Below are 227,560 nucleotides of genomic sequence, written 5' to 3' on the forward strand. Positions count from 1 at the left end.
TGGCGACGGTCCGCGCCGACGATCTGGCAGCATTGCCGATCAAAGCCTTGATGGAACGCAACCCCTCTGTGGACTGGAACGCGCTCGACGAGGTCTTCCTCGGTTGTGCCAACCAGGCCGGTGAAGACAATCGCAATGTGGCCCGCATGGCGGCGTTATTGGCGGGCCTGCCGGTTTCGGTGCCTGGCGTCACGTTGAATCGTCTGTGTGCGTCGGGGCTGGATGCCGTGGGTTCGGCGTTTCGGGCGATTGCGTCCGGCGAAATGGAGCTGGCCATTGCAGGCGGCGTTGAATCCATGTCCCGCGCCCCGTTCGTGATGGGCAAGGCTGAAACAGCATTCGGTCGCGGGCAGAAGCTTGAAGACACGACCCTCGGCTGGCGCTTCGTCAACCCGCAAATGAAAGATCAGTACGGCGTTGAGACGATGCCGCAGACCGGTGACAACGTCGCGGAGGACTTCAACGTCTTTCGCGAAGATCAGGACGCCTTTGCGCTGCGCAGTCAGCAACGTGCCGCAGCCGCGCAGGCCAGCGGTTTTTTTGCCGAAGAAATCGTGCCGGTACGCATTGCTCACAAAAAGGGCGAAACCGTCGTCGACAAAGACGAACATCCTCGCGCCGACACCAATCTCGACGCGTTGAGCAAACTCAAGCCCGTCAATGGCGCTGGCAAAACCGTCACGGCGGGTAATGCGGCAGGGCTGAACGACGGCGCGGTGGCACTGATTCTCGCCTCGGCCGATGCGGTCAAGAAGCACGGCCTGACGCCACGGGCGCGTGTCCTGGGCATGGCCAGCGCGGGCGTGGAACCTCGCGTGATGGGCATCGGACCTGTGCCCGCAGTGCGCAAGCTGGTCGAGCGTCTGGGGCTGGCGGTGTCGGATTTCGATGTGATCGAACTCAACGAGGCGTTCGCCAGCCAAGGCCTGGCGGTCATGCGTGAGTTGGGGATTGCGGATGACTCACCCAAGGTCAACCCGAACGGCGGCGCCATCTCCCTTGGCCATCCGTTGGGCATGAGCGGGGCGCGTCTGGTGCTGACAGCGTTGCATCAATTGGAAAAAACCGGCGGCAGCAAAGGACTGGCAACAATGTGCGTCGGCGTAGGACAGGGCCTGGCCCTGGCAATAGAACGATAAGCGACACACGCCTGAAACCCATCGCCCGAGCCGTTGTTTGCCTTCACTAAAGGCAATCGACGGCTTGGGCGGTTGTCCTTGTGATGTCTAAGTGTTACTGCTTAAGTCTAAGTGTTTCAGGTTATGTCGTAGAATCCTGCTTTGTGGCTGGTCTTTATAAAAATTGGGGAAACAATAATGACAACGACTCACTACACCGGAGAAGAAAGGAGCAAGCGGATTTTCGCGATCGTGGGTGCCTCTTCGGGCAACCTCGTTGAATGGTTCGACTTCTATGTCTACGCCTTCTGCGCGATCTACTTCGCACCGGCTTTCTTCCCGTCCGACGATCCCACCGTGCAACTGTTGAACACTGCTGGCGTATTTGCCGCAGGCTTCCTGATGCGTCCGATCGGGGGCTGGCTGTTTGGCCGAGTCGCCGATAAACACGGCCGCAAAAACTCGATGATGATTTCCGTACTGATGATGTGCGGTGGCTCGCTGGTCATCGCCTGCCTGCCGACGTATGCCGCCATTGGTGCCTGGGCGCCGTTCCTGCTGCTGGTCGCACGCCTGTTTCAGGGCCTGTCCGTGGGTGGAGAATACGGCACCACGGCGACCTACATGAGTGAAGTCGCGTTGCGGGGGCAGCGGGGTTTCTTCGGCTCGTTCCAGTACGTGACGCTGATTGGCGGCCAACTGCTGGCCGTGCTGACCGTGGTGATCCTGCAGCAATTCCTCAGTGCCGATGAGCTGAAAGCCTACGGCTGGCGGATTCCGTTCGTGGTCGGCGCGATCGCCGCCGTGATCTCGCTGCTGCTGCGCCGTTCGTTGAAAGAAACCACGACCGCTGAAGTGCGTCAGGACAAAGACGCTGGCAGCATGAGCGCGCTGTTCCGCAACCACACTCGCGCCTTCATCACCGTGCTGGGCTACACCGCTGGCGGCTCGCTGATTTTCTACACCTTCACCACGTACATGCAGAAATACCTGGTGAACACGATGCACATGGACGCCAAGACCGCCAGTTACATCATGACGTGCGCGCTGTTCTTCTACATGTGCATGCAGCCGCTGTTCGGCATGCTGGCCGATAAGATCGGTCGTCGTGCATCGATGATGTGGTTCGGTGCGCTGGGCACGATCTGCACCGTACCCATTCTGATGACCCTGAAGACGACCACCAGCCCGGTCGTGGCCTTCGTGCTGATCACCCTCGCGCTGGCCATCGTCAGCTTCTACACCTCGATCAGCGGCCTGGTGAAAGCCGAGATGTTCCCAGTCCACGTTCGCGCCTTGGGCGTGGGTCTGGCCTACGCCGTTGCCAACGCCATCTTCGGTGGTTCGGCTGAGTTCGTTGCTCTGAGCTTCAAGAACATGGGCTCGGAGAACATCTTCTACTGGTACGTGACGGGGATGATGGCGATTGCCTTCCTGTTCAGCCTGCGTCTGCCTAAAAAGCCAGATTACCTCCACGAAGACCATTGATCGGATTTCGCGCGCCTGTCACCGGGCGCGCGTTGTCCATACCTTTCAACGACTCTCTCGCGCGCTCGATTAAGGAGCTGTCATGGCAGTGGTACAACTTCAAAGCGGTCAGGTGCATTACGAGATCGAGGGACCTGCGGATGCGCCGGTCCTAGTCCTGTCCAATTCGCTCGGAACTGACCTGCATATGTGGGATGCGCAGGTCGCTTCCTTCAGCAAATCGTTTCAGGTTTTGCGTTACGACACGCGGGGCCATGGTCAGTCCGTGGTGAGTCACGGGCCTTATTCGATCGAGCAATTGGGTCGTGATGTGCTCGACCTGCTCGATGCCTTGAAGATTAAGCGCGCGCATTTCTGTGGCCTGTCGATGGGCGGGCTGATCGGTCAGTGGCTGGGCATTCACGCCAGTGAGCGGTTGCTTAAGCTGGTGCTGTGCAACACGGCGGCAAAGATTGGTGGACCCGAGACGTGGGGTCCCCGTATCGAAACGGTCGAGAAGGGCGGTGAAGCGGCGATGAAAGAACTGGGCGCTGGCGCGGTAGAGCGTTGGTTCACCCCGGATTTCGCCCGCGATCACGCGGATAAGGTGACGGCAGTGACGAGCGTGCTGGCGGCGACTTCGCCGGTCGGGTATGCAGCCTGCTGTGCAGCAGTGCGTGACGCGGATTTCCGCAAGCAGTTGGGATCGATCACAGTCGATACGCTGATCATCTGCGGCAGCCATGACCCGGTGACAACGGTCGCTGACGGGCATTTTCTGCAGAACCATATTCCCGGTTCGCAACTGTCGGATTACTACGCGGCGCATCTTTCCAGCGTTGAGCTGGGCCAGACGTTTACGTTGCGTGTCAAAGAGTTTCTGTTGAGCTGAACGGGATGGGCGTTCGACCCCGGTGCCTGACACGATTCCTGTAGGAGCCGGCTTGCTGGCGAATGCGGCGGGTCGGTTACAGCCGCGTTGCCTGACACGCCCTCTTCGCCAGCAAACCGGCTCCTACAATGGTCTCGGCGTTCAACCACCAGGGATCCGATGCTCCCAGACCCGCCGACAGGCATAAAAAAACCCACCGGACGATGACCGTACGGTGGGTTTTTTATTGGGCGTTGAATCAGAACATCCGCATTTCCGGCACGTCGCCCGAGGTCGGCTGTTTCTGACCGGTCGGGGTCTGTTCGTACCAGCCGCCACCCAGCGCGCGGTACAGGTTGACCTCGCTGCTCAGTTGCGACAGACGATCGGTGATCAACGATTGCTGCGCGCTGAACAACTGACGCTGGGCGTCGAGGAAGGTCAGGTTGCTGTCGATCCCGATGCGATAACGACGCTCTGCCAGACGGTAGTAGTCCTGGTTGGCGTTGACGAAATCGTTCTGCGCCTTGAGCTGATCGGTGAAGGTCTTGCGTGCCGCCAAACCATCGGAGACTTCCTGGAAGCCTGTCTGAATCGCCTTCTCGTAGTTGGCGACGCCGATGTCCTTCTGAATCTTCGAGTAGTCCAGGCTTGCCCGCAGGCTGCCGGCGTTGAAGATCGGCAGGTTGATCTGCGGCTGGAACAGCCAAGTGCCTGAGCCGCCCTTGAACAGACCGCTCAGATCGCCGCTCGCAGTCCCGGCACTGGCCGTCAGGCTGATGCTCGGGAAGAACGCCGCGCGTGCGGCACCGATGTTGGCGTTGGCCGCTTTCAGTTGGTGTTCTGCCTGGAGAATGTCCGGGCGGCGTTGGAGCAGCTCAGAAGGCAGACCGGCTGGCATCTCGTTGAGCATGTCGGCGCTCAACGGTTGCGATGCAGGCAGGTTGGCTGGCAGACCGGTGCCCAGCAGCAGAACGAGGTTGTTCTCGTCCTGCGCGACCAGACGCTGATACTGCGCCAATTTCACGCGAGCGCTTTCTACCGAGGTCCGCGACTGCGCCAGGTCCAGCGCCGATGCCACACCGACTTCGTTGCTGCGCGAGGTCAGGCGGAAGCTTTCTTCGAAGGCACCGAGGGTGTCCTGGGTCAGCTTCAGCAGCTCCTTGTCGGCCTGCCAGGTCAGATACGCGTTGGCGACGTTGGCCACCAGACTGATCTGTGTGCTGCGACGGGCCTCTTCGCTGGCGAAGTAGGTTTCCAGCGCTTGCTCGCTCAGGCTGCGAACACGGCCGAACAGGTCGAGTTCATAGGCACTGACGCCCAAGCCCACAGAATACTGGCTGGTGATCCCTGCCTGGCCGGTCTGGGACAGGTCGCCGGGCACGCGCTGACGTGTACCAGAGGCATCGGCGGCGACGGCCGGGAACAGATCCGCACGCTGGATGCGGTACTGCGCCCGGTAGGCGTCGATGTTCAACGCCGCGACACGCAGGTCGCGGTTGTTGCTCAGCGACGTCTGGATCAGCTGTTGCAGCGCCGGATCGTGGAAGAACTGGCGCCAGCCCTGTTCGGCGGCCGCCTGGTTGGCCGCGTCGGCCGGCGAATACGCCGGGCCTTGCGGATACTGGGCGGCCACCGGTGCCGCAGGCTGCTTGTAATCGGGGATCAACGAGCAGCCGCTCAGCACGAACGCGGTGACTGCCAGAGAGATCAGGGACTTGCTCATTGGCCAGCCTCATCGTGTGGGATGTGTTTCTGTTTGCTCTTGAACAAACCGGATACCGATACGAAGAACAGCGGTACCCAGAAGATCGCCAGAATGGTGGCGGTAATCATACCGCCAATCACGCCTGTACCGATCGAGTGCTGGCTGCCCGAGCCCGCGCCGGTAGAGATCGTCAGCGGCACGACGCCGAGGATGAACGCCATGGACGTCATCACGATCGGACGCAGACGCATCCGGCAGGCTTCAATCGCTGCATCCGCAAGGGATTTGCCTTGCTCATGCAGTTCTTTGGCGAATTCCACGATGAGGATCGCGTTCTTCGCCGCCAGACCCACCGTGACCAAGAGACCGACCTGGAAGAACACGTCGTTCGACAGGCCGCGCAGGCTGGTGGCCATCAGCGCACCGATGACACCCAGCGGAACGACGAGCAGAACGGCGATCGGAATCGACCAGCTCTCGTACAGCGCTGCCAGACACAGGAAGACCACGAGGACCGAGATCGCATACAGCGCCGGGGCCTGCGAGCCGGAGAGCCGTTCTTCGAACGACAGACCGGTCCAGGAATACCCGATGCCTTGTGGCAGTTGCTGCGCGAGTTTCTCGATTTCCGCCATCGCCTGACCGGTACTGTAGCCGGGCGCCGGTGTCCCCAGAATCTCTTCGGCGGGAACACCGTTGTAACGCGACAGTTTTGGCGAACCGAAGACCCACTCGCCACCGGCAAAGGCGTCGAACGGAACCATGGTGCCGCTGGCGTTACGCACGTACCACTTCTTCAAGTCTTCAGGGCTCATCCGGGATTTCGGATTACCCATGATGTACACCTTTTTCACCCGACCACGGTCGATGAAGTCGTTGACGTAGTTGCCGCCCATCGCCACCGACAGGGTGGTGTTGATGTCGGTTTGCGTCACGCCCAGGGCGCGAGCTTTCTCGTCATCGATGACCAGTTGGTACTGCGGTTCGTCAGTCAGGCCGTTGGGGCGTACGCCTGCGAGAATCTTGCTTTGCGAAGCCAGACCCAGCAGCTGGTTACGTGCCTGCATGAGCTTGTCATGGCCCAAACCTGCCTGATCCTGCAAATAGAGGTCGAAACCGGTGGCGTTACCCAACTCCAGTACCGCGGGTGGAACGACGGCAAAGGACATTGCATCGCGGAAGCCGAAGAAGTGCCCTTGAGCGCGCTTGGCCACCTCGAACACGCTGTTGGATGAGTCACGCTCTTCCCACGGCTTGAGCAACACGAACGCCAGACCCGAACTCTGACCACGGCCCGCGAAGTTGAAGCCGTTGACGGAGAACACGGACTTCACGCCCGGGTCGGTCAGCAGGAATTCGCGCATCTTGTCCAGCGTGTTCTGTGTCCGCTCGGCGGTCGAGCCCGGAGGCGTCTGCACCTGAGCGAAGATCACACCCTGGTCTTCTTCCGGCAGGAACGCGGTCGGGATGCGGGTGAACATCCAGATCATGCCCGCGAAGATTGCCAGGTAGACCAGGAACGCCGGGAATTTGTGGCGAATGATGTTACCGACACCGCGCTCGTAGCTGAGAACGCCACGGTCGAACGTACGGTTGAACCAGCCGAAGAAACCTTTGCGCGGCTGACCGTGTTTGTCGGCGTCGATCGGCTTGAGCAGGGTGGCGCAGAGGGCAGGGGTGAAGACCAGCGCGACCAGTACCGAGAGCGCCATCGCAGACACGACGGTAATCGAGAACTGCCGATAGATCACACCTGTGGAACCGCCAAAAAAGGCCATTGGCAGCAGAACCGCCGACAGCACCATGGCGATACCGACCAGGGCGCCCTGGATCTGCTCCATCGATTTGCGCGTGGCGTCCCGAGGCGATAAGTGCTCCTCGGCCATCACCCGCTCGACGTTCTCCACCACAACGATGGCGTCGTCCACGAGCAAGCCGATGGCCAACACCATGCCGAACATGGTCAGGGTGTTGATGGTGAAACCGGCCGCCGCAAGAATGCCGAAGGTCCCGAGCAATACGACCGGCACCGTCAACGTGGTGATAATGGTGGCGCGGAAGTTTTGCAGGAACAGGTACATCACCAGGAACACAAGGATGATCGCTTCACCCAGCGTGTGGACCACACCGGTAATGGATTCCTTGACCACTGGCGTCGTGTCGTACGGGTAAACCGCTTTCATGCCAGGCGGGAAGAACGGCTCCAGACGGCCGATGGTGTCGCGGATCGCCTTGGACGTGTCCAGCGCGTTGGCGCCGGTGGCGAGCTTGATCGCCAGACCCGATGCAGGTTTACCGTTGAACTGTGCGTCGACGCTGTAGTTCTCGCCGCCCAGACCGATGCTGGCGACGTCTTTCAGGCGAACTTGCGAACCGTCCTGATTGACCTTGAGCAAAATGTTGCCGAATTGCTCAGCGGTCTGCAGGCGCGTTTTGCCGATGATGGTGGCGTTGAGTTGTTGGCCTTTGACGGCTGGCAAACCACCGATCTGACCGGAAGACACCTGAACGTTTTGCGCCGTGATGGCGGTTTTCACGTCAACCGGGGTCAGCTGGTAATTGTTCAGCTTGTCCGGGTCGAGCCAGATGCGCATCGCGTACTGGGCACCGAAGACCTGGAAGTCACCCACGCCCGGTGTACGGGCGATCTGGTCCTGGATGTTGGAAACGATGTAGTTGGACAAGTCTTCCTTGCCCATGCTGCCGTCTTCCGACACCAGACCGATCACCAACAGGAAGTTCTTCACAGCCTTGGTCACGCGCAGACCCTGTTGTTGCACTTCTTGGGGCAACAGCGGAGTGGCGAGGTTGAGCTTGTTCTGAACCTGAACCTGCGCGATGTCGGGGTTGGTGCCCTGGTTGAAGGTCACCGTGATGGTCATGCTGCCATCTGAGTTACTTTCCGACGAGATATAGCGCAGGTTGTCGATGCCGTTCATCTGCTGTTCGATAACCTGAACCACGGTGTCCTGCACGGTTTGTGCGGACGCGCCTGGGTAGGTCACCTGAATCGCGATGGCCGGTGGCGCAATGGCCGGGTACTGGTTGATCGGCAAGTTGAGGATCGATAAAGCCCCGACCAGCATGATCACGAGGGCAATTACCCACGCGAAAATCGGTCGGTCGATGAAAAACTTCGACATGAATCATTTACTCCCTTGAGCGGGAGCCGGGGCGGCAGCTGGCTTGACGTTGGTCGCGTCCGCTACGGTAACTTGGGCGCCCGGCTTGACGTACTGCAGGCCTTCGGTGATGACGCGATCGCCAGGGCTCAGGCCCTTGTCCACGACCCAGTCGGCGCCGCTGGTGCGGCTGGCCACAAGGGTGCGCAGTTCGACCTTGTTGTCCTGATTCACGACCAGCGCAGTCGGCGTGCCTTTCAGGTCGCGGGTGATGCCTTGTTGCGGCACCAGAATCGCCTGTTCATTCACACCGGATTGCAGACGTGCATGCACGAACATACCGGGCAGCAGGGTGTGGTTCGGGTTCGGGAACACAGCGCGCAGGGTCACGGAACCCGTGGTCTGGTCGACCGACACTTCGGAGAATTCCAGCTTGCCGTCAGCCGGGTACTGGCTGTTGTCTTCCAGGGTCAGCTTGACCTTGGCGGCGTTGTCACCGGCTTTCTGCAGCTTGCCGCTTTCCAGTTCGCGACGCAGGCGCAGCATCTCGGACGAAGACTGAATGACGTCCACGTAGATCGGATCGAGCTGTTGAATGGTCGCCATCGCGTCGGCCTGGCCATTGCTGACCAATGCGCCTTCCGTCACCAGCGAACGGCCGATACGGCCAGAAATCGGCGCGTACACTTTCGTGTAGCGCAGGTTGATTTCGGCGGTCTGCACAGCGGCTTGCGCTTCGCGCGCATTGCCCACGGCAGTGTCGTATTCCTGACGGCTGACGGCTTGCTCGTTGATCAGCTGCTTATAGCGGCCTGCCAGGGAACTGGTGGCGTCGTAGGTCGCCTTGGCGCTGTTCAGGTTGGCTTCGTACACCGCAGGGTCGATTTGATACAGCTGCTGACCGGCTTTGACGTCTGTGCCTTCAGTGAACTGCCGCTTGAGAATGATGCCGTTGACCTGAGGACGGACTTCAGCCACGCGATAGGCGGTGGTGCGTCCGGGCAAGTCGGAAACCAGCGTGTAAGGCTGGGCTTGAATGGTCACTACGCCGACCTGAGGAGGCGGTGGTGCAGCCGCAGCCGCTTCTTCCTTTTTACTACATCCGCTGAGCAGCGATGCCAGGGCGGCGGCAGTGACCAGTACGGTAACAGCTGGCTTGAATTGCATGAAGATCCTCGGGTCAGGAGCCTGGGCTCATGAGAAGTGGAAAGGGCGTATAGAAAGTTTCCGGCTGGATAAGTAGCAAGCTAATGAATATACTTACGTTCACGGTTGTTTGTAAACACCCGTGGCTGCGACTGATAAACGCACCAAGGGGATCGATTGTAGGTCCGGGACGACCGGAAGTGCTGGCGATGCTGCCAAGGCTTTTTTGCCCGAAGATTGCCGGTTTCTTGCGAATCGGTCGCTTTGTTGCCGGATTGAAAAACAATACAAAGGCCGCTCGGCGTGCTGGTCAAGGCGCTCCACCGAAGAGGCTGAAGCATTTTCATTGAGGTTTTACTGCCATGGTTCGTCGCACGAAAGAAGAAGCTCAGGAAACGCGCAGGCAGATTCTGGAAGCGGCCGAGCAGGCGTTTTTCGAGCGAGGCGTTGCGCGCACGACCCTGGCGGACATTGCAGCACTGGCTGGCGTGACGCGCGGGGCGATTTACTGGCATTTCAGCAACAAGGCGGATCTGGTGCAGGCGATGCTCGACAGCCTGCATGAACCGCTGGAGGAAATGGCCCGTGCCAGCGAAAGCGCGGACGAAATGGACCCTTTGGGTTGGACGCGAAAGCTTCTGGTTCATTTGTTTCAGCAAGTTGCCAAAGACCCGAAAACCCGCCGCATCAATGAAATTCTGTTTCATAAATTCGAATTCACCGATGAAATGTGTGACATGCGGCGTCAGCGCCAATTCGTCTGGCTCGATGCCAACGAACGTATCGCGCTCGCGCTGAGCAACGCCTCCCGCAAGGGGCAATTGCCCGCCGATCTCAACCCCCGCCGAGGGGCCATCTGTCTGCATGCTTATATCCACGGCATTCTGGGCCAGTGGTTGCTGGTGCCGGACAGCTTTCCGCTGTTTCAGGACGCCGAGCGTCTGGTCGATACCGTTCTGGACATGCTCCGCTACAGCCCTGCCTTGCGGGACGCCGTTCCCGCGCTGGCCTCAGGGCAGGACTGAAAGACGCAAACGCCGGAATTCGTGCAGGGCACGCTGGCCGTGGGCTCCGGCCAGTGACTATAACCGTGTGGCGCTTAGCCTGCATCTATACATTTCTTCATGAAGGTTGAACAGGTGGTTTACCCAGCCTTTACGTAAATCCCTGTGCGCATTCAGCTTAACGACAGCCTGATCCGATCCAGCGGACGAATGCTTTCCTATTGCCATCTCCCGACTAAGCTTGCTCGCAAACCAACAAGAACGGGATGCGCACGATGCCAGTCGTTTCTAAACGTAGAACGTGGAAAACACTCCTTTTCGCGGCGTTTGCCTGCATCGGGATGAGCCAGGTCATGGCGGCTGACGATGCGCAGGAAGCGGCGTCTGCCAAAGCTTTGCTGGAGAAGGCTGTGACGCACTATCGGCAAGTCGGCGACAAGGCCTTGGCCGAATTCAGCCGACAGGGCGAATTCGTCGACGGTGAGCGGTACGTCTTCGTGACGGACACCAACGGGGTGATGCTCGCCAGCGGCGGTCCTTCCGTGGTGTTGATCGGTCGTGACATTTCTTCAGTGCTGGACCCCGACCTGCAAAAAGGCTTCAAGGAGGTGCTGCAGACGCCCGAGAGCGCGGGCATCCAGCAAGCCGAATACCGCTGGCAGAACTGGCGCGACGGCAAGGTCGAGCGCAAGCGCGTGTACTTCCAGCGGGTCGGCAATCGCATTCTGGCGGTGGGTTATTACCTGCCACGCGCCGCGCCAGAACAGGCCAGAGCGTTACTGGACAAGGCCTCCAAAGCGTTGGAGCAGGATCAGGACGGGACTGTTCAGGCCATCAACAGCCTCAAGGGTGGGTTCTTGCAGGATGATCTTTACGTCTTCGTGGTGAATGTAGACACCAAGCGCTACGTCGCCCATGGCACCAACCTGCGGCTGGTCAATACCGATTTCAGCAAGATCAAAGATCCAGAAGGTAAACCCGTCGGGCGGCCGATGCTGGAGATGCTCAAGAAGCAGCCCGAGGGCGAGTACGAATACCGCTGGCGCAACCCGGTGACCGGGAAGATCGAGCGCAAGCACGCGTACATGCGCAAAGTGGGAGATTTTCTGGTGGCGGTGGGGTATTACAGCGGTTGAGTGAGTCGAAAACCCACCAGGTTTGTGGCGTGTTGGCGATCGCGCCTCACCGATCCTTGTCGTCGCGCCCGCGCAACAGGTTGTTCGGCATTGCCAGTGCGGCAGCGAGTCCCAGGACCGACACCCCGGCGCTGGCCATCAACAGGTGCTGGAAGGTCATCGACAGTTGCCCACGCAACAGCTCCAGTGCCGGGCCGCTGACCGCGTGCAGGCTGTCCATCAACAGGTTGCCCGAGCCACCTTCTGAGGTTAGTGAACCGCCGTCGATCCCGCCCAGCCCCGAGCCCGTCAACATAGCCAGCAGCAGCGCCGACATGCTGGCCACGCCCACGGCACCGCCGAGAGAGCGGAACAGGTTTGTGGTGCTGGTCGCGACGCCCATGTCTTTCATCTCCACTGAGTTCTGCGTGCCGACCAATGACGTCGGGAATTGCAGACCGCTGGCGATCCCGGTCAGCACCATGAACAGGCCGGTCAGTATCGCCGATTGCGGTGGCGTGAACGCGATGCCGAGAATGGCCAGCGGCATCAGCAAGGCTCCCGCCAGAATCATTGGCTTGTAGCGCCCGGTCAGCGAGGTGCGACGCCCGCCGAAATAAGCGCCCATGGGCATGCCGATGGCCAGCGGCATCAGGTGAAGGGCCGCGCTGTCCGCACCGCCTCCCGTGACGGTCTGAAAGCGCAGTGGCAGCAGCACGATCAGCGAAATCGCCTGAAAGCTGGTGAAGAAAATCGTGCACCAGCAGAGCACCGCGCTGCGGTTGGCGAACAGGTGCATCGGCAGCAGCGGCTCACGGGTGCGGCGTTCATACGTCACGAAAATCACCAGCGCCAGCAACGCCACGCCCAATTGCGCCAGCACATGCTGATCGCGCCAACTGTGACCTTGGCCGATTTCCGTGATGCCGAGCAACAGCGCGGTCAGGCCGACGATCATCAGGATCGTGCCCAGATAATCAATGACAGGTTTGCGTTGCGGAACCGGCAGCCCCACCAGTGTCTGGCGGGCGACCCACCAGGCGAGAAAACCCAGCGGCAGGTTGATGATGAACACCCAGCGCCATGACAGGTACTCGGTCATGAACCCGCCCAGCACAGGACCGGCGACGCTGGCGGCGGCGTACATGCCGCTGAAGTAACCTTGATAGCGACCCCGCTCGCGTGGGGGCACGATGTCGCCGATGATCGCCTGACTTACCGACACCATCCCGCCCGCACCAATACCCTGAAGCACCCGCGCCAACACCAGTTGCTCCATGCTTTGCGCCATCGCGCAGAACAGCGAGGCCAGCGTGAACAACCCCAACCCGAATAGCATCAGGCGACGACGGCCGTAGAGGTCACCGAGCTTGCCGTAGATGGGCACCGCAACGGTCAACGCGACCATGTAGGCCGAAATGACCCAGGCGAGCAGGTCAAAATCCTTGAATTGGGCAGAGATGGCGGGCATCGAGACCGCCACGATGGTCTGGTCGAGGGCGCTGAGAAACACAGCCATCATCAGCGCGAAGAGAATGCTGCGAATGTCCGGGCGGGTCTGATTGAGGCTGGTCACGGAAAGAGACTCGAACTGGCAGGTTGACCCGCCGAAGGCTCGGCGGGAAAAGTGCGTCCAGTCTAATCCGTTAGCTTGCTAATCGATAGTTGGCTTAATCGATTCACTCAAGCCTGAGATTTGGGAATTCAGCGAAGGGCGCTGAAGCTCGCATCCGTCGGTACGCAATGACCGAAGGTGCAAACCACCGCCATGCGCGGCGATTGCCTCAGTTGTTCGATTCGGTACGCGCCTGCGGCATAAATGCTCAGGACGGTGGCGACAGCGACGACATAAACGCATTGTCTTTTCAGCGTGGTTTTCATGACGCGTACCTCGATCCGGATAAAAATTATTTTTGTCGGACAAGGTGAGTGTAGGCCGCTCTGGGCCGTGCAGTGCACTCATCGGGGATTGTATGTTTTTATCGGGCGCACTCCCGTAGTGGCCATATGATTATGGAACTATCTATCGCGCCAAGGCTTGGGCCTGAAGCCAATCCAGCAGTTCGCGCATCGGCGGCGTGGGCTCAGTGCGTTTCGGGTAGACGAAAAAGTACGACGCGCCGGTTTTAACCTTCAGATCGAACGGCGTCACGAGCCGCCCGGCACTCAGGTCCTCGCCGATGAGCGACCAGTCGCCCATCGCCACGCCCGAGCCTTGAGACGCGACTGTCATCGCCAGGTCCATCGTGTCGAAATGCTGCCCCTTGCCGACGTTGCTCAGCCGCGTGCCCGCCGCTTTGAGCCATTGTCCCCAGTCCTGCTCATTCAGCGTTGGGTGCAGCAGCATGTGTTGTTCCAGATCGCTGAACTGCTTCAAGGGATAGGACCCTTTCAAAAGAGACGGGGCGCAGACCGGGGTGAGTTGTTCGTCGAACAGCGGATGAATGTGCATCGAATCGTCGGGATGCCCACCGTAAACGACCGCCGCATCGAAGCGTTCCCGGCGAAAATCCACGCCATGGGCAATCGTCGTGGTCAGTTCGACAGGGGCATCGGGCCGTTCTTTTTGCCATTGCATGAGTCGGGGCAGTAGCCAGCGCGTGATGCAGGTCGGGGCTTTCAATTGCAGAGGGCGTTGTTCGGTACCGAGTTCGTCCACTGCGGTTTCGATCAACCCGAACACCTGCTCGATACGGGGCAAGAAAGCTCGGCCCTCCGTCGTCAGACTCAACCCTCGCGCCTCGCGATGAAACAGACGATGCCCCAAATGACTCTCCAGCCCGGAAATCTGCCGACTGACGGCACCTTGAGTGATGTGCAGCGTCTCAGCCGCCCGCGTGAAATTGCAGCAACGCGCCGTGATGAGAAAGGTGTGAAGCGCGGGCAGGGGCGGCAAACGTTTCATGAGTCAGTGCAGCCATGATCTGAGGACATGGCTAAGCATGACATTTTTTGCGTTGTCACCGATATGGCCTCACGGTCCAATGACGCCTCTGAGTGGCTCCCGGCGCAAGCCTGGAGAGCTGCATTCACGACGATGTTCAACAACGAAGAAAAGGTCCTGACACATGGCGACGTGCGGCGAGGTATTGGTCAAGTTACTGGAGGGCTACGGGGTCGAGCAGGTGTTCGGCATTCCCGGTGTTCACACCGTGGAGTTGTATCGCGGTCTGGCCAGCTCTTCGATCAACCACGTCACGCCGCGCCACGAGCAGGGCGCCGGGTTCATGGCTGACGGTTATGCACGCACGAGCGGCAAACCGGGCGTGTGCTTCATTATTACGGGCCCCGGCATGACCAACATCACCACGGCGATGGGGCAGGCCTACGCCGATTCGATCCCGATGCTGGTCATTTCCAGCGTTCAGTCCCGCAGCCAGTTGGGCGGCGGCCGTGGCAAGCTGCATGAACTGCCAGCCCAGGGCGCGTTGGTCGCAGGCGTTGCCGCGTTCTCGCACACCCTGATGTCAGCGTCCGAGCTGCCGTCGGTGCTGGCGCGCGCCTTTGCGCTGTTTCAAGCGGGACGACCGCGTCCGGTGCACATCGAAATCCCACTGGACGTGCTGGTGGAGAACGCCGATCACCTCCTCGACAGCCAGCCAGTGTCGATCACCCGCGCGGGTCCGGCGCCTGCTGCGATCAAGCAGATGGCGACTCTGCTGGCCAATGCCAGGCGCCCATTGATTCTGGCCGGTGGCGGTGCCATCGACGCAGCCGCTGCGCTGACTCAACTGGCGGAAACCCTCGACGCGCCGGTGGCCTTGACCATCAACGCCAAAGGCATGCTGCCGTCGAACCACCCGCTGCTGATCGGCTCCACGCAATCCCTCGACCCGACCCGCGAAATCATCGAAGGCGCCGACGTCGTGCTGGCCATCGGCACTGAGCTGGCTGAAACCGACTACGACATCACCTTTCAAGGGCACTTCAAGATCCCTGGCACATTGCTGCGCATCGACATCGACCCTGACCAGACCGTGCGCAATTTTCCGCCGAAGGTCGCGCTCGTGTCTGACGCGCAGACGGCTGCTGAGGCCTTGGTGGCCGCGCTCGCCCAGGAGTCGTTGCCCGAACGCGCCAGCGATTGGGGCCATAAACGCGCCGCAGCCTTGAAGGCCACGCTCGATGCGTCGTGGGACGAACCGACTCGGGGGCAGACGCTGTTCCTGAATACGGTGCTTGAGGTGCTGCCTGAGGTCGTCATCGTCGGCGACTCCACTCAACCGGTCTACACCGGCAACCTGACCCTGGACCTGGACAAACCGCGCCGCTGGTTCAACTCGTCCACGGGCTACGGCACCCTCGGCTACGCCCTGCCCGCAGCGGTGGGTGCCTGGCTGGGGAGTCAGGACGCTGGCGAGCGCAACCCGGTGGCCTGTCTGATTGGCGACGGCGGTTTGCAGTTCACCCTGTCGGAACTGGCCAGTGCGGTCGAAGCGCGCACGCCGATCATCGTCCTGCTGTGGAATAACCAGGGCTACGAAGAGATCAAGAAATACATGGTCAACCGGGCCATCGAGCCGGTCGGCGTGGACATCTACACCCCCGATTTCATTGGGGTCGCCAAGGCCTTGGGCTGCGCGGCCGAAGCGGTGAACGACGTGGAATCCTTGAAGGCGGCCTTGCTCGCGGCGAACGACCGTCAGGGGCCGACCGTCCTCGAAATCGACCAGCGCGGCTGGATGAATGGGTTGAAAGCATCATGAGTGAGGCGACTGTGTTGAATCCGGTTTTGGCAGGTCTGTACATCGATGGCACATGGCGTTCGGGTGGCGAACAACTGACGGTGATCAATCCGTCGAATGAAGAGCGGCTGGCCATCGTCACGGGCGGCGACGCCGATGCCGTGAACCAAGCGGTGCAGGCCGCTCAGGCAGCGTTCGGAGCCTGGTCGAAAACCACCGGCGCGGCGCGGGCGATGATTCTGCGCAAGATCGCCAACGGGGTCACGGCCCGCCGCGAACGCTTGATGGAATTGCAATCGAGCAACAACGGCAAACCGGGCTTCGAGGCCGCCATTGATGTGGACGACGTGATCGCCACCTTCAGCTATTACGCCGATCTGGCAGAGGCCTCTGACGGTCAGCAAAACCGTTCGGTCGAGCTGCCCACCGACGATTTCACAGCACGTTTGCGCCGTGAGCCGTGCGGCGTGGTGGGCTTGATCGTGCCGTGGAATTTCCCGATGGTCACCACCGCGTGGAAACTCGCCCCGGCGCTCGCCGCTGGCTGTTGCGTCGTGCTTAAACCCTCGGAAGTGACCCCGCTGGCCGAACTTGAGTTGGCGCAGATCATTGCTGACAGCGGCCTGCCAACGGGCGTGTTCAACGTGGTCTGCGGCACCGGGCTGTCCGTCGGCGCGCCGATGTCCGCGCATCCCGGCATCGCCAAAGTCTCGTTCACGGGCAGCAATGCAGTGGGCGTTCAGGTGATGCAGCGGGCGGCGGAGACCATCAAGGGTGTCAGCCTGGAGTTGGGCGGCAAATCTTCGTTGCTGGTCATGGCGGACGCGGATCTGGACCTGGCGGTCGAACTGGCCAGCGGCGGCGGTTATTTCAATGCCGGTCAGATGTGTTCGGCCACCAGTCGGGTGTTGGTGGCGCAAGAACTGCTGACGCCGTTTCTGGAACGCATCGTCGCCAAGGCCCGGTCGATCAAAGTCGGCGGTCCGCAGGACGACGGCACGGAGATGGGGCCACTGGTGAATCAGGCGCAATACCGGCGGGTGCTCAATCACATCGAGGCGGGCAAAGTGTCAGGGGCTCGTCTGCTGTGTGGCGGCCAGCGTCCCGCCGATCTGACGCGCGGTTATTTCCTGGAGCCTGCGGTGTTCACGGACGTGCCGCTGGACAGCACGCTGTGGCGGGAGGAGATTTTCGGTCCCGTCCTGTGCGTGCGCGGGTTCAGTTCAGAAGCCGAGGCGATCGCGCTGGCCAACGACAGTCAATTCGGGCTGGTGGCCAGCGTGGTCAGTGGCAACAGCGAAACCGCCGACCGCGTGGCCAACGCGCTGCACGCCGGTATGGTCTGGATCAACGCGCCACAGGTGATCTTCCCGCAGACGTCGTGGGGCGGCTACAAGCAGAGCAGTCTGGGGCGCGAATTGGGGCCGTGGGGCATGCAGGCGTTTCAGGAAATCAAGCACGTCGTCCGGGCGGTTTGATCACACCGTTTTGCGCAGGCGCGCCAAATCCCGCAACGGGGGCGCGCCAAACAGACGGCTGTACTCGCGGCTGAATTGGGACGGGCTTTCATAGCCCACCCGATAACCCGCCGCCGACGCTTCCAGCCCGTCCGCCAGCATCAGGCGGCGGGCTTCCTGCAACCTCAATTGCTTTTGATACTGCAACGGGCTCATGGCGGTCACGGCCTTGAAACGGTGGTGCAAGGTTGAAACGCTGAGGTTGACCTCTCGCGCCAGTTCTTCAATGCGCAACGGCTGATGAAAATGAGCGTTCAACCAGGTGATGGCCTGAGAGACGCGATGGGTCTGACAGTTGGAAATCGCGATTTCGTACAGCCGATAGCCTTCGCTCCCACGCAGCAAGCGGTAAAGAATCTCCCGCGTGATCAGCGGCGCCAGCATCGGGATGTCCTTTGGGGTGTCAAGCAGGCGAATCAGGCGAATCACGGCGTCCAGCAACGATGAATCGATGCGCTCCACGTACATCCCACGACCGCTGGGGCGCGTCGGCACGCTCATAGGGCCTGCCTCGGCGATCAAGGCGTTGATGTCAGCCGGGTCGATGTCCAGACGCATCGCCAGGTGCGGCTCTTCTGGCGTGGCATAAATGACCTTGCCACTGATCGGCAGCGCGACCGACAACACCAGATAGTTCAGGGGGTCGTACGTGAACAGTTCGCCGCCGAGGGTCACGTCTTTCCGGCCTTGAGCCATGATGCACAACGCGGGCTGCACCAGCCCCGGTACCGACTGCGTGGGCTGGTCGTGACGCACCATGAACAGCGATTTGATCACCGTCTGAAAGCTGCCATCACGGGGCGCGTGACGACGGATCAGTTCCGCCAACTCGGCACGCTGTTGCTCCATCTGCGTGCTCAATTCAGGCGCAGGTCGGGCTTCAGGCAGGCGGTCCGGCAATCCAGGAATGGCGGCAGTGGGCAGCATGGGAAAGTCCTCTGGCGAAGCGTCGATGCAGCACAGCTTATTTTTGTGCAAGCGCGAGCGTTAGGCGGATTCTGTCGGATGATTGCCTGATTCTGCCGTGGCTTCATCCGTTGTGCGACGAAGGGCCCTGTTCATCGGGGCGAATTGCTTGAAAGTCCGTTCGTAGGCCCGTGTGATTGTCGCCTCCCGGCGCCTCCTTATACGTACATCCGCGCAGAATCAGGCAATAACCGGGCAGTAATTGGCTAACGGCTACTGCGCTGTGCCCACTAATCTTCACTTCCAGCCGCTACGTCTATTCCGATCGCGGCTGTTCCAAAGGAGCACAGACCATGCACAGCACTTCCGTCGTGAGCCATCTTGTATCCCTGCGCGCCAGTGCCGGAAACAGTGCGCAACTGGGCGCACGTCTGAGCGCATTGATTGGCCCCACCTCCCGCACCGCAGGCTGCCTGAGTTTCACCTTGCAACATTCCATGACCGAACCTGACATCTGGGTGCTCAGCGGCACTTGGGCGGACAGGTCGGCGATGAATGACTGGTTTTCGGCGCCGGAGCTGAAAATCTTCTCTGATCTCATGGTTGAACGGTTGGTCCGTAGTCTGGATTTTCAGACCTTCGCCAGCGTGACTGCGGCCCAGGCCCAGGCGGCCTATGTGTCGCCGAGCGTGAGGATGGCGGGGTGATCACCGCTCCCCATTTGCCCTGCGCAGATTCCAATCCAAACGTTTAAAATCCTCGCCTTTCCCTTTTCAAGGCAGGACTTTCCTCCCATGGCACGCAAAGAATTTCAGCATCACGAAGCCGTTTCAGCCGCCGTTCCGGGCGAGGGTGGCTATAGCGCCGCGATTGCGGTGAAGGGATTGGGCGCGGGCGGTGCACCGACGTTTCATCGCGTGTTGGACGAGCAGAAATTCAAGACCGCACTGGCTGCCGATCAAGCCGCTGTCGAAGAACTGGAGCGGCTGATCGACGTGACGTCCGAAGGCGAACTGATGTTCGCGCAGGATTGATCAGGCTTTTGGCCGGTACATCTTGAACAGCGACTCCGGGCCCAGCTGGAAATAATCCGCAGGGCCACCCCCACGCAAGATCGGCTCCCCGGCCAGCGTGTCGTACACACCGTCTTTCAGCAGTCGCTTGGCGATGTGAATCGCCACCACCTCTCCCAGAATCAACCAGCTCGGCACCACTTCCTTGTCGGCCCGCTGCAGCTGGATGATCTGCGTCACTTTGCATTCGAACGCCACCGGCGTCTCTTTCACGCGAGGCACCGAAACAATGCGCGAAGGCTCGGCGGTCAGGTTTGCCAATTCGAATTCGTTGACGTCTGACGCCACCGGCGCGCAGCTCTGGTTCATCTGCTCGGCGAGCGGGCGAGTCGCCAGGTTCCAGACGAATTCGCCGGTCTGTTCGATGTTGTTCAGGCTGTCCTTGCGACCGATGCTGCAGAAACCAACGATCGGCGGCACGTAATTGAACGCGTTGAAAAAACTGTAGGGGGCGAGGTTGAGTTTGCCTGCTGCGTCTTGCGACGAGATCCAGCCGATAGGGCGCGGACCGACAATGGCATTGAACGGGTCGTGGCGCAGGCCGTGGCCGTTCGCGGGTTCGTAGAAGTGAATCTCGTCTGACATGGCGAAGTCCTGAGGAGTAATGAGGCCGGGACAGGGTGGCAGCCAGCCCTTTGAGTCGAGGCGTCATAGTGCAAGGCATTGAATCGGGACGCCATCCCCGGGCGGGTCGCAGGCAAAAAAAAGCCCGACATCAGTCGGGCTACAAAGGGAGTTCGGGAGGTGGAACGTAAACGTGAATCCGGTATCAGCTGACGCGGTTGGCGCCTACGCGGTCGGCACCATCAGAGGCCAGGCGGTTGGCACCCACGTGGTCCGAACCATCGGCAGCCTGACGGTTATTGCCGACGCGATCAGCGCCGTCAGAGGCGAGGCGGTTGGCACCTACGTGGTCGGAACCGTCGGCAGCCTGGCGGTTATTGCCGACGCGATCTGCACCGTCAGAAGCGAGGCGGTTGGCACCCACGTGGTCGGAACCGTCGGCAGCCTGGCGATTGTTGCCTACGCGGTCAGCACCGTCGGAGGCCAGACGATTTGCGCCGATATGATCAGCACCATCGGACGCTTGGCGATAAGTACCGGTGTGCGACGCATTAGTGTGAGAAGAGCCGCCTTCAGCCACAACAGTACCGCTGACAACTGCGTGTTGATCAGAAGAAACAGGCAGAGCAAATGCGCTCGATGCCAGAATGGAAAGACTAAGGCCAAAAATAAGGTTCGAAGTTTTCATGATGTTGACTCCAGGTGTAAGTTCAAATTTTCTTTAACTTGGGTATGGAGTCAATTCTACGCGCGCCTGCATTAAGTAGAAGTTAACAAGCTTGCTAACGACCATCGCCGAAAATGATAGTAGGGCGCAGCGCCCGGTTTTAAAGCGCTCCAGCGGTTTCTGATCCGTGATGGGGCAATTTCTGTCGAAACAGACAGATTTGACTCTTGACTGATTTTGGTTTTTGTGGGTCGTTCTTTTTCGTGGGTGGGCTCGCGTTATTCGTCGACATTCACGAGGTTTATGTCGGCAGCACGCGGGCCGCAACAAGAAATGACCTAAGCCAAAGAAGAAGGCCCTGACTACGCGGGTTTGAGGGAAATTGAGCGAGCTGAAAAAATCAAGCCCGGCGAGAGCCGGGCTGGTAGGGAACTGCCTTTTGATCAGCTCAGGCGATTTGCACCTACGTGATCAGCGCCATCAGCGGCCAGACGATTTGCACCAACATGGTCAGCGCCGTCAGCAGCAACGCGGTTGGCACCAACATGGTCCGCGCCATCGGTCGCAACGCGGTTGGCACCTACACGGTCAGCACCGTCGGAGGCAACGCGGTTGGCACCTACACGGTCAGCACCGTCGGAGGCAACGCGGCCGATGTTAGTGTGAGAAGAACCGTTTTCAGCGACAACAGGTGCGTTCACTTGTTGGTGTGCATCCACAGTTGGAAGTGCAAAAGCGCTTGAAGCCAGAAGAGAGAAAGCGAGGCCGAAGATCAGTTTATTAGTTTTCATGGTAGTTGCTCCAGATCGATTCAATGTAGTGGTAACTCGGTATGGAGCTAACTTTACTCGGCTCAGGATTAATAAAAAGTTAACAGCGTTAGTACCGATCATCGCTGAAATTGATATTGGAAAAAGCCGTTGATGTTTCAGCCACTTAGCTGCCCTGGCAGTGAAAAAAAGGGGCGACCACTCGCGTGGTCGCCCCTGATTTTTCTGCTTGACTGGGCAGATTGAGGACCTCAGCCCGTCAGTCCGTCTCGATCCGCGAGTGTTTGCGGGTGTCTTTCATGAACACGTACACCAGCAGCGAGCAGGCGATACAGGCTGTGACGTACCAGTAGTAACCGGTTTCCATGCCGATGCTCTTGAACCATAGCGCGATGTATTCGGCAGTGCCGCCGAAGATCGACACGGTCAGCGCGTAAGGCAGGCCCACACCCAGCGCCCGGATCTCGGTGGGGAACAGTTCGGCTTTCACCACAGCGTTGATCGAGGTGTAGCCGCTGACAATGATCAGTGCGGCCATGATCAGGAAGAACGCGCCCCACCAGGTCTGAATGGTGTGCAGGGTGCTGAGGATCGGCACGGTGCACAGTGTGCCGAGCACACCGAAGGCGATGAGGATCGGGCGACGGCCTATCTTGTCAGACAGCGCGCCGATCACCGGTTGCAGCACCATGAACAGGAACAGCGTGGCCGCCGAGATGGTAGTGGAGTCGGTGATGCTCATGCCGACCGTGTTCACCAGGTATTTCTGCATGTAGGTGGTGTAGGTGTAGAAGGCGAGCGTGCCGCCCATGGTCAGGCCGACCACGGTCATCAGCTCTTTCGGATGACGCATCAGCGTGCGCATCAGGCTCTCTTTTGGCGCTTCCTTCTTCTGAGTGAAGGACTCGGTTTCTTCCATGCCGCGACGCAGGAACAGCGCGACCACGGCACACAGCGCGCCGATGGCGAACGGAATACGCCAGCCCCATGCGTTCAACTGCTCGGTGGTGAGGGTCTGTTGCAGCACGATCAGCACGCCCAGCGCGATGAGCTGACCGGAGATCAGCGTCACGTACTGGAAGCTGGAGTAGAAGCCGCGGCTTTTCTTGGTTGCCATCTCGCTGAGGTACGTTGCCGAGGTGCCGTATTCGCCGCCGACCGAGAGGCCTTGCAGCAATCGGGCGAGCACCAGAAGGATGGGGGCGCCGACGCCGATGGTTTCATAGCCGGGCGTCAAGGCAATGATCAGCGAGCCGAAGCACATCAGCAGTACCGAGGCCATCAGCGCTGCCTTGCGGCCTTTGCGGTCTGCGTAGAGGCCCATCAGCCAGCCGCCGATCGGTCGCATCAAGAAGCCGACGGCGAAGATCGCAGCTGTGTTGAGCAATTGCGCGGTGGTGTCGCCCTTGGGGAAGAAGACTTTGGCGAAATAGAGGGAAAAAGCGGCGTAGACGTACCAGTCATACCACTCGACCATGTTGCCGACCGAACCGCTGAAAATGGATTTCAGGCGACTTCCGGTGGTCTTTTCGGCAGCAGGTGCGGCGGTGGCGCCGTTTGAGGCAGTGTTGGGGATAGCCATGGGTTTTCCTGCAAGTCATTGTTTTTAGAGGGAGCGCAGTGATGCGGTCTGGCGACAGTGATAGCAGGAGGTGTGCCAAGGCTCTGAAGGCCCGGTTTAGAGGGGGAGGCAGGGTTGCGGTGAGCGGAAATCCGCTTATTGAGTAGACGCAGGTGAGCGGAAAGTCGCGCATTGCTGCAAGAGCGAGGCATGTCCCGCGATCGGCGGGGAACCCGTCGTAATACGGTTGGACGAGCTCTATCTGAAACACCGCAAATGCCGGGTTACGACTGCTGCGCAGCCGATCGCGGGACAAGCCACGCTCCTACAGTGTTCAGCTGTTGTCCGGGAGATAGTCTTCGCGCACCAACCCATGGCGCTGCATCTTTTCGTTCAGGGTGCGGCGGGGCAGTTGCAGTTCATTCAGCACGGCCTTGATATCGCCTTTGTGCCGACTCAAGGCCGAGCGCAAACAATGGGCTTCAAACGCTTCTTGTTGGTCCACCAGCGACTGACCCACTGGCAAATCAACGGACGCCGGATTCTCCAGCCCCAGCACCTGCCGCTCCGCCGCGTTGGCAAGCTCACGCACGTTGCCCGGCCAGTCGTGGCTCAGCAGATGGCTCAACTGGCCACCACTCAAGGTCGGCACGGGGCGGCTCAGTCTTTCTGCCGATTGCCGAGAGAAATGGCCGAATAGCAGCGGAATGTACTCGCGCCGTTCGCGCAGCGGCGGCAGACGAAGTTCGGCAATGTTCAGGCGATACGCCAGGTCTTCGCGAAAACGCCCGGCACGCGCCTCGTCCAACAGGTCCGGTTTGGTCGCCGCAATGATCCGCAAATCAACCTCGATGCTCTGGTTCGAACCGAGCCGCTCAAGACGCCGGTCCTGAATCACCCGCAGCAATTTCACCTGTTGAGCGAGGGGCATGCTTTCGATTTCGTCGAGGAACAGCGTGCCGCCGTCGGCGTATTCCAGCTTGCCGATGCGCTTGCCCTGAGCGCCGGTAAAGGCCCCGCTCTCGTGACCGAACAGCTCGGCTTCGAACAACTGCTCGGGAATAGCCGCGCAATTGACCGCCACGAACGGTTTCTTCGCCCGGGGCCCGAAATCATGCAGGCAGCGAGCGACCATTTCCTTACCGCTGCCGGTTTCGCCGCGGATCAACACGTTGACCGGGAGTTGGGCCAGATCCTGCACCTGCCGTCGTAAGGTCTGCATCGTGGGTGACAGGCCCAGCAGCGTAGCGTCGAGTCGCGTTCGGGTGTCAGCCTGTTCATGCAGGCGGCGGTTTTCCAGGACCAGGGCGCGTTTCTCCAACGCACGACGCAGGCTGCTCAGCAGCGTTTCGGGGGTGAAGGGCTTTTCCAGAAAGTCGTACGCCCCATCGCGCATGGCCTCGACCGCCATCGGCACGTCTCCATGACCGGTCAGCAGAATCAAGGGCAGGTCGGCATCACGGGTCTGCAATTCAGCGAGCAATTGCAGACCCCCCATGCCGGGCATCCGCACGTCGCTCAGAATCACGCCTGGAAAATGCGCGGGCAACCTGGCGAGGCAATCTTCGGCGCGGCTGAACAGCTGCACGTCGAATCCGGACAACGACAACCATTGTTCGACGGCCTCTCGGATGGGCGCCTCGTCATCGACCACAATCACCGAGTTCAACATGCGGGTTCGGCCTCCGGGGCCTGCGTGAGGGAAAAGGAGAACTGTGCGCCATTGTCGCGGTTTTCGGCGCACAGGCGACCGCCGAGCTCGTGCACGATGGCGTATGACACAGCCAGGCCCAGACCAAGCCCGTCGCCGACCGGTTTGGTGGTGAAGAACGGGTCGAAAATATTCGCCAGATGCTCATCGGCAATCCCGCCGCCGCTATCGGCCACGGATAAACGCCACTGTCCATCTTTGTCCTCGATACGGATTTCCAGACGTTTGAGCGGTTTATCGCTCATGGCGTCCAGCGCGTTGCGCAACAGGTTGATCAGCACCTGTTCCAGGCGGATCGCGTCGCCGCGCACCCAGGCCGGGCGAGTCATGTCCAGCACGCAACTGACGCGTTCCTCACGAATGCGCGCATCCAGCAACAGCATCGCCTGATCAACCACGCACGCCAGGTCCACCCGTTCGCGCAGTCCGCTGGGGCTTTTGCGGGCGAAGGTCTTGAGATGGCCCGTGAGGGCGGCCATGCGCGTCAATTGCTGGTCGAGCGGGGCGAGCGCCTTGTAAGCGTCATCGACCCGGCCGTGGTCCAGCAACAGACGCAGCGTCGCCAGTTGCATGCGCTGCGCGGTGAGGGGCTGATTGATTTCGTGAGCCAGCGCGGCCGACATCTGGCCCAGCGCTGCCAGTTTGGTCGATTGCACCAGCCCGTCCTGCGCGGTTTGCAAGTCGCGGGTGCGTTCATCTACCAGTCGCTCCAGCTCTTCGCGGCTGCGTTGCCGAAGGCGGGCAAGGCGCCAGCGTTGATAAAGGAACAGCCCCAGAAACACCAACGTCAGCCAGATGCCCGCAGCGGCTAGCGCAGCGTTGCGGACGTCTTCAGTCGCGGGTTGGGGTTTGCGCAGCAGGTGCAGCGTCCAGCCTTCGGGCTGCAGCGGCAGCGATTGCCAGAGGAACTCCTCCGCGCCATGGGGGCCGACGATCCGGCTCAAGTGGCTGTTGTCGGTGAACTCACGCAGGGGCTCATGGATAAGGGGCGACAGCGGCTGTTTGTCGTACTGGCGCGTGCGGGTCAATTCGGCGCGGTCCCGCTCGGACAGCGGTCGAAGCGCGCGATAGCGCCAGCCTGGCTGATTGGCGATGAACACGATGCCTTTGGCGTCGCTGACCAACAGCAGATCGTCGCCTTGCGCCCAAGTGTGTTCAAGGTCCGGGAACTCAAGTTTGACGACCATTGCACCGATGAAATGCCCTTCATCGTCGTAGACGGCACTCGACAAGAAATAACCTGGAATGCCACTGGTCACACCCACGGCGTAGAAACGCCCGACGCCATTGGCTTTGGTCTGGGTGAAGTAGGGACGAAAGCCATAATTGTGGCCGACGTAGCTGCTGGGCAGCCGCCAGTTACTGGCGCCGATGGCCAAGCCGTTGCGGTCGAGCAGCTCCAGCGTGGAGGATTGTGCCGCGCCGTTGATCTGTTCCAGCTTCAGGTTGAGGGTCTGAGTGGTTTCAGGGCTGACCGGGCCTTTGAGCGCATCACGCAGTTGCGGGTCCAGCGCCAGAACGGCGGGCAGGGCGCGATAGCGTTCGATCAGGGTTTGCAGGGTGTTGGCGTAAAGCGACAGCTGGCCTTGCGCCCGTGCGGCGTCGTCTTCCAGTGAGTGGCGTTGCGCCTGATGCATGGCCAGCGTCGCGGCAATGACTGCGCCTGCGAGAATCAGGATGGTCGATAAGAGAAGACGGGCGGAGCGAGGCATAGCGAAGGGCCTGTCTACCTGAATGGGTTGACGCGTCGGGGCTGTTAACGCCGGACCCTGTGGGAGCGAATTCATTCGCGAAGCTCAGTTTCAAGCAATGCTGCTGCATCGTCTGAAACACACAATCGCGAATAAATTCGCTCCTACAGAACGGGTCTATTGCAGGGTGAAAGTGGTCTCTTTCACGTCTTCAGAGTCAAGACCGATCATTAGCTTGAAGTCACCTGCCTCAGCAGCGTATTTCAGCGACGGGTTGAAGAACTTCAAGTCTTCCTCGGTCAGCGTGAAGCTCACGGCTTTTTCTTCGCCCGGCTTCAGCATGATCTTCTGGAAGTTCTTCAGCTCTTTCACCGGACGGCTCAACGACGCTGCCACGTCACGCAGGTACAGCTGGACCACGGTTTCGCCCGCGACCTTGCCGGTATTCTTCACCTGAACCGTGGCGGTCAGCTTGTCTTTGCGGGTCATCTTGTTGATCGACAGCACGATGTCCGAAACGCTGAACTGGGTGTAGCTCAGACCGTAACCGAACGGGAACAGCGGGCTGGTCGGCTCTTCGAAGTAGTTCGACGTGTAGTTCGAATCATTCGGGCGATACGGACGGCCGGTGTTCAGATGGTTGTAGTACGCAGGGACCTGACCCACGGAACGCGGGAACGTCATCGGCAGTTTGCCCGACGGGTTGTAATCGCCGAACAGCACGTCTGCCAGCGCGTTACCGCCTTCGGTACCGAGGAACCAGCTCTCGACCATCGCATCAGCCTGTTTGTTTTCTTCACCCAGCGCCAGTGGACGGCCATTCATCAGCACGATAACCAGCGGTTTGCCGGTGGCCTTGAGCGCTTTGATCAGGTCGCGTTGACGGCCCGGGAGCACCAGATCGACACGGCTGGCGGCCTCGTGGGACATGTTGCGGGACTCACCGACCATGGCAACCACCACATCCGACTGCTGAGCGACCTTGACCGCTTCATCGATCATGTCCTGCTCGGGACGGCCGTCGATGTGAATCTGGTCGTCCATTTTGTCCAGGTAAGCGATGGCTTCCTGATTGTCCGTGACATTGGTACCCGGTGCGTAAAGCAGCTTGGCCTTGTCGCCGACGGCATTGGCCAGACCGTCGTAAGCGCTGACGGTCTGACGGGCCAGGCCCGCAGCCGACCAGCTGCCGAGCATGTCCAGCGAGCTTTTCGCCAGTGGGCCGACCACGGCGATGGTGCCTTGTTTCTTGAGGGGGAGGGTGCCGTTGTCGTTCTTCAGCAGGACCACGCTGCGGCGCGCAACGTCACGAGCCTCGGCGCGATGCAGGCGGTTTTCGGCATCGCGGTCGGCCGGGTCGTCGACTGCGGCGCCAATGCGCAGGTACGGGTTGGCGAACAGGCCCATTTCCCATTTCGCGCCGAGGACTTCACGCACGGCATTGTCGACTTCCTGAACCGACACTTCGCCGCTCTTCACCAGCGCGGGCAATTCTTCGCCGTACGCCTTGTCGTTCATGCTCAGGTCGACGCCAGCCTTGATCGCCAACTTCGCGGCTTCGCGGAAATCCTTGGCGACGCCGTGATCGATCAGTTCCTTGATGGCGCCGTGGTCGCTGACGGTCACACCTTTGAAACCCCAGTCCTTGCGCAGCACGTCTTGCAGAAGCCATGCGTTGGCGGTGGAGGGCACGCCGTTGATCGAGTTCAGCGCGACCATCACGCCACCGGCGCCCGCATCAATCGCGGCGCGGTACGGCGGCAGGTAGTCCTGTTGCATGCGCACCGGGCTCATGTCCACGGTGTTGTAGTCGCGGCCGCCTTCGACCGCGCCGTACAACGCGAAGTGTTTGACCGCCGCCATGATGCTGTTCGGCGCCTGGGTGCTGGTGCCCTGGAAGGCGCGGGTCATGGTGGCCGAGAGGCGCGAGACCAGATAGGTGTCTTCGCCGAAGCCTTCTGAACTGCGGCCCCAACGGGCGTCACGGGTGATGTCGACCATGGGCGCGAAGGTCATGTCCACGCCATCGGCGGCGGCTTCGATAGCCGATACGCGTCCGGCTCGGGTCACCGCGTCCATGTCCCAGGTCGATGCCAATCCCAGGCTGATCGGGAAAATGGTGCGCTGGCCGTGGACCACGTCGAAGGCGAAGAACATCGGGATTTTCGTGCGGCTGTGAAGCACTGCGGCATCTTGCATCGCGCGGTTGTCTGGCAGTACCACGGAGTTGAACGTCCCGCCGATCCGGCCCGCCGCGATTTCCTTGACGATTTCCGACTTCGGCATTTCCGGTCCGATGCTGATGAGGCGCAATTGGCCGATCTTCTCGTCCAGCGTCATCTGCTTCATCAGGTTGGCGATGAACGCATTCTTGGCTTGCAGCGTGGAGGCATTACTGGCGGGTTTGACGGCGGTTTCAGCCCAGGCGGACTGACTGGCCAGACCGATGACAAGACTCAGTAAACACAGCTTATTCATGAATGATTTTCTCAAGGCGTGGACCGGCAACTCGCGCGAAATACCGGGTGGCCTTTGTTTTGGAGTGAAACCTTTGGTTTTTATTGTCATCAGGACGGGGCGGTCGCTGAACTCCTGGCGCATCAGGGCATCAGTAGCGCAGCGAGTTTTATCCGATTGCAGCCCGGCAATCCAGAGCCTGACGACGTAATGGGCCAAGATTATGCCGGGGATCGTCTGATTTGGCTAAAGTCATGTCTGACGGGACGACCAATGAAGGCATACCAAGGAGCGCGCAGGCCATGCAAATCGAGCGTTATGGGCACATTAGGGGCAGTCGTTACAATTTGTCACTGGCATTGCTGATGCTACTGAGCACCCTGCTGGCGGGGTGTGGCATCAACAACATTCCGACCTACGACGAACAGGTCAAATCGGCCTGGGCGCAAGTGCAGAACCAGTACCAGCGTCGAGCTGATCTGATTCCCAACCTGGTGGAGACCGTGAAGGGCTACGCCAAACAGGAGCAGGACACCCTGACCGCAGTGATCGAAGCGCGGGCCAAGGCGACGTCGATTCAGGTGGATGCCAGCACGTTGAATGATCCGGCCAAACTCAAGCAGTTCCAGGACGCCCAAGGTCAGCTCACCGGCGCGTTAAGCCGGTTGATGGTGGTCTCCGAGCGCTACCCGGACCTGAAATCCAACCAGAACTTCCTCTCATTGCAGTCGCAGCTCGAAGGCACGGAAAACCGCATTGCTGTGGCCCGTCGTGATTTCATCGCTGCCGTCGAGAAATACAACACGGAAATCCGTACCTTCCCCGGTCGCATCTGGCATTCGGTGATGTACAGCGATTTGCCGATTCGTCCCAACTTCGAAGCCACTGCCGCGGACGCCGACAAGGCCCCGCAAGTGAAATTCTGATGCAGTGGGCGCGGCGGGGCGTCGCGGTCGCATTGCTGGCAATGCTGGTGGGTGTGTTCGCCCAGCAGAGCGTCGCCGAGATCAAGTTTCCACCGTTGAGCGGCCGCGTGGTCGACACAGCGGACATGATCGACAACCCCGGCAGAGAGCATCTGTCCCAGATGCTGCGGGCGCACGAAGAGTTGACCACCGAGCAGGTCGTGGTGGTCACGGTGCCCAATCTCCAAGGCAGCACGATCGAGGACTATGGCTATCAGCTCGGGCGCTACTGGGGCATCGGCCAGCAGGGCAAAGACAACGGCGCGCTGCTGATCGTCGCCAAGGAAGAGCGCAAGGTGCGGATTGAGGTCGGGTACGGCCTGGAAGATCGTCTGACCGATGCGCAGTCATCGGTGATCATCAATCAGATCATCACGCCGGCATTCAAACAGGGTGATTTTGTCGGCGGCATCAACAAAGGCACGGAGGCCATCATTCAGGTCTTGGGCGGTGATCCGCTCGCCGAGCCGGTGGTGGGCGCGACGGGCGGGGATGACGTGACCGACTGGCGCATGAGCCTGCTGTTCTTCGTGCTGTTCGTGGCGGCAGCGTATATCAGCATCCGTTGGGGCGGAGGAATCGGCTTCATTGGCTCGGGCGGTTCAGGCGGCTTCGGATCGGGGGGCTCAAGTTCTCGCGGCTCGGGCTCCGGCGGCATGAGCGGAGGTGGTGGCAGTTTTGGTGGGGGCGGCGCCTCCGGTGGCTGGTAGTCGATGGCTCTTTATAAGGCATGACCCATGGCATTACTGACGGAAGACGAGCAACGGCAAGTCGCAAAGGCGATTGAGGCGGTCGAGCACGACACGGATGCTGAACTGGTGACGGTGCTGGCCGCCAGTGCTGACGATTACGCGTATGCCCCGTTGATTTGGGCGGGGCTGGTCGCGCTATTGCTGCCGGGGTTGATCAATTTTTATCCAGGCTGGCTTAACGCCAATGAGCTGCTGTTGACCCAGATTGCGACCTTCATCGTGGTCGCATTGCTGTGCCGATTGCCGGCAATCAGCACGCGACTGGTTCCGGCTTCGGTTCGGCATTGGCGTGCGGGCAGCCTGGCTCGGCGGCAGTTTCTGGAGCAGAATCTCCATGCGACGCTCAACGGCACCGGGGTCTTGATCTTCGTCAGCGAGGCCGAGCGTTATGTCGAGATCATCGTGGACGACGGGATCGCCCGGCACGTGGACGACATGGTCTGGCGGTCGATGGTTGACGTGTTTACGCGGCAAGTCAGCGAGGGCCGGATTCTCGACGGGTTTTTGGGGTGCATACGGTCCTGCGGTGAGGTGTTGAGCGATCAGGTGCCGGTGACGCAAGCACGCAATGAATTGCCGAATCGGTTAGTGGTGCTGGAGTAGTCTGATCCGATCTGCGGGCATGAGGTGGTAAATATTTATATCCACCTCAACCCCGTACCCGCCTAAAATACCGGCCTTGCATTTTTCGCTTCCCGAGGCTTCACCCGATGTCCGCTACTGCCCCCGCCGTCTTGTCTGCGCAGGATCACCGCGCCCAGTTCCTGAGCCTGCTCGACACCTGCCTGACCCAGAACTCGCTGATCAAGCTGGTGCTGGCCAAGTATGTCGGCAGCGAGGCCGACCTGCAGCGGATCATCATCAAGCCGACCACGATCAAGGATCAGCCATGCCTGTCCTTCGTCTATCGATACAGGACCCGCGACATCACCAAGAATCACCCCCTGACTGAAGCCCAGGCACTGATCGCCAATCTGCTGCCCGAGGCCTTCAAGAACGCCCATTTGCTGTCGCTGACTGACGAAGTGCAGCTGGAATTCAGCAAGAAAGGCAAAAGTACGCTGTTTCGCAACACGTCCCAGCAGCAGCGTGAAGCGCCCTCCGCCGAGCACGATCGCGAGAAGAAGCGCTATTTGGAGTTGAGCCGTCCGTTCCTCACCGACTTGGGTGTCACCAATAAACAGCACGAGCTGATTCCGGCGATGTCGCGCAAATGGAAGCAGATCAACAAGTTCATCGAGGTGTTTTCCCATGCCCTGGCCAACTCGCCCATCGCGCTCGACAAGCCAGTAACGGTTGCCGACTTCGGTTCGGGGAAGGGCTACCTGACCTTCGCGATCCACGATTACCTGCGCAACACGTTGCAGGTAGAGGGCGAAGTGACCGGCGTCGAATTGCGTGAGGACATGGTCACCCTGTGCAACAACGCCGCCGAGCGGCTGGAGCATCCGGGGCTGGTGTTCAAATGCGGTGATGTGCGCTCCGTCGTGCCGGGAGAGCTGGACGTGATGATCGCGTTGCACGCCTGCGATATCGCCACCGATTATGCGATCCATACCGGCATTCGCTCCGGTGCGTCGATCATCATGTGTTCGCCGTGCTGCCACAAACAGATCCGGCTGCAGATCCAGAGCCCAAGCCTGCTCAAGCCGATGCTGCAATACGGTTTGCACATGGGGCAGCAGGCGGAAATGGTGACCGACGCCTTACGGGCGTTGTTGCTGGAAGCCTGTGGTTATGAGACCAAGGTGTTCGAGTTCATTTCGCTGGAACACACCAACAAGAACAAGATGATTCTGGCGGTTAAACGCGCCACGCCAGCGGACCCTGTCGAGTTGCTGGCGAAGATTCGGGAATTGAAGGCGTTCTACAACATTCAGGAGCAGTGCCTGGAGACGTTGCTCCAGGCAGATGGCCTGCTCGGCTAGACTCGGGTGGCGACCACGGGTTTCGGCGCGATGACGGCGGTCTTGCGTCCGATGGCCAATGTCACGACGACGCCAGCGGCAAAGAACCATGTTATCGGGTCGATGTGCTCACCGAAAAACAGCGCCGAAAAGGCCATGGTGAAGAACAGCTGCACCAGCTGGATCTGACTCACCCGTGCAATCCCGCCCATTGCCAACCCGGCATACCAGGCGAAGAAACCGATGAACTGCGAGAACAGCGATACATAACCGAATGCCCACCATGTGCCCATGGAAATGGCCCCTTGGTGCTGAGACGCCAGGTAGCCGACAGGGATGATCAGTACCGGGATTGAAATCACCAGCGCCCAGCAGATCACTTGCCAGCCTCCCATCTGCTTCGCCAGCCGGCCGCCTTCGGCATAACCCAGTCCCCCCACCGCCACAGCGCCGACCATCAACAAATCCCCGGCTTGCAGATTCCCGGCACCGCTGATCAGCGCGTAGCCCAACACCAACACGCTGCCCATCGCCGCACAGATCCAGAATGCACGGGAAGGGCGTTCATGGGACAGCCACGCGGCGTAGATGGCGACCAGCAACGGTTGCAGCCCGTTGACCAAGGCGCCGTGGGAAGCTGGCAACGTCTTCATCGCCCAAGCCGACAGGACCGGGAAGCCGATGATCACACCCAGCGCGACGACCAGCAGTGCCTTGAATTGTGCGAAGGTCGGCAGCTTTTCCCGTCGCCACAGCAAAAGGGCGGCTGCCGGGATCGCCGCGACGAGCGCTCGGCCCAGGCCGTTGAGTAGCGGGTGGATTTCCTGAACGACGATGCGGGTCATGGGCAGGGTAAGGCTGAAGATCACCACCCCGACCAATCCGAGGATCATGCCGGTGTTTTCGCGAGAAGACATGCTGAATCGTGCCTTGTTGTTATAAGTGAAAAGAAGGCATTCATTCAGCCACAGATCGCACGTTTTTCCCCTTAACAGCTGGCGACAGAATCAGCCGTACACTTTGGTTTCAGGGGGGAAGCGCCGTTTGTGGGGATTTTTTCAACGGCCCGCTTCTGAGCATGAATCTTGGTGCAGAAATTGAATGCCATCTTCCTGCAACAGTTTGAGGGTCAAATTGCTGCCATAGAAAACCAGCCAGGAGAACCATCGTGTCGGTCATCGGAAAGTGGGCGTTGCAAGGTGTCGTAGTATTCGTGTTCGCATGGATGGCGACCGTAGCGGCTCAATGGTCAGGTAGCATCGTCAAATCGACGAGCAGCGACCGCCTTGCCGCGCTCAGCAGTGTTCGGCTATCAACCGAATCAGTGGCCGCCAGCGTTGGGAAAAAGGCGCAGGGCAATGCCGTCGCCGTGGGGGCGTTGTCGGAAAGTAACGAGTAAGCGTGCGCGGTTGGGAAGATTGGGAGCGGTGTGATTTTGCATGGTAAATGACCGGGCCTTAATGGTCCGGTTTGCTTTTAACGCCCCAAACGAGTTTGTCATAAGACATATTGCGTAGTGAGGTGGGATCTTTCTGATTTGTCAGGAGAGCGTTGAAACGCAACGCTTGCTTGCTCATACTCGCCACGTCATCAGCGAAAGCTGAAAGGAGTCTGGATCTCTCTTAGGAGATTGACCCAGCGGCGCAGATGGAGCGATGCAAGTTCTGCTGCGTGTCGATAGAAGCCGCCTTCGGGCGGCTTTGCTTTGACTGGAAGTGGATCATCCCCTCTTCAACTCCACCGTTTCCTTCAACCGAGCCACCGGCATCGACAATTCCGGTTTCCCTAGTGGATGGCTCGTTGCATCAAAAAACTTCAGCTCAATGTTCTGCCCTTCGAACAGCGCGCTGTAATGCCGCTTGCGGTGCTGAATGAACGCTTCACTGCGGGGCAGCACGGAGATGGCGAGGGTTTTCGGTCTCGCTTGCAGGATGGCATTGAGGATGTGCCTATCCTGTTTGCCCAGCGTATGGCCAAAGAGGCATAAGTCACCCTGATGCCGGGCCAGTTGCGCGTGGCAGTAGGACAGGTAATCCGAGCCGCGGATGATCTTCATCTTGTCTTCGCTACGGCCTTCGCAGACGAACAGGGGCACGTCGTCCAGCGCGTTGACGGCGAAACTGCCCAGCAGCGTGCTTTCCGAGGACTGCAATTTCCGCGCGGTGCCATCGAAGTTTTTCACCAGATGCATCCCGCCGTGCAGGTAGAGGATGCGGGTGGCGTGGCTGTCGGTTCGGTGAAGGTTGAATTCGGCGTCTTCGTCGAACAGGTCGTCGAACGGCTGGGCGCCGTGCATCACCGCCCAGTAGGCCAATAGATCGTAGTTGGTCGAGTAGACGGTGGTGTACTGGCTCAGGGCCTGGCTGATGTGAGCGATAGTAGAGGGCTCCATCAAACGCCACGGGATGTGCGCCGAGCGGATGCCGTGAATCAGCGCTTCCTTGATCGCGAAATAGCGATTGCGAGGTGATGACGAGCCAATGGTCAGGGCCGCGTTCACCCGCATTGCGACCTTGAGGCCACTGAGCACCGGTTCGAAGTTTTCGGTCTCCATCGATTTGAACAGCGCCAGTTCGGTGGGACTCAGGGGCTTGTTCCGGGTCGTCTGGGCCAGTTCGAACAACGAGTCATAGGCGAAGTTTTTCCACACGGCCAGACTGGCGCCGTTACCCAGCAGCAATCCTGTGCAGGGATGGTCTGTCTGCAACTGGCTCCAGTCGGCCAGTTCGGCATCAAAATCGGTGAATTCCATCGTCTCGCTTCGCTGTCAGGTGAGCAGGTGCTGACCGGGGTCAGAACGGAGTGGACTTATAGGAACACAGGCCGGGCTTGTCAACGGCGCATCCTCTAACCTTGGCTCAACCCACCGCTCGGCAGAAAATTCGAACCCGCCCAACCTCGGCTTCTCTAACCTCATGAACCCCACATCCGGTTCGCTGAGAGGTGTACATGACAACCGATCCAGTGAATACCCCCGCCGCGCAAAGCCCCGGCCCCAACCCCAATCCTATGGAAAAGGCCCGTGGCAGCGAGGCCGAACGACGGGCGCAAGAGTTCGAACGGGTTGAAAACACAGACGATAAAAAGCGCGATACCCCTCCACCCCAAACCTGGAAACATCCGGACGACGGGAAAAGCCTGTCGGAAAAAGACGAAGAAATCCCTTTGAAACCCTGAATCGCTGGTTGATCACTCAACAACACTCTCTGAATGAGAGGGAGGTTCCCATGCAAAGCACGGTACTCAAAACGCATCTCAACGGTTACGACGTCATCAACGTCAACAACGGGCCGTGGCGGGTTTGCACCCATCACGACCGGCTTGGCTCATTCGACACGCGCGAGGAGGCCATGGCTTACGCGGCCTCGTTGCCTGTGTACAAAGAAAGGTCTGCGCCGAGTGCCGACGCTGATGACATGACCGAGAAGAAAGGGGCGGGAGCGGAGGGAGAGACGAAGCACTAAGTCGGCCTCCACATCGGGAGCCCCTCGAAAGTCGGGCTCCACTTGTGAGGCTTTCACGCAAAGCCTGCAAACAGGCTTTCATAAGGGATGTGCAGTCCGTCGTGAAGCCGTTTGATCATCCCCAAACTGAGGCTCCGCTTGCGATTCAACACTTCAGACACCCGCCCGCTAGGCCCTATGTAGGGTTCAAGGTCTCGCGGTGTGAGCCCCTGTTGTTCCATTCGAAATTTAATGGCTTCAACCGGGTCACTGACATGGATCGGGTAATGCTTGTTTTCATATACCTCGATCAGCGTGACGAGGATCTCCATTTCATCCGCCTCAGGCGTTCCCTCCTCAGCCTGAAATACCACCTCGAGCCGGGTAAGCGCTTGGCGCAGATCGTCGTCATTACGAATAGGCTTAATATTCATTGATTGTCTCCACATCAATCTCGTCATACCGCTTATGCGTTCCGATGAATTTCACCCAGACGATGCCAGCCCGGTACTGCATTTCTGTCACCAGGCGGTATTTATTGCTGCTGATGTTGAAGACCACTCGATTGTTACCGCAGATGCTAGCAGTGCCAAAATGATCTTTGACGTCTTGCGGGGTTCGCCATTCAGCTCTCGCCGTTTCGTCGTGCCAGCTTTCGAGGGACGATCTCGAATCCTCTTTTCCAGGCTCCTGCCAGAATCTGACCAATGAGCTTTTAGCAATAATCCGCATTGTCCAGCTTTCTCCCGTTTTGGGAGATTCTAGGCGATTCGCCAAGCATCAGCAATTCAACGGAGACGATAGTCCGATAGGCGAAATTTAATGCTTTGTATCAACCCCCCAATCCCACGCATCTCCATTACAAATCCCTGGAAATTCGCCAAGCCTCGGTTGATAGACTTTCGCTGTACTTGATGCGATTTATTATCTTCCACGTCAGCTACGCCAACGCCAAACAACCCTCCCAAAACGCGCTCAACCTCTGGACGACGTACAAACTGCCGCTGGACCTGTCGGTCAGCTACGGCGTGCGCTATGTCGATGAGGTAAAAATCTGTCGTGGCCAAGGCGCTGCGCTGACCCGCAACGGCGAGACGACTGTGCCGGACTACGTGGTACACGACGCGATGGTCAGTTGGCAGGCCACCCGCGATCTCGATGTGCGGATGAACGTCAACAACCTGTTCGACAAATACTACTGGTCCCCTACAACGGCGGCGGCCGCGGCTACGGGGTGCCGGGCGCGGTACGCGGGCTGATGTTGAGCGCCGATTATTCGTTCTGATCACGGCAAGGTAACGGCGCGGGCGTCTAACCGGTACTCTCCGATGGGTCAGACGTCGGCGCTTTCTTGTCAGCGAGGTTTATCCTACATAATCTCGAAAGCAAATGGCCGAGCGGCCAGGTTCCTACTAATCGAGATAGCAGGTGAGCTTGTGGACGTGATTGATCTGAAGGTCGTCGACGCCGTCGCCCGGCATGGCAGCATGAACAAGGCGGCGGTGGAGTTGAACACGGTGCAATCGAATGTCTCGTCGAGAATTCGCTCGCTGGAAGACGAACTGGGCGTTTCGCTGTTTCAGCGCAGCGCCAAGGGCGTTCAGATCACCCCGGCAGGGCGCCGTGTTTTGCCCTATGCCGCCAGGCTTGCCAAGTTGCTGTCTGACGCGTCGGCCGCCGCCCGGGACGACGGAAAGCCCACCGGCGTGTTGGAAATCGGCACGCTGGAAACCACCCTTGCACTTCGTCTGCCATTGCTCATCGCGCGCTTCGCCAAGGCTTGGCCTGAGGTTCGCCCTGTGGTGCGCACCGGAACGACCAGCAGCCTGATTCAGGACGTTGTCGACTGCAAGCTCGAAGGCGCGTTTGTGGCCGGGCCGGTCAGCCACCCGGAATTGCAGGCCGACACCGTGTTCAATGAGGAACTGGTACTGGTGACCTCCCGCGCGGTTCGCACGCTTGAGGGCGTCGCCGCTATCTCGCATTTGAAAACGGTGGTGTTCCGCGTGGGGTGCTCTTATCGCCAACGGTTGGATGGGCTGTTGGCGAGCCTGGGCATGGTCGCGCCGGAGCCGCTTGAGTTCGGATCGATCGATGCGATCATCGCCTGCGTGTCAGCGGGGGTAGGGATCACGCTGCTTCCAAGAGGGGTGGTCGCCCACGCATGGCAGGAAGGTCTGGTCGCGGTTCACGAAATCCCGCCTGCCTTCGCGCAGGTCGAGACTGTGTTTGTGCGACGTCTCGATGGCCACTTTTCCAGCGCGCTGGCGACCTTTCTCGACAGCGTGCACACAGAAGGGCAGGCGCGAGGGTCGAACATTCGGCAGCTCGCGTGATGCTTAGCGAGCGGTTTCAACCGGGCTGCGCGCTGCCACGATGTCGATCAAGAACGCGAGTGCAATGGCCCCCGTGCCGATCACGAACAGCAGCGCGTAGTTGCTGCCGCTGTAGGCGAACAGGTACGAAAAGCCGTACGCCGCCACAGCCTGAAACAGGGCGAACCCCACCGTTGCGGTGCGCCACGCTGCAGCTTGCTGAGCCGGGTGGTGTACGAGCAATTCGTGCACGCGGCCCAATACCAATGGCACCGTCCCGGTGACGAAAGCGCCGACCACGACACTCGACGCCATCAGCCAGGGTGTGCCGAGCCCCAGCGCGGGAATGCACACGCACACGCCTTCCAGAATGAACGACAGGCGCAGCGCCAGACCGAAGCCTACCCGGTCCGCCAACACCCCGGCGAGCAAAGGCCCGAGGGTCGCGCCAATGCCAAACAGCACCCAATATTGCGCGCCGACTTCGAGCCCCTTATTCAGGCCATGGGCAACGAATGCCACCAGAAAAATCATGTGCGGCACCCAGCCCGCCGCGTTCAGCGCGTATTCGGCGTACAAGGCTTTGAGTGTGGTGTTCTTCGATTGGCGAGGGTGATGAGTGGCGTTAACGGGCGTCGCTTCGTGCGTCGGCCAACCTTTCCAGGCGAGCGCCGTGAACACCAGACAAATCAGGCCCAGCCCCAGCCATGTCTGCTTCAACCCTTGCTGCAGCAAGAGCGGCACGAGTGTGCCCGACGCCGCGATACCGACACCGACGCCCATGAAGATGATCCCGCCCGCCAGCCCTCTCTTGGCGGGTGAAACATGGGCCAAGACGGCGGGCGCGGCCAACACCATCAACGCCCCGCCGGAAATCCCCGACAGCAGACGCCAAACAAAGAACCACACGTAGGAAACCGGAAAACCGCAAGCCAGAAACGCAACACTGGCGAGTAGCATCATGGCCCTGAGCGTGAAGGCTGTGGACGATTTGTCTGCCATTACCCGACCCGTCAGCGCGCCGATCAAATAACCCGCAAGATTGGCAGCGCCCAGATAGGCGGCCTTGGACGCATCGAACCAGCCCGCATCAATGATGGCGGGCAACAGAGGTGTATAGGCAAAGCGCGCCAGACCGATCCCGACCAGCGTCGCGAGAAACCCCGCCGCGATCCCCCATCTGGTGTTATGGGAACGATCTTGAGCCGTTGCAGCGAGGGAGGGTGCGTGAGCCTTTTCCATCTTCGTCGCCTGTTGAGTTCAGATGAGCCCACCCTACGCGCGACGTCGATATCTGGAGAAGCGAAAATAATGGATCGCGGCTATCTCTCTAAGAGATATCAGCAAGTGCCTGGTACGGCCGTGTGCTCACACGCAACGTGGCTCCGCTCGTGTGGTCACAAGTGGCCGAACCAGACTGATAAGTCCCAAACTGGCCATGGCTGCGCCGACCCAGAGGGGAGCCCGCAATCCAAACCCGGCATCAATGGCTGCGCCGCCCGCCCAACTGCCAAACGCCAGTCCGGCGGTGATCACCGAGGTGTGAAGGATGTTCACCAGCGCAGCGGGCTCTGCGGCATTCATCACGCGCGCCACCATGGCGGGGTTCAGTGCGACACCGGTTAGCCCGAGCGCAACGAAGCAGATCAGGTTCAGCCACTGGTGATCACCTGCGAGCGCGAATCCCGTGAGGGTCAAGACCATCAGCCCAAGCCCCCAACCCGTGACCGGTAAAGTGTGCCGGTCCGCAAGGCGGCCCACGATCATGTTGCCGATCAGGTTCGCAACGCCATATAACGCCAGCAGAGGCGCCACGAAGCGCGGTGCGACCCCGACTTCCTGGATCAGGATGGGCGTGCAATAGCTGAACGCAGCGAACGTTGCACCGATGATCAGGCCGCTGGTGAGATAGGCCGCCCACAGATGGCTGTTCTTCAATTCAGCCCACTGCTGGCCCAGTGTGGGTTCACTGCCTTTGACACTGGAAGGCAAGCGACTGGCGGCGAGGGCCGTGCAGAGCAGCGCAAGGGCGACCACCAGCCATGAGCTCGCCCGCCAGCCGACATGCTGCTCGACCCACGTGGTTATTGGCACGCCGACGACGGGGGATAACATCAGCCCCGCCAGTACGACCGAGACCGCTTTGCCCCTTCGCTCGGGTGCCACCAGGCCCGCGCAGACCGTCATGCACAGCCCGATGCAGACGGCGCTCGACACCCCCATTACCACTCGCGCGACGGCCAGCACGAAGTAGCTCGGTGCGGCCGCCGCGAGCGCGCCCGCTGCCACATAACAGGCCAGCAACGTGACCAACGCCCGTTTGTTGCCGACGTTTCGCGACAACAAAAAAACCGTCACCGGCGGGCCACCCAACGCCATCCCCAAGGCGTAGAACGCGATGAGGTTGCCGACTTGCGCAAGGCTCACCGAGAAGGCTTCGGCGAGCGAGGGCATCATGCCTGCCACCATGAATTCGGCAGTGACCAGGGAAAAGATCGTGAGCCCTAACAGGTAGACGGTTGGAGGCAGTTTGGAGGGGCGGGACATTAGACTTCCATCGGGAGAATATGGCCGTTCACCCTAGGGAATAGAGCCTTCGCGGTCAAATACCCCTTGGGCATACGGTCATGCCAAACAAGGTCATTAGCGAGTAGTGGAGGCGTGGTTTCAGCCACCCGGCATATTGAGCCAGGCACGGCGAAGAGGGCTGGGAACGTGTGAACGTGGGAAGATGTGGCGTAGAAAACTGGAGCGGGTAGAGGGAATCGAACCCTCAACTAAAGCTTGGGAAGCTTTCGTTTTGCCACTAAACTATACCCGCTTTTTTAGTACGTCTTTTTGCTCACGAGAGGAGGCCACTGTGTCGAACCTTCATGTGAGCTTTCACGGGAGTCATGCCGTTTGACGACACCCGCTACCGACGCTTTCAGCGGCTGACTTTGTACCAGAAGCGGGCATTGAATTGAAGCGTTAAATGCCTTGTAGCGGAAATAGACGGGCATTGCGCAAAGGCTCGGGATTCATTCGCCAGTCGTGTAGAACGGTTGATGGCGAATGAATCCGATCCCGGAGACCTTCACGGTCAGATGGCAAATGCATGGTTCGACTGCACCTGTCGGTATTGTAGGCGGGTGGGTTCTGGGGCCGGAGTGAGAAAGCTCATCAGCGCGTTCTGGGATTCCAGGCATGCCGCTTTGTTTTCCATGTCCAGAAAATGCCCCGCGTTGTTGATCGTGGTGAAGTGGCAGTCGCGGATGTGGTTCGCGAACAGTCGGGCGTCAGGCGCTGCGGTGTATTCGTCCCACTCGCCGTTCATGAACAGCACCGGCACATTGATGCGCTTGGCGGCTTTGATCTGGCCATGGGTGGTGGTGTCCAACACATGGTTGATGTGGTGGTGCATCTGCGCATACTCATGCAGGTCCAGTGAGCTGACGTGCCGATAGTTGAAGCGCTTGAACAGCGACGGCAGGTGCTTGCCGATGGTGCTGTTGATCAGCGTCCCGACTTCGTACCGGTCGAATGCGCCCAAATGCTGCTGACCCCGCGTGAGGTAGTCGTGCATGTGCTCGTTGATGACCGGCGAGAACGAGCTGATGACGGCCTTCTCGATACGCTTGGGCCGGTGTGCCAATGCCACCAGTGCCGCTGCGCCACCCCAAGAAAACGACATGACGTGTTCGGCATTGAAGTGGTCGATCAGCTCCAGCAGGATCTGGCCTTCGACTTCCTTGGTCAGCGGTTTTTCGTGCACGTTGTGAGGCTTGGATTTTCCCGCATAAGGTTGGTCGTAGAGCACGACGTTGAATTGCGGATGCAGATTGCGGACGGTTTGAGCGAAAGATGCTGTCGTGGCCAGTGAGCCGTTGACCATGACGATGGTCTTTTCGGCGGCATCTGCGCGATAGAACTCCGTGTAAACCCGAAACTGGCCCTGTATATCAAGCACAGCGATTTCTGGCCTCATATCCATGTCTCCTGACGTTAAAACAGGTGTGCGCGCAACCACGTTGCACGAGTTTCGTGACAGGTAGGCAATGCCTTCAAAGGGGGCCCATGTCAGTCCGGAACGGTCTGGCCGACAGGTGTTGTTATTGGCGGGCGGTTTGCCGACCCGGTGCCTGAGGCGCCTGGAGCCGACAAAAGGTTTCTTGGAATACGTGCGTGACTCTCCGGTCACATGGGGACCGACGGTTGGATTCAAGCAGCCGATCCGGGAACCCGCAAGTGCCGTTCGGGAATTGTCTTACACGATCTGCCGGGCGGTCGAAAGACGTCAGATGAGCTGAATCTCTTCAGCTGTCAGTGGGCGGTATTCACCGGGTAGTAACAGGGGATCGAGCACGAGCGGCCCCATGCTCTCGCGATGCAAGCCCACGACCTTGTTGTCGAAAAAGCCGAACATGCGTTTCACCTGATGGTAGCGGCCTTCCATGATGCTCAGTCGCGCGTGATGAGCGTCGAGGATGATCAGATCCGCTGGAAGGGTCGTCAGGTCTTCGAACGCGAAATAAAAGCCCTCGGTGAATTTCTCGACGTAATGCGCGCCGATTGCCTGTTCGGTTTCCACGTAATAGACCTTGGGCAGTTTGGTGGTGGGCTCGGTCAGACGGCGCGACCATTGGCCGTCATTGGTGATCAGCATCAGGCCCGACGTATTGAAATCCAGACGCCCGGCAATGTGCAGGTCATGCTTGTCGGGTTCATGCAGCAAGTCCAGAACGGTGGGGTGCTGCGGATCGATCGTGGCGCTGACGCAACCGGGCGGCTTGTGCAGCATGAAATAGCGGGCGGGCTTGCCGATTTGCAGGGTGTCGTCGTCGACCATCACGTGATTGAATTCACGCACCTCGTGCAACGGATCCTTGGTGATCAGCCCATCGACCCTGACCCGACCCGCGAGCAGGGCCAGGCGCACGTCCTTGCGGCTGAAGCGGGGGAGGTTGCTGAGGAAGCGGTCGAGGCGCATGGCGAGTCGGCGTGCAGGAAAGGAGGGCATGTTATGTCAGGCGGGCCTGACGCTGAACCAGAGGCAACAAATTCATTTGCGAATGGGCGGTACAGCCGACGCATCTGTGTCGCCTGATCCATCTTTCGCGAATGAATTCGCTCCCACATTGAGGTCTGTGTCAGACCGCAACTATCGCGGCGCCGTTGGACTCCTGTGGGAGCGAATTCATTCGCGAAGGGGTTATCAGGCGATCAACGTTGCGTGGTCATGACCTCTTCCACCAGCCCGGCGCAGCGCGGGCACAGGCAGGCCTTGTTCCTAATGTCGTCAGGCAACGCCGCCAGCACCGTAGGATCAATCGTTTCGGTGAAGCACCAGCAGGCCCGATCCGCCGTCCGGGGATCGGCCAGCGTGCAGCGATTGCTCTGGCCGCACACTGGGCAGATGTCAGCACTGTTAAACACAGGGTTCATGCCGGTTCGGCCTCTTCGGTACAGACCCGATTGCGTCCGCTCTGCTTGGCGCTGTAAAGCGCCTGGTCGGCACGGGCAATCAGGCTTTGCAGGGTGTCGTCGGGGTGCAGCTCGGTCAGGCCCAAACTCACCGTGACTTGCAGGGCGGAACCTGTGAACACGTAGGTGTGCTGCTCTGCCAGCAGACGAATTTTCTCGGCGACGCGTTGGGCACCGCTGCTGCTGGTGTCCTTGAGCAGGATGATGAACTCCTCGCCACCCCATCGGCAAATGATGTCACTGTCTCGCAAGCAGCGCCTGACATCGTCGGCAAAGCCAGACAACACTTCGTCGCCTGCGAGATGGCCGTGGGTGTCGTTCAGCCGCTTGAAATGATCCAGGTCCAGCAGCATCGCCGACAGCGCCTTTTGATCGCGGCGGCATTCGGCAATGGCACTCATCGCGATCCGGTCGAAGCCCCGACGATTGGGCAGGCCTGTCAGGCTGTCGACCATGGCTTGTGTCTCGATGCGTACCTGAAAGCGGCGAACCACCCGGTTAAGCAGTACCAAGACCAGCAGCATCACGGCCAGACAGATCATCAGATTGAGATAAAGGGACTGGCGGATGTCGGTCAAAGCGCCGTCTTCACGCTTGTCGACGAACAGGTACCAGTTCAGCTCCGGGATGTAACGCACGTTGAGAAAATGGGCGTCGCCCAGCGAGTCATATTGATAGCTGCCGCTCACCGGTTTGGGCATCTGATTCAGCAGGTCCTTGAGGTCTGGAAGGTCGCGCAGCACCTGACCAATCTTCGCACCCTGCGGCCCGCCCCCGGCCCCTGTCAGCACCAGTCGCCCGAACGCATCGACGAAATACACGCTGCGCTGGTAACGCTCCTGATAGCGATCCATCAGCTTGATCACGGCGTCCACTGTCAAACCGACGCCTGTGGCCCCGATGAAGTTATCGCTGTAATCGAACACCTTGTAATTGATGAAAAAGGTCAGGTTGTCCTTGTTCGCAAGGTCTGGATCGACGTTGATTTCGTACGGCTCAGCCATGTCGCGCACCCGGTAATACCACGCATCGCGGGGCTCATCCGGGCGGATTTTTTTCAACACGCCTTTGGCCTGGTAATAAGTCAGGCTGTGGTTGGAGACGAAAAACGAGGTGTAGGCGCCGTAATGGTCCATCACCTCTTTCAGATAGCGGGTCATTTGCTGTGTGTCTTTTTCCCCAGCCACCACCCAATCGCGCACAAACGTGTCGCGCGCCATCATCGACGAGATCAGCACCGGGCGGACGAGGTCTTTCTGAATCTCGGAATAAACCGTGTCGGACGTCAACGGCAGCTCGGTATTGACGATGCTGTCGCGGATGGCATTGCGCGAGGCGATGTAGCTGAGCAGCGACGTCGCCAGAAAACCGCTCCCCAAGAGAATCACCAACGTCAACAGCAGGGAGCGTTGTGGATGGAGCGTGGAACGAAGGGGCATGACCAGTCCGATTGAATAAGGGGTCCACTAGGCGAGACATGCTAGCCTGATGCCACACTGTTGCGCCATGGGCGCGTCACAGTTAGCGATTGGCCGTTTACAGAATGCAGTTGAATGCCATTTTTCAGAGGCTTCGTCATGCACTGTTGCAGGGCGCCGTCTGGCAGTTGGCAAGGGGATCGGGGCACTCGATGGGGATTTTGCAGTCTGATATTTCGTTCTCGGCAGTTTCGGGAACGCCGACCAGCGCCGCTGGTTTGAGCTCTATCGCGGTCCAGGAGGCCGCTATGTATCGACGAAGCTTGCTTACCGTGTTGATGACGTTGTCTCTCGCAGGTTGTTACGGAGGAGGCTATTACGAACAGGAAACCTACACGCAGCCCGTTTACAGCAGCGGATACGTGTATGACGGCTATCGGGCGGTAGGCCCGAGTGGCTATTCGGGAGGCTACGGCCCCTCTATCTATTACTCGCCGCGTTATTACTCGGCGCCTCGCTATTACGCGCCGCCACCGCGTTACTACGGCCCAGGTCCTGGTTATGGCGGGCGTCCAGGCTACGGCGGACGCCCCGGTTACGGCGGCGGGCACTGGAATGGCGGCGGAGGCGGTTACCATGGCGGTGGTTCAGGTTATCGCCCACCACCCCCACCTCCCGGCCCAAGACCTGGCGGGGGAGGCTGGCATGGCAACCCCGGCGGCGGCCCCGGCCCTGGCAGACCGGGCGGCGGCGGCAACTTCCATCGCGACGGCGGGTTTGGTCGGGGTGGACACGACAGCCAAAGCGGTGGCAGCCGGTAGAAGCAGCCACGAGCCTTAAGCTTCAAGCACGGTCGAGGTGGCCGTGCTTTTTTCTTGTCGCTCGAAACTCCCGGCTCGTTGCTGTTTCTTCAGTATTCGGAGAGATCCGCCAGCGGATGCCGTCCTTCCCACGCCTTTTCGAAATGTGCCTCCACCACCGCCAGTGGAATGCTGGCGATGTCCTGCCAGTGCCAGTGCGGCGTGTGATCCTTGTCGATCAACCGCGCGCGCACGCCTTCGGCAAACTCGGGATGACGACAGCAGTTGAGGCTCATGCTGTATTCCATCTGAAAGACTTCAGCCAGCGACATGTGCCGCGCACGCTGGATCTGTTCCCACACCAACAACGCCGTCATCGGACAGCCTTCGGTCAGCGTCTTCGCAGCCTTCGCCAGCAGCGCGTCCTGCGAATGCAATTGATGCTTGAGCGCATTCCACGCACAGATCGCGTCGCCTACATCCAGCCATTCGTCGATCTGCTGCCGACGGGGTAGCCATTGCGCGGGAGGCAATTGCTCTGTCGCCTCCTGCTGGAGCGCCTTGAACAAGCTGTTGAGCTGAACGGCGGTCTGTTCCTGCCAGTTCAGTTGCAACAGGCGATCAATCATTTCTTCCTGCTGATCGTCCAGCAGAAAACGGTCCGCAAGGTCCAGGTCCAGTGCGTCGCGGCCATTGATGTGCGACCCCGTCAGCCCCAGAAACAGCCCCAGTTTTCCGGGCAGCCGCGACAGAAACCAACTGGCGCCGACATCCGGGTACAGGCCAATGTTGATCTCCGGCATGGCGAGTCGGCTGCTCGGCGTGACCACGCGAATGCTGGCGCCCTGCAGCAAGCCCATGCCGCCGCCCAACACGTAGCCGTGGCCCCAACAGATGACCGGTTTCGGGTAGGTGTGCAGCGCGTAATCCAGTCGGTATTCAGCGGCAAAGAACTGCGCTGCCAAGGGTGGGACTTTTCCCGGTTTGCCGTGAGCCGCTTCGACCAACGCCCGGACGTCACCGCCCGCACAAAAGGCTTTCGCGCCATTGCCTCGCAGCAATACACAGACGACTTGCGGGTCGCTGGCCCAGACGTCGAGCCTATCTTGCAGTGCCAGAATCATCGGCAGCGACAGTGCATTCAGTGATTTTTCAGCGTCCAGCGTGGCAATGCCCAAGCGGGCGCCGTCGGTTCCGGTCAGCTCTTCGAATTGCAGATTCATCGTGACCTCATGTTTGTGGGACAGGTGTCTATCCAGGCTGTGAGTCTCCCGGTTGACGGGAAGTTGCACAGGGTCGATGCAGTGGAGTGTAGGAAACCCCCGATGCGCTGCGCTGGAAATAATTGGCCACAGCCCCTAAAGTCCGCGCATTGATTTTCCGGATATGAACATGACTGACGACGATCGCATCAAGCTGGAGCCCAGTTGGAAACAGGCTCTGCGCGAAGAATTCGAAAAGCCCTACATGGGCGAACTGCGCGAGTTTCTGCGCCAGGAGCACGCGGCAGGTAAAGAGATTTATCCGCCAGGCCCGCTGATCTTCAATGCCCTGAATTCGACGCCGCTGGACACCGTGAAAGTGGTCATCCTCGGTCAAGACCCTTACCACGGGCCGAATCAGGCCCACGGTTTGTGCTTCTCGGTGCAACCGGGAGTGCCTGCGCCGCCGTCGCTGGTCAACATCTATAAAGAGCTGAAACGTGACCTGAACATCGACATTCCCAACCATGGCTACTTGCAGTCGTGGGCCGATCAAGGCGTGCTGATGCTCAATACCACCTTGACCGTCGAACGGGCCAACGCAGCATCACACGCGGGTAAAGGCTGGCAGCACTTCACTGACAAGATCATCGAAACCGTCAGCGCCCATCAGCCGCATCTGGTGTTCCTGCTGTGGGGGTCTCACGCACAGAGCAAGAAGAAGCTGATCGACGCGTCGAAGCACCTGATCCTGACCTCCGTCCACCCGTCGCCGCTGTCGGCCTACAAAGGCTTCCTCGGTTGCGGGCATTTCGGCATGGCCAACAAGTACCTGCAGCAGAATGGCCTCACACCCATTGAATGGCGATTACCCGCGGTTGTGTAAGGCCTTTGTCAGTCGTCGAGGTCTTCGAATAAGAGTTCTGCGATCCTTTGGGCCCTTGCAGAATCCGCCGACCACAGTGTACGGAAGGCTCTGGAACAGGCACTGAATGCGCTTTTCGGGCTGCACAGGGCCTCCGCGATTTTCATTTTTTTGCGTTGATAGGCGTCAGAACCTCTGGGGTCAAGTGCAAGACAGAGCCCGCGCAGGCAATCGGCGCGTCTGGACGTCAAATCCTGGCTGTTGAGCTGAAAGAACTCAATGTTGGTTATCGCGCGCTCATAGGCGGGACCTTGTGGGTGCGCCGGTATGGCGAGTACCCCGTCGAAGGTGATGATGTCCTCGGGATCATCGGGGTCTACCGACGATATCGGGTAAAGCAGCAGCGCAGCCTCACCCTGCATGGTTTGGGGTGACTGGCTGTTGAAGTCACGGGGGCCACGAACCGGAAAGTAGTTGGCCTTCAGCGTCGAATTGCAGCGGGTACAGGCGATCGCGTAATTCAGGTGATGGTAGGCGAGGCGGAAATACCCTATGGCACTGGCCGTTCCGGTTGGCCAGTCATGGGTGAAGTCTTTCCAGTGGGCGATCGCTCGGTTTGGCCATGCCTTGACGCTCGACTTGGGGCGATAATGCTCGACTTCATGCACCTTGCTCGCCAGTGCAGAGCCTTGGAGCCTGGTTTCGCAGTACGCACATTTTTCATGTTGCAACTCGATGTAGACCTGCTTGATCGTGCCCCAGAAGTCATTGCCACCCAGGTACTGACCCGCGTCGACAAATGCTTGAGTCCGTTCCGCCGCCGCGCCCATCCATTTGGGGGAGAGCAGGTTGATGCGTGCTATCAGTTCCTGTTCGGTGATGGGGTAGCGGATCACTCTTTGGATTCCGTCGTTTTTTTGAGCGCCCGGTTGATGGCCGCAGCAGGCAACCCACTGGTTTTTGAGGCTGAACGGGTATCACCTCGTTTCGCGGCCATCCCACGAGACATCACTTTCAGATAATTGAGCGCCGCGTCCGGGTCTCCTGCCTCCGCGCGTCTGGCCAACTCACTGAGGGTTTCGGCGGCCAGGGCTGAGCGCGTGGTGTCCAGCCCGAAATAAGGGGAAAGCAGGATCTGATCAGAGTTTTTGCCCTGAACGATTTCCGGCAGGCGTTTGATCACACTCGCCGCTTCCTCTTGATCGTATTCCAGTACATAAAGATTGTTCGACGACAGCGACCCCACGACCAGCGGGCTGTGGGTCGTCAGAATGAACTGGATGTTGGGCAGCGCTGCGGCAAGCGTAGGCACCACCGTGCGTTGCCACTCGGGGTGCAAATGCAGGTCGATTTCATCGACCATTACCACCCCTCGTGTCTGATTCAACCGCTCACCGGACCTGACACCCTGGCAGATGTGAAACAGCATGTCGCCGATCCAGCCGATGTACCCACGGAATCCGTCCGACAGCGCACGGAACGGCAGGGCGATGCCGTTCATTTCAAACAAATGCTCAAACCCGTCTCGGGTCCGCGATGCCGCAGGCTGAATCTGGCAATGGTCGGGCAGCAGCTTGTTGATCAGGGTGATCACTTGCTTGTAACGCCCTTTGTTCTGCTCGGCAAAAGCAGGCAGCCAATAGGAAAGCGGCATCAGCGACATGTGCTCCTCGAACAAGCCCGCGACCCGTTCATAACGCCGCAGCCTGGACTTCATCCGCGCACTGCCATCGACTTGAGACGAGGCTTCAACCCGGCGCGTGGCGCCATAGCCCACGACGAAAAATGCTGGGCTAGCCTCATCAAATTGAAGGTTTTCGGCTGATTCCGCCGTGGAATTGGGAGAGACCGACCAGTCGAGCTTTTCAGTAGAGCTCAGCGTGCGAATGTGTGTCGTCATCGAAAAGTGGCTGGGCATTGGCCAGTCGCCCGCGTTCGACAGTTCGCTCTCGGTCGAACGGACGGTTGCCGTTAGCTCTGCCGGGTCCGGACGGTCCAGATCGACCTTGCCAGCCTTTCTGGCAGGTGGACGCCGTACGAGGCCTTCAGAAACGAAACCAGAGGAGCCGCTGAGCAAAGGCCCCAGCGTTGCCAGTGCTACCGCTCGCAAGACGCTGGTCTTGCCCAGTCCGTTGTCGCCCAGCAACACGTTCACATTTGGAAACTGCACGCCCTTCGTCTCAGGCAGATTGAATTCGATCTCGGCTTCTTTGAACGAGCGAAGGTTCTCTATCTGGAGTTTTTGAATGTGCATGGGTCACCTCTGGCGAAGGTCCGGATGTTAACAAACTCTGTCCCAGTGGGCATGTGAGGCTACGGGGCAGCCTGCCGATTCCAATATCGATACAACGGCTCCGCCAGAAACAACACAAACAACAACCGCATCACCTGCATGGCCGTCACCAGCGGCACCGACAGTTGCAGCACTTCAGCCGTCAGGCTCATTTCCGCAATCCCGCCGGGCATCATGCCCAAGGTCAGCGAACGCAGATCAAGGTGCGTCGCGGCACTCAGTATCCATGCGCATAACGCGGCGATGCTCATGGTCAGCGCCGTTCCAATCAGGGTGCGTCCCATGAAGGAGGGCGCACGACGGAAGAAGGCCCGGTTGAAGTGGCAACCCAGCCCGCTGCCGATCAGCCATTGGCCGATCTGACTGCCACCATTGGGCAACCCAATGTGCAGGTCGAAGCTGACGCTGACGATCGCACTCACCAGCAACGGGCCGAATAGCCACGGGTTGGGCTGCTTCAAGCGTTGCCAACCCCACGCGACCAACGCGCCGAGCGGGAACAGCAGCGCCAGCCAGGTCCAGTCCACCACCGTTGCGTGCGCGGGCGGTCCGCCGTTACCCATCAGGTATTTGAAGATCGCCGGTACGCACAGCACCACCGCCAGGACCCGCAGGCTCTGCCCCGCCGCGACGTTGCTGAGGGTTGCGCCATTGCGCGCGCCGAGGTTGACCATCTCGCCCGAACCCCCCGGCATGCTGGAAAAGAACGCTGTGGCGCGGTCTTCCCCGGTACGCAGCATCAGCCATACCCCGACCACGCTGGAGACGCTGGTCACCAGTGCGCCGATGAAAATCAGGCCGAAATGCGAGAGGACTTGTTCGATGACGACAGGAGTGAAGTGCAGGCCGATACCGATGCCGACCACCCATTGGCCGCATTTGCGGCCGCCTGGGATTTCAGCCAGCTGCCACGGGGTGAGGCAGCGGACCAGGATGATCGCCAACAATGAGCCGACCATCCAGGGCAACGGCCAGCCGACCTGACTGGCGAGGTAGCCCCCGAGCAGGCCGACCAGCGGCGTACCCCACCACGTTTTGAACGGCCGGTCAGACATCGGCCAGTGCGCGACGCTGAACGCTGCGCTTGCGCCAGATGCGGATCAGCGGCAGCACCAGCATGAAGGCGGTCACGACCCACACGCCGAGGGTGATCGGGCTGGACCACAGAATCTCCAGCGAGCCGTTGGAGATCGACAGCGCGCGACGCAGGTTCTGCTCCATCAAACCGCCGAGAATGAAGCCCAGCAGAATCGGCGACAGCGGGAAGTCCAGCTTGCGCAGGATGTAACCGAAGATGCCGATGCCGACCATCAGGAACAGGTCGAACGTGGTGGCATGAACGGCGTAGACACCGATCCCCGTGATGATCGCGATGACCGGCACCAGCGCCCAGTTCGGCACGGCCAGGATGCGGGTGAAGATGCGGATCATCGGAATGTTGAGGATCACCAGCATGATGTTGGCGATGAACAACGATGCGATCAGGCCCCAGACGATGTCCGGTTGCTGTTGGAACAGCAGCGGGCCCGGCGTGATGTTGTACAGCGACAGCGCGCCGATCATCACGGCGGTGGTGCCCGAACCTGGAACGCCCAGGGTCAGCATCGGCACCAACGCGCCACAGGCAGTTGCGCCGATGGCAGTTTCAGGGGCTGCCAGACCGCGCATGTCGCCCTGTCCGAATTTTCCGCTCGAGCCCGCGATGCGTTTCTCGGTCATGTAGGTCACGGCGCTGGCGAGCGTCGCACCGGCACCTGGCAACACGCCCATGATGAAGCCCATCAGGCCGCAACGGATGTTGACGGTGAACACCGACGCCGCTTCCTTGAAGTTGAACATCATGCGCCCGGTGGCTTTTACCGCTTCCTGGCCGCGATGGGTTTTCTCCAGCAACAGCAGGATTTCGCTGATCGAGAACAGGCCCAGCACCAGCACGACAAACTGAATGCCGTCAGCCAGGTGGATGTTGTCGCCGGTAAAACGGTACACACCGCTGTTGGCGTCGATGCCGATGCTCGACAGGAACAGGCCGATCAGCGCGGCGACGAAGGTCTTCAGCGGTCGATCACCGGCCATGCCGCCGAGGCAGACGATGGCGAAAACCATCAGCACGAAATACTCCGCAGGCCCAAAGGCAATCGCCCATTTGGCCAGCAGCGGGGCGAACATCACCATGCCGCAGGTGGCAATGAAGGCGCCAATGAACGAGCTCCACGCCGACAGCGACAACGCCACACCGGCCAGGCCCTGACGCGCCATCGGGTAGCCATCCAGCGCGGTCATCACGGTGGAGGCTTCACCAGGGATGTTCAGCAAAATCGAGCTGATGCGCCCGCCGTATTCGCAGCCCAGATAAACCGCTGCCAGCAGGATCAATGCCGACTCAGGCGGCAGGCCGAGGGCGAACGCGATGGGAATCAACAGCGCCACGCCGTTGATCGGGCCAAGGCCCGGCAGTAGGCCGACGATGGTGCCGATCAGGGTGCCGGAAAGGGCGGTGACCAGGTTGTACGGGGTCAATGCGACGCCGAAGCCCTGGCCGAGGTAACCGAGAGTGTCCATATCAGTTCTCCAGAACGTCGAGCAGGCCGAGGGGCAGAGGCACATCCATCACTTTGTCGAAGAGCACGTACAGCAGAATGCTCATCAACGTGGTGATGACGATGCTCGGCAGCCAGCGACCGCCGTACAACCGGGCCATGGGGATGCCGATCAGGATGCTGCTGAGCACGAAGCCCAGCGGCTCGAACAGACCGGCGAACACCAGCAACAGCACCGTGCAAATCGAAATCTTGATCAGGGTCGGGCGATCCAGCGGCGGCTCGTCGTCGGAATGCTTGATCGGGGTTGGGCGAATCAACATGTACAGCAGCGAGAGGCCCATCAGCCCTAACATGAGCAGCGGAAACGCTCGCGGGCCAACGGGTTCGTAGGAAAACGGGGCCTGATAAGGCCAGGCCATCAGCGCCAGGCCGATACAGGCCAACAGCAGCACGAAGGCAAACAGTCGTTGCAAGACCATAGGAAGCTCCTGGTCGCGCCACCGCGCAGGCGGCGCGACACGTAGTCAGTCAATGGAGAACCAGTCGTAGGGGTTCAATCACTGAATCAGGCCGAATTCCTTGGCCAGCATTTTGTAGTCGGCGACCTGCTTCTTCACGTAGGTGTCCAGCTCGGGGCCGGTCATGGCGAAGGGGAACAGTTCACGCTGGTCGCGCAACTTGGCGAAATCTTCGGAAGCCAGCAGCTTGTCGAAGGAAGCTTTCCACCAGTTGTACTCTTCGTCGGTCACTTTTGGCCCGAGGTAGAAGCCGCGCACCACGGGCCAGACGATGTCGTAGCCTTGCTCTTTGGCGGTGGGGATGTTCTTCATCTCCGGCTCGTCCAGACGCTGCTCGGAGAACACGGCCAGCAGACGCATGTCGCCGCTGAGGATGTGCGGCATGGAGTCGGAAATGTCGGTGGAGCCGACCTGGATGTGGCCGCCAAGCAGGGCCGTGGCGATTTCACCGCCGCCTTCCAGCGCGACGTAGCGCAGGTCACGCGGGTTGATACCTGCGGCCTTGGCGATCAGCGCAGTCTGCATCCAGTCCTGGCTGCCGACGGTGCCGCCTGAACCGATCACCACTTTGCTCGGGTCGGCTTTCAGTGCTTTGACCAGATCGTCGAGGTTCTTGTAAGGCGAATCGGCTTTCACGGCGATGGCGCCGTAGCTGGTGCCGACGGCCGCGAGCCAGCGCACGGCGTTTTCATCGAAACGACCAAACTTGCCTTGCGCCAGGTTCAGCAATGAGCCGCTGGACCACGCCACCAGCGTGCCCGCGTCGGCGGGGCGCTGAGCGACTACCGCGTTATACGCCACTGCGCCCACGCCGCCCGGCATGTAGGTCACGCGCATCGGTTTGCTCAGCAACTTCTCGTTGACCAGCGCGCTTTGCGCCAGTTTGCAGGTCAGGTCAAAGCCGCCGCCGGGCGAAGCCGGGGCGATGCATTCAGGGCGGTTAGGCTCGGCAGCCCACAATTGAGTGGCCACCAGCATGCAGCTGGCGGCGACGCTGATACGGCGCAGTGAAAGGTTCATGGTCAGTCTCCGGCGGAGTTGTTGTTTTTGGGTATGAGTCGATCAGGCAATCGTTTCGCAGCGTGACGAGCCTGCGAACAGCAAAAACGGGGACGTGACGATGCACAGCGCCAAGCGGCGAAGTGTACTCAAAACAGGACGGGGTTCAGGCGGCGCAATGGCCGGGATGTGCAGTGATGGCATCACCGATGACTCCGATATTGTTTTTATTGTTGAAAACGCATCGAGGCGTTTTTCGTCACGACCCAGCGTTACGAAGGCAGCGCGAGGTGCAATCGTAACGAGGCGTGACCGAATCCTAATCAGCGAAGCTTTCAGCAACCTTTCAACTACCTTTCATGAAACTTTCAGTGATTGTGTTTCCACTTTCATCGGTGGATTTTCAGACATTTCGCATCTCCACACCGGGTGCTGCGCCTGTAAACTCCGCCACCATTCAACGCCCCAAGGGAAGACATCCATGCGTGTCCTGCTTGTCGAAGACCATTTGCAACTGGCTGAAAGCGTCGCGCTGGCGCTCAAGGGCAGCGGGCTCACCGTGGACGTATTGCATGACGGCGTGGCCGCTGACCTGGCGCTGAGCAGCGAGGAATACGCCGTGGCGATTCTCGACGTCGGCCTGCCGCGCATGGACGGTTTCGAGGTGTTGGCCAAACTTCGCGCGCGGGGCAAAAACACCCCGGTTCTGATGCTCACCGCCCGCAGCGACGTCAAGGATCGCGTGCACGGCCTGAACCTGGGGGCCGACGATTACCTCGCTAAACCTTTCGAATTGTCCGAGCTCGAAGCGCGAGTAAAAGCCCTGCTGCGGCGCAGCGTCCTGGGCGGCGAACGTCAGCAGCGTTGCGGGGTGTTGGTCTACGATCTCGACACGCGGCGTTTCACTCTGGGTGACGACGCCATGACCCTGACTTCCCGCGAGCAATCAGTGCTCGAAGCGCTGATCGCCCGACCCGGCCGGGTCATGAGCAAAGAGCAACTCGCCGCGCAGGTCTTTGGCCTGGATGAAGAGGCGAGTGCCGACGCCATCGAGATTTACGTGCACCGCCTGCGCAAGAAGCTCGACGGGCATCCGATTGCCATCGTGACCTTCCGTGGGCTGGGCTACCTGCTGGAAAGCCGCGATGCTTAACCCGTTTCCTTCAGCGGAAAACAGCCTGCGCTGGCGCCTGCTGTGGAACCTGGGTTTGCTGCTGGTGGTGCTAATGATCGCCAGTGGCATGAGCGCTTACTGGAACGGGCGCGAAGCGGCAGACACGGCCTACGACCGGACGTTGCTGGCGTCGGCGCGGACCATCGCGGCGGGGTTGTCCGAACGCGACGGCTCCCTCAGTGCCGACGTGCCGTACGTTGCCCTGGACACCTTCGCCTACGACAGCGCGGGGCGAATCTATTACCAGGTCAACGACATCAACCAAAAGCTGATTTCCGGTTACGAAAACCTGCCTGCACCGCCCCCCGGCACGCCGCGTACCGACGATTATCCCGCCTTGGCCAAGTTCTACAGCGCGCGTTATCAGGGGCAAGATGTGCGCGTGGTGAGTCTCCTCAAGGCGGTCAGTGAGCCGAACATGAACGGCATTGCCGAAATCCGCGTGGCCGAAACCGAAGAGCAGCGGGTCAACATGGCCCGAGGCTTGATGGCCGACACCTTGCTGCGTCTCGGCATGCTTGGCAGCGGCGCGCTGCTGCTGGTGTGGTTCACGGTCAGTGCTGCGTTACGCCCTCTGGACCGGCTGCGCACGGCCGTGGAAGAGCGTCAGCCCGACGACCTGCGTTCATTGCCAATGGTGCAGGTGCAGCATGAACTGCGTCCGCTGGTGAGTTCGCTCAATCACTTCACCGAGCGGCTGCGCATGCAATTCGAGCGTCAGGCGCAGTTCATCGCCGATGCCGCCCATGAGTTGCGAACCCCGCTGGCCGCGCTCAAGGCCCAGGTTGAGTTGGGGCTACGAGATCAGGAACCCGCTGCCTGGCGCAGCACGCTGGAAAGCGCCGCGTCCGGCACTGACAAGCTGACCCATCTGGCGAATCAATTGTTATCGCTGGCGCGGATCGAAAACGGTGCCCGGGCCATTGCAGAAGGTGGAGCGCAGTTGCTCGACCTCAGCCAATTGGCTCGTGAACTGGGCATGGCGATGGCTCCGCTGGCACACAAGCGAGGTGTTGCGTTGGCGCTGGAAGCCGACGAGCCGGTGTGGATGAAAGGTGAGCCCACGTTGCTCAACGAGCTGTTGAGCAACCTTGTCGACAACGCGCTCGCGCACACGCCGCCGGGAGGCAATGTGGTGCTTCGCGTGCATTCGCCGTGCGTGCTGGAGGTCGAAGACGATGGCCCCGGCATACCGCTGCACGAGCGTGACCGGGTATTCGAGCGCTTTTATCGGCGCAATCAGCAAAGCGCGGGATCAGGCTTGGGGTTGGCGATTGTCGGCGAGATTTGTCGAGCGCACTTGGCGCAGATCACGTTGCATGACGGGGCAGAGCGGGGCTTGAAAGTGCGAGTGACGTTCGCGACGTCAGAGCTTGAAACACGCTGAACGTCTGAATCGATACGGCTCTGTGGGGGCGAATAAATTCGCTCCCACAAGTCTTTGTCCCGCAGGTCGATCAGCGGCTAGTAAAGCAGCGTCATGGCGTCGTTCATCTGCCCGATCAACCCGCCATCGGCCATGTTCAGCCCCAGCTGTTTGACGGCTGGCATGTTCTGCACATCCAGATTGGGGTAGGGACGGCTGGTGGCTTCATGCACGTGCACGGTCGCGACCTGGACCAAATCCACGTAATCGGCCTGTTCTGATATCCGGCCGAAATTCTGGAACTGTCGCGGCACGATGGCCAACGCCTCTGGAAAATCCCATGACCGCAGTAGTCGCTCGCCAATGATCGGGTGAATGCGTTCAATCACATGATTGAGGCTCACGGCGTCGGCCAGCAGTTCGAAGTTGTCTTCGGCATAAGTCAGGATCGGCAATACACCAATGAGGTGAATCAAGCCGGCGAGGGTGGCCTTGTCAGCCTTCAAATGACCTCGCTGATGGCTCAAGAGGTTGCTGACCCCGGCAACTTGCAGGCTCAGTTTCCAGATGTCACGCATTTTGGTTTCAACCACTTCGGACTTGGCGTGAAACATCTGCTCCACCACAAGGCCGATCGCCAGGTTGCAACTGTAGTTGACCCCCAGCCGGCGAACCGCAGTCAGCACGTCGCTGACCTCGAAGCTCGGGCGCAGCAATGGACTGTTGACGACTTTGATCAGGCGAGCGGAAAGGGCGGTATCGCTACCGATGACCTTGCTCAAGGCAATGATGCTGATTTCCGAATCTTCGGCAGCCAGACGAATCTTCAGCGCAACTTCAGGAAGCGTCGGCAGAAACAGGGCGTCCTTGTCGATCGCCCGGATCAGGTCCCTCTGCACCTCGTCAGCCATACTACTCATATTGGATCTCTGGATAAGGCATTCCGGTCAGCACCCCGTAAACGCGACGGCAAGGGGCAGACAACGACGGCTCAACGCTGTGTCTCCAGTTTGGCATCCAAAGTGTACGGGAGTTCGCCGAGTTGCAACGCAATACCGTCCGCTGTGCCGAGACGGATATTGCCGTCTTCCACGGCGTCCGCCTGCAAGACGGCCAGCAGCTCGATGCCCGAGGCTGATCGGGCCGCCATGACCACGTTACCGACTGCGCTGGCGTGAACCGGAGAAAACAGCGCAGCGCCTGGCTCAGGCACTTCGCTGCCGTCGAACGACAGGCGATATTGACGACGTTTGAGTTTGCCCAGGTACTGCATCCGCGCCACGATTTCCTGTCCGGTGTAGCAACCCTTCTTGAAGCTGACGCCACCCACGGCCTGCAGGTTGATCATCTGCGGGATGAATTCTTCCCGAGTCTGCGCGAACACTTGCCCGATACCGGCACGAATCTGACCCAGCAGCCAGTCATTGAGCGAACCTTCGGACAGTTGTTCCGCCAGACGACCGCGTACATCCGACGCCTGATCAGCCCGAACCCAGAGTTCGGCGCGGCCAAGGGAGACGCGAATAGCGATCAGGTCATTGGCCCGCGCTACCGAATCGGTCGCCTCAGGCAAATCCAGGCCCAGGCTGCCCAGCGCGTTGTCGGCATGGCTCAGGCCGAAACGAACCCAGGCGGCGCTTTCGTCATTTAACTTGGATTTGGAGAAAACGGCGTATTTTCTCAGGTCGAGCAGCTGCGGCTCGATCAGCTCGCTGGCCATGGCCAGCAGCACGCCATCACCCTCCAACAGAATGCGGAAGCTGGACTGCATACGCCCTTTTTGCGTGCAGCGGGCGCCCAGCGTGGCAGTCGCCTCGCTCTGATAGTCCATGTTGCAGGTCAATTGGCCCTGCAGGAATTTACTGGCGTCCACGCCGCGAACGGCCAGTACACCTTCGTGGGAGAGTGGGCAGAAAAAAGCTGAATCGGCCATGGTTCATCGCAGGGGTAAAAGTCTGGGGCACCATCATAGTGCCCTGTCTCGTTTATGGGTATATGCAATGCATTGCGACTAAACGCGGGTTCGCCGCTCGCGGGCTCCCCTGTATACTCGCCGCCAAATTCGAGGAGCGCCCCATGGTCGAAGAAATTGAACTCAACCGCCTCTTCTGGCATAGCCGCCGCGGCATGCTCGAACTGGATGTGCTGCTGGTGCCGTTTGTCAGAGAAGTCTATCCATCGCTCAACGACGTTGACCGTGCGCTCTATGTCCGTCTGCTGACGTGCGAGGACCAGGACATGTTCGTCTGGTTCATGCAGCGCGGGGAATCGGAAGATCCGGAGTTGCAGCGCATGGTTCGCATGATTCTGGACCGTGTCCAGCCGAAGTGATTGCTTCGAATGCCGTTGGCAGCGCTCCCGGGCCTTGCTGACGGCATACCTCGGCGCTCAGGCGCTCGCGTTGATCTGCCTCTTTTTCCTGAGTCTCCCCGTTTGGGCCATTTTGCTCGGCGCTTTGCTGTGCGTGCTTCATGGCTTTCATTGCGTGCCGACGTCGATTCTGTTGAGCGGTGCCCGAGCGTTCACCGGGCTGCGTCGGGACGATACCGGGTGGCATTTATGGAACGAACGGGCAGGGTGGCAGCCAGTTCAGTTGCGTCCGGACAGTCTCGCGTTACCTCACTTAATCGTGCTGAGGTTTCGCCTGCCGGGCGGTGGTTGGCTGAGTCGTTTGTGGGTCAGGAGCCTGTGCATTCCCAGCGACAGTCTGGCGCCGGACACCCACCGACGCCTTCGTTTGCGCTTGAAATTCAGTCGGCGAAGGTGGGTGGCACCAGAATAGTGTCCACGGCCTCGGGCAGCATGTCCGGGTAATCCAGCGTGTAATGCAGCCCCCGGCTTTCCTTGCGCGCCATGGCCGAGGCAATCATCAGTTCGGCGACTTGAGCCAGGTTGCGAAGCTCGATCAGGTCGCGACTGACTTTGTAATTGCTGTAGAACTCGTCGATTTCGTCCAACAGCAATCGCACCCGGTGCTGGGCGCGCTGTAAGCGCTTGTTGGTGCGCACGATACCGACGTAGTCCCACATGAAGCGGCGCAGCTCATCCCAGTTATGGGCGATGATCACGTCCTCGTCCGAGTCCGTCACCTGACTCGCGTCCCAGAACGGCAAGTCCGCTGGCTGCTTGATAGCCCCGAGCTGCGTGATGATGTCGTTAGCCGCCGAGCGGGCATAGACGAAGCATTCCAGCAGCGAATTGCTGGCCATTCGGTTGGCGCCGTGCAGACCGGTGAAGCTGGTTTCGCCTATGGCATATAAACCCGGCACGTCGGTGCGGCCGTGCTGGTCAACCACGACGCCGCCGCAGGTGTAATGGGCGGCCGGCACCACCGGAATGGGTTCGCGGGTGATGTCGATACCGAATTCCAGACACCGTTCATAAACAGTCGGGAAGTGGGATTTAATGAAATCTTCGGGTTTGTGGCTGATGTCGAGATAAACGCAGTCGACCCCCAGACGTTTCATTTCATGGTCAATCGCCCGTGCGACGATGTCTCGTGGGGCCAGCTCGGCGCGCTCGTCGAACCTCTGCATGAAGCGTTCGCCATTCGGCAACTTTAAATACGCCCCTTCGCCACGCAGGGCCTCGGTTACCAGAAAACTCTTGGCCTGCGGGTGATAAAGGCAGGTCGGGTGAAACTGATTGAATTCCAGATTGCCAACCCGGCAACCCGAACGCCACGCCATGGCTATGCCGTCACCGCAGGCCCCGTCAGGGTTGCTGGTGTAGAGATAAACCTTCGCCGCGCCGCCTGATGCCAGAATCGTGAAGCGCGCGCTGTGCGTATCGACTTCGCCAGTGGCGCGATCCAGCACGTAGGCGCCCAGGCAGCGATCACCGTCCTGCCCCAATCGACGCTCGGTGATCAAGTCGACGGCGACCCGCTGGTCCAGCAATTCAATGTTCGGGCGCGCCTGTGCTTGTGCCAGGAGGGTACGAAAAATAGCAGCGCCGGTCGCGTCAGCGGCGTGGATGATGCGGCGATGGCTGTGGCCGCCTTCCCGGGTCAGGTGAAATTCGAAACCGCCATCCACGACGGCCGACTGATCGTCGCGGGTGAAGGGCACGCCCATGTCGATCAGCCATTGAATGGCCTCACGGCTGTGTTCAACGGTGAATCGCACCGCTTCCTCTTTACACAGGCCGCCACCGGCATTGAGGGTGTCTTCAACGTGGGATTGAACGGTGTCAGTGTTGTCCAGCACCGCCGCCACGCCGCCCTGCGCCCAGAAGGTCGAGCCATTGGCCAGATTGCCTTTGCTCAAGACCGCGATGCGCAAATGATCGGGCAGGGTCAGCGCCAGGCTCAATCCGGCGGCACCGCTGCCGATCACCAAAACGTCGTGCTGAAAGTGTCGGCTCATTTCTTCTTATCTCGGCTTCTATATGGCCACTAGTATGTAAGGAGTGGTAACGGCACAATGGCTGGGATTTTATGGCAATTGTGAATCACAGCGGGGGCGGATTGTGCGCTACTCCGCAGCATCGTGCATACCGTTTGGAGGGCGAATTCAATGTCAGCATTGCGTTCGAATTGGATCCTACAAACTCGCGGTGCGTGTCTTACAGCCCTCAACGAAATATGGGAACTTTTCATGAAGCCCCACGTTCAATAGAGGGTTGCCGATAAAGGGACAGCGTCGGCGCAGCGCAAAGAGGGTTCATCCCTCCGCGCAAGCGCTTTCGACGAAAAGATTATTCACGCAGCCGACCTGGTTCGAGCTGCGTTTTTCGTGCGGGCTACCGACGCTCGCCGGAAACTTGCTTGAAGGGGGGAGAACTTTTGCGAAAAGCCCGAGTCTATGTTTGCAAGCCTGTGAAGCAGCCTCTGCGACACTCCTTTGAGCTTTATGAGGAGTGTTCATGCTAACCCAGGAAGAGGATCAGCAACTGGTCGAACGCGTACAGCGCGGCGACAAGCGAGCCTTTGATCTGCTAGTGGTGAAATATCAGCACAAGATTCTTGGGTTGATCGTGAGGTTCGTTCACGACACCCACGAAGCCCAGGATGTCGCGCAAGAGGCTTTCATCAAGGCTTACCGTGCGCTTGGGAATTTCCGCGGCGACAGTGCGTTTTATACGTGGCTGTACCGCATCGCCATTAACACGGCGAAGAATTATCTGGTGTCGCGAGGTCGGCGACCGCCGGACAGCGATGTCAGATCTGAAGACGCGGAGTTCTACGACGGCGATCATGGCCTCAAGGACATCGAGTCGCCGGAACGTGCATTGTTGAGGGATGAGATCGAGGGCACTGTCCATCGGACCATCCAGCTACTGCCAGAAGATTTGCGTACAGCTCTAACTTTGCGTGAGTTTGACGGTCTGAGTTACGAAGACATTGCGAGCGTGATGCAATGTCCGGTTGGTACCGTGCGCTCTCGCATTTTCCGCGCTCGGGAAGCCATTGATAAAGCCCTGCAGCCTTTGTTGCAGGAAACCTGAGACAGCGGCGATAGCCATATGAGAGGAACCGCCATGAGTCGTGAAGCCCTGCAGGAATCGCTGTCCGCGGTGATGGATAACGAAGCGGACGAATTGGAATTACGTCGGGTGCTCAACGCAATCGACGATGCGGATACACGTGCCACATGGTCGCGTTATCAAATTGCTCGTGCAGCAATGCATAAAGAACTGCTGATGCCTCATCTGGACATCTCGGCTGCTGTCTCCGCCGCGATTGCCGACGAAGTCAGCCCGCTGAAGGCCGGACGTGGTCCTTGGCGTACGCTTGGACGCCTGGCGGTAGCCGCTTCGGTCACTGTCGCCGTGCTGGCTGGCGTGCGTCTTTACAACCAGGACGAAATCGCTGGTGCACAACTGGCGCAGCAATCGGCACAGCCGACCAACATCGCAATGCCTCAAGTGAAGGGTCCTGCGGTACTGGCGGGTTACACCGAAAGCGAGCAAGCCCCGGGGCCGATGGCCAGCGGAGTGTTGCAGAATCAGGCTGGCTGGCACGATCAGCGTCTGCCTGGGTATCTGCGTCAACATGCTCAGCAAGCTGCGTTGAAAGGCACTGAAAGCGCACTGCCATACGCACGCGCCGCCAGCCTGGAAAACCGTTAAGGAGGATCATGCGCGCCATCCCTCTAGTGCCGCTTCTGCTTGGTGGATGGCTGGTCCTTCCCGTTCATGCCGATGATGCGCAAGACCAGCTCAAGCGTCTTGCGCAGGCAGAACAGCAGCAAAGCTTTCAAGGCACCTTCGTTTACGAACGCAATGGAAGTTTCTCCACTCACCGGATTTGGCATCGCGTTGCAGATGGCAAGGTCAGTGAGCATTTGCTTCAGCTCGATGGTTCCGCTCAAGAGGTGCTGCGCGTTGATGGGGTAACCCAATGCGTCAGCGGTACCCTTGAAGCGGGTGTGTCGAACCTCCCGGATTCTCCTGCTCACGCCTTCGATGCTGCAAAGCTGTCGGCGTGGTATGACATGAAAGTGGCTGGAAGCTCCCGTGTCGCGGGACGTCCAGCTACAGTCGTCACGTTGACGCCCCGCGATCAGCATCGCTATGGCATCGAGCTTCATCTGGATAACCAGACCGGATTGCCTCTCAAATCGCTGTTGTTGAGCGACAAAGGGCAGCTGCTGGAGCGTTTCCAGTTTACCGAGCTCAATTCGGCGGACCCATTGACCGACCAGATGCTTCAGCCCAGTGCTGATTGCAAAACTGTTACGGTGGCGAAAACCAAACCGGAGCCGCAAAAGCAGCAAGTTGCCTGGCATTCCGACTGGTTGCCGCCCGGCTTTGAGCTCAGCAACGCCGCTGCGCGTAAAGATCCGGACTCCAAGACGCTGGTCACCAGTCTCATGTATGACGACGGCTTGGCCCGCTTCTCTGTATTCATCGAGCCCGTGAGTGGCGCGGCGGTGACTGACATTCGCACCCAATTAGGCCCGACTGTCGCTGTCTCCCGTCGCTTGACCACCCCCAAGGGTGACGCAATGGTGACTGTAGTGGGCGAAATCCCGATCGGTACGGCCGAGCGTATTGCCCTGTCGATGCGCAATGATGCTGCCACCTCCTCTGCTGGCAGCAAGGCGTCCGGGGCGACCAGCAAGAACTGACCCCAACCGGTGTATGCCCTGCATGAAAAAGGTTTCATGCAGGGCGTTATCATCCGCCAGCCACGCAAACGCGGGCTTTGATCGAGACGCTGAAATGTTTGGTCAGCTTTGCAGGTTGCAATCCCACTCTTTTTTTTCTATAGGTCACAGCCTCTTGGCTCTGGCCTTTTGTTGTTTCAGCTTTCAGAAAGCTGAAACAGCGTAAAACTGGCTGAGAGTGATGCTCTGAGCAACACTGCCAGATGCAGATGCTCCTCGAACCTGTTGGGTTCGTACCGCTTAACCATGCTCGTTGTGAACGGGAGCCGTATGTCGATACCACGCTTGAAAACTTATCTGTCCTGGATGGCCGCCGTGCTGATGCTCGGTCAGGTCCTCACTGCGCAGGCCGAAGCCCTGCCGGACTTTACATCTTTGGTGGAGCAGGCTTCGCCTGCCGTCGTCAACATCAGTACCCGCCAGAAACTGCCAGACCGCTCCGTGGCGAAGGGGCAGATGCCTGACCTGGAAGGCCTGCCGCCGATGCTCCGTGAATTCCTGGAGCGCAGCATGCCGCCGGGGTCGCGTCCACCAGGATCAGGCTCGGGCAAAGGCGATCGTCAACGTGAAGCGCAGTCCCTGGGCTCGGGCTTCATCATCTCCGCCGACGGCTTCATCCTGACCAACAACCACGTGATCGACGGTGCCGACGAAATTCTGGTGCGCCTGTCTGATCGCAGCGAAATGAAGGCCAAGCTGATCGGCACTGACCCACGTACCGACGTGGCCGTCCTGAAAATCGACGGCAAAGACTTGCCGACCGTCAAGCTCGGTAACTCTGACAAGCTGAAAGTGGGCGAGTGGGTGCTGGCCATTGGCTCGCCGTTCGGTTTCGACCACTCGGTCACCAAAGGCATTGTCAGCGCCAAGGGCCGCAGCCTGCCGAACGACACCTATGTGCCGTTCATTCAGACGGACGTAGCGATCAACCCCGGCAACTCGGGTGGCCCGCTGTTCAACATGGCCGGTGAGGTCGTGGGGATCAACTCGCAGATTTTCACCCGTTCCGGCGGCTTCATGGGCCTGTCATTCGCGATCCCGATCGACGTGGCCATGGACGTTGCCAACCAGCTCAAGGCTAACGGCAAGGTCAATCGCGGCTGGCTGGGCGTTGTGATTCAGGAAGTGAACAAGGACCTGGCCGAGTCGTTCGGTCTGGACAAGCCGGCCGGTGCCCTGGTCGCGCAGGTGCTGGATGACGGTCCTGCCGCCAAAGCCGGTCTGCAGGTCGGTGACGTGATTCTCAGCGCCAACGGTACGCCTATCGTCATGTCCGCAGACTTGCCACACCTGATCGGCAACTTGAAAGACGGCAGCAAAGCCGAACTGGAAGTGATCCGCGACGGCAAGCGTCAGAAACTGACCGTGACTGTCGGCGCGCTGCCAGCAGAAGGCGAGGAGATGGGCGCTTCCGAGTCAGGTGTCGAGCGCAACAGCAACCGTCTGGGCGTTTCGGTCATTGACCTGACCGCCGAGCAGCTGAAATCGATGGACCTGAAAGGTGGCGTTGCTATCAAGGATGTTCAGGACGGTCCTGCTTCGCTCATCGGCCTGCAGACGGGCGACGTGATTACTCACCTGAACAACCAGGCCATCACCTCGGCCAAGCAGTTCACCGACGTGGCCAAGGACCTGCCGAAGAATCGTTCGGTGTCGATGCGGGTGCTGCGTCAGGGCCGTGCAACGTTCATCACATTCAAACTGGCGGAATAATCAGCCAGACAGGGAAAAGGAGCGGCCTGGCCGCTCCTTTTTTGTATCCCGCTGTCGGAAGGCTCTCTGTCCTCGTGTGCAACGTGACGCCCCAGCCTTCCTTCAGGTACAATTCCCGGCTATTTTTCGGCGGGCAGTCTGCCTGCAACCTTTTTCGAGTGTTGATCCGTGAGTGATTTGAGTCATATCCGCAATTTCTCCATCATCGCCCACATTGACCATGGCAAGTCGACGCTGGCTGATCGTTTCATTCAAATGTGCGGTGGCCTCACCGAACGTGAGATGGAAGCCCAGGTACTTGACTCCATGGATCTGGAGCGTGAGCGCGGCATCACGATCAAGGCCCACAGCGTCACCCTTTATTACAAGGCGCAGGACGGGATCACCTACCAACTGAACTTCATCGACACCCCCGGCCACGTCGACTTCACCTATGAAGTCAGCCGTTCGCTGGCCGCCTGTGAGGGCGCGCTACTGGTAGTCGATGCCGGTCAGGGCGTGGAAGCGCAGTCCGTCGCCAACTGCTACACCGCCATCGAACAGGGCCTGGAAGTCATGCCGGTCCTGAACAAAATGGACTTGCCGCAAGCCGATCCGGACCGCGTCAAGGACGAAATCGAGAAGATCATCGGCATCGATGCCACCGACGCCGTGGCCTGTAGCGCCAAGAGCGGCATGGGCGTCGACGAAGTGCTGGAGCGTCTGGTCAAGACCATCCCTGCGCCGACGGGTAACATCGAAGACCCGCTGCAAGCGCTGATCATCGACTCCTGGTTCGACAACTATCTGGGCGTTGTTTCCCTGGTGCGCGTACGTCATGGCCGCGTCAAGAAGGGCGACAAGATCCTCGTCAAGTCCACCGGCAAGATGCACCTGGTCGACAGCGTGGGCGTGTTCAACCCGAAACATACCGCGACCGCTGACCTGAAGGCCGGTGAAGTGGGCTTCATCATTGCCGGTATCAAGGACATTCACGGTGCGCCGGTGGGTGACACGCTGACCCTGAGCTCGACGCCGGACGTGGAAGTGCTGCCCGGCTTCAAGCGCATTCAGCCACAGGTTTACGCCGGTCTGTTCCCGGTCAGCTCCGACGACTTCGAGGATTTCCGCGAAGCGTTGCAGAAACTGACGCTGAACGACTCGTCGCTGCAATACACCCCGGAAAGCTCTGACGCACTGGGCTTCGGCTTCCGCTGCGGCTTCCTCGGCATGCTGCACATGGAGATCATTCAGGAGCGCCTGGAGCGCGAATACGACCTGGACCTGATCACCACTGCGCCGACCGTAATCTTCGAGCTGCTGCTTAAGACCGGTGAAACCATTTACGTCGATAACCCGTCGAAGTTGCCGGATCTTTCCGCGATCGAAGACATGCGTGAGCCTATCGTGCGGGCGAACATCCTTGTGCCTCAAGAGCACCTGGGGAACGTCATCACACTGTGCATCGAGAAGCGTGGCGTTCAGCACGACATGCTGTTCCTCGGCACACAGGTGCAAGTGACCTACGATCTGCCAATGAACGAAGTGGTACTGGACTTCTTCGACCGTTTGAAGTCCACCAGTCGCGGTTATGCCTCGCTGGACTATCATTTCGACCGTTATCAGTCGGCGAGCCTCGTGAAGCTGGATGTTCTGATCAACGGTGACAAGGTCGACGCGCTGGCGCTGATCGTGCACCGGGACAACGCGGCTTATAAAGGCCGGGCGTTGACTGAAAAGATGAAAGAACTGATTCCTCGTCAGATGTTCGACGTGGCAATCCAGGCCGCCATCGGTGGCCAGATTATCGCGCGTACAACCGTCAAGGCGCTCAGAAAGAACGTACTGGCCAAGTGTTACGGTGGTGACGTAAGCCGTAAGAAAAAACTGCTCGAAAAGCAGAAGGCCGGTAAGAAACGCATGAAGCAGGTCGGTAACGTGGAGATTCCACAGGAAGCCTTCCTTGCAGTGCTCAGGTTGGAATAGTCAGGCCCTATGTCACTAAATTTCCCGCTGTTGTTGGTCATTGCCGTATTCGTTTGCGGTCTGTTGGCCTTGTTCGATCTGATCATACTGGCGCCGCGTCGGCGGACCGCGATAGCGAATTATCAGGGCAGCGTGAGCCAGCCGGATGTCGCTGTCGTCGAGCAGTTGAACAAGGAGCCGTTGCTCGTCGAGTACGGTAAATCGTTCTTTCCAGTGCTGTTCATCGTTCTGCTGCTGCGCTCGTTTCTGGTCGAGCCGTTCCAGATTCCGTCGGGTTCGATGAAGCCGACGCTCGATGTGGGCGATTTCATCCTGGTCAACAAGTTCTCCTACGGCATTCGCCTGCCGGTGATCGACCTCAAGGTGATCCCGGTGAGTGACCCGCAGCGGGGCGATGTGATGGTGTTCCGCTACCCAAGCGACCCGAACGTCAACTACATCAAGCGTGTCATCGGCCTCCCGGGCGACGTGATTCGCTACACTAACGACAAGCAGTTGTTCATCAATGGACAGTTGGTCGCCAAGCAACTCATAGGCTCAGAGCCAGGAACGCTGGGCAGCGCCGATTTGTATGACGAAAAACTGGGCGCGGTGGAGCATCAGATCCGTCAGGAGATGAGCCGTTACCGCGCGCCACCTGACCACGAGTGGACGGTGCCGGCGGGTCACTACTTCATGATGGGTGACAACCGCGACAACTCCAACGACAGCCGTTACTGGGATGACCCCAATATTCCCAAGGACGAGCTGGGCATGGTGCCCGACAAGAACATCGTCGGTAAGGCCTTTGCCGTCTGGATGAGCTGGCCGGAGCCGAAACTGAGCCACTTCCCGAATTTCTCACGGGTTGGCTTGATCAAGTGACACTTATGCGGCGCTGTCTGACACAGCGCCGTATGTCATTTCAGCGAGCTATGCTGCAGGGCTCACCTTGCTGACAGCAGGGACGGACTATTCTTGAGGGCAAACATGACTTCTGCCGGTTCGCAAAAAGGCTTGTCGTTCATTGGGTGGCTGGTGTTGCTGGCCCTCGTTGCATTTGCCGCGAGTACTGCAGCCAAGCTGGTGCCGCATTACCTCGATTACATGTCGCTGAAAAAGATCATCGAGGCCGCGGGGACGGACAAGACCGCGGATATCAACAACAGCAGTGAGTTTTATGACTATGTGGCCAAAGGCATGCAGGTCAACAACATTCGGGATTTGGATTTGAACAAGGCGTTAAGCGTGACGACGGAGAACAACAGGTTCCTCGCCCATTTGAAATACGAACAGCGTGAGCCACTGATCCAGAACATCGATCTGGTGGTCAAGTTCGACCGCGAATTCAGCGTGGGTAAACCGTGAGCGTGTCATTGAGTCGCCTGGAGCGTCAGCTCGGCTATACCTTCAAGGACCAGGAATTGATGGTCCTGGCATTGACCCACCGCAGTTTTGCCGGGCGCAACAACGAGCGTCTGGAATTCCTCGGTGATGCCATCCTCAACTTCGTGGCAGGCGAGGCGCTGTTCGAGCGTTTTCCGCAGGCCCGCGAAGGTCAGTTGTCCCGTTTGCGCGCACGTCTGGTGAAGGGCGAGACCCTCGCCTTGCTGGCCCGCGGTTTCGATCTGGGTGAATACCTGCGACTGGGCTCCGGGGAGTTGAAAAGTGGCGGTTTTCGTCGCGAATCGATTCTGGCCGACGCCCTCGAAGCGTTGATCGGCGCGATCTATCTGGATTCCGGCATGGACATGGCGCGCGAACGCGTGCTGTCCTGGCTGGCCAGCGAGTTCGACAGCCTGACGCTGGTGGACACCAACAAAGACCCGAAAACCCGACTGCAGGAATTCCTCCAGTCCCGCGCCTGTGAATTGCCGCGCTACGAAGTGGTGGATATTCAGGGCGAGCCGCATTGCCGGACGTTTTTCGTCGAATGCGAGATCACCTTACTGAACGAAAAAAGCCGGGGACAAGGTGTCAGCCGTCGCATTGCCGAACAGGTAGCGGCAGCCGCAGCCCTTATTGCCCTGGGTGTGGAGAATGGCAATGACTGATTCAATTGCAACACGCTGTGGCTATGTCGCCATCGTTGGCCGGCCAAACGTGGGCAAGTCGACGCTGTTGAACCACATCCTTGGCCAGAAACTGGCGATCACCTCGCGCAAGCCCCAGACCACTCGTCACAACATGCTGGGCATCAAGACCGAAGGCGCCGTGCAGGCGATCTACGTCGATACCCCCGGCATGCACAAGAACAGTGACAAGGCGCTCAACCGCTACATGAACAAGACCGCTTCGGCGGCGTTGAAAGACGTCGACGTGGTGATCTTCGTGGTGGACCGCACCAAGTGGACCGACGAGGACCAGATGGTGCTGGAGCGTGTGCAATACGTGACGGGCCCGCTGATCGTCGCGTTGAACAAGACCGACCGCATCGAGGACAAGGCTGATCTGATGCCGCACCTGTCCTGGTTGCAGGAGCAACTGCCTAACGCGCAGATCATCCCGATTTCCGCGCAGCAGGGGCATAACCTCGACGCGCTGGAAAAAGTCATCGCCGAGCAGTTGCCGGAAAACGATCATTTTTTCCCGGAAGACCAGATCACCGACCGCAGCAGCCGATTCCTGGCCGCCGAACTGGTGCGTGAGAAAATCATGCGTCAGCTGGGTGCCGAGCTGCCGTATCAGATCACGGTCGAGATCGAAGAATTCAAGCAGCAGGGCAAGACCTTGCACATCCACGCGTTGATTCTCGTCGAGCGTGATGGCCAGAAGAAAATCATCATTGGCGACAAGGGCGAGCGCATCAAGCGCATCGGTTCCGATGCCCGTCGCGATATGGAAGTGCTGTTCGATTCCAAAGTGATGCTCAACCTGTGGGTCAAGGTCAAAGGCGGCTGGTCCGATGACGAGCGCGCGTTGCGTTCGTTGGGTTACGGCGACCTGTAATAGGGTGACGCTTCTGCGCGGCATCAGGGCTCGCACCGATGCCCGTTCTGTGGGAGCGAATTCATTCGCGAAAAATGGTACAGGCGATGCAGATATGTCGTCCGTACCGGCCTCTCGCGAATGAATTCGCTCCCACAGTGTTATTCGGCGATCTGACATCCGCGCTCGTTGATTGAGAAACCCATGTCCCAAACCCCACCCGTCGGCCAACGCGCCTATGTGCTGCACAGCCGGGCCTATCGCGAAAACAGCGCACTGGTGGACTTCATCACGCCGCAAGGGCGTTTGCGTGCCGTGTTGCGCAGCGCCAAGGGCAAGGCGGGCTCGCTGGCCCGGCCGTTCGTGCCGCTGGAAATCGAGTTTCGCGGGCGTGGCGAGCTGAAGAATGTCGGGCGCATGGAAGGTGCGGGTATCGCGGCCTGGCTGGAAGGCGACGCGCTGTTTAGCGGCCTTTATCTCAATGAACTGCTGATTCGCCTGTTGCCTGCGGAAGACCCCCATCCCGGCGTGTTCGAGCATTACGCCGCGACACTGGTGGCACTGGCGGAAGGTCGGGCGCTCGAACCCTTATTACGATCTTTCGAGTGGCGCCTGTTGGACGACTTGGGTTACGGTTTTGCCCTCGACGCGGACCTCAATGGCGACCCGCTGGCCGCCGACGGCATGTACCGCTTGCAAGTGGATGCCGGGCTTGAGCGGGTGTATCTGTTCCAGCCCGGTCTGTTTCAGGGCGCCGAGCTGTTGGCGATGTCCGAAGCAGACTGGACCGCGCCGGGTGCGTTGTCCGCTGCCAAACGGCTGATGCGTCAGGCGCTTGCCGTGCACCTGGGCGGTCGCCCGCTGGTGAGTCGAGAGCTGTTCCGCAAACCCTAGCGACACGACTTTTTTATTCAGCGACAGGCCTGTTGCCTGTCCGGATCACGTTTCAGGAGACCAAAGTGACCCACAGCACCCGCATTCTGCTCGGCGTGAACATTGACCACGTGGCAACCCTGCGTCAGGCCCGTGGTACCCGCTATCCCGACCCGGTGAAGGCCGCGCTGGATGCCGAAGAGGCGGGGGCGGATGGCATCACCGTTCACCTGCGTGAAGACCGTCGTCACATTCAGGAGCGCGACGTGCTGCTGCTCAAGGATGTGTTGCAGACCCGCATGAATTTCGAGATGGGCGTCACCGAAGAGATGATGGCGTTCGCCGAGCGCATTCGTCCGGCGCACATTTGCCTGGTCCCGGAAACCCGTCAGGAGCTGACCACCGAAGGCGGTCTCGATGTCGCCGGTCAGGAAGCGCGGATCAAGGCAGCAGTGGAACGTTTGTCGGCCATTGGCAGTGAGGTGTCGTTGTTCATCGACGCCGACGAGCGCCAGATTGAAGCGTCCGCCCGCGTGGGCGCGCCCGCCATCGAGCTGCACACCGGTCGTTATGCCGATGCGGAAACGCCGACTGAGGTGGCGGAAGAGTTGCAGCGTATTGCGGACGGCGTGGCGTTTGGCATCCAGCAGGGCCTGATCGTCAATGCGGGCCATGGCCTGCATTACCACAACGTGGAAGCGGTCGCCGCGATCAAGGGCATCAACGAGCTGAACATCGGCCACGCGCTGGTGGCTCACGCGTTGTTCGTGGGGTTCAAGTCGGCGGTGTCGGAGATGAAAGCGTTGATTCTGGCGGCGGCTGCCAGCAAGGATTGATCCACCGCAAGACCTGTAGGAGTGAGCTTGCTCGCGATCAGCGGTGTGTCAACCATGGAGACATCGTCTGACACACGGCTGATCGCGAGCAAGCTCACTCCTACAGAAGAGCGGTATTGCGCAGGCTCTGTTCAGGCCTTGCGCCCTACGATCACCGCCCGACGTGGCGCAGGCAAACCTTCCACGGTTTTACTGGGGTCATTGGGGTCGAGGAAGTCGCTGAGGGACTGATACTTCATCCATTCGGTACTGCGCTGTTCTTCAACGGTGGTGGTGCTCACGTCCACACAGCGCACATCGACAAACCCGGCGCGGCGCAGCCACAGTTCCAGCGCAGGCACCGAGGGCAGGAACCACACGTTGCGCATCTGCGAGTATCGGTCTTCCGGGACCAGCACCTGGTGCACATCTCCTTCGACGACCATGGTTTCCAGCACCAGCTCGCCACCCTTCACCAGGCAATCCTTCAGTGCCAGCAAATGGTCGATGGGCGATTTGCGGTGATACAGCACGCCCATCGAAAACACCGTGTCGAAGCCTTCCAGCCGTGCAGGCAAGTCTTCCAGCGCGAACGGCAGGTGCCACGCCGGCAGGTCGGGCAAGTAGCGCTGCATCGCCTGGAACTGGCAAAAAAACAGCCAGTTCGGGTCAACGCCGATCACGCTGTCCGCCCCGGCGCCGAGCATGCGCCATTGGTAATAGCCGTTGCCGCAGCCGACATCCAGCACGCGCTTGCCGACCAGATCCAGATGCGGCGAGACCCGCGACCATTTCCAGTCCGAGCGCCATTCGGTGTCGATGTGCACGCCGAACACGTCGAACGGCCCTTTGCGCCATGGCGACAGGCCCATCAAGGCCGCTCGGGTCTGCTCGCGGGTGGCGTCGTCGCAATCGGCTTCCAGCGTGAAATCATTCTTGAGCTCGACGCGGTTCGGGATCAGGTCGGGCAGTGCGTTCAGAGCGCCTTGCCAGCGTTCCAGATCGCCGTGGCCTTTCTCCATTTTCGCGTCAAGTTGCGCCTGCAGGCCTTGGGCCCAGCCGTACAAAGGTGTGCCCGCCAGACGGCGAACGAGCGGTGCGAGATCAATCATGGGAGGGCAATCAACGAGGCGAAGTTAAGGCACTGGAACCACGGCACGACTTTGGAGAAACCGGCGGCCAACAGGCGTTCGCGATGCTGGTCGAGGCTGTCGGGTTTCATCACGTTTTCGATGGCGCTGCGTTTTTGGGCGATTTCCAGCTCGCTGTAGCCGTTGGCGCGTTTGAACGCCACATGCAGGTCGGTCAGCAGATCATGTTCTTCGCCGTCGTCGAAACGCAGTTTTTCGGAGAGGATCAGCGCGCCGCCTGGCACCAGCGCCTGGCGAATGCGACCCAGCAGTTCCAGACGTTGCTCGGGGGCAATGAATTGCAGGGTGAAATTCAGCGCCACGACCGAGGCGGGCTGGAACTCAAGGGCGAGGATGTCGCCTTCGATCACGTCGACCGGCAGCAGCTCCTGGAACATGGAGTCCTGCGCGTTGAGGTATTCGCGGCAGCGTTCGACCATCGCCGTAGAGTTGTCGATGGCGATGACGCGGCAGTCTTCGGTGCGCACGTGGCGGCGCAAGGACTGCGTGACCGCACCGAGGGAGCTGCCGAGGTCGTACAGCACGCTGTGAGGCTGCGCGAACTGCGCCGCGAGCACACCGACGTTCTCGACGATGGTCGGGTAGCCGGGCACTGAGCGCTTGATCATGTCCGGGAACACCCGCACCACGTCTTCGTTGAACGCGAAGTCGGGCACTTGGGCCAGCGGTTGGGCGAATAGGCGGTCGGGTTCTTGGCTCACGGCGGTTCCGAAGGGAAAACGAAAAGTGCGGCATTTTAGCGATTGTGTCGCGATGCCGAAACCTCAACTCATCGTTCGGTTTGAAGCGTCATTTCACCGTGATCGCGCAATCGAACGTGCGCTCCGGCCGTACTTCCGGCGCCCAGGGTTGTTGATACACCATCATCAAATGGCCCGTCCCCGCATTGGCGGCCTTGTAACGCCAGACCGACTGCCCCGAGGTGCCGACCATATTGACCGCTTCCGGGGTGTTGAAGACTTCCGGGCCGAGGGCGTTGAGAATCGAGGGGGCGGGGTTCTGCATCAACCAGCGATGGCCGGTGGTGGGATTGCTGGGGAGCATGAGCATGAGGGTCTGGCCGGTCGTGAGGGTGATCGGGCAGTCTTTCTGGTCTTCAAGGGAGACGATCTGTTTGGGTTGCTGGGCGCAGGCGGCCAGCAGGGCCAGGCTGAGTGGGACAAGCAGGCGGGCAAGGGTCATGAGGGCTCCGGTCGTAGGCGACATGGGGCTGAGCATAACCGAAGAAGACATTGCTGAAACCCTGTAGGAGTGAGCTTGCTCGCGATGGCGGCAGGTCAGTCGCTGTCGAGGAGACTGACCAGTCGCCATCGCGAGCAAGCTCACTCCTACAGGCCTGGTCCTTTCGTGAGCAAGCTCACTCCCACAGGTATTGCATCTAGCCTGTGAAAGCGGGGGGGCGGGTGCTTAGAACAGCACCTTCGCCACGTCCGAGAAGCGTTTGGCGAAGTGCGCGGTGATGCCTTCCTTGAGGTAATCGGGGAGTTCTTCGAAGTTGCCGCGGTTGGCTTCGGGCAGGATCAGTTCGAAGATCTTCTGCCGACGCGCCGCGATCACTTTTTCCCGAACCCCGCCAATCGGCAACACGTGCCCAGTGAGGGTCAGCTCGCCGGTCATGGCCACGCCTTTTTTCGGTGCCTGGTTGCGAGCCAGCGAGAGCAGGGCACTGGCCATGGTCACGCCCGCGCTAGGGCCGTCTTTCGGCGTGGCGCCTTCCGGCACGTGCAGGTGAACGAACGCTTCATCGAAGAAGCCTTTGTCACCACCAAATTTCGCCAGATTGGAACTGACATAGCTGTAGGCGATTTCCGCAGATTCCTTCATCACATCGCCCAGTTGCCCGGTCAGCTTGAAGCCGCGATTAAGGGTGTGGATGCGGGTCGCTTCGATCGGCAGGGTCGCGCCGCCCATGCTGGTCCAGGCCAGCCCGGTAATGACGCCGGTGCCCGACAGCACTTGCTCGTTGCGGAACACCGCCATGCCAAGCGAGGCTTCCAGGTCTTTCGGGCCGATCTTGACCACGGTGTCCGGGTTGTCCAGCAGCTTGACCACGGCCTTGCGCACCAGTTTGCCCAGCTGTTTTTCCAACTGCCGCACACCGGCTTCGCGGGCGTAGCCATCAATCACGGCGCGCAGGGCGCTGTCGCTGATGGTCAGGCTGTTTTTCGAGACACCGGCCTTATCCAACTGTTTCGGCCACAAGTGGCGCTTGGCGATGGCGAGTTTTTCTTCGGTGATATAACCCGACAGGCGAATCACTTCCATCCGGTCGAGCAGCGGGCCGGGGATCGAGTCGAGGGTGTTGGCGGTGCAGACGAACAGCACTTTCGACAGGTCCAGACGCAGGTCCAGATAGTGGTCGAGGAATTCGACGTTCTGTTCCGGGTCGAGGGTTTCCAGCAGCGCCGACGCCGGGTCGCCTTGATAGCTCTGACCCATCTTGTCGATTTCGTCGAGCATGATGACCGGGTTCATCACTTCCATGTCTTTCAGCGCCTGTACCAGCTTGCCCGGCTGGGCGCCGATATAGGTGCGGCGGTGGCCCTTGATTTCGGCCTCGTCGCGCATGCCGCCGACGCTGAAACGGTAGAACGGACGCCCCAGAGATTCGGCGATCGACTTGCCGACGCTGGTTTTACCCACGCCCGGCGGGCCGACCAACAGCACGATGGAGCCTGCGATCTCACCCTTGTAGGCACCGACCGCCAGGAATTCGAGGATGCGGCTTTTAATGTCATCAAGCCCGGCGTGGTGCTGATCCAGCACTTTGCGCGCGTGTTTCAGGTCCAGCTTGTCTTCGCCGAAAACTCCCCACGGCACCGAGCTGGCCCAATCAAGGTAGTTACGGGTGACAGCGTATTCCGGCGAGCCGGTTTCCAGCACCGAGAGTTTGTTCAGCTCTTCATCAATGCGTTTGCGGGCTTGAGGCGGTAAGGTCTTGCCTTCCAGACGCTGCTCGAACTGTTCGATGTCGGCGCTGCGGTCGTCTTTGGTCAGACCCAGCTCTTGCTGAATGACTTTGAGCTGTTCTTTCAGGAAAAACTCGCGCTGGTGCTCGCCGATCTTGCGGTTCACTTCGGCGGAGATTTCTTTCTGCAGGCGCGCGACTTCGACTTCCTTGCGCAGCATCGGCAGGACTTTTTCCATGCGCTTGAGCACAGGCACGCAATCCAGCACTTCCTGCAGCTCGTTGCCTTTGGCAGACGTCAGGGCAGCGGCGAAGTCGGTCAGCGGCGACGGGTCGTTGGGGCTGAAGCGGTTGAGGTAATTCTTCAGTTCTTCGCTGTACAGCGGGTTGAGCGGCAGCAGTTCTTTGATCGCGTTGATCAGCGCCATGCCGTAAGCCTTGACCTCGTCGGTCGGCTCGTTGGGCTGATGCGGATATTCGACTTCCACCAGAAACGGTGGGCGGTGGTGCTTGAGCCAGGTCTTGATGCGCACACGGCTCAGGCCCTGGGCGACGAATTGGAGTTTGCCGTTTTCGCGGCTGGCGTGGTGCACCTTCACCAGCGTGCCGTATTCGGGCAGGGCCTTGGTGTCGAAATGGCGCGGGTCGTCGGGGGGCGTGTCCATGAAGAACAGGGCGAGCGAGTGGTGATCGGATTTGCTCACCAACTCCAGGGTTTCGGCCCACGGCTCTTCGTTGACGATGACAGGCAGGACTTGTGCCGGGAAGAACGGGCGGTTGTGAATCGGGATGATGTAGACCTGGTCCGGAAGGTTCTGGCCGGGCAGGGCGAGGCTTTTGCGATCTGAGCCGATGACTTCGTGTTCGTGGTCGTCATCGGACGAATGAGTGCTGTCTGCTTGCTGGTCGCTCATGGGGCACCTGCATGAATGGAGATGAGGCTTAGATGGGGCGGTGGGGCTCAGGTTTCAATAGTTATGGTCGATAGCATTGAATATGGAGGTCGATTGGAAGATCTGTGCGATTTATGCCTTTCATCGGTTAGCCATGTATGATGGCGTTGTGCCTGTTTTTATCGCGTGATCTTCCGGTAAGCGCCGGTTAATCTCGTGGGGACGTAGCAATGTATTGCCAGGGCCGGCGCTTTTTTTTCACCGACCAAGCGTTCTGGATTCTGCGTATGAAGCCTGTTGTCTCATCGTTGCTGGTGGCTGCCTCTCTTTTTTTGAGCTCGGCTGCCTACGCCGCCACCCTGACTGCCGAATTCGTCGACGCGCAGGGTAAATCGCTGAGCGATGTGGTGCTGACCCTTCAGGGCCCGGCGGGCAAACCCGATCCTGCGCCCAAGGCCGACATGGACCAACGCGACCAGCGTTTCGCGCCGCATGTCTTGGCCGTGCGCACCGGCACGCAGATCAAATTCCCCAACAGCGACGACATTCGTCACCAGGTGTACTCCTTTTCCCCCGCCAAACGTTTCGAATTGCGTCTGTATGGCGGCACGCCGTCTGAGCCTGTGCTGTTCGACAAGCCTGGCGTGGTCGTACTGGGCTGCAACATCCACGACTGGATGCTCGGCTATGTTTACGTGACTGACGATCCCTGGTTCGGCGTGAGCAATGACAAAGGCACGCTGACTCTCGACCAAATGCCTGCAGGCCACTATGTGGCGACGCTGTGGCATCCACAGGCGCCTGACATGCAGCCTGTGCCAGGAGGCGAAATCGACATTCCGGCCGCGGGTCTGCACAAGCGTTTCAGCGTTACCGTGCAGCCCAAGGGTGATGACATGCCTGCAACGCCACCGCCCAGCGCGTTCGGCGATGCCTTTCATAAAGCCGCCCATGAATGAAACGACGAATTAGCTTTCAGGCACGCATTGCCGGCGTGCTGATCCTGCTGTTGTTGATCGTGGTCAGCGCCGTGTTCGTGGCCGTCCGGGCCGCGACGCAGGATGCTGTGCGCAAACAGGCCCAGGCTCAACTGGACGTGGGTACGCGAGTGTTCGAGGGTTTGCTGGAGATGCGCGGCAAACGGTTGCGCGACGCCGTGCAACTGCTGTCCAGCGACTTCGGTTTCCGCGACGCGGTGGCGTCGGCGGACTCGGCGACCATCCGCTCGGTCCTGCAGAATCACGGAGCACGCATCAACGCCAATGACATGTTCCTGCTGGGCATGGACGGCAAGGTGCTCTCCAGCACGGTCGAGCAGATTCCCGAAGGCTCGCCGTTTCCGTACACCCAGGCGTTGCGCGACCTGAAGTCCCATAACCAGTCGATGCTGATCGTGCCGTTGCAGGGCAAACCGCACTTGCTGGTCGAAAGCACCGTCATGGCGCCGCTGCCCATTGCTCGCGTGGTCATGGGTTTCAGCATGGATGATGACCTCGCCCAGGAACTGCGCTCGCTCAGCGGTCTGCAAGTCTCGTTTCTGTCGGTGGTGCATCGGTTGCCGGGGCAAATCATCAGCACCCAGCCGCAGCCTTTGTACGACAGCCTTCGCGGGGTGATGCTCAGCACCGATCGCGGCCAGATGGTGATGACCGAACACGGCAACCAAAGCTTTCTCAGCAAACGTCTGGAATTGGGCAACACGGGCGACAGTAATGGCGATCAGGTCGTGGCGCTGCTGCAAAGCCCGCTCGATCAGGCCATGCAAGCCTTCGCGCCGCTGGATGAAAAGCTGTTCTGGATCACCCTCGTGGCGTTGGCCGGCTCGCTGATTGGCGCGTTATTGCTGGCGCGCAGCGTGTCGCATCCGGTTCGTGCCCTGGCCCTGGCCGCCGAGCGCATTGGCGAAGGCGACTACGGCACGCCGGTGACTCTTGAACGCAGTGATGAACTGGGTTTGCTGGCGGGCGCGATCAATTCGATGCAAAGCGGCATCGCCGAACGTGAGCAGCAACTGGCGCACAACGCGCTGCACGATGGCTTGACCGGCCTGCCCAACCGGGCGCTGGTGATGGAGCGTCTGGGCAGTGCGATTGCGGCCGAGCGGGCCGTGGCTCTGCTGTACCTGGGGATCGAGAATTTCCGTGCGATCAACGACAGCATCGGCCCGGAAGGCATTGAAAAGTTGCTGCAAGTGATGGGCGAGCAATTGCAACTGCCGCTGCGCCCCGGCGATACCGTGGCGCGTTTGTCGGGCAATGAATTTCTGTTGCTGGTCCACAATGCCGAAGTGGACAGCGCTGTTGCCGTGGCCGACCGCTTGCAGCGTCTGCTCCTGAAACCGCAACGCATTCACGATCATGATATTTCGCTGGACGCCTGCATCGGTATTGCCGCGTATCCCGCCAACGGTGACTCGCCGTCCGAACTGGTCAGGCGCGCTTCGATTGCCCGTCAGGACGCCACCCAGATGCCGGGTCGTCTGCAAGTCTACGAAGACGGCCGCGACCTGGCGCATCAGCGTCAGATCAGCCTGATTCGCGACCTGCGCCATGCGGCCCGTAACGGCGAGCTGATGCTGCATTACCAGCCGAAACTGGACATCCGCAACGGTCGCACGCGTCAGGCCGAGGCCTTGCTGCGCTGGCAGCATCCGCAGTTTGGAAACGTTTCGCCCGCCGAATTCATTGTGTTGGCCGAACGCACCGGCAGCATTCAACTGCTGACCAACTGGGTGATCGAGGAAGCGATGCGTCAGTTGGCAGAATGGGGGCGCCGTGGCCTGCACGTGCAGCTGTCGGTGAACATTTCGGCGGACGACCTGCTCAGTGGTGATCTGGCGGACCGTGTGTCGGATCTGCTCAAGCTGTACCGCGTACCCGCCGAACAACTGATATTCGAGATCACCGAAAGCGCCGTGATGCGCGAGCCAGAGCATGCCTTGAAGGTGCTCAATCGCCTGCGCGAATGCGGCATCAGTCTGTCGGTGGATGACTTCGGCACCGGCTACTCTTCACTGGCGCACCTCAAGCGGCTGCCGGTGCAGGAACTGAAGATCGACCAGTCCTTCGTGCGCAATCTCGATGAGACGAGCGAGGACGCGGTGATTGTCCGTTCCACCATCGAAATGAGCCACAACCTGGGGCTGAAGGTGGTCGCCGAAGGTGTCGAGTACGAACACAGCCTGCGGCTGTTGGAGCGGTGGCACTGCGATACGGCACAGGGTTATTTGATCAGCCGCCCGCTCACGGCGGTGGCATTCGAGGCCTGGATTGCCAAGGCTCACAGTTCACCCAGCATGATGATTCACTGATCGGGTTCAAGGTTATGACACGTCGTCTCTCGGCTGTTTTCAGCCGTGTGGTGTTAGCAAGTGTGGTAGGCGGTGCCGGTGGCGTGATTGCGCCGGTGGTCGAGGCCGAGCAGGGGCGCCTGATTGCGACCGGGGGTGCGAGCAGCATCGAAGGCGCGGCGGGCGGCGGGATCATCCCGTGGGCGGTGATTGGCAATTACGACGAGAAAGGCGAATGGGGGGCGAACCTGTTCGGCACCCATATCAACCTTCCGGACTACACGCTGGACGTCGCGGGTATGGCAGCGTCCTACGGCAATCGCGTGGAAGTGTCCTACGCCCATCAGCGATTTGACTTGGGCTCGCTGGTCCACAAACTCAGCCTGCCGGAAGACAACCTCACCCAAGACATTTTCGGGGTCAAGGTGCGTCTGTTTGGTGACCTGATTTATGACCAATTGCCGCAAGTCTCGTTGGGCCTCGAATACAAACATCAGAACGATTTCCTGATCCCCAGCCTGGTCGGGGCGAAACGCGATTCCGACGTGGAAGGCTATTTGACCGCCAGCCGATTGTTCATGGGCGCAGCGTTTGGCTACAACGTGGTGGTCAACGGTGGCGTGCGTTACAGCCGGGCCAATGAAACCGGTCTGCTGGGGTTCGGCGGCGACCGCCGCGACACCCGCAGTGTTTTGAAGGAAGGCTCAGTGGTCATGCTCTTCAACCCGCGCTGGGCCGTGGGCGTGGAGTACCGCGAGAAGCCGGACAATCTATCGTTTGCCGGTGAGAGCGATTGGGCTGACGCCTTTGTCGGCTGGTTCCCGAACAAGCACGTGTCGGTGGTGCTGGCCTACGCGCGTCTGGGTGAAATCGCCACGCTGGATAACCAGAACGGCACCTACTTGTCTGTGCAGGGGAGCTTCTGATGAGGCGGCCTTTGCAGTGGTTGGGGATGTGGGGACTGGCTCTGCTGGTTGGGTGCGCTCAACAACCGCCCAAGGATGACAGCCTCTATCACGCGTTGGGTGAGCGTGCCGGGATTCAAAGGATCGTCGAGGGGATGCTGTTGCATGTCGCCCAGGACGAGAGGATCTACAAGTATTTCGCCAAGGTCGACATCGTTCGCGCGCGGGACAAACTGGTGGAGAAGTTCTGCGTGGAGGCCGGTGGGCCGTGTACCTATTCGGGGGACCCGCTGCCTGAAGTCCATAAAGGCATGAACATCAGTCGGAGCGATTTCAATGCACTGGTGGAGAATTTGATCGACGCAATGGATGAGCAGCATATCCCGGTGCCGACACAGAATCGGCTGATCGCCCGATTGGCGCCGCAGCGTGGCGAAGTGATCGAGAAGTAGCGCGGCGCCGGCTGCGAACGTGGTGGATCAGTTACAGATGAGTTGCCATACATGCCGTCTTCGCTGCCGTCGTTCCTCCGGCGTCTCCCACGTGATGTATGGCGTGCGCACGAGCGGGGCTTGACTGACGACCAGAACGCGTCGGTTCGGCGTGTACCGCAGATTTTGGACCCGACGGTGTACCTGTGGGAGACGCCGGAGGAACGACGGCAGCGAACGTGGTGGATCAGCCATACCTCAGTTGCCTGACACTCCGCGGTCGTCTGATCGCGTTCCGGGAGTCTCACCGCTCCGGCCGCCCCACAGGTACAGCGCGAGGCTTGAGTGGGGGACCCGAATGAAAAAGGCGGTCACCTCTCGATGACCGCCTTTTTCATTCACATCATGGCTGCGCTAACCGATCACTCCGGCAACTTGTAGGCAATGATGTAGTCGCCCATTCGGGTGCCCAGCGAGCCGTGGCCGCCTGCAACGATCAGCACGTATTGCTTGCCATCTTTGCCGGTGTAGGTCATCGGGGTCGCTTGGCCGCCTGCTGGCAGACGCCCGGCGAACAGCTCTTTGCCGGTTTTCACGTCATAGGCGCGCAGGTATTGGTCCAGCGTACCGGCCAGGAAGCCAACGCCACCGGCAGTCACCATCGAACCACCCATGCTCGGCACGCCCACTGGCAGACCGATAGGCACTGGCGTGTTGTCGCGGCTGGTGCCGTTTTTGTGTTTCCACACCACCTGATTGGTGGTCAGGTCCACTGCGGCAACGTTACCCCACGATGGCGCCTGGCACGGCATGCCGATCTGCGACATCAACGGGTGCATGATCACGGCGTATGGCGCGCCGGTGTTAGGCTGCACGCCGCTGGTTTCGCTTTCGCGCTTGCTGCCCGCTTCCACCTTGGCGCGTGGCACCAGCTTGGAGACGAAGGCCATGTAGTTCGGGCTGGTGAACATCAGCTGGCGCACCGGGTCCACCGACACGGCGCCCCAGTTGAACACGCCCACGTTGCCCGGGTAGATGATGCTCCCCTGTTCAGACGGCGGCGTGTACTGACCTTCGTAACGCAGCTCCTTGAACTGAATGCGGCAGAGCATCTGGTCGAACGCGGTCGCGCCCCACATGGATTTCTCGGTCAGCTCGGGCGGCAGCATGTTCAGTTGCGAACGGGCCTGGGTCGGCGAAGTGTGGTCGCCTTGCGCGGCACCGGTCGGCGCCGGGACTTCGTCGATCGGCACAATCGGGGTGCCGTCACGACGGTCCAGCACGTACAGGCTGCCTTGCTTGGTCGGCTGAATCACGGCCGGCTTCACGCCGTCCTTGGTTTTCAGGTTGATCAGCGTTGGCTGGCTCGGTACGTCCATGTCCCACAGGTCGTGGTGGGTGAACTGGTAATTCCAGCGCACCTTGCCGGTGTTGACGTCCAGCGCGACCAGACCGGCGCTGAATTTCTCGGCGCCAGGGGTGCGGTCACCCCCGTATTGGTCAGGCATCTGGTTGCCCAGCGGCAGGAAGACCAGGCCCGATTTCTCGTCGACGCTGGCCAGCGACCACATGTTCGGCGCGTTGCGCGAGTAGAACTGATCGGCCGCGATAGGAGCCGTGGCGTCCGGGTTGTTCGGGTCCCAGTTCCACACCAGCTTGCCGTCGTGCACGTCGTAGGCGCGAATCACACCCGATGGCTCGTTGGTCGACTCATTGTCGGTCACGTGGCCGCCGATGATGATCAGGTTGCGCGTGATCGCCGCAGGCGAGGTGGAGTAGTAACCCCCGGCGGTGAACGGGCCGATGTTGGCACGCAGGTCGATGGCACCTTTGTTGGCGAAGTCTTCGCAGACTTTACCGGTGTCGGCGTTCAGCGCGATCAGGCGGGCGTCGGCAGTCGGCAGGTACAGACGACGCGGGCAGGACGCAGCAATCGCGGTGCCAGCAGCTGACAGCGCTGCGGCTGAGGCGCCGACGTCGGATTTGGCGTAGGCCGCTTCGTCATAGTACGAAACGCCACGGCAGGTCATGTGCGCCCAACCGGTGAAGTTCTTCGCGCCTTCCTTGGAAATCTGCGGATCGTACGACCAGATGGTCTTGCCGGTGTCCGGGTCCAGCGCCAGCACTTTGCTGTGCGGGGTGCAGGCGTAGACCATGCCGTTGACCTTCAGCGGCGTGTTCTCGTTGGTCAGCTCGACCGGGTCTTCGGCGCTGGGCAGATCACCCGTGCGAATGCGCCAGGCTTCCTGGAGCTTGCCGACGTTTGCAGGGGTGATCTGCTTCAGCGGCGAGTAACGGTTGCCGTGTTCGGAGCGACCATACGCCTGCCAGTCGCCATCGGGCATCGGCTGCGGGTCGTACGCCACGCCCGCGTCATCGCGGTCCAGCGTGCCTTTGATTTCACCGGGGCTGGTGAACTGGCTGGCGATGGCGGTCAGGCCGGCCAGGACGACAGCGATGCTCAGCGCCACGGTCGGCAGACCGCCAGGCTGGCCGCGCAGGACCGGGCGGCGGAACCATGGCAGCAGCATCACGATGCCGAGCACGAACCACAGCGACAGACGTGGCACCAGTTGCCACCAATCCAGGCCGACTTCCCACAGCGCCCAGACCGTGCTCGCGAACAGCACCAGCGCAAACAGACCCAGTGCCGAACGACGGCCCTGAATCAGCAGAATGCCGGTGATGATGAAGCCGATCCCGGTCAGCAGGTAGTACAGCGACCCGCCCAGTGTCAGCAGCTTGATACCCCCGGCCAGCAAGGCCAGGCCCATGATCAGAATCACCAGTCCGAGCAAGCTCGGCAGCAGGCGACCCTTACCGAAAGCACCGTCAGTGCTCATAGTGTCGTACTCCGTAACGATTAAGTGGTTGACGCTAAATCCGTTGTAGCGTTGAGGCTTGGAAGCCAGGGCCTTAACGCTAGTTCCTCAACAGGGATACAGAAAGATTAAAGAGGCCGATCAGAACGAGGATTGGATCTTCAGACCGGCCACCAGCGCGTCGTCTACATGATTCACACCGCCTGGATGGCGGATGAATTGCAGGTTGGGCCGCACGGTCAGCCAGTTGGCGACATGCACGCCGTAATACAGCTCGGCGTTGTATTCGGTGTCTTGCACAGGCAAGAAGGCCGGGTCGTTGTAGTCGCTGATGTCGTTGGCCTGATTCAGCAGATGGGTGTTCTTGCGGTACGCCGGGTTGACGTGGATGCGGCCGACCGCCAGACCGAGGTCGTCTTTGGGACGCGCGTCGAACGGGCCGGTGTAGGTGGCGCCCAATGCGACGTAGTTGTCGATCATGTTGGTCTTTTTGTCATGGAGGGTGCCGTTGGCGAACAGGCTCAAACCACGGCTGTTGTCGCTGGCCTGGCTTGTCACTTGTTGGCGCAGGGTCAGCCACATGCCGTGTTTGCTCGACGACGAGGCATAGTTTTCGCCGCTTAGCGCGGCATAGCGACCACGGCTGTCTTTGTAGACGTCGGTGCTGTCGGCGGTGCTGTAGTAGTAACCGAGGCGGTATTCGCCCGGCAGGTCGTTGACCTTCGGTGACCAGACCAGCTCGACCGGCAGCACCGCGCCCTGGGTCCCGCTGCCACTGAGCTTGAAGGCGTTGTCGTTTTCCAGGTTCGACGGGTTCTGTTCGAACGCGCCCACTTGCACGAAGAGTTCGGAGGTGAGCTGGTATTTGACCCGCATCGCCCATTGGCTGACGGGCCAGTTGTACCAGATGCCGCCGCCCCAGTTACCGACCTGCGAGCCGCACAACGCCAGGTTCTGGAAGTCGCAGGGGAAGGTGTTGAAATCTTCCCCTTCGTTGAAACGGCCGACTTTGACGCTCAGTTTCTGGTCGAGAAATTTCTGCTGATACCAGAGGTCGGTGAGGCGCGTGATATTGCCTCGGCCCCAGACTTCCTGGGACGACGAGATCGTGCCCACACGCGGGTCGCCGACGCGGTCGTTGCTGATGTTGTCGCCGTTGCGGTTGGTCAGCGTGACCTGGAATTCGGCGTCGTGCCAGCCGAAGATCTTTTGCAGGTCCATGTGCGCGCCGAGGGCAAATTGGTCGGCGTAGCGGGTCGCCTTGTCGTGATCGTAGCCGCCGTGCAGGTTCGAGCCGACTTCTACCACAGTGTCCAGCTTGAAGTCATAACCCTGTTGCGACTGCTCGGTGCGCTTGCCTCCCCAATCCCCCAGCATCCACGGCGACTCGCTGTCGAACGCGGGCGTCGCCTGAGCGCACGTCGCCAGGCTCAGGGCCGCAAGCCCCAATGCGTGGTGATGATGAAAGGGGCGAAGACGGGGGCAACGTTTCGAATGAGCAGGCATGGGTGATGAGTTCTTCTTGGTGATGTGGATTCGGCGCAGGCGGTTGCTGCGTCGATACGTCGCGTGGCATTGATTGACAGATCGACGGATTAAACGTTTCAGCTTTATGAGTGGCGCGATGATAGGGGGCTAACGAATTTTTAAAAAGACGATTTTGCGACATGAATAGTTACGATTAACGCAACAGTCCCGAAAAGATGGGGTAGCGCTGTCTCTTATATGGGGTGAGGGTTGCGCGGACATTGCGGATCGGATGAGCGTGGTCAACCCTTGCAGTGAGCGTACAGATAAGTTTTTTGAGATTTTTATGCAGCCGTGCTGAATACAGGACCCATAGGGTTTTGCGTATTCGGCCATATTTGGGACCTGACGCGAGACCAACTGTGGGAGCGAATTCATTCGCGAAAGATCGGACAGGCGATACCTATGCGTCGTCTGAACGGCCCATCGCGAATGAATTCGCTCCCACAGGTTCTATGTCGTTTGAATGTCAGCGCTCGACTATCAGAACGTCGTGCGCAACCCCACTTCAATGCTTCGGCCTTGCGCCGGTGCGATGTCGCGCAGAATCGAGCTGGCGTAGCGCACGGTCTGGTTGGTCAGGTTTTCGCCGTTGACGAACGCCAGCCACTGACTGCCGCCGACGTTGAACTTATAACCTGCACTTGCGCCGAGGGTGGTGTAGCCGTCGGTGCCAGTTTCGTTGTCCGGCACGCGACCTTGAGACGCCGCATGTTCGACATCAATGCGCGCCTGCCACTTGTCCAGCTCCCACAACAGGCCGCTGTTCAGGCGCAGCGGGGCGATACGGGGCAGGGCTTCGCCGGTGTCGAGGTTGGTGGCGCGGGTGTAATCGCCCGACAACTCCAGCGCGAATTTTCCATAGCGGCTTTCGCCCAGTTTCCAGTGGTCCTGCGCCTCGAATCCTGCAAAGCGCGCCCGCACGCCGGAGTAGGTGTATTCCGGAATCCCGTCGGCATCTTCCTCGCCGTCGTCGTTCAGCGTACGACCTGTTCCCAGCAAGCCGATGTAATTGGAGAAGTGGCTGTAGAACACACCAACACTGCCTTTGTGCGTGCCATTGTCGAAGCGCAGCGCCAAGTCGCTGGAGACCGCTTTCTCTTTCGACAGACCGGCATCGCCCACTTCATAAGTACCGGTCGCGACGTGGGCGCCGTTGGCGTACAGCTCGTAGAACGTCGAGGCGCGCTCGGTGTAGCCCAAGGTCGCGGCCAGCGACCAGATCGGCGTCAGGGTGTAGACCGCGCCAGAAGACAGGCTGCCTGCCGTGAAGCTGCTGGAGCGATCCGCGTTGGCGAAGCGTTCGTTGCCTTTGCCGTCCGGATCAACAGTGGTGTGTTCCAGGCGACCGCCCAGACTCAGCTTCAGACGATCAGTGGCTTGCAGCTCTTCGAGAATGAACAGCGCACCCGCATCGGTATCGGTCTGGGGTACGAAAGCTTCTTCGCCCAGCGCCGAGAATTCTGTGCGCGTTACTTGGGCACCTATCACTCCGTTGAGCGGGCCAATCGGCTGATGGCGCGCTTCGACCCGGGCTTCGTAGCCCTTGTTCTTGAACGTGGTGCCGACTTCGCCGTCCTCGATCTCCATGTGCTTGTATTCGGTGTAACCGGCGTCGAGCTTCACCGAGCTGAACGGTCCCGACAGGTTGCGGATTTCTGAAGCGAAGGCGTAGTGGTCCTGCTTCATGCGTATGCGCACGTCTTGTTCGGCGGGCGATCCGTAGTTGGAGTCGTAATTGCTGTAGGAAAGCCCCGCGTAACCGTCGTCCCACGTGTAGGAACCACCGACAGCGCCGCCGTCCTGACGCCCGTCGCTGTTGCCGAGTCGGTGCTTCTTGTCGCCGCCCTCCGGGTCACGAGCACGTTCATCGGCGGTGCGGGCGTAGCCGGGGATTTTCAGGTCGTTGAACTCGCGCGCGTTCGCGTCCAGGTGCAAGGCGAATGTACCGTTGCCCGCTTCCAGCTTGCCCGCGCTGCTGCGCGTGGTGTCGGCGCCGCCGTAGCGCAATTCGCCCGCGCCCTGAATGCCTTCGATGGCCTCGGTGGGGATGCGATTGTCAAAGGTGTTCACCACGCCGCCGATGGCACTGCCGCCATAGAGCAGGGCAGCCGGGCCGCGCACGATTTCGATGCGGTCAACGTTGACCGGGTCCAACGGCACCGCGTGGTCGTAGGACAGCGATGACGCGTCCAGCGCACCGACGCCGTTACGCAGCAGACGAATCCGGTCGCCGTCCTGCCCGCGAATGATCGGCCGACTGGCGCCCGGCCCGAAATACGACGACGACACGCCTGGCTGCTTGTTCAGGGTTTCGCCGAGGCTGCCTTTCTGTTGCACGGTTAACTCATCGCCGGTCAATACGGTGCTGGGCGATGCCAACTGGTCGCTGCCTAGCGGATTGGCGGTGATGGTTTGTTGTTCCAGTTCGATGGCGTACACCGGGGAGGCAATGAGCAGCGAAGTGGCCAACGGCGTCAGTCGCCAGAGTGAGGATTTGGAGAAGCGGGACATGCTGCATTTTCCTTGGCAGGGTGAGACTCAAGTGTTCAGCCTGTTAGTGTTATAACATAACAATAAAAATGCAATCATTTTGGAATTGGTTGTGTAGGTTGGCGACGCTGACCGAGGTGACGCGCACGGTCTGTAAGCGTGACACGCGCACTTGTACTTCACACTGAACAGCACCTCCGCTAAGGTGCGCACCTCGCGAACATGACTCCCCACCGATGACACATAGGCCCGCCATGACCACACCCAACGACAATCCGCTGCATGGCGTAACGCTGGAGCAGATCCTCAACCGGCTGGTCGAGCATTACGAATGGTCGGGACTGGCGGAGCGAATTGATATCCGTTGCTTCAAGAGCGATCCGAGCATCAAGTCGAGCCTGACGTTTTTGCGCAAGACACCTTGGGCGCGGGAGAAGGTCGAATCCCTGTACGTGAAACTGGCGCGCACCAAACGTTGGTGATCGAGCGCTTTCACCTTCCAGGATCGATCAAACAATGCACAGCTCCACATTGCACCTCACGCCCGGTCAGCGTCGTTACGCGACCGTCGCCGCGCTCCTCGGCTGGTTCGCGCTGGCGGTGCAGCTGTACCTGATTCTCTGGGGGCGATGGACCGATCAGGCGAGTCTGATCGGCGGTTTGGTGAAGTTCTTAAGTTTTTTCACCGTGCTGACGAACACGCTGGTGGCGACCGCCTTGACCTGCGCCATCACGGACCGGCATTCAAGCGGGCACCGGTTTTTCAGATCGCCTGTCGTGTGCGCGGGCATCACCACCAGCATTCTCTTGGTGGGCATCGCCTACAACGTGTTGCTGCGGCATTTGTGGAGCCCGGAAGGCTGGCAGAAGCTTGCCGACGAATTGTTGCACGACGTCATGCCCCTCGCGTTTCTCGGCTATTGGTGGCTGTACGTCAACAAAGGTGAGTTGCGCCTGAAGCATGTGCTGATGTGGATGCTATACCCAACGCTGTACTTTGGTTACCTGCTGTTTCGCGGGAACATGTTCGGTGATTACCTCTACCCGTTTCTGGACATCGGCACGTTGGGGACCGAGCCCGCGTTGATCAATGCGTTCGGTGTATTGGCGGGGTTTGTGGGGATCGGGTTAGTGATTTGGTTGATCGATCACGCAAGGTCAGACTGACGGACATTGTGGGGGCCAGCAAGTCGGCTCCCACAAATGTGTGGTGCTTACTCTTCCTCTGAACCTGCAATACGCCAGTAACCCGCAGCTTTCACCGCCGCTTCATCGAGCTTGAACTCGTCGAGCAACACCCGGCGAACCTTGCGTGACAGCGTCGATTCCGTTGCGACCCAGGCGTATAGATCACCCTCGGGCAGGGTCAGTTGGCGCGTGACCTCAAGCAGGTCTTGCTCGCCCCGTACCAACCAAATCACCTCGACCTGCGCCTTGCTCACCAACGCCTGCCGCTCAGCCTCGTCTTCTATCTCGACCACCACCAGCGCTCGACGATTGCTCGCCAGTTCTTCAAGACGGCGGGCGATGGCGGGCAGGGCGGTTTCGTCGCCGATCAGCAGATAGCTGTCGAACATGTCCGGCACAATCATCGAACCCCGTGGACCCGCGATGTACAGAAACTGTCCCGCCTCAGCCTGCGCGGCCCAGGTCGCGGCAGGGCCATCGCCGTGCAGCACGAAATCGATGTCCAGCTCGCCCGTTTCTGCGTCGTAACGACGAGGCGTGTAATCGCGCATCGCAGGTCGCGGGCCGTCTGATGCACTTGGGCCGGGAACGAAGTTGTCCAGCGCCGCCTGTTCTTCCGGCGTCGTCGCGAACAGCAGTTTCACATGATCATCCGTGCCGAGGCTGATGAAACCGGTCAGTTCCGGGCCATGCAGGGTGACGCGGCGCATGCGGGGGGTGATGTCGCTGACGCGCAGCACTTGGAGTTTGCGGCGCTTGATTTCGTGGGTGACGCGATGGATCGATTGCGGTGCATTCATACGGATTTCTCCGAAGCAGTGTGGGGGCCATCGGCGACGGCTTTTGCGGTTTCGTTCAACAGGTCGCTCACGCGGATGATTTCTTCCGGGGTCCAGCGGCCGTGGTGCATTTGCAGGGCGTGACGCAGGTTGTGAACAGCCTCGTGAATTTCTGGCGGACGGTCGTGCCCACGCAGCGAACGTTTGCTGACCTGGATGCGCATCTTCACGCCGTCGAGGGCAACCGCCTGCTCGACCAGAAACTGCTGGCCGGCTTCGGTGATCCGGTAGCGCTTCTTGCCGCCTTGGGCGTCACCGATGACCCATTCGCTTTCTTCGAAAAAGGTCAGCGTCGGATAAATCACGCCCGGACTCGGGCTGTAGGCGCCATCGAACAGGCCTTCGATCTGGCGGATCAGGTCGTAACCGTGGCAGGGCTGATCGGCAATCAACGCCAACAGCAGCAATTTCAGATCGCCCGGGGCAAACACCCGAGGGCCGCGTCCGCCGCGTTCCCGGCCAGTGCGTTGTTCGAATCCATCGCGACCGTCGCCGTGTTCACCGAAGTGAGGGCGATGATGATGGGGATGGTGGTGTGAGTGGTCTCTCATCGTTTGTCGTCTCTCGTTACATGTTAGATATACCTTAAGATATATCTTAATGTGTCTGCAAGAGGGGTTAAGACGAACGGTTCTCATCTGAGAGGCGTGTGAGGAATGCGATCCTTGGAAGTGTGTCGCTGAAAGCGGGATTGTCTCTATGGGAGCGAATTCATTCGCGAATCGATTGTTCAGCCGTTGCATCTCCATCGGATGTACCGGCCAATCGCGAATGAATTCGCTCCCACAGGTTATCTCGTGCGTGCCGGGGGGGCTTGGTTTTAACGTGCGCTCGCCACCTGCGCCGCAGGCGGTGCCTTGCACTGGGTGTACGTTCCCGGTTCAAGGTAGCGGTTGAGAATCGGCGCCATACCCTTGAGCACCTGCACCGGCAAGGCGGAGGTGAATTTGAAGGCTTCGGCGGCGCGTCCCGGCACATAGGCCGTCAAGGTGCCGAAGTGGTTGTCGCCGATGTAGAACACAAACGTGGCCGTGCGATTGATCGCCTTCGACGCCAGAATCCGGCCGCCCGAACCAAAGCTTTCGATGCGGTTGTCACCCGTCCCGGTCTTGCCGCCCATGGCCAGTGCCGTGCCATTCTCAGTCTTGAAGCTGCCCGACACGCGCCGTGCAGTCCCGGCATCCACCACCTGCGACAACGCCTCACGCATGGCCGTCGCCACCTCTGACGGCAACACGCGTTTGCCCAGTTCCGGGTTGTTGTTGAGAAGGGTTTCATAAGGCGTGTCGGCGGCGAAATGCAGGCTGTCGATGCGCAACACCGGCAGGCGAATGCCGTCGTTCTGAATGATGCCGATCAGCTCCGCCAGCGCGGCCGGACGATCCCCCGAGCTGCCAATCGCGGTGGCCAGCGACGGCACCAAATGGTCGAAGGGGTAGCCCAGCTTTTGCCAGCGCTGATGAATGTCGAGGAACGCTTCGATCTCCAGCATCGTCCGGATACGGCTGTCGCGGGCACTTTTGTGACGGCTCTTGAACAGCCAGCTGTACACCTCCTGGCGCTCGAACCGGCTGGCGGCGACCGCATCCTTGAACTTCGCGTCGGGGTTTTGCAGCAGGTAGCCCACAAGCCACAGATCCAGCGGGTGAACGCGGGCGATATAGCCCTGATCCGGCAGGTCGAACTTGCCCGGTCCGTAGGCGAAGTACAGTTCATCCAGCCGTTTCTCGGTGACGGGTGGCTGAGATTTATCCGCAACGGTGTGCGCGCGAACGAAGGCGTTGAACGCACTTTGACTGGCGTTCGGCAGCAGGTAGCGGTGCACGGCGGCCATGCGACTGGCCGAGGGGTGCACGCCGTCAAGGAAGGTATCGAGGCGGTCTTGCGTGGTTTTGTTTTTGTAGCGTTTCCAGAACCGCAGCAAAAAAGACGTGCCTTCGCGGTCGGCGAAGTCTGCCAGGTATTCCTGGCGGCGGGGGTCGCTGTCGTCCTTCATCAATACCGCGCTGTTGTTCGGCCCTTGATAAGTGACGTAGCGCACCACGTCCCGCATCAGTCGAATGAACGGCAGGTTGATCGACTCCCGCAACGCATCACGCAAGGTCGGGTTGCGCTCGTTGTCTTCGCGCCGAAAATTATTGAAGTGATGCATGCCGCCGCCCGTGAAGAAATTCTCGCCGGGGCTGGCCGAGTATTTGCGGTCAAGCGCGGCGGCGAGCATTTTCGACAGGTCGCGATCCGGATTCTGCATCAGATAATCCAAGGCCCAGCGGCTTAGTCGATCAGGTTCTTCGACCGGCACTTTCTTGAGCTCGGCGTTGCTCATGCCCGCGTACTTGTCGTGCAGTTCGGTGATGATTTGCAGATAGGTCGTCAACACCCGCATTTTCGCGGTTGACCCCAGCTCCAGCTTGCTGCCTTCGTTGATGTCGAACGGCTGATCGGTGCTGTCGGTCTGCACTCGCACCCGCGAGCCATCAAGGTCACGTTCGAACAGCGTGAAGCTGTAGCGCACGGCTCGCGTGCTGGCCGGGGTCAGCAGATGCTCACCGAGTAAGCCCAACTTTGCCGCGTATTCCGGGTTGGCAAGGTCACGCAAATATTGGCCGACGCTGGCTTGCAGGTCGTTTTGCAGGGTGCTCGTCGCTGACAGATCGAGGCGATCCAGATCGTACAGCGGACGGTTGAGCATGTTGGAAAGACGCGTGCGCGCCACGGTAATGCCCTTGTTGGTTTCGATGGGCTGCACGGTCGGCTGCTGCACCCAATCGCGATAGGTCACGGTGGCATTCAGCGCAGCGTCAGCGAGGGTCTGGTCGATCACTTTGTTCTGCGCCAGCAGACGGATATGGCTGTCGGTCAAGTCGGCCAATTCCTTGCGACCCTTGGCCAGATAATGCGAAGGCCTGCGTTGCGCGATCACCAAAGACAGCACTTCACGCAGGGCCAGGCCCTGCGCTGCGAGGGTCTTCGCGTCCTTGGCGGGAGACGCCAGCAGTGTGTTGGTGCGGTCAAAATCGGCGTCGTACCAGACGCGCAGTCCTTCCGCCATGCCATGCACTTCGCCATGCCCCGGAACAGCGGACAGCGGCACACTGTTGAGGTAGTCACGGACCACACGCTGGCGGGCTTCCAGCGTTTCCGAACCTGGCTGATAGGCGCGCACGCTGGCGGAGACCATCTGACGAATCTTTTCGCCGCCCGATTGGGTCAGGCCATCCGGCGAGTGGCGGTACTTTTCCAGTTGCGTGGCGAGCGTACTGCCCCCCGCCGACTGGCCTGGCAATCCGACCATCTTCGCCACTTGGGACACTGCGGCCTTGAGGAAGCGCGGCCAGTCCACGGCAGGGTTGGCGAGGGGCTGCCGAGGGTCGAGCAGGTCGCGGTTTTCGATGAACAGCAGGCTATTGACCACCACCGGTGGGATCGACGCGAAAGTCGGGTACAGCTGTTGGGGGTAGGTGAACTGATAAAGCGCGTCGCCTCGGCAGTCGGCGATGGTCAGGCCGGATTGGCTTTTTTCTTCGTAAGGCACGAAAAAGCCGCGTTTGGCGTAGGCGAGCAGATCAGGGGAAAATTGCGACTGTTCCGTGATGCGGTAATCGCGCTTGAGCAGTTTGGGCAGGAATTCGCCCAGCGATGAATAGCCCAGGCGTTTGTCGAACGGGCCGTCGCCGGGATAGAGAATCGCATCGCTGGCGCCAGGCTCGACTGTGTATTTGAGGTCGTGGGCCAACCGGGTGAACTCTCGCGCCTGAAGCCTCGAACTGCGCACTTCCGAAGCGACGGCAAATCCCAGGATCACCAATCCCGCCAGCACCAGAAGCAACAGCACTCGCCACACATGACGCCAGTGGCTCGGGCGTGTTGGTTCTGGAACGTTTCCCTGACTGTCAGCCGTGACTGCAGCTTTCTTCGCATCGGAATGCCACAAAGCGCCCATATCGCTGGCCCGGTTAAACCTGTTAATCGCACCTGACTACAAGCTTAGACGCTGGGCGGGGAGGGGGAAAAATTTGTGAGCAGAATGAATCCGCTCCCACAGAAATCGTCACCCTTGGCAAGCCGTGCGGCTACAAGGTCAAACCCCCGCGACTTGGGGCACTTTCGGGGTGCCGAGTCGCTTGTTCAGTTCGAGCCAATTGGACAATAGCAACATCAGGCCCAGACCGACCCATGCCGTGATCACGCGCATCTGCCAGACGTCACCCGCCAAGGCATTGACCCCGTCGGCCAATGGCGCGAGCAGCACGCCCAGGCAGAACACTTCGAGCGAGTAGCGGCCCATGCGGCAGGTTTGTTGGGCGGGCCAGTTGTTGAGCCAGGCCTGTGAGGACGGCAGCGCTTTCGCCACGACGTACACCAGCGCGACGAAGTGCAGCAAACGCAGGGGCGACAGGTCGGTTTTGCTGATCGGGTAGATCAGGTCGGTAAAGGCCTTGGGCAGCAGGGCGTCGTGAATCGCGGGAAATTTCCACAGAAAAGTGATGGTGCCAGCGATCAGCAGGTAAACCCCTGCGATCAGAAACAGCGGCTGGCGCCAGAGTGGGCGTGGTTGAAGGGCAGGGGGCGACGGCCGTTGCGTGTACATCGCAAACGCGCCGCCAAGGACGAAAATCAGTTGCCACGCCACGGGGTTGAAGTACCAGTAACCGCCGCCCTCGTAAGCGCGCAAGTTCCACCCGAACAGCGGCACCATCATGTACAGGGCAATCGACAGGCCAACCGCGACAGCTGCATTACGCAGCATGATCGGCAGCACCAGCGGCAACGTGCCCATCAGCAGGATATACAGCGGCAAGGGGTCGGTCAGGTTGGGTTTGAAGCGCAGCAGCAATTCGTCCGCCAAGGCCTGCTGAGGGTTGCTGACGAAATACTCAAGACCCATCTCGCGCACCATGTCACGGGTGTCGACATGGTTGTTGGCGACGAAGACGATCCCCATCAGCAGCGTCAGCAGAAAGATATGCGCCACGTACAACACCCACGTTCGGCGCAAGATGCGGATGCACGCGACCACGTAACCGTCACGCTGAGCGACTTTTCCGTAGGCCAGCACAGCGGCGTAACCCGCCAGAAAAACGAAGACCTCCGCCGCATCGCTGAAGCCGAAGTTGCGCAGGGTCAATTGCGCGAAGGGGTTTTCCGGTACGTGATCCCAAAAAATGAAGATCAGCGCCAGACCTCGAAAGAAGTCGATTCGATGGTCGCGTCCGTTCGTCATGACGGTGAGCTCTTTGAAAGTCTGTTTAAAGAAGAGGGCCATGCCTGGCCTTGGTTCCGCACCGCCAGTGGGGGCTGATCGGCGGCGCGCAGGGTGGCGCTTTCGGGCATGAAATGCAAAGGGCGGGTATTACAGAATGTTTACAGTAACAGGAGAGATCGCTGGACCAGAGCGGCCGATCAAGACCTCGCGTCCGACCATCGGTCATGCAGTGGGTTACGAGAGAAGCTTCACTTGAGAAAACGGAGGTTCATGACTCGCAGCCGGTGCGGGTCTGCAGTGGCCAGGACGGTATGGACACGGATTGTCGCTCATGACGACACTGCATCGAATCACCCGCTATTGCCTGGTAGGGTTAGTTAACAGTGCTGTTCACGCTCTGATCTTTTTGGCGTGCAACCTGCTGTGGGGGATGAACCAGACCAGCAGCAATCTGATCGGATTTCTTGCAGCGGTGTCGCTCTCCTTCTTGCTCAATGCCCAGTTTACTTTCGACAGTCATCGCTCTTGGCGACGTTACTGGCTGTATGGCGCGTTCATGGGGATGGTCAGTCTGAGTGTCGGCGCCCTGGGTGATGGGTTGGCGTGGTCGCCGCTGGTGACGCTCGTCGTGTTCTGCGCCGTGAGCCTGGTGCTGGGGTACACGTTCGCCCGGCATGTCGTGTTTCAGGACCGCATTCTGTGAACGTCTCGCTGGTGGTGCCGCTCTACAACGAGGAACGTTCCATCGGCCTGTTTTACCGGGCTGTCCGCGAGGATGTGCAACTGCGGCGTTGGACGGTCGAGATCGTGTTCATCGACGACGGCAGCCAGGATCAGACAGGCCGGATCGCGAAGCGCATTGTTCAGCGCGACCCTCTCGTCGTGCTGCTGACGTTGTCGCGCAACTTCGGCAAAGAGGCGGCGCTGTTCGCAGGCATCGAACACGCCACGGGCGACGCAGTGATTCCGGTAGACGTCGATCTTCAGGACCCGATCAGCGTCATCGCTCAACTGATCGAAGCGTGGGGTGACGGCGCGGAAGTGGTGCTCGCCAAACGTCGGCATCGCAGCATGGATAGCGTTTTCAAACGCTGCTCTGCGGCGCTGTTCTACAAAATCCTGCGTCGGATTTCAGCGACGCGAATCGATGAAAATGTAGGTGATTTCAGGCTGCTGGATCGCAAAGTCGTCGAGGTCATCAAAGGCATGCCTGAACAGCAAATGTTCATGAAAGGCCTATTGTCATGGGCCGGATTCGATACGGTTACAGTCGAATACGATCGCGCGCCAAGGGCGGCAGGCAGCAGCACATTCAATGTCTGGAAGCTGTGGAATCTGGCACTGGACGGCATCACGTCGTTTAGCACGGTGCCCTTGCGAGTGTGGACCTATGTGGGTGGCGTCATCTCACTGCTCACCTTGGCGTATTCGGTGTACCTGATCCTGAATTTCGCCCTCAATGGCAATCCAGTGCCTGGGTATTCCTCGCTGATGGTGTCGATCCTTTTTCTCGGCGGTGTACAACTGATCGGCATCGGCATCATGGGCGAGTACATCGGCAGGATTTACCTGGAGAGCAAGCATCGGCCGCGGTATGTGGTGAAGCAGATCATCAGGCATGAGGACGCAAATGGATGACGGCGTCGTGGTGAGACCTTCCTCCTCCGGCGACCTGCGCGACGCCTGCCTGTGGGGGTTGATTTTAGCTGCCGCTGCAGCAGTGCGCCTGTATCGGCTGGACGGGGCTGCGCTCTGGTATGACGAAGCGTTCAGCAGGGTGATGAGCACGCATTCGCTGGGCGAACTCTGGTCGATTTCAGTCTCGGACGTGCACCCCCCGCTTTACTATTTCGTGCTCAAGGGATGGATCGCGTTGTTGGGCGACGGCCTGATAGCCATGCGTGGCTTAAGCGCTTTCGCGAGTGTGCTGACGGTGGGCATGGGGATGTGGCTGACCCGTCTGGTAAGCACTCGTCGCGCTGCAGTTTTCGCCGGGATTCTGCTCGTCATGCTTCCCATCGCGGTCCGATACAGTCATGAAGTTCGCATGTATGCGCTGTTAGCCGTGTGGATGACGGGGGCGATGATCGCACTGGTGTACTGGATGAAAGCGCCGTCGCGGTACATGCCTCTGGTGGTTTACGCGCTATTGATTACGGCCGGGCTATACACCCATTACTTTGCGATTCTCGGCATACTGTCGCATTGGTTGTTCTTGCTGGCCATGCGCCCAATGCCCAATGAGACTGCCCCTCGACTCATTCTGCGGTCGGCGTGGTGGTTGGCCAATTTGACGATTGCATTGTTGTTTCTGCCCTGGCTTCCAGTGTTCGTTGCTCAACTCGGTCAGTCCAGCAATCTTGGCTGGATTCATCCCGTCACGCTGGCGGCAATCCCGTCGGCGCTCTGGCAGTACCTGACGCTGGTGAATGGCGCGCAGTGGCCTGCCCTGGTCCGCTGGGCACCGGTGCCGGTGCTGGCAGGTATCTGCGTCCTCTGTCTGCTGCGCGATATGCGGCCCGGACGCCTGAGTTTACTGTTGGTGATCTACCTGTGGGCGCCACTGCTGGTGATTTTCGTCGTGTCATGGCAGTTGCCCCTGTTCGTCGCCCGTTACTTTTTGTTCTCGGCGCTTGCACTGCCGATTATTTTGGGAATTGCGCTGGACGAAGTGGCCCGCAAACGGACGGGGCTGGCGGCGATCGGGTGCCTCATATTGATCGGCATTGAGGCATTCGGCATGCGCAACCTGTACGGGGAGTACGACACCACCAACGCCGACGGCCGTGAGACTCAAGAGCGTATCAACCTGATCGCCGAATGGATCGACCACCGCTACCAGCCGACTGATCAAGTCGTTGTCTTGAATTACTTCTGGTATCCAAGCCTCGTTTACTACAGCCGTCACGCCGGTAAACCGTTGCTGTATGCGCCTCGGGTACAGGGAAGCGGAGCGGAGTGCGTGGTGTATTGCCGGTTCAAGGCGCCTTACGCTTCCGGCCAGGACGATTTCTATCTCGAAAGCCTCAATCACCTTCCGGCAGGCACCGCCCGTGTCTGGCTGGTGGATGGTGCTGATGCCACCGATTTTCAGCTGACGCTTCCCTGTCAATGGCGATGGGCGGACACCCAGATCAGAGGCGATAACCGGCTGCGGCTCTACGACGTCGGGCAGGGTGGCTCAAGGCCCTGTCCGACGCCTTGAGCGGTTTTAGATCTCGTTCGCCTCGAAGCTGTCCGGCCTTGCCATGCGCCACATGCGGGAATAGAAGCTGTCGTCGACGATGCCGTTAAGCAGTTGGCCCGGTTTCAGGAACACGTGGGATTCCGAAAACAGTTTCACTTCCGTGGCGGACTGGCGGCGAACCAGGTGTCTGGCTTCCAGTTGCGACGGCGAGTCCAGCCCCGCAGCGGCGATCATCTCCGCCAAAGCGTGCAGGGTGCTGCGGTGGAAGTTGTAAACGCGCTGCGCCTTGTCGGGCACGACGAGGGCACGCTGGCGCAGCGGGTCTTGGGTCGCGACCCCGGTTGGGCACTTGTTGGTGTGGCAGCTCTGGGACTGAATGCAGCCGATGGCGAACATGAAGCCCCGCGCCGAGTTGGCCCAGTCAGCACCGATGGACAACACGCTGGCGATGTCGAACGCGCTGACGATCTTGCCGCTGGCGCCGAGCTTGATCTTGTCCCGCAGGTTCAGGCCCACCAGCGTGTTATGTACGAACAGCAGTCCTTCGCGCATCGGCACGCCCATGTGGTCGGTGAATTCCACCGGTGCCGCGCCTGTCCCGCCTTCCGTACCGTCGACGACGATGAAGTCAGGGAGGATGCCGGTTTCCAGCATCGCTTTGGCAATGCCCATGAATTCCCACGGATGGCCCAGGCAGAACTTGAATCCCACCGGTTTGCCGCCTGACAGCTCACGCAATTGAGCGATGAATTGCATCATCTCGAACGGGGTGGAAAACGCGCTGTGGCGCGACGGCGAGATGCAGTCTTCGCCCATGGGAATCCCACGAGTGTCGGCGATTTCTCGGGTGACCTTGTGTTTCGGCAAGATGCCGCCGTGGCCCGGTTTCGCGCCTTGGCTCATCTTGATTTCGATCATCCGTACCTGCGGGTCCTGTGCCTGTTTGGCGAACTTCTCGGGGTCGAAGCGGCCATCTTCCGTGCGGCAACCGAAATAGCCGCTGCCCAGCTCCCACGTCAGGTCGCCACCGTTTTCACGGTGATACGGGCTGATGCTGCCCTCGCCTGTGTCGTGGGCGAAGTTGCCCAGCTTGGCGCCTTTGTTCAGCGCGCGAATGGCGTTGGCGCTGAGCGAACCGAAGCTCATCGCGGAGATGTTGAAAATCGACGCCGAGTACGGCTGCGTGCATTGGGGCCCGCCCACTGTGACGCGGAACAGATTGGGGTCGGACAAGGGCGCGGGGCGCATGGAGTGGCTGATGAACTCGAAGCCCGGTTGGTACACGTCGATCAACGTACCGAAAGGCTTGTCGGCTGATTCATTCTTAGCGCGGGCGTAGACCAGCGAGCGTTGTGCGCGAGAAAAGGGCAGGGCGTCGCTGTCGGACTCCAGCAGGTACTGGCGAATTTCCGGGCGAATGGTTTCAACGGCATAGCGGATATTGCCCAGGATCGGGTAGTTGCGACGGACCGAGTGCGGCACCTGAATCAGGTCAAAAATACCGACCAGGCTGAGCAACGCGGTGACGAGGGTGAAGGGCCACAGCCATTCGTGATGCAGGAATGGGAGACTCAAAAGTGTAAACAGCACGCAGCCGACAAAAAAAGCGTAACGGCTTAGAAGGGACAGGCTCATAGGCGATCCTTTAGGTCTTTCCACGGTGATTGGGGTAGCGCTGTGCCGCGCCTTCGTTCGGCAAGACTTTGCTTTGCTTCAAGCGCTTTGGGCCTGAAGGAAAATCGAAAACAGCTCGGATTGCGATTTGATCCCCAGTTTGCTGTAGATATGTTTCTTGTGTACGCGCACGGTCTCGGCGGATATTTCCAATTTGCGCGCAATTTCCTTGCTGGAGCAGCCGCTGAGCATCAGGCGCCCCACATCCAGTTCCCGGGCCGTCAATTGCGCACCCCGGCTCTGTTGCACCGACGCTTCCAATTGCGTACGCCAGTCAGTGACCGGCAGCTGCGCGGCAGGTGGTTCGTGGTCCGACACCGGCTCTGTCAACTCCAAGGGCAGCCGCTGACGCAGCAGCGCAATGACCCACGGTTGAATCATCGACAGCAGGGCGATCTGTTCGGCGCTGAAGCGTTGCTTCGAACCGAGAGACAGGCAGAGGGTGCGGTCGCCATCGAGCTGGCAATTGAACTGGATCTCGTCGGCCACGACGTTCAAACGAAAATAGCGCTGGTAATACTCGGTCAATTCGAAGTGTTCAGGCGCCACCTCGGCCAGGCGAAACAGGCCGCTTTGCGAGCGCTCGCGACTGGCGATGTAGAAGGGGTCGAGCAGGTACAAACCCTTCAGGTAGTCCTGAAACAACTGGTCGGGGCTGCCGTCCTCGCCGGGGGATTCCGCAAAGACCAGAGGGCGTTGGCCAGCGCTGAATTGCAGCACGACCCAACTATCGAAACTGACGTATTGATCGAGCAGGCGCACCAGTTGCGCCCAGAAGTTCGGCCGGTCCAGCGCTTCGATCAACTGCGCGACCGAGCGATGCCAGGCGATGTCCTGAAGTGCGATGGTCATTGAACTACCCCTATTGGGTTACTACAGCTGCGTAATACCCCGTAACACATGCTGATGCGCATACTGCCCGCAGAGCCAATGATCAGGCCAGCATTTTTCGCCGGATCGGCAGCGTGACTCGATAAGGAGAACCCATGAAGGTCGAATTTGCCCAATTGTCGGGCCGGGACAGTGACACAGCCCACAACTTGCAACGTGCCCTTGCGGCGATCGACGCTTGCGATCCAGACACCCAACTGGTGGTGTTTCCAGAAACTTACCTGATGGGTTTTCCCACCGTGGAGACGGTGGCTGCCGTTGCCGAACCGGTGAGCGGTCCGACCGTGCAAGCGGTGCAGGATGCCGCTCGCGCCCGAAATATCGCGGTTGCCATTGGCTTCGCGGAAAACGATGAAGGCCGGTTCTACAACACCACCTTGCTGATCACGCCCGAGGGAATCGCGCTTCGCTACCGCAAGACCCACCTGTGGCCGTCGGAGCGAAACGTGTTCCTTCCGGGCGACCGTTACGCCACCTGTGAGTGGAACGGTGTGCGCGTAGGGCTGCTGATTTGCTACGACATCGAGTTCCCGGAAACAGCACGAGCTTTGGCCCAATTGGGCGTCGATCTCCTGATCGTCACCAACGGCAACATGGACCCTTACGGTCCTGTCCACCGCACCGCAATCATGGCGCGGGCGCAGGAGAATCAGACGCTGGCGATCATGGTCAACCGCGTAGAAGCGGGTACGGGCAGTCTGGTGTTCGCGGGTGGAAGTGCGTTGGTCAACCCCTTCGGCACGCTTCTGCATGAAGCCGGGCGTGAAGAATCCCAATTCAGTCTTGAACTCGACTTCAGCCAACTGCAGGCGGCGCGTCAGGACTATCGGTACCTGGATGATCAGCGCATACGCCTCCCTGGCGAAGTGATCGAGCATGCCAACGGTCTACGGGAGCTCTTGATCCCCTGAGGCCTGACTTCAATCGTCCGTCGCTCTCACTCCGAGGTGAGAGCGATGAGTGTCCACCGATAAAAATAACGTTTTTGTTCCGCCGAAGTTTTCTCTGCCATAAAACCAATAATCCCGGAGTAACAGCTCATGGCTCGTCTGCAACGCACTCTCTCATTGGGGGCGGTGGTGCTTTTTGGCATCGCCTACATGACCCCTACCGTCGTTCTGGCAACATTCGGCATTCTCGCCACATCAACCAACGGCATGGTGCCGGCCGCTTATCTGGCCGCATTGATTCCGATGTTTTTCACCGCCTTGAGCTATGGCCACATGGCCGCTGCGTATCCAGTGGCGGGATCAGCCTATAGCTACGTGCGAAAGGCCATCAGTCCCAAACTGGGCTTCCTCGCTGGCTGGGCCGTTCTGCTCGATTATCTCTTCCTTCCGATGGCGATTTGGCTCATCGGCGCCGCTTATCTGGGGTCTGCGTTTCCTTCAGTGCCTCAGGCCGTTTGGGTCCTTGCGTTCATTATCGTCACCAGCGTCATCAACATCGTTGGCTTGAAGTTGGCCAATAAAGTCAGCGCGTTGTTGATGCTCATCCAGATGCTGGTGTTGGTAGCGTTCGTGGTGCTGTGCATTCACTACATCGCCGGAGACGCGAGTACGCCTCTTTGGACATTGTCCCCATTTATCTCGGGCGATATGAAGTTGCCCCTGATCATGGGCGGATCGGCCATTGCCTGTTACTCCTTCCTGGGCTTCGACGCCGTGAGTACGCTCACCGAAGAAACCAAAGATCCGGTTCGCACCATTCCCCGGGCCATCATGCTCATCACGCTGATTGGTGGCTTGATCTTCATCGTCGTTTCTTACTTCGTACAACTGGCGCATCCCTCCATCGTGTTCGAAAACTCGGACTCAGCGGCCTACGAGATCGCGAAGAACATCGGCGGTGACCTCTTCGTCAGCTTCTTCATGATTGGCATGGTGGTTGGACAGTTCGCGTCGGGCCTGGCTGCTCAGGCGAGCGGATCGCGGTTGCTGTACGCGATGGGCCGGGACGGCGTGCTCTCGACTTCTTTCTTTGGCCGCGTCAGTGAGCGCTTCGGCACACCGGTCAACAGCATCGTATTGTGTGGCGTGGTGGCGCTGATGGCGCTGAAACTGGACGTAACGACATCCACTTCCTTCATCAACTTCGGCGCTTTTCTCGCTTTCACACTCGTCAACGTATCGGTGATCTTCCACTACTGGATCGGCGCCAAGAACCGCGGTTTACGTGAGTTCGTGCTGTTTTTGATTTTTCCACTCATCGGTGCGGCGGCGTGTCTGTGGCTGATGGTCAGCCTGGATAAGATGGCGCTTATCCTGGGCCTGAGCTGGCTGGCGCTGGGTTGTCTCTACCTGGCGTGGCTCACAGGCGGTTTCCGCCGCCAGCCGCCCGAGATGGACTTTCAGGAAGCGGCATGATTTAGGCAAGGCGCGCTGCAATGGCGCGCCTCGTTGCTTTCAATGTCTCCTCTGCGGGTTATAGGCGTGACTAACGGGATAAGCTCGAACGCGATTACTGAGGATCAGGCTGTGCCATACGATCCTGAATTTCGCTGATCATCGCGTAGATTTCTTCTCTCCCTTCTTCGGTGCAGCTGCGTATCTCTTGCAGGACTTCGTGCTCCTGAAGGGACAGCATGATGTAGTTCAGCCTGCAGACTTCTCTCGCGAACGCATCCCTTCCGTCCACCGGACGTGTTTCATCAGACGCGTCGTGAAGCGCTTCGACCAGTGGCTCCAGCTTGTCAGCCAGCACCTTGCTGTCGATCGGGCCATCGGCATCATGAATAAAGCGCTCCAGATAATTCAGCGCGCTTCGTGCATCGATCAGCCGCATGTGGCCGGGAAGGGACAGTTCATAGCGATCAATCATGGGCATTACACAACCTCCTGGTAACTCATCTATTCCATTCCCGAGGCAGTATCGGGGCGGTGCTTTTGACAGCGGCGCGAACCTTAGCGGCACTGGCGGCCTCAGCAAAGACGAAAGTTGTAACCGTTACAAAAAAGTTGCGATTGAACTTTTGGTAGTTGTTACTGTATAACGTATTACATGATTACTTACATTTGGAGAGCAGCATGAAGCCGAACATTCATCCCGAGTACCGTCAGGTCCTGTTCCACGACACCGCTGCCGACGTGTTTTTCCTGATCGGTTCCACGGTCGACACTGACCGCACGCAGAAGCACAGCGACGGCAACACTTACCCATATGTCGCTCTGGACGTGTCCAGCGCTTCGCACCCGATGTACACCGGGCAGACCCGTAAAACCACGACGGAAGGCCGTATCGCAGGCTTTAACAAGCGTTTCGGCACCATCAGTTCCAGCGCGAAAAAAGATTGATGACCGTAGTACCTCTCGTGCGTTGGGCGTCAGAATTATCTGACGCCTGACACGCGGGATTGCTTTGGCTTGCGCATCCGCAACATCGGATACGGGCGTCCCAGCCCATCCACTTCCGAGCGTCCCACGACCTCGAATCCCTGCTTCTCATAAAACCCCAACGCTTGCGGATTCTGTTCGTTCACGTCGAGTTCAGTCACCTGAAAATGCTCGATGGCGTAATCCAGCAGCTTTTTGCCCAGCCCCATCCCTCGATACTCTGGCGCAATGAACAGCATCTCCAGCTTGCCGGGGGTGGTGCCGCCAAAGCCGGTGATGTGCAACTGGGAGTCGCGGGTGCAGAACAGGTTCACGGCGTCCAGGTACTGGGTCTCCAGAAGATTCCTGAGCAGTGTGATGTAATTTTCCGGCAGAAAATCATGGGTGGCTCGAACTGAAGCTTCCCAGACGCGGGTCAATTCGGCGTAGTCGTGCTTTTTCGGCAGGTAAATGACCGAGTGGTGGGTCATGTTGCCTCTTCTCCTCTTCTTGTCGTTTTCCTGATGTGGTGACGATAGCCAGAAAAAACAAACCCCGCCGTTTGAAGGGCGGGGTTGTGTATGAGGCAGGGAGCGCGGAGGGGCTTAGACAGGCTCGGCCCAGAGGTCGTATTCGTCGGCATCGATCACGCGGCACAGGACCTTGTCGCCCGGCTTGAGGTCGCGGTCGCTTTCCACGAACACGTTCCCGTCGATTTCAGGCGCGTCGAAGAACGAACGGCCCACGAAGCCCTGTTCGTCCACTTCGTCGATCAGCACTTCGATTTCCTTGCCGATCTTCATTTGCAGCCGTGCAGCGCTGATGGCTTGCTGGTGTGCCATGAAGCGGTCCCAGCGATCCTGTTTGACGTCGTCCGGCACGATCGGCGCATCCAACAGGTTGGCAGGCGCGCCTTCGACTGGCGAATACTGGAAGCACCCTACGCGGTCCAGCTGCGCTTCGGTCAGCCAGTCCAGCAGGTATTGGAAGTCTTCTTCAGTCTCGCCCGGGAAGCCGACGATGAACGTCGAACGGATGATCAGGTCCGGGCATTGCTCGCGCCATTTCTTGATGCGCGCCAGGGTCTTGTCTTCGAAGGCCGGGCGCTTCATCAGCTTGAGGATTTTCGGGCTGGCGTGCTGGAACGGGATGTCCAGGTACGGCAGGATTTTGCCCTCGGCCATCAACGGGATGATTTCATCGACGTGCGGGTACGGGTAGACGTAATGCAGACGCACCCAGACGCCCAGCGAGCTGAGTGCCTGGCAGAGCTCGGTCATGCGGGTCTTGACCGGCTGGCCCTGCCAGAAGCCGGTGCGGTATTTGACGTCGACGCCGTAGGCGCTGGTGTCCTGAGAGATCACCAGCAGTTCTTTCACGCCGGCCTTGACCAGACGCTGGGCTTCATCGAGCACATCGCCCACCGGGCGGCTGACCAGCTTGCCGCGCATCGACGGGATGATGCAGAAGCTGCAACTGTGGTTACAGCCCTCGGAAATCTTGAGGTATGCGTAGTGGCGCGGCGTCAGCTTGATGCCTTGCGGCGGCACCAGGTCAATGAGCGGATTGTGATCGAGCTTCGGCGGCGCAGCGTCGTGCACGGCGTTGACCACTTGCTCGTACTGCTGCGGACCGGTCACGGCCAGTACGCTCGGGTGCACGTTGCGGATGACGCTTTCGTCCACGCCCATGCAACCGGTGACGATCACCTTGCCGTTTTCCGCGAGGGCCTCACCAATGGTGTCCAGGGATTCGGCCTTCGCGCTGTCGATGAAACCGCAGGTGTTGACCACCACCACGTCGGCGTCTTCGTAGGTCGGCACGACCTGATAGCCTTCCATGCGCAGCTGAGTGAGGATGCGTTCGGAATCGACCAGAGCCTTCGGGCAACCAAGGCTGACAAAGCCGACCTTGGGGGCGGCAGACGTGGGGACGGTGGACATTGACTAACCTCGGCGTAGGTACGCCCCGGCGTGTGGCCTGGGCATTGACTGGGCGCTTGGTGCGCCTCTGATCAAAAAGTGCGCAATTCTAGCGATGACTCCGGCGATTGACCAGCGTTATACCGAGAATTACGACGAGTGCTGCGCTATGCTTCGCGGCGTCGAACCCGGTGGCCCTTGTCGGCCGGGTGAATCGGAATTTACAGGTGCGCTGTGGGTCAATCTGACAGCAGCGCGCCGCGGTGCTCGGGTCATGGTTTCAGGAGTGGTAAATGGGTCACGCAACGAGTCAGGCAGAGGCCGGGCATTCGTCGGTCAAACCGTTGAGTCTGCTGGTGGGAGCGGTGGGGGTGGCGTACGGCGATATCGGTACGAGCCCGTTGTACACGATCAAAGAAGTCTTCGTCGGCGGATATGGCGTGCAAGCTGGCCACGATTCGGTGTTGGGGATTCTCTCGCTGATTTTCTGGGCGCTGGTGTGGGTCGTTTCGTTCAAGTACATGGCCTTGGTGCTGCGCGCTGATAACGACGGCGAGGGCGGCATCATGGCGCTGACGGCGCTGGCCCGACGCGCCTCCGCCAAATTCCCGAAGCTGCAAGCGACGATGATCGTGTTTGGTCTGTTTGGCGCTGCTTTGTTCTACGGCGACAGCATGATCACTCCGGCCATCTCGGTATTGTCAGCGGTCGAGGGGATGGAGCTGGCGTTCGACGGGCTTGATCATTGGGTCGTGCCCATTGCATTGATCGTGCTGGTGGCTCTCTTTCTCATTCAACGTCACGGCACGGCGCGGATCGGCGTGATGTTCGGCCCGATCATGGTCCTGTGGTTCGTCACCCTTGGCGTGCTCGGTATTCACGGCATCGTTCAGCAGCCCGAAGTGCTGCACGCGGTGAACCCGGCTTGGGCCGTGCGGTTCTTTATCGATCATCCCGGCATTGGTGTGGCCGTTCTCGGCGCTGTGGTGTTGGCGCTGACCGGTGCTGAAGCTTTGTACGCGGACATGGGCCACTTCGGTCGCAAACCGATTTCCCGCGCCTGGTTCGGTCTGGTGCTGCCAGCGCTGGTTCTCAACTATTTCGGCCAGGGTGCCCTCGTGATCGAGGACCCCGAGGCCGTGCGTAACCCGTTCTATCTGTTGGCGCCGAGTTGGGCGCTGTTGCCATTGATCGGTCTGTCGACGCTGGCGACCATCATCGCCTCGCAGGCGGTGATTTCCGGCGCGTTCTCCATGACGCTCCAGGCCATTCAACTGGGTTACATCCCGCGCATGTACATCCAGCACACGTCCAGCGATGCCCAAGGCCAGATTTACATCGGCGCGGTGAACTGGTCGCTGATGGTGGGTGTGATCCTGCTGGTGCTGGGCTTCGAATCGTCCGGCGCGCTGGCATCGGCCTACGGCGTGGCTGTGACCGGCACCATGCTGTGCACGACCATTCTGGTGTCGTCTGTGATGCTGCTGGCGTGGAAATGGTCGCCGCTGGTGGCGATCCCGATTCTGTTGGGCTGCTTGTTCGTCGATGGCCTGTTCTTCGCCGCCAACGTGCCGAAAGTGGTGCAGGGTGGGGCGTTCCCGTTCCTGGCGGGTATCGCACTGTTCATCCTGATGACCACCTGGAAGCGCGGCAAACAGCTGCTGGTGGACCGTATCGACGAAGGCGGGCTGCCACTGCCGATCTTCATCAGCAGTATTCGTGTGCAGCCGCCACATCGCGTGCAGGGTACCGCCGTGTTCCTGACCGCACGTCCGGACGCTGTGCCCCATGCATTGCTGCACAACCTGCTGCATAACCAGGTGCTGCATGAGCAGGTTGTCCTGCTGACTGTCGTCTACGAAGACACCCCGAGGGTTCCGGCCGCGCAACGCTTTGAAGTCGAGGCGTACGGTGAAGGCTTCTTCCGGGTCATTCTGCACTTCGGCTTCATTGACGAACCCGATGTGCCTGCCGCGCTGAAGTTGTGCCACTTGCCTGATCTGGACTTCAGCCCGATGCGCACCACCTACTTCCTCAGCCGTGAAACCGTGGTCTCGACCAAACTGGCCGGGATGGCGCGTTGGCGCGAAGGCTTGTTCGCGTTCATGTTGAAGAACGCCAACGGCAACCTGCGCTTCTTCAAGCTGCCGTACAACCGTGTGATCGAACTGGGTACGCAGGTGGAGATGTAAGCCATCAAGCGTGAGTGCAGCGCTGCGGTGCAAAAAAACCGACGCTGTACGCCTGTGGGAGCGAATTCATTCGCGAAAAATGGGGCAGGCAATAGAGGTGTATCGGCTGCGCTGGCCAATCGCGAATGAATTCGCTCCTACAGATGATCAGCGCCACTCATGGGGCCTGACTCATGGGGCTTGTCGCTGAACCATGGAGCCTTTCGCGGCCATAAAAAAAATCCCCGCAGTCTTTCGAGTGCGGGGATTTTTTTGCGCCCTGGATTACTCGTTGGCAGCCGTCGGTGGGGCTTCCTTGCCTTTCCACTTGTCGATGACTGCGATCAGACGTTTAGCCAGGGACGGGTAGTTCTCGTCGAAGTGGTGACCCCCTGGCAGCTGGATCTTCTCGCCGGGGGCAGTGGCTTCGGTACAGCCGCTCTCGTCCTTCTCTTCCACGCCGTACACGCACAGCACCTTGTCGCCTGGCAGCTTCGCCATCTCCGGACCGGTCGCCGCTTCTTTGCCGGAGGCACCGAGCCAGCCCTCTACGGCGATTTCGAAGCTGCCGCTGCGGGCGAAGGCGAGCAGGATGATGCCGTCCACACGCCCTTTGTCGTCTTCCGGCAAGCGGTTGTAGATCGCTGGCAACACGTCAGCGCCGAACGAATACCCCGCGAGTACGAAATGCTTGGCACCCCATTTTTGCCGGTAGTGGGCCATCAGTTCGCTCAGGTCGGTCGCGGTCTGTTCTGGCGACTTGTGTTCCCAGTAATAGCGCAGTGTGTCGATGCCGACCACCGGATAGCCGCCGGACTTGGCCATGTCGCCAGCGACATCCTTGTCCAGGTCGCGCCAGCCCCCATCACCGGAAAGGAACAGAGTGACGGTGTCCGAGGGTTGGCTTGAAGGCACTTCCACCACTGGAATGTTCAGACCGCCGTTGGCGTCGTCGGCAATCAGCAGGTGGCGGACTTCGGTATTCAAAATCTGCGGGTACTTGATGTCGTAATCGCTGATTTTGGTTTCGGCGTTGGGCGTATCGCGAACGAATACAGCGGTCTCGTCATCCGGGCCGTCATTCCACGCCACGGTCCATTTGCCATGGGCGGCGGCTTTCGGCGGCGGAACCTTGCAGTCCGGCTGATTGAGCACGAAGTTCACCGAGATGGCCTGGGCCTTGTCGTTGTTCTGACCAGCCAACCAGTTCCAGGCGACCGAACCGCCTGCGCTGATCCCTGCGACCACGTCCGGTGTGCCACCGAGGTTTTGCAGCGCGCTGGTGAAAGTCTTCTCCTGCAGCTGGCAATCGTCTTTCGGCAAGATGACTTGAATGACTTGCGCCGAGGCGTCGTAGCTCAAGGCGAGGACTTGCTTATCGGTCAGCGAATCCTCGGTCGTTGCAGCCAAGGCGACGCGCGCCTTGATCTTCGTGGACGGGGTTGCACGGATCAGGGCCGAACCATCTCCAAGCGTGATGCGTTCCAGCGTGGGCTGAGCGGGCGGGCGGTTCCACAGCCAGAATCCTAATGCCACCACCAGAATTACCAGGGCTGCGAGCAAAAAGCGCCAGTAGCGTTGAATCATTAGCGTTTCACCAATCCAGTCAGGCCGCCCGCGATAAGGGCGGCAGTGTCTGCCAGTGCCACCAGCGGATCGAGTCCTGCGGGCACGGCCATATAACGAGGTTCCCAGTCAGGCTGGAATTTGTCTTTGAAACGACGCAGGCCCTGGAAGTTGTAGAGTTGCTCGCCGCGACTGAACACCATCGAACCCAAACGCTGGGTCAAGGGCGCCCCACGCCGAGGTTGCAGACCTGACAACGGCACCATACCCAGGCTGAAGCGGGCGTAGCCTTCCTTTTTATAATGAAGAATCAGGCCGACCATCATGAATTCCATGGTCAGCTTCGGTGCGTCGGGGTGCGAGCGCATCAAGTCCAGACTGGCGAGATCCTGTCGGGATGTTTCCAGCAGGTTCGAAAACGCCACGGGCTTGCCTTGGAAGTGAACGATGGCGATGCGGAAATGCTTGAGGTAATCCAGGCTGAAGCGGCCCAGCGAGAACCCTTTTTCCCGTACGTTCTTGCCCGTGAGCCAGGCATCGGAAATCACTTTCAGCTCATCCATTGGCGCTTGGCCGACTTCATAGATTTCCAGTGACAGACCGTCGCGACCACCCCGATTCCAGGTGTAGCGCAGGTCCTTCATCTCCTTGCCTTTGGCTTCGATGTCGAACGCGTGCAGGTTGACCCGGGCCTCTTCGCCTAACTTGATCGCCGTCAGACCGATGTCCATGTAGAACGGCAGGTTCTCGGCACGCACCTGATAAAACACAGGCCGGGCGTGATGCACGTCGCAGAGGTCGCGGAATTGCCAGATCAGCTCGGCGCGTTGTTGGGTCGGGCCGATAGGGTCATACAACGCCACCAGACTGCGGCCGCGGTGGGCGTACATGAGAAACGCGTTGCCATCCGGGTGCAGCAAGACAGCCTTGTCGCCTGTCAGCACCAACCCGCCGTCTGGCTGATTGGACGCTTTGATGATTTCGGCGGCCTTGGCCAGCTGCGCTTCATCCGGCAGATCGATCTGCGGGCGGGCAGTGCGCAGCAGCCACGTCAACGAAACGATCACCAGCAGCACCGCACTGCCGAGTGCCGAGCGCAGACCTCGCGGGGCATCGGCGTCGAGGGTGAATTGCCACCACAGCTGATGGCTGTAGGGCACGTCTTGATAGGCGAACAGCAGCAGCCAGAACGAAGCCCCCAGCACGCAGATGCTCGCCACCAGATACAGGGGCGAAAAAGGCAGTTCGAACAAGCGGCTCGGTCGGTAGAACGAACGACGGAAGATGGCGAGCAGACACGCCGTCAGCAGCAGAAGGCTGGCTTCCGCCCAGTCGAAGCCTTTAAGGATCGACAGGATTGAACCCACGAACAGCAGAATAGTGGTCAACATCCAGGCCGCTGACAGTCGCCGACGCAGGCCTTGCGCGAGCAACAGGCAGAGCACGCCGATCAGGCTGGCACCGAAGTGGGACGCGTCGATCAGCCGATGCGGGATCAGAAAGCCCAGGCTTTCCAGTCGTGTGTCGATTTCAGGGGTCGCACCGGAAAACAGCAGCACGACGCCCGAGAGAAACACCAACAAGGCCAGGATCGGTGCGCCAAGGCCTGAAGCGACGCGCATGGCCTGACGCGCGAACAGGAAGCGCTTGGCCTCGCTGAACAGCAGCACCAGACACGCGATCAACAGCGGCAGGACCACGTAGATCAGGCGATACAGGAGCAGAGCTGCCGCGAGGGGAGCCGCGCCCAATTCATCAGCAAAAGCGGCGAGCAGAATCGCTTCGAACACGCCCACACCACCGGGAACATGGCTGAGCACGCCTGCGGCCAGTGCCAGCAGGTACACCAATAGAAATGCACCAAAAGGCGGCGCGGACGGTAGCAGCAGATACAAAACGGCAGCCGCAGCGGCGACGTCCAGCGCCGTAATCACCAGTTGCATCAGTGTCAGGCGCAGACCCGGCAGACGCAGAGTGCGACGGCCCGCGCGCACTAGCAAGTTGTGTGGGATGGTCTGTTCCGGGAGACGGCGACGATAGACCGCCACCCCGATGATCAGGCTCAGCGCGAGGACAGCGACGGCGATTGTCGCCAGTACCGGGACAGACAAATGCAACGCAAGGGAGGCAGCAGGCAGGTCGCTTAACATTGCCAATGCCGCCAATGGTGGAAGCGCGCACCCGAGCGAGAGGCTGGCAAATAGCGTCATGTGCGCCACTTCGCCTGCGCCGAGTCCCAGGCGAGAGTACAGGCGATACCTCACAGAGCCGCCGGAAAGCATCGACAGACCAACCGCATTGCCGATGGCGAAGGCACAAAACCCGCCCATCACCAACGACTTGGGTGGCAGTTCCACATTGGCGTATTTACTAGCGGACCATTCATAGCCCAGCAAAATGGTAAAACCGATGACCGTTGCCAGAACAGCGCCTGCCAGAGAGGGCATTGGCACGCTAAGGAGCGAATCTTGCAGCGCGTAAATGTCAAGTTCAGTCAGCATGTGCCGACAGGCGATCAATGCGAGGGCGAACAGGATAATGGTGACAGCCAGCCCGATAGGTTGACGATATTTGCTCACCAGTTCGCGAACACGCAGTCGGGCAGGAGGAGCCGGAGGGGTTTCCGGGACTGCTTCATTTGAGTCGGACGGGTTGGCGCGCATCAATCACTCCTTGGATCGTGCGCGACAGAATGGGGGTATACAGCCAAGTTACCAATCCCTACGCAAAAAATAATTCAGGATGTTAGCGCTTCAACGTCTAACGGGCGAATACGGCAGCGACCTCTCGTGACCCTTGAGTCTAGTTTCGGTTGTTCCTAAACGTATCGGCAAAAGGCACAAATTCTGTCGCGACCGGCAACATACGGTAACAAACCGATAAAGACCAATCGGCTATGACAATGTGATGTGACAGCCAAATACCTATGCTGTTCGGCCCTTTTCGTCAGGGCAAAAAAAAGGCCACTCTTTCGAGTAGCCTTCTTTATAACGTTGGTTGCGGGAGCCGGATTTGAACCGACGACCTTCGGGTTATGAGCCCGACGAGCTACCAGACTGCTCCATCCCGCGTCTGTGAGGCGGCATTCTACAGCCGATCGACGAGGTGTCAACCTTTAAACTCCATGATCGACAAAATAACCACAATTTCACGGCGGCATGCGTAACTCGCGGTCAGACAAGGCTTTTATCTCGACGGCGCCGCAGGGCAGGGCGCCATCATTGATGAAAGATATTTCACTAAGATGAACGCAGATAATTTTCTCACGCGCACAAAAAAGCCACTCTGTTGAGTGGCTTTTTTGATGTTTGGTTGCGGGAGCCGGATTTGAACCGACGACCTTCGGGTTATGAGCCCGACGAGCTACCAGACTGCTCCATCCCGCGTCTGTGAGGCGGCATTCTACAGAGGAACGGCATGGTGTCAAGCTCATGACGGAAAAAAGTGCTTTTTCTTCAAAAGCTTAGCGCCGGGCATGCAACGGCTTTGTACCTCTGGGGCAGGCTGGGCGGGCGTGTCAGCCCGATTGCGGTCGTACCTCAACCGGTTGAATCTCAGGTGCTTGCGCTGCAAGAAGTGTCAGAAGGATGCGTGAGTGAGATACTGGCGGACCGTTTTCCTACGACCGCATGTCATGCCGCAGCGCAAAATCATCCATATCGACTGTGACTGCTTCTATGCCGCCATTGAGATGCGCGACGACCCCAACCTGGCGGGCAAGCCGTTGGCCGTGGGCGGTTCTGCGGATCGGCGCGGCGTCATTGCGACGTGTAATTACGAAGCCCGGGCTTACGGTGTACGGTCTGCGATGTCTTCGCGGCATGCGCTGTCGCTATGCCCCGACCTGACCATCGTCAAGCCGCGAATGGACGCCTATAAAGAAGCATCAAAGGAAATTCACACGATCTTTCGCGATTACACGGACCTGATCGAACCGCTGTCGTTGGACGAGGCCTATCTGGATGTTTCCGAGTGCAGTCATTTCGGTGGCAGCGCGACCCGAATCGCCCAGGATATTCGTCGGCGAGTTTCCAACCAACTGCACATCACGGTGTCTGCTGGCGTGGCGCCCAATAAATTCCTTGCCAAAATTGCCAGTGATTGGCGGAAACCCAACGGCTTGTTCGTCATCACGCCGGATCAGGTAGAGGATTTTGTCGCGGAGTTGCCGGTGTCCAAGCTGCACGGGGTGGGGAAGGTGACCGCTGACAAGCTCGGGCGGTCAGGGATCATCAGTTGTTCAGACCTGCGTGGCTGGAGCAAGCTGGCGCTGGTGCGCGAGTTTGGCTCTTTCGGTGAGCGGTTGTGGAATCTGGCTCACGGCATTGATGAACGTCCGGTGCAGAACGACAGCCGTCGCCAATCGGTGAGTGTGGAAAACACCTACGACACCGATCTGCCCGATTTGGCGAGTTGCCTGGAAAAGCTTCCGGCTTTATTGGAAAACCTTAATGGACGCATCGCACGCATCGAGACCCTGTATCGACCAGGCAAGCCGTTTGTAAAAGTGAAATTTCATGATTTCACGCAGACCACTCTCGAACAGGCAGGAGCGGGCAGGGATCTGGAAAGCTACGAGCAGTTGCTAACCCAGGCGTTCGCACGCGGCGATAAACCGGTGCGATTGCTGGGAATCGGGGTGCGCCTGCACGACTTGCGAAGCGCCCATGAACAGTTGCAGCTGTTCGACTGAGCTCAGGGTTATTCGCGGCCCGCCGGTACGGCGACCAGTCGGCCAGCATCCTTGGCCAACGAACGCAAAAACTCATGCTGCAACTGCGGATCGTTGCGGGTCATTTCGATCAGCGACTGTTCCAGATCGCTGGCTTCTTCTTCCAGCCCCAGTTCAGACAGACGCTTGACCCGGTGGACCCACTGGCTCACTTCGTCATCTTCCAGGTCGTCGTAGATCAAACCGTGCGCTTCAATCAACTTGCCGCGCAAGGATTTACTCAGCGGCAGGCTTGCAACGCCTTGCACGCTGGATGCGTCGTCCTGAACCTTCAGGCCCAGTTGCGTCACGTGGCTCAGGTCTTGTTCGGCGAACGGGCTGTCTAACAGGTTGATCCGCAGCACACCGTTACGGTCGGTGTTCAGCTCGTTGGTGTCCCTTCCAGACTTGATTTCAACCGGGCTTTCGCTCCAGGGCAGGCTGGTATGCTCGACCCGGTGATCCCGCTGAACCTCATCGATGCCGGCCAGGTTTTGCTGGGCTCGACCGTGGGAGGGGGCGTTCATGAACGGGTTGATGCCCGCGATACCGTAACTCAACCAGTCTTTAGTGACGCTGTCCGGCAGGCTGCCGAACGTTAGCACGTTCACGACATTCGCTCCGACGCCAGCGACGATCGCCACGGCACCCAAGGGGATTTCGTAAATTTCGCGCCAAGGTTGATACGGCGTGTACCGGTCGTAATGACGGGTCACGTCGTATTCAGTGATGTCGAAGGTTTTAAGTTCGTGAATCCGGATTCGACGTTGCGGCAACTCAAGGGTCTTGGGTTCACCCACGTCGATTTGAAAACTGTGATCGAGCAGTTTGCGGTCAATGCGCTCTTCGTGTTCGCTGCGTTGAGACAAATGATTGGCGCAACCGCTGACGAGCAGGCTGCCGCACAACGCGGCGCCCGCGAGGCTTGTGGAACTTCGCTTGAACATGAGATCTCTTGGTGCAGGTAAGGCAGAACAGGCCGCTGAAAGCGCGCCCCAATAAAGCGGGCGCGCCGTCGGCTCAGCGATTGATACGGCCTTTGATGAAGGACAGCACGTCAGCAACTGGCAGGGCCTGAGCTTCAGGCTCGGTGCGGCTTTTATATTCCAGATTGCCTTCGGCCAGACCGCGGTCACTGACCACGATGCGATGGGGAATACCGATCAGCTCCATGTCCGCGAATTTGATGCCCGGGCTGGTTTTCTTGTCACGGTCGTCCAGCAGCACTTCGAAGCCAGCGGCGGTCAGTTCGGCGTACAGCTTGTCGGTGGCTTCACGCACTGCTTCGGTTTCGTAACGCAGCGGAACCAGTGCAATCTGGAAAGGCGCCAGTGCGTCGCTCCAGATAATGCCGTTTTCGTCATTGTTCTGCTCAATGGCAGCCGCCACCACGCGAGAGACGCCGATGCCGTAGCAGCCCATCGCCAGCGTGACCGGTTTGCCGTTTTCGCCCAGCACCTGGCACTTCATCGCGTCGCTGTATTTGGTGCCCAGCTGGAAGATGTGACCCACTTCGATACCGCGCTTGATGATCACCTTCCCCTGGCCATCCGGGCTTGGGTCGCCTTCAACGACATTGCGCAGGTCCGCGACTTCCGGAACAGGCAGATCCCGTTCCCAGTTCACGCCGAAATAGTGCTTGTCGTCGATGTTCGCGCCAATGCCGAAATCGCTCATCAATTCAACCGAGCGGTCGATGATGATAGGCAGTGGCAGGTTCAACGGGCCGAGCGAGCCCGCGCCTGCACCAATGGCATCACGCAGCTCAGCTTCGCTGGCCATGACCAGAGGGCTGGCCACCAACGGGTGGTTCGAAGCTTTGATCTCATTGAGCTCGTGGTCGCCACGGACGATCAGTGCAATCAACTTGCCTTCTTCTGCGGCGTGAACCACCAGCGTCTTCACGGTTTTTTCGATGGCCAGGCCGAACTGTTCAACCAGCGCAGCGATGGTCTTGGCGTTCGGTGTGTCCACCAGGCGCAGCTCTTCGGTGGCTGCCGCGCGGGATTTCTCCCGTGGAACCGCTTCCGCCTTCTCGATATTGGCTGCGTAATCGGAGCTGTCGCTGAACACGATGTCGTCTTCGCCGGATTCGGCGAGCACGTGGAACTCATGGGAACCGGCGCCGCCGATCGAGCCGTTGTCAGCCACCACTGGGCGGAAGTCCAGACCCAGGCGAGAGAACACGTTGCTGTACGCCTGGTGCATGCGGTCGTAGGTTTCCTGCAGGGAGTCCTGGGTCGCATGGAACGAGTAGGCGTCTTTCATGATGAACTCACGGCCGCGCATCAAACCGAAGCGTGGGCGGATTTCGTCACGGAATTTGGTCTGGATCTGGTACATGTTGATCGGCAGCTGTTTATAGCTGCTCAACTCGTTGCGAGCCAGGTCGGTGATGACTTCTTCGTGGGTCGGGCCGGCGCAGAAATCACGATCGTGTCGGTCTTTAAGGCGCAGCAGCTCAGGGCCGTACTGCTCCCAGCGACCGGATTCCTGCCACAACTCGGCGGGCTGGATACCGGGCATCAGAACTTCCAGTGCACCGGCCGAGTTCATTTCTTCACGAACGACCGCCTCAACCTTGCGCAATACACGCAGACCCATGGGCAGCCAGGTGTAAAGACCCGAGGCGAGCTTGCGAATCATGCCGGCACGAAGCATCAGCTGGTGGCTGATCACGACCGCATCGTTTGGCGTTTCTTTTTGTGTGGCGAGCAAATATTGACTGGTACGCATGGTCGGCCGTTGTCGGTTGCTGTGACTGGGAAATGACCTGGCATTGTACGGGGGTGATACGGTCGAGTACAGGGCGAGAGGGCGGCAGTGAGGCTCGGATGGATGCTTTCGTACAAATGAAAAAGCCCGGCGCTGGGCCGGGCTTTTCGGATTTTCGGTAATGACTTGCGTCGCGATTCGGTAAGGAATCGCTTCGCGAATTACAGAACCGAAATCGGGTAGTCGACGATCAGACGGAACTCGTCCACGTTGCCTTCGGCCTGGTCGCCGTTTGCACGGTGCCATGCTTGACGGATACGGAACGACAGGTCTTTCGCAGGACCGGTCTGTACTACGTACTTGGCCTCGAAGTTGGTCTCGTGGTGTTTGCCATCTGGACCGTAACCGTAAGCCTGGTATGGGCTGCCAGCGTCGATCTTGGTGCCGTCGATGTCTTTACCGTTGATGTAACGGGTCATGAAGCTCAGACCAGGTACGCCGTACGGAGCCATGTTCAGGTCGTAGCGAGCTTGCCAGGATTTCTCACCAGGACCGTTAAAGTCGGAGTACTGGATGGAGTTGGCCAGGAAGATCGAGTCGCCACCGCGGTTGTTGTCGCCGATACCGATGTAGTCGAACGGCGTGTTGCCGTTAACTTTCTGGAAGGCCACGGTCACAGTGTGAGCTGCCAGGAAAGAGTAGGCGGCGGACAGCGAGAACGTGTTGTTCGTGATATCGCCAGCTTTTTTGCTGCCGGTATCCGAGGTGTTGTAGTAGTTGAAGTCGAAGGCCAGGGACTGGTCATCGGTCAACGGCAGGGCGTAGTTCACGTTGCCGTAGTACTGGTTCCACACGTCTTCCAGTTTGTTGTAGTAGAACGCAACACCCAGGTTGTCGGTAACCGCGTATTTACCGCCGCCGAAAGTAGCGGACTTGGAGGTCACGCCAGCGTAGGTTGCCCAGATTTCGCCGTCACGGTTGGTTTCGTCCTGGCTGGTGCCGGAGTAGAAACGACCAGCTTCAACGTCAAGACCCTTGATTTCGCTGCTCTGCAAGGTCAGACCGCTGGCAGTTTGTGGCAACAGACGGGAACCGCCTACTGCGAACACTGGGTTCTGAGGTTGCATGTCACCGACTTTCAGTTCGGTTTTCGAAACGCGGAACTTAACAGCGCCACCGGCTTTGCCGAAGCTGTCGTGGTTGTGGCCATCTGCGTCAGTCGACAGGTTGCCCGAACCGGAGTATTTGTCGGAGCCGTCCAGCTTGAAGCCAGCGTAACCGAATGCGTCGATACCAACACCGATCAGACCTTGGGTGTAACCGGAGCTGAAGTTGCCCCAGAAACCTTGGGTCCAGTCTTTGTCGTCTACAGCGCCGCCTGTTTTGTTGCGGTTGTAGTAGTAGTTGCGGGCTTTGACGTCCAGCTTGCTACCTTCAACAAAACCAGTGGCTTCGGACTGGTCGCTTACGAATGCCGCAGCCGATGCCAATTGGGTGCTGGCCGCAGTAACTGCCAGTGCGATTGCGCTCCACTTCATCACTCTCATCGTGACTTTGCTCCTTTGGTTTTAAGAAGAGTACCGCCGTTCACCTGTTTTTTTATCTGAACGGCTCTTTCTTTTTGGTGTCGGCGAAACTTATATCACGCTGACATTATTGGCGATAGTTACAAACCTATCCTTTCAAATTCTTTACGGCCATGTCGCAAAACAGCTCTGTCCATGTCGCTACTGAACAGCTCCTTGTCTTTAAGACGTTCAACTACCGCAGTACTTTTCGACTGTCGGAATGCCCCCTCTGCAGTCAGAGCCATTCCGTCCCGTCGAGCGCCCCCAGAAGCATGCTCGCCATTTTCATCTCGACCGACGCTTCAGGTCTTGACCGCCTGACTTTTCGATCCTGTGTGTGACAAAGCAACAACCATGCTCAAAGTTCCCTTTTCTGTGAAAAAAATGTCCATGGGCACGCAAACACTTACGATTTATCCTGTAACCTCTTGTTTTTTCAAGGCTTAAAAAATTTCCAAAAATGCGCTTGTGGGCGATGTTCACATGAGGTTACCGCCTGAAAATGTCACTGGCGTTACCTGTTACCGTCATGAAGTGGGTAAAACGCGGATAAGTCTTACAAGAACTGTCCGCAGAGTGAGTCGTTTTGGTGCATCGGCGCGAGCCTTCGCCTGAATTTAGTACGTTCGTCCTCGATGCTTTGACGGCTCGTCCAGAAAGTCAACGTAGTGGGTGAGCTCATTTGGTCAAGCGCTTGAATTGGAAGGCATAGCCCCTGGTTTTATTGGGCTGAGCGGCACCTTCGCATCATGAGCAGGGTGCCTCTTATCAGTGCGCGGGGAGCGAAAGCGACCAATGCAGGTGCGGGGCGTTCGGGTGGCAACGGTGATTCAAAACCAACACTAATCCCGCAAAGTGGGCGGGAAGAGCATGCTGGCGTGATTTGCACAGTATTCCCGAGTATCCTGCTCGGTATCGAAAGGTGGGTTGGGTAAGTCCTGCGCACTAAAAGCTAACCCGGCGATCAGGAGTTCATGCGTGTTTGTTCTGGATCAACGTTTATTGCAGGACACCTTACCGGTAGGGGACTTTCCCCTGTGTCGGTTGCTGCTGTCGAATGACGCGCAATATCCTTGGTTCATCCTGGTCCCGCGCAGAGCGGATATAAGTGAAGTGTTTCAGTTGTCGGATGACGAACAATTACAGCTGTGGAAAGAGACGACGGCGTTGTCCAGAATGCTTCAACAGCTATTCCATGCTGACAAGATGAACATCGCTGCGCTGGGAAATGTTGTCAGTCAGCTGCACATGCACGTGATCGTACGCCTTAAGAGTGATGTTGCCTGGCCAGCCCCTGTTTGGGGCAAGCACCCCGGCGTACCTTATACCCATGAGCAGGCAACTGGCGTGATCGCCCAGTTGAAAGCGGCGCTCGCACATGATCTTTCCTTCGTGGAGGTGCCCCGTGACGCTTGAAGACCGGGTGATGGATCTGGAAAGCCGCCTGGCGTTTCAGGATGACACGATTCAGGCGCTGAACGATGTGCTGGTGACTCAGCAGCGCAGTCTTGAGCGCATGCAGCTGCAGATGGCGGCCTTGATCAAGCGTCAGGAAGAAATGAGTGGGCAATTCGGCGCATTCGAGGAAGAAGCGCCTCCCCCTCATTATTAAGAGCAAAAAAAACCGCGCCCTGGAGCGCGGTTTTTTTATGCCAGTGGTTAGCGGCGGGGCAGGGCGGCAATGACGTCTTCCGCCTGTAGGCCCTTGTCCCGGTTCATCACCGAAAACTCAACCCGCTGGCCTTCGACCAATACGCGATGGCCTTCGCCGCGGATGGCGCGAAAATGCACGAAAATATCGTCGCCGGAATCGCGGGAAATGAAGCCGAAGCCTTTGGAGGTGTTAAACCACTTCACAGTGCCGGTATCGCGCTGGCCGGGTTCGTGTGGCTGTTGCGCAGCGGACGGGGATGACTTGTAGAAGCTGACCCCCAGGTGAATGGCCACCGCGACTACCAGGGCCAGCAGGCTGACCAGAACGGCAGGTTGGCCTGCGATGGTTTCAAGTGGAACGAGCAGTGTCAGGATTTGGAGCACGACCGCCAGCACCAGCAACGCGCTGACCAGATTTTGCAGTTGATGACGCGGGCCTCGGTTCCAGTAAGGGATCACCGGAGCAATGACGAGGTTGATCAGGCCAAAAAGGGCTAGATACAGTGCGTCGGGTTGAGACAGGTAAGAAGACAACGCTTCACTACGCAGGCTGGGTATGAATGAAAGCAGCAGGGCAGCTGCGCCCGTTAGCAGGTGGACTATTTTCAACATTTTGATGACTCACATTAAGAAGGATCACGATATGAGGCTGGCGGCTTCCGGTACGCTTCTGAAAAAAAGGAGACGTGATGCACGAATGCCGATTCAGCCTGTGCGCTACCACCTGATGGTGGGGCGGTAGCGGCACGTCTGTATTTAACAGCAAAGCGCAGAGCTACTCAAATCAAGCGCTTAGCGCCATTGATCGCAGAAGATGGTGGCGATTTGTCTTCGAATCGTTGCCGTTGGTCAAAGGCTTGATTCAGAGCTGTCTGGGTCGTGGACACGAATGCCGTTTCTCTAGAGTTGCCGTGCGCCAAGGTGGCTGCACGGCTGCGTGTGTCTTGCTAGAGTGGCGAACAGACTTCTAAAACGACCATCATATAAAGAGGACGTAGCATGGCAATTGACATCGGAATCAGCGAAGAAGACCGCAAGTCCATCGTAGACGGCCTTTCCCGCCTGTTGGCAGACACTTATGTACTGTATTTGAAAACCCACAATTTTCACTGGAACGTCACCGGGCCGATGTTCCGTACGCTCCATCTGATGTTCGAAGAGCAGTACAACGAACTCGCACTGGCGGTGGATTTGATCGCCGAACGTATTCGCGCTCTGGGTTTCCCGGCGCCAGGCACCTACACGACTTATGCACGTCTTTCCTCAATCAAGGAAGAAGAAGGCGTTCCGTCCGCAGAGGACATGATTCGCTCATTGGTCAGTGGTCAAGAGGCCGTTACGCGTACAGCTCGTGGGATTTTTCCTCTTCTCGATAAAGTGAGCGATGAGCCTACCGCCGATCTGTTGACCCAACGTATGCAAGTTCACGAAAAAACCGCGTGGATGTTGCGCGCGATGCTTGACGTCAAGTAAGCCGCGTCCGCGAGTGGTGTAAATCACCACTCGCTTCCCTCTTTGTTCGCTTTTGTTTCGCCAGTTTTTTAGATTGGTGCGTGAACTTCTTGACCACTTCGCCGCGAATAACGGGCGCTGAATCGATTAAGTTTCGCTGTCTGGAATTTCAGCCGCCGGTTTTTTGCGATGCTGGGTAAGTTTTTAAAAGTGCAAAAATATATATATATCTAATACCTGCTGTTGTCGGCGCTCACCCTTGAATTAAAGCTCCTCAAATTTCGCTCCAGATTTGTGGTGATGTCCTACACCTCATAAGTGCTGCTTCCGCTGGCGAACCCCCTATGAATAGGGCTTGATAGGCATGTCAATTATTTGATTTCAAATGTTTCTATCGTTGCGTTCGAAATAGCATCAAGGGGTATTTCATGAGTCAAAACACCGCAAGGGAGGTACAGGATGTGCATCGATGTTTCAGAGTTCCGAATGATCCGTTCGTTGAGGGCTTCAATATGGATCTGGCGCAACCGCAATCGAGGTCGGTGAGGCTCAATGGGCTTGCAACTTGTTTGCGGCTGGAGGGTGTGTACTGGAATGTCCTTTCCGAGATAGCCAGTTGCAATAGTTGTTCGATCAACGCGGTACTGTCCTACGTTGATCGGGAAGTTCACCTACGTTATGGCGGGGTGAAGAACTTCAGTGGTTTGATTCGCGTGGTGTGTGTGACGCATCTGTTGAAGGCCGAAGGCTTCCAGTTATCGTCTGCCTGATCTCCAGGGCGCTCATTCTCTGTGGGTGCGTCCTTCGCGGGCGCACTCCTTGCGACAGTCGTCCGGCAGCCAAAATACCGCGCTCCGGACGACATCTTGATCTCTATCCGCCTGCGCGGCTGCACAGCCTTGATTAACCCTATATAATCCCCCGCCTTACTAAGGAAGGCAGGGACAGACCGTCGGGTTGAACTGCATGCCAAGGCTCCTGCACCATTGCCCACTGGCGACGGGCGAGAGCTCCACCGAATTCCGAATTACGAGAAGTGAATACACGATCATGATGCGCAGCCATTATTGCGGCCAACTGAACGAAAGCCTGGAAGGCCAGGAAATTACCCTTTGCGGATGGGTCCACCGTCGTCGTGACCACGGAGGGGTGATTTTCCTCGACATCCGCGATCGTGAAGGTCTGGCCCAGGTGGTCTTCGATCCTGATCGCGCCGACACCTTCGCCATTGCCGACCGTGTCCGCAGCGAATACGTCGTCAAGCTGACCGGTAAGGTCCGCGCCCGTCCAGCGGGTGCCGTCAACCCGAACATGGCCTCCGGTGCCATTGAAGTGCTGGGTTACGAGCTGGAAGTGCTGAACGAGTCGGAAACCCCGCCGTTCCCGTTGAACGAATATTCCGACGTCGGCGAAGAAACCCGCCTGCGCTATCGTTTCATCGATCTGCGTCGCCCTGAGATGGCCGAGAAGCTGCGTCTGCGTTCGCGCATCACGTCCAGCATCCGCGGCTTCCTGGACGGCAACGGCTTCCTCGACGTTGAAACCCCGATCCTGACACGTGCCACTCCTGAGGGTGCACGTGATTATCTGGTGCCTAGCCGTACCCACGCAGGCAGCTTCTTTGCCCTGCCGCAGTCGCCTCAGCTGTTCAAGCAACTGCTGATGGTCGCCGGCTTCGACCGCTACTACCAGATCGCCAAATGCTTCCGTGATGAAGATCTGCGTGCCGACCGTCAGCCTGAGTTCACTCAGATCGACATCGAGACCAGCTTCCTCAACGAGGAAGACATCATTGGTCTCACCGAAAGCATGATTCGCAAGCTGTTCAAGGAAGTGCTGGACCTGGAGTTTGGTGACTTCCCGCACATGACCTTCGAAGAAGCCATGCGCCGCTACGGTTCCGACAAGCCAGACCTGCGCAACCCGCTGGAACTGGTGGACGTGGCCGATCAGCTCAAGGATGTCGAATTCAAGGTTTTCAGCGGTCCTGCCAACGATCCGAAATGCCGCGTGACCGCGTTGCGCGTTCCGGGTGGCGCGAGCATGCCGCGCAGCAAGATTGATGACTACACCAAGTTCGTCGGCATCTACGGCGCGAAAGGCCTGGCGTACATCAAGGTCAACGAGCGTGCGAAAGGTGTTGAAGGCCTGCAGTCGCCTATCGTGAAGAACATTCCGGAAGCCAACCTGAACGTGATCCTGGATCGCGTCGGCGCGGTCGACGGCGACATCGTGTTCTTCGGCGCCGACAAGTTCAAAGTCGTCAGCGAGGCGCTGGGTGCCCTGCGTATCAAGCTGGGTCACGACCTGAACCTGCTGACCTGTGAGTGGGCCCCGATGTGGGTCGTCGATTTCCCGATGTTCGAAGAGAACGACGACGGAAGCTTCACGGCGTTGCACCACCCGTTCACCGCGCCGAAATGCTCGCCTGAAGAGCTGGAGGCCAATCCGGCCACCGCCCTGTCGCGTGCTTACGACATGGTATTGAACGGCACGGAGCTGGGCGGCGGCTCGATCCGTATCCACCGCAAAGAAATGCAGCAAGCGGTCTTCCGTCTGTTGGGCATTTCCGAAGACGAGCAGCAAGAGAAGTTCGGCTTCCTGCTCGATGCTCTGAAATACGGCGCGCCGCCGCACGGTGGTCTCGCATTCGGTCTTGATCGTCTGGTCATGCTGATGACAGGTGCGCAGTCGATTCGTGAAGTCATTGCCTTCCCGAAAACCCAGAGTGCAGCGGACGTCATGACTCAGGCGCCAGGCGTCGTCGATGCCAAGGCACTGCGCGAGCTGCACATCCGCTTGCGCGAAACGCCAAAGGCTGAGTAACGAAAAGGGCAGGGTGGATCGCTCGTTCGATTCACCCTGACGCCCTGGCCCTTTGAGGGCAAAAATTCGAGTGAAGCGCTGCCATTCGTGTGATCGAGCGGAAGCGTGCGTGTTTCAAGGTTTGGAGCGTGTTATGGCTGGTCATTCCAAGTGGGCGAACATCAAGCACCGCAAAGAGCGTCAGGACGCCAAGAAAGGCAAGATTTTCACCAAGTGGATTCGTGAGCTGACCGTCGCTGCCCGTCAAGGTGGTGGTGATCCGGCATCGAATCCTCGCTTGCGTCTGGCTCAGGACAAGGCGCTGGGTGCGAACATGAGCCGCGACATCATTGATCGGGCGATCGCTCGCGGTGCGGGCGCTGCCGATGCCGACGACATGGTCGAGCTGGGTTATGAAGGCTACGGCCCCGGCGGTGTGGCGGTTATGGTCGAAACCATGACAGACAACCGCAATCGCACGGCAGCAGCGGTGCGTCATGCCTTCAGTAAGTGTGGCGGCAACTTGGGGACCGACGGTTCGGTGTCGTACCTGTTTGAACGCAAGGGACAGATTTCCTTCACGTCGGGCATCGACGAAGATGCGCTGATGGAAGCCGCGATGGAAGCCGACGCCGATGACGTCGTGACCCATGAAGACGGCTCCATTGATGTATTCACGTCATTTGCCGGCTTTTATGCCGTGCGAAACGCCCTTGAAGCGGCGGGGTTCAAGGCAGCAGACGCGGAGATCGTGATGCAGCCGACCACCAGCGCCGTGCTGGATCTTGAAATGGCGGAGAAGGTGCTCAAGCTGATCGATATGCTCGAAGACCTGGATGACGTTCAGAACGTCTATTCCAACGCAGAAATTCCGGACGACGTGATGGAGCAGCTTGGCTGATCTTCACATTGGCCGGGTCATGAGGCCGGAGGCACGAAGCGCTGACTCGATCATCGCTATCGGCCTCCGGCTTCTGCCTTTATGCTGCGTTCAAACGTACGCGTCACTTCTCAAGCTGCAGGCGTTATGACTCTTATTCTAGGTATCGACCCCGGTTCGCGAATCACCGGCTTCGGTGTGGTGCGCGACACTGGACGGGGATGCGAATACGTGGCCTCGGGCTGTATCCGTACGGGCAGCGGCTTGCTGCATGAACGGCTTCAGATCGTCTATCGTGGGGTGCGCGAGGTGATCCAGACCTATGGTCCCGTCACCATGGGTATCGAAAAGGTTTTTATGGCTCGCAATGCCGACTCCGCGCTCAAGCTCGGTCAGGCCCGAGGGGCCGCCATCGTTGCCGCCGCCGAAGAAACTCTGGAAATCGCCGAATATTCAGCCACGCAGGTCAAACAGGCCGTTGCCGGTACGGGTGGGGCGAACAAGGATCAGGTGATGATGATGGTCATGCACTTGTTGAAATTGACCAAAAAGCCACAGGTAGACGCTTCGGATGCCCTGGCGATCGCCTTGTGCCACGCTCACACTCGTTCCAGTCTGATCCCTCATGGCCTGAATACGGCACGGAGCCGGGGTGGCCGTCTGCGGCTTTGATGGCATCATTCACTTATAAATGTTCACTTGCAGCTCTTCTGAGTCCTGCAAAGATGGCGATCAGGGTTTCGCCCTGTTCCTCGCAGTGACCGGCTACTGGAAAGGATCTGATACGTGATTGGACGTTTGCGCGGTGCGTTGGTCGAGAAACAACCGCCGCATCTGGTACTCGATGTTGGGGGCGTGGGCTACGAGATCGAAGTCCCCATGACAACCCTTTATCGTCTGCCTCATGTGGGCGAAACGGTGACGCTGCACACTCACCTGGTCGTTCGTGAAGACGCCCACCTGCTGTTCGGCTTCTACGAGAAGCGTGATCGTGAGATGTTTCGGGAGTTGATCCGACTGAACGGGGTAGGTCCCAAGCTGGCGCTGGCGTTGATGTCGACACTGGAAGTCGATGAGTTGGTGCGATGTGTTCAGGCTCAGGACACGTCGGCGTTGACCCGTGTGCCGGGCGTCGGCAAAAAAACAGCGGAACGTCTGCTTGTCGAGCTCAAGGACCGTTTCAAGGCCTGGGATGCGTTGCCGGGCACGTTCGCGCTGGTGTCTGAAGGGCCGGGCGCGCCGTTGCAAGTCGCTACAGCAGAGTCGGACGCCATTAGCGCCTTGGTGTCGTTGGGCTATAAGCCTCAAGAAGCCAGCAAGGCAATTACCGCCATCAAAGACAAGAATTTGAGCAGTGAAGATCTGATTCGCCGCGCACTCAAGGGGATGTTGTAAGTGATCGAAGCCGACCGCCTGATCGCCGCCACCGGCCGCGACCGTGACGAGCAACTGGATCGCGCCATCCGGCCGCTGAGCCTGGCCGATTATATTGGTCAGCCCACCGTGCGCGAGCAAATGGAACTGTTCATCCAGGCCGCCCGTGGACGGAGCGAAGCGCTCGATCACACGCTGATCTTCGGTCCGCCGGGCCTGGGTAAAACCACGCTGGCCAACATCATCGCTCAGGAAATGGGTGTGTCCATCAAGAGCACGTCGGGGCCTGTGCTCGAACGGCCGGGTGATCTGGCGGCGATCCTCACCAATCTTGAACCCCACGACGTGCTGTTCATCGATGAAATCCACCGTCTGTCGCCCATCGTCGAGGAGGTTTTGTACCCCGCGATGGAAGACTTTCAACTGGACATCATGATTGGCGAAGGCCCGGCGGCGCGCTCGATCAAGCTCGACCTCCCGCCGTTCACCCTCGTGGGAGCCACCACCCGCGCGGGCATGCTGACCAATCCGCTGCGTGACCGCTTCGGCATCGTCCAGCGTCTTGAGTTCTATAGCACCGCAGACCTCGCGACCATCGTCTCCCGTTCGGCGGGCATCCTTGGCTTGCACATCGAAGACGAGGGGGCCTTCGAAATCGCCCGTCGCGCGCGGGGCACGCCTCGAATCGCGAACCGGTTGTTGCGCCGGGTGAGGGATTTTGCCGAAGTGCGCGCCAAAGGGGAGATCACCAAGGCCATCGCCGATCTCGCGCTGAACCTGCTGGACGTCGATGAGCGTGGCTTCGATCATCAGGACCGTCGCCTGTTATTGACCATGATCGAAAAGTTTGATGGTGGCCCGGTGGGCGTCGACAACCTCGCTGCCGCCATCAGCGAAGAAAGACACACCATCGAGGACGTGCTGGAGCCCTATTTGATCCAGCAAGGCTATATGATGCGCACACCTCGCGGTCGCATGGTCACGCGGCATGCGTACCTGCACTTCGGTCTGAACATCCCCTCCAGAATGGGGGAGCGCTCAGTCACGGATGAGTTGGCGGACGATACCGACGAATAAATGTGTGATTCACCGATTTATTCCGGGGTTTGGTGGTCAGACGGGCAGTCACGGCAATGTGCCTAGTGCCTGCCGATGAAAAACGATGAAAAACAGTTGCCTGGCCGGATTGGCAACCAAAGGAGTAAGCACTAGAGTATGCGCGCGCAAAACGGGGGTCAGTCGTTCGCACATCGCTGTCGCGTTTATTACGAAGACACCGATGCGGGCGGCATCGTCTACTACGTCAATTACCTGAAATTCATGGAGCGGGCTCGGACCGAGCGGCTGCGGGCATTGGGCTTTGCTCAATCCGCAATGGCCGGTGACGAGAACCTGTTGTTTGTCGTGCACTCCAGTGAGGCGCGTTATCACCAACCGGCTCGACTGGACGACGAACTCCTGGTCAGCGCCGAAGTGATCGAATTGAACCGAGCCAGCCTGCGCTTTCATCAGCATGTCAGGCGGGCCGCGGATGATGTGCTGCTCTGCGAAGGGCAGTTTTTAGTGGCGTGCGTACGCGCCGATAGTTTTAAACCCCGGGCCATTCCCGAAACTCTGCGCGCGGCCTTCGCCGGTCAGAGTGGCGCGGGAACACTTTCAGAGCAGGAGATACAGCGTGGAAGCTAACGTCGTCGACCATACCTCCATGTGGAGTTTGGTCAGCAATGCCAGCGTGGTCGTACAGTTGGTAATGCTGATCCTGGTGGCCGCATCGGTCACTTCGTGGATCATGATTTTTCAGCGTAGCTCGATGCTGCGCGCTGGGCGCCGTGCGCTGGACAGCTTCGAGGAGCGTTTCTGGTCGGGTATCGACCTGTCCAAGCTGTACCGTCAAGCGGGCAGCAACCCTGACCCGGATTCGGGCGTCGAGCAGATCTTCCGTGCCGGTTTTAAAGAATTCTCGCGCCTGCGTCAGCAGCCAGGTGTCGATCCCGATGCCGTGATGGAAGGGGTGGCCCGTGCCATGCGCGTTGCCATCTCCCGTGAAGAAGAAAAGCTTGAGCAGAGCCTGCCTTTCCTGGCGACCGTGGGTTCCACCAGCCCGTACGTCGGTCTGTTCGGGACCGTATGGGGGATCATGAACTCCTTCCGTGGTCTGGCCACTGCGCAACAGGCCACGCTGGCCACCGTTGCACCGGGTATCGCCGAAGCCCTGATCGCTACCGCCATCGGCCTGTTCGCGGCAATCCCTGCAGTAATCGCCTACAACCGTTTCGCCGCTCGTGGCGAGAACCTGATTGGCCGTTACTACACATTCGCCGACGAGTTCCAGGCCATCCTGCACCGTAAAGTGCACACCAGCGAAGACTAAGCAGGTATTTCCCAATGGCTTTAATCGCTCGCGGTCGACGCAGCAAACGCAAGCCGGTCGCCGAAATGAACGTGGTGCCTTACATCGACGTGATGTTGGTGCTGCTGGTCATTTTCATGGTGACGGCTCCAATGATTAACCAGGGCGTGAAAGTCGATCTGCCCAAGGTCTCCAGCGAGGCTTTGCCGCAGGACAACAACAATCAGGTCCTGACCATTTCGATCAAGGCTGACAAATCCTATTACTGGAACCTTGGCAGCGAAGTCGACACCGACAAGCAGATGGACAAGGCCATGACCTTGCCGCAACTGACCAGCGCCGTGACCAAAATCATCGCGGCAGGTCGTGAGGCCGGCAAGCAGACTCAGGTGTTCATTCGCGGTGACAAATCCGTCGACTATGGCTCTGTCATGGGCACGATGGGCGGGTTGCAGAAGGCCGGAGTCGGGAACGTTGGTCTGATTACCGAGGCGCCCTGATGCAGCCGATTCGAGAGCCGTCAGCCTCGGAAAGCTACTTCTGGCCCTCCGTCTGGGCTGTGGCACTGCACGTCCTGATTTTTGGTCTGTTGTTCGTGAGCTTTGCGATGACGCCGGAGCTGCCTGAGTCGAAACCTATCGTTCAGGCCACGCTGTATCAGCTCAAGTCGAAAAGTCAGGCGACGACCCAGACCAACCAGAAGCTTGCTGGCGAGGCAAAGAAATCCGCTGCGCGACAAACGGAAGTCGAGCAGATGGAGCAGAAAAAAGTTGAGCAAGAGGCGATAAAGGCGGCGGAACAAAAGAAAGCCGATGCCGCTCAAAAGGCCGAAGAGCAAAAGGCTGAGGAAGCGAAGAAAGCGGAAGACGCCAAAAAGGCCGACGACGCGAAGAAAGCTGAAGCTAAAAAAGCAGACGATGCGAAGAAAGCAGCAGAAGAGAAACAATTGGCTGATATAGCCAAGAAGAAAGCTGAAGACGACGCGAAGAAAAAAGCTGAGGAAGACGCCAAGCGCGCTGCCGCGGAAGAAGCCAAGAAACAGGCTGCCGAGGACGCGAAAAAGCAGGCGGCTGACGATGCGAAGAAAAAGGCTGCTGAAGACGCGAAGAAAAAAGCGGCTGAGGACGCCAAGAAGAAAGCTGCAGACGACGCCAAGAAGAAGGCACAGGACGCTGCCCGCAAATCGGCGGAAGACAAGAAGGCGCAAGCACTGGCCGACCTGCTCTCCGACAAGCCGGAACGCCAACAGGCCCTGGCCGATGAGAAGGGTGATGAAGTCGCTGGCAGCTTCGATGACTTGATTCGCTCGCGAGCTGCGGAAGGCTGGGCACGTCCCCCTTCAGCGCGCAAAGGCATGACAGTCGTGTTGCAGATCGCCATGTTGCCGGACGGTACGATCAGCTCCGTGACCGTGGCCAAGTCCAGCGGCGATGGTCCGTTCGACAGTTCGGCAGTAGCAGCGGTCAAGAACATTGGTCGTTTGACAGAGATGCAGGGGCTGAAACCTTCGGATTTCGCGCCTTACCGTTCATTCAAGATGACATTCACACCTGAGGATCTAGCCTTGTGATTAACCTTCTTCGAGGATTGCTTGTCGTTCTTTGTTGCGCAGCGGGTTTCGCCGCTGCCGACGAAAAGAACATTCTGGTCACAAGCGGCAGTGACCGCGCCACGCCGATTGCAATCGTGCCTTTCGGCCTGCAAGGCGGTAGCGTGCTGCCTGAAGACATGGCTCAGATCATCAGCAACGACATGCTGAATTCGGGCTATTACACGCCGATTCCAAAGGAAAACATGATCAGCCAGCCGAGTCAGGCCAGCGAAGTCATCTTCCGCGACTGGAAAGCGCTGGGTGCCCAGTACGTGATGGTCGGCAGCATTTCGCCTGCGGGCGGTCGTTTGCAGGTCCAGTACGCGTTGTTCAACGTAGCGACCGAGCAGCAAGTGCTGACCGGTAACGTTTCAGGTACGACCGATCAACTGCGCGACATGGCGCACTACATCGCCGACCAGTCGTTTGAAAAGCTGACTGGCATCAAAGGCGCGTTCTCGACTCGCATGCTGTACGTCACCGCTGAGCGTTTCGGTACGAACAACACCCGTTACACGCTGCAACGTTCGGACTACGACGGGGCTCGCGCAGTAACACTGCTGCAATCCCGTGAGCCGATCCTGTCCCCACGTTTCGCGCCGGATGGCAAGCGTATCGCCTACGTGTCGTTCGAGCAGAAGCGTCCGCGCATCTTCGTTCAGCACATCGACACGGGCCGTCGCGAGCAAATCACCAACTTCGAAGGCCTGAACGGCGCGCCGGCCTGGTCTCCGGACGGCAGCAAGCTGGCCATGGTCTTGTCGAAAGATGGCAACCCTGAGATTTATGTGATGAACCTGGCGTCGCGTCAGCTTTCGCGCGTCACGAATGATTCGTCCATCGATACCGAACCTTTCTTCGGTAAAGACGGCTCGACCCTTTATTTCACTTCCGATCGTGGCGGCAAACCACAGATCTATAAAACGAGCATTAATGGTGGCGGCGCTGAACGCGTCACTTTCATCGGTAACTACAACGCCAACCCTAAATTGTCGGCTGATGAAAAGACTCTGGTCATGATCCATCGTCAAGATGGCTTCACCAACTTCAAGGTAGCCGCTCAGGATTTGCAGCGCGGTAGCGTAAAAATCCTCACAGACAGCAACCTTGATGAGTCGCCTACTGTTGCGCCCAACGGCACCATGGTAATCTACGCCACCCGCCAGCAGGGCCGGGGAGTCTTGATGCTCGTGTCCATTAATGGACGCGTAAGGCTCCCGCTTCCTACCGCTCAAGGCGAAGTCAGAGAACCTTCCTGGTCCCCTTACCTGAACTGACGCGGCGCTTTACGTTTTACTTAACACACTGGGGTTCATTAGGAGTTTCACGATGGAAATGCTGAAGTTTGGTAAATTTGCTGCGCTGGCTCTGGCCATGGCTGTAGCTGTAGGTTGCTCGTCCAAAGGCGGCGACAATGCCGGTCAAGGCGCTGCTGTAGATCCAAACGCTGGTTACGGCGCTAACACTGGTGCTGTTGACGGCAGCCTGAGCGAAGAAGCTGCTCTGCGCGCAATCACCACTTTCTACTTCGAATACGACAGTTCTGACCTGAAACCAGAGGCCATGCGCGCTCTGGACGTTCACGCCAAGGACCTGAAAGCTAACGGCGCTCGCGTTGTTCTGGAAGGTAACACTGACGAACGCGGTACTCGCGAATACAACCTGGCACTGGGCGAGCGTCGTGCGAAAGCCGTTCAACGCTACCTGGTTCTGCAAGGCGTATCGCCAGCTCAGCTGGAACTGGTTTCCTACGGTGAAGAGCGTCCAGTTGCTACCGGCAACGACGAGCAATCCTGGGCTCAAAACCGTCGCGTCGAACTGCGTAAGTAATTTGACATGCGAACGTGCCGCCGTGCTTTAACCGTTTTGGCTCTCACCCTTCCTCTTGCAGCGATGGGTGCGGTTCCTGTGGTCGATGACAACTCTGGCTCTGCTGGCAGCAGTTATCCGCCATCGGGTTATGGTACGGCGGGCGCCTACGCCGGAGGTGGGGCTACGGCCCAGCCTTCGGCGCAAGGTCAGCTGTTCATGCAGCTGCAACAAATGCAGGATGAAATTTCGCGCTTGCGTGGAATCGTTGAAGTCCAGCAGAACGATATCCAGCAGATGAAGCAAGAAGCGCTGGATCGTTACAAGGACCTCGACTCTCGCATCGGAGCGGGTGGCGCACCTGCCGCACCTGCCAATAATTCAGCTTCCGACGGTGGCGTCAACGCCGGCGGAGCCCCTGTAGCACCTGCTGGCGGCGCATCTGCCGCACAGGCCCCTCAGACCAGTACAGAACCGGGTGACCCGGCGAAAGAAAAGCTCTACTACGACGCTGCTTTCGACCTGATCAAGGCCAAGGATTTCGACAAGGCCAGCCAAGCGTTCTCTGCTTTTTTGCGTAAATACCCAAATAGCCAATACGCGGGCAATGCCCAGTACTGGCTGGGTGAAGTAAATCTGGCCAAAGGCGATCTGCAAGGTGCCGGTCAGGCCTTCGCCAAAGTGAGTCAGTTGTACCCAAAGCACGCAAAGGTGCCTGATTCGTTGTACAAGCTCGCTGATGTGGAGCGCCGCCTGGGTCATACCGACAAGGTCAAAGGCATTCTGCAGCAGGTCGTTGCCCAGTACCCTGGGACATCGGCAGCACAGCTGGCTCAGCGCGATCTTCAACGCCTCTGACACCAAGTGATTGACCCTCGATTCAAGAAAGCCGCGCGTTGCGCGGCTTTTTTCGTTAGAATCTCGCACCCGAAATTCCGGTATTGATTACGCTTCTTTGGATTCTGCGAGCGCAGGGTGCACAGAAGTGCCTGACGGAGGCGGATGGCCTGTTTAGCCGTTACGCCCGTGGCCCCTATGCAAGACACATTACGCATCACCGAAGTTTTTTACTCGTTACAGGGTGAAACGCGCACAGCAGGCTTGCCTACCGTATTTGTGCGTCTCACCGGTTGCCCCCTGCGTTGCGGCTATTGCGACAGCGAATACGCGTTCACAGGCGGCACGATTCAGACCCTCGATTCGCTCATGGAGCAAGTCGCCAGCTACCGCCCGCGCTACGTCTGCGTGACCGGCGGCGAGCCTCTAGCCCAACCCAACGCCATTCCACTGCTTCAGCGGTTATGCGATGCCGGCTACGAAGTGTCGCTGGAGACCAGTGGCGCACTGGACATTTCCAAGGTTGACCCTCGCGTCAGCCGCGTGGTCGATCTGAAAACGCCAGGCTCGAAAGAAGTCGCGCGCAATCGCTATGAGAATATCGAACTCCTGACCCCGAACGACCAGATCAAGTTCGTCATCTGCTCGCGGGAAGACTACGACTGGGCGGTCTCAAAGATCATCCAGTACGGTCTGGACCGCCGAGCAGGGGAAGTGCTGTTTTCTCCGGTGCATCGCGATCTGAACGTTCGAGACCTCGCCGACTGGATCGTTGCCGACAACCTGCCGGTGCGCCTGCAGCTGCAGCTCCATAAAATCCTCTGGAACGATGAGCCGGGGCGCTGAGATGAGTGAGCACACAATGACTGAGAAACGCGCAGTAATCCTGCTGTCTGGCGGCCTGGACTCGGCCACCGTGGTCGCAATGGCGAAAGCCGACGGCTACACCTGCTACACCATGAGCTTCGACTATGGCCAGCGTCATCGTGCCGAGCTGCAAGCGGCAGAGCGTGTGGCGAAGGATCTGGGCGTGGTCGAGCACAAAGTGATCGGCCTGAACCTGAACGGCATCGGCGGCTCGGCTCTCACCGACAGCAGCATTGCCGTGCCTGAAACGCCTGGCGAAGGCATCCCCGTCACCTACGTTCCCGCGCGCAACACGGTCTTTCTGTCGTTGGCATTGGGCTGGGCCGAAGTCCTTGGCGCACGTGACATCTTCATTGGCGTCAACGCTGTCGATTACTCTGGCTATCCGGATTGCCGCCCCGAATTCGTCGAGTCCTTCGAGCGCATGGCCAACCTCGCGACCAAAGCGGGCGTAGAAGGGCAAGGTTTCACCATTCAAGCCCCGTTGCAGATGCTGAGCAAAGCCGACATCGTCAAGGCAGGCACGCGTCTGGGCGTCGATTACGGGCTGACGGTTTCCTGCTATCAAGCGGACGATCAAGGCCGCGCCTGCGGTAAATGCGACAGCTGCCGGCTGCGCTCAGAAGGCTTCGCAGCGGCCGGAATCACCGACCCGACGCGTTATTTTTAAATTTTTTAAAAAAGGGTGTTGAATTACTGAGAAAAATCAGTAATATACGCGCCACCACGAAGCGGGTCGTTAGCTCAGTTGGTAGAGCAGTTGGCTTTTAACCAATTGGTCGTAGGTTCGAATCCCACACGACCCACCATCTTCGAAACCCGAGAGGTCCACGAAAGTGTGAATTCTCGGGTTTTTTTTCGTCTGAAGCAAAGTGGGGCTAAGGTCTGGAGGCAGATTGAAGCATTCGCCGAGGTGCAGACATGCAGCCGTCTGAGGCGAACCTTAGTTTCGCGATGCCGTGATGTCAATATTGATCAGGTGGCTCACTTGGACGAACACGCAGCTCTTTGTCAACGAAAGTAGCCGTTTCGGGGCGAAAAAAGTGGTAATGCTGGGCTGGACGAGATGTTCCGAAAGCCCGGAGTAGAGGAGTTGAGGATGGGCTTGCCTGCACTTTTGCAGGTGCTGCGTCAGCGCCTGCAAATTTAGGATCTTTAGCTGACGCGTTTTTGCAATCACCAGCTATACGATTTGATCCCGACCCGAGTGACCATCAGCGTCAGCAGCAACGAATGCTCGGACATTTCACCTTCAGGTGATACCGTTGGTATTCCAAGCTCTTCCCACCAGGTCCCTGGTCCGTCCCACGTTAACTCATGGCTCAAACCCGTTCCGGCCGGTTGCAGCGCCTGTTCAAGGCTGTAGCGCTCCGAGTCGAGACTGGCAACATGCGTCAGTAGCTTTGAGCCTGCACTCTTCACCTCAATAGCGCTGAGCTCTTCAGGGCTTTCAAGAGTTGATAGCTGGTCCACGATCGCAAGTGCTGCAACAGGCTCAGGCAACTCGGCCACTGTAGCCACCGGTGGGAGGGTCGGTACAGGAGGCGGAGGAATGGGCACGTATTCGTCGACACGCCGCTCGAACGTTATTGCTCCCTGCTTCAGGCTTCTGTCATGGAGGACCGATCGCATGTGCTCGTAGTCCACCTCGATGTAGCTAAGCGTAGTGGCGATGTTCGAATGATTGAGCAGGCTCTTCGTCAGGTGAATGTTTCGCTCCGGCTGCCTCATCAGATCCGTAGCAAGGGTGTGACGGAAGCGATGTGGCGTCATGCGGATGCCAAGGTGTTGGGTGATCTTCTTGTACATTCCCTCGACCTGATCGGTATTCATGGTCACGGAGCGGTAATGCCTGGAAAACCGATTCACGTTGAACAATTGATCATCCGATCCGAACCCCAACGCCTCAGCGGCATCCAGTAAGCGTCGAATATGCGGCTCCAGCCCCGGCATGATAGGGATCGAAAACTGCCGATGGGTCTTTTCGGTATCAGCTTCGACCATGATCATTCGGCTGTCCCAGTCAATATCCTTGACGCGGATGCTCAGCAGCGCGTTGAGCCGGACGCCGGTGTAGTAGAACATCTCAAAGACGGCGAGCCAGAACCAGGCGGGGGTAATCCTGCTGCGTCTACCCGTCCGACGCTCTTCAGCCACCAGCGTTTTCAGCCATTCGCGAGCATGTCGGATGCCGTCACGTACGATGGTTTTACTAGGACGTCTCGGTGGGATCACCGCTGTTTTTCGAAAGGGGTTGATGGCGCTGTGTGCCAGCGTTCCCTGCTCGATGGCATAACCCCAAACCGTGCGCAGGTGGTTCGAATAGGTATTCCAGCTTTGTTTGGCGAGTCCCCGATCGAGCTCCTTGCGGCGCCATTCCAGGATCGCTCGGTGATTGATGGATTCAACGGTGCAGTCCTCTCCGAAATGCCTGAGCAACGCTCGGGTGGCAGACAGGTAGGTGCCCGCTGATGCCTGTCTTAGCACATGCGTAAAGATATAGTCCTTCGCGAGTTCCATCGGAGTGTTCATCAGACTTTCTCCGATACGGGCATTTCTACGCTAAGGCTGGGGTTGTCGAAAGGGACGTCGACAAAGACGGTGAGAGGGTCCTTAAGCAAATAGCCTTTCAGCTGTTTGGTGCTTCTGGGGCCCGTGACGGTGCACGTCCAAATGTTCAAGCTCTTCTCCGTTTTGAGGTGCAATTTTTGTTTTTCGAAGGCTCGTTGTACTAACTGCCAAGCGTTGACGTTTCGTGCTTTTGCCTGCGCTTCCAGAGCAGGAAACTCCTGCACGAAACGTTTGAAGATTCCCGGCGTGACCAGCATCGCGGTGCCAGCCACGGTGTGCACCAAAGCCTTGGTGTCATTGATGATGATTCGTCGGGAAGCGAGTCCTGTTCTGAGCCAGTCCACGAACCCTTGACCTATATCGACGGTCTGCATCGACGGCGCTTCATCGAGCTGTTCTGCAGATGCATCGGCGATTGCCGGATCGCCCGTGGCAGTGGCATCTTCTTGAATGGTCGATTCAGCTTTGGCCAGCAAAGCTGAGTCGTCCGGCGATGTGTTTGGCGTGTCTATGCCGTCGAGAAGGCCGAGCAAGGCGGCGATCTCCGCTGGATCAACGCAGGGTCCCGGCTGAGGTAGCTCTGAATGATTTGTCGAATCTGACGCATCCGTTTGGGGGGATTCATTCGAGGGTGTTGCCTGTTTCGATGGAAAGCTGACGTTCTCGTCCGTGGTTTCGGTCGCGGCAGCCGTTTCCACAGTCAGTGTTCCAACGTAAGCAGGAGGGCGATCGCCGGGGTCGTTCCAGATCAGCGCGGGTGAAAGCTTGAGCAGGGTGAGGGTGTTCTTCCAGCCTTTGCCATTGTCGATGGCCACCTTCCAGATCGCTTTGTCCTGAACATTGGTCTGGATGATCCCTTGATCTTGCAGCATGTTGAAGAATGGGGCGTTGGAGCTAGGCACACCCTCAATTCCCTGGGTGAGCAAATAGGCGCGGAGCTGGTCGGCGATCGGCTTGCTCACCAGCCATAACGCATCGTCCGTAAGCCAGCCGTCCGAGGGACCGTCGGGCTGGTTCAGCTTGAACCGGTCTCGCACCAGATGACGCAGACCATCTGCGAGTTGCCGCTGCAGCGACTGTTTGGGGGCTGCCAATGCGCGGGAAGGATTGCCGCCTAGCTCCTGCGCGACCGACGCCTGATCTGCGCGAATGACGATCTCGCCAAGAATGCCGGCTCTTTCGTACTGTCCGGCCAGAACGAAGATCAGGTGCGACCATGCCTCGCCGAACCCGGTGAGCCAGTCGAGGATGTCCGGCGACAGAATCTGCGTGTAGATGAGCGCTGCCGCCGCTCCATGCAAGTGGTAGTCACGACCCTTCACGTAGCGAAAGCGGTAGGGCGTTCTGAGCGGACCGTGCCACGGGTGCCAAGCGCTACCGTCTTGACGTTCAACCTGGATATCCGTGACGAGCTTCCCTATGTCATGCAGAAGCGCACCATAGGCGGCTGCGGCAGTCCACGCTTCCGCTTGTGCCGATTGAGACTCAGGTGGGGCCCCAATCGGCAGCAGGTACGACTGGCGAATCTTCAAGGCGTAAGCAACGATCTCCAGTCCGTGATCGAGCATCCCGCCAAGGTGCGCATGGTGATGGTTCTCCGACGCCGGAAGCTGCTGGACCAGATCGGCATAGCGGTGCAAAGGCTTGCGATACAACGTCTGGAATTGCTGCCGGGACAGCGATGCGCGCTGCCAGATGTTTTCCAACAGCGCCTGCCTGCGCGGTGACGCCAACAAGGCGTGACTGTCTTCCGACGGAACAAATCCATCGGCCGACAACGTGTGGTCAGGCGCTACCTTGTTTCGGCGAAATAGAGAAAACATGCCCAGCTCCAGAGAGTCGTTACGGGGCTGGCTTTTCCTCTATCCAAGGGGAGGAGTTCAACGGGAAATCATTACTCGCGTCGTCACCTATTTCGAGGGGCACTACCCAGTCAATCGAGTTTGGGGCGCTGCAAATGAGGGCGTATAGAGGATGTTTCCGGGTCTTCCGTACGGAATGTCCTACAGAGTGGGTGGGCTTAATTCCGCCTTTCCTACAGGCGCAAGGATGATTTCTGTAGCGATTCACGCCAAGTGTGTCGGATCGACAAGGGGGCCAGCCTTTTGCGAAGCAAGCCCTTTCAGGTAGGGCTTTTACCCTTGGCAAACCATTCCCTTCGCCTCGAAACCCTTTGCCGGTGGGCCTTTTAGTCGGTCACACCTCAGGCAGATGAAGCCTGGCTTCCATCGCGTCATGAAGGATTCGGACGATCTCGATTACATGATCATTTGCGACGCGGTAGAAGACGACGTGTCGAGGTTTTTGCACTAACCCATGCACTGTTGCAGCACGAGTTCGGGAGTAGATGAGGTGAAAACTTCGAAGGCCGGGCGCGATTTCATCCCGTATGCTGCTGCCAATTCTGGCCGGCGTTCGCGCGATATCTCCGATAGCGGCTTGTAGCAGTGCCTGGTAACGAAGCCTTGCGTCACTGCCGAACTGAACCTGCGAGTGCCTCAAAATATCCGTGATGTCAGATAACGCTGTCTGAGAAATGCGGTATCGCGGATTGCTCAATGCTTGTCTCCAACCGAGCCTGAGACCTGGTTGCCGATGTCGTCCAGCAGTCCGTCGAGCTCGTCGCCGCTTACCTCGACGAAGCGACCGTTCTCCAGATCCATTATCCCCAGCGATGTTGCCTGCCGAAGCGCCTCGAGCTTGGCGGCTTCTTCCGCCTCGCGTTTCTCCAGAAGCCGCAGGCCTTCGCGGAGCACTTCACTGGCGTTCTGGTACCGTCCTGAAAGGACCAAGTCATTCACAACCTTCTCAAGGTGGTCGGTGAGAACGACATTTCGGGTGGCCATGATGTGCTCCGCAGATAAGAGAGATCGGGTTGGCATAATATGCCATACGACTTGCGGGAGCGTCATTCTCGACGTATACATACCCTAAGTGCTTCCAAGGAAAGGAGATGAGGTTCTGATGGAAACGAAAACTTCCGTGAGCTTTGCTGAGCAGTTGGGGTTGAAGATTGGCTCTGTGGTGTTGTTTCTGCTCTTCGACAAAAACGCTACAGTCCGTTGGCTCAAACGAGCGGCGATTGCAGTGTTGCTGATGGCCACCGTATTCACCTTCAAGGTTGAGTTGGCTAAAGCCCTCATAACCCTAAGCGTTCTGGTCATGCTGGGCGCGCTGGTGGTGAGGTCTGGTATAGGGCAGCCAAGCCGCGACAGTGGCGCGGACTTTTCGCCCCATCCAAGCATTCCGAGGGATGGTCCAGATGGTTTCGGTTACTACGATGCATATGGGAATTTCTGCGGCTCCTCAAACCCTTTTGATGGGGATTGATGGGGTTGCGGCATCGGCACATTGGTCGGCGTGATCAGTCCTTACTGGCCACAGCCTTGACACCACTTTGTGCAAGCCCGCCTGCTCTTTCCCCGGAAGCCTTCACATCCCTTGTTCCGCTGGTAAGACCCTCTAATACCGATCCTGCGCTCAATCCGGCCCACCCCAGTGCGGTGACCCAAAATGCGGGCAAGATCAAGAACATTGCGCCCATCACAAAGTTGAGGATGGCGTCCTGAGTCGCGGTGTTCAGCCCCATCACCGGATCAAGACTCAAATGTGGCGAGCCCACCCCATACAGCGCCTCTAGGATGGTGGTATCGACCCACCGCGCCAGCTGGAACCAGAAGTCCACGAAGATTAGAGAGAAGAAGACCACTGTCATCGTCATGGCTGTTTTGAGCTGGTAGGCCCCTACGACCAAAACCATCGGCATGCTGACGACCATCGCCATCTTCAAGAATGCCATCACCATAGGAAGGGCCTGGCGCACCATGTCCATCGCGGGGAAGTAGCCGAGCGATCCCAGTGCGACACCCAAAGTGCCTCCCGCACGTGCCAATCCATTCCAGACGGTGCCGCCAACTTAGCCGCCGTAGTCTGAATACACGTCGCCTTGAACCTGCTTCGACGGTGAGGCAATCTCCCGTATCAGGGACTCCGTGACTTCGTCTCTGGATAACCATTTTGCCCAACCAAGGAAGCGCGTCGTCAGGTCAGGATCAATCTGCTCCTGAATCCTGTCTTTCAATCCGATCCCGCCATCCGCCCACCCTTGTCCCTCACCAGCGCTGGCAGGCTGCCGCCCAGCCCAAGACTGAGCCAACGCCCACCGTCGTGGTTGAGCGTGACCTGACGACTACGAACCTTCGCAGGGTCAATTCCAGCCAGAATGGCCCAACGGCGTATCCGCTCGTCATCGTCTTCGCCACCCACGAAATACAGGTCGAAAGCCTGCTTGTTCTTCTGCAAATCCTGGACGCGGGTGATGCATGCAGTGCAGTTTTCTTCGACGAACACAGCCAAACGCCCGTCGCTTTTTAGCATCGACCTGGCTGTGACCGGGGAAGACTGAGGGGAGGAGATCTGGATCACCTTCTCGTCGGGGTAGAGGCGAGCAAAGGCCTGGTCGTAGGCGCGCTGGTATGCCAGCTCCTTGTCGATGCGCCGGCGTTCGGCCTGGACCTGCAACTCTGCATACCGGCGACGGTCTTCTGCGGAACTAGCCTCGATACCGAGCGCCGTCAGCGGATCAAGCCCAGGTGAGTAAACGCCGCGTGGGCCTCGCATTATGTCTTTGTACCGGGTCCATTCTTGCGGGGTGAGGCCCCAGTCACCGGGTGTTCCTTGCTGGATGATGCCTTGGGCAGATTCTCTCTCGATGCTGCTGCGGGAAGCCGTGCCCGTGGACTCATTGGCTGTCGCTATACCCGGACTGAGCGCCCCGCTCAGCAGCGTGACGACAATAGGCGCCAACCTGAAACGAGGTGGAAATCGGCGGTGTTTTGCATACGTCATGACAACCTCCTAAGGCGCGAGCGCAATCGTGTGCGAAACACCAGCGATATCGAAGCGCGCAGACGTGCCCTCCAGCGCGCGGAGTTTCCATGCCGACGACATGACCGTGTCACCGGGACGAACCAAATCGACTTGGCTCAACTGCGTGCTGCCGGAAGGGGCTACGGCCAAGAACTCTTGGCCTCCGCGATACTCGATTCCGATCACCTCAAATGGTGGAGAGGAGGGTTTAGGTTTGACTCGAGTGCGCTCAGTGCGCGCCGCGCGGGGCGATGCAGCGACAGGGTTAAGCTGAACGCTTTTGAGCTCGATTAGCACAGCGTTCATGTTCTCCACACTGGCTTTGAGCAGCATCAGGTCTTCAACTGAGGCAGCGTTCTGCCTCAGTTTCTCCACTGATTCCATCGCCTGCTTTGCCAAGTCGTGAGCGGCGTCCAGGCGGTTTGATAATGCGTGTTGTGCGGCTCGGAAATCCTTATCGCTTACTGGTTCTTTCCCATCGGCTGCCATCAGCTTTTCGTCGACCTGTTCCAGCTTGGACAGGACGGTATCGAGCGAGCCTTGATCGGCGGATTGACCGACGCGATCTTGCAGCAGTGAGATTTGGATGTGTTGGTAGGTGAGCATGCCGGCTGTTACCAGTAGGCAGAAGCCGAGCGTCAGTTTTGTCCGGGTAGGGAATGAAAGCTTCATAGTCGTCCTCGCGCGAAAGCGAGGACAGGCTCTCAAATCAGCGCCAGTTGGGCCGTAAGAAATGCGTTTCAGGGCAACCGGGAATTTTTCTCAGTAACTCGGGTGCACAACATGGCACGGTGCCGGACTGCTGATCCCAGTGCCAATAGTCACCATCCTTCCGGTAACGGCGGGTATTTCTTCCATATGCGCAATATGAATGGCTGACTCCAATGATTGGCCCCTGAACGCTCCATCGCCTCAGGCTCAGGTACGCCTTGAGCGATCAGTGCTTGTGCAACACGTACATGCCGCAGCAACCGCTGACCATCTGACATGATCAGCAGGCCAACCAGAATCGTGACGGAACTGCCGACAAACCAGATGAGTTTTCCTGACATGATCCGCTTGCTCCCAATGAATTCCGCCGAGATAGCGGACCGAGTGCAATCATGTTCAGCTCGTTGGCCAGTTGCATTGAAAAAATAGTTGCTGGCCTGGGTTTGGTTTTGCGGCGATAGTTTGATCCACGCCTCGTAACTCACCAAGAATCAGCATCGTCCGCTAGCTAGGACTGCGTTAGTGTTTAGCTTGGAAAGCTGATTTCTCGTACCAAATGCAACGACTGCTTTCGACCCATAGCAGACGCTCAGTAACGCCATCAAGCGGGGAGTCGCATGTGTTCACCCTGCCTTCGTCAGCCTTTATTCCAGGTGATGGTTCTCTCAAGCGAGAGAGTGTTGCGTCTGGCGTTGCGTCAGAACTCACCGACAAGCCTGCTGGTTCATCCTCTTTCTGATCGGGCTGAAGCCTGTTTGGCAATTGCCAGCGGCTCCAGAGGGATATGGATCTGGATCAGCGCCACCAGTTGGCTGATCTGATAGACGCAGTCGGTCATGACATGCAGGCTGTTGTAATCGCCACTGATGACGGCGCGATCCATCAATCTTTTGGCCTGAGCTGAAAACGCCATCAAAGCATGTGTTCGTTGGGTGATCTGATCGATGCAAGCTGCGAAACTCAATTCGTACCAGCGATCGTCCTGATTCAGCCTCAGCGCGTTGACGATCTGCCGTTGCAGTTGCATCGCGCCGCCCATGTCGCGAATCCGCTCATCGAGAAATGCCGAGCAATGCTCGGTGGCAACCCCGATGCGATGGAACAACTCCCGGACGTCGACAAAGCTCACATTGCGCAGCCTGATTTCCAGGCTGTGGACGTACTGGTGCAACTGGACGGTGGTCGTCAGGTGTTGCTGTAGCAACTCCAGCAGTGCGATACGTTCGCATGTCTGGGTCGAACTCAGCGTGGCATGTCGGGTGGCCACAAGACCGAGAGAGTCGCTTGGATGGCGTGTGTTCCAACTGTCCATGACGAATGGCCCTCGCAATCGATGTGAGCGTTGATCGAAATCTGGCGTGGGGAAAACGATAAGCCAGTTTGCCTCGGGGCTCACTCCTACCTGAATACAGCTCAGCTATACCTTGGTGTGAAAGGATCGGTGCCCAGCCTGCACGACGTTCGTATCTGAATTACAAAGCATCAGCGGAACAGGCTGATGTTCTCGATCAACCAGTCTGATAAATCGCGCGGCGATTGGCCTGTCATCTGTTCAACAGTCAAGGTGATCTCCGACAGCGCCGATTCGTGATACATCAAGTCCATACCGCTCAGAAGATCGGCCATCAGCGCTGATGCGCCTTCTCTGATCAGCATTGCGCGATGCTCGGTTGCAGAGCGCTGATGGTAAGCAACCGGCCGCTGTAGCAGGCGGGTCAGCTCAGCAGCAATGTCTTGCATCGTCCAGGCGCGAGGCCCTGTCAGGTGATAAGCCCGCTGGGAGCGCGTACTGACCTCTTCGAGCAAGGCGACCCTGGCGGCCTGCGCGACATCCCGGGTGTCGATGAAGTTGACTGCTCCGTTGCCTGCCGATCCGCCCCAGGTTCCATTCGCCACCTGAGCCCCAGCGCGTTTGAGTACGTCAGCGAAGGCCGTGGGCCGCAGAACGGTAGATGCCACAGGCTGGATCGCCAGATGGGCCTCGATGCGCATGTGCCAGGCGAATGGGTTGAGCGGTGTCGCCGGCCCCATCGCCGAGAGCTTGACGATATGCGTCACGCCCGCCACGACCGCCGCGTCAATCAGTGCAATTTCATTGTCGACCTGGCGATCTGAAGTGCCGTGTGCCAGGAACATCGTGTCGACGCCATCAAGTGCCTGGGGCAGTGTGTCCGGCTGGTCGAAGTCAATGCTCGCGACGTCGACTCCGGATGGAAACCGGGTTTTGGCCGGCGTTCGCGTGAGAGCGAGGAGCTTGACAGGGTCGCTGATCAGACTATTGATCAACTGCGCACCGACCCGGCCGGTGGCGCCGGAAATGGCGATGCGAGGCGTGTGTGCGGCGCGAAGGTTGGACGGTGAAACAGTCATGGCGGCGATTTCCCAGGAGGAGGTCCGCCACATCGTGCCGTTGGGGATTTGAAAATAAAACGACGAAAAGCGTCGTGATTCCTGCCACGACCTGCTCAGGTCTCAGTCGCCCACTGCCTCGATGTGAAGCCTGTGAATCGGCGATACCCCCTGCTGATACCTCATACCATGGTGTGGGTTGCCTATGCGAACCGATAATGGCGCACCGCCCCTACGCGCAAGATCATACGATCAGCTCGAGCATTTCCTTGCGCTGCCCCCTCGGCGGCTTGATGACTCGGCACTGGCCATCCAGCGGGGAATCCAATGAACACCGATACGTTGGAAAAAGTCGTTCTGATTCATACCCGCGAGTGCTTCTCCCAAGCCTGTGGGCACCTGATGCAGGAATCGGTTGCGCGTCTTAAAACCTCAGTTGGTTGTGTGTGCTGCCAACTGGACACCGCAGAGCGCCCTGTAGGGCGTTGGGCCATTCACTGCGCCTGGAACTCAATCGATGCGATGCGAGCCAGTTTCGAGCACCTGTTCCAACCCGCCTTCGACACACTGATCGCCCAAAACGCTTTGCTCTCAATAAAGGTGTGCGAAGCCAACAGCGCTGAACTCTCACACGGCGTCAATTGATGCCCGGCAGTATGCGCACGGCAGCGCAGAAGGGTTTTCACATCACCTCATGCGAACCACAAAGGACCGTTGTATGAAAAAGACTCCAGAGCTTCTGAAGATACTAGTGCTGGTTGCCGCCACTTATGCGTCGACTTCCGCCTTGGCGGACGCTGCAAAGCCTACCATCGTGCTGGTTCACGGCGCATTTGCTGGATCCAGCAGTTGGAATGGGGTCATCAAACTTTTACAGAAGGATGGTTACACCACGATCGCCGCTGCCAACCCGTTGCGTAGTGTGAAGGGCGACGCTGCGTCGGTGGCCAGCCTGGTTAAAAGCATCAAGGGCCCGGTGGTGCTGGTAGGGCATTCTTATGGCGGGCCGGTCATCAGCGAAGCAGCCTACGGTCAGGCGAATATCAAGGCGCTGGTCTACGTGGCCGCGTTCGCACCGGATACCGGGGAGAGCGCCGTCGCCCTGACCGGCAAGTTCCCAGGCGCGACCCTTGGCCCAACCTTGGGCGCTCCTGTGCCGCTCGAAGGGGGCGGCAAGGACCTTTACATTCAGCAGGATAAATTCCCAGCTCAGTTTGCCGCTGACGTTCCGCTCGCACAGGCTCGCCTGATGGCGGCGGCTCAGCGTCCGGTGACAGAAGCGGCCCTGAATGAACCCGCCACCGATCCTGCCTGGAAAACCATCCCGTCATGGTGGATCTACGGCGACAAGGACCTGAACATCCCGCCGGCGGCCATGAAGTTCATGGCCGAGCGGGCAAAATCCAAGAGCACAGTGGTCGTCAAAGGGGCGTCTCACGTGGTCATGATTTCGAACCCGGGACCTGTCGCCAATCTCATTGAAGTTGCTGCAAAGGCGCACTGACACGCGCCTCAGTTACTTCGCGCGCCGATCAATCTTCCCGACATTACGGTGGGCACCGTTGGCGCCCACCCCTGATGACTTTCGTTTACGACCCAAGAGAGGTAACGACTGTGTCTGACACCCCCAACACACCATCGAGCTCACGCAGGCAGGTGCTCAAGGTCGGCGCGACGGCGCTGGCTGCGGGCTCACTTTCAGCAATGGTCATGGGCGCGACTGGCGCTCAGGCCGCCACAGCGGCGACTCCCAAAGAAGGACGCAATGACATGACGAGCTTCACCACCTCAGACGGCACAGAAATTTTCTACAAGGACTGGGGTTCGGGGCAGCCCATCGTGTTTCACCATGGCTGGCCGCTCAGCTCCGATGACTGGGATGCCCAGATGCTGTTCTTCGTCTCCAAAGGCTATCGGGTCATTGCCCACGACCGTCGCGGTCATGGGCGCTCGACCCAGACCTCCACGGGCAACGACATGGACACTTACGCGGCAGACGTCGCTGCGCTGGTCACGCATCTCAAATTGAAGAATGCCGTACACATCGGTCACTCAACCGGTGGCGGCGAGGTGGCGCGCTACGTCGCTCAACATGGCGCGGGTCGGGTGGCCAAGGCGGTGTTGATTGGCGCAGTGCCGCCGATCATGGTCAAGTCGGCGAAGAACCCTGGCGGTCTACCGATCGATGTCTTTGACGGGTTCCGGTCGGCACTCGCCGCTAACCGTGCGCAGTTCTACAAGGACGTGCCGGTGCCGTTCTACGGCTACAACCGTGAAGGCGCCAAAGTGTCCGAGGGCGTCAAGGAAAACTGGTGGCGTCAGGGCATGATGGGTGGGGCCAAGGCCCACTACGACTGCATCAAGGCATTCTCGGAAACTGACTTCACCGAGGACCTGAAAAAGATCAGCGTGCCGGTGCTGGTCCTGCACGGCGATGACGATCAGATCGTGCCGATTGCAGACTCAGCGGAGCTTTCTATCAAGCTTCTGAAAAATGGCACGCTGAAAGTCTACAAGGGCTACCCGCACGGCATGTGCACGACGCATCCGGAAGTCATCAACGAGGATCTTCTGGCATTCATCAAGGCCTGATGCCCAAGGCCCTTCATTGCCAGGCAGTGAAGGGCCTTTATCTGGCGTCTCACCGCGGCTGTCATAAAGCCGGCAGCGTCAGGGTGACCTTCGCCCCAGACTGCCCATCACATCTGTTCGCCAGCTGAATCTCTCCACCCGCAGCTTCCACAATCGATCGGCATATCGGCAGACCCATGCCCATGCCCGTGGCCTTGGTAGTGAAGAAGCTTTCGAACAGCTTGCCTTCCAGTCCCGGCGCTATACCCGGTCCGCTGTCCAGCACCTGAAGCCTGATGTCTCCGCTGGACAGGTATTCGCTGCGCACATTCAGCTCCCTTGAAGGTGAATCGGCAGACGCCATCGCCTGTGCAGCGTTCATCAGCAGGTTGACGATCACCTGTTGCAGCAGCACCCGGTCAGCGCGCACCGCCGGCAATGAGACCGCCAGGTCAGTGGTCAGGCGCACGGCATGCTTGCGCAGTTCATGGTCGGTGAATTGCAGTGAGTCCTGAATGACGTCGTTGATCGCCACGTCCGACTCTTGCGCAGGTCGACGCAGAGCCATGCCGCGAATGCGCGTGATGACGTCGTCGGTGCGCTGGGCCTCATCGACGATCTGCATCAAGGCAATCTCCACTTCTTTCAAGTCAGGCTCGGGCCGTCGCAGCCAGCGCAGTGCAGCCTGGGCATACGTCGAAATAGAGGTAAGGGGTTGATTGATCTCATGGGTGATTGACGCACTCAACTCGCCCAGGATCGAAATGCGTGCCACGTGGGCCAGTTCGGTCTGCATGATCTCCAGCGCATGGCGCGCTGCTGCCAGTTCCGACAGGTCGATGATGCCGATCAGAATCACCCCGCGCGCGATGTTCTCTCTGGAAAAGCAGGCCGTGAACAGGCACTCGAACTCTTTCCCTTCGAGGGTGCGCAAGCGAGTGACTTCAATATTGTTGGGATGCCCTGCGAGGGATTTGACCACGCAACGGGCGTACACCTGGATGCTCTCGTCAGGCCAATAGCGATCGATGTTTCCGAGCATCTCGGTACGATCTCCCCGACCGAACAGACGAATGCTGTGATCGTTAAGGTCCACCACCTGAGTGCTGCGCATGAAGTCGCGTACCACTTGTGGGTGAGCCAGAAAATGCGCCTCGAGATCCCGTACCCCGGCGTCGAGCAGGGCCCGGATCTTGGGGCCGACTGCGGTGAAATCCAGCTCCCAGAATGAGGCGGCCATGGCTTGAAACAGGTTGCGATACCGATACTCGCTGGCTTTCAGATGCTGCTCGGTCTCTTTGGCCAGCGAGATGTCGTAACCGGTTTCCAGAATGCCAATCGGGTGACCGTCGGCATCCCGGCGCAGCGACCAGCGGGCGTTCACCAAACGACGTGAGCCGGTGCCCGTGAGCCTGGAAAGTTCGCCCTCCCAATAGCCATCCGCCAATAGTCGGTCGTCTGCCGTGTCGTGTCCTTCGCGCTCGTGCCTACATTTGAGCAGCGTACGAGCGTGCGCCCCCAGCGCCGTATGTGAGGGCCAGCCGTAAAGCGCAGCCGACGCGGAGTTCCAGAAACAGATGGTTCCCTCCATGTCACGCACAAACACCGCGTCGTGAAAGCGCTCGAATACCTCGGCTTCGGCGAGGGTGATGGGTTGAGTCATTTGGCCGTCCTCACTGCGTATTCAGTCAGGCTTGGGGAAGTTGACGAGGATGTCATGGGTGCGCTTGGTCAGGTCCGCCGCTGGAATGATGCTGCGCTCCCATGACCAGAACGGCACGCAATCGAACGTCTGCCCGCATCATCCGGTCGTAGGCCTCGCTCGCCTGTTCCAGGGGAAACGTCTCTACCAGTGGATGGATACCCTGAAGGTTGGCGAAAGCGAGGGTCTGCTCGTTGTCAATCACCGTGCCGGTGAGGGCGCCGCTGACCGAGCGCGCGCCGAAGATCAGGTCAGTTGCGTTCACCGAAAGGGGTTCGTTGGGAACGGCGACCACGACCAATTGCCCCCGAGCCGACAGGCCTGGAATTGTCTCTGCCATGCCTTGTGCGGTTGGAGCAGTCCCGAGCACTACTTTCGCTCCGCCCAGCGAGCGTAAGACCTCGGCAACGTTTTCTTCGGTGGCGTCGATGTAGCGGTGAGCCCCCAGGGACAGTGCCATTTCGGCCTTGTTGGCGCCTCGGGCGATGACCACGGTATGGAAACCCATCTTGCGGGCGAACTGCACACCCAGATGGCCCAGCCCGCCCAGACCATGGATCGCCACTACGTCACCCGCTTGCGCACCGGAGTTGCGCAAGGCGTTGAACGTGGTCAGGCCTGCGCAGAGCAGGGGCGCGGCAAGGGTGGCATCCAGCTCTTCGGGGACACGAACCAGTCCGCGCGCCTCGGCGATCATGATCTCGGCATAGCCACCGTCAACGGTCATGCCACTGATCACCGGGTTCTGGCAGGTGACCGGATCACCCTGGCGGCACGAGGGGCAAGTGCCGTCCTCGCCCGCCAGAAAGCCCACGCCCACTCGCTGGCCCAGGCTCCAGCCCTGAACACCGGGACCGATGGCTTCAATGCGTCCAACGACTTCATGCCCCGGCACGCGAGGGAACGGGACGCCTGCGAAGCCTTCCACGGTGGCGCTGTCAGAGTGGCAGACGCCGCAGGCTTCCACTTGGATTCGTACTTGGCCGGGGCCAGGCTCCGTGATCGGGCGCTCCACCAGTTCCAGTTTGCCGGGGGCGGTCGCCACGACGGCGCGATACGTTGCAGGCTTTGTCATAAATCACCTTGGTCGTGAAAAGTGTTGAACAAGCACACGGCCGCCGTCCCGCTCGCTCTGAGCACGACGTTTATGGCGCGGCTCTGGCGAAGAAGAGCAGTCCGTTGCTATCGATCAATCAGGGTGGGCCAGCGTTACAGCGAATCGAACGCAGGCCCGGTCGATCGGATGTCAGTCGTGGTCAGCCTCGACGAACGCTGCGATGTGCTTGGCGGCTGTGCGGGGATACTGCAGCTGCGGGCCGTGGCCGGAACCGGGGAAGGTGACGATGTGCAGCGTCGGCAGCTGATCGCTAAGGGCGTACCAGTTCTCGACAGGAAAGGCGATGTCGTGATCGGCGCCCAGATGCAGCACGGGCACCTCGGTGTTTTTCAACACTTGCAATACGGCTTCCACCGGGAACACCGGATTCTTGGGGCCTTCGCCCAGTTGTGCACCCGCCCACTCGTAAGGGACTTCCGGGCTCGGGTCCTCTCGCCTGGACGCCAGCCGACTCCATGAGCGCTCAGCGGCGGCGCGGCTAGCGGACGAGGCGGGCTCGAAGAACAGGCTCACAAAGTCTTCAAAGGTGTTGTCGCGCTTGGCCAACTCGTAGAAGAGCTGTTCGCCAGGTTTGGCCAGAAGACCTGGAGGGGTGGTTGCGATCAGCACCAGATGGCTGACCAGCTGGGGTGCCTGGGCGAGGACAATCTGCGCTGCCACTCCACCGATCGACCAGCCTCCCAGGACCACCTTGCCCAGCTTGAGAGCCGTGATCAGCTCGATGGTGTCCTTGGCCAGCGAGGCAGGGTTATAGGTCCGCTCGCCGGTCGATCGGCCCAGGCCGCTGTAGTCGAAGACTGTGACTTGAAAACCCTGCTGTGCCAGTCCGTCCAGAAACGCCGGATCCCAAGACTCCATCGTTCCACGAAACCGCACGCAGAGTACCAAAGGGGTGCCGTGTCCAAAAGTGCGATAGGCCAGGGTTCTACCGCCCACGTCGAGGTAGTGGGTCGATGCATTAAAACTTACGGAGTGCTCAGTCATTGCGGTGTGCTCGTTGTGATGGAACGTTAAACGACCGATGTGATCAACACTTCAAGAAACTAACTATGGGTGTGATCAATGGACTGCCATTACAGCGATCACCGGCGCAGGATGAATAGGACTCTCGTGCGTTTCACAAAGTGTATGAATAGTGCTGGTAGATGTGTTTTTAGTTGGGGCACAGGTTGTCGCTACACTGGGATTAACAAGAGTAGGTCGAATATTTTTTACAGGCTGGCCTGTTCGCTTAGTTACGCGTAGGATGCAACAACAATCATCCCCCGATGACCTGTTTAATCCTCTTTTCGTGTCACCTGTGTCCGTTTTTATGTCGTTGGCTCATCGTGCATCGCGTTGACGGGAATTGAAACGACATTTACGGTCATGTTTTCGGACATGACGCCGGACGGAGTGAAAATGCACAGAATCGGTTACTTCCTCACCGAAGGGTTCCAGGTCATGGCGCTGGGGACCCAGTCAGTGTTCGAATTTGCCAACGTGGTGGCCAAGGAGCAGGTCTATCAGGTCACCAATTATTCGTTGACCGGCGGGGTGATCACCTCCTCGATCGGGGCCTCGGTGAACACGCTCAAAGCGACTTCCGAAGCTCAGGCCGACACCTGGATGGTCTCTGGGATAGTCGATCCGCTGGCCCGAGACAGCACTGCCGAAGAACTGAATTTCGTCAAGAGTGCAGCTGGCCGCGCTCAGCGCGTGGGCGGGATGTGTACAGGCGCTTTCGTGCTCGCCGAGGCAGGGTTGCTCGAAGGCAAACGCGTCACCACCCATTGGGCATATGCCGGCGTGCTCAAGCAGCGCTTTCCGAACACCCTTGTAGAGCCAGACAGCATCTTCATCAATGACGGCTCCATCTGGACCTCGGCGGGCCTTTCGGCGGCAATGGATCTGGTGCTGGGCATGGTCGAAAAGGACCTGGGGCACGAGATTGCCAACCGCGTCGCACGGGTTCTGGTCATGTATCACCGCCGCTCCGGCGGCCAGTCCCAGCATTCGGAAATGCTCAACATTGCGCCTAAGTCGGATCGCGTTCAGGCCGCCCTCGAGCATGCCCGGGCCAATCTTTCAGGCGATCTGAGCGCTGATGCCCTGGCGAAGATCGTGCACCTCAGCGAGCGGCAGTTCAGACGCGTCTTTCTCTCCGAAACAGGCCTGTCTCCGGCCAAAGCGGTGGAACAGCTGCGCCTTGAAACCGCGCGCAACATGATTCAGCGCGGTCACCATTCGCTGGAGATCATCGCCAGAGAGACGGGTTTTCGTGACCGCCGCCACCTGCGCGAGGTGTTTATCCGCAAGCTGGGGGTATCCCCACAATCGCTCCGGCGCGATGCCAGAGAAGCACCGACAGGTGAGTAATTCCGGTCAGCTGCGGGCGTTTCACCGATGCACTGACCCCGCCATGCAGGTTGAAACATCCACGTTAGTGCGCTTTATATTCCCCTGCACCGACCAGTGCTGCTGCGTTGACAATGTTCACTACCTAACCTTAGGTATGAATTGACCCGTTGGCTGTGCAGGTACAAAGTTCATTCCGGCGCGTCACCGAATCGTTTGAAAAAGATGATGTGTTTACATCTTGTTTGTGCCTCGATGATTGCCTCCGCGGTCGCGGAGTAGTCTTCAATTGTTATGTGAAGTGTGCTGTCCGTTGAGGCAGCTTTCGCGGATCCGCCTTGCGATGACTGATGTCGGTAAACAAAGCGTCCGGTCAACTAAAACCAAGTTCAAAGGGAGGCCATATGTATCATTCAACCTCATCCAGAACTGCGCAGACGAATGCACCCATTGTCTTTATTGTTGACGACGATTCGGTATTGAGCGGCTCGGTCGCCAGTTTGTTGAGCTCAGTCGGTTACAACACCAAAGCATTTTCCGGCCCCGAGGACATGCTTGCGCATCCACTCGCGCACAAGGCGGGTTGCCTCATTCTGGATGTCAGGTTGCAAGGTTACAGCGGATTCGATCTGCAACAGCGATTGGCGGAGGCGGATAACCGTATGCCGATCATTTTTATGACCGGTCATGGTGATATTCCAATGTCTGTGCGTGCCATGAAGGCCGGTGCCGCCGACTTTCTCACCAAGCCATTCCGCTCTCAGGATCTGATCGATGCCGTTGCCGTTGCCGTGGCCAGCCACAGCGAGTTCCTTGAAGCGCAACGTGAGGTTGATTCCTTGCACAGGCGCTTCGAATGCCTGACTCCCCGGGAAAAACAGGTCATGGAGGGCGTGGTGAAGGGGCTTCTCAACAAGCAGATCGCTAGCCAGTTAGAGGTGAGCGAGATCACGATAAAACTGCACCGAGCCAACATGATGCGCAAGCTACACGCCCGCAGCATCGCTGACGTCGTCAAGGCTGGTCTTCAGCTTGAGCTGTCGAAGGCCACCGTTCCGATCTGATTTCGCTGCATCAGGCGTACTTCATGCGCCCCCGTGAGGGGCGACTCCATTGCGTTTGCGACTGCCGTTTCAGGTAAGTCTCAGGCGCGGTATTGCGTATTTATCAGGTGACCTCATGGCCCAGGAGCAACGCTTGTCAACGATCGATCGGGCGCCGGTTGTCCGATCTTCTGCAAGTCTGATGTCGGGAAACGTGCCTTTTTGCGGTTACCGCAACGCGGTCTCGCCGGCGCAAGAGTTCGAACAAAGACGCGCGAAACGTAACCTTGAGAATCTGGCTCCTTGGCGTGTTAAGAAGGCCCAGGAGTTGATGATCAGCCTCATGGCGCACGGGTGCTCAATAGAGCAGGTGGCCAATGCCTGTGCAATCTCCCGCAGCCATTTCTCCCGCGCGTTCAAGAACGCAACGGGACTCGCGCCCCACGACTGGTTTCGACGTGAGCAGTTCCGCAAGGCACAGGCGTTGTTGCGCACGCGAGAACTCTCGATCTGTTGCATCGCGCAGGAGTGTGGATTCTCGGATCAGTCTTACTTCACCCGGGTTTTCAGACAGTTCACCGGAACTAGCCCCAAGCGCTGGCAACTGCAGCATTGTGCGCAGATTCCCGGCGTTTTCAGTGATGCATCCAACGAGTGAGCGTCCACCTTTCTGTGGAGACCTATATAAAGGCGTACGCAGCATCTGAATGCTCGTCTTCGTGGGCCCAGGACAATAAAAGTGAATAAAGTCACCCGCATTTCGATCGTCGATGATGACAGGTCATGCCGCATGGCCCTGAGCAGCCTGGTGCGATCCCTGGGTTATGAACCTTGCCTGTTTTCATGCGCCGAAGCGTTTCTCGCCTCACCCGATCTCGACAGCACCGATTGCTTGATATCCGATGTACACATGCCAGGAATCGACGGTCTGGAACTGCAGCGGATCTTGGTCAGCAGTGGCCGATCCACCCCGGTTATCTTTATCACCGCCTACCCCAAAGAGTCGGTGCGCAAGCGGGCGATGGCAGCAGGTGCGTTGTGCTTTCTGGGCAAACCTTATAACGCCCAGACTCTCATTGATTGCATTCAGAGCATCGTGCCGATCGACTGACTCGTGTAATTGCTCGAGTGTGAGTTGGCAAATGAATAACCATACGATGGTTTAGGGTATCTGTTACTTGGGATAGTTGTTAAGGAATGTCGGGCGCGGCTAAGCTATCAATCAGTCATTTATCCACTCAATCAGTGGTTTATGTGGAGGGCGTTCAGGCGCAGCAGGGACAGTTCAAGAGACTTGAGCGCATTGGACAAAAATCTGAGCTGATCAGATACAACGAGCATTTTTATCCGTTTTACTCTTTAACGTATTTAATCAACGGATGCAGAAAATCATGAAACACTCATCATCAGTTGCGCATGGATTACTGGTACGCGCCAGTCGCTTGGACAACATTGGCATACGTCTGATTCGCATCGGTGTTGCCGTCATATTTCTATGGATTGGTGCACTGAAGTTTGTGCCGTATGAGGCTGACAGCATCACCCCGTTCGTGGCGAACAATCCGGTGATGTCCCTGTTCTATGCGCACCCGGACCAGTACAAGGAACACCTCACCCATGAAGGTCAGCTAGATCCGGCCAAGCGTGAATGGCAGGCCGCCAATCACACCTATGCGTTTTCCAACGGTCTGGGGACGGTTGAAATCCTCATTGGTCTTCTGGTGCTGTCCTACCTCTTTTCTTCCAGGCTTGGCATGGTCGGGTCGGTACTGGCATTCCTGACCCCGTTGGTCACGTTATCTTTTCTCATAACGACGCCTGAGGCGTGGGTGCAAAGTATGGGGGATGCCGAGTTCGGGTTTCCTTATTTGTCGGGCGGCGGAAGACTGGTACTAAAAGATGTGCTGATGCTCGCTGGGGCCGTGGTCATGATTGCTGACTCCGCACGCCAGTTACTTGAGCAAAGAGCGACGTCTGTTCTGACTACTGCGCAGGGAGTCTGACAGTCACACCATCTGGAGAGCGGGCTGCGATACATGTGAACTGCAGGTGTGCACAACTCAAACCGAAGCGGCCTTGAGTTCGATGTGCCCATCTGCGACTTCAAAACAAGTTTATGGGCATCAACTTTCATACCGAGGAAATCCAACCATGGCACGTTTTACTGCAATTGCGACCGATCAGGCCAGCGGCGCTACCGCTCAAGTGTACGCCGGTATCAAACAGGCTCTGGGGAAAGTTCCCAATGCTTACGCTGCTTTGGGAACGTTAGCCCCACAAGCGCTGACGGCGATGCTCTCGGCAGACAAGGTTCTGGCAAGTGGTCCGCTGAGCAAAGCGGATCAGGAAACCGTGAAACTGACCATCAGCGAGTTGGCAGGTTGCGATTACTGTGTCGCCGCCCACAGCATGGTCGGCAAGATGGCAGGTCTGAGCCCGGAGACCCTGCGTCAGATTCGCCAGGGCAACGCCACCGGCGACGCCAAGCGTGATGTTCTGGTCAGCTTCGTACGCAGCCTCGCGCTCAAGCCCGGCACGTTGCCGGAAGAGGACATCCAGGTACTGCAGGCCGCAGGCTACAGCGGCGAAGAAATCGTTCACATCGGGTTGGCGATCTCGGTGATTACCTTCACCAACGTGTTCAACCGCATCAACGACACGGTGGTCGATTTCCCTGTGCCTCAGTGACCTGTGACCCGGTGCTGTCATCGTCCAAAGGAGCTGCATCGTGAACCTTTTTGCCGAATTGAACGTCGCCGACCCCGATCTTGAAGCAGCGTGCCGAGCGTTTGCCGTACCCGAGCGGGTTTCTGCCTCGTGGAGTGAAGTGAGCTTTCTGGATAAGGGATGGCAGGCGTCGCTGGACGTCGACGCGGAGCGCCTGGCTTTCTGGATGTATGGCAGCGGGCCGCTCATCCTGCTGATGCACGGTTGGTCCAGCCGGGGTTCTCACCTGATGGGGTTTGTAAAACCACTGGTTGCCGCAGGGTTCTCCGTTGCCATGTTCGATGCGCCGGGCCACGGCCACTCTGGTGCAGAGGTGTCGAGCGTGATTCACGCGGGCAAGGCAGCCCTGAAACTGGCGAAGCATTTGGGCGATGTTCATGGGGTTATCGGCCATTCCGCAGGCTCTACTGCTGCGCTATGGGCCTTGAACAACGGGTTGTCGGCCCGGCGAAGCGTTCACGTTTGCGGACCCAGTTCGATGACTTCTGTCGTGCTGGGGATTGCACGTGCCCACTGTCTGGACGATCGGCAAACAGCCGCTTTCTACCGCTGGGTGGAGGCGTTCATGGGAGCTACGCTGGCGTCTGTCGATCTTCCCGCGCTAGGCATGGGGCTCGGACATTCAGGCTTGATCATCCATGATCGCGATGACCGGGTCGTGCCGGTCGCGCAATCGCGGGCGCTGCAGAAGGCGTGGGTGCATTCGACTCTGGTTGAAACCCACGGGCTCGGCCATCGACGCATCCTTGCCGACACTGACGTCATCGGGCGTGCAGTCGAATTCATGAACCTGACCGATCATATGCTCGAAATGCAGGGCTGAGCCTGCGCCAGAACCTCTGCCTTGGGATCGTTTCCCAAGCGTGCAGTAATCGTTCGCTCTTTTCCAGCTCCCGTGACTGTTGATCACCTCCGTCTACTTGGACGGATTCGCGGGAGCTGTTTTTTTCCGGCATATCATCACGCGAATCGAAAGCTTTAGATCCCCTGCGACGTGACTAGTCACTGGGGTGTGCTTCTGCATGCACTGAGGTCAATGCGCTCAATCATCGAAAAACATGCGAGCGTGCTGAACCTTGGCCTCCTCAGTGTCTGCTTCTGGCCGAAAGCTGCCGGTCTCCCATTCTAGGGCGGAGTGGAGCTTGCGCAGAATGAACGATCCATTGCACGCAACAGTGATATGCCAAGACCCTCGCGACGGTAGCGAGGACGCTGTCATCGAACTCACTTCAGATGTCCTGGCAGCCCTATGCGTCCGTCTCGGTGACTCACTGAGCATCGAACTTGCTGACGAAGCTATCGTTCTGAAGCCGATCCGCAAGACAGACACGCAGACCTGAGGAGGCATTCGGCCCAAAACGGACATTCACAGACTAGTGCTTGCGACCCGTTACAGCCTTTGGTGTAGCTTTTTTGTGAAGGACACCAACTTGCTCCGACGCGAACACACGCTGCGCCCTCGGTTATCACATTCCCGCGCCTATAGGATCACCTCAGCCTACAAGGCCTGTCGAATGCCTAGGTGAGCGCGAAAGATAAGTAGTTAAACGGGGCACAGACCTAGTTCAGTGCTCGCTCTTTACTACCGCATACCCTCGAAAAAGGTCTACGGGAGCAACGGCTGGACAAGCCTTCAACTTCTTGATGTGGCTGCGGATCGGAAGCTCTTGCGCACGAGTTTTTTCTTTTTTGATTCCTCGGCATCGCGCCTCGGTTGACGCACTCTGCCGGTGTCGCCATAGGGGCGACGGCCATTCAAAGGAACGTAAAAATGAGCAAACACGACGACGATAACCACTCAAACCAGCTCAATCCGAACAACGACGCCTACTGGCAATCGCGTGGCGAAGATGAACGCCCAGATGATTGGGACGACGCCGCGAACCAAGGGGAAGATTGATGGAGCAGGAACACAAACGCCCGGTCGGTAACCACGAGGCAGATATTCGCAATGGCAACAAAGGTATGCCTGGCACGAATATCATTTGGGACAAGAATCAGGGGGAGCGCGGCAGGCAAATCGCAGATCAGCGGCAACATAAGCGATAAGTGTGAGGCAGGCGCGAACGCGCCTGCCATCAAGCTAGAGGCTTGCAGAGATCGCGTCGGGCGATGCGATACTCCAGCGCATAGCAACTGAAAACCTGATCGATAAGCTCATCCGGCAACTCCAATCTCTGCATGTCGCGCAATATGGCAATCATCGCCCAGGCGAATTGAAAGCGCCGGCGATGCGCACTGCTTTCTGCCCACAGACCGCCATGTTTCTGAAGTTGTGGCTCAATGCAGGCGAGCAAGCTGTTAATGCTGCTGTCTCTAGGCCGTACTGGCTTCTCGGCTTCCCACTTGCGCAAGGTCCGTTCCTTTTCCTCAGCCTGCTCCGCCACGCTTGACCAGAGCTCACCAAGAAACACACTGGGTGCCCTCCGGTGATCGAACCCCGCATGTATTGCCAGCTCTCGGACCTGAATTCCAAGTGGTCGAGTCCATTCACAGGTTTCAGGATCAAATCGAGGTACGAGTGCCTCCAGCAGCACTTCGTTTTGCTGGCCCGCCGTTACGACTTTTTGCCAATGCTCAAGACTTGCGTCGACAACCACCCACGCCAGGAACCGCACAAAGCAGCTGTAAGCGTCAGCAACGCGATTGTGCTTAAGCAACGAGCAGCTCAGCAGAGCTGCCTCATCACCCGTCCATTGCTTGGACGTCATACGCTCCCAACTGCCAGGAGCACCTAACTCATGAATCAGTGAGCATTGGATAATCGCCTGTATGCGATCACCCGCATCCGGAAGAAGGACAAAGCTGGCGGCCAGTTCTAGGTCGCGCTCCAGTCGTCCTGCCCACGTCGCAATTGCGCGGTGATCTCTCAGCAGGCCTTGCTTAAGCAGCGACGTCCATTCGCAATGGGGTTGCCAGACGACATCAGGCACGATGAACCCGTCTGCCAGCATATCCCTTTCCATCTCATCCAGCGATTGCAAGCTAGATGGCCTGGTGGGAGCTCGAAACACCTTGCCCAGAAACCATTTTTTGAGGCGCTTGTAGCTGGGCCAGCGTGCGGTCATCTGAGGATTCGCCTCATAAACCCGTTCCAACGCGGTCGCACCATAAATGACCTCGACCAGCAACGATACCGGCGGGACATATATGAATGCCGGAGGGAGCACCTGCGGTAATTTTGAACCTTGCCTCTCAATCATTGGAACACCCGTCTAGGAATCGCTCTCGGTCACCGTGAACTGTTTGCGCCGGTGTTGAATTGACCCAGTTGCCGAGGAGGGCCAGACCCAGTCTGATACTTCCTGAACCATCACCTGTCCTGGCGTTATGCGACTCTGATGGTGGGTCAGCCTGGCTCCAGCATATGGGTCAATTTGGCATCAGCGCTAACAGTGAGGCCTCCTGAGAGCTCATCTGCCGTGAATACGCCCGACAATACAACGTCACCTCATATCTTTCCGAGAAGCGTATTCTTCGAAAAGCACAGCACCCGAGGCGTTGCAATGAAGATTACCGGTGACAAGCAGATCGAATCCGTCATAGACGTTCGGTGCGACATATGCGGACTCTCAACACAGACACCGTGCGGTCTTCAGTACGGTACGCTTCAAGCGAACTGGGGACCCGGTGCCAAACATGACGGGGAACGCTACGAGGTACACCTTTGCGAAAGCTGCTTTTTTGGCACCCTTGCGTACGTCAAGCAAGAAAGACGCACCCAGCACCTATTCGATGAGAGTGAAAACATGGATATGAGAGTCGATGACCTTGGATTGCTTGCTAGCGACGACCACCCGTGAGTCGTACAACCCACAAGCAGAAGTGAGCCATATATTAATGAGTGCGGGATTTCTCTAGGAAGCGTCTAGAGGGCATTTCGCCAAATGCGTGGCCGTCAGTGAAGCACTGGTTTATCGGACACACCTGCCTGCCATCCACGGTGGTTTAGACAGTGGTGATGTGCGCTGCAGCTGTACAATGTACGCTCAGAAAATTTGGAGTTTGGCTGGCATGGACAGCAACGACCTCATAGCCCGGCAGGATCGCGCGATTGACAAGCCAGAGTTCGACGCATTAGAGCGCGGGCCATTTGTAGGTAGCTTGGTGAACACGTTGGTTAGTGTCGAACGCGACACGTCCGGCACCATAAAATCCTGCAAATCTACCGGCCTCGTTGTCGGTCTGACAGGTGAATGGGGACTAGGAAAATCTAGCGTCCTAAATCTGCTGGCCTACGAGCTTGAGAAAAACGAGCATGTGGTAGTGGCAACGTTTAACCCTTGGCTATTCAAGGGCCGCGATGAGCTGGTAGATGCTTTTTTCAACTGCTTGCGTGGTGCGCTGGGTAAGAGCCCCAGCGAGAGTCTGCGAAGTGTGCAAAAGCAGTTAGAAAGGTACAAAACCTCTATTGAGTATGCTGGTGCCACTCTTGCTGCGGTCGCTGACGCTCTAGGGGCTGGTGGGGCGGCCACCGCTGCCTGGAAAAAATGGCTCCTTAAGCTCACGACCACTTTAATCAAGCCGCAAACCCTGTCGGCTGACCAAGAGCGTAAGAGCTTGGAATCCAAGCTCGCCAAAGCACATGTGGCTGTCGTGGTTTTGATCGATGAGCTTGACCGAGTTGAAGATGAAGAGGTCAGGGCCGTTGCGCAGTTGATAAAAGCAGTAGGGGATATCAAGGGTATATCCTATCTCGTTGCCTATGACCCAGACCGTGTAGCCCAAGCATTGGGCAAGGGAAACTCCACGCGTGAGAAACAGATCAGTGGAGAAAGCTACCTCGAGAAGATCATTCAATACCCTATCCCCCTCCGACCTCTGCTCGAAGAGGATGTCACCAGCCTGCTGAAGCAGGCGCTGCATCGCCACGATATGGTCATTCCTCCTGCGGCCTTGCCCTATCAAACAGAGATTCTCAATCACCTGATACGTGCCATTCGAACACCACGTGACGTCAAGAGAGTCATCGGTGCACTATCGGTACTACAAGATGCTGTAGCGGACGAGATTTGTCCTTACGATGTCCTCGCCTATTGCTGGATTGTGACCAAGTCGCCGAGCATGCGTAGGAAGATTTCAGACCATACTCACGCACTCGTCAGTGACCCTTCCACGCAAGAATTGATTAGGCGACAGCAGTGGAAGACAGGGAACGACAGCGCAGCGGAAACGCTTACAGATCTCTTCGGAGACGGCATAAATGCGCACCTTGACATGCTCCGCGCTATTTTTCCGCGCTTCGATGAGCGCAGTCAGCGATCTGCTGAAACATTCGATGGTGACAGGCTGGCCAAGCGCAGAAATTTGACTCGGCTTTTGTATCTTGGGAACCCACCAGGACAACTGTCGCGGATGGATATAGAGCGTATCTGGTCGCTGAGCTCAGAAGATTTGATAAACGAACTCCAGTCTTTGCAACAGGCTGGACGATTGGAGACATTGCTAGACTGCCTGAATGACCTTGCACCTGTGATGACACAGACCGGCGATGAGACATTTTGGGTGGGGTTATCCCGAGTTCTTACTCGTGATCACGACTGGATAACCGAAAACGAAGTCGAACGAGGCTTCGTAGATGACGCTGCTGCAATCCTCTGGCGCGTGGCCCATACCACTGGCAACGGGACAGCCAGGCTAAAAATCACTATCGATGCACTCATCCGGGACGGCGACCTGTTGATCACTCCCTGGATCCTGCGTAAGCATCTCTTTGCACACGGATTTGTTCCGTACGGGCCGCAGGGAAAGGGAGGTGAAATCTTCAGCGCTGACGAAACTATCTCCCTGCGTGATAGGGAGCTGCCTAGGTATCGAACGGCTGTTTTGGAAGGCAAGGCATTACGCCGACTCCCTGATACAGAGCTGATTTTTTGCATTTTGAACAGCGATCGCTGGGATTCTGAGCTGAGGCAGTGTCTCACCTCCCAACTATCATCTATTGAGGCAATCTCAACGTTCGCAGCATTGATAACCCCTCCTGGAATTCTGTGCGACTACCAGACGCTCGACTTGATGATTGATGCTGGAAAATTGCTTGAGAGACTTCTGAGTATGTTCTCGAAAAGTGAGCGTCCCGAGGATGACTGGATTGCTCAGGCCATCAACCGTCTTAATGCAGTGCTATCGCGCAAAGACCCACATTTTGCGGCGGAAGTTTTCAAGAATGATGACGCCCAGTAGGGCGGAACCCATAGCGCGCGACGGAGTTGCCAAGTAGGCGTCTGCGCCGCGCGATGGCATCGGGGTGTTCTGCCACGGAATCGATTGCAATGCCCGACCCCATCGATGGCTTCCAACGTGCCGAGGGGGACAACTTCGTCCATTAAGGCGATCGTGTGTTTGGCAGCCATTGCCATAACCGGACCGAAGTTACGGGCGGTTTTCCTGTAGGTCAGGTTTCCCCAGCGGTCTGCGTATTGCGCACTGATGAGTGCGAAATCAACTGCGATAAGGTGGCGGCCGCAGGTATAAATGTGATGTAAAAGTAAAATTTTCCAGCGCCCCCAGATCTCTTTAAAATTATTCGCGTTCATAGCATTGCCTCCGCTCGTGGAGGTCTAGCATGCCCCTTGTGCATGGAGGGCGGCAGTCGACCCAAAGCGGACATAACCTAGCAATGCCGATAGCTCTTTTATGCAAGATCACCGTTGGCTACGAATTCTTACCAGCTTTGAACCTTCGAATCTGAGGTATTGGTACATACCGCCTCGGGGCCCATATACCCATTCCTCAGATCCTATGAATTCCCGACGATCCAAGACCCGCCTGTCTTCAATCATACCTGTCGGCTCCCGACTAGCCGGAGCGCCGCATTTTTGGAGTACCTGCTCAGTGGAGTCGCCTTCAGACGCTATGCCGTTCTCACACCGCATTGACGCCTGCGCGCCAAGAGCGGTGAGCGCCATCAGTATCATCACGGTCATCGCTACCCCTTTTGAACGAGGGGTCTTTCTTTCACTAATCACTTCGTAACTCCATAATTTTTAGAGTGCGTCGGATGATGCTGTAGGTAACGGGAGTGCCAGTATCAATGCGTTAAAATTCAGCGCTAAATGCGGTAGTCTGGGCAGCGAGGATGACTTTTTCGTAGTAGCAGTATGTCTCTTCTTGGCGAGCGAATACGTAGCCAGCCGACTCGTATAGGTATCGAGCGGGGTTTTGTTTAACCACACCAAGCGTGAGCAGCTTTTTCCCATGTCTCATGGCGTCGTCTTCAAAACGCCTGAGCAGAGATGCACCAACACCGCGTAATCTGTAGTCTGTTAAAACGCTGATAGAAGCTAGTACGGCCTCATCACCATTGACCTCCCAGAAGCAATACCCGACCGCTTTTGCAGCGAATTCCGCAACGAACATCCGTGTTAAGTTGGACACCCATTGTTCCAGATGCCGGTCGATTCCTACTTGCCATCGCTTCATTGACTTAGGTTCGAAGCGGGCAATGTATTCACGCTCCAGTTTGAAAACGAGTGGCAGATCTGAGGCGCTCGCTGCGCGTAACACGATAGGCGGATCTGCATCCATTCTGTGGCGTTCACGTGTCATCCGGCGAAACCTAGTGATTCAATTCCGCATGAAGAAAATCAATCAGCGCACGTGCCGAAGGCTTAATAGGTTGGCCTGGTGGATACACCGCATGGACTGATTTGAAACCTATTTCCCAATCCGCGAGCACTTTCACGAGAAGGCCGCTCTCAATCTCTGAGCGACATCCCCAAGTCCCCGTCGAAATAATTCCCAAGTCTGCTAAAGCCGCTGCGGTAGCTGCCTCATTGACAGTTACCGATACCTTACCTTCCACCCGAACAGTCGTGCTACGTCCATCTCGGTGGAAGACCCAGGCTTCCCGAGCGAAACCCGATGGCCCCATTATGATTGAGTGTTTGGCCAGATCCCCCGGCGACTTGGGTACTCCGAACCGCTTGAGATAGCCGGGAGAGGCGGCCAGAAATCTTTCAGGGCGACCGATCAATCGCGCAACGGCATTAGAGTCGTCAAGGGGCCCGAATCGCAAAGCGACATCAATCGCCTCCGAGATCATGTCCTGGATCTGGTCAGTTAGAACGAAATCAATTCGCAGTCTTGGATGGTCGTCCAGAAAGCGCCGCATACGTGGAATTACTTCCCGTATCGCGAAGCTTGTGGCGACACCCACTCTCAGGTGCCCGCTGAGTTCTCCGTTCCCCCGAACAGCGTGATCGGCATCGTCCATCGCCAGCAGTATGGGTTCTATCTTCTCCAGATAAAGCTTTCCGGCTTCTGTCAGCGTCACCGCGCGCGTTGAACGAGCGAGAAGAATTGCACCTACGTCCTTTTCCAGATTCGACATAACTCTTGAGGCGGAAGGTTGTGACAGGCCCAGCTCTCTTCCGGCAGCCGAAAAGCTCCCAGTCCGAGCGACCCGCGCAAACAGGCGCAGCGCGGCAAGCCGATCACTCATGAAGCATGCTCATCAGAGGCTGCGCACGATTGTGTTTAAATTGCTGAATCAACTGGATAACCCCTCACGTTCCATGACCCGCTGAACTGCTGGTCTCTCATTCAAGCGTTTCAGGTATCGCACAATATTTTCATAAGACGATATTGAAAAACCCGTTGGCTCCGCCCAGTTCAGGACAATCAATGCATAGGCATCAATTACGGTGAAATTCGACCCCGCGATGAAATCATGGTGTGCAAGTCGATCATCCAGCACTTTCAGTCTCCGATTGAGCCGCTGCTTCCAAAATTGTTGTGCGTTTTCCCATTCCGGAGAGTTTCTGTCCCAGATCAGGGTCCATGCATACTCTGTAGCGAACGCGGTGTGCAGATCTGCGGCGATAAATGACAACCAGCTTTCCGCCTGTACGCGCTCAAGCCTGCCCGATGGAGGGAACAGAGATTTTTCGGGAGCAAGATCTGCAATGTAGGGAAGAATTGCAACATTCTGGGTGAGAGCCGTCCCATCATCCAGCACCAGTACAGGGAGCTGGACCATCGGATTCAACTCTTTACCCGCGCAGTAATCGGACTGTGGGAGTCCGAGAGGTCCACCGGAATTGCCTCATAGCTCAGTTCGGCTTCTTCCAGCGCGATGAGGTTAGAGGTTGAACATGCCCCTGCATGGTAGTACAGCTTCACAGCGCACCTGCCGAGGTCTTGCCAACGACCATATTTGCGGCCAAGGCATCCAGAACCGGGAGCAACTCAACGGGCTCAGGGCGCTGGGTGTAGTCCGGATTGACTTCGGAATATGCAATAACGCCTTGCGTGTCGATCACATATCGGGCAGGCATTGGCAGCGTCCAGCTTGACTCGCCGTTGAATGTCTGGAGATTAACGCCGAACTGCTCATACAGCGCTTTGATTTCGCCCTGTAGCGCCCAGCGAATTCCGAATGCGTCAGCCAAGACCCCGCCCTGGTCGATCAGAATTGGAAAGGAAACACCGTTGTCACGGCGCGAAGCTCTGCTGTTGCCGGCTGTCTGCTGGGAGATGGCAACGAGCGTCGCGCCTCGCGATTCAATTTCGCTGCGCAAGGCTTCGAGCGCTTGAAGTTCCAGGTTGCAATAAGGACACCACACGCCTCGGTAGAATGTGATGACCAACGGACCTTTTAAGAGCAGATCCTCAGATATGACCGTGTTTCCATCGGAGTCAGCCAGAGTGAAAGCGGGAGCATTATCGCCGCTTCTAAGCGCGCGCTGTGCCTGTTTGGAGGCCACGAGATCCTGGGTAGACTTCTCCATCACGGCAAGGGCTTGAGCTGGAACTTTGGATTCAAAGTCATGTTTCACGGCGTCGAGTTTGAGTTGAAGCGACATCTTTTGTTTCCTAGTGTGAACAGTCACGACAGGGTCCCTAAAACAAGGTTCGGTATGTAGCCCTCGACGACAACTTTCATTTATTTGAAAAACGAATGAGGAGATTTCGAGTTGCTCGTCGAGGAAAGGAGACGCTGATCTGGGAAGGTTTCGCGATCCGTTACCGGTTAACGCAAACCACCAGAGGCATTGATGCGCTCGCCCGTTAGCCAGGCAGAATCGTCAGAAGCTAGAAACACGACCGTCGGAGCAATATCTTCTGGCTGGCCGAAACGCCCCAGCGGTGTTGCAGCAGCCATGATCTGTTGCTGTTCGCTGCCGACCAAGCCGATACGCTCTGTTCCCTCGGTTTCAGTGCCGCCTGGAGCAACGACATTCACTCGAATATTTCGCGGCCCTAGTTCCTTGGCCAAACCGGCAGACAGCGCGTCGATAGCTCCTTTTGTTGAGGAGTAGAGCACCGCTGTAGGGACAGGATTCTTGCTTGAGATAGAGCTGATGTTGATCACGCTGCCGCCTGTCTTGGGAAAGTGCTTCAGCGCTTGCTGAATCGTCAGTATTGGGCCCAGAACATTGGTGTTGTATTCCTTGTGAAACTCCTCCTCCGACACGTTTTCAAACGGTTCAAATTCGAAGGTTGCAGCATTGTTGACAAGCACAGAGGGAGTGCCAAATTTGGCTTGAGTTTCTTCGAACATTCTTTTTACATCAGCAGATGATCCAACATCACCCTGAACCGCGATTGCTTTGCCACCATTCTTCAGAATCTCAGCCACTGTGCGGTCGGCACCAGACTTGCTTGACGCATAGTTGACAGTGACGGCGGCGCCTGCGGATGCCAACGCCTTGGCAATGGCCGCGCCAATACCTTTTGATGCACCAGTCACGATGGCTACTTTGCCGGTCAGATCGTTCATGTATGTCTCTCTCGATAAGGGTATAAAAAAAGGCTGGTTTTCCCAGCCAAAGGGATGAACAGGGTCAAGTGCGGATCACACCGCCGTGAATCCACCGTCAACGACGAGGTCGGAACCAGTCATGAAAGAAGCTGAGTCGCAGCTAAGGAATGCAATCGCTTGTGAAATTTCAGCAGGGGCAGCAGCACGCTCCATGAGCGTTGTCCCCAGCAGTTGCCGGGCAAGGTCTGGATCTTTAAAAAAGTCTGCGGCCATGGGCGTCTTTACAACACCGGGGTGCACGGAGTTGACCCGAATGTTGTCTTTAGCGAGATCGGAGGCGACGGCTTTGGTAAGCATCTTGATGGCGCCCTTGCTGGCGCAATAGGCGACCTCACCATCTAGGTTGGCGACCATTGCCGCGATTGAGCCGGTGTTGACGATTACACCGCCGCCTTGGGCACGCATGACAGGCGCGACCGCTTTGCACCCTAAAAACGTGCCTTTTACGTTGATTGCCATCACCTTGTCGAACTGCTGGGCGCTGATTTCTTCAAGCGGGGTGCGCAGGTAGATCCCTGCGTTATTCACGAGAACGTCGATACGACGATGCTGGCCGAGAATCTGCTCGACGACCCGTTCCCAGTTGGCCTCATCGCTTACGTCCAGCTCTTGGAAATTTGCGACATACCCCATGCCCGTCAGCTCTTGCGCGAGTTTGAAGCCTGCACCGGTCTCTACATCGGTGATAACGACGTGAGCGCCCAGCTCTGCGAAGAGCTTGGAATGAGATTCGCCTAATCCCTGGGCACCACCCGTTATAACAACCACTTTCCCGTCTAGCTTGTTCATTCGCGCCACTCCGATTTAAGGTTTTAGATATCCTAATCGGGCTTTTTTTTTGCACCATCCGCCAAATAATCGTTTCATTTGTGCCTGGAGTTCTTGAATGGTCACCATCGTTGAAAAAACTGCCGGTCTCGCTGCTTTTGTACGCACCGTTGACTCAGGATCATTCAGTGGCGCTGGAAGGATATTGGGCGCGAGTCCGTCCGCAGTTTCCAAAAGCGTGGCTCGGCTGGAAAAGCGACTGGGCGTCAGGTTGCTGCAACGGTCTACGCGAACGCTGAGTCTTACAGCGGAGGGAAGCGTCTATTACGACTTTGTAGCGCCTCTGCTTCAAGGTATCGAAAGCGCGGAAGATGTTGTGCAATCCGCAGGGTCAGCCAAAGGGCTTTTGCGGATAACGGTGCCTGTGTTGGTTGGCAGGGCGTTGGTTTCGAAGTGGGTGAAAGAATTTTCTGAAAAGAGCCCTAACATCAAACTTGAGGTCACGGTGACTGACCGCAATGTGGATATGATCCGTGAGGGATATGATTTGGCCATACGCATCGGCAATCTCGACGATACGGGATTGATTGGGCGGCACCTGGCAGACATTTCATACCTCTTGGTGGCGTCACCTGGTTACCTGGCCAATCGGGGTCATCCCGAAAACGTTGCGGATCTTCAAGACCATGCATGCCTTAGGTACCTGCTCGCAGGGCGCCCTTACCCCTTCATATTCGCTGATGGGCGCAGTTACTTGCCTGATGGCTGCTTCGACACAGATGATGCAGTCACGCTGATTCAAGCCGCCATGGAAGGCGTTGGAATTGTTCAACTGCCCGCATTCGCACTGCGCAATGAGATCGAGCGCGGAACGCTTACCCGTGTATTGGCAAATGAGCTAATGGCAACCACCTCGATCCATGCCCTTCACGCGTTTGGCAGGCAGGTCCCAATGCGGGTTCGGCTCTTCATCGATTATCTGATGGAGACAAGTGAGCGACTTCTATGATCATCATCGATTAGGAATGTTGAGACCTGTCACCGGAGTCTGCTTCTGGCCGAAAGCTGCCTCTTGTCGGATGGCAGCTGGAAGTCCGCTAGGTTCAGGGGAAGATCTTCTGGACAAGCGAGAAAAAAGCCGGGTACATCGAGGCGGCCTTTGGACATCAATCAGCCGTTGGACAGCCACTGCCAATGATCGTGTAATCAATGGTAAGAACGAGGCCTATGGAGTGCTTGTACACCAGGTGCATCGGCACGAGGCCACAGCTATCGTCGTCGGTTGTTTGGTTCATGACTTGGGCAAAGTGATCGTGCCGAGGTCGGCGAAGCGTCCTGAAGGCATGGCCGGCCCTTGGTATCGCCAATCCCTCACAACGCACCTAGTCGCCATCCGTAGCAACAGCCCGATTAATCGGTATTGATATCGTGCAGTGACAGGTCCGTTTTACGTTGTAGCAGAGGGCGGGAAATGCTGAAAATGCTGTATCTCATGCCTTGGCGTTTTTCTGTCACGCTAAAATCTGTTCCCGACGCTTGCGATCATGTCTTGATGCGAAATGAGCTCGCGATCCCAATGTTGAGTCCCACCAAGCTTCGGTCCCATCACTGAAAGGTCGAGGTTTTAAGTTGGTCGCATCCTTCGGATTCGAGAGCTTGGCCTTGGTCGTCTTCTGTGACCCTTGCAACGGAGTAGCCCGCCAGATCCATTTCCGCTCCTCAAGATAAGAGGCGGCGCACCCAGGGATTGAACCCCGTGAGCGTTTATCATGACACTAGCGATTGTTATGGCCAATACCAGGACTCGAAAATTTGGTATATCTGAATATAAGGTTTTTTTTCGATACCTTGGTATTGGTTAGTTGTGGATTGGCAGTACCCGTACCGCTCAGTCGAAACGATTGGAAAGGAATACTATAGTATTGAAGTTGAAGGTTGTCTTGGTTTTTTTTGGGATTTAAGTTGGTGGCAGCTACATGTCTAAATGGTTGGTTGTCAAATTTCAGCATCGATAACTTTATCGCGGAGATCATGGATATTTGGCGATAATTCCCAGATTTTGTTGATTTTTGCGCCATTGACAAGCGACAGTTCCCGCCATTTTTGCCGTGAATCTGGCGCTCTCGATGAAACCCCGTATTTGCTATTTAGAGGCTGTACTATATTCTTTGCCTACCCGAAGGAGTTATGTGCCCTAGCAACTAGACCATGAAGGTCGACGGTTTGCGGATTCGTCTGCCAATCCCGCAATCGGTTGTTCAAAAAGACCAAAAAATGGTTTCCGATATGAATAACATGATTCGTTTTTACGCTTTCTCCGAAGCACGAGTTGCGGTCCGTCAATTCGGCATCACCACCAGCATCGAGTACGCGAAGCGGTACCGTGAGGACCCACGCCTGCCCAGCGCTCCCGCCATGCTGTATGCCGGAAAGGGCTGGGCGGGTTGGCATGATTTTCTGGGGCGTCAAAAGCGCGTCTTTCATCCAACGTACCGACAGGCGCAATTGGCCGTGAGCGCGTTGGGCATTCGGCGATACAGTGATTACTTGCGTCGATATCGGGAAGATCCACACCTGCCTTCGTGGCCGAACGTGACGTATGCCAACTGTGGATGGATGGGTTGGTCCGCGTTCCTGGGAGGCGAGACCGATCTGTCGAGTACACACGGCAAAACGTGGAGCGCCGCTCAACAGTGGCTTTGTTTGCAGGGCAGCGCGCCGGTTAAGAATAGGGCGATCAAGTCGGTGATCCTGGGGGTGCTCAAGCATAACGGCCTCCCTGATAATCCGCTAGGTTTCGCTGACCGAGTGTTGGGTGAATGCGAACTGTATCGGCGGTTTCTGAAGAAGCAGCCACGGGGCAAGCTCGGGTTGCTGACGACGGTCGCAGAAGAGTTCAGCCTTTGGCTATTGCGGGCCCACGAAAGCAGAAAACCCCGTCGAGCCAGCGTCACTAGCGACTGAAAGCATGAAGGCCAATGAAGCCCGAAAAGGGCTTATTTGTCTGGTTGCTTCAACATGCGGAGGTCTCAGAACAGCGTCTGCTGCTGCATCACGATGGAGCGTTTCATCGGCACGCCTTCCAGTGTCAGCAAGTATTCCTTGGCGGGCAGCCCACCGGCGAACCCAGTCAGCGTGCCGTCGGCACCGATCACTCGATGGCAAGGCGCGATAATCGAGATGGGATTTCGGCCGTTGGCTGCCCCCACGGCACGCATGGCGGTCGGGTTGCCTATCTCATGGGCAATCTGGCTGTAGGTCCTGGTTTCGCCGAACGGAATTGCCAATAGCGCGTGCCAGACATCCCGCTGAAAATCCGTGCCGACAAACGCCAGTTCGATATCGAACTGGCGCCTTTCCCCCGCAAAATATTGCCGTAGCTGCAGATCGACGTCACTCAGCATGGCGTCGTTTGGCGTGTGACGCATTTCGCCGAGACGGACGCGACCGGGTCTTTCGACCTCCCACAGAATGGCTGCGAGTCTGTCCTGATTCGACACCAAGGTAAGGTTACCGATGGGAGAGGGGACCTGCATCCAGTTGTAAATCATGATTACCTCCGTATTAACGTACCTGCTGGCTACCTGATCAGCCGGGTTCAGACGCTGCTTCTTCGGGGCGCTTTACCGCGCCTGTGTCGGTGCTGCGTGGAGTCTTTTCCACCCATGGTTTTTTGTGTGGCCGTGCGAGCCGGCGTTTCGCCACGCCCAGTATTCGCAGCGAAAGCCCTGGGTCGTCGATGACTCGGGCCATGGTGACCGCGCCGATCATCGACGTCAGCGTGAAGATCGCCGTGTCTCGGGATTCGGGATCGTCCCCAGGCCCCATCCGCCGTGCCATCGCAACGATCAGATCTTCGAAGCCTTGGGAGGCTGCACGGCGGGTTTCCGGGTCGGCCCTAACCAACTCACTGCCCATGGCCACCAATGCACATCCGGCGAGGCGATCGTCCCGATATTCGGCCGACAAGAAGTCTTCGAGGTGCCTCATGAAAGCATCGTCGGTTTCATCGATGGTGGATTCGAATGAGTCCGCCAGTTGCTCGATATTGGATGCGCATGCCGCCGCCAGCAGTTCTTCCTTGGAGGAGAAGTGCCGGTAAAAGCCACCGTGTGTCATTCCGGCTGCAGCCATGATCTCGGACACGCCCGTGGCGTGAATACCGTTGGATTTGAACGCCTTGGCGGCGATTTCAATGATCCGTTTGCGCGTCTGGGCTGTTTCTGCCTTCGACTTTCGCATTTCTCTAAACCTCCCGGCCATGCTCAAGGGCTGACCCCGCGTGCCTTTGCCCTGGCACGCCCATCAACACCTTAGATGACGACTATTACCTAAAATTACAATAGCGCCAATTCATCATCTATACCATCGCTTTCTGATTTTCGGTCGCCAGCTTTCGCCTAAACGGTCGGAATAACTCCCTGACACCGCTTGACAGTTTAGATGATGAGTCTTAGCTTAATGAATATAGTAACAACGCATCACCTAAACCGAGGGGAGTAACAGCGGGATAGGGATGCACCCAACCACCGTGTCGAAGCACAGGACCAGGCATTGGTCTCCGTCCGACAGAGCCGACACCTCGATGCAACATAAGAGAGGCACCACGATGAACAATGTAATTTCCCGGCCCGAAGGCCATGCGGTAGAAGGCCAGAGCGCAAATCGGTCGAGTTTCAAGATGTGGGGCATCTCGGCAGCTGTCGCCATTGCGCTGAGCGCTGCAGGTGCGGTGGTGTTCACCTCGCACGACCCGGTCGCTGCGCCGGAGGCGCCTTTGCCGGCGGTGGGTGTCGCCAAGCCGCTACAACAGAACATCGCGCCGCGCCTGGGTTTTCTGGGGCAGTTTTCGGCTATCGACAGGGTAGAGCTGCGCGCTCAGGTCGGCGGCACGCTGACAGGCATCCACTTCAAGGACGGCGACGTGGTCCGCAAAGGCGACCTACTGTTTGAAATTGATTCGGTGCCTTATGAAATCAAGCTGGCCCAAGCGACCGCGCAACTGGCTAATGCCACCTCTCGATTGGACTTGGCGACGCGGGAACTGACTCGCGCTCAGACCTTACGAGACAAGGACGCCGGTAGCGTGCAGAACGTAGACCAGCGTGCTGCGGAGAAGCAGGCGGCCCAAGCGGCAGTCGACGAAGCGAAAGCCTTGATTCGCGATGCTCGCTTTGATCTGGATCGCTGCAAAATCGTCGCGCCGTTCACCGGCCGTATCGGCACACACTTGGTATCGGTCGGCAACCTGATCGGCGGCAGCCGTACCGCGTCCGGAAACACCACGCTGCTTACCACGCTGGTCTCGGTTGACCCGATTTACCTCGACTTCGACATGAGCGAGTCCGATTACCTCAGCTACACCCGCGGTCGTGAAAATACAAAAGGTCCGATTGGCGGTCCGGTGCAAATCTCGCTGGCTGACGAACGCGACTACAAACGCAAAGGCACGCTGGACTTCATCGACAACTCACTGGATCGCCAGAGCGGCACCATTCGTGCCCGCGCGACGGTGCCAAACCCTGATCTGCTGCTGACTCCAGGCGCCTTCGGACGCGTGCGGATGGACTACGCCAGCGCCACCCCGGCATTGCTGGTGCCTGACGCTTCGGTTCTGCCAGATCAGGCCAACCACATGGTGCTGACCGTCGACAATGAGAACGTGGTGACCGCCAAGATCGTCAATGTCGGCGATTTACGCGACGGCCTGCGGGTCATTCGTTCCGGGCTGGAACCAACCGATCGCGTGATCGTCGACGGCATACCGCGCGCTACCCCCGGTAAGAAAGTCAATCCAGAAGATAAAACCCTCCAGGCCACCGCTGAATCGGCGCCAACCAAGCAAGGATAATCGGACATGAAACTCACTCACTTTTTTATTGAGCACCCGCGCTTTGCCGCCGTACTCAATATCTTCGTGATGCTGTTCGGCTTGGCGGCTTTGAGCCAGCTACCGGTCGCGCAGTATCCAAACATCGTTCCACCCACGGTGCAGATCACCACGAACTACCCGGGTGCGTCGGCCGACACTATTGCCAAGACCGTGGCCACGCCGCTTGAGCAGGCAGTCAACGGCGTCGAAAGCATGGAATACATCACTAGCCAGTCCACCGGCAACGGCCAACTGACCATCACGGTGATTTTCAAAGTCGGCTCCGATCCGAATCTAGCACTGATGCTGACTCGCAACCGGGTTCAGGATGCGTTATCGCGTTTGCCCCAAGAAGTGCAGCTGCAAGGCGTGCAGGTGAAGAAGACCATCGCCGCGTTGTTGCTCGGGGTGCACATGTACTCCCCGAACGGTACTCGCAACGCCGAATACCTATCCAACTACGGAATGCGCCTGCGCGATGAAATCGCTCGAATTCCGGGTGTTGCGGACTTCTGGATGCTGGGTGAGCGGCAGTACGCCATGCGGGTCTGGATCGACCCGGACAAGGCGGCTTCCTACAACATCAGCGCCGCAGAAATTCTTGCTGCACTGCGTGCGCAGAATGCTCAGGTGTCCGCCGGTGTGCTCGAGCAGCCGCCAGTGGCCAGCGATGCTGCGTATCAGATCAACGTAGAAGCGCTGGGCCGTCTGACGACGCCTGAACAGTTCGAAGACGTGATCGTCAAATCCGACAACAAGGGCCGCGTGACCCGCATTCGCGACATCGGTCGTGCTGAGCTAGGTTCGGTTGATTACGGTTCTGTCGCCTATGCCGACGAACATGTCTCGGCGCCGTTCTGGGTGATTGCCACCCCTGGCACCAACGTGGTCGAACTTGAACACGCGATCTGGGACAAGATGGCGGAGCTGAAAAAGTCGTTCCCGGCGGACGTCGATTACATGAAAATCTACGACCCGACGACCTTTGTCGGCCAGTCGATCCATGAAGTAATGCTTACCATCTTCGATGCGATCATTCTGGTCATTATTGTAGTCTTCGTCTTCCTGCAAAGCTGGCGCGCTACACTGATCCCGGTCATAGCCATCCCGATTTCCCTAGTAGGCGCGTTCACCGTGCTTGCGCTGTTCGGCGCCTCGATTAACAACTTGTCCCTTTTCGGCCTGGTGTTGGCGGTGGGGATTGTGGTGGACGACGCCATCGTTGTGGTGGAGAACGTCGAACGCAACATGGCCATGGGCATGACGCCCAGAGAAGCGGCCCACCGGACCATGGACGAGGTCTCTGGCGCGCTGATCGCCATTGCATTGACCTTGTGTGCGGTGTTCGTTCCGGCAGCGTTCATCTCCGGTATCTCAGGCCTGTTCTTTAAGCAGTTTGCGATCACCATCGCGGCCTCGACCATTATTTCGGCGTTTGTTTCGTTGACCCTAAGCCCTGCGTTGTGTGCTGTGTTTCTCAAACCGCACAAACGTGACGAGAAGCATGGTTCGAGCTTGGGTGCGCGCTTCATGGATGCCGTGTTCGGTCGTTTCAACCGTGGTTTCGACTGGCTGTCCGATCACTACGGCAGGTTCACTGGCCGCTTCGTACGCGCTACCACTTTGGTGCTCATTACCTATGCTGGCCTGATGGCGCTAACCGGCTTTCAAATGTCGCGCATGAGCACCAGCTTCATTCCGGATCAGGACATTGGCTACCTGGCGATCATCGTCCAACTGCCACCGGGTGCAAGTCTGGCGCGAACGGATGAAGTGGTGCGTGAGGTCAATCGGATTGCACTTGAAACTCCGGGCATCAAGGACATCGGCCATACGTCGCCGGCGACCGGACTGGACGTGGCCACCGGTACCGTAGCCCCAAATATCGGCACCGTGTTCGTCGGCCTGCCATCGCTGTACGACAAACAGGTACCGGGGGTGAACGCCAAAGTCATGGTGGCACGTCTGCAAGAGCGTATGTCTGTGGTCAAGGATGCTTTCGTGCTGGTGGTTAATCCGCCGCCCGTGCAGGGCTTGGGAACGGCCGGTGGCTTCAAGTTCATGCTCAAGGACAAGGAAGGCTTGGGACCTCAGGCGCTCGCAAAGGCGACCAACGAACTAGTGGCAGCTGCTAACCAAGACCCTTCGTTTGCAGGTGTGTTCACGGTATTCACTGCAGGCGCGCCATCGGTTTATGCCGACATTGATCGCCTGAAAGCCGAGAAGGTCGGGCTGACTCCGACGGACGTATTCAGCACCTTGCAGCTGTACCTAGGTTCGCAGTACGTCAATGACTTCAACTATCTGGGCCGTACCTATCAAGTGCGGGTCCAAGGTGATCAAGAATTCCGCAGGAGCAAGGAAGACATCGCTCAGCTCAAAGCGCGTAATGCCTCTGGAGACATGGTGCCGATCGGTTCGGTGGCCAGTTTCCACGACACCACCGCGCCTTACCGTGTGCCTCGTTACAACCTGTTTCCTGCCTCAGAAGTGCTTGGCGCCGCTGCGCCGGGCGTAGCCTCGGGCGATGCGATGGATCGTATGGAGCAACTGGCTCAGAACGTGCTGCCATCAGGCATTCAGCTGGAATGGACCGAACTTGCCTATCAACAGAAGAAGGCCGGTACCCCGACGCTATTGATCTTCGCAGCCTCTGCATTGTTCGTGTTCCTGGTGTTGGCTGCGCAGTATGAAAGCTGGAGATTGCCACTGGCGATTGTGCTCATCGTGCCGATGTGTCTGCTCGCTGCGGCGCTGGGGCTGGATGCGCGGACCATGTCCATCGACATCCTGGCGCAGATCGGTTTCGTGGTGTTGGTAGGGCTGGCGGCGAAGAACGCGATCCTGATCGTCGAGTTCGCCAAGCAGCGTCAGGACGATCACGGCGACAAGGCAGAGGATGCGTCGGTGGCTGCCGCTCGTACTCGTCTGCGTCCGATTCTAATGACGTCGATCGCTTTCGTGGCTGGTGTCGCACCGCTAGTGTTTGCCCACGGCGCCGGTTCGGAAATGCGCCAGTCACTGGGCACCACGGTCTTCTTCGGCATGCTCGGTGTGACTATTTTCGGCCTCATCTTTACCCCTGGTTTCTACACCTTTGTCGTCAACCTCAAAAAACAGAGGTCGGCCTCTTCGACTGCGCCCTCAAAAGATGGAGGCTTGCATGAACAGCATTAATACGAAGGCGCTCAAAACTGCGCTCAGCAGCCTGGCCCTCAGCGTGATGCTGGCCGGTTGCATGGTGGGCCCAGATTACGTGGCCCCGAAATCCGAGCTGACCGAGTTCCACAACAAGGCCAGTGATCAGGTGAAAGCCGGTCAGCAGGCGCTGCAACTTGATCGCTGGTGGACCGGGTTCAACGACCCGATGCTCGCGAACATCGTGCAACGGGCGCTGGATCAGAACCTTGACCTCGCTGCTTCGGTGGCGCGGGTCAACCAGGCCCGGGCTGCGGCCTCGGGCGCCGGAGCGCAATTGCTGCCAACCGTTGATCTGGGGGCTTCTGCCTCGGCTCAACGACAAAGCCTGCGTGGCCCGACCGCTTCGGTGGCAGGTCCGGGGCCGGGATTCGACCGTAATATTCACGACACCAACATCGGGCCGTCCGCCAGTTGGGAAATCGACGTCGCAGGCGGCCTGCGTCGCAACGCCGCTGCGGCGGAGAACGAAGCAGACGCAGCGGAAGCCGACCGTTTGGGCACGCGCATCATCGTCGCTGCCGATGCAGCAGATGCGTACTTGCAGGTTCGGGGTTTTCAGGCCCGTCTTGAAATCGCCCGGCAGCAGATCGAAACCGATGAGCATCTGTTGAAACTGGTCAAGGATCGCTATGACGCGGGGGCCGCTCAAGGGTTGGAAATCGCCCAGGCCGATGCATTGCTGAAATCGGCTCGCGCCACAGTTCCGCCCTTGCAGATCGCCCTGCAACAACAGCTGAATCGGCTCGATGTGCTGATGGGGCAGCAGCCCGGGACTTACGCGCAGCAACTGGCGAAGTACACCGACATTCCCGGTATCCCGGCTGTACCGGGTGATGCGGAGCCGACTGACGTGTTACGTCGTCGTCCCGACATCATCGCCGCTGAACGTCGCCTGGCCGCGTCCAACGAGCGTATTGGCGCTGCGATTTCGGACTACTACCCGAAAGTGTCGCTGTCTGGCGCGCTGGGTTTCGATACCACCAGCGGCAGCCTGTTCAGTTCCCGTTCGTTCACGGCCCTCGGTGGCGGAACGCTGCGTTGGCGGTTGTTCGACTTCGGCAAGGTAGACGCCGAAGTCGCTCAGGCGAAAGGGGCGAATGCCGAAGCACTCGCGCTTTATCGGCAAGCCGTGCTGAAAGCAGCGGAGGACGTCGAAAACGCGTTCGTCGGGCTCAACCAGACGGCGATCCATGTGATTCAGCTGCAAGAGCAGGTGGACGCACTCGTGAAATCCCGCGACCTGTCCGAGCAAGCCTATCGTGCCGGTTCGATCACACTGACCGACGTACTGGACGCCGACCGCCTGTTGCTGTCGGCCCGCGATGAACTCGACGCCAATCGTGCCGGTGCAGCCCGCTCTGCCGTCGCGGTGTATCGCGCCTTGGGTGGCGGCTGGGAGTCTTCCGTACCGGTCAATCACAACCAAGACGTTGCCGTCGCCAACCCCACCACTAAATGATCCCGGCGCCGAGCCGCACGATGCGGCGGCCCGGCGCTGCACGAACCTTATTGCCTGACTGGAGAACCCCATGTCCAACACGATTGAGCAATTCCGCGAACTGCACAAAAACACGCTCCCTTTATTGCTGCCGAACGCATGGGACGCTGGCAGTGCCCGGCTGTTCGAAGACTTCGGCGCGACCGCCATCGCCACTACCAGCGCCGGCGTGGCGTGGTCATTGGGTTATCAGGATGGCTACAAGATGCCTATCGACGACGTGATCGCGCTGGCGTTTCGTATCACTCGCGCGGTGTCTGTTCCGGTCTCCATCGATTTCGAAAACGGCTATTCCGACGATCCGAAAGTCGTCGCCAATAACGTCATGCGTCTGGCGGATTGGGGCGTGGCCGGTATCAACCTGGAAGACGGCGAAGACGATCCGGTGTTGGTCGCCCGCAAGATCGACGCCATTCGCAATGCCGCATCGAAGGCTGGAGTAGACATTTTCGTCAACTTGCGAACGGACGTGGTGCTGTTTGGGCTGGTCGAGCCTGCGCGGCAAGTGGAAGAGTCCATTTCCCGTGGCAATTTCTACGCAAAAGCCGGGGCTGACGGCCTGTTCCTTCCGGGCATTTCCCGCTCGGACGATATCCAGAAAGTCGCGGAGGCCGTTCCGTTGCCGCTGAACGTGATGTCGGTCCCAGGGCTTGCCGACAGCACCGAACTGGCTCGCCTCGGGGTAAAGCGTCTGAGTGCCGGATCGGGTGTCGCGCAGGCGATCTGGGGAAGCGCCGAGGGCATCGTCAGCCATTTCCTGAAAGGCGGTGATCAGTCTCCGCTGTTCGCTGACGCCATGCACTTTGGGCACCTGCAAGAACTGTTCGGCAAGGACTGATGCCTCTGTGTCTTGCCACCTGATAAATAGGTCGAGCAGGTGGCAGGTTTTTAGGGCCACCGGCGCGACCGGAGCCCAACAGCCAGACTGGCTCATCCATTTCGCAAGAGGGCGTCATGCAAACCACACAAGACTCAACGAGCCTTCAGACCCGCGCACCGGTGGCGTTGTTCGCGCTGGCTGCGGGCGTGCTGATCACTAATCAGTTCGCGCCGCAAACCCTGGTCGGCCTGATAGGCGAAACCTACAACTTGCCGTCGTCCTATGGCGGCCTGGTCGCGATGATTACTCTGCTGGGCTATGCCGCAGGCCTCCTGTTTCTGGTTCCGCTGGCAGATCTGGTCGAGAATCGCAGGCTGGTTTTGCAGATGTTGGTGGCAGCAGCCCTTTCTGCAGTGGGCGTGGTGTTCGCACCCAATGCACCGGCCCTGTTTTTCCTGATGTTTGTGCTTGGGGCTGGCTCGTCCGCCATTCAGGTCTTGGTGCCTACCGCAGCCGCCATGACCGAGCCTGCTCATCGAGGGCGCGTGATCGGCGACATCATGAGCGGGTTGCTGGTGGGGATTCTGTTGTCGCGCCCTATTGCCAGTTTTCTCGCCGGGACCTGGGGCTGGAAATCGTTCTACGTTTTCAGTGCAGTGTCGACCACGCTGCTGGGGCTGCTGCTCGCCCTAAAACTGCCGAAACGGTTGCCTGCTGCGCCAATTGCCTATCCCGCTCTGATCGCATCGATGTGGCACCTCTTCACGCGGCAGCCCGTATTGCGCGACCGCGCCATCTCCGCGGCAATCGTCATGGCCGGTTTCAACTTTTTCTGGACCACGATCGCTTACGTACTCCAGGCCGAACCCTTTTCCTTGAGCCAGAAAGGCATCGCGCTGTTCGCCCTGTTCGGCGCGGGTGGCGCACTCATTACGCCGTTGGTGGGCCGCCTGGCTGACAAGGGACACGGGCTGCGCGTCACGCACATTGCTCACGCCACGCTGATCGTGGGCTTTGTGGTAGCTGCAATCAGTGGATTGAGTACGTCATTGCCGGCGAGCCTATTGATCGTCGGTTTGGGGATCAGCGCCTTGTTGCTGGACATGGGCGTGCTGGGTAACCACACCGTGGGCCGCTACATGATCAATCTACTCAACCCGGAAGCCCGGGGGCGCATCAATGGCATCTTCGTTGGCGTGTTTTTCATTGGTGGGGCAATCGGTTCGGCATTGTCAGGCGTGCTTTGGTCTTTGGGTGGCTGGGGTGCAGTGTGCGCCGGTGGCGTCGTGTTAGGCCTTTTGGCCTGCGTCGCGCGCAAGTGATCGCGCGGGATCAGAAGGAAGACTTGGAGTGCCAGAACTGAAAGGAGCTGTTACTCCAGCCCCCAAAGGTGCCGGGTCGCTGCCAAAAAACGCTGAGACAGGGTTTCGTCGTTGACCGCTTTGGCAATCATCAGCGCGCCTGCCATTGACGCCAGCAATTGCATGGCACGTTCTTCGTCCATGGTGTTCTGGCGGTCGTCCGGTTTGCTCATCAGCAGCTTGAGCATGCGCTTGATGCCATGGTCGTAGACGTTACCGAGGCTGTTCTTGTTCCGCGACACGTCCGGCGACAGGATGGGGACGGGGCAACCGCCTTGCACGCTGTTGCGATGCTCAGCGCTAAGATAGCGATCGATCACTGATTCAAGCGTGGTCGGTCGCGACAGCAGGTCGTGGTACTCATCGAACATCAAGGCCACGGCCTCGGCCATCAACTGCCCTTTGCCGTCAGGAAACTGCTTGTAAAAACCACCGTGGGTCAGACCGACGGTCTTGGACAGCTTCTGGATGCCGATACCTTCGATTCCGTGTTCCCGGTAGAGGCGGGAAGCGGTCACGATCATCTTCTCTCTGTTAAGTATTTTCTGCAGTGCCCGGACTTTCATGTCTCATTCCTTGGGTGGGTTCAGCCGCCTTTGGCCATTCCCATCTGGTCGGCGATTTCATTCCACATGTGCATCGCCACGTATGCGCGCCAGGGGCGCCACCCTTGTGAGTGCTTCAGCTGATCGGATTTGCGCGACAGTTCGGGCAATCGGCGAGTGATGGCCTGCATCAGTACCAGGTCCGTCGCGGGCCAAGCATCGGGGTCACGCCAGGCGCGCATGGCGACGTACTCGACGGTCCACGGCCCTATGCCTGGCAGATCGAGCAGCTGTTTTCGCAGCGTTTCGGCATCCGGTTCATCGTTGTCGATGTCCAGTTCGCCCTCGGCCACAACGCGGGCGAAGTTCTGCAACGTGGCGACTCGTTTGGAGGGCATGCCGATTTTGTCGAGATCGACCTCGGCAAGTGCACGGGGCGTCGGAAAACGCCAAGGCGTTTGGGGGTGAGAAGGGACACCGACGGCGGTGCCAGCCCGTTCGACGAGTCGGCCGACAATCGTGGTCGCAGCCTTGACGCTCACCTGTTGGCCAACGATGGTACGCACCACCAGCTCAAAGCCTGACCAGGTGCCCGGCACGCGAAGACCGGGGGCCGTATCGAGCAGGCTTGAGAGCCAGGGATCCTGGCTCAAACCGGCCCGAACGGCTTCCGGCTCGGTGTGCAAGTCGAACAGGCGTGAGAGGCGGGGCGTCAACGTCTCTAGACGCCGGCTGGCTTCACCGTCGATGCGCACGATCAGTACGTGGCGTTGCGGATCGCAGCGCACGCTGAGCAGGCCGGTGGCACCCGCGATGTCGAGTGTCCGGTAGTAAACGTTGTCGTGAACGGTTTCCACGCCCCCTGTGGCGCGACCGGAAAAGAAACGGAGCATCCGCGTCCAGTCGAAGGGCGGTATGAACATGAGTTCAAGTTCATCAGTGGGCGTGCCGGAAACGATCTTCATCACATCCTCTTGTTGGGCGAAAACGGAAACAAAGCCTCACAACGCCGGAAGTACCGGGCCCGTCGTTTGATTACAAGGCTTCATCCTGCGTTTCGATCCGGTGCGAAGGGCGATCACCCCTTGAATGGCCGACAGGGCAGGCTCAAGCGCTTCAGCGATGTCTTTTGCTTTCGCGGTAGGTCGGACTTGTCGTCCTTCCGGAATGAACAAAGGGTCTTTGAACTGAAGCCGGAGTTTGCCCAATACGTTGCTGACCGCAGGTTGCGAGACATCCAATGCCAGCGCAGCGCGGGTTACCCCCCGGGTCTGGTAGACCATCATGAAAGTCAGCAGGGTGTTCAAATCGAATTCGCGGAAAATAGCTTCGTCAAGCGCCATGTCCGGCCTCCACAGCATTCGGGAGGAAACAGGCGAAACGCACACTGAAGGCCCCGCAGCCAAGCGACCAAATCATCAGTCCGAAGTCCTGCGAGCAAATGTGCTGTTGCATGGCAGTCTCGCTCGTCCACAAACCGGTCACCAGCCATACGTTCTCCTGCTGAGAACTTCGGGTGACATCGTATGAGAGGCAACCAGGTGATCCTTTCAGCGCTGTCACCAGTTCGACGAGGTGCGAGTGAAAGCTGCCCTCGAAGCCGGCCGCAGCTTTGATTTCCAGGGTGTTCACGGCGTGGATGGTCATAAGAGGGCCTCCTTTGCGGCAATGGCCGACAGCGGAAATGCTCGAAAGTGATCTGATAGATGATAAGTTGTAACTATAATTCTTATGCTAAACGTCGTCATCTAAAACTGTCAAGCGGCAGGACGGAGAAGGGCTGAGTGGTTTTGCGAGAGGGGTTTTGGACGGACGGAGGACAATTGGAATAGATGATCACTTGATTCTAAATATTCTATGGGGTATGAATGGCGTTATTGAGTAAGATTTGTGCAACACATGAGGTGGCGACTGAATGCCAGCCTCAGCACAGACACAGGAACACCCATGAAAAAATCCAAAGCCGAGACAGCGGAAACCCGTAAGCGGATCGTGAAAGTCGCCTCGCAAGAGTTCAAACGAACCGGCATTCAGGCGACTCGGGTTTCGGAAATCATGGCCGCCGCCGGGCTGACCCACGGTGGTTTTTATCGTCACTTCGACTCCAAGGAGCAGCTGCTTGCCGAGGCGTGCGCCACCGCAATGGGCAACCTTGCAGAAAAGGCTCGTACAGCCGTAAAGGGAGGGAAGGGCGCCTTCGCCGATTACCTCAGCGAGTTCATGTCACGTGCCTTTCACGAGGACTGCTCAGGCAGTTGTGCGTTCGTTACGATGGGCAGCGAATTGGCCCGTGCCGATGACCGGACCCGGAATGCAATGACAGAAGGCTTTCGCACCTGGATCGACATTCTTGCCGAGCAGGATCCCGAAAAGGACTCCAAGGCGGCGCATGCCGATGCAATGTTCAAACTCTCGGCCATGATCGGTGCTGTGACCATGGCACGGATCATCGACGATGCTGACTTCGCGGATGACGTGTTGACCGAGGCGCGGGCGCGTCTGGTCGAGCCTGTTCCTAAACGCTCGAAAAAAACACCCGCGACTCAAGACGTCTAAACCCTTCCTTTTGATGCCAGGGCTCCTTTGCAGCAACTCAGAGGGGCTCGTTGTCGTCACAGCAATTTGTCACTCATCAGCTGTACGAACGCCTGAATCGCTTTCTCATCACGTTTGAAGGAGTGACAGGCCCCTGACTTTCGGCAACTGATCAGGCCCGCTCGCTGCAAGATCGATAAATGCGCCGACACCGTCGACTGTGCCAGGCCGGCGCGCTCATCGATCTGCCCTGCAGACACACCCAGCTCGCGCCCGTGCTTCTGATCTGGAAAACAGATATCCGGATTTTTCAGCCAATCGAGAATGTCTCGGCGCACGGAGTGAGCCATGGCTTTGAAGGCAGTGTCGAGGTTCACGGACATGACAATCTTAATTCCTTAAACTGACGATCAGATGCTGGCCCAGAATCCGGGACCATTGACCGTCGAACGCGTTTCCGTCAGGTCCTTCCGCACAAAACCGTCTCGGAACACCAACTCGGATTGATCGAGATGACCCGGCTTCGGCCAGGCGGGCACAGTGCCTTTCCCCACGGTGATCAGCATCGAAATCAGGTGGTCTTCCGGTAAATCGATAATCCGCGCCACCGCCTCCGGATCAAAGCCGATCAGCGGGCAGGACTCGTAACCCATTGCCTTGGCCGTGAGCATGATGTTCTGCGCGAGGAAGCCAGTGGATCGGATCGCCTCATCGCGCTGCAGTTGCTCCTTACCCTCGTAAAACGCGTGCATCATCGGCAGCAGCGTGTTCTGCACGTTGAGTGGCGCGTTGCGCCAGTACCGGGCTGGGTCCTTGCGCCAGGCTTTAACATCGGCGCACACGACAAACAGCAGTGATGCATCTGTGACTTGCTCCTGATCGAATGCGGCTTCGCGTAGCCGTGCCCGCACTTCAGGATTCTTGACGTTGACCAACCGCCAATGCTGGACGTTAAACGACGAGGGTGCTTCCAGCGCCAAGTCGATCAGTAGCTGCTCTTCCGCGTCCGAGAGGGTGTGTCGCGGATCGTAGTGTTTGGTCGAACGACGATCGCGAATGGTTTGAAAGGTATCCAAAAAAGAACTCCTGAAGCCAGCGTGCTGGCCGCGAGTGGTGCGGCTTGTATTTATAGATTAAACAAGTACTCTATAAAAGTGCAACACAGCATGCTCAATGAGGATGATGACTGAACGCCTGATGGTGAATGAGTGCGGATGATCGTTCACATCAGCCGCACTCGGATGCGTCATGCCTGCAGACGGGTTGCCGGTTTGGTCAGCGACAGGTTTGGCCGCAGTGCTTCGCGAGCCCGCTCGAAGGCATCCCAGTCAGTCAGGTCAGGAAGCGACGGGATCGTGATGATTTCACCCTTGTCCAGCGCGACCAGCGCGGCGTTCACCAGGTCAGTGACCGACATGACCATCTCTTTCGGCAGGTTGCTGATGGGCAGGCGAGCAGTGTCCCAGAATGGGGTTTCAGTCACGCCAGGCAGAACGGCCTGCACACGAATGTTCTTGTCGTGAAGTTCGTGGTGCAGTGATTGGGTCAGGCTGACGACGAATGATTTGGTACCGGCATAGACGCCATTGAGGATGTCGGGCGCCAAAGCAACAGCGGAAGCGATGTTGATCACCGTGCCTTCTTCGCGTTCGACGAAACCGGGAACCGCTGCGTAGGTAAGACGGGTCAGGGCCGTGACGTTAAGGGCAATCATGTGGGTCATTTCATCCACGTTGGATTGCAACAGTGGAGTGGCTGCGCCAATTCCGGCGTTGTTCACCAGAAGGGTGATGCTGGCGTCCTGTTTGATCATTTGTTCGATCCGCAGTAGGCCTTCCGGGGTGGCAATGTCGGCAGCGGCGATTTCAACTGACCGGCCGGTACGGTCGCTGATGCGCGACGCCACTTCGGCGAGTTTTGTGCGATTGCGAGCCACGAGAATCAAGTCGTAGCCGCGCTCAGCCAGGCGTTCAGCGTATTGCTCGCCAATGCCGGTCGATGCGCCGGTAACCACAGCAGTGCCTTTGTGTTTCACGTTCATGATGTTTTCCTCAGGTGAGTAGTTCGTGTTTGTGTGGAGCAAAACTACCCACTGACGCCGCTTGGCGAAATGTCATGGACGCACCGATTTCTGCCACCGCTCGGGAGTGCTCTATGCAACGTATCGGTTTTATCGTTTACCCGTCGTTTCAGTCCACCGGGCTGGCCGCCGTCAGCGTGTTCGAAGTGGCCAATCACGTTTGCGGCAGAACGGTGTACGACATTCATATGGTGTCCGAAGACGGAGGAAGGGTTGCGGCGTCGGCGGCTATCGCTGTGGACAGCGAGCCGTTTGCGCTCGACCATTTCGATACGCTGATCGTCTGCGGGGGCATTGATGCGCCGCAAGCGAGCGACAAAATGAAGGCGTTCATTGGGGCCTCGGCTTTACAGACTCGCCGCATGGCGTCCATGTGTACCGGCGCATTCATTCTCGCTCAGGCCGGGGTGCTGAACGGGCGTCGTGCAACCACTCATTGGCTGATGGCGCAGGCGTTGCGCGGGCATTTTCCGGAGGTGATGGTGGAAGAAGACCGCATCTTCATCATCGACGGCAACGTCTGGACATCGGCGGGCATGACAGCTGGCGTCGACATGGCGCTGGCCATGGTGGAGAAAGACCTCGGCGCCGATGTTGCCCGATCCATCGCCCAGAAGATGGTGCTCTATCATCGCCGCGCAGGTGGCCAATCGCAGCATTCAGCGTTACTCGACATCCGCCCTCGCTCGGACCGTGTACAAACTGCGCTGGATTTCGCCAGGCGCAACCTCCACACCACATTGACGGTAGAGCAACTGGCGGATGCGGCTCACTTGAGCCTTCGCCAGTTCAATCGCAGCTTCCTGCTGGAAACCGGCATGACACCCGCGAAGGCCGTCGAAAAGCTGCGGGTAGAAGCCGCTCAGCTGTTACTCGAACAGGCCCGGCATCCACTGGAGATCGTGGCGAGAGAGACCGGTTTCGTCGGTCGCGAAAGAATGCGTCGCGCCTTCCTTCGCGTGCTGGGATTGTCACCGCAGGATTTGAAGCGGGGGCATAAAACCGTCAACGCGCTCGGGGTCTGACGCGGATCAGCGAGGCCACAGCACCATCTGGGTACACCTGAACAATGCGATCGCTTTGCCAGTGGCTTCATCGCTGACGGTGGCATCCCAGACCTGTGTGTTCTTCCCCAAGTGTTGGGCTTTCGCAGTGCAGGCGACGCTGCCCTCCCGAATGGTGCTCATGTGGTTACTTTTCAGTTCGATCGTGGTGAAAGACATCGCGCCCTCGGGAAGATGGGCCAGTGCCGCGAACCCGCACGTGGAGTCGGCGAGGGCGACCACACTGGCGGCGTGCAGAAATCCGTTAGGCGCCAGATGGAACGGCTGCACGGCCATCCGGCTTTTAAGTTGTCGTTCGTCGAGTTCGATCATTTCGACGCCGAGGTATCCCGGCAGACTTCCCTGTGCGTTCTGGTTCATCAGTTCGACGGAGGCTTCATTTCTGAGCATCTTCATTCGGGTCTCCCGGGTAGCAAGTGTCTTTATTCTGGATTTTAGATTGAAACGGTCATCTATCAAGTGTTAGATTTTGTGTCGACACAGCTTTATGCAGGGTCGAACGCACGTCGTTGTAGAGCCATTTTCCAGATTTTCGTCTCGTGATTACTGAGGTTTTACCGCAGGAATGGGCCTTGTTCGATCTGAAAAACGTACAGGTTGGAGCAACGGTTTCGTCTGACGAAATCCGAGGGTGGGGTCTCACAACGTGCTCAGGCGGCACGAAGCCTTACGGTGCCGGGCGCAGGGTTCGCACGATCCGATCGCCGACAGGGCATCTCATTCTCTTATTGCACCGGATTCATCGAGGTACGCATGCTTTCTGACTGGCTTTCAAACCTGCTTTCGCGACGAAACATTCACTATGCGTGGGCCATGGTGGTCGTGACGTTTCTGGCTTCATTGGTCAGCGCTGCCGCTGTGGGCGCGCCGGGTATTTTCATTGTGCCGATGCAGATGGAATTCGGTTGGGACACGGTACAGATCTCCTCGGCGCTCTCGATCCGTTTCGTCCTGTTCGGCCTGACTGCGCCGTTCGCGGCGGCGCTGATGAGCAAGTACGGTCCGCGCACGGTCACGATCACGGCGATCATCGTGATCATGGTCAGCCTGATGCTGTCCCTTGGCATGACCGAGGTCTGGCAATTGATCGCGCTCTGGGGGATTGGCGTGGGTGTCGGCGCGGGTATGACTGCGCTGGTGCTGGGAGCTGTCGTTTCGTCTCGCTGGTTCAATCATCGTCGGGGTCTGGTGATCGGCGTGTTGACCGCGAGTAACGCTACCGGTCAGTTGATCTTCATGCCCCTTTTAGCCAGCGTTTCTGATCATTACGGTTGGCGTTGGGCGTTGGTGGTGCTGTCTGCGCTGCTGGCGATCGTGGCTATAGCGGTGCTGATGTTCATGCGCGATCGCCCCAGCGAACTCGGGCTGCGTCCTTATGGCGACATCAGCACCGACCCGATTGTCGAGCCAGTGCAGAGTGGGGAGTCGATCTTTTCGGCCACGCTGACCACGCTGCGTGACGCCGCCAGGACCCGCGTGTTCTGGATTCTGTTCGCGACCTTCTTTATCTGTGGCGCGAGCACGGCAGGCTTGGTGCAGGTGCACTTGATTCCACTGTGCGGCGATTTCGGCATCAGTCCGATGCAGGCGTCCGGGTTGCTTGCGGTCATGGGCGTGTTCGATCTTATTGGCACGGTGTTGTCAGGGTGGTTGTCCGACCGTTTCGACAGCCGGCATCTGTTGTTTTGGTACTACGGGTTGCGCGGCTTGTCGCTGATCGCGCTGCCGTACTCTGACTTTACGATTTGGGGGCTCTCGGTGTTCGCGATCTTCTACGGGCTCGACTGGATTGCAACGGTGCCGCCGACGGTTCGTCTGGCCGTGAACAGGTTCGGGCCTGAGCGAGCGGGTTTAGTGTTTGGCTGGGTATTCGCCGGACATCAAATCGGTGCGGCAGTGGCAGCCTTCGCTGGGGGGTGGTCAAAAGAGCATCTATTCAGTTACTTGCCGGCGTTCTTCGTGGCAGGCGTTTTGTGTGTGCTGGCGTCCGCCGTCATCATGACCATCCGCCGAGAGAAAGTAACGCCCGCGTTGCTTGCCCAATAACAGACAACAGCTGCGATGACCCTCTGTTCGTTGCGTCACGTGAGGGTCCTGAGCTTTGGATGACAGATGAAATCCTGAACGATCGAGATGGTGTATCAGGATAACGGTTGAAATCCACAATTCAAAAAAGCTGCTATTCTGCCGCACGGCCAGACCGGTCATGGATGTCCGGACCGACACAGGGAAAGGGCCATTCAGTGGGCGATGCCGATGCGGGAGCAGAGTATGAAGCACTACAACGAAGGGCCTGAACCAGGCCCGCTTGACTCTGATCAGAACGGTTACGTTCTTTCCTCATCTTTTCATGATTCGTCTCCCCATGACGCCAGAGATGAGGCGTGCAGAATGTTCGACCTGTTGCCCGTCATGGCCTGGAGTAGCTTTGCCGACGGCACCTGCGAGTTTCTCAATAAAGCGCACTCGACCTACACTGGCTTGTCTCGCGAAGCGTCCCGGCGTTGGGGCTGGCAGACGGCGATCCATCCTCAGGACCTTGGGCACCGGATGGAGAAATGGCGCGAATCCCTGGCGTCGGGGCGACCCAGTGAAGCCGAGGTGCGGATACGACGTCATGATGGGGTGTACCGATGGTTTTTATTGCGGGTCGAACCCTTCTTTGACGCATCCGGCGCCATCGTGCGCTGGTATGGAGCGGGCACCGACATCGAGGATCGCAAGCATGCGGAGGCCAACTGGTCGGCCAGCGAAGAGAAGCTCAGCCTCATATTCAACACCGTACCGATGCTGGTGTGGTCATGCCTGCCAGACGGTTCGGCTGACTTCTTCAACGATCAGTGGTGCGACTACACGGGCACATCGATAGCCGACAGCGAGGGCTGGGGATGGACCGTCGCGCTGCATCCCGACGACTTCCGACACGCCATGGAGGGCTGGTGTGCGGTGCTGTTGTCGGATGGCAACGGTCCTCCCGCGTTCGAACTTCGCCTTCGCCGGGCCGACGGCATGTACCGTTGGTTCTGGTTGCAAACCACGGCAGCGCTGGACCACACCGGCGCCATCGAGCGCTGGTACGTAACCATGACGGATATCCACGATCGCAAAATGGCCGAAGACGGAGAGCGCCGCAGCCAGGCATTGCTGACGGAAGCCAAGCGCCTCGCGGGCCTGGGCATCTTTTCGTTCCGTGAAGGGGCAGACTCGATGGCCTGGTGCAACGCGTTGTACAACATGTTCGAGTTTCCCCTCGACACGCCGGTCACCCGCGAACTCATCGAGCAGCGGACACACCCAGACGATGCATCGTTGAGCTTCGGCCATGTCTTCGACGCCAGGAACGGTCGAAACTTTGAAGAACGGGTGCGAATTCTGATGCCCGGCGGCGCGACTAAGTTCATCCAGTATTGCGCCTATGCGACGGTTACGCTGTCGGGAGAAACGGAATACATTGGGACGGTGCAGGATGTCACTGAGCAGCATCTGGCAGCGGAGGAATTGATCCTGGCCCGCAATGAGCTCGCCCAAGCGGCAAAAGCCAGCAGCCTCGGCGTGCTGACAGCCTCCATCGCACATGAAATCAATCAGCCGCTGTCCGGCATCGTGATGAACGCGAACACGTGCCTGAGGATGCTCAATACAGCGCCCACCAATGTCGAGGGCGCTGTCGAAGCCGCCCAGCGCATCATTCGCGACGGCAATCGAGCGGCAGATGTGGTGTCGCGGTTACGCAAATTGTTCAGTCAAAAGGCGATCACCGCCAGCCCCTGGAGCCTGCCATGCGCGACCGGGGATATCATCGGCCTGCTGCAGGGCGATTTGCGCAAGTGCCGGATCAGCGTCGACGAATCCTACCCGGCGGACCTCCCGCAAGTGCGCGGGGACAGGATTCAAGTTCAACAAGTCATTCAGAATCTCCTGCGCAACGCGATCGATGCGATCAAGGCCGCAAGCGATGGACCGCGTCGTATCAGGGTCGTGGGCGCTCATCGGGACGGCTTCGTCAGCCTGAGCGTTGGCGATTCCGGCGTCGGGTTCGCCAACGCCGATCCGGAAGACGTGTTCAAGACGTTCTTCACGACCAAGAGGGACGGGATGGGCATTGGCCTTTCTATCAGTCGCTGGATCATCGAGGCCCACGGTGGAAAGTTGATTGCGCAAAAGGGCGATGGGCGTGGTGCGATCTTTACGTTTTCCATTCCCGGCGAACAGTCTCCGAATCCTGCTATCGCGCCATTATCCGGATCGCATAAATCGTAAAAACCCACACCATAGGTCAATAGACGCCCGAGGCCTTTGAAGTTAAGTTGGCGTTGCCTGCCAGTGCCCAGGCCAGAGCGGTCGCAACATGTGTAACGGTCTTGCGCATTTTGATTTGTGTGGGAAGTAACCCGGTAAATATTAGGCGCTCGTCATGATCGTTGCTGGCGGTAAAACCGTGCGTGAGCCTGCTGTTCAAACAGGCTGTTTCGAGGCTTGAATTTACCCTTGACCGGGCTTTTCAGTAGCGTAGCGATATGAGACATGCACGTGACCTGATGCTCGGTAGTGCCTGCCATTCTCATACCGGGTGAATCAGCGAGACCTGCGTCATCAACAATGGGTTGCCGATGATGTGGTTGCCAGGTTGTACATACCCGTCAGCGATACAGAGCTTTTCCAGGCTTATCTGGGGCTGTACGAGTGCCTGATGACGATCACCGCTGACTGGAGAATAAGATGAGTCTGTTGCATTCAGCCAATCAGGATGAGCCGAGGCCTCATCCCGACGTGCTGGCTGGAAAAGTATTTATTGTCGATGACGACGTGTCCGTTCGGGAAGCACTTGAATCATTGATTCGCCATACCGGTCTGCAAGTAAAAAGTTTTTCTTGTGCTCAACGGTTTCTCGATTATCCCCATCTCCTGGAGCCTTGCTGTCTGCTGCTCGATGTCTCGATGCCGGGTGTCACGGGGCTGGAGCTGCAGCAATCAATCGCGGTCGATAAACCGGCGATGCCTATTATCTTCATTACGGGCAGGGAAGACGCTCGTACGATTGTTCAGGCCATGAAAGCCGGGGCTGTCGAATTTCTGACAAAGCCACTAGATATCGAAAAGTTGCTCGATGCCATTCAATCGGCCATTGCCCGAAGTGAACTACTGGTGCGCCACGAAGTGCGCAAGGCGACGGTGAAAGCGCGTTACAGGGAGTTGACCCGACGAGAGCGTGAAGTGTTCGCGTTAGTCGTTGAAGGGCTATTGAATCGGGAAATTGGCAACGCACTGTCCATCAGTGAAATTACCGTCAAGGCACATCGCGGGCAAGTCATGCGCAAGATGGAAGCCAATACGCTGGCAGAACTCTTCCGGATTGCTAACGAGATAAGTCCGCGACAGCCATTCGACCAGCCCGGCTCCTGATTCGAGGAAGTGAAACCTGTTCATGTTGCTGATGGGCAGGCTAGACCATCCGCCGTGGTTGTGATCCGGATGATATCTAGGGATTGTCCTGAGAAGTATAGCGCCGGTTGGTACAGAGCTTTGGCTGTTAGGTGTGACCTAGCAGTCGACCGAGCCTATTTGGGCTGTCAAAACTTCGACGTATCCGCGCTCGATCAGGCTGGGTTCGTTGATCGGCGCTGCGGAAGGGGCGGCCATGTCAGCCTGTCGGGGGGCTGCGATCCTGTTTCTGGCTGTGATCATGGTCATCACGGTCGGTCGTATGGGGAGTCGGACGCGCTCAGCGTTTGCATGTAGCTTCCGGGAATAGGGAGATCAGCTCCTTCGAAACCCCACGCAGTATCTGACGAGACAAGCGGGCATCCGGGACCACTCGTGACAGGCTCAACGCGCCGATGTAGGCACTATAAATCAGCATCGCTTTCGTACGCCGATCGCCTTCCGTGTCTTCAGGCATCTGGCTGATCAGGATATCGAGGCTTTTTTCGAGCCGGTCGGTGTAAATTTTTTTGGCCTCATCGTTGCCTCGAGCCATGTCGTTGATCAGCGCTGCGAGAGGGCAACCTTCGGCCTGATCATCTCGATGCGCTTCGGACAGGTAGGCCTTGATGGTCTTCTTCAGGGTGGGCTGGCGAGTGAGGTAGGAGTCATCCATTTCAAGGCAGGCTGTGGCCAGCGCTTCGGTGACCAGTTCGTCCCTCGACGTGAAATGTTTGTAGAACCCTCCGACCGTCATGCCGGCTTCACGCATGACGTCCGCGACACTGAGGCTTTCCAGGCCCTGTTCGCGAAAACGCCGAGAGGCAACGCTCAAGATGCGCTGCCGCGATTCGGCTTTATTCGCTTGAGAATGTCCCATTGAACAGCTGCTCCCCTGACTCTAAGTTGGGCGAGCATAACAAGCTCTTGAACGGCTTGTCGCCGGATGCCACTAGTGGGAAGGCCGACCGGCCAGAGTCAGTGGTCTGCTTTTGTGCAATCCATCGGCGGCGTGCGGTCCGTTGAGGCGGGGTATTTTTTCAGGCGATCAGCGGGGCGGCGAGGACGGGCGAGCAGTTCGCCACCGCAGTTCGGGCAAATGCCGGCCAAGAGGCTGTCTACGCAATCGCGGCAGAATGTGCATTCGAAAGAGCAGATGCACGCATCTTCCGAGTCGGGCGGAAGGTCCCGGTCACAGCACTCGCAATTGGGTCTTAGCTGCAACATGTTCGAGCTCCCTGATGATGCGTTTTCACATTGATCAATAACATTCGTGCCCGAAAAACACGCAGATCTCAATCGACCAGGTGAGCGTCAAACGAGAATGGCCTGTGGCGACGCTCAAGATGTGCATGGTCGATCTCGCAATGCTCAGGCCTTGGCCAGAGGGGCCGTGCTTGTTTGCAAGTTGCGAAATGTTAGCGCTGTCGACATGTGTTTCTCCGATCACGAGGAATCCGCGAGTGCACTCAACTGTATCGACGCTAAACAGTGTGAGTGTTTACTCAATTCGCCGACGACACGAGTCTCTTGATGGGCAGGCCGTCCCGTGATTATTGACACGTAGTAACCGAGTTCAGAGGGGCCATAACGTATTACGCCCCATTCAGAAGAATCATGCAATTGCACCATGGTATCGACTTTAAGGGTCATTCCTGGTTTTTGTTTGTGGTGTAAGCGCGTCATCCAGAATTTCGTCTGACAGGCATTGCTTTCCTCATTAATTTGTCCATGATGGAGTCAGCTCTAGATTTAAAGGCCTAATACAAGGCCGGTCCTGGAGGTTAACATGCACAGAAACAGTGAACTGCTCAAAGCGATTCTTCTTTTCATGCAAGACGATTCAAATCCGACGCAATGCTGTCGTGATATAGAAACGGGTGTGGAGAAAACCGCTGGCTATACCTGGTCCGAAGTCAGGCTGCATTTGGCTTTGCTCAAGGACATGGGGCTCGTGACGGATTGCACGACGCCTGCCGAATACCGATTGACCAGTGCGGGCTATGACGTCGTTGAAAGTACCGATCCCGGCGCGCGATTGAAATCGTGGTCGCATATTAACCATGCCAATACACCCATGACGCCGTTATTCGTTTCGTCGCGCCACCCATTGCCGCCGGCAGCACGCAGTCATCGGTTGACGTAACATGGCTTTTGACAGACGGCGATAAGCGCGCCGTCCGTCAGTTGCTGTTAAAGATGACAGTTGAAATCCGTTTGGTCGATTTATTTTCTTTTTTAGTGGCCTGACTCTGAAAAGCTCTTTGCCGGTGATAGTCGGCAAAGAGCAAAGGGGATAAAGCAGCGAACGAGATATCGATGGATTAGACAGCAATGGCTTTCATGCGTTTGAGCGCCTCATCCATGGTCCAGAGGGTGTTGGCGAGGAAGTACGCCAGACGGTCGGTGTAGCAACAATTACACGATGGTCTGGATTCGATTATTTAGCGGCGCATTATTTAAACGGTGCGTGTCGATCAGTGACGTTACAGCGGAGAATGCGCCCGCTGTAAGTTCTGCCGCTTGGCTCAAATGGCTTCCAGCAATGTCGCCACGCCTTGCCCGCCAGCAGTGCATTGGGTTGCGATAGCGTACCGGGCACCCTGACGTTTCAGCAGTGACGCCGCCTTACCCGTAATACGTGCGCCTGTCGCGCCCAGCGGGTGGCCCATGGCGAGCGCGCCACCGTCCAGATTGACCCTGGACATGTCCAGACCCAACTCCCGTACGCAGGCAATTGCCTGGCTGGCAAATGCTTCGTTGAGCTCCACCAGATCGATATCGGCAATGTTCAGGCCTGTGCGCTCCAGCAGTTTACGCACCGCGTACACCGGACCCATGCCCATGATTTCGGGAGGACAACCAGCGACGGTGACGGCTTTGACGCGTGCCAGCATCTCCAGGCCATGACGCCGGGCGAAGGCTTCCGTGCACACCAGCACCGCAGCACTGCCGTCGGTCAGTGGGGACGCCGTGCCAGCGGTCACGGTGCCGCCGAAGGCCGGTTTCAACCCAGCCAACGCCTCCAGATTAGTGCCAGGGCGGACGCAGCCATCCTCGCTGACCGCGCCTTCAGGGGTTTGCACCGCGATGATTTCGTCGGAGAACAGACCTTGCTCTCGTGCACTGACAGCCTTGGCGTGGGACTGGACCGCCATGGTCTCCTGATCGACGCGGCTGACGCCAAATCGCTTCGACACTTCTTCAGCGGTTTGCCCCATCGACCAATAAGCCTGTGGCATGTCCTTGATCAGCGTCGGGTTGGGCGAAAAATTAAAACCCCCCATCGGTACGCGAGTCATGGACTCGACGCCCGCGCAAAGAAACGCCTCGCCAGCACCGAGCAGGATTTGACCTGCCGCGTAATGTACGGCGCTCATCGATGAACCGCAGAATCGGTTGAGGGTGATGCCGGCCAGGTTGTCAGGGAAGCCTGCCCGGAAGCTGGCAATGCGGGCGATGTTCATGCCCTGCTCGGATTCTGGATAAGCGCAGCCCATCGCCACATCCTCCAGCAGCCCCGGATCGAGTTGCAGTTTGTTGATCAAACCCTTGAGTACCTGAGCCGCCAGATCATCCGGTCGCACGTTGATAAGGGCGCCTTTTTTTGCGAATTGAAACGGTGAGCGGGCGAAACCTGCGATGACGACAGATGGCATGGAAGCAGACATGACGGTTCTCCAAAGACGAGAGGCAACGAGGGGGTGGTTCAGGACGCGCACTTTTCCGGGTGGTAGACGCGCTCGGTCGAGGCAGGGTGTTTTTCGAGCATGCTCGCCGGTCGAATGGGTCGTGGCAGCAGTTCGCCGCCGCAGTTCGGGCATACACCGGCGAATTTCCCGGTCGTGCAATCCAGGCAATACGTACATTCAAAGCTACAAATCACAGCGTCGGTGGCCGTGGGCAGGAGGTCCTTGTTGCAGCATTCGCAATTGGGGCGGATCTGGAGCATGGGGCGATCCTCGAAAGGCGCATGGCTGAAGGCATCAGCACAAAGGTGAGTTGAACTTAGCACTTTATAGAGTATTGAAACAATCTAAAAAACGCCATTCAGTCGATTGATGCTGTTTTCATCTAGCGCTTCATTAGGCGAGCAGGTTGTAAACAGATGTGTCTTTGGCGAGGCGCTTTGTAGTACAAATTGACGGCCACTCACCGCCACCACTAAGACGAGACGATCTGTGACACCGCCCGAATTCGCCGCCCAGTCCTTCCGTGTTTCAACGTCATGAAAAGTCATCGCGTCTGCTTTTTGATCTATCCGGGGGTGGCGTCCTACGACGTCGCAGGCCCTGCCCAAGCCTTCGCCGTCGCAGGCGAAGGACAGTACGAGGTGATCATTGCGTCAGTGAATGGCGGGCGGGTCGAGAGCGATTGTCCGGGGCTGGCGTTCGACAGCGTCAAGGTCGATGCGCTGTACGGCAGTATCGGTACGCTGGTGCTGCCGGGAGGCTTTCACGCTCCGACCGCAGCTCAGGATCCCGGGCTGGTGCGTGCGGTTCAGGCGCTCGCGAATCGCTCAAGGCGTGTGGCCAGCGTCTGCACCGGCGCGTTTCTGGCGGCAGAGGCGGGGCTGCTCAAGGGGCTGAAGGCTGCCACCCACTGGCGCTACTGCGATCAGTTCGCCGAGCGCTTCCCCGACGTCGAACTGGAACGAGACCGGATCTGGGTCAATGACGGCTCGTTCTGGTCATCAGCAGGTGTCAGCGCCGGGGTGGACCTCACGCTGGCGTTGATCGAGAAGGACTTGGGCACCCCAGTAGCGCTCGGCGTGGCCCGTGAGTTGGTCGTGTTCCTCAAGCGCCCTGGCGGTCAGTCACAATTTAGCACCGTGCTCTCGGGGCAGATTGCCGATGCGGGCGGAGAATTGGGTTCGCTGTTCGCCTGGATCGCCAATAATCTCGACCAGGAGTTGGGCGTCGAGGTGTTGGCGCAGCAGGCAGGAATGAGCGTGCGAACGCTGATTCGGACCTGCAAGGCGCGAACCGATCTGACTCCCTCGAAAGTCGTGGAGCTATTGCGCGTTCAAGGCGCGCGGCAATCCGTAGAACAGAGCGATCATTCGTTCGGCGCTATCGCCGCCCGTTATGGATTTGGTGACGATCAGCGGATGCGCCGAGCGTTCATCCGCCACTTCCACGTTACGCCCAGCCAGTTGCGAAGCCGGTTCGGTATCAATGCGGGTGTGACCTGGATGTGATCGGTATACGCGGACATCGAACGCGCTAGAACCCGAGGTCGCTCGCCATCCGAAACAGGTCCGCAAGGGTTCGAGCCTCCATCTTGCGCATGACTTGGCCACGATGGGCCTTGACCGTGATTTCACTGATGCCCAGTTCCACAGCGATTTCACGATTCAGCAGCCCTCTGAGCACCCGCGTCAGGACCTCGCGTTCGCGACGGGTCAGTTCCTTGTAGCGCTGTTCCAGAGCATTTTTGTGTTGTTCCTGAGCCAGCAACAGCTGGCTTTTGGCGATGGCCAGTTGTACCGCTTCCAACAGTCTGGTCGTGTCCAGAGGCTTGGTGAGGAATTCCACCGCGCCGGCTTTCATCGCTTGCACGATGGTCGACGCATCTTCTCTGCCGGACATGAACACAATGGGCATCGTCGGTCTGTCGATCACGAGTGAGCGCTGCAGCTCCAGGCCCGTCAGGCTAGGAAGCGTGTTGTCGAGCAGCAGGCACCCCAGCTCCGGCTTGTGTGGACAGTCCAGAAAGGACCGGGCGCAGTCGAAACTCCGCACCTCGAACCCTTCAAGGCAGATGAGCGTCTCCAGTGACTCGCGCACGGAAATGTCATCGTCAACGATATAGACCACCGGCGATGGCGGTCTGACACGCACTTGCACCAAATCACGTTGAGGGGCGTGTAGAAGGGTCATGACCTTCTCCTTATAAGAATGGAATGCTCATGCTCCGAGGTTGCAGAAAAAGACCGTTTTTCGCATCGTCCGGGGATGGGGCGGTAGAACGAGCCAACGGATTTTCGCCGCGTGGCGACCGACCGAAACCATGCTTGCCATCTGAAAAATGGCGTTCCGGCTGGAGGCTGTGCTTAGATAAAACCATGAAAAAAAGATTTGTGGCGGGCTTGCGATCAGTGGGTTGAAAACGTTCTTGAACAACCACTTTCACGTCAAAAAGTGACAAGTGTCCGTTGCGGAGCTTGTGGTACATCCGTGCCATGACTGCGAGTAGCTGTCACGCTGCGGGCTAGATACGTCAGACCAAACGGCATCGGTAAGAAAACAGCAGCTTTATCATGGCGACGTCATACGTGAACGCAAATGTGACCTCAACCCATCGGTGCCATCCAACCTTGCAGCGCTTTTGGATGGATGAATAGTAGCCCCACGCGGCGCCGACGCCGTCAAGGACATCCTGCCGAGCGCAGAAATAGTTCACTACAACACCGGGCATTTTGCTTTGGAGGAAGATCATCTCGACATTGCCAAACGAATCAACAACAAGTTTGGACATTCTTCTCAATAAGTCAGGACCTTGGATGAGGTCAAAACCTGCATCTGCTGCCAACTTCCTTTCGTTTGGCGAAAAAAATGGGCGCGGTATTGGGACGAGGTCCGGTATTGTTCGGAGCGTTGCCGACGTGCCGGGAAGAAATAGACAGGTGCATGGATGAAAGCAGATTTCGGTGATGCTCCGGAACGAATTCTTAGAACTCAACAGAAGCGTGGCATTCAGAGGTTCGCCACCTATGCAGTAGCAGGATGCATCGCCGCCGTAAGCGGGTTTATCCTCTTAAATCGATCTGAGCCTGATCGCGGAAGCGCGTTACAAGTGGCTGAAAATCTTCGCTCGGGACGAAATTCAGGTGAGATGAACAGCGGTTCGGTCATACGGCCCGGCCCATCGTTAGACCTCCAATCGCCAAACACCGGCACATTCGTTAACCAAGCTCGGCAAACGGTCTTCAATGATCAAAACTTTATCCCGACAGGTGCGCACAACGTCGTAACCTTCCACGACACTGTTCGAGAGGTGCCTCGAGAGGAACCTTCAAGGAAGGCCAAGCTGACGATTGTCCGGCAAACGCCCAGCATGAAGGATCGAGCGTGTTGGCCATTCAGGCAGGGGAGCATTGAGTCGCGAAACTGTCGTGCTGCGATAGGTCTCAACCATCGTGACTGAGACAAAATGATCAAGTGGGCTGCCCGGTGCGGGAGCACCTGAAAACACATCGACAGGACATAGATTCGTGAATACAGAGTTGACTGAAGAAGAGATGCGAAGGGCCTTGTTTGGGGGCGCAGAAGCTCCGACCCAGGTAGCTGCGCCGGAAGAGCCGTCGTCGATCGTTATCGTCCCACCCGTAGCGGCGAAAAAACGTAAACCACCTCAGACATTCGTACCCAAGCTCAAGGTGACCCTGCGAGTCGGAAATGAATTTGAAGGCGAGACCCAGATGTTCGTCTTCGAAGCCGACACGCTCAGTAAGCTGCAGGCGGAGCTCGATGCGATTAAAGCGGCCCGCAAGAAATTCAAGTACATCGAGGTCGTTTCGATTACGTCCGCCTAGCCATGTCCGCATGTCCGCATGTCCGCATGTCCGCATGTCAGCCATGTCCGCATGGTCTTCAGAGATCGCCTGGGCCCAGCGTTATCTTGTCAGGCCTATCTCACTCACCCGGAAAAAAGCCTCGCTCCAGCGGTGCGCCGACCACCGCGAAGCGTTTTCAGCCTGCATCCAGATTCGACGTCCTGGGCCATTTGAAAGTGTTAGCGGCTCGGATAGCCATCCCAACGGGTTTCGTCAAGTCCATGCAATCACTCACGCTTAAACCTTGACGCCGAAGCCTCACTTTTTCATATGGTTTTCCACAAGCTTCAAATCCTTTGCCAGTTGGATGCGTAGCGCGGATATCAACTTTCGCGCGTTGTCCGCCAAGGGTTTTCCGGGTCGGAAAAGCAAGAGGCTCGTGAAGTTCACCTTCAGGGAAAACGGCCGGATGACCAAGCCACGGTCGATGTAGTCGACGACGGCGACAGGATTGGCGAAACCGAACCCGATACCGCGCAACGCCATCTCGCAGACGGTATGGGCATAGGGCGTTTCAATCCTGATATTCGGCGTCACGCCATAGGGGGCCAACGCCGCTTCCAGTCGCCGACGGCTGCTGTCTTCTGGATTGAGTGCGATGAAGTCGTGGTTGCCGATATCGTTCGGAGTGATCACCGGCAGCTTTGCAAGCGGGTGATCAGGTGGCATGGCCATGACACCCGGCGATTCCAGAAAAGGCGAATGCTCCAACCCCATGACCGGCATCTCGTCGGCCATCAGGCCAAAATCGCATTGACCGGATGACACGTCCTGATGCACCTCCCGCGAGCTAAGCACCCGTAACGACACCCTCATATCTCGTCCTGCCAGATCGAACGATGATAGAGCCCTCGGCATGAATGCATTACCCAGTGCCGGATGCACGGCAATGGCGAGGCGGTCCGTGCCGAACTGCTTCAAGGTCTTGATCCGATGTTCGATCGCATCCATCCCGATGAAGAGTTTGTCCACGTCCACCATTAACGCGTGCGCCTCCTGCGTGGGCACCAGACGGCCACGAATCCGGTGGAAGAAAGCGAGACCGGCAGATGTTTCGAGTTTGCGAATCGCCTGGCTGACGGCAGGTTGGGAGATGCCGAGCATGTTGGCAGCCTTGCTGGTGCTTCCTGCGTTCATGACCACTCGAAAGACTTCAATTTCTCGGACACCCATGCAGTAACCTATAACCTTTACTTATTGAGTTAATAATTCTAGGTGTAGTCACTCAGTTAGGTCTATTGAACAATAGGATTCATTGTCCCTGACCCAACAAGGCGTACCTAGATGAAACTTGTAGATCCTGCCGGCAGCCCTTATGCCAGCCTCTCTCCAGGTGTATGGCGCGGTTCGACCGTAGTGTTCGATTCGTTCGAAGACTTCGTCAGCCGTAAGAGCCGACAGCCGGACGGCTACAGCTATGGAATTACCGGCACGCCAACCACTCGTGCGCTCGAGCGTCAAGTCGCTGATCTGGAAAACGCCCGCCACTGCGTGATCATGCCGACGGGTGCGTCTGCACTGATTACCACTGTCATGGGCTTCGTTCGTGCAGGCGACCATCTGCTTATTTCGGACTCCTGCTATGGCTCGCTCAAGACTTTCGGTCGCCAGTGGCTGGCTCATCTTGGTGTTGAGGTGGAGTTCTATCCACCGACTATCGACGCCGGAATTGAAGCATTGATCCGCACGAACACCCGCATGATCTGCATGGAAGCTCCGGGCACCGTCACCATGGAAATGCAGGACATTGGTGCAATCACCGCCATCGCCAAAAAGCACGGCGTGCTGACCATGATGGACAACACCTGGGCAAGCCCTCTTTATTTCAAAGCCATCGAGCATGGCGTGGATTTCGTGGTTCAAGCAGCGACCAAGTACTTCGGCGGTCATTCCGATCTGCTGATGGGAACCGTCAGTCTCAACGATCCGGAACGCTACGCGGTGCTGCGGGAAACCCAAAGCATCTTTGGTCAGGCGACCAGCCCTGAGGATTGTTTCCTGGTCCAGCGCGGGCTTCAGACGTTCGAGCTACGGCTGCGTGAGCAAAGCCGAAAGGCATTGGCAGTGGCGCGTTGGCTGGAGGCTCAGCCTCTAGTACGACAAGTACTTTTCCCCGCGCTGGAAAGCGATCCGGGTCACACCCTGTGGAAGAACCAGTTCGAAGGCAGCGGCTGCTTGCTCTCGATCATCCTGGAACCAGCTGCCGACGAAAGTGCCTTCGGCGCATTTTTCAATGCCCTGCAACGGTTCCCCATCGGCGCGAGTTGGGGCGGTACCCACAGCCTGATTGCCTACTACCCGGCATCCCAGCAACAGGCACGGCAATTTTCACCAACAGATCAACCCATCGTGCGCATCTCGATCGGTCTTGAAGACGAGTCGATGTTGATCGCCGACCTCGCCGAAGCCCTGGAGGCATACGCCCGGGTACGTTGACGTACAGGCACGCTGCGCTTCAGACGCGGCGGCCAGACCAGAATTTTCTGCCGTTACTCCCGCGAGCCCCTGCGGCCGCACACTCAAATGAGGATGGATAACAATGAAACAGAACGGCATTCGTTTCGCATTGGCAATGATCATGTCTTTCGGCATTGGCTCGGTTGCCATGGCTGACGACTCCCTGCAAACCCTGCGGGAGCGAGGCGTTATTCGTATCGCTAACACCCAAGCCAGTCCACCCTGGAGTTATCTGGGGCAGGACAACAAGCCAGCAGGCTACGACGTTGCCATCGCCAAAGAGGTTGCCAAGCGCATTGGCGTGGCGAAAGTGGAGTTCATCGCTGACAGCTTCAAAAGCTTCGTCGAAGGCTTGAAGGCCGACAAATACGATCTCGTCATGAACGACCTGACGCCCACAGATGAACGCAGAAAACAGGTCGACTTCGCGAGCCCGTATGGCGTGGAAGAGTTCTACATCTTCGTGCGCGACGACAATCAGGACATCCATAGCATCAAGGACATGCCAGCGCACTCGATCGGTGTGACGTCGGGGACCAGCAATGAATCCTGGGCCCGCAAGCACATGACCACGTCCGACATCCGGGCCTATGAGAACGGCGGTCTGGTGTTCAACGATCTGGCAATTGGACGGGTTGATGCAGTGCTGTCTTCATTGTTCGGCGGAGAGAAGTACAAAAAGGTCAATAACCTGCCCATCAAGGCAGTGGGTGAGCCTCTGACGTACCAGCTGTCTGCTCCTGCCATGGCCAAGGGTCGAGACAGTCTGCGCGACGCGGTCAGCAAAGCCATCGAGTCGATGGTTGCAGATGGCACGGTGGACGCTGTCGCCAAGGAGTGGATCGGGCCGGATTATCACATGACCAGTGGAATCAAGGCCGCTCTCGCTGAGCTGGCAGAGGAATAAATAATGTGGGATCTCTTTCTACGGGCGCTGCCCCTACTGCAAAAGGCGATCGTGACGACCCTTGGGTTAGGCCTGGGTGCCTTTGTCCTAGGTACTGGTTTGGGTTTGATGATTGCCCTGATGCGGATTTCTCCGGTGCGGCTGGTTCGGATGATCGCCTTCAGTTATGTCTCGATCTTCCGCGGCACGCCTCTGTTGGTGCAGATACTGTTGATCTATTTCGGTTTGCCGCATTACGGGATCGTGATGACTCCGATCCCTTCGGCCCTGCTCGCACTGACGCTGTTCTCGGCGGCCTATCTGAGCGAAACCTTTCGAGCCGGCATCATCGCGGTCGACAGTGGGCAGTGGGAGGCCGCCAGTTCGATGAGCATGGGCTACTGGACCTGTCTTCGCCGGATCATCATTCCGCAGGCGTTTCGAATCGCCTTACCCACCATGGGCAGTCGGCTCATCGCGTTGATCAAGGACACCTCGCTTGCTTCCACGATCACGGTCATGGAAATGACCAGAGTGGCTGAGCAGATCGGTGCTTCCACCTTCCGGTACATGGAAATGTTCCTGATGGTGGGCGCGATGTACTGGCTCATCAATCAGGTGTTGACCATCCTGCAAACCTGGCTGGAAGGCCGTTGGACGAGGCACATGCGATGAACACAAGCACTGTACGCGTTACTGGCCTGAGCAAGTCATTTGGGGATCTGGCCGTACTCAAAAACGTTGACCTTGAGGTTCAGGCCGGCCAAGTCGTGGTCATCCTCGGTCCGTCGGGATCAGGCAAAACAACCTTGCTGCGCTCTCTCAACCTTCTGGAAAAACCGGACGCCGGGACGCTGGAGGTCTGCGGGTTTCGTGTGGAAATTCCGCGTAGCGGTCGATTCGACCGGGCAACGCGCAAGCAAGTGGCGCTACTTAGGCAAAAGACCGCCATGGTCTTCCAGTCATTCAACCTTTTTCCGCACATGACGGCCCTTGAGAACGTCATGGAGGGGCTCCTCAGCGTGAAAAAGGTTTCAAAGGCACAGGCGCTTGAACGAGGGCGGCATTTGTTGGATCAAGTCGGTCTCGCGGACAAAGCGGACAGTTATCCCGCCAAACTTTCGGGTGGCCAGAAGCAGCGTGTCGCCATCGCAAGAGGGTTATCCATGGACCCTGAAGTGATCTTCTTTGATGAGCCAACTTCTGCCCTGGACCCTGAGCTGCGTGACGAAGTGCTAGGCGTCATGCGCGAGCTGGCGAACAGCGGCATGACCATGCTGGTGGTCACCCACGAGCTGCGTTTCGCTCGAGAGGCAGCGGACCGTGTGGTGTTCATGGAAAACGGTGTGGTGGTCAAGGATTGCTCCACTGAAGCGTTCTTCGGTGAGGAAAGCGGCGAGCGCATTCAGCAGTTCCTGCGCCGGTATTGATCGCAACTTTATCTGGACCAAGGCTTGGGACGTACGTGGAGTTGTGGCTGGCGCAGCATGACCGAACCTGTCGCCTCCTTGCATATCCTCGAGCCATAGCAGACGCGGCCGAACGAGCTGCGGTCATTCGACGTGAACGTCTGCGTGGTGAACGTCTCTGACAATTATGCGGTGCGATTCAGTACTGCCCATATCGCAAGGAGACAGGCGCGTATGAACATTCTCATGATCCTCACTTCTCACGACCAGCTGGGTGATACCGGCAAGAAGACGGGCTTCTGGTTGGAGGAATTCGCAGCCCCGTATTACACATTTGCGGATGCCGGGGCCGAAATTACCCTGGCTTCTCCCAAGGGTGGACAGCCGCCGCTGGACCCTAAAAGTGATGAACCGGACGCCCAGACCGAGCACACTCGACGTTTCCGTGCCGATAGCGAGGCTCAGGGGTTGTTAGCCAATACCGTGCCCTTGGGCGAAGTTGACCCCTATGATTTCGATGCAGTGTTTTACCCTGGTGGCCATGGCCCGCTGTGGGATTTGGCCGAAGACACCGACTCCATTACCCTGATCGAAGCGTTTTATGCGGCCAACAAACCGATCGCCGCCGTGTGCCACGCGCCGGGTGTATTGAAGAACGTCAATGCTCCTGATGGTCACCCTGTGGTGCAGGGCAAAAACGTCACCGGCTTTACTAATTCGGAAGAGGAGGCCGTAGGGCTCACGAAGATCGTGCCCTTCCTCGTCGAGGACATGCTGAAGGCCAAAGGTGGGCAATACTCGAAGGCTGCTGATTGGGCAAGTTACGTGGTCGAAGACGGACACCTCATCACTGGACAGAATCCCGCTTCATCACAAGCAGCGGCTCAAGCGCTATTGAAGCGGCTAGCCAGCGAAGTCTCAGCGTGATTTATGCCGCCCACCCTGCGCCCCGGGGGCGGGCGGTAGTTACTATTCGTCTTCTCATCCGCGACTATCTTGATTCCTTTTAGCGACTGTCAGGATGGCGTGATTGCGGGAACGATATCCCGAAAAAGAGCTCAACCTCACAATGGCGAGACCCTTGAAACCAAGGGGGGAAATCACAAAACGCTGAAACAGTGGAAGAGTGAGTATGGTGGTGCAGAAGTAGAGTCCTGGTTGGCTTGAAAATCATACGGCGAGTGGTACAGCCGCCAGTATGATCCCGTCTGTTTTTTCTTTCATCGCGGCTCATTTGAATGGACCCTACCAGCGTCGTTTAGGGCAGCCTGAAAACTCCGGGTTGGATCCGTGCTGGACGACTCCCATTGCCAAAGAAACGCGGAACGCCGGGATGCATGGGATCTCGAATACGTACGCACGCCACCGCATCGGAGCATGACCATGAGCCCTACCACCTCCTTCATTTTTGACCTGGATGGCACGTTGACAGACAGCGTTTACCAGAACGTGGCAGCCTGGAAACAAGCGCTGGACGCCGAGGGAATCCCATTGGCAATGTGGCGAATCCATCGAAAAATTGGCATGAGCGGAGGGCTGATGCTCAAGTCGCTGGCTCGGGAAACGGGCCTGGAGATTCCCGCCGAGCAGGCCAAACGACTCAGCGATCTTCACGCCAAAGCGTACCGCGAGCTGCAGGACCAGATTACAGCGCTGCCGGGCGCCATTGAGTTACTCCAATCACTCGACCAGAGCGGCTCGAAGTGGTGCATCGCAACCAGCGGCGGTAGCGAGACGGCAGCGATCAACCTCAAGGCGTTGGGTTTGAAGCTGGACGATGTTTCACTGATCACTCGCGATGACGTGAAATACGGCAAGCCTGACCCCGACCTGTTCATCGCTGGCGCTCTACGCCTGGAAGTCCCCATTGAAGAGTGCCTGGTCATCGGCGACGCCATCTGGGATATGCTCGCCGCCAGACGTTGCAAGGCCACTGGCATCGGTCTGTTGTCGGGTGGCTATGACATCAGTGAGCTGGAGCGGGCAGGGGCATTGAGGGTGTACGAAGACCCGCTGGATTTGCTCCATCATATGGACGAGGTTGCATCACGTCCGTAGGTTTGGGGTATCCGTGACACGCACCTGGCTTATTGATCATCAGAGCGCGGAGGGCTAAATGCGTCGCCCCGGTTTCAGCCGACACTGGCGGTCTTACCTTCGCAGGTAGGACTGGCATTCTCAGGCTTCTACAAAGGGTTGATCAGCGTGCGCTGTGTTGGGTAGCTTGCCGATCATTGATAGGACGGCTTCAAAGGCAAGTCGTTGCTCATGAATGACTGCTCACAGCCCATAGCGGACGCTCGCGGACTTTAAGCCATGCGACCGATCGAGAGATGCACTGAAAAACAGGTCCCATTCTCTGCGCAAGACGTCACAGCCACGGTCCCCTGATGTCCTTGCGCGATTGCGCGAACGATGTAGAGGCCTAGCCCGACACCATGCTGCTCATTTTGATTTTGATGCCCTCGAATCATGGGTTCGAACATGTCTGCGAGCATTGCTGGCGGAATCGGGTCACCTTCATTGCTGACAGAGAAAACGAGTTCGCCTTCGTTGATTTCGCATTTGAGATGGACAGGCTTTCTCGGCGTTCCGTACAGGGTGGCGTTGGCCACCAGGTTGCCAAGCAGTTGATGAATACGGTCCGCGTCGAGACAGGCTGATCCCAACGGATGATCAGGGAGATGATGCTCCAGGTTCGGGAAGCTCAGCCGAAGCTCATCGACAATCGACGCCATAAGCTCGTCCAGGTCTACGTTAGCCATTTGGACGGCCAGTCCTTTGCCAACGCGGGCCTGAGTAAAGTCGAGTAGGTCTTCAACCAGGCGCTGTGCCCGCCGCGTGGCGTTCTGTACGCTTTGCAGTAACCGTTGTTTTTTTGCGGGATTTGCCTCGCCCATTTCCATCAAGCTGGTTCCCATGAGGATGGCCGACAGCGGGTTACGCAAGTCATGACTCACGATGCCAACCATCTGTTCAGCCAAGAGCACCCGGTCCTCGGCGGCTGCACGGAGCTCAGATTCCACCAGTTTGATCGCGTGTTCGGCTGTGCGCTCAGCTGCCAGCGCCGCGATACGCGCCAAGGCCCCGCCGACCGAGCTGCACGCATGTTGAAGATGGCGAACATCCTCTTGGGAGAATCCTTTTCCGACCCTGCCTACGCACAAGGCGCCGTGTACAGCAGTCCTTGATCCCAAAGGCAGGGCTAACACAAACCTGTCGCTGTCATTGCAGTACGCGACCGTTGGTGAGCCTTTGGCCATGGCGTCTCTCAGCGCAGTCCCGTGGCTCGACAGACAAGACTCATCTTCAATCTTCGCGGCGGTGCAGACTTTCCGATCCTGGGACCACAGCGACAAACCGTCTGGCTCGGGGAGTAACGTCGTGCAGGTGTCGTAATCGCAAATCCAGTGCAGCCGCGCCGCGACCAGCTTGGTCAGTTCCGGCACGGTCTGTAAGCTCACGCACTCGGATATGAATTCCAGCAGCAAGCTTTGACGTGTGAGGGCTTCCCTGATCTCCATATCAGATTTGGAAAAACATGTCGTCGGGTGCCACACCGGTGGCGTCCGCAACGATGTTCAAATACACGGCCAAGCCGATGACTGAAATCAATTCCATGATGTCTTCGTCGTTCAGGCCATGACTGTGCAGGGATGAATAATCCTCCTGTGTCATGCCTTGTGGGTTGCGTGCACACTTCACCGCAAAAAGGATGATGTCCCGCACCTTTTCCGGCGTAAGGTCCTCGATATTTTCGACCAAGGCCTGAAGGGTGGCGGTGTCGATTCCAAGGCTTCTGCAACACGCCAGATGCGCAGCTTCGCAGTACATGCACTTGCGGTCATGTGATACCGCCGCGACAAGCATCTCTTTGAGCGCACGTGGCAGGTTTCCGCTTAGCATCGCGCCTTGCAGTAAGCCCCATGTTCCCTTCGCCGCCGCCAGCGAGTGCCCGTGCATCTTCATGAAGTTGGGCGTCATTGGAAAGCCCATGCCACGCTGGAACTCTCCGAAAACTTTCTCGGATTCCGCTGAAAACTCGTGCGGTATTTTTAATGTCGAGAATGGCATGAATAACCTTGCTGCTATTGGAGGCTTAGCTACTGCCACCACGGCATTGCTGCACCAGGCTTGAGCGATGCGTCACAGGCTATCCCAGTGGTTATTAAATGGCGAGTGGATACGTAATGGCGGTCGTATCGGACGAGCGCATTGCTTCTGCGCATAAGGAGGCTTTGCCCGGTTCCGGCAGCAGAGAAACAGGGCATCACAAACGTGGAATGGCGCAAAGCCTGACCTGTTTAGATAGACCCGGTTTCAGACCACCAGAAAATTTGCCCTGATGGAAAAGCTGGCTGGAGCTGAAGGGCTGATGGTCGATTGAGAAATGGCACATCAGCCTTGAGGGCATTCACAGGGTCATGGAGCAGGATCGTTACTCGTGCGCGCGGGGTGTGGCGGATCAATCTGGGGGGCGGACACGTCAGGTGAGTCGGGGTCGAAGCCCAGATCCTGTGCGCCTGTCGCACCACCGTTCCCACGATGAGTCTGGGCATCCTGATCTGAGCCGGGATTTCCCGGTGGGGGATTCCAGTCCGCTGGCCGTTCCTGCGAACCCTGCTTCGGCTCCAGGCCTGAGTCATGACCTTCCCCGGTATCAGGCGCTTTTTCATCTGGGCCGGGATACGCAGCGGCTGGCCCGTTGTTATCAACTGACATGGCAATTCTCCGTTCTAAACGCAGTTCATCCGCGTATAGCGTTCAGAGGGGGAGTGCGTGGCAGAAGTGCTCTGGTAGCGACGAGCGGGGCTCGATGGGTGTTCGAGGATGATTTGCGGCGCGTTGGAACGGAAAAAAATCCGATGAACTTTCTTGGAAAAATCGACTTTCTTATGGGTATAGGCGCGAACGCGCGTCCTCGATATTTCGACTCGGAGGGATCAGCGATGCCACGTGGAAGCAAAGATAAGTACACCGAAGAGCAGAAACGAAAAGCGAAACGTATTGAAGAAAGCTACGAGGCTAAGGGCACGCCCAAAGGCGAAGCGGAGGCCCGTGCCTGGGCGACCGTGAACAAGCAGTCTGGTGGAGGCGATAAAGCAGGGGGCTCAGGTAAGAAGACATCTGCTTCTGCCAAGGCCCAAGCCAAGTCTGATTCGAGTAAGAGGGCTGCGCAAACTCGGAGCGGCCATGGTCGAGAATCCGAGTCATCGCTGGAAAGTCAGAGTAAAGCGAGCCTCATGACAGAGGCGCGATCTCGCAATGTGTCTGGGCGCTCGAAAATGACCAAAGCCGAGTTAATCCAGGCGCTCCGGAAAAAATGACGCTCTGGTCGGCGCAAGCGTAAGGAAGACAAGGCCTGATGTTCATGCTGAACCTGATTCAAGTCAGTAGGGCTGTCCGCTGAGATTGATCCTCAGCGGACGCCATAGCGAATCACCCTTTGCTGTGTTCTTTGGAGGTCGGAGGCTGCGCGACGCCTCGTGGACCCGCAATGCCCCATATCGCCAACCCAATCACCGGTAGTACGACGATCACGACCGCCCAGCCCAGTTTTGTGCTCGACGATTTGGTCGTACGCCAGACGCTTGCGATTGCCCAGAGGTCAATCAGTAACAGGATCACGCCCATGGCGACCCACAGTAATGATGGTTCCATATCAGACCTCCGATGCCGATCAGACGGCGGGAACAGTTGTTGATGGAGCAGCGGTTTCAAGTTCCGGCACCACGATGTCGTTTCCGCCAGGCGTCAGAATGACCTTGCGGCAGTCTTCCTGCTTCTTGTCGAAAATCTTGTAGCCTTCAGCGGCCTGCTCCAATGACATGCGGTGAGTGATGATCGCCTCAGGCGCGATGTGTCCCAGTTCGATATGCTCAAGCAGCTCTGGCAGAAAACGCTGAACATGGGTCTGCCCCATCTTGAATGTCAGCCCCTTATCGAACGCATCCCCAAACAGGAACCCGTGAATGAAGCCGGAGTAGACGCCCGGCACGCTGACGGTGCCTCCGCGCCTGACTGCCGCGATACATTGGCGTAGCGCCTTGCCGCTGCTGCCTTCGAGTTTCAGGGTGGCAAGTATGGTTTCAGTGGTGCTGCCTTTGGCTTCAAAGCCGACGGCGTCGACCACGCCATCGACTCCGCGCATGCCTGGGGTTTGCCGGATGATGGTGTCAGCCGGGTCGTCGTCTTCATCGAAATTGACCGGGATCACGTTGTAAGTCTGCTGCGCGTAAGCAAGCCGGTAGGGGTGGTGGTCGACCATGAAGATGCGCTCGGCGCCGAGCATGCGGGCAACCGCTGCGCAAAGGAGCCCGACCGGGCCAGCGCCATAGATGGCGATGCTGGAGCCTTGGCCGATGCCGGTGTTGGTGACCGCCTGATACGCAGTGGGCAGGATGTCCGAGAGGAACAGAACCTTCTCATCCGCCAATGTGCCCGGAACCTTGAACGGCCCGGTGTTGGCTTTCGGCACGCGTACGTACTCCGCCTGGCCACCGGGAATTCCTCCATACATATGGCTGAAGCCAAACAGCGCCGCGCCCGGTGGGATCGCTTTCTTGTTCATGATCGCACCACGACCGGTATTAGTCGTTTCACAGGCCGCGAACAGATCCAGCTGGCAGAAGAAGCAGTCTCCGCAGGCAATAACAAACGGGATTACAACGCGATCCCCCGGTTGGACGGCAGTCACGCCTGAGCCTGTCTCTTCGACGATGCCCATGAATTCATGGCCGAAGATATCGCCGTGCTCCACGGTCGGTATCTTGCCGCGATACAGGTGCAGGTCGGAACCGCAGATCGCCGTGGCGGTGACTCGCAGGATGATGTCATCTGGCGCCTCGATGATCGGGTCGGGGACAGTGTCTACCTTGACGTCATGGGCACCGTGATAGGTGAGCGCTCGCATTGTGTTTTCTCCGCTGTTTATTGTGGCCTCTAAAGAGCGGAGCTATAGCGCGTCGGTTAAGTTCACGCTTTCGGATAACCGAGACCTTGTGAGAAAAATCAGCTGGCTATGAAACCCTTCGTTCAAGACTGTTCGTCGGTTCAAATGAATATAACGAGAACAGCTCAGCCGAAGGTCGGTCAAGGATTTGGTGGGCCTCATAGGACGAGCACGCAAGGTTCTTGAGGCCGGCAAAGACCGATCCGAGTTTGAGTCCAGGCTCAACGAATTCGAAGTCATTGGCCCCACGACGGTTGAGATCTTTATGCGTGACGCGCGACAGGTACTGTTCTGAAAACCGCAGACATTTACGTAGGGTGCGCTGGCTGGAAGCTCGCACGGGAATTCGCCCCTGAGTTTGAAGGCGAAGGTACGCATCTGGAACGTTATGCATTACGGTTGGGCGCGGCAGAGATCAACAGCTCCTTCTACCGCCCACACAGGCCTGCAACCTACGCGAAGTGGGCAGCATCCGTAGGCAGCGATTTCCGCTTCTCAGTGAAAATCCCTAAGTCGATCAGCCATGAGAGCCGGCTCGTGGACTGCTCGGAGCTGCTTGATAAATTCTTGTTGGAGATCGCTGCACTGGGTAGCGCGCTCGGCTGCCTGCTGATCCAGCTCCCACCTTCACTCTCATTCGACGCCCGAGTCGCAGGCCGCTTCTTCGAATCGCTGAGAGCTCGCTTTTCCGGGTATGTCGTGATCGAGCCGCGTCATGAGTCCTGGGTGAACGCCCATCAGTTACTGGTCGAGCAACACATAGGACAGGTGGCGGCTGATCCTGCCAGGTTGAGTAATGGTGCGCAGCCTGGTGGCTGGCCGGGAGTTCGCTATTGGCGCCTGCACGGGGCACCTAGAATTTACTACAGCGCTTATGAGACGGCTTGGCTTGAACATCTTGCGAAGAGGATTGAGGCAATGGCGGAGGACGTGCCGACCTGGTGTATTTTCGACAATACTGCTCGCGATGCCGCACTTGGCAACGCGCTGCTCATGCAGCGGTTGCTGAAGATCGGTGGCCGCAATGAGTAAGAACCGCAAAGGTTGTCGCGAGCATCCACCATGATGGTTGAGCCTCAGGTGCCGAGGTAGCGCATCGACGCTCCTCCCTTGGTGACCTGACTAACCAAGTCGATCCAACAAGGGAACATGGCAAAATCACTTTTCTACGTTGAGTAAATGCGCCGTGCTTGAGAGGGCGGCGCATCGGGTCTCAGTTCGCGGCATCACCACCATGAGCTTTTGCCAAGGCCTTGGCATGCTCCAGATGGGCTTTCAACTTTGGTAGGGTTTCAGTAGCGAAGGCTTTCAGATCTGCATCCTTGCCGTTGGAAGATTCCTCTTCGAACAGGGCAATCGTCGCTTCGTGGGCCTTGACCTGGTTATTGGCATAAGCCTGATCGAACGACTTGGCGCTACGCAGTTCCAGGATCATCGCCTTTGCTTTGTCGACCAGCTCGGCACTGTCAGAGACCTCAAGGTTTTTCTTGTCAGCAATGGACTTGAGCTTGGCGTTCGCGGCGGTATGGTCTTTGACCATCATGTCCGCAAAGCTTTTTACATCCGCAGCGCTTCCTTTCTCCTGTGCCAGCTTGCCAGCCTCCACCTCGGCTACGCCTTTGGCGGAAGCGTCTTCCACAAAATCATCGTTGTCCTGCGCTGCGAAGGCGCCTTGCGTGCCCAATCCGATCAGCAGAGTCAGTGCGCAAGTATTCAGTATGTTCGCCATTTTTATTTTCCTCACCATTCCATGATGGGCATGAGCGCCCATGCGCTTGTGAGTGATGGCCATCACGAACGTTCACCCTATTTCCTCAATGGTAGGTTTATAGGGCACTTTTAACCACTGGTCGGTAACACCTTTAGTTTCCAGAACGTCCGTCGTTTGTGTCGGGTCGATTAATTAACAGGGCGCAGGACTCATCGCGGCTCTTTTTCACAACGACATTCAGTAAGAGGACTTAGTCATGGCTGTAACCATTGTGGATGATCTGTTTATTCATGAACTTTCCGACGTCTATGGCGCGGAAATGCAGATCACCAGGCTACGGCGATCGACATGGCAGAGCAACCCTGAATGACTGAGGCGGCGAGCCTTTTAGCCGAGACGCTGGCGGAAGAAAAAGCAGCTTTCGAAACGCTTTCGGCCATTGTTGAGAAGGGCCGGAATCAAGCCGCCAACCTGACAAAAATGATCTTAATTACAGTCCCACCCGCAACTAAGCACTTTGCAACTTACTGAACTATCCAATCAGATTGACAGTGATTAAGTAAATAGCGGTCTGTTTGGATGGATGTCGATAGTGAGGTGCAGAGTCTACCGCCGCTGGTCGATAGAGACTGTTATTTTCGATGGATTGCTAATTGGGATGCGAGTCCTCGTTATGCGTTGTAAGCGTTGCCCGATGTAGATTTACAAAAAAAACCGTGAGCGATTTTGAATCGAAAGATCTTTTTCGCTAAAAAGCTATGGATGGGAGAAATATCATGTTCTTACATAACAAGCGACTTCAATATACGGTACGTGTTGCTGAACCTAACCCTGGTTTGGCCAACCTGCTGCTGGAGCAATTTGGCGGCGCTCAGGGCGAATTGGCCGCTGCGGCGCGATATTTCACACAGGCGTTAGCGGAAGAAGATCCAGGCCGTAAGGATCTGTTGCTGGACATCGCCACTGAAGAGCTCAGTCACCTTGAAATCATCGGCTCCATTATTGTGATGCTGAACAAGGGCGGCAAAGGCAAGCTGGCCGAGGGCGTCCAGGCTGAGGGTGAGCTCTATCGGGATATCAATGGTGCTGGCAACGACTCGCACATCACCAGCTTGCTGTACGGTGGAGGCGCGCCGCTGGTGAACTCCGCAGGGGTGCCCTGGACAGCGGCGTACATCGATACCATCGGTGAACCCACCGCAGACTTTCGCTCCAACATCGCAGCCGAGGCGCGGGCGAAGATCGTCTATGAACGATTGATCAACGTCACCACCGATCCGGGCATCAAAGAAGCGCTGGGCTTTTTGATGACGCGGGAAATCGCCCACCAGCTGTCGTTTGAAAAAGCGCTGCATTCGATTCAGCCGAACTTTCCGCAGGGCAAGCTCCCCGGCATGCCTGAATTCAGCCGCACCTACTTCAGCATGTCCAACGGCGAGCCGAATGTGCGCGGGCCCTGGAACAGCGATGCAGAATTCGAGTATGTCGAGAACCCCCATCCAGCGGTCGATGGTGGGGATGGCACGGCGACGGTTGAGCTCAGTGAAGATGATTCGGTGACCCTGACGATGCTCAAGGAGCGTACCAAGTCTGATCTGGCCTCTGACCCTGTAACAGGTGCGGATCTGGGTTCTGGCTTGGGTCAGGGATCTGAGAAAGATATCGATCCAGCGCTATAAGCACTGAAACGGCGGCAGCAGCAGTGGTTGCTGCCGGCCTCTTGACTGCTTCGATCAGGAAAAAATCATGGCCATTGAATCTGGAAGTTCATCCATCAAAGATCAAAGTGTAGAAGCGCTCATATCCAGCGAACTGGGTCGCTGCGTTCGCAGTTTTGAATCTCAGGCAAACGCCAGTGTGCGTGGCCTGCACACCGCGCTATTTGTTCACCGCTTCAAACGAGGATTGCCTGGCCGGTCGTAGCCTGAGCCAAGCGTTTTTGCCCGTGTCATGCACGGGCTTTTTTTGCTGAGCGAGCCTCGTTGTAAAACGCTGCAAGTCCGCCCACTCAGCTCAGTCGCCACACGAAGACGCGTTGGAAACGCGTGCTTGCGTGCCATCTCGTCATTTGTCCACCATCTCCTTGATGGTGCCCGTAGGGACACTGATCAACGCATATTTGCCTTTGATCTGCACCCATTGCTCGTGTTCGGATGGCGCTTTCAGGTGCCGGCTTTTCCAGTCTTTGACCTCCATACTTTCACGCTGGTACTCATCGGGCACGGGATCGCCAACTTTGTATTCCCTGTCCCCGGTTCCAGGACGATTCAGCGTAACGCTAGGATCATCATCCGCGTAAGAAACGCTCGAAACTGCGCAAAACAGGGTGAGAGCCAAAGCAGCGATGGGTTGTTTGGACGGCATAAGTGATTCCTTTGGTGAGTACATTTTGAAGAGGTGAGCGCTGAGTGTCCGTGCTCCCACATTGAAAGTGGGCGACAGGACACAGCAGGGGTTAGCGGTACAGAGTTGAGGCGGCGTCGACCATCAACAGGGTCACGCCGACGCAGAAAATCACCATTCCCAACATCAGCCTTGGGCGGGAAATGAAGCTGGCCACAGCTCTGGAATTTTTAAAGTCATCCATGGTTTGCATGATGTGTGCTCCACCTGATCGGATGCAGGAATACTCGAACGTAGTCAGGAAGTCCTGGTGTTCAGTCAGTCAATAAAGTTGATCGACTCAGCGCGGTATCGTTCCGAGCAAAAGATCACCGGATCGCCACGAAAGTGTGAATTCTCGGGTTTTTTTCGTCGGGTAAAAAGTGGCAGTGAGCTAACCTAGGCGCTTCTACCACTCCGCATGACGAGACCTCTCATGGACCGATACACCGGTGTCGCTCAGGCCCTGCACTGGCTGACTGTTGCGGCCTTATGTTTCCTGCTGCCATTTGTCTGGGTCGCGGAGAATTTTCCGCCGGGGCCGGTGCGGGTGTTCTGGTACATGGCCCATGAGTCGATGGGCATCAGCGTGTTTCTCATGGTGTTGATTCGCCTCACCTGGCGTTGGCGGCATCGCGCGCCCGCTTATCCAGATGACATCCAACGCGTCACCCGGATGCTCGCGGGGCTCACCCACGGTTTGCTGTACGTCGTGTTATTGGTCATGCCGGTCACGGGTTATCTGATGGCGGGCAACGGGCAGGATGTGCCGTTTTTCAGAATCCTTTCGCTGCCCGGTTTTGCCCATAACGAGCCGCTGGCCAAGTTCGGCGACACGGTGCATGTGTGGTGTCAGTTCGCGGTCTATGGGCTGATTATCCTGCACGTGGCAGGGACGGTCTGGCATGTCGCGGTGCGCCGGGATGGTCTTCTGGACCGGATGCTGCCACCTCAGCGTCGCCCCTGATGCTCAACGTTTTAGCCGGAGCTGCGGGGGGTGCGGCTCTTGCACTGATCCCGGGCAGCATTCCCGTGGAACCAATCCCGTTCTGCGTCGCCTGAATCAATAATCATCAGGAGGCGTGGCATGTGGCGCAGTGATCAGGCAAAGATTCCCCTTGTACCCTCCGCAGGCGGGCATCGGCCTCTGCGCATCGGCATTCTCACCCACATCAAATTTCCCATACGCCAGCCTTTTGCGGGCGGGCTGGAGGCGTTCACCCACGACGTGACCCTCGGTTTGCGTGCACGGGGCCATGCTGTAACCCTGTTCGCCAAAGGCGGCAGCGCGCCTGAGCTGGAGGCAGTGGCCGTTACGGATGAGGAGCAGTGCCGCCATCCCAGCCTGAGCAGCGCCTACGTCGCCGAGCATCATGCCTACCTGAAGGTGATGCAAAAGATCGACGATTACGGCTTCGACGTGATCTTCAACAACAGCCTGCATTACGTGCCGGTGACCATGGCGTCGTTGATTCGCACGCCGATGCTGACGGTCCTTCACACGCCGCCGTTTTTCGAAATGATCAATGCATTGAGTGGTGATCGCCAGACCGGTCGTTTCAGCACGATGTCGGCCGCGAATGCGCGCAGCTGGCGTGATGTGGTCTCGCAGTGCGCGCTGATCCCCAACGGCATCGATTTGCAACACTGGCGGCCTGCGGGCGTGGTGGGCGAGCACGCGCTGTGGTCGGGTCGATTGGTGCCTGACAAGGGCGCGCATTTGGCCATTGATGCGGCGCGTAAAGCCGGCATCCCTTTGCGACTGGCGGGGCAGCGGGTGGACGAGCGTTATTTCAAGGAGCAGATCGAGCCCCGGTTGGGGCCGGGTGTCGAGTACCTGGGCCACTTGCAGCGCACTGAACTGGCGCTCGAATTGGCGAGCGCTGCGGTGGCGCTGGTGACACCGTGCTGGGACGAGCCGTTCGGGCTGGTAGTCGCTGAGGCGCTGGCTTGCGGGACGCCGGTCGCTGCGTTCAATCGTGGCGCGATGGCTGATTTGATCAGCGACGAAGTGGGCTGTCTGGTGCCGCCCAATGACGTGGTCGCGCTGGCCGACGCCATGGTGGTTGCTCGCGGCAAATCGCGATCAGCCTGCCGGACACGGGCTGAGGCCTTGTGGAATCACGACCTGATGCTGGACCGCTACGAAGCCTTACTTGCCGAGGTGGCCGCGCACCATGCCTGAACCCCAAATCGGCTACTACGTCCACCATCATGGCGCGGGTCATGGCGTGCGGGCGGCGCGCATCGCAGAGGCGCTGAACGTGCCGGTGACGCTGATCGGCTCACAATTGCCTGTCGAGTTGCCCGCTGGCGTGCAGCGGTTGGACCTGCCAGGCGACACGGCGGAAGGCATGACGGTCGAACGCTTCGACGTGCTGCATTACGCCCCCTTGGCCGTCGACGGTGTGCGTGAGCGCATGGCAGTGCTCGCTCAGTGGTTTGCCGACAATTGGCCCTGCCTGCTGGTAGTGGATGTGTCAGTCGAAGTCGCGCTGTTTGCGCGGCTGTGTTCGGTCCCGGTCGTTTACATCCGTCAGCATGGTGCCCGAGACGACGCGGCGCACCGCCTGGCCTATGAAAGCGCGAGCGCGTTGTTGGCGCCTTATCCTGCGGCAATGGAAGCGCTCGATACGCCACATTGGGTGCGCGAGAAAACCACCTACAGCGGCTGGCTTTCGCGATTTGCGGGCAACCCTTCCACTTCCCCTGAGCGCGGCCAGGTGCTGATCATCACCGGGCACGGCGGCACCGGCTTGTCGGCGGCGCTGATCGAGGCCGTGGCGCGGCAATGTCCCGAGCGAGCGTTTCGAGTCGCGGGCGGTCTGAAGCCTGGCATGCTGCTCCCGAACCTGCATTGGCTCGGCCCCGTGCCTGATCCGCTGGAGGAAATGCGCAGCGCTGAAATCGTCATCGGCAGCGCCAGCGATAGCCTGGTGGGGGAGGCGGCGTCCCTCGGTTGCCGGTTTGTCGCCATTGCCGAAGACCGCCCGTTTGAAGAGCAACGGCATCAGGCCCGGCGCCTCAATGAATTGAAGGTGGCGATTGGGCTGGAACAGGGATGGCCGCCCGCAACGGATTGGCCCGACATGTTGAATGCAGCGCTCAAGCTTGATCCAGAACGCTGGCGCGATTGGGCAGATGCAGACGCTGCGGCACGTGCCGCCTGTTTCATTGAGCGCACCCTGGAACGGGTGATCAGAAGCCGAGGCGTTTAGGGTTCAGGGCCTGAGCCACCTGCTCAGCGGAGGGCATCTGAATAATCTCGACGCGTTCATCGTCCCAGCGCAGCAGGCCTTGATCCTGAAAGGCGCGCAACCAGCCTTCCATGGGCCAGACACCCCAGCAGCTGTAGAAGCGCCGCGCATTGGCGACGATATCCTTGAAGTGATTCAGCGGCGGGTCGTACGTCGGGTGGTATTGATGGAACGCTGTAGCCGGGTTGTCGAGCAGGGCCACACCTTCCTGGCGTGCCCGGAACGCGAAGTCGGTGTCTTCGCCGCCATAGCCCGTATAGCCCGCGTCGAAACCGCCAATGCGCCCGAACGTGCTGCCGTGGCAGGCGAAATTCAGCGACCAGAACAAGTGATAGGGAAGGGCGCTGCCTGGCCCCTCACGAAACTGCGCCAGCGGATGTTCGACGCCTCGCGCGTAAAGCGTCGCTTCATCCCAACCGGAGCGATTGGCGCCCTCGGGCAGGTAGCGCACCTGGCCCATGTGCAGCGCGTCGGGGGCGCGCTCCAGCCCATCCTGGTACTCAGCCACCAGGTCGTGTGCGGGAATGCAGTCCACGTCGAGAAAGACCCATGACGCTGCCGGGTCAATGGCCATCACGCTGTTGCGCGCCTTGGCCAATGGCAGGCCGCCGGGTTCATTCACCTGCAACGTGTGGATCGGAAACCGGTGACTGTTGAAGGCGCCGGGCGGCTCGTTCATGTGCACGATCCACAGGCCATCCGGGACGAGGCTGGACGATTCCAGACCCTCGATCAGATTCGCCAGATGGGTGCCTCGGCCGTGCACCAGCGTGATTACGTTCATGCGCACCTCTCAGGATCGACACGATACTGATCGCCGCTCACCCGCGCAGTTCAGTCATCCTCACGCGTTGCGTGCCGACAAATCCCGCTGTACCCGCCAGACAAGGTACGCAGCCACGACCGTGGTCGTTGAAAGGATGTAGCCGACCCAGTCGAAATGCTGCAATTTGCCGTCGCTGCCAATCAGGACGATGTGTCCGGCGAGCATCGAGGCAAAGCCTCCCGACAGCTGTTGAATGGCAGCGCTCACGGCGTTGAACGCGCCGCGATGAGAGGGATCGGGCACGCCAGCGACCATGGCCTGGAAGGGAATCAGCCTCGAAAAAATGCCCACGAACAGCACGGTGTTGACCACGATCACCCACGGCAATGGCACGTTGGAGAGGTGTGTGTAGATCGTCACCATGATGATGGTCAGTGCGCTGCCGACGTAGAACACGCGTAACTTGCCGAAGGCATCGGCGGCGCGGCCGATCAAGGGACCGGTGACGATGGTGCTCAAGCCCGTGAACAGATACACGAAGGGCAGGCTGGCGATGTCGATGCCCAGGTTGTTGACCGTGAAGGCGCTGCTGAACGGCATCAACATATAGCCGCCGGTGGTCAGCAGGGCGGTGGCGGCGAAGGCTGCCCAATGCTTGGGCGCGGCCAAGGTGTTGAACAGGTGACGAAAGGCGGTGTGTTCCTGGCGGATCGCGAGGTGATCGGTCACGGGGCGCATCGCCAGTTGAATCACCACGCCACCGGCCGCGCCCATTGCGGCCAACAGCAGGAAGGGCGCGTGCCAGCCCCAGTGGTTGGCGAGGTACAGGCCGACCGGTAGACCGAGGACCTGGCTGGCGGCGAACGCGGTTTGCAGCACTCCCATCACCCGGCCACGGGATTCGGGGGGAAACAGGTCGGCTGCAATCGCCAACACGGTCGAGCCGATCACCCCGGCGAAGATGCCCGTGACAATGCGCGCCAGCAGCAGGGTTTCGAAGCTGGCGGCCAAGCCGCACCAGAGCGTGCCGATGACGAATCCGGCGTAGAAAAACAGCAGCAGTTTCTTGCGGTCGAAGCGGTCAGCGAAGCCTGCGGTGACCAGCCCGGCCAACCCGGCGCTGAACGCGTAGGCGCTGACCACCATGCCGAACTGGCGAGCGGACATGCTCAGTGCGGGCAAAATCATCGCCCCCAGCGGAGCCATGAGCATGAAGTCGATGATGACGGCGAACTGCAGAGTCGCCAGCAGGCCAACCACGAATTTTTGATAACGACTGAACGGGGTCAAGACGGGAGTTGTGGAGGTCATCGATGGGCCTGGCACGGGAATGAGGACAGCAACGTGCACCATCATGGTAGAAAAGCGCCCAACAAAACACCCTTGCTGGCGCGCTTGACGATGTCGAGCCCAACGTTCTTCAGTCTGCGCGCTGCTCAGCTTCTGGCCGACACCTTCAAGAGCACGCGTGACAACTGATCGATTGAGTACGGTTTGTGCAGCAGTTCAAAACCCGCCGACCCATTCTGCGCCAGGACGTGGCTATAGCCGGAAGTCAGTACAACGGGAACATCCGGGAATTGCTCCCGCAGTTGATGGGCCAGTTCCATGCCGGTCATCCCCGGCATCACGACATCAGAAAACACGACATCGAACGCATCGGGAGCCGCTTGCAATGCCGCCAGCGCTTCTTGAGCACTGCGAGCCAGCGTCGGGACGTAGCCCAGCTCCGATAAGGCCTGGACCGCAAAGGTGCCGACATCAACGTTGTCCTCCACCACGAGAACGCGAGTGCCGTGCCCGTCTTCGAGTGCTGCATGGGGCAGCGCTTGCTCGGCGTTTCGATCCTGCGCGTCGACGCGGGGCAGGTAGAGGGTGAACGTCGTGCCTTTGCCCAGTTCGCTGACGACTGCTATTTCGCCGCCGGACTGTTTGGCGAACCCGAACACTTGACTGAGTCCCAACCCCGTGCCTTCACCCACGCCTTTGGTGGTGTAGAACGGCTCGAAGATCTGTTCCAGCTGAGTCGCGGGGATGCCGGAGCCGGTGTCAGTGATGGACACGGCGACGAAAGGCTGGTTGGACGCGGGATGAAGCCGGATGGCAGGCATGGATTCAACGGCGCGCACGGCGATGGAGAGCTTGCCTTCACCCTGCATGGCATCCCGTGCGTTGGCGACCATGTTGACCAGCGCGGTGTCGAATTGGCTGGGGTCGGCATCCACGAAACAGGGCGCATCGGTGAGTTCGATGAGCGTATCGATGCGAGCGCCCGTGAGCGTGTCCATCATGGCCGAGATCGCCCGGACGTTGTCACACGCACTGAACACTTCGGGCTGGAGCGCTTGCCGACGTGCGAACGCGAGGAGTTGCCCAGTCAGTTTCGCCGCACGGTCGACGGTTTCCGAAATGGCCGTCACGTAGCGCACTCTTCGTTCATCGGTAAGCGACGGTCGCATGAGCAGGTCAGTGGACGAGCGGATGACCGTCAGCAGGTTGTTGAAGTCATGGGCCACGCCGCCTGTCAGCTGCCCGACGGCTTCCATTTTCTGCGACTGGCGTAGCGCTTCTGCCTGTTCTTTTTCGGTGGTCACGTGTCGCCCAGCCGCGTAGACGCGACCGTCCTGAAAGGTCCCTGTCCAGCTGAACCACTTGTAGGTGCCGTCCTTGTGTCGCAATCGGAATTCGTACGGCGTGATCAGCGGCTTGTCGAAAATCCCGGTGAACGCCGCAAACGCCGCCAGGAGATCTTCGGGGTGGGTGTAGTCGGAGAACGTGGTGCCGACCAGCTCCCGCTCTGACCAGCCGAGTTGTTCGGTCCAGCGTGCGTTGACTTCGTCGAGCATGCCGTTGGGCGATGCGATGACCAGCAATTCTTGTGACAACCCCCACGCCCGGTCGCGTTCCCGTGTCCGCATCGCGAGGTTGGCGGCCTGGTCCTTTTCTGTCGTGATGTCGCGACCGCTGCAATAAATTTTCCCGTCTTCCAGCACGGCGACCCACGCGACCCAACGGTAACTGCCGTCGCGGTGCCGATAGCGGTTTTGAAAGCGTGAGACAGGGCGGCCTTTGATCGCTTGCGTAAAAACCGCTTGGCTGGCGCCGAGATCGTCCGGGTGTACGAATGACAGAAAAGCCGTCTTCAGTTCTTCAGGCGACCACCCCAGCGCAATGGTCCACGCGGGGTTCGACGCCTCGATCATGCCCTGTGCGTTGATCACGGACAGCAGGTCAGGGCTGAGCAGCCAGGTGCGGCTGCGTTCGGTAACGCGCTCGTTAACCTTGGTTTCCAACTGGGAATTGAGGTCACGCAGTTCGTCCTGGCTGAGCCGCAGTCGTTGATCCGCGCGATGCCGCTCGATGGCCAGCGCCGCCGTTTGGGCGATGACCGAAATGGCCGCGATGTCGCTAGGGGTCGGTGAGCGCGGCTCGGCGTAATAGACCGCAAACGTACCCAACACGACGCCGTCTGCCGCTTTGATGGGCATTGACCAGCAGGCCCGCAAACCGTGGGAGACCGCGATGTCGGCGTAGCCTTCCCACAGGGGGCTGGTGGCGATGTCATCGACATACACCGGCGTGCCCCGTGCTGCGGCAGTCCCGCAGGAACCGATCCCTTCGCCGATGGCAATGCCGTGAATCGCTTCGTTGTACGTGGTCGGCAGGCTTGGCGCCGCGCCGTGCAGCATGTACTGGCCATCTTCACTGAGAAACAGCACTGATGCCATCATGCCGGTGCTCTGTGACTCAACCGCCAGCAGGAGGTTGCTCAGCACGTCGGCGAGCGGGATACCTGACGCGATCTGGCCCAGGACCTTGCGCTCACGCTCGATCAGCGCAAAAGGCGAGTAAGTGCCTCCCTGAAGGCTCAGGTCGATGGAGGGCTTTGAGTCAGGTTGGTCAGACACGGTCTAGCGCTCGCGGCGTGGGGTTAACGTCTTGGATATCAGATGTCCGGGAAGATTCTACGTCACTGAGGGCTGCCGTGCTGTCCTTCCTAAGGGTTGCTTAGCCACCCTTGGCCATGCCTGCCTGATCGGCGATTTCATTCCACACGTGCATGGCCACGTAAGCCCGCCAGGGACGCCAGCCGTGGGAGTGTTTCAGTTGATCGGATTTACGGATCAACTCCGGCAGTCGGCGAGTGATGGCTTGCATCAATACCAGGTCAGTCGCTGGCCATGCGTCTGCATCCCGCCAGGCGCGCATGGCAACGTACTCAACCGTCCAGGGCCCAATGCCCGGCAAGTCGAGCAGTTGTTTGCGCAGCGTCTCGACATCCGGTTCGTCGTTGTCGATGTCGAGTTCGCCGTCGGCCACCACCCGGGCGAAGTTCTGCAGCGTTGCCACTCGCTTGGTGGGCATGCCGATCTTGTCCATATTCACCTCGGCCAGCGCACGCGGAGTGGGGAAATGCCAAGGCGTATGAGGGTGAACGGGCCCGCTTGCGGTGGTTCCGGCTCGCTCGACCAGTCGTCCGACAATGGTTGTCGCGGCCTTCACGCTGACCTGCTGGCCAACGATGGTGCGCACCACCAATTCGAATCCGGACCAGGCGCCAGGCACTCGCAAACCCGGCGCAGCCTCAAGCAGCGTGGCGAGCCACGGGTCCTGGCTCAAGCCCTCGCGGATGGCGTCCGGCTCTGCGTGCAAGTCGAACAGACGGGAGAGGCGTGGCGTCAGCGTGCCCAAGTGGCGGCTGGCTTCGCCATCGATGCGTACGATCAGAACGTTGCGGTGCGGGTCGCGACGCACGCTCAGCAGGCCGGTATCCCCGGCAATGTCGAGGGTCCGGTAATAAATGTCGTCCTGAACGGTTTCCACCCCGCCTGTGGCTCGACCGGAAAAAAAGCGAAGCATCCGCGTCCAGTCGAAGGGCGGTCTGAAGGCGAGCTCAAGCTCATCAGTAAGGATGCCAACGACGATCTTCATCACATGCTCTTGTGGGGGAAAGGGTCGGAGTGCACGACCTCAAACGCGAGAAAACAGCAGCTTCATCCCCGCCGCGCCATACACAAAGGCGAGTGTACCTTCGATCCATCGGCGAGCCTTGCGATAGCCGCGAACCATGGGGCCGGTGGAAAACGCGATGGCATAGCCGCAGAAAATGGTGACGCTCAGCACCGCGCAACCGGCGAGGATAATAGCGACCGTTGTCGACGATGCGTCTGGCCCCAAGCCCAGTGTCATCGTCGCCACCCAACCCAGCAGCGCTTTCGGGTTGGTGATGTGCATGAGCAGTCCGCGCTGGTAAAGCTTCGACGGAGGAAGGGAAGGACTCGCTGTTGCTACCCGGGCGAAACGCTCATCGGAGGTCAGCGCGGATCGAGCCGCCTTGATCGCCAGAAACAGCAGGTAAGCCCCACCTGCCACTTTGAGCAGCACGAGCGCTTGAGCGTATTGGGTCAGCAAGGCGGAAATCCCGGTGGCCGCCATCGTTCCCCAGAAAAACGACCCGCTGATCACGCCAGCCGCGAGCGCCAGTGCTGATCGCCTGCCTTGGTGCATGGCGACACCCATGATGCGCATGTTGCTCGGTCCGGGGCTGGCAGCGCCGACGATGTAGGCGGTGAACACCAGCAGGAAGTGATGAACGTCGGGTGACATGCGTACTCCTTTACGTTGTGGGCGGCCCGGGCTGTGAGTATCGGGCAAACAAAAGCGACGGCTTCTAGAGTGCCCGAGGCGGGTGGGCGCGAACAGATACAAATGTGAGGAGGCCACGCGTCGCCCTGTATTCCGAGGCGGGTGCGCGCCGTGTTTGAACGAGAGGCAGCCATTGGTCTAAATCGGCGAGCTATCGAGCTCCCTTACGGGCACTGGTAAGAAAATTGTCACCTGCGCCGATTACGGTGGACGCTCCCATCGTGCTGAGACAAAAACGTGGATAAATCAGCCATCCGTCCTGCCGTTTGCCGTATTTCTCGCACTGCGTTTTCTGCGCCTCAACAGATGACCACCCAACCATGACCGCCATTCAGTCTGCCGACTTCACTTTCGACGACAGGCGTGAGCACTCATCGCATGATCAGGTTCAGCCTGTGTTCAAGGGACAGCTCCCTGAGCGCGGCTCTCGGATGATCAAGCATGGAACCGTGGTTGTGGACCTGCCAGGGCCGACGTTGCGAACCGGCGCGATTGATCCGCCGCCCGCTGTTCTGCGCATTCGGCCGACGCGGGATGTGTTTGGCCGTGTGGTCATGCCCGCTCGCGTGTGGCTGCACGCCGGTGAGCACGCGGTGATTGCCGGGATCAAGGCGATCCAGCTGCCCCGCAAATGGCTGTCGAAGCTGGTGGCGGGCGACGTCATTGGGTTCAGCGATGCGCGGGAGTCAAAGCGGCGGATGCGCATTACCGAGGTGACCGAGACCGGCTGCTGGGCGGCGCTGGAAAAAACCGCCTACGTGGTGCCCGGCGTGACGCTGAACCTGAAGAAACGTGACGGCCGCAAGAAATCGGTGCGCGTTACGGATGTCACTCGCAAGTCCAGACAGCGCATCAAACTGAAGGAAGGCGACCTGCTAACGCTGACCCGGGACGTTCACAGCGGACGGCCTGCGGTGCTGGACCGATCAGGGAGCATCAAGACGCCCGCCACGATTGGTTGCACGTCGTCCTCGGTTTTCGAGACGGTGAAAACGGGCGATCCGATCGGGTTCGGCGAGGGCATCCTGGGCGGTGTCATTGAAACGGTCGAACCCGACGCGC

Annotated in this window: 218 protein-coding genes, 4 tRNA genes and 5 pseudogenes (2 of these 227 cut by a window edge); 115 read left to right on the top strand and 112 right to left on the bottom strand. The window is 58.5% G+C overall.

Features of this window, described 5'->3' with window-relative positions; genetic code table 11:
* The 3 genes from pcaF to pcaD all read left to right on the top strand — a co-directional run.
* Window positions 1-1,139: the 3' portion of a 3-oxoadipyl-CoA thiolase gene (gene pcaF, locus AAEO81_RS06670; RefSeq protein ID WP_341964479.1), read on the top strand. 64 nt of this gene lie to the left of the window's left edge; the window shows 1,139 of its 1,203 coding nt (coding positions 65-1,203); the start codon falls outside the window, past its left edge; the stop codon is at window positions 1,137-1,139.
* A gap of 177 nt (window positions 1,140-1,316) precedes the next feature.
* A complete protein-coding gene (locus AAEO81_RS06675; RefSeq protein ID WP_341962402.1) occupies window positions 1,317-2,606 on the top strand; it encodes an MFS family transporter in 1,290 nt (429 codons plus the stop codon).
* Between the two features lie 82 nt (window positions 2,607-2,688).
* Window positions 2,689-3,477 (top strand): 3-oxoadipate enol-lactonase, encoded by a 789-nt coding sequence (pcaD, locus tag AAEO81_RS06680; RefSeq protein WP_341962404.1) that lies wholly within the window; start codon window positions 2,689-2,691, stop codon window positions 3,475-3,477.
* Window positions 3,478-3,715: 238 nt separating this feature from the next.
* Here pcaD and AAEO81_RS06685 read toward each other — a convergent pair whose 3' ends face one another.
* Genes AAEO81_RS06685 through AAEO81_RS06695 form a run of 3 tightly spaced genes read right to left on the bottom strand, consistent with a single transcriptional unit; the run spans window position 3,716 to window position 9,453 of the window.
* On the bottom strand, window positions 3,716-5,182 hold the full coding sequence (locus AAEO81_RS06685; protein WP_341962406.1) for an AdeC/AdeK/OprM family multidrug efflux complex outer membrane factor: 1,467 nt from the start codon (window positions 5,180-5,182) through the stop codon (window positions 3,716-3,718).
* The gene (locus tag AAEO81_RS06690) at window positions 5,179-8,307 is read right to left on the bottom strand and encodes an efflux RND transporter permease subunit (protein WP_341962407.1); all 3,129 of its coding nucleotides are present in this window, start codon (window positions 8,305-8,307) and stop codon (window positions 5,179-5,181) included. Before AAEO81_RS06690 ends, AAEO81_RS06685 begins: the two co-directional genes overlap by 4 nt.
* A 3-nt stretch (window positions 8,308-8,310) precedes the next feature.
* Window positions 8,311-9,453, bottom strand: coding sequence for an efflux RND transporter periplasmic adaptor subunit (locus AAEO81_RS06695; RefSeq protein WP_341962409.1), 1,143 nt, complete (start codon window positions 9,451-9,453; stop codon window positions 8,311-8,313).
* A 341-nt stretch (window positions 9,454-9,794) separates the two neighbouring features.
* Between AAEO81_RS06695 and AAEO81_RS06700 the strand changes: the two genes are divergently transcribed.
* Window positions 9,795-10,457, top strand: coding sequence for a TetR family transcriptional regulator (locus tag AAEO81_RS06700; RefSeq protein WP_166596564.1), 663 nt, complete (start codon window positions 9,795-9,797; stop codon window positions 10,455-10,457).
* A gap of 332 nt (window positions 10,458-10,789) precedes the next feature.
* Window positions 10,790-11,572, top strand: a complete 783-nt coding sequence (locus AAEO81_RS06705) for a cache domain-containing protein (protein ID WP_341962411.1) — start codon at window positions 10,790-10,792, stop codon at window positions 11,570-11,572.
* A 46-nt stretch (window positions 11,573-11,618) separates the two neighbouring features.
* On the opposite strand, the gene AAEO81_RS06710 is transcribed toward AAEO81_RS06705, so the two are convergent.
* From AAEO81_RS06710 to AAEO81_RS06720, 3 genes are all read right to left on the bottom strand, one after another.
* Complete coding sequence (locus AAEO81_RS06710; RefSeq protein ID WP_341962412.1) at window positions 11,619-13,127, bottom strand: MDR family MFS transporter; 1,509 nt, start codon at window positions 13,125-13,127, stop codon at window positions 11,619-11,621.
* A gap of 128 nt (window positions 13,128-13,255) precedes the next feature.
* The gene (locus AAEO81_RS06715) at window positions 13,256-13,432 is read right to left on the bottom strand and encodes a hypothetical protein (protein WP_166596567.1); all 177 of its coding nucleotides are present in this window, start codon (window positions 13,430-13,432) and stop codon (window positions 13,256-13,258) included.
* Between the two features lie 142 nt (window positions 13,433-13,574).
* On the bottom strand, window positions 13,575-14,456 hold the full coding sequence (locus tag AAEO81_RS06720) for a LysR substrate-binding domain-containing protein (protein WP_341962414.1): 882 nt from the start codon (window positions 14,454-14,456) through the stop codon (window positions 13,575-13,577).
* Window positions 14,457-14,619: 163 nt separating this feature from the next.
* Here AAEO81_RS06720 and AAEO81_RS06725 point away from each other — a divergent pair, with 163 nt between their 5' ends.
* Together AAEO81_RS06725 and AAEO81_RS06730 are read left to right on the top strand one after the other, a co-directional pair.
* On the top strand, window positions 14,620-16,257 hold the full coding sequence (locus AAEO81_RS06725) for a 5-guanidino-2-oxopentanoate decarboxylase (protein ID WP_341962415.1): 1,638 nt from the start codon (window positions 14,620-14,622) through the stop codon (window positions 16,255-16,257).
* Window positions 16,254-17,714 carry an aldehyde dehydrogenase family protein gene (locus AAEO81_RS06730; protein WP_341962416.1) on the top strand — a complete coding sequence of 487 codons (1,461 nt, stop codon included), beginning with the start codon at window positions 16,254-16,256 and terminating at the stop codon, window positions 17,712-17,714. Before AAEO81_RS06725 ends, AAEO81_RS06730 begins: the two co-directional genes overlap by 4 nt.
* Here AAEO81_RS06730 and AAEO81_RS06735 read toward each other — a convergent pair whose 3' ends face one another.
* Window positions 17,715-18,602 carry an AraC family transcriptional regulator gene (locus AAEO81_RS06735; protein WP_341964480.1) on the bottom strand — a complete coding sequence of 296 codons (888 nt, stop codon included), beginning with the start codon at window positions 18,600-18,602 and terminating at the stop codon, window positions 17,715-17,717.
* A 410-nt stretch (window positions 18,603-19,012) separates the two neighbouring features.
* Between AAEO81_RS06735 and AAEO81_RS06740 the strand changes: the two genes are divergently transcribed.
* Together AAEO81_RS06740 and AAEO81_RS06745 are read left to right on the top strand one after the other, a co-directional pair.
* Entirely contained in the window at window positions 19,013-19,366 is a 354-nt protein-coding gene (locus tag AAEO81_RS06740; protein ID WP_341962419.1) for an antibiotic biosynthesis monooxygenase family protein, read from the top strand.
* Window positions 19,367-19,453: 87 nt separating this feature from the next.
* A complete protein-coding gene (locus tag AAEO81_RS06745; protein WP_166596572.1) occupies window positions 19,454-19,693 on the top strand; it encodes a hypothetical protein in 240 nt (79 codons plus the stop codon).
* On the opposite strand, the gene AAEO81_RS06750 is transcribed toward AAEO81_RS06745, so the two are convergent.
* The 7 genes from AAEO81_RS06750 to bglX all read right to left on the bottom strand — a co-directional run bounded on the left by AAEO81_RS06750 (window position 19,694) and on the right by bglX (window position 29,174).
* The gene (locus AAEO81_RS06750; RefSeq protein ID WP_341962421.1) at window positions 19,694-20,317 is read right to left on the bottom strand and encodes a flavin reductase family protein; all 624 of its coding nucleotides are present in this window, start codon (window positions 20,315-20,317) and stop codon (window positions 19,694-19,696) included.
* A 184-nt stretch (window positions 20,318-20,501) separates the two neighbouring features.
* Complete coding sequence (locus AAEO81_RS06755) at window positions 20,502-20,984, bottom strand: hypothetical protein (protein ID WP_341962422.1); 483 nt, start codon at window positions 20,982-20,984, stop codon at window positions 20,502-20,504.
* A 422-nt stretch (window positions 20,985-21,406) separates the two neighbouring features.
* Window positions 21,407-21,754, bottom strand: coding sequence for a hypothetical protein (locus AAEO81_RS06760; RefSeq protein WP_341962423.1), 348 nt, complete (start codon window positions 21,752-21,754; stop codon window positions 21,407-21,409).
* 238 nt (window positions 21,755-21,992) lie between these two features.
* A complete protein-coding gene (locus AAEO81_RS06765; protein WP_341962424.1) occupies window positions 21,993-23,315 on the bottom strand; it encodes an MFS transporter in 1,323 nt (440 codons plus the stop codon).
* A gap of 313 nt (window positions 23,316-23,628) precedes the next feature.
* Window positions 23,629-24,966, bottom strand: coding sequence for a sigma-54 dependent transcriptional regulator (locus AAEO81_RS06770; RefSeq protein ID WP_341962426.1), 1,338 nt, complete (start codon window positions 24,964-24,966; stop codon window positions 23,629-23,631).
* Window positions 24,960-26,717, bottom strand: coding sequence for an ATP-binding protein (locus AAEO81_RS06775; protein ID WP_341962427.1), 1,758 nt, complete (start codon window positions 26,715-26,717; stop codon window positions 24,960-24,962). The genes AAEO81_RS06770 and AAEO81_RS06775 overlap by 7 nt, the downstream gene beginning before the upstream one ends.
* Before the next feature lie 156 nt (window positions 26,718-26,873).
* Window positions 26,874-29,174 (bottom strand): beta-glucosidase BglX, encoded by a 2,301-nt coding sequence (gene bglX, locus AAEO81_RS06780; RefSeq protein WP_341962428.1) that lies wholly within the window; start codon window positions 29,172-29,174, stop codon window positions 26,874-26,876.
* A gap of 281 nt (window positions 29,175-29,455) precedes the next feature.
* Here bglX and AAEO81_RS06785 point away from each other — a divergent pair, with 281 nt between their 5' ends.
* The 4 genes from AAEO81_RS06785 to AAEO81_RS06800 all read left to right on the top strand — a co-directional run bounded on the left by AAEO81_RS06785 (window position 29,456) and on the right by AAEO81_RS06800 (window position 32,798).
* Window positions 29,456-30,079 (top strand): LemA family protein, encoded by a 624-nt coding sequence (locus tag AAEO81_RS06785; protein WP_166596580.1) that lies wholly within the window; start codon window positions 29,456-29,458, stop codon window positions 30,077-30,079.
* Window positions 30,079-30,828: a TPM domain-containing protein gene (locus tag AAEO81_RS06790; protein WP_341962429.1), complete on the top strand. Its 750-nt coding sequence runs from the start codon at window positions 30,079-30,081 to the stop codon at window positions 30,826-30,828. The genes AAEO81_RS06785 and AAEO81_RS06790 overlap by 1 nt, the downstream gene beginning before the upstream one ends.
* 27 nt (window positions 30,829-30,855) lie before the next feature.
* Window positions 30,856-31,473, top strand: coding sequence for a hypothetical protein (locus tag AAEO81_RS06795; RefSeq protein ID WP_341962431.1), 618 nt, complete (start codon window positions 30,856-30,858; stop codon window positions 31,471-31,473).
* Between the two features lie 107 nt (window positions 31,474-31,580).
* A complete protein-coding gene (locus tag AAEO81_RS06800) occupies window positions 31,581-32,798 on the top strand; it encodes an SAM-dependent methyltransferase (protein ID WP_341962432.1) in 1,218 nt (405 codons plus the stop codon).
* On the opposite strand, the gene AAEO81_RS06805 is transcribed toward AAEO81_RS06800, so the two are convergent.
* Entirely contained in the window at window positions 32,795-33,694 is a 900-nt protein-coding gene (locus AAEO81_RS06805) for a DMT family transporter (RefSeq protein ID WP_166596584.1), read from the bottom strand. The genes AAEO81_RS06800 and AAEO81_RS06805 overlap by 4 nt on opposite strands.
* Before the next feature lie 251 nt (window positions 33,695-33,945).
* Here AAEO81_RS06805 and AAEO81_RS06810 point away from each other — a divergent pair, with 251 nt between their 5' ends.
* A complete protein-coding gene (locus tag AAEO81_RS06810) occupies window positions 33,946-34,176 on the top strand; it encodes a hypothetical protein (protein ID WP_341962433.1) in 231 nt (76 codons plus the stop codon).
* Between the two features lie 321 nt (window positions 34,177-34,497).
* Here AAEO81_RS06810 and AAEO81_RS06815 read toward each other — a convergent pair whose 3' ends face one another.
* Complete coding sequence (locus tag AAEO81_RS06815) at window positions 34,498-35,529, bottom strand: DUF4917 family protein (RefSeq protein ID WP_341962434.1); 1,032 nt, start codon at window positions 35,527-35,529, stop codon at window positions 34,498-34,500.
* Window positions 35,530-35,726: 197 nt separating this feature from the next.
* Here AAEO81_RS06815 and AAEO81_RS06820 point away from each other — a divergent pair, with 197 nt between their 5' ends.
* Window positions 35,727-35,954: a hypothetical protein gene (locus tag AAEO81_RS06820; protein ID WP_341964670.1), complete on the top strand. Its 228-nt coding sequence runs from the start codon at window positions 35,727-35,729 to the stop codon at window positions 35,952-35,954.
* Between the two features lie 50 nt (window positions 35,955-36,004).
* Window positions 36,005-36,241 (top strand): DUF2188 domain-containing protein, encoded by a 237-nt coding sequence (locus AAEO81_RS06825; protein ID WP_166596151.1) that lies wholly within the window; start codon window positions 36,005-36,007, stop codon window positions 36,239-36,241.
* A 53-nt stretch (window positions 36,242-36,294) separates the two neighbouring features.
* Here AAEO81_RS06825 and AAEO81_RS06830 read toward each other — a convergent pair whose 3' ends face one another.
* Entirely contained in the window at window positions 36,295-36,654 is a 360-nt protein-coding gene (locus tag AAEO81_RS06830; protein ID WP_341962436.1) for a transcriptional regulator, read from the bottom strand.
* Window positions 36,644-36,952, bottom strand: a complete 309-nt coding sequence (locus tag AAEO81_RS06835) for a type II toxin-antitoxin system HigB family toxin (protein WP_341962438.1) — start codon at window positions 36,950-36,952, stop codon at window positions 36,644-36,646. The genes AAEO81_RS06830 and AAEO81_RS06835 overlap by 11 nt, the downstream gene beginning before the upstream one ends.
* 182 nt (window positions 36,953-37,134) lie before the next feature.
* Here AAEO81_RS06835 and AAEO81_RS06840 point away from each other — a divergent pair, with 182 nt between their 5' ends.
* Window positions 37,135-37,479, top strand: a complete 345-nt coding sequence (locus AAEO81_RS06840) for a TonB-dependent receptor (RefSeq protein WP_341962439.1) — start codon at window positions 37,135-37,137, stop codon at window positions 37,477-37,479.
* A 177-nt stretch (window positions 37,480-37,656) separates the two neighbouring features.
* Window positions 37,657-38,556 (top strand): LysR substrate-binding domain-containing protein, encoded by a 900-nt coding sequence (locus AAEO81_RS06845; RefSeq protein ID WP_341962440.1) that lies wholly within the window; start codon window positions 37,657-37,659, stop codon window positions 38,554-38,556.
* Window positions 38,557-38,559: 3 nt separating this feature from the next.
* Here AAEO81_RS06845 and AAEO81_RS06850 read toward each other — a convergent pair whose 3' ends face one another.
* From AAEO81_RS06850 to AAEO81_RS06880, 7 genes are all read right to left on the bottom strand, one after another.
* Entirely contained in the window at window positions 38,560-39,777 is a 1,218-nt protein-coding gene (locus AAEO81_RS06850; protein WP_341962441.1) for a YbfB/YjiJ family MFS transporter, read from the bottom strand.
* 126 nt (window positions 39,778-39,903) lie between these two features.
* Complete coding sequence (locus tag AAEO81_RS06855) at window positions 39,904-41,082, bottom strand: MFS transporter (protein WP_341962442.1); 1,179 nt, start codon at window positions 41,080-41,082, stop codon at window positions 39,904-39,906.
* Between the two features lie 200 nt (window positions 41,083-41,282).
* A tRNA-Gly gene (locus AAEO81_RS06860) sits at window positions 41,283-41,356 on the bottom strand.
* A 261-nt stretch (window positions 41,357-41,617) separates the two neighbouring features.
* Window positions 41,618-42,502: an alpha/beta hydrolase gene (locus AAEO81_RS06865; RefSeq protein WP_341962443.1), complete on the bottom strand. Its 885-nt coding sequence runs from the start codon at window positions 42,500-42,502 to the stop codon at window positions 41,618-41,620.
* A gap of 309 nt (window positions 42,503-42,811) precedes the next feature.
* Window positions 42,812-43,504: a pseudouridine synthase gene (locus AAEO81_RS06870; protein ID WP_341964481.1), complete on the bottom strand. Its 693-nt coding sequence runs from the start codon at window positions 43,502-43,504 to the stop codon at window positions 42,812-42,814.
* Window positions 43,505-43,737: 233 nt separating this feature from the next.
* On the bottom strand, window positions 43,738-43,959 hold the full coding sequence (locus AAEO81_RS06875; RefSeq protein WP_341962444.1) for a cysteine-rich CWC family protein: 222 nt from the start codon (window positions 43,957-43,959) through the stop codon (window positions 43,738-43,740).
* Window positions 43,956-45,437 (bottom strand): sensor domain-containing diguanylate cyclase, encoded by a 1,482-nt coding sequence (locus tag AAEO81_RS06880; protein WP_341962445.1) that lies wholly within the window; start codon window positions 45,435-45,437, stop codon window positions 43,956-43,958. The genes AAEO81_RS06875 and AAEO81_RS06880 overlap by 4 nt, the downstream gene beginning before the upstream one ends.
* Before the next feature lie 287 nt (window positions 45,438-45,724).
* Between AAEO81_RS06880 and AAEO81_RS06885 the strand changes: the two genes are divergently transcribed.
* On the top strand, window positions 45,725-46,237 hold the full coding sequence (locus tag AAEO81_RS06885) for a hypothetical protein (protein ID WP_341962446.1): 513 nt from the start codon (window positions 45,725-45,727) through the stop codon (window positions 46,235-46,237).
* Between the two features lie 89 nt (window positions 46,238-46,326).
* On the opposite strand, the gene AAEO81_RS06890 is transcribed toward AAEO81_RS06885, so the two are convergent.
* Window positions 46,327-47,439: an enoyl-CoA hydratase/isomerase family protein gene (locus AAEO81_RS06890; RefSeq protein ID WP_341962448.1), complete on the bottom strand. Its 1,113-nt coding sequence runs from the start codon at window positions 47,437-47,439 to the stop codon at window positions 46,327-46,329.
* 169 nt (window positions 47,440-47,608) lie between these two features.
* Here AAEO81_RS06890 and ung point away from each other — a divergent pair, with 169 nt between their 5' ends.
* A complete protein-coding gene (gene ung / locus AAEO81_RS06895) occupies window positions 47,609-48,304 on the top strand; it encodes a uracil-DNA glycosylase (protein WP_341962450.1) in 696 nt (231 codons plus the stop codon).
* A gap of 8 nt (window positions 48,305-48,312) precedes the next feature.
* Here the strand turns inward: ung and AAEO81_RS06900 are convergent, their stop codons facing one another.
* The 6 genes from AAEO81_RS06900 to AAEO81_RS06925 form a co-directional block, all read right to left on the bottom strand.
* Complete coding sequence (locus AAEO81_RS06900; protein WP_341962451.1) at window positions 48,313-49,179, bottom strand: hypothetical protein; 867 nt, start codon at window positions 49,177-49,179, stop codon at window positions 48,313-48,315.
* Window positions 49,176-50,537, bottom strand: coding sequence for an AAA family ATPase (locus AAEO81_RS06905; protein WP_341962452.1), 1,362 nt, complete (start codon window positions 50,535-50,537; stop codon window positions 49,176-49,178). The genes AAEO81_RS06900 and AAEO81_RS06905 overlap by 4 nt, the downstream gene beginning before the upstream one ends.
* 59 nt (window positions 50,538-50,596) lie before the next feature.
* Window positions 50,597-51,631 carry an AbrB family transcriptional regulator gene (locus tag AAEO81_RS06910; RefSeq protein WP_341962453.1) on the bottom strand — a complete coding sequence of 345 codons (1,035 nt, stop codon included), beginning with the start codon at window positions 51,629-51,631 and terminating at the stop codon, window positions 50,597-50,599.
* Window positions 51,624-53,138 carry a tripartite tricarboxylate transporter permease gene (locus AAEO81_RS06915; RefSeq protein WP_341962456.1) on the bottom strand — a complete coding sequence of 505 codons (1,515 nt, stop codon included), beginning with the start codon at window positions 53,136-53,138 and terminating at the stop codon, window positions 51,624-51,626. Before AAEO81_RS06915 ends, AAEO81_RS06910 begins: the two co-directional genes overlap by 8 nt.
* Before the next feature lies 1 nt (window position 53,139).
* Window positions 53,140-53,598, bottom strand: a complete 459-nt coding sequence (locus AAEO81_RS06920; RefSeq protein WP_341962458.1) for a tripartite tricarboxylate transporter TctB family protein — start codon at window positions 53,596-53,598, stop codon at window positions 53,140-53,142.
* 78 nt (window positions 53,599-53,676) lie between these two features.
* Window positions 53,677-54,663, bottom strand: coding sequence for a tripartite tricarboxylate transporter substrate binding protein (locus AAEO81_RS06925; protein ID WP_166596371.1), 987 nt, complete (start codon window positions 54,661-54,663; stop codon window positions 53,677-53,679).
* Window positions 54,664-55,117: 454 nt separating this feature from the next.
* Between AAEO81_RS06925 and AAEO81_RS06930 the strand changes: the two genes are divergently transcribed.
* Complete coding sequence (locus AAEO81_RS06930) at window positions 55,118-55,789, top strand: response regulator (protein WP_341962460.1); 672 nt, start codon at window positions 55,118-55,120, stop codon at window positions 55,787-55,789.
* On the top strand, window positions 55,782-57,197 hold the full coding sequence (locus tag AAEO81_RS06935; protein WP_341962461.1) for a sensor histidine kinase N-terminal domain-containing protein: 1,416 nt from the start codon (window positions 55,782-55,784) through the stop codon (window positions 57,195-57,197). Before AAEO81_RS06930 ends, AAEO81_RS06935 begins: the two co-directional genes overlap by 8 nt.
* A 77-nt stretch (window positions 57,198-57,274) precedes the next feature.
* On the opposite strand, the gene AAEO81_RS06940 is transcribed toward AAEO81_RS06935, so the two are convergent.
* Together AAEO81_RS06940 and AAEO81_RS06945 are read right to left on the bottom strand one after the other, a co-directional pair.
* Window positions 57,275-58,096 (bottom strand): HDOD domain-containing protein, encoded by an 822-nt coding sequence (locus AAEO81_RS06940; protein WP_166596205.1) that lies wholly within the window; start codon window positions 58,094-58,096, stop codon window positions 57,275-57,277.
* A 71-nt stretch (window positions 58,097-58,167) separates the two neighbouring features.
* On the bottom strand, window positions 58,168-59,109 hold the full coding sequence (locus tag AAEO81_RS06945) for a folate-binding protein (RefSeq protein WP_341962465.1): 942 nt from the start codon (window positions 59,107-59,109) through the stop codon (window positions 58,168-58,170).
* Between the two features lie 143 nt (window positions 59,110-59,252).
* On the opposite strand from AAEO81_RS06945, the gene AAEO81_RS06950 reads away from it, so the two are divergent.
* Together AAEO81_RS06950 and AAEO81_RS06955 are read left to right on the top strand one after the other, a co-directional pair.
* Window positions 59,253-59,507, top strand: a complete 255-nt coding sequence (locus AAEO81_RS06950; RefSeq protein ID WP_110950141.1) for a succinate dehydrogenase assembly factor 2 — start codon at window positions 59,253-59,255, stop codon at window positions 59,505-59,507.
* Window positions 59,491-59,958: a protein YgfX gene (locus tag AAEO81_RS06955; protein WP_341962467.1), complete on the top strand. Its 468-nt coding sequence runs from the start codon at window positions 59,491-59,493 to the stop codon at window positions 59,956-59,958. Before AAEO81_RS06950 ends, AAEO81_RS06955 begins: the two co-directional genes overlap by 17 nt.
* Here the strand turns inward: AAEO81_RS06955 and nadB are convergent.
* Window positions 59,927-61,543, bottom strand: a complete 1,617-nt coding sequence (nadB, locus tag AAEO81_RS06960) for an L-aspartate oxidase (RefSeq protein WP_341962469.1) — start codon at window positions 61,541-61,543, stop codon at window positions 59,927-59,929. The genes AAEO81_RS06955 and nadB overlap by 32 nt on opposite strands.
* Window positions 61,544-62,042: 499 nt before the next feature.
* Here nadB and rpoE point away from each other — a divergent pair, with 499 nt between their 5' ends.
* The 11 genes from rpoE (at window position 62,043) to pdxJ (ending at window position 72,582) form a co-directional block, all read left to right on the top strand.
* On the top strand, window positions 62,043-62,624 hold the full coding sequence (gene rpoE / locus AAEO81_RS06965; protein ID WP_037014368.1) for an RNA polymerase sigma factor RpoE: 582 nt from the start codon (window positions 62,043-62,045) through the stop codon (window positions 62,622-62,624).
* Between the two features lie 33 nt (window positions 62,625-62,657).
* A complete protein-coding gene (locus AAEO81_RS06970) occupies window positions 62,658-63,248 on the top strand; it encodes an anti sigma-E factor RseA C-terminal domain-containing protein (RefSeq protein ID WP_166596209.1) in 591 nt (196 codons plus the stop codon).
* 8 nt (window positions 63,249-63,256) lie between these two features.
* On the top strand, window positions 63,257-64,249 hold the full coding sequence (locus tag AAEO81_RS06975) for a MucB/RseB C-terminal domain-containing protein (protein ID WP_341962473.1): 993 nt from the start codon (window positions 63,257-63,259) through the stop codon (window positions 64,247-64,249).
* Between the two features lie 315 nt (window positions 64,250-64,564).
* A complete protein-coding gene (locus tag AAEO81_RS06980) occupies window positions 64,565-66,001 on the top strand; it encodes a DegQ family serine endoprotease (RefSeq protein ID WP_341964483.1) in 1,437 nt (478 codons plus the stop codon).
* 168 nt (window positions 66,002-66,169) lie between these two features.
* The gene (gene lepA / locus AAEO81_RS06985; protein WP_166596212.1) at window positions 66,170-67,966 is read left to right on the top strand and encodes a translation elongation factor 4; all 1,797 of its coding nucleotides are present in this window, start codon (window positions 66,170-66,172) and stop codon (window positions 67,964-67,966) included.
* A gap of 9 nt (window positions 67,967-67,975) precedes the next feature.
* Window positions 67,976-68,830 (top strand): signal peptidase I, encoded by an 855-nt coding sequence (lepB, locus tag AAEO81_RS06990; RefSeq protein WP_341962476.1) that lies wholly within the window; start codon window positions 67,976-67,978, stop codon window positions 68,828-68,830.
* 105 nt (window positions 68,831-68,935) lie between these two features.
* Window positions 68,936-69,313 (top strand): DUF4845 domain-containing protein, encoded by a 378-nt coding sequence (locus tag AAEO81_RS06995; RefSeq protein WP_166596214.1) that lies wholly within the window; start codon window positions 68,936-68,938, stop codon window positions 69,311-69,313.
* Window positions 69,310-69,999: a ribonuclease III gene (rnc, locus tag AAEO81_RS07000; protein WP_166596215.1), complete on the top strand. Its 690-nt coding sequence runs from the start codon at window positions 69,310-69,312 to the stop codon at window positions 69,997-69,999. The genes AAEO81_RS06995 and rnc overlap by 4 nt, the downstream gene beginning before the upstream one ends.
* Complete coding sequence (era, locus tag AAEO81_RS07005; RefSeq protein ID WP_166596216.1) at window positions 69,992-70,894, top strand: GTPase Era; 903 nt, start codon at window positions 69,992-69,994, stop codon at window positions 70,892-70,894. Before rnc ends, era begins: the two co-directional genes overlap by 8 nt.
* Before the next feature lie 183 nt (window positions 70,895-71,077).
* Complete coding sequence (gene recO / locus AAEO81_RS07010) at window positions 71,078-71,767, top strand: DNA repair protein RecO (RefSeq protein ID WP_341962478.1); 690 nt, start codon at window positions 71,078-71,080, stop codon at window positions 71,765-71,767.
* Between the two features lie 65 nt (window positions 71,768-71,832).
* Window positions 71,833-72,582, top strand: a complete 750-nt coding sequence (gene pdxJ, locus AAEO81_RS07015) for a pyridoxine 5'-phosphate synthase (RefSeq protein ID WP_166596218.1) — start codon at window positions 71,833-71,835, stop codon at window positions 72,580-72,582.
* A 131-nt stretch (window positions 72,583-72,713) separates the two neighbouring features.
* Here the strand turns inward: pdxJ and cmoB are convergent, their stop codons facing one another.
* The 4 genes from cmoB to lon form a co-directional block, all read right to left on the bottom strand.
* Complete coding sequence (cmoB, locus tag AAEO81_RS07020; RefSeq protein ID WP_341962481.1) at window positions 72,714-73,673, bottom strand: tRNA 5-methoxyuridine(34)/uridine 5-oxyacetic acid(34) synthase CmoB; 960 nt, start codon at window positions 73,671-73,673, stop codon at window positions 72,714-72,716.
* Entirely contained in the window at window positions 73,670-74,413 is a 744-nt protein-coding gene (gene cmoA / locus AAEO81_RS07025; RefSeq protein WP_341962482.1) for a carboxy-S-adenosyl-L-methionine synthase CmoA, read from the bottom strand. Before cmoA ends, cmoB begins: the two co-directional genes overlap by 4 nt.
* An 88-nt stretch (window positions 74,414-74,501) precedes the next feature.
* The gene (locus tag AAEO81_RS07030; RefSeq protein ID WP_341962485.1) at window positions 74,502-74,894 is read right to left on the bottom strand and encodes a protease inhibitor I42 family protein; all 393 of its coding nucleotides are present in this window, start codon (window positions 74,892-74,894) and stop codon (window positions 74,502-74,504) included.
* A gap of 225 nt (window positions 74,895-75,119) precedes the next feature.
* Window positions 75,120-77,534, bottom strand: coding sequence for an endopeptidase La (gene lon / locus AAEO81_RS07035; RefSeq protein ID WP_166596222.1), 2,415 nt, complete (start codon window positions 77,532-77,534; stop codon window positions 75,120-75,122).
* A gap of 266 nt (window positions 77,535-77,800) precedes the next feature.
* Between lon and AAEO81_RS07040 the strand changes: the two genes are divergently transcribed.
* From AAEO81_RS07040 to AAEO81_RS07055, 4 genes are read left to right on the top strand one after another with little or no spacing between them, the layout of a single operon-like run.
* Window positions 77,801-78,472 (top strand): methylamine utilization protein, encoded by a 672-nt coding sequence (locus AAEO81_RS07040; protein ID WP_341962487.1) that lies wholly within the window; start codon window positions 77,801-77,803, stop codon window positions 78,470-78,472.
* Window positions 78,469-80,823: an EAL domain-containing protein gene (locus AAEO81_RS07045; RefSeq protein WP_341962489.1), complete on the top strand. Its 2,355-nt coding sequence runs from the start codon at window positions 78,469-78,471 to the stop codon at window positions 80,821-80,823. Before AAEO81_RS07040 ends, AAEO81_RS07045 begins: the two co-directional genes overlap by 4 nt.
* Window positions 80,824-80,837: 14 nt before the next feature.
* A complete protein-coding gene (locus AAEO81_RS07050; protein WP_341962491.1) occupies window positions 80,838-81,728 on the top strand; it encodes a DUF3034 family protein in 891 nt (296 codons plus the stop codon).
* On the top strand, window positions 81,728-82,159 hold the full coding sequence (locus AAEO81_RS07055; RefSeq protein WP_341962492.1) for a group 1 truncated hemoglobin: 432 nt from the start codon (window positions 81,728-81,730) through the stop codon (window positions 82,157-82,159). The genes AAEO81_RS07050 and AAEO81_RS07055 overlap by 1 nt, the downstream gene beginning before the upstream one ends.
* 401 nt (window positions 82,160-82,560) lie before the next feature.
* On the opposite strand, the gene AAEO81_RS07060 is transcribed toward AAEO81_RS07055, so the two are convergent.
* From AAEO81_RS07060 to AAEO81_RS07070, 3 genes are all read right to left on the bottom strand, one after another.
* On the bottom strand, window positions 82,561-84,981 hold the full coding sequence (locus AAEO81_RS07060) for a glucose/quinate/shikimate family membrane-bound PQQ-dependent dehydrogenase (protein ID WP_341962493.1): 2,421 nt from the start codon (window positions 84,979-84,981) through the stop codon (window positions 82,561-82,563).
* Window positions 84,982-85,101: 120 nt separating this feature from the next.
* Window positions 85,102-86,466, bottom strand: coding sequence for a carbohydrate porin (locus tag AAEO81_RS07065; protein ID WP_341962495.1), 1,365 nt, complete (start codon window positions 86,464-86,466; stop codon window positions 85,102-85,104).
* Window positions 86,467-86,970: 504 nt separating this feature from the next.
* The gene (locus tag AAEO81_RS07070; RefSeq protein WP_341962498.1) at window positions 86,971-89,001 is read right to left on the bottom strand and encodes a TonB-dependent receptor; all 2,031 of its coding nucleotides are present in this window, start codon (window positions 88,999-89,001) and stop codon (window positions 86,971-86,973) included.
* A gap of 233 nt (window positions 89,002-89,234) precedes the next feature.
* Here AAEO81_RS07070 and AAEO81_RS07075 point away from each other — a divergent pair, with 233 nt between their 5' ends.
* Together AAEO81_RS07075 and AAEO81_RS07080 are read left to right on the top strand one after the other, a co-directional pair.
* Window positions 89,235-89,462 carry a VF530 family protein gene (locus tag AAEO81_RS07075; protein WP_166596230.1) on the top strand — a complete coding sequence of 76 codons (228 nt, stop codon included), beginning with the start codon at window positions 89,235-89,237 and terminating at the stop codon, window positions 89,460-89,462.
* Between the two features lie 34 nt (window positions 89,463-89,496).
* Complete coding sequence (locus tag AAEO81_RS07080) at window positions 89,497-90,147, top strand: Pr6Pr family membrane protein (protein ID WP_341962500.1); 651 nt, start codon at window positions 89,497-89,499, stop codon at window positions 90,145-90,147.
* Window positions 90,148-90,194: 47 nt separating this feature from the next.
* Here AAEO81_RS07080 and AAEO81_RS07085 read toward each other — a convergent pair whose 3' ends face one another.
* From AAEO81_RS07085 to AAEO81_RS07100, 4 genes are all read right to left on the bottom strand, one after another.
* Window positions 90,195-90,968, bottom strand: a complete 774-nt coding sequence (locus tag AAEO81_RS07085) for a siderophore-interacting protein (RefSeq protein WP_341962502.1) — start codon at window positions 90,966-90,968, stop codon at window positions 90,195-90,197.
* Entirely contained in the window at window positions 90,965-91,558 is a 594-nt protein-coding gene (locus tag AAEO81_RS07090; protein ID WP_341962504.1) for a PadR family transcriptional regulator, read from the bottom strand. The genes AAEO81_RS07085 and AAEO81_RS07090 overlap by 4 nt, the downstream gene beginning before the upstream one ends.
* A gap of 269 nt (window positions 91,559-91,827) precedes the next feature.
* Window positions 91,828-94,950 carry a transglycosylase domain-containing protein gene (locus tag AAEO81_RS07095; protein WP_341962506.1) on the bottom strand — a complete coding sequence of 1,041 codons (3,123 nt, stop codon included), beginning with the start codon at window positions 94,948-94,950 and terminating at the stop codon, window positions 91,828-91,830.
* A 138-nt stretch (window positions 94,951-95,088) separates the two neighbouring features.
* Window positions 95,089-96,231, bottom strand: a complete 1,143-nt coding sequence (locus AAEO81_RS07100) for an OpgC domain-containing protein (RefSeq protein WP_341962508.1) — start codon at window positions 96,229-96,231, stop codon at window positions 95,089-95,091.
* A gap of 313 nt (window positions 96,232-96,544) precedes the next feature.
* Here AAEO81_RS07100 and AAEO81_RS07105 point away from each other — a divergent pair, with 313 nt between their 5' ends.
* The 3 genes from AAEO81_RS07105 to AAEO81_RS07115 are packed head-to-tail and all read left to right on the top strand — an operon-like array spanning window position 96,545 to window position 99,418.
* The gene (locus AAEO81_RS07105; protein WP_341962510.1) at window positions 96,545-96,916 is read left to right on the top strand and encodes a GtrA family protein; all 372 of its coding nucleotides are present in this window, start codon (window positions 96,545-96,547) and stop codon (window positions 96,914-96,916) included.
* Entirely contained in the window at window positions 96,913-97,851 is a 939-nt protein-coding gene (locus tag AAEO81_RS07110) for a glycosyltransferase family 2 protein (protein ID WP_341962512.1), read from the top strand. The genes AAEO81_RS07105 and AAEO81_RS07110 overlap by 4 nt, the downstream gene beginning before the upstream one ends.
* Window positions 97,844-99,418 (top strand): glycosyltransferase family 39 protein, encoded by a 1,575-nt coding sequence (locus tag AAEO81_RS07115; protein ID WP_341962514.1) that lies wholly within the window; start codon window positions 97,844-97,846, stop codon window positions 99,416-99,418. The genes AAEO81_RS07110 and AAEO81_RS07115 overlap by 8 nt, the downstream gene beginning before the upstream one ends.
* Window positions 99,419-99,424: 6 nt before the next feature.
* Here AAEO81_RS07115 and AAEO81_RS07120 read toward each other — a convergent pair whose 3' ends face one another.
* Together AAEO81_RS07120 and AAEO81_RS07125 are read right to left on the bottom strand one after the other, a co-directional pair.
* Window positions 99,425-101,035 (bottom strand): FMN-binding glutamate synthase family protein, encoded by a 1,611-nt coding sequence (locus tag AAEO81_RS07120; protein WP_341962516.1) that lies wholly within the window; start codon window positions 101,033-101,035, stop codon window positions 99,425-99,427.
* 78 nt (window positions 101,036-101,113) lie between these two features.
* Window positions 101,114-101,926, bottom strand: a complete 813-nt coding sequence (locus AAEO81_RS07125; protein ID WP_341962518.1) for a LuxR C-terminal-related transcriptional regulator — start codon at window positions 101,924-101,926, stop codon at window positions 101,114-101,116.
* A 134-nt stretch (window positions 101,927-102,060) separates the two neighbouring features.
* On the opposite strand from AAEO81_RS07125, the gene AAEO81_RS07130 reads away from it, so the two are divergent.
* Window positions 102,061-102,876, top strand: a complete 816-nt coding sequence (locus AAEO81_RS07130; RefSeq protein ID WP_341962520.1) for a carbon-nitrogen hydrolase family protein — start codon at window positions 102,061-102,063, stop codon at window positions 102,874-102,876.
* A 129-nt stretch (window positions 102,877-103,005) separates the two neighbouring features.
* Window positions 103,006-104,331: an APC family permease gene (locus AAEO81_RS07135; RefSeq protein ID WP_341962522.1), complete on the top strand. Its 1,326-nt coding sequence runs from the start codon at window positions 103,006-103,008 to the stop codon at window positions 104,329-104,331.
* 94 nt (window positions 104,332-104,425) lie between these two features.
* Here AAEO81_RS07135 and AAEO81_RS07140 read toward each other — a convergent pair whose 3' ends face one another.
* Entirely contained in the window at window positions 104,426-104,791 is a 366-nt protein-coding gene (locus AAEO81_RS07140; protein WP_341962524.1) for a hypothetical protein, read from the bottom strand.
* 200 nt (window positions 104,792-104,991) lie between these two features.
* Between AAEO81_RS07140 and AAEO81_RS07145 the strand changes: the two genes are divergently transcribed.
* Window positions 104,992-105,258 carry a type B 50S ribosomal protein L31 gene (locus AAEO81_RS07145; RefSeq protein WP_341962526.1) on the top strand — a complete coding sequence of 89 codons (267 nt, stop codon included), beginning with the start codon at window positions 104,992-104,994 and terminating at the stop codon, window positions 105,256-105,258.
* Between the two features lie 35 nt (window positions 105,259-105,293).
* Here the strand turns inward: AAEO81_RS07145 and AAEO81_RS07150 are convergent, their stop codons facing one another.
* Entirely contained in the window at window positions 105,294-105,767 is a 474-nt protein-coding gene (locus tag AAEO81_RS07150; RefSeq protein WP_166596244.1) for a GNAT family N-acetyltransferase, read from the bottom strand.
* Between the two features lie 114 nt (window positions 105,768-105,881).
* The gene (rimO, locus tag AAEO81_RS07155; RefSeq protein ID WP_341962530.1) at window positions 105,882-107,219 is read right to left on the bottom strand and encodes a 30S ribosomal protein S12 methylthiotransferase RimO; all 1,338 of its coding nucleotides are present in this window, start codon (window positions 107,217-107,219) and stop codon (window positions 105,882-105,884) included.
* 272 nt (window positions 107,220-107,491) lie between these two features.
* Between rimO and AAEO81_RS07160 the strand changes: the two genes are divergently transcribed.
* Window positions 107,492-109,390, top strand: coding sequence for a potassium transporter Kup (locus AAEO81_RS07160; RefSeq protein ID WP_166596246.1), 1,899 nt, complete (start codon window positions 107,492-107,494; stop codon window positions 109,388-109,390).
* A 264-nt stretch (window positions 109,391-109,654) separates the two neighbouring features.
* Here the strand turns inward: AAEO81_RS07160 and AAEO81_RS07165 are convergent, their stop codons facing one another.
* The 4 genes from AAEO81_RS07165 to AAEO81_RS07180 all read right to left on the bottom strand — a co-directional run bounded on the left by AAEO81_RS07165 (window position 109,655) and on the right by AAEO81_RS07180 (window position 114,321).
* Window positions 109,655-110,956 (bottom strand): AcvB/VirJ family lysyl-phosphatidylglycerol hydrolase, encoded by a 1,302-nt coding sequence (locus AAEO81_RS07165; RefSeq protein WP_341962532.1) that lies wholly within the window; start codon window positions 110,954-110,956, stop codon window positions 109,655-109,657.
* A complete protein-coding gene (gene mprF, locus AAEO81_RS07170) occupies window positions 110,956-113,598 on the bottom strand; it encodes a bifunctional lysylphosphatidylglycerol flippase/synthetase MprF (RefSeq protein ID WP_341962533.1) in 2,643 nt (880 codons plus the stop codon). The genes AAEO81_RS07165 and mprF overlap by 1 nt, the downstream gene beginning before the upstream one ends.
* A gap of 331 nt (window positions 113,599-113,929) precedes the next feature.
* Window positions 113,930-114,006: transfer RNA gene (locus AAEO81_RS07175), tRNA-Met, on the bottom strand.
* Between the two features lie 238 nt (window positions 114,007-114,244).
* Window positions 114,245-114,321 (bottom strand) — tRNA-Met (locus AAEO81_RS07180).
* Between the two features lie 248 nt (window positions 114,322-114,569).
* On the opposite strand from AAEO81_RS07180, the gene dinB reads away from it, so the two are divergent.
* Entirely contained in the window at window positions 114,570-115,628 is a 1,059-nt protein-coding gene (gene dinB / locus AAEO81_RS07185; RefSeq protein WP_341962534.1) for a DNA polymerase IV, read from the top strand.
* An 8-nt stretch (window positions 115,629-115,636) separates the two neighbouring features.
* On the opposite strand, the gene AAEO81_RS07190 is transcribed toward dinB, so the two are convergent.
* From AAEO81_RS07190 to AAEO81_RS07200, 3 genes are all read right to left on the bottom strand, one after another.
* Window positions 115,637-116,593, bottom strand: coding sequence for a hypothetical protein (locus AAEO81_RS07190; RefSeq protein ID WP_166596250.1), 957 nt, complete (start codon window positions 116,591-116,593; stop codon window positions 115,637-115,639).
* 73 nt (window positions 116,594-116,666) lie between these two features.
* On the bottom strand, window positions 116,667-118,382 hold the full coding sequence (locus AAEO81_RS07195; RefSeq protein ID WP_341962535.1) for a proline--tRNA ligase: 1,716 nt from the start codon (window positions 118,380-118,382) through the stop codon (window positions 116,667-116,669).
* A gap of 200 nt (window positions 118,383-118,582) precedes the next feature.
* Window positions 118,583-119,908, bottom strand: coding sequence for an OprD family porin (locus AAEO81_RS07200; protein WP_341962536.1), 1,326 nt, complete (start codon window positions 119,906-119,908; stop codon window positions 118,583-118,585).
* 999 nt (window positions 119,909-120,907) lie between these two features.
* Here AAEO81_RS07200 and AAEO81_RS07205 point away from each other — a divergent pair.
* Both AAEO81_RS07205 and AAEO81_RS07210 read left to right on the top strand, forming a co-directional pair.
* Window positions 120,908-121,345: an HIT domain-containing protein gene (locus tag AAEO81_RS07205; RefSeq protein ID WP_341962537.1), complete on the top strand. Its 438-nt coding sequence runs from the start codon at window positions 120,908-120,910 to the stop codon at window positions 121,343-121,345.
* Complete coding sequence (locus AAEO81_RS07210; RefSeq protein WP_166596254.1) at window positions 121,335-121,541, top strand: SlyX family protein; 207 nt, start codon at window positions 121,335-121,337, stop codon at window positions 121,539-121,541. Before AAEO81_RS07205 ends, AAEO81_RS07210 begins: the two co-directional genes overlap by 11 nt.
* A 47-nt stretch (window positions 121,542-121,588) precedes the next feature.
* Here AAEO81_RS07210 and AAEO81_RS07215 read toward each other — a convergent pair whose 3' ends face one another.
* Window positions 121,589-121,786, bottom strand: coding sequence for a cold-shock protein (locus AAEO81_RS07215; RefSeq protein WP_238591726.1), 198 nt, complete (start codon window positions 121,784-121,786; stop codon window positions 121,589-121,591).
* A gap of 132 nt (window positions 121,787-121,918) precedes the next feature.
* Window positions 121,919-122,194: pseudogene (locus tag AAEO81_RS07220) on the bottom strand (cold shock domain-containing protein membrane protein); the annotation flags it as partial.
* A gap of 387 nt (window positions 122,195-122,581) precedes the next feature.
* On the opposite strand from AAEO81_RS07220, the gene AAEO81_RS07225 reads away from it, so the two are divergent.
* The 17 genes from AAEO81_RS07225 (at window position 122,582) to AAEO81_RS07305 (ending at window position 136,356) form a co-directional block, all read left to right on the top strand.
* Window positions 122,582-123,055: a Dps family protein gene (locus tag AAEO81_RS07225; RefSeq protein WP_166596256.1), complete on the top strand. Its 474-nt coding sequence runs from the start codon at window positions 122,582-122,584 to the stop codon at window positions 123,053-123,055.
* A gap of 407 nt (window positions 123,056-123,462) precedes the next feature.
* Entirely contained in the window at window positions 123,463-123,804 is a 342-nt protein-coding gene (locus AAEO81_RS07230) for a ribbon-helix-helix domain-containing protein (protein ID WP_166596257.1), read from the top strand.
* Window positions 123,805-124,084: 280 nt separating this feature from the next.
* Window positions 124,085-125,860 (top strand): aspartate--tRNA ligase, encoded by a 1,776-nt coding sequence (gene aspS, locus AAEO81_RS07235; protein ID WP_341962539.1) that lies wholly within the window; start codon window positions 124,085-124,087, stop codon window positions 125,858-125,860.
* A 133-nt stretch (window positions 125,861-125,993) separates the two neighbouring features.
* Window positions 125,994-126,740 carry a YebC/PmpR family DNA-binding transcriptional regulator gene (locus AAEO81_RS07240; RefSeq protein ID WP_341962541.1) on the top strand — a complete coding sequence of 249 codons (747 nt, stop codon included), beginning with the start codon at window positions 125,994-125,996 and terminating at the stop codon, window positions 126,738-126,740.
* Window positions 126,741-126,866: 126 nt separating this feature from the next.
* Window positions 126,867-127,391 carry a crossover junction endodeoxyribonuclease RuvC gene (gene ruvC / locus AAEO81_RS07245; RefSeq protein ID WP_166596260.1) on the top strand — a complete coding sequence of 175 codons (525 nt, stop codon included), beginning with the start codon at window positions 126,867-126,869 and terminating at the stop codon, window positions 127,389-127,391.
* A 114-nt stretch (window positions 127,392-127,505) separates the two neighbouring features.
* Entirely contained in the window at window positions 127,506-128,114 is a 609-nt protein-coding gene (ruvA, locus tag AAEO81_RS07250; protein WP_166596261.1) for a Holliday junction branch migration protein RuvA, read from the top strand.
* Window positions 128,115-129,170, top strand: coding sequence for a Holliday junction branch migration DNA helicase RuvB (ruvB, locus tag AAEO81_RS07255; protein ID WP_166596262.1), 1,056 nt, complete (start codon window positions 128,115-128,117; stop codon window positions 129,168-129,170). It begins immediately after the preceding gene.
* Between the two features lie 138 nt (window positions 129,171-129,308).
* Entirely contained in the window at window positions 129,309-129,779 is a 471-nt protein-coding gene (ybgC, locus tag AAEO81_RS07260) for a tol-pal system-associated acyl-CoA thioesterase (RefSeq protein WP_341962545.1), read from the top strand.
* Window positions 129,769-130,464 (top strand): protein TolQ, encoded by a 696-nt coding sequence (gene tolQ, locus AAEO81_RS07265; protein ID WP_110947339.1) that lies wholly within the window; start codon window positions 129,769-129,771, stop codon window positions 130,462-130,464. Before ybgC ends, tolQ begins: the two co-directional genes overlap by 11 nt.
* 23 nt (window positions 130,465-130,487) lie before the next feature.
* Window positions 130,488-130,943, top strand: coding sequence for a protein TolR (tolR, locus tag AAEO81_RS07270; protein ID WP_178115736.1), 456 nt, complete (start codon window positions 130,488-130,490; stop codon window positions 130,941-130,943).
* Window positions 130,943-132,013 (top strand): cell envelope integrity protein TolA, encoded by a 1,071-nt coding sequence (tolA, locus tag AAEO81_RS07275; RefSeq protein WP_341962548.1) that lies wholly within the window; start codon window positions 130,943-130,945, stop codon window positions 132,011-132,013. Before tolR ends, tolA begins: the two co-directional genes overlap by 1 nt.
* On the top strand, window positions 132,010-133,311 hold the full coding sequence (tolB, locus tag AAEO81_RS07280; protein ID WP_166596266.1) for a Tol-Pal system beta propeller repeat protein TolB: 1,302 nt from the start codon (window positions 132,010-132,012) through the stop codon (window positions 133,309-133,311). The genes tolA and tolB overlap by 4 nt, the downstream gene beginning before the upstream one ends.
* Before the next feature lie 52 nt (window positions 133,312-133,363).
* Window positions 133,364-133,864, top strand: coding sequence for a peptidoglycan-associated lipoprotein Pal (gene pal, locus AAEO81_RS07285; protein WP_074752666.1), 501 nt, complete (start codon window positions 133,364-133,366; stop codon window positions 133,862-133,864).
* 6 nt (window positions 133,865-133,870) lie between these two features.
* A complete protein-coding gene (gene ybgF / locus AAEO81_RS07290) occupies window positions 133,871-134,701 on the top strand; it encodes a tol-pal system protein YbgF (RefSeq protein ID WP_341962550.1) in 831 nt (276 codons plus the stop codon).
* Window positions 134,702-134,878: 177 nt separating this feature from the next.
* A complete protein-coding gene (queE, locus tag AAEO81_RS07295) occupies window positions 134,879-135,526 on the top strand; it encodes a 7-carboxy-7-deazaguanine synthase QueE (RefSeq protein WP_108120958.1) in 648 nt (215 codons plus the stop codon).
* A gap of 16 nt (window positions 135,527-135,542) precedes the next feature.
* Entirely contained in the window at window positions 135,543-136,217 is a 675-nt protein-coding gene (queC, locus tag AAEO81_RS07300) for a 7-cyano-7-deazaguanine synthase QueC (RefSeq protein WP_341962552.1), read from the top strand.
* A 63-nt stretch (window positions 136,218-136,280) separates the two neighbouring features.
* Window positions 136,281-136,356 (top strand) — tRNA-Lys (locus tag AAEO81_RS07305).
* Window positions 136,357-136,723: 367 nt separating this feature from the next.
* Here the strand turns inward: AAEO81_RS07305 and AAEO81_RS07310 are convergent.
* The 4 genes from AAEO81_RS07310 to AAEO81_RS07325 form a co-directional block, all read right to left on the bottom strand.
* Window positions 136,724-138,079: a site-specific integrase gene (locus AAEO81_RS07310; protein ID WP_341962554.1), complete on the bottom strand. Its 1,356-nt coding sequence runs from the start codon at window positions 138,077-138,079 to the stop codon at window positions 136,724-136,726.
* Complete coding sequence (mobH, locus tag AAEO81_RS07315; protein WP_341962556.1) at window positions 138,079-139,941, bottom strand: MobH family relaxase; 1,863 nt, start codon at window positions 139,939-139,941, stop codon at window positions 138,079-138,081. The genes AAEO81_RS07310 and mobH overlap by 1 nt, the downstream gene beginning before the upstream one ends.
* Window positions 139,942-140,314: 373 nt before the next feature.
* Window positions 140,315-140,677 (bottom strand): type II toxin-antitoxin system RelE/ParE family toxin, encoded by a 363-nt coding sequence (locus tag AAEO81_RS07320; protein WP_341962558.1) that lies wholly within the window; start codon window positions 140,675-140,677, stop codon window positions 140,315-140,317.
* A complete protein-coding gene (locus AAEO81_RS07325) occupies window positions 140,674-140,964 on the bottom strand; it encodes a type II toxin-antitoxin system ParD family antitoxin (protein ID WP_341962560.1) in 291 nt (96 codons plus the stop codon). The genes AAEO81_RS07320 and AAEO81_RS07325 overlap by 4 nt, the downstream gene beginning before the upstream one ends.
* A gap of 118 nt (window positions 140,965-141,082) precedes the next feature.
* Between AAEO81_RS07325 and AAEO81_RS07330 the strand changes: the two genes are divergently transcribed.
* Window positions 141,083-141,448, top strand: coding sequence for a hypothetical protein (locus AAEO81_RS07330; RefSeq protein ID WP_341962562.1), 366 nt, complete (start codon window positions 141,083-141,085; stop codon window positions 141,446-141,448).
* A gap of 34 nt (window positions 141,449-141,482) precedes the next feature.
* Here AAEO81_RS07330 and AAEO81_RS07335 read toward each other — a convergent pair.
* The 6 genes and pseudogenes from AAEO81_RS07335 to AAEO81_RS07360 all read right to left on the bottom strand — a co-directional run.
* Window positions 141,483-142,226, bottom strand: a pseudogene (locus AAEO81_RS07335) (conjugal transfer protein TraG N-terminal domain-containing protein); the annotation flags it as partial.
* Window positions 142,196-142,966: a TIGR03759 family integrating conjugative element protein gene (locus tag AAEO81_RS07340; RefSeq protein WP_341962564.1), complete on the bottom strand. Its 771-nt coding sequence runs from the start codon at window positions 142,964-142,966 to the stop codon at window positions 142,196-142,198. The gene AAEO81_RS07340 and the pseudogene AAEO81_RS07335, both read right to left, overlap by 31 nt.
* 9 nt (window positions 142,967-142,975) lie before the next feature.
* On the bottom strand, window positions 142,976-143,659 hold the full coding sequence (locus AAEO81_RS07345; RefSeq protein WP_341962565.1) for a methyl-accepting chemotaxis protein: 684 nt from the start codon (window positions 143,657-143,659) through the stop codon (window positions 142,976-142,978).
* 149 nt (window positions 143,660-143,808) lie between these two features.
* Window positions 143,809-144,186 (bottom strand): hypothetical protein, encoded by a 378-nt coding sequence (locus AAEO81_RS07350; RefSeq protein WP_341962567.1) that lies wholly within the window; start codon window positions 144,184-144,186, stop codon window positions 143,809-143,811.
* 236 nt (window positions 144,187-144,422) lie between these two features.
* Complete coding sequence (locus tag AAEO81_RS07355; RefSeq protein WP_341962568.1) at window positions 144,423-145,010, bottom strand: hypothetical protein; 588 nt, start codon at window positions 145,008-145,010, stop codon at window positions 144,423-144,425.
* Window positions 145,011-145,180: 170 nt separating this feature from the next.
* Window positions 145,181-146,068 (bottom strand): NAD(P)H-binding protein, encoded by an 888-nt coding sequence (locus AAEO81_RS07360; protein ID WP_341962570.1) that lies wholly within the window; start codon window positions 146,066-146,068, stop codon window positions 145,181-145,183.
* A gap of 306 nt (window positions 146,069-146,374) precedes the next feature.
* On the opposite strand from AAEO81_RS07360, the gene AAEO81_RS07365 reads away from it, so the two are divergent.
* From AAEO81_RS07365 to AAEO81_RS07375, 3 genes are all read left to right on the top strand, one after another.
* A complete protein-coding gene (locus AAEO81_RS07365; protein ID WP_341962572.1) occupies window positions 146,375-146,692 on the top strand; it encodes a hypothetical protein in 318 nt (105 codons plus the stop codon).
* A 73-nt stretch (window positions 146,693-146,765) separates the two neighbouring features.
* Window positions 146,766-147,551 carry an alpha/beta hydrolase gene (locus tag AAEO81_RS07370; protein ID WP_341962574.1) on the top strand — a complete coding sequence of 262 codons (786 nt, stop codon included), beginning with the start codon at window positions 146,766-146,768 and terminating at the stop codon, window positions 147,549-147,551.
* A gap of 266 nt (window positions 147,552-147,817) precedes the next feature.
* A complete protein-coding gene (locus tag AAEO81_RS07375; RefSeq protein WP_341964484.1) occupies window positions 147,818-148,639 on the top strand; it encodes an alpha/beta hydrolase in 822 nt (273 codons plus the stop codon).
* Between the two features lie 61 nt (window positions 148,640-148,700).
* On the opposite strand, the gene AAEO81_RS07380 is transcribed toward AAEO81_RS07375, so the two are convergent.
* From AAEO81_RS07380 to AAEO81_RS07390, 3 genes are all read right to left on the bottom strand, one after another.
* A complete protein-coding gene (locus AAEO81_RS07380) occupies window positions 148,701-150,281 on the bottom strand; it encodes an ATP-binding protein (protein ID WP_341962576.1) in 1,581 nt (526 codons plus the stop codon).
* Window positions 150,282-150,333: 52 nt separating this feature from the next.
* On the bottom strand, window positions 150,334-151,395 hold the full coding sequence (locus AAEO81_RS07385; protein ID WP_341962578.1) for an alcohol dehydrogenase catalytic domain-containing protein: 1,062 nt from the start codon (window positions 151,393-151,395) through the stop codon (window positions 150,334-150,336).
* A 171-nt stretch (window positions 151,396-151,566) separates the two neighbouring features.
* Window positions 151,567-152,421, bottom strand: a complete 855-nt coding sequence (locus AAEO81_RS07390; protein ID WP_341962580.1) for an alpha/beta hydrolase — start codon at window positions 152,419-152,421, stop codon at window positions 151,567-151,569.
* A 417-nt stretch (window positions 152,422-152,838) separates the two neighbouring features.
* Here AAEO81_RS07390 and AAEO81_RS07395 point away from each other — a divergent pair, with 417 nt between their 5' ends.
* From AAEO81_RS07395 to AAEO81_RS07430, 8 genes are all read left to right on the top strand, one after another.
* Window positions 152,839-153,795, top strand: a complete 957-nt coding sequence (locus AAEO81_RS07395; RefSeq protein ID WP_341964485.1) for a GlxA family transcriptional regulator — start codon at window positions 152,839-152,841, stop codon at window positions 153,793-153,795.
* A gap of 383 nt (window positions 153,796-154,178) precedes the next feature.
* Entirely contained in the window at window positions 154,179-154,838 is a 660-nt protein-coding gene (locus AAEO81_RS07400) for a response regulator (protein WP_341962581.1), read from the top strand.
* A 115-nt stretch (window positions 154,839-154,953) separates the two neighbouring features.
* Window positions 154,954-155,475: an AraC family transcriptional regulator gene (locus AAEO81_RS07405; protein ID WP_341962583.1), complete on the top strand. Its 522-nt coding sequence runs from the start codon at window positions 154,954-154,956 to the stop codon at window positions 155,473-155,475.
* A gap of 81 nt (window positions 155,476-155,556) precedes the next feature.
* Window positions 155,557-155,928: a response regulator gene (locus AAEO81_RS07410; protein ID WP_341962585.1), complete on the top strand. Its 372-nt coding sequence runs from the start codon at window positions 155,557-155,559 to the stop codon at window positions 155,926-155,928.
* Between the two features lie 280 nt (window positions 155,929-156,208).
* A complete protein-coding gene (rclC, locus tag AAEO81_RS07415; RefSeq protein WP_341962587.1) occupies window positions 156,209-156,820 on the top strand; it encodes a reactive chlorine resistance membrane protein RclC in 612 nt (203 codons plus the stop codon).
* Between the two features lie 148 nt (window positions 156,821-156,968).
* A complete protein-coding gene (locus AAEO81_RS07420) occupies window positions 156,969-157,505 on the top strand; it encodes a carboxymuconolactone decarboxylase family protein (RefSeq protein WP_341962588.1) in 537 nt (178 codons plus the stop codon).
* 40 nt (window positions 157,506-157,545) lie between these two features.
* Window positions 157,546-158,367 (top strand): alpha/beta fold hydrolase, encoded by an 822-nt coding sequence (locus AAEO81_RS07425; RefSeq protein ID WP_341962590.1) that lies wholly within the window; start codon window positions 157,546-157,548, stop codon window positions 158,365-158,367.
* Between the two features lie 948 nt (window positions 158,368-159,315).
* The gene (locus tag AAEO81_RS07430; RefSeq protein ID WP_341962592.1) at window positions 159,316-159,444 is read left to right on the top strand and encodes a hypothetical protein; all 129 of its coding nucleotides are present in this window, start codon (window positions 159,316-159,318) and stop codon (window positions 159,442-159,444) included.
* 178 nt (window positions 159,445-159,622) lie between these two features.
* Here AAEO81_RS07430 and AAEO81_RS07435 read toward each other — a convergent pair whose 3' ends face one another.
* Window positions 159,623-160,747 (bottom strand): hypothetical protein, encoded by a 1,125-nt coding sequence (locus tag AAEO81_RS07435; RefSeq protein ID WP_341962594.1) that lies wholly within the window; start codon window positions 160,745-160,747, stop codon window positions 159,623-159,625.
* Window positions 160,748-161,050: 303 nt separating this feature from the next.
* Here AAEO81_RS07435 and AAEO81_RS07440 point away from each other — a divergent pair, with 303 nt between their 5' ends.
* Window positions 161,051-161,347 carry a hypothetical protein gene (locus AAEO81_RS07440; RefSeq protein WP_341962596.1) on the top strand — a complete coding sequence of 99 codons (297 nt, stop codon included), beginning with the start codon at window positions 161,051-161,053 and terminating at the stop codon, window positions 161,345-161,347.
* 211 nt (window positions 161,348-161,558) lie between these two features.
* Window positions 161,559-163,727 (top strand): KAP family NTPase, encoded by a 2,169-nt coding sequence (locus tag AAEO81_RS07445; protein ID WP_341962598.1) that lies wholly within the window; start codon window positions 161,559-161,561, stop codon window positions 163,725-163,727.
* 110 nt (window positions 163,728-163,837) lie between these two features.
* Here AAEO81_RS07445 and AAEO81_RS07450 read toward each other — a convergent pair.
* The 8 genes and pseudogenes from AAEO81_RS07450 to AAEO81_RS07485 form a co-directional block, all read right to left on the bottom strand.
* A pseudogene (locus tag AAEO81_RS07450) lies at window positions 163,838-163,987 on the bottom strand (CoA-transferase); the annotation flags it as partial.
* 201 nt (window positions 163,988-164,188) lie between these two features.
* Window positions 164,189-164,470: a DUF2845 domain-containing protein gene (locus AAEO81_RS07455; RefSeq protein WP_341962600.1), complete on the bottom strand. Its 282-nt coding sequence runs from the start codon at window positions 164,468-164,470 to the stop codon at window positions 164,189-164,191.
* A gap of 112 nt (window positions 164,471-164,582) precedes the next feature.
* Entirely contained in the window at window positions 164,583-165,092 is a 510-nt protein-coding gene (locus AAEO81_RS07460; RefSeq protein ID WP_341962601.1) for a GNAT family N-acetyltransferase, read from the bottom strand.
* Between the two features lie 10 nt (window positions 165,093-165,102).
* On the bottom strand, window positions 165,103-165,987 hold the full coding sequence (locus tag AAEO81_RS07465; RefSeq protein WP_341962603.1) for a LysR family transcriptional regulator: 885 nt from the start codon (window positions 165,985-165,987) through the stop codon (window positions 165,103-165,105).
* Window positions 165,988-166,035: 48 nt separating this feature from the next.
* Window positions 166,036-166,524, bottom strand: a complete 489-nt coding sequence (locus tag AAEO81_RS07470) for a glutathione binding-like protein (RefSeq protein ID WP_341962604.1) — start codon at window positions 166,522-166,524, stop codon at window positions 166,036-166,038.
* A 139-nt stretch (window positions 166,525-166,663) separates the two neighbouring features.
* Complete coding sequence (locus tag AAEO81_RS07475; RefSeq protein WP_341962606.1) at window positions 166,664-167,350, bottom strand: peroxiredoxin-like family protein; 687 nt, start codon at window positions 167,348-167,350, stop codon at window positions 166,664-166,666.
* A 167-nt stretch (window positions 167,351-167,517) separates the two neighbouring features.
* Entirely contained in the window at window positions 167,518-168,267 is a 750-nt protein-coding gene (locus tag AAEO81_RS07480; RefSeq protein WP_341962608.1) for a glucose 1-dehydrogenase, read from the bottom strand.
* Window positions 168,268-168,342: 75 nt separating this feature from the next.
* Complete coding sequence (locus AAEO81_RS07485) at window positions 168,343-169,098, bottom strand: glucose 1-dehydrogenase (protein ID WP_341962609.1); 756 nt, start codon at window positions 169,096-169,098, stop codon at window positions 168,343-168,345.
* A 97-nt stretch (window positions 169,099-169,195) separates the two neighbouring features.
* On the opposite strand from AAEO81_RS07485, the gene AAEO81_RS07490 reads away from it, so the two are divergent.
* Together AAEO81_RS07490 and AAEO81_RS07495 are read left to right on the top strand one after the other, a co-directional pair.
* Window positions 169,196-170,086, top strand: coding sequence for a LysR family transcriptional regulator (locus AAEO81_RS07490; protein ID WP_341962610.1), 891 nt, complete (start codon window positions 169,196-169,198; stop codon window positions 170,084-170,086).
* 1,199 nt (window positions 170,087-171,285) lie between these two features.
* Window positions 171,286-172,041 carry an integrase repeat-containing protein gene (locus AAEO81_RS07495; protein ID WP_341962611.1) on the top strand — a complete coding sequence of 252 codons (756 nt, stop codon included), beginning with the start codon at window positions 171,286-171,288 and terminating at the stop codon, window positions 172,039-172,041.
* Window positions 172,042-172,106: 65 nt separating this feature from the next.
* Here AAEO81_RS07495 and AAEO81_RS07500 read toward each other — a convergent pair whose 3' ends face one another.
* Both AAEO81_RS07500 and AAEO81_RS07505 read right to left on the bottom strand, forming a co-directional pair.
* Window positions 172,107-172,628: a methylated-DNA--[protein]-cysteine S-methyltransferase gene (locus AAEO81_RS07500; RefSeq protein ID WP_341962612.1), complete on the bottom strand. Its 522-nt coding sequence runs from the start codon at window positions 172,626-172,628 to the stop codon at window positions 172,107-172,109.
* 37 nt (window positions 172,629-172,665) lie between these two features.
* The gene (locus AAEO81_RS07505; protein WP_341962613.1) at window positions 172,666-173,319 is read right to left on the bottom strand and encodes a TetR/AcrR family transcriptional regulator; all 654 of its coding nucleotides are present in this window, start codon (window positions 173,317-173,319) and stop codon (window positions 172,666-172,668) included.
* Between the two features lie 367 nt (window positions 173,320-173,686).
* Here AAEO81_RS07505 and AAEO81_RS07510 point away from each other — a divergent pair, with 367 nt between their 5' ends.
* From AAEO81_RS07510 to AAEO81_RS07530, 5 genes are all read left to right on the top strand, one after another.
* Window positions 173,687-174,928, top strand: coding sequence for an efflux RND transporter periplasmic adaptor subunit (locus AAEO81_RS07510; RefSeq protein WP_341962614.1), 1,242 nt, complete (start codon window positions 173,687-173,689; stop codon window positions 174,926-174,928).
* Between the two features lie 6 nt (window positions 174,929-174,934).
* A complete protein-coding gene (locus tag AAEO81_RS07515) occupies window positions 174,935-178,126 on the top strand; it encodes a multidrug efflux RND transporter permease subunit (protein WP_341962615.1) in 3,192 nt (1,063 codons plus the stop codon).
* Entirely contained in the window at window positions 178,113-179,609 is a 1,497-nt protein-coding gene (locus AAEO81_RS07520) for a TolC family protein (protein WP_341962616.1), read from the top strand. The genes AAEO81_RS07515 and AAEO81_RS07520 overlap by 14 nt, the downstream gene beginning before the upstream one ends.
* A gap of 70 nt (window positions 179,610-179,679) precedes the next feature.
* A complete protein-coding gene (locus AAEO81_RS07525) occupies window positions 179,680-180,486 on the top strand; it encodes an isocitrate lyase/phosphoenolpyruvate mutase family protein (protein ID WP_341962617.1) in 807 nt (268 codons plus the stop codon).
* A 116-nt stretch (window positions 180,487-180,602) separates the two neighbouring features.
* Window positions 180,603-181,790, top strand: a complete 1,188-nt coding sequence (locus AAEO81_RS07530) for an MFS transporter (RefSeq protein WP_341962619.1) — start codon at window positions 180,603-180,605, stop codon at window positions 181,788-181,790.
* A 50-nt stretch (window positions 181,791-181,840) separates the two neighbouring features.
* On the opposite strand, the gene AAEO81_RS07535 is transcribed toward AAEO81_RS07530, so the two are convergent.
* The 4 genes from AAEO81_RS07535 to AAEO81_RS07550 form a co-directional block, all read right to left on the bottom strand.
* Window positions 181,841-182,347, bottom strand: coding sequence for a TetR/AcrR family transcriptional regulator (locus AAEO81_RS07535; protein ID WP_341962621.1), 507 nt, complete (start codon window positions 182,345-182,347; stop codon window positions 181,841-181,843).
* A gap of 68 nt (window positions 182,348-182,415) precedes the next feature.
* Entirely contained in the window at window positions 182,416-183,339 is a 924-nt protein-coding gene (locus tag AAEO81_RS07540) for a DNA-3-methyladenine glycosylase (protein WP_341962622.1), read from the bottom strand.
* Between the two features lie 36 nt (window positions 183,340-183,375).
* A complete protein-coding gene (locus tag AAEO81_RS07545; RefSeq protein WP_341962624.1) occupies window positions 183,376-183,717 on the bottom strand; it encodes a LysR family transcriptional regulator in 342 nt (113 codons plus the stop codon).
* Entirely contained in the window at window positions 183,707-184,021 is a 315-nt protein-coding gene (locus tag AAEO81_RS07550) for an antibiotic biosynthesis monooxygenase (RefSeq protein ID WP_341962626.1), read from the bottom strand. The genes AAEO81_RS07545 and AAEO81_RS07550 overlap by 11 nt, the downstream gene beginning before the upstream one ends.
* Window positions 184,022-184,321: 300 nt before the next feature.
* On the opposite strand from AAEO81_RS07550, the gene AAEO81_RS07555 reads away from it, so the two are divergent.
* Window positions 184,322-184,930, top strand: a complete 609-nt coding sequence (locus AAEO81_RS07555) for a TetR/AcrR family transcriptional regulator (RefSeq protein WP_341962628.1) — start codon at window positions 184,322-184,324, stop codon at window positions 184,928-184,930.
* Window positions 184,931-184,986: 56 nt separating this feature from the next.
* Here the strand turns inward: AAEO81_RS07555 and AAEO81_RS07560 are convergent, their stop codons facing one another.
* The 3 genes from AAEO81_RS07560 to AAEO81_RS07570 all read right to left on the bottom strand — a co-directional run bounded on the left by AAEO81_RS07560 (window position 184,987) and on the right by AAEO81_RS07570 (window position 186,950).
* A complete protein-coding gene (locus tag AAEO81_RS07560) occupies window positions 184,987-185,292 on the bottom strand; it encodes a helix-turn-helix domain-containing protein (protein WP_341962630.1) in 306 nt (101 codons plus the stop codon).
* Window positions 185,293-185,319: 27 nt separating this feature from the next.
* On the bottom strand, window positions 185,320-185,985 hold the full coding sequence (locus tag AAEO81_RS07565; RefSeq protein ID WP_341962632.1) for a nitroreductase family protein: 666 nt from the start codon (window positions 185,983-185,985) through the stop codon (window positions 185,320-185,322).
* 170 nt (window positions 185,986-186,155) lie between these two features.
* Window positions 186,156-186,950 carry an SDR family oxidoreductase gene (locus AAEO81_RS07570; RefSeq protein ID WP_341962633.1) on the bottom strand — a complete coding sequence of 265 codons (795 nt, stop codon included), beginning with the start codon at window positions 186,948-186,950 and terminating at the stop codon, window positions 186,156-186,158.
* A gap of 113 nt (window positions 186,951-187,063) precedes the next feature.
* On the opposite strand from AAEO81_RS07570, the gene AAEO81_RS07575 reads away from it, so the two are divergent.
* Window positions 187,064-188,014 carry a GlxA family transcriptional regulator gene (locus tag AAEO81_RS07575; RefSeq protein WP_341962635.1) on the top strand — a complete coding sequence of 317 codons (951 nt, stop codon included), beginning with the start codon at window positions 187,064-187,066 and terminating at the stop codon, window positions 188,012-188,014.
* Between the two features lie 6 nt (window positions 188,015-188,020).
* On the opposite strand, the gene AAEO81_RS07580 is transcribed toward AAEO81_RS07575, so the two are convergent.
* A complete protein-coding gene (locus AAEO81_RS07580) occupies window positions 188,021-188,449 on the bottom strand; it encodes a PaaI family thioesterase (protein ID WP_341962637.1) in 429 nt (142 codons plus the stop codon).
* Window positions 188,450-188,806: 357 nt separating this feature from the next.
* On the opposite strand from AAEO81_RS07580, the gene AAEO81_RS07585 reads away from it, so the two are divergent.
* The 3 genes from AAEO81_RS07585 to AAEO81_RS07595 all read left to right on the top strand — a co-directional run bounded on the left by AAEO81_RS07585 (window position 188,807) and on the right by AAEO81_RS07595 (window position 193,456).
* Complete coding sequence (locus AAEO81_RS07585; protein WP_341962640.1) at window positions 188,807-190,099, top strand: MFS transporter; 1,293 nt, start codon at window positions 188,807-188,809, stop codon at window positions 190,097-190,099.
* Between the two features lie 345 nt (window positions 190,100-190,444).
* Window positions 190,445-192,313, top strand: coding sequence for a PAS domain-containing protein (locus tag AAEO81_RS07590; RefSeq protein WP_341962642.1), 1,869 nt, complete (start codon window positions 190,445-190,447; stop codon window positions 192,311-192,313).
* 459 nt (window positions 192,314-192,772) lie between these two features.
* Window positions 192,773-193,456, top strand: a complete 684-nt coding sequence (locus AAEO81_RS07595) for a response regulator (RefSeq protein ID WP_341962643.1) — start codon at window positions 192,773-192,775, stop codon at window positions 193,454-193,456.
* Between the two features lie 319 nt (window positions 193,457-193,775).
* Here the strand turns inward: AAEO81_RS07595 and AAEO81_RS07600 are convergent, their stop codons facing one another.
* Both AAEO81_RS07600 and AAEO81_RS07605 read right to left on the bottom strand, forming a co-directional pair.
* Complete coding sequence (locus tag AAEO81_RS07600; RefSeq protein ID WP_341962645.1) at window positions 193,776-194,354, bottom strand: TetR/AcrR family transcriptional regulator; 579 nt, start codon at window positions 194,352-194,354, stop codon at window positions 193,776-193,778.
* A 98-nt stretch (window positions 194,355-194,452) separates the two neighbouring features.
* Window positions 194,453-194,701: a DUF1272 domain-containing protein gene (locus tag AAEO81_RS07605; protein ID WP_341962647.1), complete on the bottom strand. Its 249-nt coding sequence runs from the start codon at window positions 194,699-194,701 to the stop codon at window positions 194,453-194,455.
* Between the two features lie 562 nt (window positions 194,702-195,263).
* On the opposite strand from AAEO81_RS07605, the gene AAEO81_RS07610 reads away from it, so the two are divergent.
* Window positions 195,264-195,620 carry a hypothetical protein gene (locus AAEO81_RS07610; protein WP_341962649.1) on the top strand — a complete coding sequence of 119 codons (357 nt, stop codon included), beginning with the start codon at window positions 195,264-195,266 and terminating at the stop codon, window positions 195,618-195,620.
* 382 nt (window positions 195,621-196,002) lie between these two features.
* Here the strand turns inward: AAEO81_RS07610 and AAEO81_RS07615 are convergent, their stop codons facing one another.
* Both AAEO81_RS07615 and AAEO81_RS07620 read right to left on the bottom strand, forming a co-directional pair.
* Window positions 196,003-197,133, bottom strand: a complete 1,131-nt coding sequence (locus AAEO81_RS07615) for a thiolase family protein (RefSeq protein WP_341964486.1) — start codon at window positions 197,131-197,133, stop codon at window positions 196,003-196,005.
* A 50-nt stretch (window positions 197,134-197,183) separates the two neighbouring features.
* Window positions 197,184-197,426: a DUF1272 domain-containing protein gene (locus tag AAEO81_RS07620; RefSeq protein ID WP_341962651.1), complete on the bottom strand. Its 243-nt coding sequence runs from the start codon at window positions 197,424-197,426 to the stop codon at window positions 197,184-197,186.
* Between the two features lie 276 nt (window positions 197,427-197,702).
* Here AAEO81_RS07620 and AAEO81_RS07625 point away from each other — a divergent pair, with 276 nt between their 5' ends.
* Window positions 197,703-198,674 (top strand): DJ-1/PfpI family protein, encoded by a 972-nt coding sequence (locus AAEO81_RS07625; RefSeq protein WP_341962653.1) that lies wholly within the window; start codon window positions 197,703-197,705, stop codon window positions 198,672-198,674.
* Between the two features lie 25 nt (window positions 198,675-198,699).
* On the opposite strand, the gene AAEO81_RS07630 is transcribed toward AAEO81_RS07625, so the two are convergent.
* Entirely contained in the window at window positions 198,700-199,356 is a 657-nt protein-coding gene (locus AAEO81_RS07630) for a response regulator (RefSeq protein ID WP_341962655.1), read from the bottom strand.
* A 340-nt stretch (window positions 199,357-199,696) separates the two neighbouring features.
* Window positions 199,697-200,008: a hypothetical protein gene (locus AAEO81_RS07635; RefSeq protein ID WP_341964671.1), complete on the bottom strand. Its 312-nt coding sequence runs from the start codon at window positions 200,006-200,008 to the stop codon at window positions 199,697-199,699.
* Between AAEO81_RS07635 and AAEO81_RS07640 the strand changes: the two genes are divergently transcribed.
* The gene (locus AAEO81_RS07640) at window positions 199,976-200,098 is read left to right on the top strand and encodes a DUF2256 domain-containing protein (protein WP_341962656.1); all 123 of its coding nucleotides are present in this window, start codon (window positions 199,976-199,978) and stop codon (window positions 200,096-200,098) included. The genes AAEO81_RS07635 and AAEO81_RS07640 overlap by 33 nt on opposite strands.
* A gap of 592 nt (window positions 200,099-200,690) precedes the next feature.
* Window positions 200,691-201,011 carry a hypothetical protein gene (locus tag AAEO81_RS07645; RefSeq protein WP_341962658.1) on the top strand — a complete coding sequence of 107 codons (321 nt, stop codon included), beginning with the start codon at window positions 200,691-200,693 and terminating at the stop codon, window positions 201,009-201,011.
* Between the two features lie 279 nt (window positions 201,012-201,290).
* On the opposite strand, the gene AAEO81_RS07650 is transcribed toward AAEO81_RS07645, so the two are convergent.
* Entirely contained in the window at window positions 201,291-202,205 is a 915-nt protein-coding gene (locus tag AAEO81_RS07650; protein ID WP_341962659.1) for a LysR substrate-binding domain-containing protein, read from the bottom strand.
* 111 nt (window positions 202,206-202,316) lie between these two features.
* Here AAEO81_RS07650 and AAEO81_RS07655 point away from each other — a divergent pair, with 111 nt between their 5' ends.
* From AAEO81_RS07655 to AAEO81_RS07685, 7 genes and pseudogenes are all read left to right on the top strand, one after another.
* Window positions 202,317-203,468 carry a PLP-dependent aspartate aminotransferase family protein gene (locus AAEO81_RS07655; RefSeq protein WP_166596273.1) on the top strand — a complete coding sequence of 384 codons (1,152 nt, stop codon included), beginning with the start codon at window positions 202,317-202,319 and terminating at the stop codon, window positions 203,466-203,468.
* Between the two features lie 103 nt (window positions 203,469-203,571).
* Window positions 203,572-204,396, top strand: a complete 825-nt coding sequence (locus AAEO81_RS07660) for a transporter substrate-binding domain-containing protein (protein ID WP_341962660.1) — start codon at window positions 203,572-203,574, stop codon at window positions 204,394-204,396.
* A gap of 3 nt (window positions 204,397-204,399) precedes the next feature.
* Window positions 204,400-205,050: an amino acid ABC transporter permease gene (locus AAEO81_RS07665; protein WP_341962662.1), complete on the top strand. Its 651-nt coding sequence runs from the start codon at window positions 204,400-204,402 to the stop codon at window positions 205,048-205,050.
* Window positions 205,047-205,805 carry an amino acid ABC transporter ATP-binding protein gene (locus AAEO81_RS07670; protein WP_341962664.1) on the top strand — a complete coding sequence of 253 codons (759 nt, stop codon included), beginning with the start codon at window positions 205,047-205,049 and terminating at the stop codon, window positions 205,803-205,805. The genes AAEO81_RS07665 and AAEO81_RS07670 overlap by 4 nt, the downstream gene beginning before the upstream one ends.
* Window positions 205,806-206,018: 213 nt before the next feature.
* Complete coding sequence (locus AAEO81_RS07675) at window positions 206,019-206,711, top strand: type 1 glutamine amidotransferase domain-containing protein (RefSeq protein WP_341962666.1); 693 nt, start codon at window positions 206,019-206,021, stop codon at window positions 206,709-206,711.
* 135 nt (window positions 206,712-206,846) lie between these two features.
* Window positions 206,847-206,951, top strand: a pseudogene (locus AAEO81_RS07680) (transcriptional regulator); the annotation flags it as partial.
* A gap of 216 nt (window positions 206,952-207,167) precedes the next feature.
* Window positions 207,168-207,842 carry an HAD family hydrolase gene (locus AAEO81_RS07685; RefSeq protein WP_341962668.1) on the top strand — a complete coding sequence of 225 codons (675 nt, stop codon included), beginning with the start codon at window positions 207,168-207,170 and terminating at the stop codon, window positions 207,840-207,842.
* Between the two features lie 251 nt (window positions 207,843-208,093).
* Here the strand turns inward: AAEO81_RS07685 and AAEO81_RS07690 are convergent, their stop codons facing one another.
* The 3 genes from AAEO81_RS07690 to AAEO81_RS07700 form a co-directional block, all read right to left on the bottom strand.
* Window positions 208,094-209,275 carry a HAMP domain-containing sensor histidine kinase gene (locus AAEO81_RS07690; protein WP_341962670.1) on the bottom strand — a complete coding sequence of 394 codons (1,182 nt, stop codon included), beginning with the start codon at window positions 209,273-209,275 and terminating at the stop codon, window positions 208,094-208,096.
* A 34-nt stretch (window positions 209,276-209,309) separates the two neighbouring features.
* Window positions 209,310-209,858 (bottom strand): carboxymuconolactone decarboxylase family protein, encoded by a 549-nt coding sequence (locus AAEO81_RS07695; RefSeq protein ID WP_166596281.1) that lies wholly within the window; start codon window positions 209,856-209,858, stop codon window positions 209,310-209,312.
* Window positions 209,859-210,206: 348 nt separating this feature from the next.
* The gene (locus AAEO81_RS07700; protein WP_341962673.1) at window positions 210,207-210,506 is read right to left on the bottom strand and encodes a DUF6021 family protein; all 300 of its coding nucleotides are present in this window, start codon (window positions 210,504-210,506) and stop codon (window positions 210,207-210,209) included.
* A 227-nt stretch (window positions 210,507-210,733) separates the two neighbouring features.
* Here AAEO81_RS07700 and AAEO81_RS07705 point away from each other — a divergent pair, with 227 nt between their 5' ends.
* Window positions 210,734-211,111 carry a termination factor Rho gene (locus AAEO81_RS07705; RefSeq protein ID WP_341964487.1) on the top strand — a complete coding sequence of 126 codons (378 nt, stop codon included), beginning with the start codon at window positions 210,734-210,736 and terminating at the stop codon, window positions 211,109-211,111.
* Window positions 211,112-211,223: 112 nt separating this feature from the next.
* On the opposite strand, the gene AAEO81_RS07710 is transcribed toward AAEO81_RS07705, so the two are convergent.
* Entirely contained in the window at window positions 211,224-211,445 is a 222-nt protein-coding gene (locus tag AAEO81_RS07710; RefSeq protein ID WP_341962674.1) for a PLD nuclease N-terminal domain-containing protein, read from the bottom strand.
* Between the two features lie 19 nt (window positions 211,446-211,464).
* Window positions 211,465-212,697, bottom strand: a complete 1,233-nt coding sequence (locus AAEO81_RS07715) for a zinc-dependent alcohol dehydrogenase (RefSeq protein ID WP_341962676.1) — start codon at window positions 212,695-212,697, stop codon at window positions 211,465-211,467.
* Between the two features lie 217 nt (window positions 212,698-212,914).
* Between AAEO81_RS07715 and AAEO81_RS07720 the strand changes: the two are divergent.
* Both AAEO81_RS07720 and AAEO81_RS07725 read left to right on the top strand, forming a co-directional pair.
* A pseudogene (locus tag AAEO81_RS07720) lies at window positions 212,915-213,031 on the top strand (DNA methylase); the annotation flags it as partial.
* Between the two features lie 11 nt (window positions 213,032-213,042).
* Window positions 213,043-213,768, top strand: a complete 726-nt coding sequence (locus AAEO81_RS07725; protein WP_341964488.1) for a DUF72 domain-containing protein — start codon at window positions 213,043-213,045, stop codon at window positions 213,766-213,768.
* A 181-nt stretch (window positions 213,769-213,949) separates the two neighbouring features.
* On the opposite strand, the gene AAEO81_RS07730 is transcribed toward AAEO81_RS07725, so the two are convergent.
* A complete protein-coding gene (locus AAEO81_RS07730; RefSeq protein ID WP_341964489.1) occupies window positions 213,950-214,465 on the bottom strand; it encodes a DUF4142 domain-containing protein in 516 nt (171 codons plus the stop codon).
* Between the two features lie 348 nt (window positions 214,466-214,813).
* Here AAEO81_RS07730 and AAEO81_RS07735 point away from each other — a divergent pair, with 348 nt between their 5' ends.
* From AAEO81_RS07735 to AAEO81_RS07745, 3 genes are all read left to right on the top strand, one after another.
* The gene (locus AAEO81_RS07735; protein ID WP_341962678.1) at window positions 214,814-214,978 is read left to right on the top strand and encodes a hypothetical protein; all 165 of its coding nucleotides are present in this window, start codon (window positions 214,814-214,816) and stop codon (window positions 214,976-214,978) included.
* A gap of 245 nt (window positions 214,979-215,223) precedes the next feature.
* The gene (locus AAEO81_RS07740) at window positions 215,224-216,126 is read left to right on the top strand and encodes a manganese catalase family protein (RefSeq protein ID WP_341964490.1); all 903 of its coding nucleotides are present in this window, start codon (window positions 215,224-215,226) and stop codon (window positions 216,124-216,126) included.
* A 67-nt stretch (window positions 216,127-216,193) separates the two neighbouring features.
* Window positions 216,194-216,370 carry a hypothetical protein gene (locus AAEO81_RS07745; protein WP_341962679.1) on the top strand — a complete coding sequence of 59 codons (177 nt, stop codon included), beginning with the start codon at window positions 216,194-216,196 and terminating at the stop codon, window positions 216,368-216,370.
* A 141-nt stretch (window positions 216,371-216,511) separates the two neighbouring features.
* On the opposite strand, the gene AAEO81_RS07750 is transcribed toward AAEO81_RS07745, so the two are convergent.
* Together AAEO81_RS07750 and AAEO81_RS07755 are read right to left on the bottom strand one after the other, a co-directional pair.
* Window positions 216,512-216,811 (bottom strand): RcnB family protein, encoded by a 300-nt coding sequence (locus tag AAEO81_RS07750; RefSeq protein ID WP_341962680.1) that lies wholly within the window; start codon window positions 216,809-216,811, stop codon window positions 216,512-216,514.
* A gap of 91 nt (window positions 216,812-216,902) precedes the next feature.
* Entirely contained in the window at window positions 216,903-217,043 is a 141-nt protein-coding gene (locus AAEO81_RS07755; RefSeq protein ID WP_341962682.1) for a hypothetical protein, read from the bottom strand.
* 222 nt (window positions 217,044-217,265) lie between these two features.
* On the opposite strand from AAEO81_RS07755, the gene AAEO81_RS07760 reads away from it, so the two are divergent.
* The 3 genes from AAEO81_RS07760 (at window position 217,266) to AAEO81_RS07770 (ending at window position 220,047) form a co-directional block, all read left to right on the top strand.
* Entirely contained in the window at window positions 217,266-217,796 is a 531-nt protein-coding gene (locus AAEO81_RS07760; RefSeq protein ID WP_341962683.1) for a cytochrome b, read from the top strand.
* Between the two features lie 120 nt (window positions 217,797-217,916).
* Window positions 217,917-219,014, top strand: a complete 1,098-nt coding sequence (locus tag AAEO81_RS07765) for a glycosyltransferase family 4 protein (RefSeq protein ID WP_341962685.1) — start codon at window positions 217,917-217,919, stop codon at window positions 219,012-219,014.
* A complete protein-coding gene (locus AAEO81_RS07770) occupies window positions 219,007-220,047 on the top strand; it encodes a hypothetical protein (protein WP_341962686.1) in 1,041 nt (346 codons plus the stop codon). The genes AAEO81_RS07765 and AAEO81_RS07770 overlap by 8 nt, the downstream gene beginning before the upstream one ends.
* Here the strand turns inward: AAEO81_RS07770 and AAEO81_RS07775 are convergent.
* From AAEO81_RS07775 to AAEO81_RS07795, 5 genes are all read right to left on the bottom strand, one after another.
* Window positions 220,028-220,870, bottom strand: a complete 843-nt coding sequence (locus AAEO81_RS07775; RefSeq protein WP_341962687.1) for a galactosyltransferase-related protein — start codon at window positions 220,868-220,870, stop codon at window positions 220,028-220,030. The genes AAEO81_RS07770 and AAEO81_RS07775 overlap by 20 nt on opposite strands.
* 60 nt (window positions 220,871-220,930) lie before the next feature.
* Window positions 220,931-222,163, bottom strand: coding sequence for an MFS transporter (locus AAEO81_RS07780; RefSeq protein WP_341962688.1), 1,233 nt, complete (start codon window positions 222,161-222,163; stop codon window positions 220,931-220,933).
* A 125-nt stretch (window positions 222,164-222,288) separates the two neighbouring features.
* Window positions 222,289-224,760 (bottom strand): PAS domain-containing protein, encoded by a 2,472-nt coding sequence (locus tag AAEO81_RS07785; protein ID WP_341962689.1) that lies wholly within the window; start codon window positions 224,758-224,760, stop codon window positions 222,289-222,291.
* 100 nt (window positions 224,761-224,860) lie between these two features.
* On the bottom strand, window positions 224,861-225,784 hold the full coding sequence (locus tag AAEO81_RS07790) for a DNA-3-methyladenine glycosylase (RefSeq protein ID WP_341962691.1): 924 nt from the start codon (window positions 225,782-225,784) through the stop codon (window positions 224,861-224,863).
* Between the two features lie 39 nt (window positions 225,785-225,823).
* Complete coding sequence (locus AAEO81_RS07795) at window positions 225,824-226,459, bottom strand: LysE family translocator (protein ID WP_341962693.1); 636 nt, start codon at window positions 226,457-226,459, stop codon at window positions 225,824-225,826.
* A gap of 359 nt (window positions 226,460-226,818) precedes the next feature.
* On the opposite strand from AAEO81_RS07795, the gene AAEO81_RS07800 reads away from it, so the two are divergent.
* Window positions 226,819-227,560 carry the 5' portion of a hypothetical protein gene (locus AAEO81_RS07800; RefSeq protein WP_341962694.1) on the top strand. 86 nt of this gene lie beyond the right edge of the window, so the window shows 742 of its 828 coding nt (coding positions 1-742); the start codon lies at window positions 226,819-226,821; its stop codon lies off the right edge, out of view.

The organism is Pseudomonas sp. RC10, assembly GCF_038397775.1.
Lineage (GTDB): Bacteria > Pseudomonadota > Gammaproteobacteria > Pseudomonadales > Pseudomonadaceae > Aquipseudomonas > Aquipseudomonas bambusae.

Coding starts and splice junctions, on each gene's coding strand:
- AAEO81_RS06675 (WP_341962402.1), top strand. CDS start 1,317: ATGACAACGACTCACTACACCGGAGAAGAAAGGAGCAAGCGGATTTTC.
- pcaD (WP_341962404.1), top strand. CDS start 2,689: ATGGCAGTGGTACAACTTCAAAGCGGTCAGGTGCATTACGAGATCGAG.
- AAEO81_RS06685 (WP_341962406.1), bottom strand. CDS start 5,182: ATGAGCAAGTCCCTGATCTCTCTGGCAGTCACCGCGTTCGTGCTGAGC.
- AAEO81_RS06690 (WP_341962407.1), bottom strand. CDS start 8,307: ATGTCGAAGTTTTTCATCGACCGACCGATTTTCGCGTGGGTAATTGCC.
- AAEO81_RS06695 (WP_341962409.1), bottom strand. CDS start 9,453: ATGCAATTCAAGCCAGCTGTTACCGTACTGGTCACTGCCGCCGCCCTG.
- AAEO81_RS06700 (WP_166596564.1), top strand. CDS start 9,795: ATGGTTCGTCGCACGAAAGAAGAAGCTCAGGAAACGCGCAGGCAGATT.
- AAEO81_RS06705 (WP_341962411.1), top strand. CDS start 10,790: ATGGCGGCTGACGATGCGCAGGAAGCGGCGTCTGCCAAAGCTTTGCTG.
- AAEO81_RS06715 (WP_166596567.1), bottom strand. CDS start 13,432: ATGAAAACCACGCTGAAAAGACAATGCGTTTATGTCGTCGCTGTCGCC.
- AAEO81_RS06720 (WP_341962414.1), bottom strand. CDS start 14,456: ATGAAACGTTTGCCGCCCCTGCCCGCGCTTCACACCTTTCTCATCACG.
- AAEO81_RS06725 (WP_341962415.1), top strand. CDS start 14,620: ATGGCGACGTGCGGCGAGGTATTGGTCAAGTTACTGGAGGGCTACGGG.
- AAEO81_RS06730 (WP_341962416.1), top strand. CDS start 16,254: ATGAGTGAGGCGACTGTGTTGAATCCGGTTTTGGCAGGTCTGTACATC.
- AAEO81_RS06735 (WP_341964480.1), bottom strand. CDS start 18,602: ATGGAGCAACAGCGTGCCGAGTTGGCGGAACTGATCCGTCGTCACGCG.
- AAEO81_RS06740 (WP_341962419.1), top strand. CDS start 19,013: ATGCACAGCACTTCCGTCGTGAGCCATCTTGTATCCCTGCGCGCCAGT.
- AAEO81_RS06745 (WP_166596572.1), top strand. CDS start 19,454: ATGGCACGCAAAGAATTTCAGCATCACGAAGCCGTTTCAGCCGCCGTT.
- AAEO81_RS06750 (WP_341962421.1), bottom strand. CDS start 20,317: ATGTCAGACGAGATTCACTTCTACGAACCCGCGAACGGCCACGGCCTG.
- AAEO81_RS06755 (WP_341962422.1), bottom strand. CDS start 20,984: ATGAAAACTTCGAACCTTATTTTTGGCCTTAGTCTTTCCATTCTGGCA.
- AAEO81_RS06760 (WP_341962423.1), bottom strand. CDS start 21,754: ATGAAAACTAATAAACTGATCTTCGGCCTCGCTTTCTCTCTTCTGGCT.
- AAEO81_RS06765 (WP_341962424.1), bottom strand. CDS start 23,315: ATGGCTATCCCCAACACTGCCTCAAACGGCGCCACCGCCGCACCTGCT.
- AAEO81_RS06770 (WP_341962426.1), bottom strand. CDS start 24,966: ATGTTGAACTCGGTGATTGTGGTCGATGACGAGGCGCCCATCCGAGAG.
- AAEO81_RS06775 (WP_341962427.1), bottom strand. CDS start 26,717: ATGCCTCGCTCCGCCCGTCTTCTCTTATCGACCATCCTGATTCTCGCA.
- bglX (WP_341962428.1), bottom strand. CDS start 29,174: ATGAATAAGCTGTGTTTACTGAGTCTTGTCATCGGTCTGGCCAGTCAG.
- AAEO81_RS06785 (WP_166596580.1), top strand. CDS start 29,456: ATGCAAATCGAGCGTTATGGGCACATTAGGGGCAGTCGTTACAATTTG.
- AAEO81_RS06790 (WP_341962429.1), top strand. CDS start 30,079: ATGCAGTGGGCGCGGCGGGGCGTCGCGGTCGCATTGCTGGCAATGCTG.
- AAEO81_RS06795 (WP_341962431.1), top strand. CDS start 30,856: ATGGCATTACTGACGGAAGACGAGCAACGGCAAGTCGCAAAGGCGATT.
- AAEO81_RS06800 (WP_341962432.1), top strand. CDS start 31,581: ATGTCCGCTACTGCCCCCGCCGTCTTGTCTGCGCAGGATCACCGCGCC.
- AAEO81_RS06805 (WP_166596584.1), bottom strand. CDS start 33,694: ATGTCTTCTCGCGAAAACACCGGCATGATCCTCGGATTGGTCGGGGTG.
- AAEO81_RS06815 (WP_341962434.1), bottom strand. CDS start 35,529: ATGGAATTCACCGATTTTGATGCCGAACTGGCCGACTGGAGCCAGTTG.
- AAEO81_RS06820 (WP_341964670.1), top strand. CDS start 35,727: ATGACAACCGATCCAGTGAATACCCCCGCCGCGCAAAGCCCCGGCCCC.
- AAEO81_RS06825 (WP_166596151.1), top strand. CDS start 36,005: ATGCAAAGCACGGTACTCAAAACGCATCTCAACGGTTACGACGTCATC.
- AAEO81_RS06830 (WP_341962436.1), bottom strand. CDS start 36,654: ATGAATATTAAGCCTATTCGTAATGACGACGATCTGCGCCAAGCGCTT.
- AAEO81_RS06835 (WP_341962438.1), bottom strand. CDS start 36,952: ATGCGGATTATTGCTAAAAGCTCATTGGTCAGATTCTGGCAGGAGCCT.
- AAEO81_RS06840 (WP_341962439.1), top strand. CDS start 37,135: ATGCGATTTATTATCTTCCACGTCAGCTACGCCAACGCCAAACAACCC.
- AAEO81_RS06850 (WP_341962441.1), bottom strand. CDS start 39,777: ATGGAAAAGGCTCACGCACCCTCCCTCGCTGCAACGGCTCAAGATCGT.
- AAEO81_RS06855 (WP_341962442.1), bottom strand. CDS start 41,082: ATGTCCCGCCCCTCCAAACTGCCTCCAACCGTCTACCTGTTAGGGCTC.
- AAEO81_RS06865 (WP_341962443.1), bottom strand. CDS start 42,502: ATGAGGCCAGAAATCGCTGTGCTTGATATACAGGGCCAGTTTCGGGTT.
- AAEO81_RS06870 (WP_341964481.1), bottom strand. CDS start 43,504: ATGCGCCTCGACCGCTTCCTCAGCAACCTCCCCCGCTTCAGCCGCAAG.
- AAEO81_RS06875 (WP_341962444.1), bottom strand. CDS start 43,959: ATGAACCCTGTGTTTAACAGTGCTGACATCTGCCCAGTGTGCGGCCAG.
- AAEO81_RS06880 (WP_341962445.1), bottom strand. CDS start 45,437: ATGCCCCTTCGTTCCACGCTCCATCCACAACGCTCCCTGCTGTTGACG.
- AAEO81_RS06885 (WP_341962446.1), top strand. CDS start 45,725: ATGTATCGACGAAGCTTGCTTACCGTGTTGATGACGTTGTCTCTCGCA.
- AAEO81_RS06890 (WP_341962448.1), bottom strand. CDS start 47,439: ATGAATCTGCAATTCGAAGAGCTGACCGGAACCGACGGCGCCCGCTTG.
- ung (WP_341962450.1), top strand. CDS start 47,609: ATGACTGACGACGATCGCATCAAGCTGGAGCCCAGTTGGAAACAGGCT.
- AAEO81_RS06905 (WP_341962452.1), bottom strand. CDS start 50,537: ATGCACATTCAAAAACTCCAGATAGAGAACCTTCGCTCGTTCAAAGAA.
- AAEO81_RS06910 (WP_341962453.1), bottom strand. CDS start 51,631: ATGTCTGACCGGCCGTTCAAAACGTGGTGGGGTACGCCGCTGGTCGGC.
- AAEO81_RS06915 (WP_341962456.1), bottom strand. CDS start 53,138: ATGGACACTCTCGGTTACCTCGGCCAGGGCTTCGGCGTCGCATTGACC.
- AAEO81_RS06920 (WP_341962458.1), bottom strand. CDS start 53,598: ATGGTCTTGCAACGACTGTTTGCCTTCGTGCTGCTGTTGGCCTGTATC.
- AAEO81_RS06930 (WP_341962460.1), top strand. CDS start 55,118: ATGCGTGTCCTGCTTGTCGAAGACCATTTGCAACTGGCTGAAAGCGTC.
- AAEO81_RS06935 (WP_341962461.1), top strand. CDS start 55,782: ATGCTTAACCCGTTTCCTTCAGCGGAAAACAGCCTGCGCTGGCGCCTG.
- AAEO81_RS06940 (WP_166596205.1), bottom strand. CDS start 58,096: ATGAGTAGTATGGCTGACGAGGTGCAGAGGGACCTGATCCGGGCGATC.
- AAEO81_RS06945 (WP_341962465.1), bottom strand. CDS start 59,109: ATGGCCGATTCAGCTTTTTTCTGCCCACTCTCCCACGAAGGTGTACTG.
- AAEO81_RS06950 (WP_110950141.1), top strand. CDS start 59,253: ATGGTCGAAGAAATTGAACTCAACCGCCTCTTCTGGCATAGCCGCCGC.
- nadB (WP_341962469.1), bottom strand. CDS start 61,543: ATGAGCCGACACTTTCAGCACGACGTTTTGGTGATCGGCAGCGGTGCC.
- rpoE (WP_037014368.1), top strand. CDS start 62,043: ATGCTAACCCAGGAAGAGGATCAGCAACTGGTCGAACGCGTACAGCGC.
- AAEO81_RS06970 (WP_166596209.1), top strand. CDS start 62,658: ATGAGTCGTGAAGCCCTGCAGGAATCGCTGTCCGCGGTGATGGATAAC.
- AAEO81_RS06975 (WP_341962473.1), top strand. CDS start 63,257: ATGCGCGCCATCCCTCTAGTGCCGCTTCTGCTTGGTGGATGGCTGGTC.
- lepB (WP_341962476.1), top strand. CDS start 67,976: ATGTCACTAAATTTCCCGCTGTTGTTGGTCATTGCCGTATTCGTTTGC.
- AAEO81_RS06995 (WP_166596214.1), top strand. CDS start 68,936: ATGACTTCTGCCGGTTCGCAAAAAGGCTTGTCGTTCATTGGGTGGCTG.
- era (WP_166596216.1), top strand. CDS start 69,992: ATGACTGATTCAATTGCAACACGCTGTGGCTATGTCGCCATCGTTGGC.
- recO (WP_341962478.1), top strand. CDS start 71,078: ATGTCCCAAACCCCACCCGTCGGCCAACGCGCCTATGTGCTGCACAGC.
- cmoB (WP_341962481.1), bottom strand. CDS start 73,673: ATGATTGATCTCGCACCGCTCGTTCGCCGTCTGGCGGGCACACCTTTG.
- AAEO81_RS07030 (WP_341962485.1), bottom strand. CDS start 74,894: ATGACCCTTGCCCGCCTGCTTGTCCCACTCAGCCTGGCCCTGCTGGCC.
- lon (WP_166596222.1), bottom strand. CDS start 77,534: ATGAGCGACCAGCAAGCAGACAGCACTCATTCGTCCGATGACGACCAC.
- AAEO81_RS07040 (WP_341962487.1), top strand. CDS start 77,801: ATGAAGCCTGTTGTCTCATCGTTGCTGGTGGCTGCCTCTCTTTTTTTG.
- AAEO81_RS07045 (WP_341962489.1), top strand. CDS start 78,469: ATGAAACGACGAATTAGCTTTCAGGCACGCATTGCCGGCGTGCTGATC.
- AAEO81_RS07050 (WP_341962491.1), top strand. CDS start 80,838: ATGACACGTCGTCTCTCGGCTGTTTTCAGCCGTGTGGTGTTAGCAAGT.
- AAEO81_RS07055 (WP_341962492.1), top strand. CDS start 81,728: ATGAGGCGGCCTTTGCAGTGGTTGGGGATGTGGGGACTGGCTCTGCTG.
- AAEO81_RS07060 (WP_341962493.1), bottom strand. CDS start 84,981: ATGAGCACTGACGGTGCTTTCGGTAAGGGTCGCCTGCTGCCGAGCTTG.
- AAEO81_RS07065 (WP_341962495.1), bottom strand. CDS start 86,466: ATGCCTGCTCATTCGAAACGTTGCCCCCGTCTTCGCCCCTTTCATCAT.
- AAEO81_RS07070 (WP_341962498.1), bottom strand. CDS start 89,001: ATGTCCCGCTTCTCCAAATCCTCACTCTGGCGACTGACGCCGTTGGCC.
- AAEO81_RS07075 (WP_166596230.1), top strand. CDS start 89,235: ATGACCACACCCAACGACAATCCGCTGCATGGCGTAACGCTGGAGCAG.
- AAEO81_RS07080 (WP_341962500.1), top strand. CDS start 89,497: ATGCACAGCTCCACATTGCACCTCACGCCCGGTCAGCGTCGTTACGCG.
- AAEO81_RS07085 (WP_341962502.1), bottom strand. CDS start 90,968: ATGAATGCACCGCAATCGATCCATCGCGTCACCCACGAAATCAAGCGC.
- AAEO81_RS07090 (WP_341962504.1), bottom strand. CDS start 91,558: ATGAGAGACCACTCACACCACCATCCCCATCATCATCGCCCTCACTTC.
- AAEO81_RS07095 (WP_341962506.1), bottom strand. CDS start 94,950: ATGGGCGCTTTGTGGCATTCCGATGCGAAGAAAGCTGCAGTCACGGCT.
- AAEO81_RS07100 (WP_341962508.1), bottom strand. CDS start 96,231: ATGACGAACGGACGCGACCATCGAATCGACTTCTTTCGAGGTCTGGCG.
- AAEO81_RS07105 (WP_341962510.1), top strand. CDS start 96,545: ATGACGACACTGCATCGAATCACCCGCTATTGCCTGGTAGGGTTAGTT.
- AAEO81_RS07115 (WP_341962514.1), top strand. CDS start 97,844: ATGGATGACGGCGTCGTGGTGAGACCTTCCTCCTCCGGCGACCTGCGC.
- AAEO81_RS07120 (WP_341962516.1), bottom strand. CDS start 101,035: ATGAGCCTGTCCCTTCTAAGCCGTTACGCTTTTTTTGTCGGCTGCGTG.
- AAEO81_RS07125 (WP_341962518.1), bottom strand. CDS start 101,926: ATGACCATCGCACTTCAGGACATCGCCTGGCATCGCTCGGTCGCGCAG.
- AAEO81_RS07130 (WP_341962520.1), top strand. CDS start 102,061: ATGAAGGTCGAATTTGCCCAATTGTCGGGCCGGGACAGTGACACAGCC.
- AAEO81_RS07135 (WP_341962522.1), top strand. CDS start 103,006: ATGGCTCGTCTGCAACGCACTCTCTCATTGGGGGCGGTGGTGCTTTTT.
- AAEO81_RS07140 (WP_341962524.1), bottom strand. CDS start 104,791: ATGCCCATGATTGATCGCTATGAACTGTCCCTTCCCGGCCACATGCGG.
- AAEO81_RS07145 (WP_341962526.1), top strand. CDS start 104,992: ATGAAGCCGAACATTCATCCCGAGTACCGTCAGGTCCTGTTCCACGAC.
- AAEO81_RS07150 (WP_166596244.1), bottom strand. CDS start 105,767: ATGACCCACCACTCGGTCATTTACCTGCCGAAAAAGCACGACTACGCC.
- rimO (WP_341962530.1), bottom strand. CDS start 107,219: ATGTCCACCGTCCCCACGTCTGCCGCCCCCAAGGTCGGCTTTGTCAGC.
- AAEO81_RS07160 (WP_166596246.1), top strand. CDS start 107,492: ATGGGTCACGCAACGAGTCAGGCAGAGGCCGGGCATTCGTCGGTCAAA.
- AAEO81_RS07165 (WP_341962532.1), bottom strand. CDS start 110,956: ATGATTCAACGCTACTGGCGCTTTTTGCTCGCAGCCCTGGTAATTCTG.
- mprF (WP_341962533.1), bottom strand. CDS start 113,598: ATGCGCGCCAACCCGTCCGACTCAAATGAAGCAGTCCCGGAAACCCCT.
- dinB (WP_341962534.1), top strand. CDS start 114,570: ATGCCGCAGCGCAAAATCATCCATATCGACTGTGACTGCTTCTATGCC.
- AAEO81_RS07190 (WP_166596250.1), bottom strand. CDS start 116,593: ATGTTCAAGCGAAGTTCCACAAGCCTCGCGGGCGCCGCGTTGTGCGGC.
- AAEO81_RS07195 (WP_341962535.1), bottom strand. CDS start 118,382: ATGCGTACCAGTCAATATTTGCTCGCCACACAAAAAGAAACGCCAAAC.
- AAEO81_RS07200 (WP_341962536.1), bottom strand. CDS start 119,908: ATGAGAGTGATGAAGTGGAGCGCAATCGCACTGGCAGTTACTGCGGCC.
- AAEO81_RS07225 (WP_166596256.1), top strand. CDS start 122,582: ATGGCAATTGACATCGGAATCAGCGAAGAAGACCGCAAGTCCATCGTA.
- AAEO81_RS07230 (WP_166596257.1), top strand. CDS start 123,463: ATGAGTCAAAACACCGCAAGGGAGGTACAGGATGTGCATCGATGTTTC.
- aspS (WP_341962539.1), top strand. CDS start 124,085: ATGATGCGCAGCCATTATTGCGGCCAACTGAACGAAAGCCTGGAAGGC.
- AAEO81_RS07240 (WP_341962541.1), top strand. CDS start 125,994: ATGGCTGGTCATTCCAAGTGGGCGAACATCAAGCACCGCAAAGAGCGT.
- ruvC (WP_166596260.1), top strand. CDS start 126,867: ATGACTCTTATTCTAGGTATCGACCCCGGTTCGCGAATCACCGGCTTC.
- ybgC (WP_341962545.1), top strand. CDS start 129,309: ATGCGCGCGCAAAACGGGGGTCAGTCGTTCGCACATCGCTGTCGCGTT.
- tolA (WP_341962548.1), top strand. CDS start 130,943: ATGCAGCCGATTCGAGAGCCGTCAGCCTCGGAAAGCTACTTCTGGCCC.
- pal (WP_074752666.1), top strand. CDS start 133,364: ATGGAAATGCTGAAGTTTGGTAAATTTGCTGCGCTGGCTCTGGCCATG.
- ybgF (WP_341962550.1), top strand. CDS start 133,871: ATGCGAACGTGCCGCCGTGCTTTAACCGTTTTGGCTCTCACCCTTCCT.
- queE (WP_108120958.1), top strand. CDS start 134,879: ATGCAAGACACATTACGCATCACCGAAGTTTTTTACTCGTTACAGGGT.
- queC (WP_341962552.1), top strand. CDS start 135,543: ATGACTGAGAAACGCGCAGTAATCCTGCTGTCTGGCGGCCTGGACTCG.
- AAEO81_RS07310 (WP_341962554.1), bottom strand. CDS start 138,079: ATGAACACTCCGATGGAACTCGCGAAGGACTATATCTTTACGCATGTG.
- mobH (WP_341962556.1), bottom strand. CDS start 139,941: ATGTTTTCTCTATTTCGCCGAAACAAGGTAGCGCCTGACCACACGTTG.
- AAEO81_RS07325 (WP_341962560.1), bottom strand. CDS start 140,964: ATGGCCACCCGAAATGTCGTTCTCACCGACCACCTTGAGAAGGTTGTG.
- AAEO81_RS07330 (WP_341962562.1), top strand. CDS start 141,083: ATGGAAACGAAAACTTCCGTGAGCTTTGCTGAGCAGTTGGGGTTGAAG.
- AAEO81_RS07340 (WP_341962564.1), bottom strand. CDS start 142,966: ATGACGTATGCAAAACACCGCCGATTTCCACCTCGTTTCAGGTTGGCG.
- AAEO81_RS07345 (WP_341962565.1), bottom strand. CDS start 143,659: ATGAAGCTTTCATTCCCTACCCGGACAAAACTGACGCTCGGCTTCTGC.
- AAEO81_RS07355 (WP_341962568.1), bottom strand. CDS start 145,010: ATGGACAGTTGGAACACACGCCATCCAAGCGACTCTCTCGGTCTTGTG.
- AAEO81_RS07360 (WP_341962570.1), bottom strand. CDS start 146,068: ATGACTGTTTCACCGTCCAACCTTCGCGCCGCACACACGCCTCGCATC.
- AAEO81_RS07365 (WP_341962572.1), top strand. CDS start 146,375: ATGAACACCGATACGTTGGAAAAAGTCGTTCTGATTCATACCCGCGAG.
- AAEO81_RS07370 (WP_341962574.1), top strand. CDS start 146,766: ATGAAAAAGACTCCAGAGCTTCTGAAGATACTAGTGCTGGTTGCCGCC.
- AAEO81_RS07375 (WP_341964484.1), top strand. CDS start 147,818: ATGACGAGCTTCACCACCTCAGACGGCACAGAAATTTTCTACAAGGAC.
- AAEO81_RS07380 (WP_341962576.1), bottom strand. CDS start 150,281: ATGACTCAACCCATCACCCTCGCCGAAGCCGAGGTATTCGAGCGCTTT.
- AAEO81_RS07385 (WP_341962578.1), bottom strand. CDS start 151,395: ATGACAAAGCCTGCAACGTATCGCGCCGTCGTGGCGACCGCCCCCGGC.
- AAEO81_RS07390 (WP_341962580.1), bottom strand. CDS start 152,421: ATGACTGAGCACTCCGTAAGTTTTAATGCATCGACCCACTACCTCGAC.
- AAEO81_RS07395 (WP_341964485.1), top strand. CDS start 152,839: ATGCACAGAATCGGTTACTTCCTCACCGAAGGGTTCCAGGTCATGGCG.
- AAEO81_RS07400 (WP_341962581.1), top strand. CDS start 154,179: ATGTATCATTCAACCTCATCCAGAACTGCGCAGACGAATGCACCCATT.
- AAEO81_RS07405 (WP_341962583.1), top strand. CDS start 154,954: ATGGCCCAGGAGCAACGCTTGTCAACGATCGATCGGGCGCCGGTTGTC.
- rclC (WP_341962587.1), top strand. CDS start 156,209: ATGAAACACTCATCATCAGTTGCGCATGGATTACTGGTACGCGCCAGT.
- AAEO81_RS07420 (WP_341962588.1), top strand. CDS start 156,969: ATGGCACGTTTTACTGCAATTGCGACCGATCAGGCCAGCGGCGCTACC.
- AAEO81_RS07430 (WP_341962592.1), top strand. CDS start 159,316: ATGAGCAAACACGACGACGATAACCACTCAAACCAGCTCAATCCGAAC.
- AAEO81_RS07435 (WP_341962594.1), bottom strand. CDS start 160,747: ATGATTGAGAGGCAAGGTTCAAAATTACCGCAGGTGCTCCCTCCGGCA.
- AAEO81_RS07440 (WP_341962596.1), top strand. CDS start 161,051: ATGAAGATTACCGGTGACAAGCAGATCGAATCCGTCATAGACGTTCGG.
- AAEO81_RS07445 (WP_341962598.1), top strand. CDS start 161,559: ATGGACAGCAACGACCTCATAGCCCGGCAGGATCGCGCGATTGACAAG.
- AAEO81_RS07455 (WP_341962600.1), bottom strand. CDS start 164,470: ATGACCGTGATGATACTGATGGCGCTCACCGCTCTTGGCGCGCAGGCG.
- AAEO81_RS07460 (WP_341962601.1), bottom strand. CDS start 165,092: ATGACACGTGAACGCCACAGAATGGATGCAGATCCGCCTATCGTGTTA.
- AAEO81_RS07465 (WP_341962603.1), bottom strand. CDS start 165,987: ATGAGTGATCGGCTTGCCGCGCTGCGCCTGTTTGCGCGGGTCGCTCGG.
- AAEO81_RS07470 (WP_341962604.1), bottom strand. CDS start 166,524: ATGGTCCAGCTCCCTGTACTGGTGCTGGATGATGGGACGGCTCTCACC.
- AAEO81_RS07475 (WP_341962606.1), bottom strand. CDS start 167,350: ATGTCGCTTCAACTCAAACTCGACGCCGTGAAACATGACTTTGAATCC.
- AAEO81_RS07480 (WP_341962608.1), bottom strand. CDS start 168,267: ATGAACGATCTGACCGGCAAAGTAGCCATCGTGACTGGTGCATCAAAA.
- AAEO81_RS07485 (WP_341962609.1), bottom strand. CDS start 169,098: ATGAACAAGCTAGACGGGAAAGTGGTTGTTATAACGGGTGGTGCCCAG.
- AAEO81_RS07490 (WP_341962610.1), top strand. CDS start 169,196: ATGGTCACCATCGTTGAAAAAACTGCCGGTCTCGCTGCTTTTGTACGC.
- AAEO81_RS07495 (WP_341962611.1), top strand. CDS start 171,286: ATGAAGGTCGACGGTTTGCGGATTCGTCTGCCAATCCCGCAATCGGTT.
- AAEO81_RS07500 (WP_341962612.1), bottom strand. CDS start 172,628: ATGATTTACAACTGGATGCAGGTCCCCTCTCCCATCGGTAACCTTACC.
- AAEO81_RS07505 (WP_341962613.1), bottom strand. CDS start 173,319: ATGCGAAAGTCGAAGGCAGAAACAGCCCAGACGCGCAAACGGATCATT.
- AAEO81_RS07510 (WP_341962614.1), top strand. CDS start 173,687: ATGAACAATGTAATTTCCCGGCCCGAAGGCCATGCGGTAGAAGGCCAG.
- AAEO81_RS07515 (WP_341962615.1), top strand. CDS start 174,935: ATGAAACTCACTCACTTTTTTATTGAGCACCCGCGCTTTGCCGCCGTA.
- AAEO81_RS07520 (WP_341962616.1), top strand. CDS start 178,113: ATGAACAGCATTAATACGAAGGCGCTCAAAACTGCGCTCAGCAGCCTG.
- AAEO81_RS07525 (WP_341962617.1), top strand. CDS start 179,680: ATGTCCAACACGATTGAGCAATTCCGCGAACTGCACAAAAACACGCTC.
- AAEO81_RS07530 (WP_341962619.1), top strand. CDS start 180,603: ATGCAAACCACACAAGACTCAACGAGCCTTCAGACCCGCGCACCGGTG.
- AAEO81_RS07540 (WP_341962622.1), bottom strand. CDS start 183,339: ATGAAGATCGTTTCCGGCACGCCCACTGATGAACTTGAACTCATGTTC.
- AAEO81_RS07545 (WP_341962624.1), bottom strand. CDS start 183,717: ATGGCGCTTGACGAAGCTATTTTCCGCGAATTCGATTTGAACACCCTG.
- AAEO81_RS07550 (WP_341962626.1), bottom strand. CDS start 184,021: ATGACCATCCACGCCGTGAACACCCTGGAAATCAAAGCTGCGGCCGGC.
- AAEO81_RS07555 (WP_341962628.1), top strand. CDS start 184,322: ATGAAAAAATCCAAAGCCGAGACAGCGGAAACCCGTAAGCGGATCGTG.
- AAEO81_RS07560 (WP_341962630.1), bottom strand. CDS start 185,292: ATGTCCGTGAACCTCGACACTGCCTTCAAAGCCATGGCTCACTCCGTG.
- AAEO81_RS07570 (WP_341962633.1), bottom strand. CDS start 186,950: ATGAACGTGAAACACAAAGGCACTGCTGTGGTTACCGGCGCATCGACC.
- AAEO81_RS07575 (WP_341962635.1), top strand. CDS start 187,064: ATGCAACGTATCGGTTTTATCGTTTACCCGTCGTTTCAGTCCACCGGG.
- AAEO81_RS07580 (WP_341962637.1), bottom strand. CDS start 188,449: ATGAAGATGCTCAGAAATGAAGCCTCCGTCGAACTGATGAACCAGAAC.
- AAEO81_RS07585 (WP_341962640.1), top strand. CDS start 188,807: ATGCTTTCTGACTGGCTTTCAAACCTGCTTTCGCGACGAAACATTCAC.
- AAEO81_RS07590 (WP_341962642.1), top strand. CDS start 190,445: ATGTTCGACCTGTTGCCCGTCATGGCCTGGAGTAGCTTTGCCGACGGC.
- AAEO81_RS07595 (WP_341962643.1), top strand. CDS start 192,773: ATGAGTCTGTTGCATTCAGCCAATCAGGATGAGCCGAGGCCTCATCCC.
- AAEO81_RS07600 (WP_341962645.1), bottom strand. CDS start 194,354: ATGGGACATTCTCAAGCGAATAAAGCCGAATCGCGGCAGCGCATCTTG.
- AAEO81_RS07605 (WP_341962647.1), bottom strand. CDS start 194,701: ATGTTGCAGCTAAGACCCAATTGCGAGTGCTGTGACCGGGACCTTCCG.
- AAEO81_RS07610 (WP_341962649.1), top strand. CDS start 195,264: ATGCACAGAAACAGTGAACTGCTCAAAGCGATTCTTCTTTTCATGCAA.
- AAEO81_RS07615 (WP_341964486.1), bottom strand. CDS start 197,133: ATGCCATCTGTCGTCATCGCAGGTTTCGCCCGCTCACCGTTTCAATTC.
- AAEO81_RS07620 (WP_341962651.1), bottom strand. CDS start 197,426: ATGCTCCAGATCCGCCCCAATTGCGAATGCTGCAACAAGGACCTCCTG.
- AAEO81_RS07625 (WP_341962653.1), top strand. CDS start 197,703: ATGAAAAGTCATCGCGTCTGCTTTTTGATCTATCCGGGGGTGGCGTCC.
- AAEO81_RS07630 (WP_341962655.1), bottom strand. CDS start 199,356: ATGACCCTTCTACACGCCCCTCAACGTGATTTGGTGCAAGTGCGTGTC.
- AAEO81_RS07650 (WP_341962659.1), bottom strand. CDS start 202,205: ATGGGTGTCCGAGAAATTGAAGTCTTTCGAGTGGTCATGAACGCAGGA.
- AAEO81_RS07655 (WP_166596273.1), top strand. CDS start 202,317: ATGAAACTTGTAGATCCTGCCGGCAGCCCTTATGCCAGCCTCTCTCCA.
- AAEO81_RS07660 (WP_341962660.1), top strand. CDS start 203,572: ATGAAACAGAACGGCATTCGTTTCGCATTGGCAATGATCATGTCTTTC.
- AAEO81_RS07665 (WP_341962662.1), top strand. CDS start 204,400: ATGTGGGATCTCTTTCTACGGGCGCTGCCCCTACTGCAAAAGGCGATC.
- AAEO81_RS07670 (WP_341962664.1), top strand. CDS start 205,047: ATGAACACAAGCACTGTACGCGTTACTGGCCTGAGCAAGTCATTTGGG.
- AAEO81_RS07675 (WP_341962666.1), top strand. CDS start 206,019: ATGAACATTCTCATGATCCTCACTTCTCACGACCAGCTGGGTGATACC.
- AAEO81_RS07685 (WP_341962668.1), top strand. CDS start 207,168: ATGAGCCCTACCACCTCCTTCATTTTTGACCTGGATGGCACGTTGACA.
- AAEO81_RS07695 (WP_166596281.1), bottom strand. CDS start 209,858: ATGCCATTCTCGACATTAAAAATACCGCACGAGTTTTCAGCGGAATCC.
- AAEO81_RS07700 (WP_341962673.1), bottom strand. CDS start 210,506: ATGTCAGTTGATAACAACGGGCCAGCCGCTGCGTATCCCGGCCCAGAT.
- AAEO81_RS07705 (WP_341964487.1), top strand. CDS start 210,734: ATGCCACGTGGAAGCAAAGATAAGTACACCGAAGAGCAGAAACGAAAA.
- AAEO81_RS07710 (WP_341962674.1), bottom strand. CDS start 211,445: ATGGAACCATCATTACTGTGGGTCGCCATGGGCGTGATCCTGTTACTG.
- AAEO81_RS07715 (WP_341962676.1), bottom strand. CDS start 212,697: ATGCGAGCGCTCACCTATCACGGTGCCCATGACGTCAAGGTAGACACT.
- AAEO81_RS07730 (WP_341964489.1), bottom strand. CDS start 214,465: ATGGCGAACATACTGAATACTTGCGCACTGACTCTGCTGATCGGATTG.
- AAEO81_RS07735 (WP_341962678.1), top strand. CDS start 214,814: ATGACTGAGGCGGCGAGCCTTTTAGCCGAGACGCTGGCGGAAGAAAAA.
- AAEO81_RS07740 (WP_341964490.1), top strand. CDS start 215,224: ATGTTCTTACATAACAAGCGACTTCAATATACGGTACGTGTTGCTGAA.
- AAEO81_RS07745 (WP_341962679.1), top strand. CDS start 216,194: ATGGCCATTGAATCTGGAAGTTCATCCATCAAAGATCAAAGTGTAGAA.
- AAEO81_RS07750 (WP_341962680.1), bottom strand. CDS start 216,811: ATGCCGTCCAAACAACCCATCGCTGCTTTGGCTCTCACCCTGTTTTGC.
- AAEO81_RS07755 (WP_341962682.1), bottom strand. CDS start 217,043: ATGCAAACCATGGATGACTTTAAAAATTCCAGAGCTGTGGCCAGCTTC.
- AAEO81_RS07760 (WP_341962683.1), top strand. CDS start 217,266: ATGGACCGATACACCGGTGTCGCTCAGGCCCTGCACTGGCTGACTGTT.
- AAEO81_RS07765 (WP_341962685.1), top strand. CDS start 217,917: ATGTGGCGCAGTGATCAGGCAAAGATTCCCCTTGTACCCTCCGCAGGC.
- AAEO81_RS07770 (WP_341962686.1), top strand. CDS start 219,007: ATGCCTGAACCCCAAATCGGCTACTACGTCCACCATCATGGCGCGGGT.
- AAEO81_RS07775 (WP_341962687.1), bottom strand. CDS start 220,870: ATGAACGTAATCACGCTGGTGCACGGCCGAGGCACCCATCTGGCGAAT.
- AAEO81_RS07780 (WP_341962688.1), bottom strand. CDS start 222,163: ATGACCTCCACAACTCCCGTCTTGACCCCGTTCAGTCGTTATCAAAAA.
- AAEO81_RS07790 (WP_341962691.1), bottom strand. CDS start 225,784: ATGAAGATCGTCGTTGGCATCCTTACTGATGAGCTTGAGCTCGCCTTC.
- AAEO81_RS07795 (WP_341962693.1), bottom strand. CDS start 226,459: ATGTCACCCGACGTTCATCACTTCCTGCTGGTGTTCACCGCCTACATC.